The 230,686-nt window shown below is 71.1% G+C and carries 170 protein-coding genes, 1 tRNA gene, 1 pseudogene and 1 riboswitch (2 of these 173 only partly in view); of the genes and pseudogenes, 103 read left to right on the top strand and 69 right to left on the bottom strand.

Annotation, left to right across the window (positions count from 1 at the left end; all coding sequences use genetic code 11):
- Both ACZ60E_RS06540 and ACZ60E_RS06535 read right to left on the bottom strand, forming a co-directional pair.
- Positions 1-423, bottom strand: partial view of an anhydro-N-acetylmuramic acid kinase gene (locus ACZ60E_RS06540; RefSeq protein WP_469438782.1) — the beginning only. The gene continues 795 nt to the left of window position 1, outside the view; 423 of the gene's 1,218 nt are visible here — the first part of the coding sequence; the start codon lies at positions 421-423; its stop codon lies off the left edge, out of view.
- A gap of 4 nt (positions 424-427) precedes the next feature.
- Positions 428-1,774, bottom strand: a complete 1,347-nt coding sequence (locus ACZ60E_RS06535) for an MFS transporter (RefSeq protein WP_469438781.1) — start codon at positions 1,772-1,774, stop codon at positions 428-430.
- Between the two features lie 231 nt (positions 1,775-2,005).
- Between ACZ60E_RS06535 and ACZ60E_RS06530 the strand changes: the two genes are divergently transcribed.
- Complete coding sequence (locus ACZ60E_RS06530; protein ID WP_469438780.1) at positions 2,006-4,672, top strand: ATP-binding protein; 2,667 nt, start codon at positions 2,006-2,008, stop codon at positions 4,670-4,672.
- A 429-nt stretch (positions 4,673-5,101) separates the two neighbouring features.
- On the opposite strand, the gene pcaDC is transcribed toward ACZ60E_RS06530, so the two are convergent.
- The 7 genes from pcaDC to ACZ60E_RS06495 form a co-directional block, all read right to left on the bottom strand.
- On the bottom strand, positions 5,102-6,253 hold the full coding sequence (pcaDC, locus tag ACZ60E_RS06525) for a bifunctional 3-oxoadipate enol-lactonase/4-carboxymuconolactone decarboxylase PcaDC (RefSeq protein WP_469438779.1): 1,152 nt from the start codon (positions 6,251-6,253) through the stop codon (positions 5,102-5,104).
- Complete coding sequence (gene pcaB / locus ACZ60E_RS06520) at positions 6,250-7,560, bottom strand: 3-carboxy-cis,cis-muconate cycloisomerase (RefSeq protein ID WP_469438778.1); 1,311 nt, start codon at positions 7,558-7,560, stop codon at positions 6,250-6,252. The genes pcaDC and pcaB overlap by 4 nt, the downstream gene beginning before the upstream one ends.
- Positions 7,561-7,631: 71 nt before the next feature.
- A complete protein-coding gene (gene pcaG, locus ACZ60E_RS06515) occupies positions 7,632-8,213 on the bottom strand; it encodes a protocatechuate 3,4-dioxygenase subunit alpha (protein WP_469438777.1) in 582 nt (193 codons plus the stop codon).
- A 2-nt stretch (positions 8,214-8,215) separates the two neighbouring features.
- Positions 8,216-8,986: a protocatechuate 3,4-dioxygenase subunit beta gene (gene pcaH, locus ACZ60E_RS06510; protein WP_469438776.1), complete on the bottom strand. Its 771-nt coding sequence runs from the start codon at positions 8,984-8,986 to the stop codon at positions 8,216-8,218.
- A gap of 13 nt (positions 8,987-8,999) precedes the next feature.
- The gene (locus ACZ60E_RS06505; protein WP_469438775.1) at positions 9,000-10,202 is read right to left on the bottom strand and encodes a thiolase family protein; all 1,203 of its coding nucleotides are present in this window, start codon (positions 10,200-10,202) and stop codon (positions 9,000-9,002) included.
- Positions 10,199-10,870: a CoA transferase subunit B gene (locus ACZ60E_RS06500; protein ID WP_384808716.1), complete on the bottom strand. Its 672-nt coding sequence runs from the start codon at positions 10,868-10,870 to the stop codon at positions 10,199-10,201. Before ACZ60E_RS06500 ends, ACZ60E_RS06505 begins: the two co-directional genes overlap by 4 nt.
- A complete protein-coding gene (locus ACZ60E_RS06495; RefSeq protein WP_384808714.1) occupies positions 10,870-11,652 on the bottom strand; it encodes a CoA transferase subunit A in 783 nt (260 codons plus the stop codon). Before ACZ60E_RS06495 ends, ACZ60E_RS06500 begins: the two co-directional genes overlap by 1 nt.
- 223 nt (positions 11,653-11,875) lie before the next feature.
- Here ACZ60E_RS06495 and ACZ60E_RS06490 point away from each other — a divergent pair, with 223 nt between their 5' ends.
- A complete protein-coding gene (locus tag ACZ60E_RS06490) occupies positions 11,876-12,361 on the top strand; it encodes a MarR family winged helix-turn-helix transcriptional regulator (RefSeq protein WP_384808712.1) in 486 nt (161 codons plus the stop codon).
- A gap of 255 nt (positions 12,362-12,616) precedes the next feature.
- Here ACZ60E_RS06490 and ACZ60E_RS06485 read toward each other — a convergent pair whose 3' ends face one another.
- Both ACZ60E_RS06485 and ACZ60E_RS06480 read right to left on the bottom strand, forming a co-directional pair.
- Positions 12,617-13,582 carry a DUF3048 domain-containing protein gene (locus ACZ60E_RS06485; protein WP_469438774.1) on the bottom strand — a complete coding sequence of 322 codons (966 nt, stop codon included), beginning with the start codon at positions 13,580-13,582 and terminating at the stop codon, positions 12,617-12,619.
- 281 nt (positions 13,583-13,863) lie between these two features.
- On the bottom strand, positions 13,864-14,934 hold the full coding sequence (locus ACZ60E_RS06480) for an ATP-dependent DNA ligase (RefSeq protein ID WP_469438773.1): 1,071 nt from the start codon (positions 14,932-14,934) through the stop codon (positions 13,864-13,866).
- 93 nt (positions 14,935-15,027) lie between these two features.
- On the opposite strand from ACZ60E_RS06480, the gene ligD reads away from it, so the two are divergent.
- Complete coding sequence (gene ligD, locus ACZ60E_RS06475; RefSeq protein WP_469438772.1) at positions 15,028-16,041, top strand: non-homologous end-joining DNA ligase; 1,014 nt, start codon at positions 15,028-15,030, stop codon at positions 16,039-16,041.
- A 26-nt stretch (positions 16,042-16,067) separates the two neighbouring features.
- Here the strand turns inward: ligD and ACZ60E_RS06470 are convergent, their stop codons facing one another.
- Both ACZ60E_RS06470 and ACZ60E_RS06465 read right to left on the bottom strand, forming a co-directional pair.
- A complete protein-coding gene (locus ACZ60E_RS06470; protein ID WP_469439000.1) occupies positions 16,068-18,236 on the bottom strand; it encodes an OmpL47-type beta-barrel domain-containing protein in 2,169 nt (722 codons plus the stop codon).
- A gap of 68 nt (positions 18,237-18,304) precedes the next feature.
- Positions 18,305-20,731 (bottom strand): ThuA domain-containing protein, encoded by a 2,427-nt coding sequence (locus ACZ60E_RS06465; RefSeq protein ID WP_469438999.1) that lies wholly within the window; start codon positions 20,729-20,731, stop codon positions 18,305-18,307.
- A gap of 365 nt (positions 20,732-21,096) precedes the next feature.
- Here ACZ60E_RS06465 and ACZ60E_RS06460 point away from each other — a divergent pair, with 365 nt between their 5' ends.
- Positions 21,097-22,074 carry a multicopper oxidase domain-containing protein gene (locus ACZ60E_RS06460; RefSeq protein WP_384808733.1) on the top strand — a complete coding sequence of 326 codons (978 nt, stop codon included), beginning with the start codon at positions 21,097-21,099 and terminating at the stop codon, positions 22,072-22,074.
- A gap of 82 nt (positions 22,075-22,156) precedes the next feature.
- Here the strand turns inward: ACZ60E_RS06460 and ACZ60E_RS06455 are convergent, their stop codons facing one another.
- From ACZ60E_RS06455 to ACZ60E_RS06445, 3 genes are all read right to left on the bottom strand, one after another.
- Positions 22,157-23,188, bottom strand: coding sequence for a LacI family DNA-binding transcriptional regulator (locus tag ACZ60E_RS06455; protein WP_469438771.1), 1,032 nt, complete (start codon positions 23,186-23,188; stop codon positions 22,157-22,159).
- Between the two features lie 498 nt (positions 23,189-23,686).
- Positions 23,687-24,913: a glycoside hydrolase family 64 protein gene (locus ACZ60E_RS06450; protein ID WP_469438770.1), complete on the bottom strand. Its 1,227-nt coding sequence runs from the start codon at positions 24,911-24,913 to the stop codon at positions 23,687-23,689.
- A gap of 276 nt (positions 24,914-25,189) precedes the next feature.
- Positions 25,190-25,981, bottom strand: coding sequence for a VOC family protein (locus ACZ60E_RS06445; protein WP_469438767.1), 792 nt, complete (start codon positions 25,979-25,981; stop codon positions 25,190-25,192).
- Positions 25,982-26,603: 622 nt separating this feature from the next.
- On the opposite strand from ACZ60E_RS06445, the gene ACZ60E_RS06440 reads away from it, so the two are divergent.
- Positions 26,604-26,852 carry a WhiB family transcriptional regulator gene (locus tag ACZ60E_RS06440; RefSeq protein ID WP_384808700.1) on the top strand — a complete coding sequence of 83 codons (249 nt, stop codon included), beginning with the start codon at positions 26,604-26,606 and terminating at the stop codon, positions 26,850-26,852.
- A 77-nt stretch (positions 26,853-26,929) separates the two neighbouring features.
- Positions 26,930-30,409 (top strand): hypothetical protein, encoded by a 3,480-nt coding sequence (locus ACZ60E_RS06435; protein ID WP_469438764.1) that lies wholly within the window; start codon positions 26,930-26,932, stop codon positions 30,407-30,409.
- A gap of 84 nt (positions 30,410-30,493) precedes the next feature.
- Here the strand turns inward: ACZ60E_RS06435 and ACZ60E_RS06430 are convergent, their stop codons facing one another.
- From ACZ60E_RS06430 to ACZ60E_RS06420, 3 genes are all read right to left on the bottom strand, one after another.
- Positions 30,494-31,474, bottom strand: coding sequence for an acyl-ACP desaturase (locus ACZ60E_RS06430; RefSeq protein WP_248776479.1), 981 nt, complete (start codon positions 31,472-31,474; stop codon positions 30,494-30,496).
- Between the two features lie 212 nt (positions 31,475-31,686).
- Positions 31,687-32,463 (bottom strand): dimethylargininase, encoded by a 777-nt coding sequence (gene ddaH, locus ACZ60E_RS06425; protein WP_384808695.1) that lies wholly within the window; start codon positions 32,461-32,463, stop codon positions 31,687-31,689.
- Positions 32,464-32,811: 348 nt separating this feature from the next.
- Positions 32,812-34,440, bottom strand: coding sequence for an ABC-F family ATP-binding cassette domain-containing protein (locus ACZ60E_RS06420; protein WP_469438760.1), 1,629 nt, complete (start codon positions 34,438-34,440; stop codon positions 32,812-32,814).
- Between the two features lie 386 nt (positions 34,441-34,826).
- Here ACZ60E_RS06420 and ACZ60E_RS06415 point away from each other — a divergent pair, with 386 nt between their 5' ends.
- Positions 34,827-35,495, top strand: a complete 669-nt coding sequence (locus tag ACZ60E_RS06415; RefSeq protein ID WP_384808691.1) for a GOLPH3/VPS74 family protein — start codon at positions 34,827-34,829, stop codon at positions 35,493-35,495.
- Positions 35,496-35,654: 159 nt separating this feature from the next.
- Here the strand turns inward: ACZ60E_RS06415 and ssgD are convergent, their stop codons facing one another.
- Positions 35,655-36,071 (bottom strand): spore wall synthesis regulator SsgD, encoded by a 417-nt coding sequence (gene ssgD, locus ACZ60E_RS06410; protein WP_107019990.1) that lies wholly within the window; start codon positions 36,069-36,071, stop codon positions 35,655-35,657.
- Between the two features lie 221 nt (positions 36,072-36,292).
- On the opposite strand from ssgD, the gene ACZ60E_RS06405 reads away from it, so the two are divergent.
- From ACZ60E_RS06405 to mmpA, 3 genes are all read left to right on the top strand, one after another.
- The gene (locus ACZ60E_RS06405; RefSeq protein ID WP_469438757.1) at positions 36,293-37,441 is read left to right on the top strand and encodes a WD40/YVTN/BNR-like repeat-containing protein; all 1,149 of its coding nucleotides are present in this window, start codon (positions 36,293-36,295) and stop codon (positions 37,439-37,441) included.
- 215 nt (positions 37,442-37,656) lie between these two features.
- Complete coding sequence (locus ACZ60E_RS06400; protein ID WP_469438754.1) at positions 37,657-38,349, top strand: endonuclease V; 693 nt, start codon at positions 37,657-37,659, stop codon at positions 38,347-38,349.
- Positions 38,350-38,422: 73 nt separating this feature from the next.
- Positions 38,423-38,572, top strand: a complete 150-nt coding sequence (gene mmpA / locus ACZ60E_RS06395; protein WP_453793242.1) for a morphogenic membrane protein MmpA — start codon at positions 38,423-38,425, stop codon at positions 38,570-38,572.
- Positions 38,573-38,678: 106 nt separating this feature from the next.
- Here the strand turns inward: mmpA and ACZ60E_RS06390 are convergent, their stop codons facing one another.
- On the bottom strand, positions 38,679-39,869 hold the full coding sequence (locus tag ACZ60E_RS06390) for a saccharopine dehydrogenase family protein (protein WP_469438751.1): 1,191 nt from the start codon (positions 39,867-39,869) through the stop codon (positions 38,679-38,681).
- 206 nt (positions 39,870-40,075) lie between these two features.
- Here ACZ60E_RS06390 and ACZ60E_RS06385 point away from each other — a divergent pair, with 206 nt between their 5' ends.
- From ACZ60E_RS06385 to ACZ60E_RS06360, 6 genes are all read left to right on the top strand, one after another.
- Positions 40,076-41,311 carry a CaiB/BaiF CoA transferase family protein gene (locus ACZ60E_RS06385; RefSeq protein WP_469438749.1) on the top strand — a complete coding sequence of 412 codons (1,236 nt, stop codon included), beginning with the start codon at positions 40,076-40,078 and terminating at the stop codon, positions 41,309-41,311.
- Positions 41,308-42,450, top strand: coding sequence for an acyl-CoA dehydrogenase family protein (locus ACZ60E_RS06380; protein WP_384808680.1), 1,143 nt, complete (start codon positions 41,308-41,310; stop codon positions 42,448-42,450). Before ACZ60E_RS06385 ends, ACZ60E_RS06380 begins: the two co-directional genes overlap by 4 nt.
- A 40-nt stretch (positions 42,451-42,490) precedes the next feature.
- A complete protein-coding gene (locus ACZ60E_RS06375; protein WP_453793238.1) occupies positions 42,491-43,705 on the top strand; it encodes an acetyl-CoA C-acetyltransferase in 1,215 nt (404 codons plus the stop codon).
- A gap of 76 nt (positions 43,706-43,781) precedes the next feature.
- Positions 43,782-45,986 (top strand): 3-hydroxyacyl-CoA dehydrogenase NAD-binding domain-containing protein, encoded by a 2,205-nt coding sequence (locus tag ACZ60E_RS06370; RefSeq protein WP_469438743.1) that lies wholly within the window; start codon positions 43,782-43,784, stop codon positions 45,984-45,986.
- 269 nt (positions 45,987-46,255) lie between these two features.
- Complete coding sequence (locus tag ACZ60E_RS06365) at positions 46,256-47,881, top strand: thiamine pyrophosphate-binding protein (protein WP_469438741.1); 1,626 nt, start codon at positions 46,256-46,258, stop codon at positions 47,879-47,881.
- Positions 47,882-47,968: 87 nt separating this feature from the next.
- The gene (locus tag ACZ60E_RS06360; protein ID WP_469438739.1) at positions 47,969-48,703 is read left to right on the top strand and encodes an IclR family transcriptional regulator; all 735 of its coding nucleotides are present in this window, start codon (positions 47,969-47,971) and stop codon (positions 48,701-48,703) included.
- A 40-nt stretch (positions 48,704-48,743) separates the two neighbouring features.
- Here the strand turns inward: ACZ60E_RS06360 and ACZ60E_RS06355 are convergent, their stop codons facing one another.
- The 3 genes from ACZ60E_RS06355 to ACZ60E_RS06345 are packed head-to-tail and all read right to left on the bottom strand — an operon-like array spanning position 48,744 to position 52,409.
- Positions 48,744-50,246, bottom strand: coding sequence for a sugar ABC transporter ATP-binding protein (locus ACZ60E_RS06355; RefSeq protein ID WP_469438737.1), 1,503 nt, complete (start codon positions 50,244-50,246; stop codon positions 48,744-48,746).
- A gap of 1 nt (position 50,247) precedes the next feature.
- Positions 50,248-51,318: a sugar ABC transporter substrate-binding protein gene (locus tag ACZ60E_RS06350; protein WP_469438734.1), complete on the bottom strand. Its 1,071-nt coding sequence runs from the start codon at positions 51,316-51,318 to the stop codon at positions 50,248-50,250.
- Between the two features lie 23 nt (positions 51,319-51,341).
- Positions 51,342-52,409 carry an ABC transporter permease gene (locus ACZ60E_RS06345; RefSeq protein ID WP_469438731.1) on the bottom strand — a complete coding sequence of 356 codons (1,068 nt, stop codon included), beginning with the start codon at positions 52,407-52,409 and terminating at the stop codon, positions 51,342-51,344.
- Between the two features lie 191 nt (positions 52,410-52,600).
- On the opposite strand from ACZ60E_RS06345, the gene ACZ60E_RS06340 reads away from it, so the two are divergent.
- Positions 52,601-53,326: an SDR family NAD(P)-dependent oxidoreductase gene (locus ACZ60E_RS06340; RefSeq protein WP_469438730.1), complete on the top strand. Its 726-nt coding sequence runs from the start codon at positions 52,601-52,603 to the stop codon at positions 53,324-53,326.
- A gap of 30 nt (positions 53,327-53,356) precedes the next feature.
- Here ACZ60E_RS06340 and ACZ60E_RS06335 read toward each other — a convergent pair whose 3' ends face one another.
- On the bottom strand, positions 53,357-54,061 hold the full coding sequence (locus ACZ60E_RS06335) for a MerR family transcriptional regulator (protein ID WP_384815558.1): 705 nt from the start codon (positions 54,059-54,061) through the stop codon (positions 53,357-53,359).
- Positions 54,062-54,225: 164 nt separating this feature from the next.
- On the opposite strand from ACZ60E_RS06335, the gene ACZ60E_RS06330 reads away from it, so the two are divergent.
- Positions 54,226-54,609 (top strand): hypothetical protein, encoded by a 384-nt coding sequence (locus ACZ60E_RS06330; protein WP_469438724.1) that lies wholly within the window; start codon positions 54,226-54,228, stop codon positions 54,607-54,609.
- A 200-nt stretch (positions 54,610-54,809) separates the two neighbouring features.
- Here the strand turns inward: ACZ60E_RS06330 and ACZ60E_RS06325 are convergent, their stop codons facing one another.
- Positions 54,810-56,312 carry a M1 family metallopeptidase gene (locus tag ACZ60E_RS06325; protein ID WP_469438721.1) on the bottom strand — a complete coding sequence of 501 codons (1,503 nt, stop codon included), beginning with the start codon at positions 56,310-56,312 and terminating at the stop codon, positions 54,810-54,812.
- A gap of 232 nt (positions 56,313-56,544) precedes the next feature.
- On the opposite strand from ACZ60E_RS06325, the gene ACZ60E_RS06320 reads away from it, so the two are divergent.
- The 3 genes from ACZ60E_RS06320 (at position 56,545) to ACZ60E_RS06310 (ending at position 61,628) form a co-directional block, all read left to right on the top strand.
- A complete protein-coding gene (locus ACZ60E_RS06320) occupies positions 56,545-58,509 on the top strand; it encodes a Xaa-Pro dipeptidyl-peptidase (protein WP_469438719.1) in 1,965 nt (654 codons plus the stop codon).
- Complete coding sequence (locus tag ACZ60E_RS06315; protein WP_469438717.1) at positions 58,506-59,807, top strand: M14 family metallopeptidase; 1,302 nt, start codon at positions 58,506-58,508, stop codon at positions 59,805-59,807. Before ACZ60E_RS06320 ends, ACZ60E_RS06315 begins: the two co-directional genes overlap by 4 nt.
- Before the next feature lie 87 nt (positions 59,808-59,894).
- Positions 59,895-61,628 (top strand): BCCT family transporter, encoded by a 1,734-nt coding sequence (locus ACZ60E_RS06310; RefSeq protein WP_469438715.1) that lies wholly within the window; start codon positions 59,895-59,897, stop codon positions 61,626-61,628.
- 144 nt (positions 61,629-61,772) lie between these two features.
- Here the strand turns inward: ACZ60E_RS06310 and ACZ60E_RS06305 are convergent, their stop codons facing one another.
- Positions 61,773-62,786, bottom strand: coding sequence for an FAD-dependent oxidoreductase (locus ACZ60E_RS06305; RefSeq protein WP_469438712.1), 1,014 nt, complete (start codon positions 62,784-62,786; stop codon positions 61,773-61,775).
- Between the two features lie 66 nt (positions 62,787-62,852).
- Between ACZ60E_RS06305 and ACZ60E_RS06300 the strand changes: the two genes are divergently transcribed.
- Positions 62,853-63,872, top strand: coding sequence for an oxidoreductase (locus ACZ60E_RS06300; RefSeq protein WP_469438709.1), 1,020 nt, complete (start codon positions 62,853-62,855; stop codon positions 63,870-63,872).
- 76 nt (positions 63,873-63,948) lie between these two features.
- Positions 63,949-65,589 (top strand): ABC-F family ATP-binding cassette domain-containing protein, encoded by a 1,641-nt coding sequence (locus ACZ60E_RS06295; protein WP_469438705.1) that lies wholly within the window; start codon positions 63,949-63,951, stop codon positions 65,587-65,589.
- 342 nt (positions 65,590-65,931) lie between these two features.
- Here the strand turns inward: ACZ60E_RS06295 and ACZ60E_RS06290 are convergent, their stop codons facing one another.
- Positions 65,932-68,334, bottom strand: coding sequence for a Tex family protein (locus tag ACZ60E_RS06290; RefSeq protein WP_469438703.1), 2,403 nt, complete (start codon positions 68,332-68,334; stop codon positions 65,932-65,934).
- Positions 68,335-68,454: 120 nt separating this feature from the next.
- On the bottom strand, positions 68,455-69,321 hold the full coding sequence (locus ACZ60E_RS06285; RefSeq protein ID WP_384814805.1) for an SCO6745 family protein: 867 nt from the start codon (positions 69,319-69,321) through the stop codon (positions 68,455-68,457).
- 134 nt (positions 69,322-69,455) lie between these two features.
- Between ACZ60E_RS06285 and ACZ60E_RS06280 the strand changes: the two genes are divergently transcribed.
- Complete coding sequence (locus tag ACZ60E_RS06280; RefSeq protein WP_469438700.1) at positions 69,456-70,427, top strand: GlxA family transcriptional regulator; 972 nt, start codon at positions 69,456-69,458, stop codon at positions 70,425-70,427.
- 232 nt (positions 70,428-70,659) lie between these two features.
- Positions 70,660-71,295 carry a DJ-1/PfpI family protein gene (locus tag ACZ60E_RS06275; protein WP_469438698.1) on the top strand — a complete coding sequence of 212 codons (636 nt, stop codon included), beginning with the start codon at positions 70,660-70,662 and terminating at the stop codon, positions 71,293-71,295.
- Positions 71,296-71,323: 28 nt separating this feature from the next.
- Here ACZ60E_RS06275 and ACZ60E_RS06270 read toward each other — a convergent pair whose 3' ends face one another.
- Positions 71,324-72,103 carry an enoyl-CoA hydratase/isomerase family protein gene (locus ACZ60E_RS06270; RefSeq protein WP_469438696.1) on the bottom strand — a complete coding sequence of 260 codons (780 nt, stop codon included), beginning with the start codon at positions 72,101-72,103 and terminating at the stop codon, positions 71,324-71,326.
- 244 nt (positions 72,104-72,347) lie between these two features.
- Between ACZ60E_RS06270 and ACZ60E_RS06265 the strand changes: the two genes are divergently transcribed.
- Positions 72,348-72,857: an ATP-binding protein gene (locus ACZ60E_RS06265; RefSeq protein WP_384814857.1), complete on the top strand. Its 510-nt coding sequence runs from the start codon at positions 72,348-72,350 to the stop codon at positions 72,855-72,857.
- Positions 72,858-72,860: 3 nt separating this feature from the next.
- On the opposite strand, the gene idi is transcribed toward ACZ60E_RS06265, so the two are convergent.
- Both idi and galE read right to left on the bottom strand, forming a co-directional pair.
- Positions 72,861-73,454: an isopentenyl-diphosphate Delta-isomerase gene (gene idi, locus ACZ60E_RS06260; RefSeq protein ID WP_384814814.1), complete on the bottom strand. Its 594-nt coding sequence runs from the start codon at positions 73,452-73,454 to the stop codon at positions 72,861-72,863.
- Between the two features lie 324 nt (positions 73,455-73,778).
- Positions 73,779-74,765, bottom strand: coding sequence for a UDP-glucose 4-epimerase GalE (gene galE, locus ACZ60E_RS06255; RefSeq protein WP_469438693.1), 987 nt, complete (start codon positions 74,763-74,765; stop codon positions 73,779-73,781).
- 309 nt (positions 74,766-75,074) lie between these two features.
- Between galE and ACZ60E_RS06250 the strand changes: the two genes are divergently transcribed.
- The 20 genes from ACZ60E_RS06250 to ACZ60E_RS06155 all read left to right on the top strand — a co-directional run bounded on the left by ACZ60E_RS06250 (position 75,075) and on the right by ACZ60E_RS06155 (position 96,656).
- On the top strand, positions 75,075-76,886 hold the full coding sequence (locus ACZ60E_RS06250; RefSeq protein WP_469438998.1) for a DUF5941 domain-containing protein: 1,812 nt from the start codon (positions 75,075-75,077) through the stop codon (positions 76,884-76,886).
- A complete protein-coding gene (locus tag ACZ60E_RS06245) occupies positions 76,883-77,635 on the top strand; it encodes a phosphocholine cytidylyltransferase family protein (RefSeq protein ID WP_210887711.1) in 753 nt (250 codons plus the stop codon). The genes ACZ60E_RS06250 and ACZ60E_RS06245 overlap by 4 nt, the downstream gene beginning before the upstream one ends.
- On the top strand, positions 77,623-78,684 hold the full coding sequence (locus tag ACZ60E_RS06240; RefSeq protein ID WP_384814821.1) for an iron-containing alcohol dehydrogenase family protein: 1,062 nt from the start codon (positions 77,623-77,625) through the stop codon (positions 78,682-78,684). Before ACZ60E_RS06245 ends, ACZ60E_RS06240 begins: the two co-directional genes overlap by 13 nt.
- Positions 78,662-79,441 carry a CDP-alcohol phosphatidyltransferase family protein gene (locus ACZ60E_RS06235; protein WP_107019959.1) on the top strand — a complete coding sequence of 260 codons (780 nt, stop codon included), beginning with the start codon at positions 78,662-78,664 and terminating at the stop codon, positions 79,439-79,441. The genes ACZ60E_RS06240 and ACZ60E_RS06235 overlap by 23 nt, the downstream gene beginning before the upstream one ends.
- Before the next feature lie 35 nt (positions 79,442-79,476).
- The gene (locus tag ACZ60E_RS06230; protein ID WP_384814863.1) at positions 79,477-80,331 is read left to right on the top strand and encodes a glycosyltransferase family 2 protein; all 855 of its coding nucleotides are present in this window, start codon (positions 79,477-79,479) and stop codon (positions 80,329-80,331) included.
- Positions 80,332-80,427: 96 nt separating this feature from the next.
- Entirely contained in the window at positions 80,428-81,357 is a 930-nt protein-coding gene (locus tag ACZ60E_RS06225; protein WP_384814825.1) for an ABC transporter permease, read from the top strand.
- On the top strand, positions 81,350-82,132 hold the full coding sequence (locus ACZ60E_RS06220) for an ABC transporter ATP-binding protein (protein WP_107019957.1): 783 nt from the start codon (positions 81,350-81,352) through the stop codon (positions 82,130-82,132). Before ACZ60E_RS06225 ends, ACZ60E_RS06220 begins: the two co-directional genes overlap by 8 nt.
- Before the next feature lie 385 nt (positions 82,133-82,517).
- Positions 82,518-83,420, top strand: a complete 903-nt coding sequence (gene hpnC, locus ACZ60E_RS06215; RefSeq protein WP_469438682.1) for a squalene synthase HpnC — start codon at positions 82,518-82,520, stop codon at positions 83,418-83,420.
- The gene (gene hpnD / locus ACZ60E_RS06210) at positions 83,417-84,367 is read left to right on the top strand and encodes a presqualene diphosphate synthase HpnD (protein ID WP_384814831.1); all 951 of its coding nucleotides are present in this window, start codon (positions 83,417-83,419) and stop codon (positions 84,365-84,367) included. Before hpnC ends, hpnD begins: the two co-directional genes overlap by 4 nt.
- Positions 84,367-84,507: a DUF6380 family protein gene (locus tag ACZ60E_RS06205; RefSeq protein ID WP_384814834.1), complete on the top strand. Its 141-nt coding sequence runs from the start codon at positions 84,367-84,369 to the stop codon at positions 84,505-84,507. The genes hpnD and ACZ60E_RS06205 overlap by 1 nt, the downstream gene beginning before the upstream one ends.
- On the top strand, positions 84,504-85,883 hold the full coding sequence (hpnE, locus tag ACZ60E_RS06200; RefSeq protein ID WP_469438677.1) for a hydroxysqualene dehydroxylase HpnE: 1,380 nt from the start codon (positions 84,504-84,506) through the stop codon (positions 85,881-85,883). Before ACZ60E_RS06205 ends, hpnE begins: the two co-directional genes overlap by 4 nt.
- A 202-nt stretch (positions 85,884-86,085) precedes the next feature.
- Positions 86,086-87,240 carry a polyprenyl synthetase family protein gene (locus tag ACZ60E_RS06195; protein ID WP_384814838.1) on the top strand — a complete coding sequence of 385 codons (1,155 nt, stop codon included), beginning with the start codon at positions 86,086-86,088 and terminating at the stop codon, positions 87,238-87,240.
- A 110-nt stretch (positions 87,241-87,350) separates the two neighbouring features.
- The gene (shc, locus tag ACZ60E_RS06190; protein WP_453792353.1) at positions 87,351-89,381 is read left to right on the top strand and encodes a squalene--hopene cyclase; all 2,031 of its coding nucleotides are present in this window, start codon (positions 87,351-87,353) and stop codon (positions 89,379-89,381) included.
- Complete coding sequence (locus ACZ60E_RS06185; RefSeq protein ID WP_384814844.1) at positions 89,381-90,025, top strand: phosphorylase family protein; 645 nt, start codon at positions 89,381-89,383, stop codon at positions 90,023-90,025. The genes shc and ACZ60E_RS06185 overlap by 1 nt, the downstream gene beginning before the upstream one ends.
- A gap of 5 nt (positions 90,026-90,030) precedes the next feature.
- Entirely contained in the window at positions 90,031-91,053 is a 1,023-nt protein-coding gene (gene hpnH / locus ACZ60E_RS06180) for an adenosyl-hopene transferase HpnH (RefSeq protein WP_267030105.1), read from the top strand.
- A gap of 4 nt (positions 91,054-91,057) precedes the next feature.
- Positions 91,058-92,239: a flavodoxin-dependent (E)-4-hydroxy-3-methylbut-2-enyl-diphosphate synthase gene (ispG, locus tag ACZ60E_RS06175; RefSeq protein ID WP_469438671.1), complete on the top strand. Its 1,182-nt coding sequence runs from the start codon at positions 91,058-91,060 to the stop codon at positions 92,237-92,239.
- A 29-nt stretch (positions 92,240-92,268) separates the two neighbouring features.
- On the top strand, positions 92,269-94,275 hold the full coding sequence (dxs, locus tag ACZ60E_RS06170) for a 1-deoxy-D-xylulose-5-phosphate synthase (RefSeq protein ID WP_469438669.1): 2,007 nt from the start codon (positions 92,269-92,271) through the stop codon (positions 94,273-94,275).
- Complete coding sequence (locus ACZ60E_RS06165) at positions 94,272-95,669, top strand: aspartate aminotransferase family protein (RefSeq protein WP_469438665.1); 1,398 nt, start codon at positions 94,272-94,274, stop codon at positions 95,667-95,669. The genes dxs and ACZ60E_RS06165 overlap by 4 nt, the downstream gene beginning before the upstream one ends.
- 259 nt (positions 95,670-95,928) lie before the next feature.
- Positions 95,929-96,534 carry a helix-turn-helix domain-containing protein gene (locus tag ACZ60E_RS06160; RefSeq protein WP_469438661.1) on the top strand — a complete coding sequence of 202 codons (606 nt, stop codon included), beginning with the start codon at positions 95,929-95,931 and terminating at the stop codon, positions 96,532-96,534.
- A complete protein-coding gene (locus ACZ60E_RS06155; protein WP_384803876.1) occupies positions 96,531-96,656 on the top strand; it encodes a DUF6126 family protein in 126 nt (41 codons plus the stop codon). Before ACZ60E_RS06160 ends, ACZ60E_RS06155 begins: the two co-directional genes overlap by 4 nt.
- 21 nt (positions 96,657-96,677) lie before the next feature.
- Here the strand turns inward: ACZ60E_RS06155 and ACZ60E_RS06150 are convergent, their stop codons facing one another.
- Positions 96,678-97,475 carry a tyrosine-protein phosphatase gene (locus ACZ60E_RS06150; protein WP_469438658.1) on the bottom strand — a complete coding sequence of 266 codons (798 nt, stop codon included), beginning with the start codon at positions 97,473-97,475 and terminating at the stop codon, positions 96,678-96,680.
- A gap of 168 nt (positions 97,476-97,643) precedes the next feature.
- Here ACZ60E_RS06150 and ACZ60E_RS06145 point away from each other — a divergent pair, with 168 nt between their 5' ends.
- Positions 97,644-99,767, top strand: coding sequence for an alpha-galactosidase (locus ACZ60E_RS06145; protein WP_469438997.1), 2,124 nt, complete (start codon positions 97,644-97,646; stop codon positions 99,765-99,767).
- 284 nt (positions 99,768-100,051) lie between these two features.
- Positions 100,052-100,227, top strand: a riboswitch (cyclic di-AMP (ydaO/yuaA leader).
- Positions 100,228-100,229: 2 nt separating this feature from the next.
- Positions 100,230-101,156 (top strand): M23 family metallopeptidase, encoded by a 927-nt coding sequence (locus ACZ60E_RS06140; protein WP_469438656.1) that lies wholly within the window; start codon positions 100,230-100,232, stop codon positions 101,154-101,156.
- 172 nt (positions 101,157-101,328) lie between these two features.
- Here ACZ60E_RS06140 and ACZ60E_RS06135 read toward each other — a convergent pair whose 3' ends face one another.
- On the bottom strand, positions 101,329-101,907 hold the full coding sequence (locus tag ACZ60E_RS06135; RefSeq protein ID WP_384803885.1) for a TetR/AcrR family transcriptional regulator: 579 nt from the start codon (positions 101,905-101,907) through the stop codon (positions 101,329-101,331).
- A 166-nt stretch (positions 101,908-102,073) separates the two neighbouring features.
- Between ACZ60E_RS06135 and ACZ60E_RS06130 the strand changes: the two genes are divergently transcribed.
- The 5 genes from ACZ60E_RS06130 (at position 102,074) to ACZ60E_RS06110 (ending at position 107,254) form a co-directional block, all read left to right on the top strand.
- On the top strand, positions 102,074-103,576 hold the full coding sequence (locus ACZ60E_RS06130) for an MFS transporter (protein WP_469438654.1): 1,503 nt from the start codon (positions 102,074-102,076) through the stop codon (positions 103,574-103,576).
- Positions 103,577-103,710: 134 nt separating this feature from the next.
- Positions 103,711-104,604 carry an SDR family oxidoreductase gene (locus ACZ60E_RS06125; protein WP_469438652.1) on the top strand — a complete coding sequence of 298 codons (894 nt, stop codon included), beginning with the start codon at positions 103,711-103,713 and terminating at the stop codon, positions 104,602-104,604.
- Between the two features lie 151 nt (positions 104,605-104,755).
- Complete coding sequence (locus ACZ60E_RS06120; protein WP_469438650.1) at positions 104,756-105,421, top strand: O-methyltransferase; 666 nt, start codon at positions 104,756-104,758, stop codon at positions 105,419-105,421.
- A gap of 181 nt (positions 105,422-105,602) precedes the next feature.
- Positions 105,603-106,322, top strand: coding sequence for a DUF6250 domain-containing protein (locus tag ACZ60E_RS06115; RefSeq protein WP_469438648.1), 720 nt, complete (start codon positions 105,603-105,605; stop codon positions 106,320-106,322).
- A gap of 146 nt (positions 106,323-106,468) precedes the next feature.
- Positions 106,469-107,254, top strand: a complete 786-nt coding sequence (locus ACZ60E_RS06110) for an SGNH/GDSL hydrolase family protein (protein ID WP_384804111.1) — start codon at positions 106,469-106,471, stop codon at positions 107,252-107,254.
- A 59-nt stretch (positions 107,255-107,313) separates the two neighbouring features.
- On the opposite strand, the gene ACZ60E_RS06105 is transcribed toward ACZ60E_RS06110, so the two are convergent.
- Together ACZ60E_RS06105 and ACZ60E_RS06100 are read right to left on the bottom strand one after the other, a co-directional pair.
- On the bottom strand, positions 107,314-108,009 hold the full coding sequence (locus ACZ60E_RS06105; RefSeq protein WP_469438646.1) for a TetR/AcrR family transcriptional regulator: 696 nt from the start codon (positions 108,007-108,009) through the stop codon (positions 107,314-107,316).
- A 123-nt stretch (positions 108,010-108,132) separates the two neighbouring features.
- A complete protein-coding gene (locus ACZ60E_RS06100; protein WP_469438996.1) occupies positions 108,133-109,296 on the bottom strand; it encodes a glutamate dehydrogenase in 1,164 nt (387 codons plus the stop codon).
- A 328-nt stretch (positions 109,297-109,624) separates the two neighbouring features.
- Here ACZ60E_RS06100 and ACZ60E_RS06095 point away from each other — a divergent pair, with 328 nt between their 5' ends.
- The 6 genes from ACZ60E_RS06095 (at position 109,625) to ACZ60E_RS06070 (ending at position 115,461) form a co-directional block, all read left to right on the top strand.
- Complete coding sequence (locus ACZ60E_RS06095) at positions 109,625-110,992, top strand: MBL fold metallo-hydrolase (RefSeq protein WP_469438644.1); 1,368 nt, start codon at positions 109,625-109,627, stop codon at positions 110,990-110,992.
- Positions 110,993-111,311: 319 nt separating this feature from the next.
- Positions 111,312-113,309 (top strand): sensor histidine kinase, encoded by a 1,998-nt coding sequence (locus ACZ60E_RS06090; protein ID WP_469438642.1) that lies wholly within the window; start codon positions 111,312-111,314, stop codon positions 113,307-113,309.
- A 77-nt stretch (positions 113,310-113,386) separates the two neighbouring features.
- Positions 113,387-113,821: a roadblock/LC7 domain-containing protein gene (locus ACZ60E_RS06085; protein ID WP_384803906.1), complete on the top strand. Its 435-nt coding sequence runs from the start codon at positions 113,387-113,389 to the stop codon at positions 113,819-113,821.
- Positions 113,822-113,823: 2 nt separating this feature from the next.
- Complete coding sequence (locus ACZ60E_RS06080; protein ID WP_384803909.1) at positions 113,824-114,195, top strand: DUF742 domain-containing protein; 372 nt, start codon at positions 113,824-113,826, stop codon at positions 114,193-114,195.
- The gene (locus ACZ60E_RS06075; RefSeq protein WP_107019936.1) at positions 114,173-114,772 is read left to right on the top strand and encodes a GTP-binding protein; all 600 of its coding nucleotides are present in this window, start codon (positions 114,173-114,175) and stop codon (positions 114,770-114,772) included. Before ACZ60E_RS06080 ends, ACZ60E_RS06075 begins: the two co-directional genes overlap by 23 nt.
- A complete protein-coding gene (locus ACZ60E_RS06070) occupies positions 114,769-115,461 on the top strand; it encodes a GAF domain-containing protein (RefSeq protein WP_469438638.1) in 693 nt (230 codons plus the stop codon). The genes ACZ60E_RS06075 and ACZ60E_RS06070 overlap by 4 nt, the downstream gene beginning before the upstream one ends.
- 143 nt (positions 115,462-115,604) lie before the next feature.
- Here the strand turns inward: ACZ60E_RS06070 and ACZ60E_RS06065 are convergent, their stop codons facing one another.
- Positions 115,605-117,575 (bottom strand): DUF2264 domain-containing protein, encoded by a 1,971-nt coding sequence (locus ACZ60E_RS06065; protein ID WP_469438636.1) that lies wholly within the window; start codon positions 117,573-117,575, stop codon positions 115,605-115,607.
- A gap of 323 nt (positions 117,576-117,898) precedes the next feature.
- On the opposite strand from ACZ60E_RS06065, the gene tdh reads away from it, so the two are divergent.
- The 5 genes from tdh to ACZ60E_RS06040 all read left to right on the top strand — a co-directional run bounded on the left by tdh (position 117,899) and on the right by ACZ60E_RS06040 (position 122,368).
- A complete protein-coding gene (gene tdh / locus ACZ60E_RS06060) occupies positions 117,899-118,927 on the top strand; it encodes an L-threonine 3-dehydrogenase (protein ID WP_469438995.1) in 1,029 nt (342 codons plus the stop codon).
- A 104-nt stretch (positions 118,928-119,031) separates the two neighbouring features.
- Positions 119,032-120,234, top strand: coding sequence for a glycine C-acetyltransferase (locus tag ACZ60E_RS06055; protein ID WP_469438994.1), 1,203 nt, complete (start codon positions 119,032-119,034; stop codon positions 120,232-120,234).
- A 31-nt stretch (positions 120,235-120,265) separates the two neighbouring features.
- The gene (locus ACZ60E_RS06050) at positions 120,266-121,192 is read left to right on the top strand and encodes a LysR family transcriptional regulator (RefSeq protein WP_384803918.1); all 927 of its coding nucleotides are present in this window, start codon (positions 120,266-120,268) and stop codon (positions 121,190-121,192) included.
- Between the two features lie 79 nt (positions 121,193-121,271).
- The gene (locus tag ACZ60E_RS06045; RefSeq protein WP_469438993.1) at positions 121,272-121,826 is read left to right on the top strand and encodes a helix-turn-helix domain-containing protein; all 555 of its coding nucleotides are present in this window, start codon (positions 121,272-121,274) and stop codon (positions 121,824-121,826) included.
- A 44-nt stretch (positions 121,827-121,870) separates the two neighbouring features.
- Positions 121,871-122,368: a GNAT family N-acetyltransferase gene (locus tag ACZ60E_RS06040; protein ID WP_469438633.1), complete on the top strand. Its 498-nt coding sequence runs from the start codon at positions 121,871-121,873 to the stop codon at positions 122,366-122,368.
- Between the two features lie 13 nt (positions 122,369-122,381).
- On the opposite strand, the gene ACZ60E_RS06035 is transcribed toward ACZ60E_RS06040, so the two are convergent.
- The gene (locus ACZ60E_RS06035; protein ID WP_469438631.1) at positions 122,382-123,653 is read right to left on the bottom strand and encodes an RICIN domain-containing protein; all 1,272 of its coding nucleotides are present in this window, start codon (positions 123,651-123,653) and stop codon (positions 122,382-122,384) included.
- A 229-nt stretch (positions 123,654-123,882) separates the two neighbouring features.
- Between ACZ60E_RS06035 and ACZ60E_RS06030 the strand changes: the two genes are divergently transcribed.
- Entirely contained in the window at positions 123,883-124,242 is a 360-nt protein-coding gene (locus tag ACZ60E_RS06030; protein WP_384803927.1) for an MmcQ/YjbR family DNA-binding protein, read from the top strand.
- Between the two features lie 75 nt (positions 124,243-124,317).
- Here the strand turns inward: ACZ60E_RS06030 and ACZ60E_RS06025 are convergent, their stop codons facing one another.
- Together ACZ60E_RS06025 and ACZ60E_RS06020 are read right to left on the bottom strand one after the other, a co-directional pair.
- Entirely contained in the window at positions 124,318-125,229 is a 912-nt protein-coding gene (locus ACZ60E_RS06025; RefSeq protein ID WP_469438629.1) for a transketolase family protein, read from the bottom strand.
- A gap of 79 nt (positions 125,230-125,308) precedes the next feature.
- Entirely contained in the window at positions 125,309-126,040 is a 732-nt protein-coding gene (locus tag ACZ60E_RS06020; protein WP_469438626.1) for a transketolase, read from the bottom strand.
- Positions 126,041-126,191: 151 nt separating this feature from the next.
- Between ACZ60E_RS06020 and ACZ60E_RS06015 the strand changes: the two genes are divergently transcribed.
- A tRNA-Pro gene (locus tag ACZ60E_RS06015) sits at positions 126,192-126,265 on the top strand.
- 106 nt (positions 126,266-126,371) lie between these two features.
- Here ACZ60E_RS06015 and ACZ60E_RS06010 read toward each other — a convergent pair.
- The 4 genes from ACZ60E_RS06010 to ACZ60E_RS05995 all read right to left on the bottom strand — a co-directional run bounded on the left by ACZ60E_RS06010 (position 126,372) and on the right by ACZ60E_RS05995 (position 131,277).
- Positions 126,372-126,584, bottom strand: a complete 213-nt coding sequence (locus ACZ60E_RS06010; RefSeq protein ID WP_469438624.1) for a tyrosine-type recombinase/integrase — start codon at positions 126,582-126,584, stop codon at positions 126,372-126,374.
- Between the two features lie 242 nt (positions 126,585-126,826).
- On the bottom strand, positions 126,827-129,706 hold the full coding sequence (locus ACZ60E_RS06005) for a non-ribosomal peptide synthetase (RefSeq protein ID WP_469438622.1): 2,880 nt from the start codon (positions 129,704-129,706) through the stop codon (positions 126,827-126,829).
- A gap of 31 nt (positions 129,707-129,737) precedes the next feature.
- Positions 129,738-130,562, bottom strand: coding sequence for an SDR family NAD(P)-dependent oxidoreductase (locus ACZ60E_RS06000; protein ID WP_384803941.1), 825 nt, complete (start codon positions 130,560-130,562; stop codon positions 129,738-129,740).
- Positions 130,549-131,277, bottom strand: a complete 729-nt coding sequence (locus ACZ60E_RS05995) for a thioesterase II family protein (RefSeq protein ID WP_469438992.1) — start codon at positions 131,275-131,277, stop codon at positions 130,549-130,551. Before ACZ60E_RS05995 ends, ACZ60E_RS06000 begins: the two co-directional genes overlap by 14 nt.
- Positions 131,278-131,880: 603 nt before the next feature.
- On the opposite strand from ACZ60E_RS05995, the gene ACZ60E_RS05990 reads away from it, so the two are divergent.
- The 5 genes from ACZ60E_RS05990 to ACZ60E_RS05970 all read left to right on the top strand — a co-directional run bounded on the left by ACZ60E_RS05990 (position 131,881) and on the right by ACZ60E_RS05970 (position 138,049).
- The gene (locus ACZ60E_RS05990; protein WP_469438618.1) at positions 131,881-132,096 is read left to right on the top strand and encodes an MbtH family protein; all 216 of its coding nucleotides are present in this window, start codon (positions 131,881-131,883) and stop codon (positions 132,094-132,096) included.
- Between the two features lie 187 nt (positions 132,097-132,283).
- Entirely contained in the window at positions 132,284-132,463 is a 180-nt protein-coding gene (locus tag ACZ60E_RS05985; RefSeq protein WP_469438616.1) for a hypothetical protein, read from the top strand.
- A gap of 110 nt (positions 132,464-132,573) precedes the next feature.
- Complete coding sequence (locus ACZ60E_RS05980; protein WP_469438612.1) at positions 132,574-136,395, top strand: non-ribosomal peptide synthetase; 3,822 nt, start codon at positions 132,574-132,576, stop codon at positions 136,393-136,395.
- A 536-nt stretch (positions 136,396-136,931) separates the two neighbouring features.
- The gene (locus ACZ60E_RS05975) at positions 136,932-137,513 is read left to right on the top strand and encodes an ISAs1 family transposase (RefSeq protein WP_469438609.1); all 582 of its coding nucleotides are present in this window, start codon (positions 136,932-136,934) and stop codon (positions 137,511-137,513) included.
- Positions 137,510-138,049: a transposase gene (locus ACZ60E_RS05970; protein ID WP_469438607.1), complete on the top strand. Its 540-nt coding sequence runs from the start codon at positions 137,510-137,512 to the stop codon at positions 138,047-138,049. The genes ACZ60E_RS05975 and ACZ60E_RS05970 overlap by 4 nt, the downstream gene beginning before the upstream one ends.
- Positions 138,050-138,180: 131 nt before the next feature.
- On the opposite strand, the gene ACZ60E_RS05965 is transcribed toward ACZ60E_RS05970, so the two are convergent.
- Entirely contained in the window at positions 138,181-138,753 is a 573-nt protein-coding gene (locus ACZ60E_RS05965) for an ArsR/SmtB family transcription factor (RefSeq protein WP_469438605.1), read from the bottom strand.
- A gap of 362 nt (positions 138,754-139,115) precedes the next feature.
- Between ACZ60E_RS05965 and ACZ60E_RS05960 the strand changes: the two genes are divergently transcribed.
- From ACZ60E_RS05960 to ACZ60E_RS05835, 26 genes and pseudogenes are all read left to right on the top strand, one after another.
- Positions 139,116-139,472, top strand: a complete 357-nt coding sequence (locus ACZ60E_RS05960; RefSeq protein WP_469438603.1) for a MerR family transcriptional regulator — start codon at positions 139,116-139,118, stop codon at positions 139,470-139,472.
- A 258-nt stretch (positions 139,473-139,730) separates the two neighbouring features.
- Positions 139,731-139,945, top strand: a pseudogene (locus ACZ60E_RS05955) (hypothetical protein); the annotation flags it as partial.
- A 471-nt stretch (positions 139,946-140,416) separates the two neighbouring features.
- Positions 140,417-140,632, top strand: coding sequence for an MbtH family protein (locus ACZ60E_RS05950; protein ID WP_469438601.1), 216 nt, complete (start codon positions 140,417-140,419; stop codon positions 140,630-140,632).
- Between the two features lie 340 nt (positions 140,633-140,972).
- Positions 140,973-142,559, top strand: a complete 1,587-nt coding sequence (locus tag ACZ60E_RS05945) for an amino acid adenylation domain-containing protein (RefSeq protein ID WP_469438599.1) — start codon at positions 140,973-140,975, stop codon at positions 142,557-142,559.
- A gap of 34 nt (positions 142,560-142,593) precedes the next feature.
- Positions 142,594-142,824 carry a phosphopantetheine-binding protein gene (locus ACZ60E_RS05940; RefSeq protein WP_469438597.1) on the top strand — a complete coding sequence of 77 codons (231 nt, stop codon included), beginning with the start codon at positions 142,594-142,596 and terminating at the stop codon, positions 142,822-142,824.
- A gap of 94 nt (positions 142,825-142,918) precedes the next feature.
- Positions 142,919-144,106 (top strand): NAD(P)/FAD-dependent oxidoreductase, encoded by a 1,188-nt coding sequence (locus ACZ60E_RS05935; protein ID WP_469438594.1) that lies wholly within the window; start codon positions 142,919-142,921, stop codon positions 144,104-144,106.
- 43 nt (positions 144,107-144,149) lie between these two features.
- Positions 144,150-151,934 (top strand): amino acid adenylation domain-containing protein, encoded by a 7,785-nt coding sequence (locus ACZ60E_RS05930; RefSeq protein WP_469438592.1) that lies wholly within the window; start codon positions 144,150-144,152, stop codon positions 151,932-151,934.
- Entirely contained in the window at positions 151,931-160,885 is an 8,955-nt protein-coding gene (locus ACZ60E_RS05925) for a non-ribosomal peptide synthetase (protein WP_469438589.1), read from the top strand. Before ACZ60E_RS05930 ends, ACZ60E_RS05925 begins: the two co-directional genes overlap by 4 nt.
- A 5-nt stretch (positions 160,886-160,890) precedes the next feature.
- Complete coding sequence (locus ACZ60E_RS05920) at positions 160,891-161,316, top strand: condensation domain-containing protein (protein ID WP_469438587.1); 426 nt, start codon at positions 160,891-160,893, stop codon at positions 161,314-161,316.
- A gap of 26 nt (positions 161,317-161,342) precedes the next feature.
- The gene (locus ACZ60E_RS05915; protein WP_469438585.1) at positions 161,343-162,065 is read left to right on the top strand and encodes a thioesterase II family protein; all 723 of its coding nucleotides are present in this window, start codon (positions 161,343-161,345) and stop codon (positions 162,063-162,065) included.
- Between the two features lie 219 nt (positions 162,066-162,284).
- The gene (locus ACZ60E_RS05910) at positions 162,285-162,581 is read left to right on the top strand and encodes a Dabb family protein (RefSeq protein ID WP_384803976.1); all 297 of its coding nucleotides are present in this window, start codon (positions 162,285-162,287) and stop codon (positions 162,579-162,581) included.
- An 11-nt stretch (positions 162,582-162,592) separates the two neighbouring features.
- Positions 162,593-164,020 (top strand): phenylacetate--CoA ligase family protein, encoded by a 1,428-nt coding sequence (locus ACZ60E_RS05905; protein WP_469438583.1) that lies wholly within the window; start codon positions 162,593-162,595, stop codon positions 164,018-164,020.
- Entirely contained in the window at positions 164,017-165,117 is a 1,101-nt protein-coding gene (locus tag ACZ60E_RS05900) for an aminotransferase class IV (RefSeq protein ID WP_469438581.1), read from the top strand. Before ACZ60E_RS05905 ends, ACZ60E_RS05900 begins: the two co-directional genes overlap by 4 nt.
- Positions 165,114-165,740, top strand: coding sequence for a prephenate dehydratase domain-containing protein (locus ACZ60E_RS05895; RefSeq protein WP_469438579.1), 627 nt, complete (start codon positions 165,114-165,116; stop codon positions 165,738-165,740). Before ACZ60E_RS05900 ends, ACZ60E_RS05895 begins: the two co-directional genes overlap by 4 nt.
- Positions 165,728-166,717, top strand: a complete 990-nt coding sequence (locus ACZ60E_RS05890; RefSeq protein ID WP_469438576.1) for an ornithine cyclodeaminase family protein — start codon at positions 165,728-165,730, stop codon at positions 166,715-166,717. The genes ACZ60E_RS05895 and ACZ60E_RS05890 overlap by 13 nt, the downstream gene beginning before the upstream one ends.
- Before the next feature lie 21 nt (positions 166,718-166,738).
- Positions 166,739-167,032, top strand: coding sequence for a DUF1330 domain-containing protein (locus ACZ60E_RS05885; protein ID WP_384803991.1), 294 nt, complete (start codon positions 166,739-166,741; stop codon positions 167,030-167,032).
- Complete coding sequence (locus ACZ60E_RS05880) at positions 167,029-167,877, top strand: PhzF family phenazine biosynthesis protein (RefSeq protein WP_384803994.1); 849 nt, start codon at positions 167,029-167,031, stop codon at positions 167,875-167,877. Before ACZ60E_RS05885 ends, ACZ60E_RS05880 begins: the two co-directional genes overlap by 4 nt.
- A gap of 382 nt (positions 167,878-168,259) precedes the next feature.
- Entirely contained in the window at positions 168,260-169,828 is a 1,569-nt protein-coding gene (locus ACZ60E_RS05875; protein ID WP_469438991.1) for an AMP-binding protein, read from the top strand.
- A 68-nt stretch (positions 169,829-169,896) separates the two neighbouring features.
- Positions 169,897-170,955 carry a thioesterase II family protein gene (locus ACZ60E_RS05870; protein WP_469438574.1) on the top strand — a complete coding sequence of 353 codons (1,059 nt, stop codon included), beginning with the start codon at positions 169,897-169,899 and terminating at the stop codon, positions 170,953-170,955.
- A gap of 13 nt (positions 170,956-170,968) precedes the next feature.
- A complete protein-coding gene (locus tag ACZ60E_RS05865) occupies positions 170,969-172,945 on the top strand; it encodes a B12-binding domain-containing radical SAM protein (RefSeq protein ID WP_384804003.1) in 1,977 nt (658 codons plus the stop codon).
- Between the two features lie 1,111 nt (positions 172,946-174,056).
- Complete coding sequence (locus ACZ60E_RS05860; protein ID WP_384804007.1) at positions 174,057-174,326, top strand: phosphopantetheine-binding protein; 270 nt, start codon at positions 174,057-174,059, stop codon at positions 174,324-174,326.
- Entirely contained in the window at positions 174,323-175,573 is a 1,251-nt protein-coding gene (locus ACZ60E_RS05855) for a cytochrome P450 (RefSeq protein WP_469438571.1), read from the top strand. The genes ACZ60E_RS05860 and ACZ60E_RS05855 overlap by 4 nt, the downstream gene beginning before the upstream one ends.
- A complete protein-coding gene (locus tag ACZ60E_RS05850) occupies positions 175,570-176,307 on the top strand; it encodes a thioesterase II family protein (RefSeq protein WP_469438569.1) in 738 nt (245 codons plus the stop codon). Before ACZ60E_RS05855 ends, ACZ60E_RS05850 begins: the two co-directional genes overlap by 4 nt.
- A gap of 147 nt (positions 176,308-176,454) precedes the next feature.
- Complete coding sequence (locus tag ACZ60E_RS05845; RefSeq protein WP_469438567.1) at positions 176,455-190,614, top strand: type I polyketide synthase; 14,160 nt, start codon at positions 176,455-176,457, stop codon at positions 190,612-190,614.
- A 1-nt stretch (position 190,615) separates the two neighbouring features.
- On the top strand, positions 190,616-193,738 hold the full coding sequence (locus ACZ60E_RS05840) for a type I polyketide synthase (protein ID WP_469438564.1): 3,123 nt from the start codon (positions 190,616-190,618) through the stop codon (positions 193,736-193,738).
- Between the two features lie 52 nt (positions 193,739-193,790).
- A complete protein-coding gene (locus tag ACZ60E_RS05835) occupies positions 193,791-197,027 on the top strand; it encodes an amino acid adenylation domain-containing protein (protein ID WP_469438562.1) in 3,237 nt (1,078 codons plus the stop codon).
- Here ACZ60E_RS05835 and ACZ60E_RS05830 read toward each other — a convergent pair.
- The 7 genes from ACZ60E_RS05830 to ddaH (ACZ60E_RS05800) form a co-directional block, all read right to left on the bottom strand.
- Complete coding sequence (locus tag ACZ60E_RS05830; RefSeq protein ID WP_469438560.1) at positions 197,024-197,470, bottom strand: thioesterase II family protein; 447 nt, start codon at positions 197,468-197,470, stop codon at positions 197,024-197,026. The genes ACZ60E_RS05835 and ACZ60E_RS05830 overlap by 4 nt on opposite strands.
- Entirely contained in the window at positions 197,365-198,378 is a 1,014-nt protein-coding gene (locus ACZ60E_RS05825) for a pyridoxal-phosphate dependent enzyme (protein WP_469438557.1), read from the bottom strand. The genes ACZ60E_RS05830 and ACZ60E_RS05825 overlap by 106 nt, the downstream gene beginning before the upstream one ends.
- 181 nt (positions 198,379-198,559) lie before the next feature.
- Complete coding sequence (locus ACZ60E_RS05820) at positions 198,560-199,378, bottom strand: ABC transporter permease (RefSeq protein ID WP_267030159.1); 819 nt, start codon at positions 199,376-199,378, stop codon at positions 198,560-198,562.
- On the bottom strand, positions 199,375-200,367 hold the full coding sequence (locus ACZ60E_RS05815; RefSeq protein WP_384804026.1) for an ATP-binding cassette domain-containing protein: 993 nt from the start codon (positions 200,365-200,367) through the stop codon (positions 199,375-199,377). Before ACZ60E_RS05815 ends, ACZ60E_RS05820 begins: the two co-directional genes overlap by 4 nt.
- 61 nt (positions 200,368-200,428) lie before the next feature.
- On the bottom strand, positions 200,429-201,271 hold the full coding sequence (locus ACZ60E_RS05810) for a DUF4097 family beta strand repeat-containing protein (RefSeq protein ID WP_384804029.1): 843 nt from the start codon (positions 201,269-201,271) through the stop codon (positions 200,429-200,431).
- A 77-nt stretch (positions 201,272-201,348) separates the two neighbouring features.
- Positions 201,349-201,861: a hypothetical protein gene (locus ACZ60E_RS05805; protein ID WP_469438552.1), complete on the bottom strand. Its 513-nt coding sequence runs from the start codon at positions 201,859-201,861 to the stop codon at positions 201,349-201,351.
- Positions 201,862-202,264: 403 nt separating this feature from the next.
- A complete protein-coding gene (gene ddaH, locus ACZ60E_RS05800) occupies positions 202,265-203,107 on the bottom strand; it encodes a dimethylargininase (protein ID WP_469438550.1) in 843 nt (280 codons plus the stop codon).
- A 614-nt stretch (positions 203,108-203,721) separates the two neighbouring features.
- Between ddaH (ACZ60E_RS05800) and ACZ60E_RS05795 the strand changes: the two genes are divergently transcribed.
- Complete coding sequence (locus ACZ60E_RS05795; RefSeq protein ID WP_469438548.1) at positions 203,722-205,068, top strand: lysine N(6)-hydroxylase/L-ornithine N(5)-oxygenase family protein; 1,347 nt, start codon at positions 203,722-203,724, stop codon at positions 205,066-205,068.
- Between the two features lie 385 nt (positions 205,069-205,453).
- The gene (locus ACZ60E_RS05790; protein WP_384804037.1) at positions 205,454-206,212 is read left to right on the top strand and encodes a thioesterase II family protein; all 759 of its coding nucleotides are present in this window, start codon (positions 205,454-205,456) and stop codon (positions 206,210-206,212) included.
- A gap of 95 nt (positions 206,213-206,307) precedes the next feature.
- Here the strand turns inward: ACZ60E_RS05790 and ACZ60E_RS05785 are convergent, their stop codons facing one another.
- The 3 genes from ACZ60E_RS05785 to ACZ60E_RS05775 all read right to left on the bottom strand — a co-directional run bounded on the left by ACZ60E_RS05785 (position 206,308) and on the right by ACZ60E_RS05775 (position 209,775).
- Positions 206,308-206,820: a hypothetical protein gene (locus ACZ60E_RS05785; protein ID WP_384804039.1), complete on the bottom strand. Its 513-nt coding sequence runs from the start codon at positions 206,818-206,820 to the stop codon at positions 206,308-206,310.
- Between the two features lie 208 nt (positions 206,821-207,028).
- On the bottom strand, positions 207,029-207,838 hold the full coding sequence (locus tag ACZ60E_RS05780) for a DUF4097 family beta strand repeat-containing protein (protein ID WP_469438546.1): 810 nt from the start codon (positions 207,836-207,838) through the stop codon (positions 207,029-207,031).
- Between the two features lie 743 nt (positions 207,839-208,581).
- The gene (locus ACZ60E_RS05775) at positions 208,582-209,775 is read right to left on the bottom strand and encodes an IS701 family transposase (protein ID WP_469438543.1); all 1,194 of its coding nucleotides are present in this window, start codon (positions 209,773-209,775) and stop codon (positions 208,582-208,584) included.
- A gap of 783 nt (positions 209,776-210,558) precedes the next feature.
- Between ACZ60E_RS05775 and ACZ60E_RS05770 the strand changes: the two genes are divergently transcribed.
- Positions 210,559-211,134, top strand: a complete 576-nt coding sequence (locus ACZ60E_RS05770; RefSeq protein WP_267030168.1) for an LmbU family transcriptional regulator — start codon at positions 210,559-210,561, stop codon at positions 211,132-211,134.
- Between the two features lie 147 nt (positions 211,135-211,281).
- Here the strand turns inward: ACZ60E_RS05770 and ACZ60E_RS05765 are convergent, their stop codons facing one another.
- The 4 genes from ACZ60E_RS05765 to ACZ60E_RS05750 form a co-directional block, all read right to left on the bottom strand.
- Entirely contained in the window at positions 211,282-211,926 is a 645-nt protein-coding gene (locus tag ACZ60E_RS05765) for an FMN-binding negative transcriptional regulator (protein WP_469438990.1), read from the bottom strand.
- A 405-nt stretch (positions 211,927-212,331) separates the two neighbouring features.
- Positions 212,332-213,468 carry a M20 family metallopeptidase gene (locus tag ACZ60E_RS05760; RefSeq protein ID WP_469438541.1) on the bottom strand — a complete coding sequence of 379 codons (1,137 nt, stop codon included), beginning with the start codon at positions 213,466-213,468 and terminating at the stop codon, positions 212,332-212,334.
- Positions 213,465-214,985, bottom strand: coding sequence for an aldehyde dehydrogenase family protein (locus ACZ60E_RS05755; protein WP_469438539.1), 1,521 nt, complete (start codon positions 214,983-214,985; stop codon positions 213,465-213,467). The genes ACZ60E_RS05760 and ACZ60E_RS05755 overlap by 4 nt, the downstream gene beginning before the upstream one ends.
- A 59-nt stretch (positions 214,986-215,044) precedes the next feature.
- A complete protein-coding gene (locus tag ACZ60E_RS05750) occupies positions 215,045-216,610 on the bottom strand; it encodes a GMC family oxidoreductase (RefSeq protein WP_469438537.1) in 1,566 nt (521 codons plus the stop codon).
- A gap of 172 nt (positions 216,611-216,782) precedes the next feature.
- Here ACZ60E_RS05750 and ACZ60E_RS05745 point away from each other — a divergent pair, with 172 nt between their 5' ends.
- The gene (locus tag ACZ60E_RS05745) at positions 216,783-217,277 is read left to right on the top strand and encodes a GbsR/MarR family transcriptional regulator (RefSeq protein ID WP_469438536.1); all 495 of its coding nucleotides are present in this window, start codon (positions 216,783-216,785) and stop codon (positions 217,275-217,277) included.
- A 174-nt stretch (positions 217,278-217,451) separates the two neighbouring features.
- On the opposite strand, the gene ACZ60E_RS05740 is transcribed toward ACZ60E_RS05745, so the two are convergent.
- The 6 genes from ACZ60E_RS05740 to ACZ60E_RS05715 form a co-directional block, all read right to left on the bottom strand.
- Positions 217,452-217,802, bottom strand: coding sequence for a hypothetical protein (locus ACZ60E_RS05740; protein WP_469438534.1), 351 nt, complete (start codon positions 217,800-217,802; stop codon positions 217,452-217,454).
- Between the two features lie 47 nt (positions 217,803-217,849).
- Positions 217,850-218,377: an NUDIX hydrolase family protein gene (locus tag ACZ60E_RS05735; RefSeq protein WP_107020103.1), complete on the bottom strand. Its 528-nt coding sequence runs from the start codon at positions 218,375-218,377 to the stop codon at positions 217,850-217,852.
- Between the two features lie 138 nt (positions 218,378-218,515).
- Positions 218,516-219,583: an iron-siderophore ABC transporter substrate-binding protein gene (locus tag ACZ60E_RS05730; protein ID WP_469438532.1), complete on the bottom strand. Its 1,068-nt coding sequence runs from the start codon at positions 219,581-219,583 to the stop codon at positions 218,516-218,518.
- On the bottom strand, positions 219,583-221,454 hold the full coding sequence (locus ACZ60E_RS05725) for an ABC transporter ATP-binding protein (protein ID WP_469438530.1): 1,872 nt from the start codon (positions 221,452-221,454) through the stop codon (positions 219,583-219,585). The genes ACZ60E_RS05730 and ACZ60E_RS05725 overlap by 1 nt, the downstream gene beginning before the upstream one ends.
- The gene (locus ACZ60E_RS05720; RefSeq protein ID WP_469438526.1) at positions 221,451-223,145 is read right to left on the bottom strand and encodes an ABC transporter ATP-binding protein; all 1,695 of its coding nucleotides are present in this window, start codon (positions 223,143-223,145) and stop codon (positions 221,451-221,453) included. The genes ACZ60E_RS05725 and ACZ60E_RS05720 overlap by 4 nt, the downstream gene beginning before the upstream one ends.
- A gap of 149 nt (positions 223,146-223,294) precedes the next feature.
- Positions 223,295-224,647 carry a lysine N(6)-hydroxylase/L-ornithine N(5)-oxygenase family protein gene (locus ACZ60E_RS05715; RefSeq protein WP_469438524.1) on the bottom strand — a complete coding sequence of 451 codons (1,353 nt, stop codon included), beginning with the start codon at positions 224,645-224,647 and terminating at the stop codon, positions 223,295-223,297.
- An 86-nt stretch (positions 224,648-224,733) separates the two neighbouring features.
- Here ACZ60E_RS05715 and ACZ60E_RS05710 point away from each other — a divergent pair, with 86 nt between their 5' ends.
- Together ACZ60E_RS05710 and argB are read left to right on the top strand one after the other, a co-directional pair.
- Positions 224,734-225,681, top strand: a complete 948-nt coding sequence (locus ACZ60E_RS05710; RefSeq protein ID WP_384804061.1) for a methionyl-tRNA formyltransferase — start codon at positions 224,734-224,736, stop codon at positions 225,679-225,681.
- 131 nt (positions 225,682-225,812) lie between these two features.
- Complete coding sequence (gene argB / locus ACZ60E_RS05705; protein ID WP_469438989.1) at positions 225,813-226,751, top strand: acetylglutamate kinase; 939 nt, start codon at positions 225,813-225,815, stop codon at positions 226,749-226,751.
- 114 nt (positions 226,752-226,865) lie between these two features.
- Here argB and ACZ60E_RS05700 read toward each other — a convergent pair whose 3' ends face one another.
- The 4 genes from ACZ60E_RS05700 to ACZ60E_RS05685 form a co-directional block, all read right to left on the bottom strand.
- Positions 226,866-227,726 (bottom strand): glycoside hydrolase family 16 protein, encoded by an 861-nt coding sequence (locus ACZ60E_RS05700; RefSeq protein ID WP_469438522.1) that lies wholly within the window; start codon positions 227,724-227,726, stop codon positions 226,866-226,868.
- A gap of 196 nt (positions 227,727-227,922) precedes the next feature.
- Positions 227,923-228,783, bottom strand: coding sequence for an ABC transporter ATP-binding protein (locus tag ACZ60E_RS05695; RefSeq protein ID WP_453792385.1), 861 nt, complete (start codon positions 228,781-228,783; stop codon positions 227,923-227,925).
- Positions 228,784-228,787: 4 nt separating this feature from the next.
- Positions 228,788-229,807 carry a FecCD family ABC transporter permease gene (locus ACZ60E_RS05690; RefSeq protein WP_453792454.1) on the bottom strand — a complete coding sequence of 340 codons (1,020 nt, stop codon included), beginning with the start codon at positions 229,805-229,807 and terminating at the stop codon, positions 228,788-228,790.
- 101 nt (positions 229,808-229,908) lie between these two features.
- Positions 229,909-230,686, bottom strand: the 3' portion of a protein-coding gene (locus ACZ60E_RS05685; RefSeq protein ID WP_469438519.1) for a FecCD family ABC transporter permease. Its footprint extends 245 nt past the window's final position; 778 of the gene's 1,023 nt are visible here — the last part of the coding sequence; its start codon lies beyond the right edge, outside the window — the gene reads right to left on this strand; the stop codon is at positions 229,909-229,911.

The raw sequence follows: 230,686 nt of genomic DNA, 5'->3' as shown, positions 1-230,686 counted from the left end.
GCCCGCGGCGATGTCGCGCGGCCGGAAGTCGGCCACCACGGGGAGCCCGGTCGCCTCCGCGATCCAGGCGGGCTGCCCGATCTGAAGGGTGCCCCGCACCTGGCCCCCGTCGGTCCAGTGGAAGACGGTCTGGCCGTGCGAGGCGATCAACTCGGCCCGCCCGTCGCACAGTTCGTGCTGGGCGCGGACCGCCGCGGCGGCGAAGGCCTGCCCGATGAGGGTGTCCAGCCGGCACACCTCGGCGAGGGTGGTGGCCGCCGGGGGCAGCGCCGCCGCGAGGGCTTCGCGCAGACCGGGCTCGTACGCCCCCGTCACCGTCCCCAGCGGCGTCAGCACCAGGTCCGGCCCGTCGAGGCGCAGGTCGGCCGCCGCCGCGTCGATGGCGTCGTACGACGTGCCGGACATCAGACCGATCACCCGCACCTGCTCAACTTCCCTTCTCCGCCTGCTTCTTCTGTTCCCGTACGTGCTCGGCCCCGGCGCCTGTCCTCGACTCACGGAGTGTCAGAAGGGCCAGTGCGCTCACCGCACAGGTGGCCGCCGCGTAGTACGCCGGGATGTCCACGCTGCCCGTCCGCTCGATCGTCTCCGTGATGATGAGCCCCGCACACCCGGAGAAGACGGCATTGGACAGGGCGTAGGCGAGTCCCAGGCCCGTGTACCGCACGCTCGTCGGGAACATCTCCGAGAGCATCGCCGGGCCGGGGCCCGCCATCAGACCCACGATCGCCCCCGCGACGAACACGGCGGCACCCTTGAGCGCGCTCGAAGTGCCGCCGTCCTGGAGGAGGTTGAGCAGCGGGACCGCCAGCACGGTGACCAGCAGCGCGCCCGTGAGCATCACCGGCCGCCGGCCGATCCGGTCGCTCAGCAGTCCCGCCGGGAGGATCGTCGCCGCGAAGCCGAGGTTGGCCAGGACCGTGGCGACCAGCGCCTGCTGGAAGGTGGCGTTCAGTGAGCTCTGCAGATAGGAGGGGAGCACGACGAGGAAGGTGTAACCGGCGGCTGCCCAGCCCATGACACGCCCGGCGCCCAGCGCGATCGCCTTCGCCACCTCACGCGCCGGGGGTGCCATCAGGGCTTGGTGTGCCTGGACGGCCTGAAAAGAGGGTGTCTCGTCGAGGCGCAGGCGCAGCCACAGCGCCCCCAGCCCCATCGGCAGTGTCAGCAGGAACGGCAGCCGCCAGCCCCAGGAGTTCAGCTGTGCCCCGGTGAGCAGGGTCGCGAGGAGCGCCGCGGCCCCCGCCCCGCCCAGCAGTCCCAGCGCCACCGTGAACGACTGCCACGCCCCGTACAGCCCCCGTCCGCCCGGCGGCGCGAACTCCGTCATCACCGACACGGCCCCGCCGAACTCCCCACCCGCGGACAGCCCTTGGACCACCCGGAGGAGGGTGAGCAGCCAGGGGGCGAGGGCACCCACCGTGGCGTACGTGGGCAGCACGCCGATCAAGGTCGTGGCGGCCGTCATGAGGACGACGACCAGGATCAGCACGGGCCGGCGGCCGACGCGGTCGCCCAGGCGGCCGAAGAGCGCCGCGCCGACGGGCCGGAAGAAGAATGCGAGCGCGAACGACGCATAAGTCCTGACCAGGGCCTCGGCCTCCGAACCGCCCTCCGGGGTGAAGAACCGGGCCGCGACGACCGTCGCGAAATAGCCGTAGACACCGAACTCGTACCACTCGATGAAGTTGCCGACCGACCCTGCGACCAGCGCTCTTCGGGAACGCTCCGGCCGGTCGGTCCGCAGGCCGGAGCCGTGCGCCGGGGCATCCATACCGTTCCTCCCGCACTGGGGCGTGCCGACGATGCTGAAAGTCAGCTTCAGTTTGCGGTCGCTGACAGTCAATGACCTTCCCCCGCGCCGGTCGGCCGACAGGTTCGCCGACTCCTGTCCCCGGCCGTCACCCATGACGGCAACAGGTGTTCCGACCGGACTCCATCGCGCCTTCCGGAGGACTAGGCTCGAAGTCTGTACGTCGTTGGGCCGACCTGGGGAGGTAGCGGGATGACGGAGGTACGGCCGGGTGCGGCCGCCTCGGCACCGCTCTGGGAGCGCGACGCGGAACTCGCCGCGGTCACGGAGGCCGTCGACGCCCTGTGCGCCGGATCCGCCGCCGGCAGCCTGCTGGTGTTCACGGGTGAGGCGGGCATCGGCAAGACCGCATTGCTCAACCAGGTCCGCGCCCTCGCGGAGAGCCGCTGCACGGTGTGGTCGGCCCGCGGCGGCGAGACCATCACGTCCGTTCCCTTCAACGTCGTCCGGCAGCTGCTCCAGCCCGCGCTCGTCGCACTGATGCCGGACGAGGCGCGCGAGTACTTCGGCGACTGGTACGACATCGCCGGACCCGCACTGGGCATAGCCGAACCCGGCGCACGCCAGGCGGACCCGCAGGGTGTGTGCGACGGACTGGTCGCCGCCGTGCGCAGGCTCGCCCGGCGCGAATGGCCCCTGGTGCTGATCGTCGACGACGCCCACTGGGCCGACCAGGAGAGCCTGCACTGGCTGGCGGCCTTCGCCGAGCGCCTCGACGATCTGCCCGTCCTCGTCGTGGTGGCCCGCCGCCCCGGCGACGCCACCGGCGAGAGCGCCCGCCACCTCGACACCCTCGGCGCGCTGTCCCGCCCCATGCCCAGTCTGCGCGCACTCACCCCGGAGGCCACGGCCGGACTCACCCGCGCCACGCTCGGCGCGCACGCCGACGCCGCGTTCTGCCGCGAGGTCTGGGCGGTCACCGCCGGGAACCCCTACGAAAGCGTGGAACTGCTCGCCAAGGTCCAGGACAGCGAACTGGAACCCGTGGAGGACTCGGCCGCCGAACTGCGCGCGCTGAACCGCGCGGCGCGCGGTCGCGGACTCGTCGACCGGCTGGAGGGGCTCGGCGTCGACGCCACGAAGTTCGCCTGGGCGGCAGCCATCCTCGGCACACAGATCTCCGTGGACCTCGCGGCCGAACTGGCCGGAATGCAGCGGGAGGACGCCGAGCGCTGTGCCGTACGGCTGAGCGTGGCCCGCATCCTCACCGAAGCCGACCGGAGCCCCGGCCAACTGGACGACGGAGAGCTGGAGTTCGTCCATCCGCTCATCGCCACCGCCGTCTACCGCTCGATCCCGGACGCATTGCGCACCGCGATGCACGGCGTGGCCGCCGCGGTCGTCACCGCGTCGGGCCTCGGCGCCGCCGCGGCCTCCCGCCACCTCCTGGAGGTCCACCCGGACGACGACCCCGAACTCGTCGAGCAGATGCGGGAGGCCGCCAGTGAACACCTCGCCGTCGGCGCCCCGGACGCGGCCCGCCGGTGCCTGGAGCGCGCCCTCCTGGAACCGCCGCTCCCGGAGGTCCACGCGCGCGTGCTCTACGAACTGGGCTGCGCCACACTCCTGACCTCGCCCGCCACCACCATCGGCCATCTGCGCCAGGCACTCACGGTGCACGGCCTGGAGGCGGAGGTGCGGGTCGACGCCGTCTGCCGGCTGTCCTCGGCGCTCGTCCACAACGACCAGCTGGAGGAGGCCGTCGCGGTCGTCGACGCGGAGGCCGAACGGCTCGAACCAGGTCCCGCGCGGATGCGGCTGCAGGGCGTGCACTACATGTGGGAAGGCATCCACGCCGGCGAGGAGGACGCGCCCGGCCGCTCCCGCCGGCTGGCCCAGCTCGCCAAACCGCTCACCGGCCGCGACAACTCCGAGCGCGCCGTACTCATCCTGCGGGCCTTCGACGCCATGACCCGCGGGGAGAACGCGGAAGAGGTCGCCGAACTCTGCGACCGCTCGCTCGTCAACGGCCGCCTCGCGCCCGGCCTCGGCTGGACCGACACCGAGTGGAGCTTCGAGCTCCTCATGATGCTGGGCATCTCCTACACGTACGCGGACCGGCTCGACCGTGCCGAGAGCCTCTTCACGGAGGCCCGGCGGTCGTACGAGTCCGCCGGCTGGAGCGGTGGCCATCTGGCCCTCTCCCACGCCTTCGGCGGATACGTGCTCCGCAGGCGGGGACGCCTCAAGGAAGCGGACGAGTCCCTGCGCGAGGCGCTGCGGCTCGCGGACCGGGTGGGCCGCGGGCTGCCCATGCACTGGTCCGCGGCCTGCATGCTCATCGACACGCTGCTCGCCCGCGGGCATGTCGGCGAGGCCGAGGAGATCGCCGAACGGTACTCCTTCGAGCCGCCGCACCCGTCCACGATCGTCCTGCCGGACACCCACTCGATACGGGGTCGGCTGCTCATCGCCACCGGTCGTGTCGAGGAGGGCGTGAACGAGCTGGAGACCGCCGAGAAGATGTCCGAGGCCCGCGGTGGTCACAACACGGTGATGGCTCCCTGGGCGGGCGACCTCGCCCGGACCCTCGCCGTCGAGGACCCGCGCCGCGCGGCGGAGGTGGCCGCGGACGCCCGCGTCCAGGCCGAGCGCTTCGGCACCGACACGGCCATCGGTGAGGCCCTGCGCTGCGCCGCCGCGCTGGAGACCGGGCAGCGGTCGGTCGCGCTGTACGCCCAGGCGGTCACGTACCTCGAAGCGTCGCCGTGCGCGTACGAGCACGCCGCGGCCCGCGTCGAATACGGCATCGCGTCCCGCTCCCGCACCGAAATCACGAAGGCCCTGACCCTGGCCGAATCCTGCGGAGCGGACGGCTTGGTAACCCGAGCCCGCGACGCCCTGACCGCATCCCCATGAGCAGCAAGGCCGGCTAAGGGGCGCGGGGAACGGCGCGGCCAGCCCCCACGTACCCGCAGACCGTATGCGGCGCGTCGGGGCAGGTCCCGTCCGGCTTTCGGCTGCGGCCGAGTGGGGGCGGGCCGCGCAGTTCCCCGCGCCCCTATCGGGGCTGCCGCCCCGCAGGCACGGCGGGCCCCGTAAGGGGCGCGAGGAACGGCGCGCTCAGCCCCCGCGGACCCGCACCCGGCGTGCATGGCGGGCCCCCCGTCAGGGGCGCGGGGAACGGCGCGGCCAGCCCCCACGTACCCGCAGACCGTATGCGGCGCGCCGGGGCAGGTCCCGTCGGGTTTTTGGCTGCGGCCGGGTGGGGGCGGGCCGCGCAGTTCCCCGCGCCCCTATCGGGGCTGCCGCCCCGCGGGCATGGCGCGCCCCTGACGGGGCTGTCGGTCAACCCTCCTCGGAGAGGACCCGCTGGGCCACAGCGAACGCCGAGTTCGCCGCAGGCACCCCGCAGTACACCGCCGTCTGCAACAACACCGCCCCGATCTCCTCCGGCGTCAGCCCGTTGCGCCGAGCCGCCCGCACATGCATCGCCAACTCGTCGTAGTGCCCGTGCGCGACGAGCGCGGTCAGAGTGATCATGCTGCGCTCGCGCCGCGACAGCGTCTCGTCGGTCCACACCTCACCCCACGCGTACCGCGAGATGAAGTCCTGGAACCGCGCCGTGAACGCCGACTGCCGCGCCTGTGCCCGGTCCACGTGCTCGTCACCGAGCACCTGCCGCCGCACCGCCATCCCCCGCCCCGCGTCACCATCGAGGTGCGCGCGCAACGCGGTGAGCACGGCCTCCGGCCGCTCCGCGGGCGCGAGATGTGACGCACCAGGGACTTCCACGAGCCCGGCCCCCGGCACCGCGTCAGCGATCTCCCGCAGATGCGCGGGCGGCGTCGCCGGATCCTCGCGCCCGGCGACGAGCAGTGTCGGCGCACCGATCCGGGACAGCCGATCACGGAGGTCGAACGCCGCCAGCGCGTCACAGCACGCCGCGTACCCGTCCGGATCGGCCGTCCGATGGTCCTCGACCAGCTCGGGGACGGTGAACCCGGGTGTGAACCAGCGGGCGTCCGCGCCGGCCGCCAGCCCGGCCAGCCCCTCGGCCCGTACGAGCGCGGCCCGTTCCTCCCACGGCCTCGAACCGTTGAAGTGCGCCGAGGAACAGATCACGGCGAGCTTGTCCACCCGCTCGGGGTGGTGCACCGCGAGATGCAGCCCCACCGCACCACCGAGCGAGACCCCGGCGTACGAGAACCGGTCGATGCCCAGTGAGTCGGCGAGCGCCAGCACCAGCGCGGCGAGGTCGCCGACGGTCGCCCCCGGACCGATCAGCGACGCGGACGAACCGCCGTGCCCCGGCAGATCCCAGCGCACCACCCGATGGGCGACGGAGAGTTCGGGCGCGACCTTGTCCCAGAGGGCCAACGAGGTGCCGAGGGAGGGGCCGAGGAGCAGCGGGGGAGCGGAGACGGCTCCTTCGACGCGATGGTTCAGCAACGTGCCCTCCGGCGACGGCGAGGTGTCTTGGTCGGTCCGACTGGTCAACGTCGCTCCAGAGCACGATCGGTGAGGGCTCCCGCGGAACCCGTGTACTGGGTGGGGTCGGTGAGCGCCACCAGGTCGAGTTCCTTCAACTCGGGTTCCTCCGAGAGGAGTTCCACGAGCGGCCGACCCTCCGCGGTGGCCCGCCGAGCCACCCGGGTGAGCACTTCCCTGGCGCGGGCGCGCCCGAGCACGGGCGCGAGTTCGGCCGACAGTCGCTCGGAGACGATCAGCCCGTGCGTGAGGTCCAGGTGGGCGCGCATCGCGTCCGCGTGGACCCGCAGTCCCTCGGCCAGTTCGGCCGCGTCCCGGGCCGCCCCGCCCACCAGGCGGAGCAGGTCCCGCAGCGGCTCCCACTCGGCGTGCCAGGCACCGGCGGGCCGTTCGTCCTCGGCCGCCATGCCCCCGTACAGCGTCGCCGCGAGCTGCGGCGCCCGGCGGGCCGCCGCCGCGATGAGTGTGGCACGCACCGGATTCGCCTTGTGCGGCATGGCGGAGGATCCGCCGCCCGTGCCCTCGCTCAGTTCGCGGATCTCCGTACGGGAGAGGGTGAGTACGTCCGTGGCGGTCTTGCCGAGGGTGCCCGCGGTGAAGGCGAGAGCGCCCGCGAGGTCGGCGACCGGTGTCCGGAGGGTGTGCCACGGCAACTCCGGCGCCAAAAGGCCCAGTTCACGGGCGTACGCCTCCACGAGCGCACCCGGGTCCGTGGCTCCGTACACGGCGAAGGCAGCCAACGTGCCCGCCGCGCCGCCGAGTTGCACCGGCAGCCCGTCCCGTACGAGCCGGACGCGGTCCCGGGCGTCCAGTACCAGCGACCGCCACCCCGCCGCCTTCAGCCCGAAGGTGGTGGGGACGGCGTGCTGGGTGAGGGTGCGCCCCGGCATCACCGTGTCCCGGTGCTCGCGCGCGAGACGGGCCAGCGCGCGCTCCGTACGGGCGAGGTCGGCGAGGACCACGTCGAGCGTCCTTACGGCGACCAGCATCGTGGCCGTGTCCATGATGTCCTGGCTGGTCGCGCCCCGGTGGACGTAGGGGGAGTGCTCGTCGCCGACCGTCGCGCCCAGGTCGGCGACCAGCGGGATCACCGGGTTGCCGCCGGCCCGAGCGCGCAGCGCGAGCGCGTGGACGTCGAAACGCGCCGCGTCGGCCGCGGCGGTGACGGCGTCGGCCGCGGCGGCCGGGGCGAGGCCGAGCGAAGCCTGAGCCCGGGTGAGGGCCGCCTCCGCGTCGAGCAGCGCCCGCAGGAAAGCCGCGTCACCCGTCGAGACCTCGGCAGCCGACCCGACCCGCCCGGGCGCGAGAAGTCCCACGTCGAGGCAGCCGGATGCGACAGGCCCGACGGGCCGCCCAGACTGACCGGGTTCTTCAGGTTCGACCACTGTCACTGAAACTCCAGGAAGACCGTTTCGCCTTCGCCCTGAAGACGGATGTCGAAACGGTACGCCCCCTTCGCACCCTTCATCCCGTTCGCCTCCTCGGTCGCGACCAGCGTGGCGCGCCGTTCGGCCGGCAGCGAGTCGAGCAGCGGGTCAGGTCCTTCGGCGAGGTAGGCGCGCGTGAAGAGGTGGTGCGTCAGCCCGCGCGCGAACACGCACACGCTGATGTACGGCAGCCCGGAGTTGCCCGGCGGCAGGGTGTGGAGCGCGTAGTGCCCGTCGGCGTCCGTGGGCACCCGCCCGTACCCCGTGAAGTCGACGCCGTTGCGGCCGAGGAAACCGCCGGTCGACGGATCGCGGCGCATGGAGCCCGGGGCGCCCGTCAGTGAGCCGTCGGGCGCGGCCTGCCAGAAGTCGAGCAGCGCGTCGGGGACCGGCCTGCCCGCGCCGTCGTACACGTGACCGTGCAGGCTGATCGCGTCCGGGTGGCCCTGGGGGGCGATGCGGGCGCCGTCGGGGAAGGGGAGCGCGTGCCCGTAGAACGGGCCGATGGTGTGGGACGGGGTGGGGAGCAGTCGCTCGGCCATGCTCAACGGCCTTCCTCGATCCAGGTGGCGGACGGACCGTCGAGGACGATGTCCCAGGCGTAGCCCATCGAGAACTCGGGCTTCGACAGGTCGTGGTCGTAGGTGGCCACCAGCCGCTCGCGGGCCGCCCTGTCCGTCACCGACTGGAGGATCGGGTCGTACCGGAACAGCGGGTCGCTCGGGAAGTACATCTGGGTCACGAGCCGCTGGGTGAACGCCGTCCCGAAGACGGAGAAGTGGATGTGCGCGGGCCGCCACGCGTTGGTGTGGTTGCCCCAGGGGTAGGGGCCCGGCTTGATCGTGGTGAACGAGTACCGGCCCTGATCGTCCGTCAGGGTTCGTCCCACACCGGTGAAGTGGGGGTCGAGCGGCGCCGGGTGCTGCTCGCGCAGATGGGCGTACCGGCCGGCGGCGTTGGCCTGCCATATCTCGACGAGCTGGCCGCGCACGGGGCGGCCGTCGCGGTCGAGCAGCCGCCCCGAGACGGTCATCCGCTCACCGATGGGCTCGCCCCGGTGATGGATCGTCAGATCGCTGTCGTGGTCGGTTATGTCGGTGACGCCGAACACCGGCCCCGACAGCTCGACGATCTCCGGATCGCCCCCGCTCACGGCGACCAGCGGCTGCTTCGGATGACGCAACAGGGAGCTGCGGTACGGGGCGTAGTCGCGCCGCGGGTGGTGGAGGACCGGGGCGCCACCGGCGACCGCCTTGTCGTACGCGTCCTGCTGGTCCTTGATCTCTATGTCGATGTCCGACTGGGTGAGAGCCATGAGAGGTGGGTTCCTAACGCTCCAGTACGAGGGCGAGGCCCTGGCCGACGCCGATGCAGAGGGTGGCGACGCCGACTCCCGAGCCCTTGCGGGCCAGTTGGTGGGCGACGGTCCCGGCGAGACGGGCACCGGAGGCGCCGAGGGGGTGGCCCAGGGCGATGGCCCCGCCCTGCGGGTTGAGGACGGCCGGGTCGAACTCGGGCCACTCGGCGACACAGCCGAGGACCTGCGCGGCGAAGGCCTCGTTGAGTTCGAGAGTTGACAGGTCGTCAAATGTCCTGCCCGCCTTGGCGAGCGCGCGGTTGACGGCCTCCACCGGCGCGAGACCGAAGTAGTCGGGGTCGAGCGCGGAGACGCCGGACGCGGACACCCGGGCGAGGGGTTCGCGACCGGTGGCGGCGAGCCCCTCCTCGTCGACGAGCAGCAGGGCGGCGGCCCCGTCGTTGAGCGGCGAGGCGTTGCCCGCGGTGACCGTACCGCCGTCGGGGCGGAACGACGGCTTGAGGCGGGCCATCGCGGCGAGGGAGGCGTCGGCGCGTACACATTCGTCGGCGGCGAAGGCCAGTGGGTCGCCCTTGCGCTGCGGGATGGACACCGGCGCGATCTCGCCGTCGAACAGACCCGCGGCCTGGGCGGCGGCAGCCTTGCGGTGACTGGCGAGGGCGAACTCGTCCTGCTGCTCACGGCTGATCTTGTGCTTGTCGGCGATGAGTTCGGCGGACTCGCCGAGCGGGATGGTCCACTGCGGGTCCATCCTCGGGTTGACCATGCGCCAGCCGAGCGTCGTGGAGTACAGCTCGGTGTGCCCGGCGGGGAAGGGCCGGTCGCTCTTCGGCAGGACATAGGGGGCGCGGGTCATCGACTCGACACCGCCGGCGAGGGCGATCGAGGCGTCGCCGAGCGCGATGGCACGGGCGGCCTGGATGACGGCCTCAAGGCCGGAGGCGCACAGCCGGTTGACGCTCACGCCCGGCACGGACGTGGGCAGACCGGCGAGCAGAGAGGCCATGCGGGCGACGTTGCGGTTCTCCTCGCCTGCGCCGTTCGCGTTGCCGAAGTACACGTCGTCGATCCGGGCGGGGTCCAGGTCCGGTGTACGGGCGAGGAGTTCACGCAGGGCATGGGCGGCCAGGTCGTCCGGGCGGACGGCGGCGAGGCTTCCGTTGTACTTGCCGAACGGGGTACGGACGGCGTCGACGATGTAGACGTCCTTCACGGCTGCTTCTCCTCGGTGAGCTTCTCGACGAGCTCTTCGGCGATACGAACCTTGGCGGCAGTCTTCGCCACGACCTCATCGACCGTGACACCGGGCGCCGTCTCGACGAGTACCAGGCCCTCGTCCGTGACGTCCAGGACACCCAGGTCGGTGATGACGCGATTGACACAGGCTTTGCCGGTCAGCGGCAGCGTGCACGTGTCGAGGACCTTCGGCGACCCGTCCTTGGCGGTGTGGGTCATCACCACGATCACCGTCCGGGCGCCGTGCACCAGGTCCATGGCCCCGCCGATTCCGGTGATCATCTTGCCGGGCACGGCCCAGTTCGCCAGGTCGCCGCCCGCGGAGACCTGCATCGCGCCGAGGACCGCGACATCGATGTGCCCGCCGCGGATCATCCCGAACGACAGCGCCGAGTCGAAGTAGGAGGCGCCGGGCAGGACCGTGACGGTCTCCTTGCCCGCGTTGATCAGGTCCGGGTCGACCTGCTCCTCGGTCGGGTACGGGCCGGTGCCCAGGATGCCGTTCTCCGACTCCAGGATCACCTCCACGTCCGGCGGGAGGTAGTTGGGGATCAGCGTAGGCAGCCCGATGCCGAGATTCACGTACTGGCCGTCCCGCAGTTCGCGCGCGGCCCGCGCGGCCATCTGTTCACGCGTCCAGGCCATCAGCCGCCCACCGTCCCTCGTGCCGCGGGCGCGGAGACCGTCCGCTGTTCGATCTTCTTGTCCGCGGCCTGCGCCGGGGTGAGCGCGACGACCCGCTGCACGAAGATGCCCGGCAGATGCACCGCGTCCGGGTCGATCTCGCCGGGCTCCACCAGCTCCTCCACCTCGGCGATCGTCACGCGCCCGGCCATCGCGGCGAGGGGGTTGAAGTTGCGGGAGGACTTGTTGAAGACGAGGTTCCCGTGCCGGTCGCCCTTGGCGGCCCGCACCAGCGCGAAGTCGGTACGGATGCCGCGCTCCAGCACGTACGGGGTGCCGTCGAAGTCCCTTACCTCCTTCGGCGGGGAGGCCAGCGCGACGCCGCCCTCGCCGTCGTAGCGCCAGGGCAGTCCGCCGTCGGCGACCTGCGTGCCGACACCTGCCGGAGTGTAGAACGCGGGAATCCCGGCGCCGCCGGCCCGCAGCCGCTCGGCCAGGGTGCCCTGCGGGATCATCTCGACCTCCAGCTCCCCGCCCAGGTACTGCCGCGCGAACTCCTTGTTCGCCCCGATGTACGAGCCGGTGACGCGGGCGATGCGGCCCGCCGCCAGGAGGACCGCCAGGCCGGACTCCATAGCCCCGCAGTTGTTGGACACCACGCCCAGGCCGGTGACACCGCGCTCGTACAGCGCCTGGATCGTCACGTTCGGCACACCGCTGAGGCCGAAACCGCCGACGGCGAGTGTCGCGCCGTCGGGTACGTCGGCCACAGCCCCGGCGGCTGTGGAGACCACCTTGTCCATCTGCGAAGCCCCATCTCTCCCGAGCGTCCCGCAGCCCCGATTAGTCAGGGCACTGAGTATTTCTACGAGGTTTCGAACACGCTGCCATCGCGGCCGTCAACCGTCAAGACCCCCCAGTGCACGCGCGCTGAGAGTCTGCCTGCGGAAAAGAGACAGCCGAGGGTCGGCCCGCTATTGTTCAGTGCACCAACGAATGCCGACTCTCGTGGCACAAGGAGCGCTCATGGCCGCGGTGGATCTCTCCACCCACCCCGGGCATCTGGCCCGGCGGCTGCAGCAGGCGCACTACCTGTTGTGGAACACGATGGTCTCCGAGGAGATCACCTCGCCCCAGTTCGCGGTCCTGAACGCGCTCGTCGCCGAGCCGGGTCTCGACCAGCGCACGGTGGGGGAGCGGGTGGGTCTCGACCGGTCCACCATCGCCGAGGTCATCAGCCGGCTCGGCCGGCGCGGTCTGCTGGACAAGGTCCGTGATCCTCAGGACGGGCGGCGGTCGCTGCTGCGCCTCACGGACGACGGGGTGCGGGTGCACCGGAAGCTGACGGTGCGGACGGCTCGGATGAACCAGGTGTTCCTCGCGCCGCTGTCCGGGGAGGAGCAGGCGCTCTTCTTCGACCTGATCCAGCGGGTGTCCGACGCGGCGGAGGGGTTGCGCAATCCGGTTGCCCCGGGTGGGGCGGGGGAACCGGTTGCCGGCCGGGCGCCGTGACGGTGTGCGGGGGTGGTCGTGGCGGGCCTAAAAGATTGCGCAGTTCCCCGCGCCCCTGAAGGCGGGCCGGTCGTCGTCTGCGGGTCCGGTGGGGGCTGATCGCGCAGTTCCCCGCGCCCCTAAAAAACAGGCCGGTCGCGCCGTTCTCCGTGCCACTGAAGGGCGCCCCCATTCAGGGGCGCGGGGAACGGCGCGGCCAGCCCCCACCGGGCCCGCAGACGAAGGTGATGCGTCAGGCGGTCGGCGCGTGGGGGGTCACGCTCGGGCGAAGACCACCCATACCTGGCCCGCCGCGAAGTTCACCGGCGCGCCGGACGGGGTGGTGAACTCCGTACCCCCCGTCGCAAGCGGCCGCTTCCACGCCGCATCGAACGCCTTGCCGTCCCGCAGCACCTTCGCCGTGCCCGACCCCACCGTCTCCGTGTAGGGCGTGACGTTCCCGAGATAGTCGTGGTACCGGGACTTACGGATGTTCACGTACTGCACGACGACCGTGGACGCGGCCACCCGCTTCCCACCGGTCGTCACCGTCGGCGTACCGTCCATCGACACCAGCCAGCGCCGCTGGTCCCGGGACCAGTCGAAGGTGAAGCGGGCTTCGGGGAAGCGGACCGTACGCGTGCTCTCGGCGGTGCCTCCCGCGGGCGCGGCACCGTACCGGAAACCCGTCGTCAGCGCGTCGGCCCCGGGCGCGCCGGACAGCAGCCGCTGGGGACGCAGATAGAGGTTGTGCGGCTGCGGCTTGTCCGTGCCCCGGTAGTACGCGTTCGTCTTCTCCTCCGGCAGGGCGGTCTGCAGCGGCGCGCTGTCGATCAGCGGCAGCAGCTTCTTCTGGGCGCCGGAGAAGGCGAGCGTCGGCTTGTGGAACTGGCGCAGCAGTTCCAGGTCCGACTCGCGGGCGCTGCGCACCGGTCCGACGGCCTTCGGCAGGCGGGTCGCGTACACCGCCATCAGCCGGCTGAGACCGCCCTCGACCTGCTCGGCGTACACGACGTCGGCGGAGTCCAGGCCCGTCTGCGGGCGGGCGCCGGGCACGTTGTCGATCTTCACGACGAGCGGGGAGGCGGCCCGGGGCGCCGGACTCGCCGGGGCGCTGGTGCCCTGTGTGCTGTCCGTGCGGGGCGGCATGTTTCCGCGCTGCTTGTCGTCGAGCGGCTCACCCCTCGTGCAGGCCGTCGCCGTGGCACCCGCCAGCAGGGTGACCAGCAGTGTCGTCGTCATGGCCGAGCGCCTCGAACGCCCCGTCCGCCCCGTTCGTCTCCTGCGTACCGTGGCCACCGTGCCCCGTTTCGTCGTTTGTCAGGTTATAGGTTCAATGAGTACGTACCCAATGAGCCAAGATCGAAGGCGTGCGCTGGTCCGAGCGGGTCACGGGCGCGGGCGGGAGGGTACGGCGGTCCGGCCGGGGTGCCGTACCGCGAGGCGGGGGTCGTACGCGGGAGACGTACCCAACAAGGCTGCCGCGCAAGGGTGTTGGGTGGCGGAAATACGTCCGGGTCGATTCAGTCCCGCGGTCCCAGAATGTCCGCGAGGTCGTAACCGACCGGCTCCTCCAACTGGGCGTACGTACAGCTCAACGGCGTACGGTCCGGGCGCCAGCGGCGGAAGCGCGCCATGTGCCGGAAGCGCGCGCCGTTCTCCATGTGCTCGTACGCCACCTCGCACACCAGTTCCGGCCGCAGCGGGATCCAGGACAGGTCCTTCTTCCCCGTCCAGCGGCTGGGCGCGCCCGGCAGCCGCGCCGACTCGTGCGCCGACTCCTCCGCCCAGGCCGCCCACGGATGTCCGGCGGGCGACTCCATGAGCAGCGGGGCCAGCTCCGTGATCAGCTCCTCGCGCCGCTTCATCGTGAAGGCCGCACACACCCCCACGTGCTGCAACGTGCCCTCGGTGTCGTACAGGCCCAGCAGCAGTGAGCCGACGACGGGCCCGCTCTTGTGGAGCCGGTAGCCCGCCACCACCACGTCCGCCGTGCGCTCGTGCTTGATCTTGAACATCAGGCGTTCGTCCTGCCCGTAGCGCAGGGTGAGCGGTTTGGCGACCACTCCGTCGAGCCCGGCACCCTCGTACCGCTCGAACCACATCCGCGCCACCTCGATGTCCGTCGTCGCCGGCGCCAGGTGCACGGGGGCCGTGGTGCCGGACAGGGCCCTCTCCAGCAGGGCCCGCCGGTCGGAGAGCGGGACGTCCAGCAGCGACTCGTCGGCCAGCGCGAGCAGATCGAACGCCACGAACGACGCCGGCTGGCGCTCCGAGAGGGTCGTCACCCGGGAGGCCGCCGGATGGATGCGCTCGGAGAGGGCGTCGAAGTCGAGCCGTCCGCCCCGCGCGACCACGATCTCGCCATCCACCACGCACCGCTCCGGCAACCGCTCCCGCAACGCCTCCACCAGCTCGGGGAAGTATCTGACCAGCGACTTCGTGTTCCGGCTGCCGATCTCGACCTCGTCCCCGTCACGAAAGACGATCGCCCGGAACCCGTCCCACTTCGCCTCGTAGTGCATGCCCGGCGGAATCCGCGCCGCGGACTTGGCGAGCATGGGCTTCACGGGCGGCATCACCGGCAGATCCATACACCGATTCTGCGGTGATATGGGAGGGATCGCCCGGTGTGTGTTTCCGGTGCTGATATGCGAGGTGTGCGCGGTGCGCCTACCGTGGCTCGCATGGCGGATGCGGTGGAGCTGGAGGCGGCGGGCAGGACGGTACGGCTGTCCAGCCCGGACAGGGTCTTCTTCCCGGAGCGCGGCTTCACGAAGCTGGACCTCGCCCGGTACTACCTCGCGGTCGGCCCCGGCATCCTGCGCGCGCTGCGGAACCGGCCCACGACCCTGGAGCGCTACCCCGAGGGCGTCGGCGGCGAGTCCTTCTTCCAGAAACGGGCGCCCAAGAACATGCCCGACTGGATCCCCACCGCGCACATCGCCTTCCCGAGCGGACGCAGTGCCGACGAGATGTGCCCCACCGAGGTCGCCGCCGTCCTGTGGGCCGCCCAGTTCGGCACGCTGACCTTCCACCCCTGGCCCGTACGCCGGGACGACGTCGACCGGCCGGACGAACTGCGCATCGACCTCGACCCGCAGCCGGGTACCGACTACGCCGACGCGGTGCGTGCCGCCCATGAGCTGCGCGAGGTGCTGCACGAGTACGGGGATCTGCGCGGCTTCCCCAAGACCTCCGGCGGCCGGGGACTGCACGTCTTCGTGCCGATCGAGCCGCGCTGGACGTTCACCCAGGTCCGCCGGGCCGCGATCGCCGTCGGACGTGAGCTGGAGCGCCGGATGCCGGATCAGGTGACCACGGCCTGGTGGAAGGAGGAGCGGGGCGAGAAGATCTTCGTCGACTACAACCAGACGGCCCGCGACCGCACGATCGCCTCCGCGTATTCCGTACGCCCCCGGCCGCACGCGCCGGTGTCGGCGCCCCTGACCTGGGACGAGGTCGGCGAGGCCGTGCCCCGGGACTTCGATCTCGTGACCATGCCCGCGCGCTTCGCCGAACTCGGCGATGTGCACGCGGACATGGACGAGCATGCCTACTCCCTCGAAGCCCTGCTCGAACTCGCCAGCCGTGACGAACACGATCACGGGCTGGGTGATCTGCCGTACCCGCCCGAGTACCCGAAGATGCCGGGCGAGCCGAAGCGGGTACAGCCGAGCAGGGCCAAGAAGGAGAGCTGACCTGCAGCTGTGAAGCTAGTCGAGCGTCACAGTTCCTTGATCCTGACGTCGCGGTACGACACCACGTCCGTCGTGCCGTGCACCTGGAGCCCGATGTAGCCGGAGGCGAACCGCCGCCCGTCCGTGCCCGGGTCGTCCGAGCGGGGCGGGGTGAAGTCCTGACCGCCAGTGTTGTCGAACTCGTTGATCAGCACGCCGTTGCGGTAGATCGAGTAGTGCTGGTCCACCACGCGGATCTCGTAGTCGTTCCAGGTGCCCTTCTGGGTGACACCGGCACCGGCCAGGCCCACCCGGTCGAAGCCGTAGACCGAACCGGTCTTGTACATGTCGCCGGTGGGGCTGTCGAACTCCTGGATCTCGTGACCGTACTTGATGGCCACCCACTCCGGCCGGGACTCCTCCGGGTGGTTGTGGACCTGCGGGAACCGCACGAACACACCGGAGTTGGCGTTGCCCGTGCCCGGCGCGTCGTCACGCCACTGGAGCTTCAGCGAGAAGTCCCCGTACTTGCGCTCGGGGAACCACAGCATGCCCAGGCCGTCCCTCGTCGTGCCCGACGTGATGGTGCCGTCGCCGTTGAGGCCGAACGAACCGCCGCCCACGTGCTGCCACTTGCCGAAGGTGTCCTGCGTACCGTCCATGATCGTGCGGTAGCCCTCGGTCTGGCCGGGATCACCGATGCCCGACTCGTCGGCCGCCGCGTCGATCAGGTCGTACTCACGCTGGACGATCACGCCGTCCTTGAGGAGGGTCTTGAGGACCGCCGTCACGTGCTTGAGGAACAGCGCGTGGGACGTCCACTCCTTCTCGTCCTCGATCAACTCGTTGATGCGGCACCGGCTGTTGGTTATCCGGTTCGGCACACCCGAGTCGACCGTGCCGACGATGACGGTCAACCGCTCGTCGTACTCGGCGCAGTTGGGCGCCGGCACACCGCCGCCCGGGGTGACCGTGAAGCTCACCGTACGGGCGGCCGAGGTGTTGCCCGCCTTGTCGCTGGCCCGGTAGACCACCGAGTGCGCGCCCACGCGGTCGACGACCACGGGAGCGGTGTACGCGAGGTAGGGGCCGCCGTCGAGCGAGTACTCGATCTTGTCCACGCCGGAACCGCCGTGCGCGTCGGTCGCGGTCACCGTCACCTTGGCGCTGTTGATGTACGCACCGGAGGAGTTCTTCGTGCCCTCGACGCTCACACCGGTCACCGGGGGAGTGGTGTCCTCGACCGGCGGCGCGACGACGGTGAACGACACCGACTTCTCGGCGGCCACGTTGCCCGCCTTGTCCGTCGCCCGGAACCGCACCTTGTGCGCGCCGGCCTCGTGGACCATCACCGGAGCGGTGTAGGGCTGCCAGGCACCGGCGTCACCGAGCGCGTACTCGATGGTGTTGACGCCGGAACCGGTGTCGGAGGCCGTCACCGTGACGGTCGCCATGGAGACGTACTCGCCCTGCGCGTTCTTCTCACCGGTCACCGCGGCCGAGGTGTCCGGCGCGGTCGTGTCGTCCGTCGGCGGGGCCACCACCGTGAACTGCTCCGCCTTCTCCGCGGAGGTGTTCCCGGCCTTGTCGATGGCCCGGTAGCGGACCTTCTGGGCGCCGACCTGGTCGACCACGACGGGCGTGGTGTATGGCAGCCAGGCACCCGCGTCACCGACGGCGTACTCGATGCGCTCGACGCCCGAACCACCGGTGTCCGTCGCGCTGAGCGCCACGGTCGCCGAACCCACGTACGCGCCGTCCGCGTTCTTCGTGCCGGTGACCTGTGCCGCGGTCTCGGGCGCCGTGGTGTCCTCGCCGGTGCCCTCGGTGACCACGAGGATGCCCTGCATCTGGCCGTGGCCGGGGATCGTGCAGAAGTAGCGGTAGCGGCCGGGTGAGAGCGTCACCTCGGCGGTGTGCTTACCGCCCTGGTCGTCGTTCGGGTTGGCCAGGATGTTCAGCGGGACGTCGTTCTGGTACTCCGGGTCCGACACGTCAAACGTCAACGTGTGCGGCATGCCCATGGTGTTGCCGGTCGCCGTGCTGTTCTCGAAGACGATCGTCGTCGGGCCCGCGACCGCCGTGGTGGGCGCGGACGCGTACTTGGTGATGTCGTCACCGGCCGTCCAGGTGAGCGTCTGCGCCGCGGCGCCCGCCCCGGACGGGGTGTTGTCGGTCTGGCCGGTCGCCGAGGTGGAGGCGAGCCCCAGCACCATCAGCAGTGCGGCGGCAAGTGCCGTCCACAGCCGTCCAGTTCTTCGCCTGCCGATGTGCGTCACATGCGTCACTGCGCCTCCCTGGCGAGCTGAGAGGCGGCGGGAGTGGGGCCGCCGCCCTTGTACGTCACCTGCCACAGCGCGGACTTGGAGTCCGAGGTGAAGAAGCCACGGCCGTAGTCGAGGACGTACAGCGTGCCGTCCGGGCCGAACTTCCAGTCCATGAGGTTCTTGATGCCGTCGTTGCCGATGGGGATGATCTTCTTCAGGGACTCGGCGTGCACCGGGATACCGCCCTGTCCGGCCGTCTTCGGGTCGAGCAGCACGGCGTGGCGCGGCTGGTCGGCGTCGTAGAAGTCGCCCACGAACCACTTGCCGTCCCAGTACGAGGGCCACTTGGCGGCGTTCGCCAGCGTGCCGTCGTACCGGTAGACCGGTCCGTCCATGGCCGCCTGGCCGCCGCCCTTGAGCCACGGCAGCAGGAACTTCTGCTCCGCCGTCTTGTACGACGGGATGCCGTTGGCGTCCCGCGGGTAGTCCGGTCCGCCGCCCTGGGGCGAGTACCAGATGGTGTTCGACGTGACCGGCGGCAGGTTCACGAGACCGTCGTTGTTCGGCGACTCGTTCTTCGGGGCGTCGCAGTTGTACCAGCCGAGCGGCTTCGTCGGATCGGGCAGGTTGCGGTCCCGGTAGGGCTGCTTGTTGCCCATGCAGTACGGCCAGCCGTGGTTGCCCGGCTTGGTGATCGCGGCGAACGTGTCGTACTTCGCCGGCCCCCAGGTCGTCGACGGCGAGCCCGCGTCCGGGCCGACCCAGCCCGCGTACAGCGTGTCGGTCTTCTTGTCGATCGAGATGCGCGCCGGGTTGCGGACGCCCATCACATAGATCTCGCCACGCGTCTTGCCGCCGCCCTCGGCGGTCTCCTTGCCCGTGAAGAGGTTCCCCTCGGGCAGGGTGTACGTGCCGTCCTGCTCCGGGTGGATGCGCAGGATCTTGCCGTTGAGGTTGTTGGTGTTGCCCGCCGTGCGGCGCGCGTCGGCGAAGGAGACGCCCTTGTAGTTCGGCTGCGGGTTGTTGCCCGAGTAACCGTCGCTGAAGCCACTGGAGTTGTTGTCACCGGTGGCGATGTACAGGTTGCTCTTGGAGTCCCAGGCCAGGCCGCCGCCCGAGTGGCAGCAGCTGTGGATCTGGACCGGCCACTTGAGCAGGACCTTCTCGCTGTTCAGATCCAGCCTGCTGGTCGCCGAGTTGTAGGTGAAGCGGGAGACGTACCGCTCGGCCATCTGCTTGTCACGGTCGATCCGGGAGTGCGGGGTGTAGTGCAGGTACACCCAGCCGTTGTCCGCGAACCGGGGGTCCAGCTCGATGCCGAGCAGCCCCTCCTCGACCTTGATCAGCTCGTCGCCGCCGCCCTTGTTCCCGAAGACGTTGAGCGTGCCGGCCAGCGTGACCTTCTTGGTCTTCGGGTCGTAGACGTGGATCTCGCCCTTGCCCTTGCCGACGTCCGGGTTGTTCCAGTCCGTGATGACCGGCTGCGAGGAGTCGGCGCCACCGCGGCCGATGTAGAACACGCGGCCGTCGGGCGCGGTCACCAGGCCGTGCGGCTCGCCGATCTGGTCGTTCTGGCCCGGCTGGTTGGGCTGGGTCAGCCGCTCCGCCTTGTAGTTGGCGTTGATCGTGGCCTTGCAGTCGGCCTGCGAGATCCGGGTCGTCCAGGCGAGCGCCCCGCGCAGGTGCGAGCGGAACTCCGTCTCGTCGAACGAGGACGCCGTACCGCCCATACCGGTGTAGAAGGACCGGCCGCCGTCGTAGTCACGGCACCAGGACACGGGGTGGTCGGCGCCGTTCGCGCTGGTACCCGGCGTGTACGTCGACTCGCGGACGCGCGCCACGGTGTGCACGTCGCCGGACGGGTTCTTGACCCAGTTCAGCCACTGGTCGGGGCGCTTCCACTGCAGCGGCAGATCCTTGGTGGCCGGATGCTGACGGTCACCGACCTCAACGGTCGCCCGCTGTAAGGCCGTTGGGCTGTTCGCGGCCGGACGGGCGCCGACGAGTCCGGTGAACCAGTCCGAGTACGGCTCGGCGCGGGCCGCGTCATGGATGCCGAGGAAGCCGCCGCCGGCCTCCATGTACGACTCCAGACCGGCCTCCTGCTCCGGGTCGAGGATGTCGCCGCCACCGGTCAGGAAGACCACGGCGTTGTAGAGGCCGAGCTTCGTCTCGTCGGTGAAGACGGAGGCGTCGTCCGTGGCGGTCACACCGAAGCGCCCGGCCGCGGGGCCGGACTGCCCGAGGTCCTCGATCGCCTCGATACCCGCGTTGACGACGGGGGACTCCTCGCCGCCGGCCGCGGACCCGTGGAAGATCAGCACCTTCACGTCGGCGCCGCCGGGCGGCGACTTGATCGACATCGTTGTCAGCGGTTCGGGAGCAGGGCGCGCGCTCGCGGCGGGCCCCGAGAGGACACCCGCCGTGACGACTCCCGCCGCCAGCGCGGCAGCCCAGCCTCTCCGTCTGGACCTGCTCAACTTCCGTACCGTCAGTGGCGTTTGATGCGGTGTGGGCCGCATGTGGTCACCCCATCCTCCTCGGTCACAGCAACAGCGCCATGGAAGCTAGACCTTTTCGCGGAACTCGCCAATAGGTATGACCGGTATCCAACAAACTTTGTCCTGAGTGTGGATAAACGAAGGCGATGCCACTACCGTCTCACCAGTTCGTCTCTGTCACTCGGTTCGGTCGGATCCGCCGTCGGCTCCGCGACCGGACCCGCCAGTCCCGTCAATTCCGTTGACCGCGTTGCAGGTTGGGAGAGTTCGGCATGGGCATCACGGACGACATGGCCACCACGGACGCGATGGACAGGCGCGGGTTCAGCCGTCGGATGATGATGGGCGGGGCCGCCGTCGCCACGGTCGCGACATCGTTGTCGCTCGTCGCCGCGAAGGACGCGACGTCCGCGGACAGCGCGGCGAGCGCGAGCACCGCACTCCGCACCGCCCCCGCGGGCGGCGAGGTCAGACGCATCAAGCTGTACATCGAGAAGCTCGCCGACGGTCAGCTGGGCTACGGGTTCGAGAAGGGCGCGGCATCGATCCCCGGCCCGCTGATCGAACTCAACGAGGGCGACACCGCGTACATCGAGGTCGAGAACACGCTGGACGTGGCGGCCAGCCTGCACGTCCACGGCCTGGACTACGAGGTGTCCAGCGACGGCACGAAGCTGAGCAAGTCGCATGTCGAGCCCGGGGACACCCGCACGTACACCTGGCGCACCCATGCCCCCGGCCGCCGCAAGGACGGCACCTGGCGGGCGGGCAGCGCGGGGTACTGGCACTACCACGACCATGTCGTCGGCACCGAGCACGGTACGGGCGGCATCCGGAAGGGCCTGTACGGGCCGGTGATCGTGCGCCGGCAGGGCGACATCCTGCCCGACAAGACCCACACCATCGTCTTCAACGACATGACGATCAACAACAGGCCGGGGCACGACAGCCCCAACTTCGAGGCCACGGTGGGGGATCGGGTCGAGTTCGTGTCGATCACGCACGGCGAGTACTACCACACGTTCCATGTGCACGGTCACCGCTGGGCGGACAACCGCACGGGTCTGCTGACCGGCCCCGACGACCCCAGCCGCGTGGTCGACAACCTGATCGTGGGCCCCGCGGACTCGTTCGGCTTCCAGGTCATCGCGGGGGAGGGGGTCGGGGCGGGCGCGTGGATGTACCACTGCCACGTCCAGAGCCACTCCGACATGGGAATGGCGGGCCTGTTCCTGGTCAAGAAGACGGACGGCACGATCCCGGGCTACGAGCCGCACGAACACTGAGCGCTCCGCGGCTGAGGGGTGCGGGGAACGGCGTGCTCAGCCACGACGGACCCGCACCCGCAAACGTGCCCCCGCGGAGCGGTTACGCGGAGACCCGCCGCACCAGAGTCGTCGGCAGCACGACACTGGCCGGCACCCCCACACCGGCGGACCCGCTCCGGTCCAGCCCCCGCAACAACAACCTCGCCATCAACCGGCCCATCTCCTCGATGTCCTGCCGGACGGTCGTGAGCGGCGGATCGGCCTGCTCGGTGAACGGCAGCATGTCGTCGAACCCGATCACAGCGACATCCTCGGGCACCCGCCGCCCCCGCTCGCGCAGCGCCCGCATGGCACCCACCGCCATGAGGTCGTTCGCGGCGAACACCGCGTCCACGTCGGGGCACCGGTCGAGAAGTGCCCGCATGGCCCGCTCACCGCCGCCCGGGGTGAAGTCGCACTCCACGATCAGCCTCGGATCGACGTCCACCATGACGTCACGGAACCCGTCGAGCCGGTCGACCGCCGAGGTCTGGTCGAGGGCGCCGGTGATGTGCGCGACGCGTGTGCGGCCGAGTCCGACGAGGTGACGGACGGCCTCACGGGCGCCGCCCCTGTTGTCGCAGTCGACGTAGACCACGCCGCGTGAACCGTCGCTCCAGCCGGGGCGCCCGCCGTACACGGTCGGAACTCCGTGGATCAGGCTGGGCAGCGGGTCGTCGAGGTGCAGGGAGAAGACGAGCGCGCCGTCGACGTGGCCGCCGGCGAGATAGCGCGCCACGCGGGCGTGGTCGTCGCGGCCTTCCGTGAGCAGCAGGACGAGTTGTGAGTCGTGGGCGGTCAGCTCCTTGCTGATGCCTCGGAGCTGGAGCGCGAAGAAGGGGTCCGCGAATACGCGGGTCTCCGGTTCGGCGATGACCACGGCGACGGCGTCGTGGCGTCGGGTGACGAGGCTGCGGGCTGCCTGGTTGGGGACGTAACCGAGTTCCTCGACGGCGCGCCTGACTCGCTCGACGAGGGGTTCGCGGACGCCTTCGCCTCCGTTGACGACACGGGACACGGTGGCTCGGGAGACTCCCGCCCGGGCGGCCACTGCCTCCAGCGTGGGGCGTGGCTGTGTCGACTGGTCGGTCACCTCGGGGCTCCTCAGGGCGGCGGTTGCCGATCAGGATAGCCGGGGTTCGCTCCATTGCTGAGAGCGCTCACTTCTTGCTGAGCTGGTCCTATGGCGGGGGGTTGCTTGCGCAGTTCTTTGATGCGGGTGGGTCGTGGCGCGGGCTCGGGCCCCGTCAGGGGCGCGGGGAACGGCGCGGCCCGCCCCCACGCGCCTGAGGTTGAGAGCCGGACGGGACGTGCCCTGACTCCCCGCATGCCCGGTGCGGGTGCGTCGTGGCTGGCCGCGCAGTTCCTCGCGCCCCTGGAAAGTCGGGCCGGTGGTCGGGTGCGGGTGTGTTGTGGCTGGTGGCGCAGTTCCCCGCGCCCCTAAGGGCGGGCGCGTGGGTCCGGGCGTCGGCTTGGGCTGCCGGTTCGGGCCCCGTCAGGGGCGCGGGGAACTGCGCGGGTCACCCCCACTCGGCTGCAGTCGAGAGCCGGACGGGGCCCGCCCAGAATCCCCCGCGCCGCCGCGCGGGCGTTACACGCCCACCGAGACCGTGAAACGTCGCGGGTTGCCGTCGTGGGCCGCGCCCGAGACGTCGGGCTGGCCGTCGGGGCGTACGTCGTCGTACGGGAACGCGTAGCCGATGGGGGAGTTGGCGTGGACGACACGCGCCCAGTGGTTGGTGACCGCGTCCGTGTAGTAGTCCGATGTGGTCGTGCCGTTGGGCTGGGTCGGGTGGGTGAGCATGATCGAGCGGTTGAACCCGGCGGCGAGGCGCGCGAGGATGGCCTTCTTGTCGTCCGGGTCGCCCGGGTTGTTGGCGAACGGGCCGTGGTTGCAGGTGAAGATATCCTTCGACGTGGGCTTGCTGAAGGTGTGACCCCCGGCGAAGGTCAGCGTGTCGCCGCTGACCCGCCCGGTGACGACACCCCGGCCGCCCTGGAGGTCGATCCCCAGGTCGGTGGAGCGGTACTTGTCCCACACCTGGTCGATATAGCCGGTCCACAGGTCGCGGAACGGCATCTCGGCGGGCCGGTCGAAGTACGGAGCCATCAGGTTCTGCGGTGAGACCACCCGCAGTACGGAACCGTCACCGCCCCGCGTCACCAGCTTGTCCCACGGCTGACCGTCCTTGGCGGCCTGCGCCGTGAGGTCCGCGGCGATCCGGTCGACGGCACCGTCGGGCAGCGGGGCCACGGTGTGCGTGGCGTCGCCCTCCAGGGTCAGACCGATCGGCAGCGCGGTGACCAGGTCGACGTAGCTGATGTTGGCGTACAACTGGTCGGTGTTGAACGTGAATTCGCAGAACGACCACGTCCGGCCGTAGTTCGGGTCGGTGGCCGTGGCGAACGCGGGCTCGACCAGGGAGGGGCCCGGGTTGAGGTAGAAGTCGAGCGTGCTGTCCCGGACGAAGTAGACGCGGGCGCCGTACATCTGAGGCAGCGTCAGCACCTTGGCGGCCGAGCCGGCGGCGCCCAGGGGGATGGCGCAGTCGACGGGCAGCGGTGTCTGGGGTGCCGAAGGGGAGGTGGGCCGGTAGACGCTGCCGTCGGCGCGCAGCAGGACCCAGTTGCCCGTCGACTGCTCGTGACCGGTGACGTACGCGCGGACCGTGCCGGGCAGCGAGTTGTTCTTGAGGGCGAGTTCACAGGTCGCGGGAGCCGCCTCGGCCGTCGGGCTGAGAGCGCTCCCCCAGACGGGGTAGCCCGCGGCGGCGGTGACGGCGGCGGTTCCGGTCAGAAACTTCCTGCGTGAGATCAAAGCGGTCTCCTGGAACGTGGGGGGAGGCAGGAGCAGGCCGATGTATGGGGCATCGGCCTCCTGCGGGGCACCACTGTTCCCAGGGGGAGTTGAAGCGTCAAGGGTTATGACTGAGAGCGCTCTCGAAAAGTTCATGCCTTCAGAAGTTGACGGCAGGGTGGGCGGGGGCGGGCTGGGTCGGGCGAGGCCGGACGCCGGACGCCGGACTGGGTTGGCCGGAGGGAGTCGGCCGGCCCCGGCCGGCCAATCCTTCGTCCATCGGTCTCCCGGCGGACGTCAACCCGTGGCAGGCTCGCTCTTGATCACCGCGAAGCGCGCCCCGTACGGGTCGGCGAGCTTGCCGATCCGGCCGACGCCCTCCACGGACGTGGCGGGCATCCGGACCGTGCCGCCCAGACCTCGGGCCTTCGCGAGCACGGCGTCCGTGTCCGCGACCTCGAAGTAGGGCAGCCAGTACGCCCCCGCCTCCTGCTCCGCCGGGTCGTCGGCCAGGGGGACGACACCGCCGAACATGGCGTCCTCGCCGCCCTCCGAGGGGTTGATGCAGGTGTAGACGCCGCCGGGGAACGGCATCGCCGAGGTCTCCATGCCCAGTACGGAGTGGTAGAACGCGGCTGCGGCGGCGATGTCCGGTGTGTACAGCTCGACCCAGCACAGGGAGCCCTCCTCGCCGGCCACGTCGAGGCCGCGGAGCGCGGCGGGCTGCCAGAGGCCGAAGGGGACGCCCGCCCGGTCGGCGAGGATGGCCATGCGGCCCTTGTCCATGACGTCGTCGGGCGGCACCAGCACGCCGCCCCCGGCCTGCTCGACCGCCTTGGCCGTGGCGTCGGCGTCCGGGCTCTGGAAATAGACGGTCCAGGACGGCGGGCCCTGCTCGGGGGTGGTCTGCATACCGCCCGCGACGGTCTTCCCGGCCGCCTGGAAGAAGCCGTAACCGCCGGTATCGGGTCCCGCCGACTGGAAGTCCCAGCCGAAGAGACCTCGGTAGAAGGAAGTGGCGCCGTCGATGTCGGGGGTGCCGAGATCGAGCCAGTTCGGGGCGCCCGTCACGAAACGGGTGGTGAGCATGTTGCCCTCCTCTGAGGGGTCCCGTTGCCTGCACTGCCGAGTCTTGCACCGCCCACTGACAATCGCCGCCGGAGCGGGGTGCTGCCGTGGTCCGGGGCACGCTTGGTAGCCGCCTGCGCTGTCGGGGGGCGGCCCCGCCGTGCCCCTGAGGGGGTGGGGCCTGGGGCACCTTTTCGGCTGCGGGCCGTGCGTGGCTGAGCGCGCAGTTCCCCGCGCCCCTGAAAAACGGGGCTGCGCCCCTGCCTTTCATGCCCCTGAGGAGGCGGGGGTGCGGGGACGGTTTGGCTGCGGGTCGGTGGGGGTGGGCCGCGCAGTTCCCCGCGCCCCTAAAAGATGAAAGGCAGGGCCCGTCGTTCGCCTGCGGCTCGGTGGGGGCTGGTCGTGCCGTTCCCCGCGCCCCTTACGGGGCACGACCCGGCTGCGCCTTGCTGGCCGGACCCCTCTGTGCCGCGGGCGCAGTGGTCGCAGCCGCCGTAGTTAATCCGTTGTGGATTTCGCCGCGCGCCGCTGTGCCCCTACCTTCGGCCGGGAGCATCATCGGGTTCGGCGGGTGTGGTGGTGCGTGGGTGGGCGTTGAGCCCGTGTTGATCGAACGTTTTTCGAGGCGCGACACGATCCCGGCATGCACAACGACACCATTGCCGCCGCGCCCGACCTCTCCTGGCAGGAACAGGCACTGTGCGCCCAGACCGGCTCCGACTTCTTCTTTCCCGAGCCGGGCAGCTCGGTGCGCGAGGCGAAGCAGATCTGCGGAATGTGCGAGATGCGCTCCGCGTGCCTCGAATACGCGCTCACCCACGACGAACGCTTCGGCGTCTGGGGCGGCCTCTCCGAGAAGGAGCGCCTCAGCCTCCGACGCGCCCAGCACTAGCTCGGCACCGGCCCGGTGGCCGGGGCGCATCGGGAATTCCGAGCGCGTCGCGGCTTCCGGCAGGCACAATCCACCGCATGGTCCACACCCCGCGGCAGCAGGCCGAGAGTCTGCTGAACGCCCTCGATCCGCTGCCGTACCCCCTGCGTATGCGCGAACTCGCCGCAAGGGTGCGGGAGGTGGCGGAGGCGCGTCCACTGCTGGACGAGCTGGAGGCGCACGGGTCCTACGGGCGAGGGCTCGCCGTCGTCGCGGCGGCCGTCAGCCGGGACGCCGGGTGGGTCGGCGCCCGCCTCGCCGACCCGGACTCCTTCGTGCGCGGACACGCGCTGCGGGTGGCCGACAGCCTCCAAGTGCCCGACTCCGCATACGAGTCGGCGCTGGCCGACGCGCCCGAGGTGATTCGCCGTGACCTGCTGCGGGCCGTGGTCTCGGGCCGGCGCACCGCGCTGGCGGACCGGCTCGTCGACCCGCTGCGCGACGAATGGGGCGACGCGGAGGCGGCACGCCTGCTGCCCGGCTGCTCACCCGGCACGGTCGCCCGGCTCCTGCCCGCGCTCTTTCATGCCGTGCGGGGCTGGGCATCGCTCGGCAGACGGCACCCGGAGGTCCTGCTGGACGCGGTGGAGGGCCAGTTGGCCGCCCTGCCCGCGTCACTGCGTGACACCTGGTGGCGACGGTACGCGCAGGCCGTGACGGCCACCGTGCCCTTCCGGCCGCTGCGTGCGCTGGACCTGGTCGAACGTTTCGCATCCGCCGGGCTCCCGTATCAACTCCATGACCAGTTGGGCGCGTTCGCGGCCGTCGCTCCGGAACGGGTGCTCCGACTGCTCCTCGTGGGCGACGGCTCTTCGGCCGGGGCTGTGCGCAGTCGTCCGTTGCTGCGCAGGATCGCCCGGGCGGAGGGGGTGGAGAGCGGTGAACTCGTCGCTCTGGGCTCGATGTTGGCCGACCACGGCGACCTCGCCGTCCTCCTGGTGGCACTCCCGCCCGCTCGCCGGTACGCCTTCTACACCGAAGCGATGGCCGGCCGGGGCCCGGTAGGCAGGGGCGCCGTCGTCGACGCCGTCGTCCTCGATGCCCTGCCGCGCAGTTGTGTCGCGGAGGAGGCGCGGCGGATGGCCGCCGCCGCCCGTGAGAGCGGAGCGACCTGGCACACCGTCCTGCTCGCCGAGTCCTATCTGCCGGTCGCCCAGGTGCGCGAGCGGCTCGTCGAGGCGACCCGCCGGCCCGCCGCCGAAGACCGCGCCCTGGCCTGGCCGTTGCTCATCACCAACGCGGCCCGCTCCGGCGACCCCGCCGCCGTCGTCCGCGTACTGGAGGAGTCCGCCCGGCTCCGCAACGAGCAGGACCCGGTACGACAGCCGGCTCTGTGGGCGTTGTCCCGTATCCCGCCCGCCCTGTTGACCGAGGACGCCGGGCCGCACCTCGACAGGATCGTCGCCGACGCCGTCGACGCCCGGGACTCCTCACCGGGGAGCCGGCGCAACCTCAGCCGGTTCGCCGTCTCCGTGCTCCGCGAGCACGCGGCGGGCGGATCAAGGGAGTTGGTCAACTGGGCCCTGCGCACCCTCGTACGCATCTCCGGCAACACCGGCGGCGCCGACCTCGGCCGGCTCGACGCGACCCTGCGCCGGGGGCAGGAACACCAGGTGTACGAGGCGTTGCGGCCGTGGATCGAGGCCGGGGCGGAGAAGGCCGACCACGGCCTCGCCTTCGCGCTGGCCCGGGCCGTGGGGCGGCGTGCCGCCGGCATGACCGATCTGCAGGAACTCCTCTGGCAGGCCATCCGGTTCGGGAGCGACACGACCGTCCGCTCCGCCGTCGAGCTGTGGCTGGAACCGCCCGCCACCCGGGACGAAAGAGCTGCACGCGTCCTCGCCCTCGACCCCTCGGCGGGGACCTTGTGGCCCGTCCTGGCCGTGCTCACCCGCCGCCGTACCGACCTCCTCGACGTGCTCCTCGCGGACACCCCGCCGTACGGGCGCTTCCTCACCAGGGGCACCGCGTGGACCGTACCCGTGGGACCCGACGTACGGCGCTGGCTGCCGCGTCAACAGGACGCCTTGGTAAGGAAGTTGGCGGCGTCGGCTGCCGACGCGGGCCTCCCGGCGCATGCCAGGGCCGCCGCTGTCGAGCAGGCGGCGCGCATACCGGAGCGGGGCGCCGAAGTGGCCCGCCGCTGGACCGGCTCGCGGAACATCGTGCTCGCGGAGGCCGCGCTCGGCGCGCTCGCCCACACCGACCGCCCCGGAGACACGCTCCCCGAACTGCTCGCGCACGCCGGCGACGACCGGGCCCGTGTCGCCGTGTACGCGGCCACCCGGGTGTCCCGGCACCTGGCGCCGTCCCTGCTCGTGGACCGGCTGCGTGACGTGCTGTCCGCGCCGGACACCAAGGTGACCAGCCGCAAGGAGGCCGCCCGCCTGGCCGCGGTCCGGCTCCCGGCCCCGGTGGCCGCACGCCTTCTCACCGAGGCGTACCGGCGGCCGGGCACCCACCTCGACGTCCGCGCCGCGTGTGTCGCCTTCGCGGGCTCGCTGCTCGCCCAGGAGCCCGTGTGGACGCTGCTGCACGACGCCGCCGGAGCCGAACCCGTTCTCCGCGCGGCCGTGCTGCGCGTCGCGCCCCTCGACCTGCCGGAACGGCACCGCGAGCGGTACGCCCGGCTCGTCCGCGACGTGTCCACGACCGACGACCCGCCGACCGCCGTCCTCGCCTACGGGGCCCTGGCCCGCTGGGCGCCCTGGTGCCCCGACGCACCCACCGTCCTTGCCACCGCGACGGCGGACCTGACGAACCGCACGAGCTGGCGGGCCGCCGCCCACGGCCTGGTGATCGCGGCGACGGGTTCGGACGGGGGAGCGACGGGAGTACGGGATGCCCTGCGGGCGCTGGCGGAGGTGGAGGCGGAAGCGACGGGCGGGGCGAGGAACCCGGACCATGTGCCGGACCATGTGTACGAGTCCGGCGACGCCGGAGGCGAAGCTACCGCCGATACCGATACCGATACCGATACCGATGCCGGCGCTGACGCCGAGCCCCTCCGGGACCGGCCCGCCCGGCAGCGCGTCGACCATCTCGTCACGTGCCTGGCGCAGCGGGCCGAAGCCGACGCCGGGCCCATCCGCGCCGCGGCCCTCGGCGCCGCCGAATTGCTGGCCCGATACGACGGTTTCGTGCCGCAGGCCGCCGCGATCACGGTGGCCCACCTCGACCTGGACGCGGCGGCGGAGCACGTGGACGCGGCCCTGTCCCGGCTGGCCGCGCTGACGGCGGGCCGGCCGGCGCTCGCGGCCGCGACCGCCGCCGAACTCGCCGCACGGCTGGACCACGGGACGCACGAGGGCGACGCCGAGACCCTTCTCGACACCGTCCGACGGCTCACCGCGCACGGCGGTCACAGCGAGGGACTGCTCGCCACGGCGCTCACGGTCGCACTCGGCACCCGCACGGACTGGCGGCTGCCGTGGCGGGAGCGGCTCAAAGCGCTGCGCCGCCACCCGGTGGCCGACGTCCGCGACGCGGCACTGGCCCGGACGACGGCGTACGAGTGACAGATGCCCCGGCCCCGGCACACACGCCGGGACAGGGGCATCGGGTCACCCGCCGCGAAGCGGATCACACGGCTGCGGAGCGGATCACACAGCGGCGGCGCGGGCCGCCATACGGGCCTTGCGGGCCGCGAGCTTCTCGTCGAACTTGGCGGCCTCGGCGTCCAGGCCGCCCATGTACAGGCCGAGCTCCTCCTGCGCCTTCAGGCCCTCGGGGCCCAGGCCGTCGATCTGCAGGACCCTGAGGTGGCGCAGTACCGGCATCAGGACGTCGTCGTGGTGGATCCGCATGTTGTAGACCTCGCCGATGGCCATCTGCGCGGCGGCGCGCTCGAAGCCGGGCATACCGTGTCCGGGCATCCGGAACTGGACGATGACGTCCCGCACGGCCTGCATGGTGAGGTCGGGGGCCAGCTCGAACGCGGCCTTGAGGAGGTTGCGGTAGAAGACCATGTGCAGGTTCTCGTCGGTCGCGATGCGCGCCAGCATGCGGTCGCAGACGGGGTCGCCCGACTGGTGTCCGGTGTTGCGGTGCGAGACGCGGGTCGCGAGCTCCTGGAAGGCGACGTACGCGACGGAGTGCAGCATCGAGTGCCGGTTGTCCGACTCGAAGCCCTCGCTCATGTGCTGCATACGGAACGCTTCGAGCTGGTCGGGGTCCACGGCGCGCGACGCGAGCAGGTAGTCGCGCATCACGATGCCGTGGCGGCCCTCCTCGGCGGTCCAGCGGTGCACCCAGGTGCCCCAGGCGCCGTCGCGGCCGAAGAGGGAGGCGATCTCGTGGTGGTAGCTGGGCAGGTTGTCCTCGGTCAGGAGGTTGACGACGAGCGCGATACGGCCGAGCTCGGTGACCTTGGACTGCTCCTTGCCCCAGGCCTCGCCGTCCTCGAAGATGCCGGGGAAGTTGCGGGCGTCGGACCAGGGCACGTACTCGTGCGGCATCCAGTCCTTCGCGACCTTCAGGTGCCGGTTGAGTTCGGTCTCCACCACTTCTTCCAGCGCGAACAGCAGCCGGGCGTCGGTCCAGTCGGAGGACGGGCTGCCGAGATGGGGAGAAGTGATCGTCACGGGGGCTCCAGGGGGACGTATGTGCTGAGCGGTGAAACCAACCTACGGCATCGTAGGCTACGTATCCGTAGGTTACGGTGCCGTAGGTTAAGCGTGCTGTAAAGAGCCCTGATCAGCAACGATCTCCGGAAAGATCGATTCGGCAGGCATGCGGAGGCCACCCGTCCGGCGGATGCGCAGGTCCCGGGGCCGTGCGCGGGGCCCTCCGGGTCTCAGACGTACAGCTCGCGCAGCCGGACCGAGAGGCACGTCACACAGCCTTCGAGCTTCTCGAACTCGCCGATGTCGACGAGGACGGGTTCGAGGCCGAGTCCGGCGAGCAGATCGGCGGTCTTCGGCGCGCTCGCCGCCATCAGCAGCTTTCCGCCGCCGAGCAGGACGACGTGCGAGCCCGCCTCCTCCGGCACCGCGAGGAAGCGCGGGAACAGCGACGGCGTGTCCACCAGCGGCTCGTACCCGATGATCGTGCCGTCCGGCAGTGCGGTGACGGCCGACTTCAGGTGCAGCACCTTGCTGACCGGTACGGCGACTACCCGGGCGCCGAGCGGTTCGAAGGTGGCCCGCAACTGCTGGATGCCGGCTCCGTTGGTACGTCCGCCCTGGCCGACGTAGATCGTGTCGCCGACCTTCAGGACGTCGCCGCCGTCGAGCGTGCCCGGCTCCCACACCCAGTTCACCGAGCAGCCGAGCCGGGCCACCGCCTCCTCGACGCCGGCGGTCTCGCCGCGCCGGGACTCCGCGCCAGGGCGGCCGATCAGCGCGACGTTGCGGAAGACGACCACGGCGTCCTCGACGAACACGGAGTCCGGGCAGTCGTCGGCGGGCTCCGCCTCGACGGTCTCCCAGCCGTGCGTACGCAGTGCGCCCGCGTACGCCTCCCACTGGTCGAGCGCCAGGGCGAGGTCGACCGGTGTGCGCTCCAGGTGCGTGACGAGACCTTCGGCCAGGCGGGGGCTGGGACGGCGGATGAGAGCCTTCTGGCTGGGCACGTGCGGTCTCCGTCTCGGCAGGGTGTTGTCCCGCACATCATGCAGCCCCGCCCTGCGCCGCAACAGCCCCAGCCCCGTAAGGGGCGCGGGGAACGGCGCGGGCCACCCCCACGCACCCGCACCCGACGACGGCCCCGTCAGGGGGCGCGGGGAACTACGCGGCCGGCCCCCACGCACCCGCCCCCTACGAACAACCGGCCCCCCCCGGGGGGGGGAGGGGGGAGGGGCACCGCCCCGGTCGTGAGTTCCGTGCGGCCCGGTGGGGGCGGGCCGCGCAGTTCCCCGCGCCCCTCAAAAGCGGGGCTGCGCCCCTGCTTTTGCCCTGAGCGCCACCCGGGGCCACCCGGACTACCTCGCCTGCCCGACCGCCTCGGACGACGTCTCCGTCAGCGCGCCGTCCAGGAGCAGCCACCGCGTGATCCCGATCGACTCCAGGAACGGCACGTCGTGGCTGGCCACGATCAGCGCGCCCTCGTACGACTCCAGCGCAGTGGTGAGCTGCCGCACGCTCGCCATGTCGAGGTTGTTCGTCGGCTCGTCGAGCATCAGGAGCTGCGGTGCGGGCTCGGCGAGCATCAGCGCGGCCAGGGCCGCCCGGAACCGCTCGCCGCCGGAGAGCGTCGCCGCCGGCTGATCGGCCCGCGCGCCCCGGAACAGGAACCGGGCCAGCCGCGCCCGGACCCGGTTGTTGGTGGCGCCCGGCGAGAACCGCGCCACGTTCTCGGCGACCGTCAACTCGTCGTCGAGGACATCGAGTCGTTGGGGCAGGAACCGCAGCGGCACATGGGTCGACGCCTCCCCGGAGACGGGCGCCAGCTCCCCGGCGATCGTCCGCAGCAGGGTCGTCTTGCCGGCCCCGTTGCGCCCGATCAGCGCGACCCGCTCGGGCCCGCGCAGATCGAACGAGCCCGCACTCGCCCCGTACGCCAGCTCCAGGTCCAGGAGCGTGAGCACGTTGCGGCCCGGCGGCACGGCCGTGTACGGCAGGTCGACGCGGATCTCGTCGTCGTCCCGCACGGCCTCCACCGCGTCGTCGAGCCGTTCCTTCGCCTCGGCGAGCTTCTCCTCGTGCATGATGCGGTGCTTGCCCGCGGACTCCTGGGCCGCGCGCTTGCGCGCCCCCATCACGATCTTCGGCTCGCGCTTCTGCTCGAACATCTTCTGCCCGTACCGCTTGCGGCGGGCCAACTTGACCTGCGCGTCGACCAGTTCGCGCTTCTGCTTCTTCAGGTCGGACTCGGCGACACGCACCATCCTTTCGGCCGCCTCCTGTTCGGTGGCGAGCGCCTCCTCGTACGCCGAGTAGTTGCCGCCGTACCAGGCGACCTCGCCGGAGCGCAGATCGGCGATCTGGTCGACCAGGTCGAGGAGTTCACGGTCGTGGCTGACCACGACCATGACCCCGGAATAGCCCTCGACGGCCGCGTACAGCCGCCGGCGCGCGTACAGGTCGAGGTTGTTGGTGGGCTCGTCGAGGAGGAGCACGTCGGGCCGGCGCAGCAGCAGCGCGGCCAGCCGCAGCAGGACCGACTCGCCGCCCGAGACCTCGCCGATGGTGCGGTCGAGCCCGATGTGGCCGAGGCCGAGTTCGCCGAGCGTCGCCACGGCACGCTCCTCGACGTCCCAGTCGTCGCCCACGACCTCGAAGTGCTCCTCGGACACGTCGCCCGACTCGATGGCGTGCAGCGCGGCGCGCTTGGCCGCGATGTCCAGCACCTCGTCGACCCGCAGCCCGGTGTCGAGGGTGACGTTCTGGGGAAGGCGGCCGACCTCGCCCGCGACGCGGACGGTGCCCTCGGCCGGGACGAGTTCTCCCGAGATCAGCTTCAGGAGTGTGGACTTCCCCGATCCGTTGACGCCGACGAGCCCGGTCCTGCCGGGTCCGAAGGCCACCTGGAGGTCCTCGAAGACGGGCGTGCCGTCGGGCCAGGCGAAGGAGAGGGAGGTGCAGGTGATGGAAGTGGGGGTACTGGACATACAGGCCTCGCAGTGCTGGATGCGGTCAGGGCGACACGTATCGAGACACCGGGAGGCGGCGACGGCCGGAAGGACGGAGTCCTCCGGGGGGATCGCGGAACACGGGAAAAGCCCTGTTCCGCGGGACGGCTCGGAGCCGAGGTCGCACGCTGCGCACACACGGACAGGTGTGTGGCGCGGTGTCTCAAGACCTCAGACGAGCAACGTCCTTCTCCATTCGGCGACAACAGGACCGCTTTACACCGTAGGAGGGGGCCCAGCGGCTGTCAACGAATTAAAGCGCCCCCGACCCCGACCCCGGCCCCGACCCCGGTCCTGACCTCGACCCCTGCCCACGATCCCCACGCCCCCGATTCCTCCGCCCCCGACCGTCCGAAGGAGACCCCGTGCCCATCGGCCCGCTCTCGCTGCCCGCCCGTCTCTGTCTGCTGGCCTGGGACACCTCGAAGCTCAAGGTCACCAGCGCTTCCCAGCTCCCGCACCTGGTCCGGGCCGGTGCCCTCACCGAGCTGGCGCAGCGCGGGCTGCTGGCCGACGCGGAGGGTGTCGCCACGCCCACCGACCCGGACGGCAGGACCGGGGACCCGGCCCTCGACGGGCTCCTGGAACTCATCGAGGAGTCCCGGCCGCACAAGTGGAAGACGTGGGTCGGCCTGCGGGCACGCATCACGCTGGACGCCGTACAGGCGCAGCTCGCGGCGGACGGATATCTGCGCGCCGAGAAGACGCGGGTGCTCGGCGTCTTCCCGTCCGTGGAGTACGAGATCGGCCGCGTCGCCGTCGTGGAGGGTCTGCGCGCGGAGGCCCGGCAGGTGCTGGAGGGCCCGCTGCCCGTCCATGAGGTGTCCGAGCGGGACGCGGCGCTCGTCGCCCTCGCGGCGGCGGCCGAACTGCGCACGCTGGTGTCGGGCAGGGAGCGGCGGCGGTACGAGGAGCGGATCGCGGCGCTGACCGAGCGCAGCGGTACGGCGACCCCGGTTCTGCGGCAGGCGGTCCAGGAGGTGCGGTCGGCGGTGTCCGTGGCGATGGCGGCACCCGGGGTGCCGGGGCACTGAGGAGCCGGGCGCGGAGTGGGCAGCGCCCAGCGTCGTCCGCCGTGCCGCGCGGGAGCTGCGGAACACGGGAACGTACGACCGGCTCAGCGGACGCGCCACCGAACCGGTAAGAGTCGTTCAGCGGGAGTCGCCCAGGAGGAGTTGCTCACCGGAGCCCGCTCAGAACGAGTCGCGCAGCAGTTCGGCGAGGTCGTGGTCCAGGTCCTGGTGCAGGTGCTCAAGACCGACGGGCACCAGCTCCGTCGAACTCGCCAGGAAGTGCCGCAGTTCGCCGGCGCGCACGTGGATCACGGCGGTGCCCTCCGGAGCGTGGAACTCCAGGACGATGCGGTCGTAGCCGTACGGCCGCACGCGGACGTCGCCGTGGCCGACCTCTTCCTCCAGGCCCGAGGCGAGCAGCTCGCGGGCGAAGGTCCAGCACACCTCCACGCCTTCGAGCGTGGACGGGGCCGGGAAGGACATGCGGACCGCGAAGGGATCGTGGGGGTCGTAGCTGAGCGTCGCGGGAATGCTCGGCATCCGCGGCGCGGCGGCGACGAGGCGGGCCTCTACGGGCTGCTCGATAACGGTGGACAACGCCTTGCTCCCTTGTGACGTGCGGACGAACTGCGGACGGATGAGCCGGGCACTTGTAAGGACGTCGGAACCGGCCAATCCGTGCCTGCGAAAACGCATGAAGTCCTAGTGACCTCCGTCACCGCCTTCAATCACGGGAGTGATCGTTGATTTCCTGAGTGACCGCTGATGCCTCCCGGGCATCTGGACGTGATCGGGGGAGTGGGCTAGCTTCGCCCGCCATGAGGGGCTTGGGCAAGACGCGACGCACGAGTAACAAGGGATTCACAGGGCGACTGTTGGCCGTGGGGGTGTGCGGAGCGGCGTTCGCGGCCGCGCTCACGGGGTCGGCGCAGGCGGACGGAACCGCCGGTCAGGGGCCGAGTGGCGCAAAACCGACGCACGGGGAGCCGCACCGGCAGCCGCACTGGGAGCTGAAGGACAGCGGCACGGACGCGCGGTTCCGCGGCCTGGCCGCCGTCAGCCGGAACACGGCCTGGCTGGCGGGTTCCAAGGGCACCGTCCTGCGGACCACCGACGGCGGCACGAGCTGGCGGAACGTCTCGCCGCCCGGAGCCGCCGAGTTGGAGTTCCGTGACGTCGAGGCCTTCGACGGCAGGCGGGCCGTGGTGCTGGCCATCGGGGAGGGCGAGGCGTCCAGGATCCTGCGCACCGAGGACGGCGGCGCGACCTGGACCGAGTCCTTCCGCAACACCGACGCCAGAGCCTTCTACGACTGCGTGACCTTCTTCGACGCGCGCCACGGCCTGGCGATGAGCGACCCCGTGGACGGGAAGTTCCGCATCCTGTCGACCGGCGACGGCGGCCGTTCCTGGAAGGTGCTGCCCGCCGACGGCATGCCGGCCGCCCAGGAGGGCGAGGCGGGCTTCGCGGCGAGCGGGCAGTGCCTGGTCGCTTCGGGACCGCGGGACGTCTGGCTCGCCACGGGCGGGGCGGCACGCGCGCGTGTGCTGCACTCCGCCGACCGCGGCCGTACCTGGACCGCCACCGACACCCCCGTCCCGGCGGGCGACCCGGCCCGCGGGGTCTTCGCCCTCGCCTTCCGCGACCGGACGCACGGCATCGCGGTCGGCGGCGACTACCGCGCTGACCAGGCCTCGCCGAAGGCGGCGGCGGTCAGCGGCAACGGGGGCCGCACCTGGACGACGGCCGATGCCCCGCCGCCGGCCTACCGCTCGGGCGTCACCTGGCTCCCGCACAGCCGCACCTCCGCCCTCGCGGTCGGCCCCACCGGCACCGACCTCACGACGAACGGCGGCCGCACCTGGCGCACGCTGGACACCGGCTCGTACGACACCGTGGACTGCACCCCGGACCGGGCCTGCTGGGCGTCGGGGGAGAAGGGCCGGGCGGCCCGCCTGGAACGCTGACGCTCCGGCACCCCGCGGGCTGCCCTAGGGCCTGTCTGACCATTCCCGTCGTCGCCCGGAGGGCGGCCGGGCGGCGTCAGGCGCGTGCTCTCGCCGTGCCGGGCACAGAGCCTCGTACTGGACGTACTTGGCTCTGCGACCGGTGCGGCGAGAGGGCGTGCATGGCGTCGCCAGGCAGACGGGAATTGTCAGACAGGCCCTAGGCTCTCGGCACCATGACGACGACCGTACGCATCCCCGCGGGCTGGCCCGCCACCGAAGAGCGGGCCCGGGCCGTGCAGGACGAGTTGCGGGGGCGGGTGGTCCTCGACGAACCCGGCCCGCCGCCGGGCACCGGCCGGGTGACCGGCGTGGACGTGGCCTACGACGACGAACGCGATGTCGTCGTGGCCGCGGCCGTCGTGCTCGACGCGGCGACCCTGGACGTGGTTGCGGAGTCCACGGCCGTCGGCCGGGTGTCCTTCCCGTACGTCCCCGGGCTGCTCGCCTTCCGGGAGATCCCGGCGGTCATGGCGGCCCTCGAAGCGCTGCCGTGCGCGCCGGGCCTGGTCGTCTGCGACGGCTACGGGCTCGCCCACCCCCGCCGCTTCGGCCTGGCGAGCCACCTCGGCGTCCTCACCGGCCTCCCGACGATCGGGGTCGCCAAGAACCCGTTCACGTTCGCCCACGAGGAGCCGGGCGCCCCGCGCGGCTCCTCCTCCCCGCTGCTCGCGGGCGAGGAGGAGGTCGGCCGGGCGCTGCGCACCCAGGCGGGCGTCAAGCCGGTGTTCGTCTCGGTCGGCCACCGGGTGACGCTGGAGAACGCCTGCGCCCACACCCTCCACCTCGCACCGCGCTTCCGCCTCCCGGAGACGACCCGCCACGCGGACGCGCTGTGCCGCCGTGCCCTGAAGGCGACGACGACATGAGTACGTGTTCTGAGTACGTGTTCTGAGTACGTGTACGGATGTCGCGGCCCGCCATGATCGACAAGCTTGGCCCATGACGACACACCGCGCTCCCGAGCCCGCCGCGGGCACCGCCACCCAGCCCGTCGAGCGGGCGATGATGGCCGGCCTGGCCCTCGCGGTGCTGGCAGGCGTGGCCTGGACAGCCGGAATGATCTACACGCTCGTGGAATGGCCCTTCTGACAGCACGGGCCCAGTGCCTTTAGGGGCGTGGGGAACTGCGCCCCCAGCCACACCCAACCCGCACCAGCCATCCGGCAACACCCCTACGGCCCAAGCCGGCGCAGCATCACCGCACGGCCGCAACCCGAAAAGTGATCCCCGCTCCCCGAAGTCGCTCGATCAGCGAATCCCCCATGGCGACGGCAGTCGTCACCTGCCCCGACGTGCGGGGCAGGTCGTCGAACGCGAGACACAACGCGGACTCGCCCAGCATCTTCGCGGTGTCCCCGTAGCCGGGATCCCCACCCGCCACCTCGGTGAAGACCCGCTTCCCACCGCCCTCGCCCACGAACCGCACCGAGAACCAGCTGGCGGCCCGCTTCTCCTCGCTCGGCCCCTCACCCGGCTTGAACCGGCCCGACAGCCAGCGCCGTACGGGCGGCACCTGCGCCGCCACGAAGACGGCCCCGGCTCCGGCCACCCCGCCCACGGCCGACGGCAGCGTCCCGACCGCCGCGTAGTGGCGGTAGCGGAAGTCGGGCCCGTACCGTTCCAGGGCCCGCGCGGACCGCTGCACGATCTGTGCGTCGATGGTGGGCAGCGGCAGTGCCCACGCGCCGAGTTCCTTCGCGTAGCGCGGGGCGCTCGGGGGCGCGTACGCCCGGCGTCCGACCAGGCGTGGCTCGTGCCGCCTGCGGTCGCGCGCGGCGGCGAGCATGTGCCGTCCGCGGGCGAACTGGTTGAGGGCGGAGGCGAAGGTGCCGCCCGAGAACATCGCCTCGACCCGCACGAAGCCGTCCACGGTCAGCGGTACCCCTTCGGGCAGTTGCCGCACGGTGAACCAGGCGCCCAGGTCGTGGGGGATCGAGTCGAATCCGGCGGCGTGCACCAGCCGGGCGCCGGTCTCACGCGCGCGTGCGTCGTGCCGCACGTACATGAGGTCCACGAACTCGGGCTCTCCGCACAGGTCCAGATAGTCGGTGCCGGCGTCCGCGCAGGCGGCCACCAGGGCCTCGCCGTACTCCACATAGGGGCCTACGGTCGTGGCCACCACGCGCGCGTGCTCCGCGAGTTCCCGCAGGGAGACCGGATCGGTGACATCGGCCCGCAGGACGGGCAGCTCCGCGCACGCCGGGTCGATCTCCGCCAGGCGGTTCCGGAGCCGTTCCAGCTTCGCGGTGTCGCGGGCCGCGATCGCCCAGCGCAGCCCCTCGGGAGCGTGTGCGGCGAGGTACTCCGCGGTGAGCCTTCCGACGAATCCCGTGGCTCCGAAGAGCACGATGTCGTACGCGCGCCCGGTCCTGTCCTGCCTGCTCATGGCACCTCTCAGCCGTTCAGCCCGCGCCGTTGTCGGTGGCCGAGGCTAGCGTGCGACTGGAGCGGACGGAGCAGGGCCCCGTCGCGGGAATCGGCCCCGGCTTCCAGAATTGACTGAGCGCTTGCTCGCCGGGGGCTTGTGCGAAGTGGAACGCGTTCTTAACATCACTGATGTTACATCAGTTGTGTCACAGTGCTGGGGGCTTGATGACGGCGGCGGCAGGGGCGGAATCGGCGGATACGGCGGGACCGGGATCGGCAGGGCACGGTCCGCTGGCCGGGGTGCGCGTGGTCGAGCTGGCGGGCATCGGACCGGGCCCGTTCGCCGCCATGCTCCTGGCCGATCTGGGCGCGGACGTCGTCCGCGTGGACCGGCCGGGCGGCGGATCCCTCGCGATCGACCCGACCTACGACGTCACCAACCGCAACAAGCGCTCGGTGATCGTCGACCTCAAGGCGGCCGACGGCGCCGAGCGGGTCCTCGACCTGGTCGAGCGCGCCGACATCCTCGTCGAGGGCTTCCGGCCGGGTGTCGCCGAGCGCCTCGGCATCGGCCCCGAGGCCTGCCACGCCCGCAATCCGGGACTCGTCTACGGACGGATGACCGGCTGGGGCCAGGACGGGCCGCTCGCCCCGCGCGCCGGGCACGACATCGCGTACATCGCGCTGACCGGCACCCTCGGCATGATCGGCGCTCCCGACGAGCCGCCGGCCGTCCCCGCGAACCTCGTCGGGGACTACGCGGGCGGCTCCCTGTACCTCGTCGTGGGCGTCCTGGCCGCACTCCACCACGCGCGCGCGACCGGCGCGGGCCAGGTCGTGGACGCGGCGATCGTCGACGGCACGGCCCACCTCTCCTCGATGATCCACGGCATGCTGGCCGCGGGCGGCTGGCAGGACCGGCGCGGCGCCAACCTCCTCGACGGCGGCTGCCCGTACTACGGCACGTACGAGACGGCCGACGGGCGCCACATGGCGGTCGGCGCCCTGGAGAGGCAGTTCTACGAGGAGTTCACCGAGCTGCTCGGCCTCGGGGAGTACGCCTCCGCACGCAAGGACCTGGCCCGCTGGGGCGAGCTGCGCGAGGCGGTCGCGGCCCGCTTCAGGACCCGTACGCGCGACGAGTGGGCGGCCGTCTTCGAAGGCTCCGACGCGTGCGTGGCGCCCGTGCTGTCGCTGCGCGAGGCGCCGCACCACCCGCATCTCGCGGCCCGCGGCACCTTCACCGACCACGGCGGCATCACCCAGCCCGCCCCCGCACCCCGCTTCTCCGCCACCCCCACCGCCGTCCGCGGCGGACCCGCCCTGCCGGGCACCGGCACCGCCGACGTGGCCCGCGACTGGGACGTACCGGGCCTCCTCGAAGGCGTTCCCGCACCGACCGAACCGAAGGGCACCCCGCAACCGACGGGCGCTCCCGGACCGAAGGGCACCCCCGAATGAAGCGGCAGATCTTTACGCCCGAGCACGAGGCGTTCCGCGAGACCGTCCGCACCTTCCTCACGAAGGAGGTGCTGCCGCACTACGAGCAGTGGGAGAAGGACGGCATCGTCTCGCGCGAGGCCTGGCTCGCGGCTGGCCGGCAGGGACTGCTGGGTCTCGCCGTCCCCGAGGAGTACGGGGGCGGCGGCGACGCCGACTTCCGCCACAGCGCGGTGCTCGCCGAGGAGTTCACCCGCGCGGGAGCCGCCGGGCTCGCCCTCGGGCTGCACAACGACATCATCGGGCCCTATCTGACCGGCCTCGGTACGGAGGAGCAGAAGCGGCGCTGGCTGCCCGGGTTCTGCGACGGCTCCCTGATCACGGCCATCGCGATGACCGAGCCCGGCGCCGGCTCCGACCTCCAGGGCATCAGGACGCACGCCGAGGACCGGGGCGACCACTGGCTGCTCAACGGCTCCAAGACGTTCATCTCGAACGGCATCCTGGCCGACCTCGTGATCGTCGTGGCGAAGACGACACCCGAGGGAGGCGCGAAGGGCCTCTCCCTGCTCGTCGTCGAGCGCGGCACGGAGGGCTTCGAGCGGGGCCGCAACCTCGACAAGATCGGCCAGAAGGCCCAGGACACCGCGGAGCTGTTCTTCCACGACGTACGCGTCCCGAAGGAGAACCTGCTCGGCGAGCTGAACGGCGCCTTCGTGCACCTGATGACGAACCTCGCGCAGGAACGGATGGGGATCGCCGTCGCCGGGATCGCCGCCGCCGAGTACCTGCTGGAGATCACCACCGAGTACGTCAAGGAGCGCGAGGCCTTCGGACGGCCCCTGTCCAGGCTCCAGCACATCCGCTTCGAGATAGCCGAGATGGCCACCGAGTGCGCCGTCACCCGCACCTTCATCGACCGCTGCGTCGTCGACCACACGGCGGGCGAACTCGACGCCGTGCACGCCTCGATGGCCAAGTGGTGGGCCACCGAACTGCAGAAACGCGTCGCGGACCGCTGCCTCCAACTGCACGGCGGCTACGGCTACATGACGGAGTACCGCGTAGCGAAGGCCTTCACCGACGGCCGCATCCAGACCATCTACGGCGGGACGACCGAGATCATGAAGGAGATCATCGGCCGTTCCCTGCTCGGCTGACCCGCCCGGTGCCCCCGGGCTCCTCCTGAAAGGCTCACGAGTGACCACCGAAGCGTACGTGTACGACGCGATCCGCACCCCGCGCGGCCGCGGCAAGGCGAACGGCGCCCTGCACGGCACCAAGCCCGTCGACCTGGTCGTCGGGCTCATCCACGAGATCCGGGCCCGCTTCCCCGGACTCGACCCGGCCGCGATCGACGACATCGTCCTCGGTGTCGTCGGGCCGGTCGGCGACCAGGGCTCCGACATCGCCCGGATCTCGGCCATCGCCGCGGGCCTGCCGGACACCGTGGCCGGTGTCCAGGAGAACCGCTTCTGCGCGTCGGGCCTGGAAGCCGTCAACCTGGCCGCGATGAAGGTCCGTTCGGGCTGGGAGGACCTCGTCCTCGCGGGCGGCGTCGAGTCGATGTCCCGGGTGCCGATGGCCTCCGACGGCGGCGCCTGGTTCGCCGACCCCATGACCAACCTCGCCACCGACTTCGTACCCCAGGGCATCGGCGCCGACCTCATCGCCACCATCGAGGGCTTCTCCCGCCGCGATGTCGACGAGTACGCGGCACTGTCCCAGGAGCGGGCCGCCGAGGCCGCGAAGGACGGCCGGTTCGGCAGGTCCGTCGTGCCCGTGAAGGACCGCAACGGACTCGTCGTCCTCGACCACGACGAGCACCCGCGCCCCGGCACCACCGCCGACTCGCTGGGCAGACTGAAGCCGTCGTTCGCGGACATCGGCGACCTGGGCGGCTTCGACGCCGTGGCGCTGCAGAAGTACCACTGGGTGGAGAAGATCGACCACGTCCACCACGCGGGCAACTCCTCCGGGATCGTGGACGGCGCCTCGCTCGTCGCCGTCGGCTCCAAGGAGGTCGGCGAGCGGTACGGAATCACCCCGCGCGCGCGGATCGTCTCCGCGGCCGTCTCCGGCTCCGAGCCGACCATCATGCTCACCGGGCCCGCGCCCGCCACCCGCAAGGCACTCGCCAAGGCCGGGCTGACCATCGACGACATCGACCTCGTCGAGATCAACGAGGCCTTCGCCGCGGTCGTCCTGCGGTTCGCCCGGGACATGGGCCTGTCCCTGGACAAGGTCAACGTCAACGGCGGCGCGATCGCCCTCGGTCACCCCCTCGGCGCGACCGGCGCGATGATCCTCGGCACGCTCGTCGACGAACTGGAGCGCCAGGACAAGCGGTTCGGCCTCGCCACGCTCTGCGTGGGCGGCGGCATGGGCATCGCGACGATCGTCGAGCGCCTGTAACTCCCCAGCGGCACCCGGGACGTCAGCGGCCCCCGGGACTTCAGTGGACCCCCGGACTTCAACGGAGAAAACCCTCATGACCGAGAGCACCACCATCCGCTGGGAACAGGACGACACCGGTGTCGTCACCCTGGTCCTCGACGATCCCAGCCAGTCCGCGAACACCATGAACCAGGCGTTCCGCGCGTCGCTCACCGCGATCGCCGACCGCCTGGAGGCCGAGGTGCAGGCCGACCCCGCGGCCATCCGCGGCATCGTCTTCACCTCCGCCAAGAAGACCTTCTTCGCGGGCGGCGACCTGCGCGACCTCATCCGGGTCACCCCCGAGACGGCCCAGCAACTCCTCGACGGCGGCCTCGCCATCAAGCGCGACCTGCGCCGCATCGAAACCCTCGGCAAGCCCGTCGTCGCCGCCATGAACGGCGCGGCCCTGGGCGGCGGCTACGAGATCGCGCTGGCCTGCCACCACCGGGTCGCCCTCGACGCGCCCGGCTCCAAGATCGGCTGCCCCGAGGTGACGCTCGGCCTGCTGCCCGGAGGCGGCGGCGTCGTCAGGACCGTACGCCTCCTCGGTATCGCCGACGCCCTCCTCAAGGTGCTCCTCCAGGGCACCCAGTACAGTCCGCGGCTCGCCCTGGAGAACGGCCTCGTCCACGAAGTGGCGGACACCCGGGAGGACATGCTGGCCAGGGCCCGCGCCTTCATCGACGCCAACCCCGAGTCGAGCCAGCCCTGGGACAAGCCCGGCTACCGCATCCCGGGCGGCACCCCCGCCAGCCCGAAGTTCGCGGCGAACCTGCCCGCCTTCCCGGCCAACCTGCGCAAGCAGACGGGCGGCGCGCCCTACCCGGCGCCGCGCAACATCCTCGCGGCGGCCGTCGAGGGCTCCCAGGTCGACTTCGAGACCGCGCAGGTCATCGAGGCGCGGTACTTCGTGGAACTGGCCGCGGGCCAGACCTCCAAGAACATGATCCAGGCCTTCTTCTTCGACCTCCAGGCCGTCAACTCCGGCGCCAACCGCCCCAAGGGCGTCGAGCCCCGCCAGGTCCGCAGGGTCGCCGTCCTCGGCGCCGGGATGATGGGCGCCGGCATCGCGTACTCGTGCGCCCGCGCGGGCATCGACGTCGTCCTCAAGGACGTCTCCGCCGAGGCCGCCGCCAAGGGCAAGGCCTACTCCGAGAAGCTCTGCGCCAAGGCCGTCTCCCGCGGCCGTACGAGCCAGGAGAAGGCGGACGCGCTGCTCGCCCGCATCACGCCGACCGCGGACCCCCAGGACGTGGCGGGCTGCGACGCCGTCATCGAGGCCGTCTTCGAGGACCCGGCGCTCAAGCACAAGGTGTTCCAGGAGATCCAGCACATCGTCGAACCGGACGCGCTGCTGTGCTCCAACACCTCGACCCTGCCGATCACCGCGCTCGCCGAGGGCGTCGAGCGGCAGAGCGACTTCGTCGGACTGCACTTCTTCTCGCCCGTCGACAAGATGCCCCTCGTCGAGATCATCAAGGGCGGGCGGACCGGCGACGAGGCCCTGGCCCGTGCCTTCGACCTCGTACGGCAGATCAGGAAGACCCCGATCGTCGTCAACGACTCGCGCGGCTTCTTCACCTCCCGGGTCATCGGGCACTTCATCAACGAGGGCGTGGCGATGGTCGGAGAGGGCATCGAGCCCGCCTCCGTCGAGCAGGCCGCCGCCCAGGCCGGCTACCCGGCCAAGGTGCTCTCCCTGATGGACGAGCTGACGCTCACCCTGCCCCGCAAGATCCGCGCCGAGTCGAAGCGGGCCGTCGAGGAGGCGGGCGGCACGTGGACGGCGCATCCCTCCGACGAGGTCATCGACCGCATGGTCGACGAGTTCGGCCGCACCGGGCGCAGCGGCGGCGCGGGCTTCTACGAGTACGGGGCGGACGGCAGGCGGGCCGCGCTGTGGCCCGGACTGCGGGAGCACTTCACGCGCCCGGACGCGGAGATCCCCTTCCGGGACATGCAGGAGCGCATGCTGTTCTCCGAAGCGCTCGACACCGTCCGCCTCCTGGAGGAGGGCGTCCTGACCTCGGTCGCCGACGCCAACATCGGATCCATCTTCGGGATCGGCTTCCCCGGCTGGACGGGCGGTGTCCTGCAGTACATCAACGGTTACGAGGGCGGTGACGGGTCCGGCACCGGGCCGGCCGCGTTCGTGGCCCGCGCGCGGGAACTGGCCGAGCGGTACGGGGAGCGGTTCGCGCCGCCTGCGCTGCTGGTGGAGAAGGCGGCGAAGGGGGAGCGGTTCAGCGACCGCTGACGGGGCCCTTGGGGGTGCGTTGTCGTCTGCGGGCCGGTGGGGGCTGGTCGCGCAGTTCCCCGCGCCCCTCAAGGGCGAAAAACAGGGGCGCAGCCCCGTTTTTAGGGGCGCGGGGAACTGCGCGACCAGCCACGACGGCGCCGCAGACGAACACAACCGACGCGCGGCACGCACCGAGTACCGCTGAGTGGTACGCACCCCTTGCCCCCGGTGGGGCGGAGCCCCGACGCTGACGGGCGACCGGTCCCCGTCCCCACGAGGAGCCAACGATGGGTCGCCGCCCCGCCCCCGCCCTGCTCGACATCCTGCGCGGCGAGGGCGTGGACCGCGTCTTCGGCAACCCCGGCACCACCGAACTGCCGTTCCTGGCAGCCCTCGCGGACGCCGAGCAGGCACCCGAGTACGTCCTCGGCGTCCACGAGGGCGCGGTCGTCTCCATGGCGGACGGCTACGCCCGCGCCACCGGCAGGACCGCCTTCGTCAGCCTCCACATCGCGGCCGGCCTCGCCAACGGACTCATCGGCCTGCTCAACGCCCGCCGCTCACGCACCCCGCTCGTCGTGATGGCCGGACAGCAGGACCGCCGCCACCTCCAGCAGGACCCCATGCTCAGCGCCGACCTCGTCGCGCTCGCCGCACCGGCCGTGAAGGCCGCGTACGACATCCAGCACGCCCGCGACCTGCCGCTCGCGCTGCGCCGCGCCTTCGCGCTCGCCGCCAGGCCGCCCGCCGGGCCCGTGCTCGTGTCCGTGCCCATGGACCTGCTGGCGGAGGACACCGAGGTCGAGGTCCCCGCCCGTACGCCGGCGCCCAGACCCGCGCCGGCCGGCGGACTCGACCGGGCCGCCGTCCTGCTCGGCGGCGGGACACGGCCCGTGATCGTCGCGGGCGACGGCGTGGGCCGCGAGGACGCCACGGCCGCGCTCGTGCGCACCGCCGAGGCCTGCGGGGCACCCGTGCACCACCAGCCGATGGCCGACTTCCTGAACTTCCCGACCACCCACCCCCTGTACGCGGGGATGCTGCCGCCGCGCCACGACGCGATCCGGGCCGCGCTGGATCCGTACGACACCCTGTTCATCGTGGGAGCGCACGCCTTCACCCCGCATCACTACACCCCGGGCCCCGCGCTGCCGCCCGGGATCACCGTCGTCCAGCTCGACTCGGACCCGGACGAGATCGGCCGCAACTTCCCCGCCGACCACGGCCTCGTGGGCGCACTCGGGCCCTCCCTGGACCGGCTCGCCGAACTGCTGCCCGAACGCATCCCCGCGCACACCGCGAAGACCAGAGTGCTGCGCGCCGGCGACCGGCACACGGCGGAGCGCGGCCGTACGGAGGCCGCCGCGCGTGCCGCGTACTCCCCGGCACCTCTGGCGCCCTGGGCCGCCGCCCACGCCGTGGCGCGCGGACTCCCGCCCGGCACGGCCGTCGTCGAAGAGGCCATCACCGTGGGCCTGTTGCTCCGCAGACTCGTCCACCTCGACCGGCCCGGCAGCTACACCCACACCGTCGGCGGCGGCCTCGGCTGGGGGATCGGCGCGGCGGTCGGCCGGGCCCTGGCCGAACCGGGCCGGCCCGTGGTCGCCGTCCTCGGTGACGGCTGCACCCTCTTCGGCCTGCAGGGCCTGTGGAGCGCGGCACGGTACGCGGCCCCCGTGCTGTTCGTGGTGATGGGCAACGGCGCCTACCGCACCCTCCAGGACACCTACGAGGCGCGAGGCGGCACCGGGATCTGCCCCGGCACCGAACTGGGGCGGCTCGACTTCACCCAGGCGGCCCGCTTCTTCGGAGTCGACGCCGTGCGGGCGGGCAGCGCGGACCAGCTGCGCGAACTCGTCGCGGGAGCAGGTGAGTTGACGCGTCCGATGCTAGTCGACGTGCCTCTGCGCTAGCGGGAGCGGGCGACTCGCCGACGACTCAGGACGACTCACAGGGACCCGCACCTTGTCACCCGCCTGCCGGGGCCCGACCATCGGTCCATGACGGACGGTCAGGTGCCGAAGTCGGTGCTCGCGCGCGGTGCGGCGCTGCTGCGCGCCTGCGGTGAGTCGGAGGGCCCGCAGAGCCTGGCCGAGCTGTCGCTGCGTACGGGGCTGCCCAAGCCGACCGCGCACCGGCTGCTGGCCGAACTGGTCGCGCTGGGGCTCATGGAACGCGCCCCGGACGGCCGCTACCGCATCGGTCTCACGCTCTTCGTCCTCGGCCAGTCGGCGCCGTCCGCGCGTGAACTGCGGGACGTGGCGCTGCCGTTCCTCGGCGACCTGTACGAGGCGACGGGCGAGAACGTGCACCTGGCCGTCCCCGACGGACCCGACACGCTCTTCCTGGAGAAGCTGACCGGCCGCCGCGCCACGCCGATCGTCTCGCGCACCGGGGGCCGGCTGCCCGCCCACTGCACCGCCACGGGGAAGGTCTTCCTGGCCCACGACCCCCGGCCGCCCGGCCCGTCCCTGGCGCGCCTCACCCCCCGCTCCCTGGTCCTGCCGGGGCAGCTCGCCCGCGACCTCGCACGCACCCGTGCACGCGGCTTCGGTGTCAATCTGGAGGAGGCCGAGGTCGGTGTCTCCGCCGTGGCGGCCCCGGTGTACGCCCGGGACGCCCGCCCCGTCGCCGCGCTCTCCGTGACCGGTGGCACCCGCCGCCTCGACGTGGACCGCGTCGGCGCCCGGGTGTGCGCGGCGGCCCGCGCCCTGACACGACAGCTGTCCGCGTGACGGACAGGGCGTGACGGACGGGGCGGGGTGGACGGGGCCGTCAACTCCGTTGACGTCCGTGTCCGTTGCTCCGCGCGTCCGCCCCCGACTGCATCGCCGCCGCCAGCTCGTGTTCGGTGAGCCGCCCGCCGCTCACCTCCGCGGTGATCCGTCCCCGCACGAAGACCAGGACGCGGTCGCAGACCTCCGTCAGTTCGGCCAGGTCGGTCGACGCGACCAGGACGGCAGCACCACCCGCCGCCAACTCGCCCACGATCGCGTGCATTTCGGCCCGCACCCCCACGTCCACACCGCGCGTGGGATCGTCGAGAACGACGATACGAGGGTCCGTGGCCAGCCATTTGGCGAAGACGACCTTCTGCTGGTTGCCGCCCGACAACCGGGCCACCACGTCGTGCGGGCCGCCCCGCAGACGTAATCGACCGGTCACGTCGAGTGTGCGGCCCACGAGTTCGGCACGGGACGGCATGACACCACCCCGGCCGAGCGCCAGCCAGCTCACCGATGTGGTGTTCTCCCACACCGTACGGTCGGTCATCAGCCCGAACCGCTTCCGGTCGCTCGGCACGAACGCCACCCCCGCCCGGATCGCGTCGCGCAAGGAGCGCGGGAGCCCCCGGTCGCCGACGCCGACCCGGCCCGCCGAGATGGACGTACGCCCGCACACCACCGCCAACGCGTCGAGATGGCCCGCCCCTTGCAGCCCGGCCACGCCCACCACCTCGCCCGCGCGCACCGTGAACGTCACGTCCGTCAGCCGCCCCGGGACGCACACCTCGGAGAGCACGACCGGCGGCGGCCCGTCGGCCGGGGCGCGCTCGCGGCGTACCGGAAGCGGTGGCGCGGCGCCCAGCATCGCCTTCACCAGGTCCGGTACGCCGATCTCCTCGCCCCGCACACCGGCCAGGGTGACCCGGCCGTCCCGCAGTACCGTCACGCGGTGGGCGAAGCGCATCACCTCCTCCAGGAAGTGGGTGACGTACAGGATCGCGATGCCCCGCTCCGTGAGGGTGCGCAGGACCTGTTCGAGGCGGTCCACGGCGGCGGCCGACAGCGCGGAGGTGGGCTCGTCGAGGACCAGTACGCGCGGTCGGCGCAGCAGTGCGCGGGCGATCTCCGTCAACTGCTGATCGGCGAGCGGCAGTTCGCCCAGCAGCGTGCCTGGATCGACGTCGAGTCCCAGCTCGGCGAGGACCGGCCGGGCCGCGCGGTCCATCGCGCCCCGGTCGAGCAGTCCGAAGCGGCGCGGCGGGCGGTGGGGGAAGAGGTTCTCGCGGACCGTGAGATCGGGAAAGAGGCTCAACTCCTGCGAGACGACGGCGATTCCGCCCTCCCTGGCCCGGTCGGCGAGCCGCACCGATCCCTCGTCCGGCGCCAGGGTCCCCGACAGGATGCGTACGAGGGTCGACTTGCCCGCCCCGTTCTCCCCGACCAGCGCGTGCACCTCGCCGCCCCGCAGCCGTATGTCCGCCCCGTCCAGGGCCTTCACCCCGCCGTACGACTTGACGAGTGACCGCGCGTCCAGCATGTCCCCACGACTCATCTCAGCGCGCGTCCTTCAACGGCTTGAGCTGTGCGTCCTGGTCGCCGAGCAGCTTGTCGATCACCGGCTTGTACCAGTCGTACGCGGCCCCCGGGGACTTCTGCCGCGCGGTGACCTCGGCGATGTTCGAGGAGTCCACGACACCGCCGGGGGACAGGAACCAGCCGTCGGGCAGCTTCCCGTCCTTCTCGCGCACGGACTCGATCAGGATCGCCGTGGAGAGATAGCCCTTGAGGAAGTGCTGCGGGTCGATGGTGACGAAGTTCGAGCCGTCCTTCACCGCGTCCAGGGTCTTGGGGTCGACGTCGAAACCGGCCGTCAGCCACTTCCCGCCCTTCTCCTTCTTGATCTTCGCGAGGTTGTAGCTGTCGGCGTCCCCGACCCCGAGGAAGGCGAGCGCCTTGGGGTGCGCGGCGACCTGCGAGGCCCAGGAACTGTGGTTCTGACCGGGATCGCTGTACGTCTGGAAGGGGCCGAGCACCTTCACCCCCGGCGCCTCCTTCTTGAACGTGTCGGCGATGCCCCTGGCCCGGTTGTCGAGCACCGGCGTCCCCGGATTGGGCACCCCGACGACGATCTCGCCCTTCGGATCGTCGCCCAGCCGCTTCAGCGCCTCCTGGGCCATCAGCTCGCCGAGCGCGTAGTTGTCGTTGCCCACATAGAACGTGATCTTGCTGCCCTCGGTGGGGGAGGTGTCCAGGGCGACGAGCGGAATGCCCTGGTCGACGGCGCGGGCGGCGGGGCGGGTGAAGATCGGCGGGTCCAGGTTCTCCAGGACGATGCCGTCCTTCGCGACGGCGGTGAGGTTCTGGAAGAGCTGGACCTCGGCAGGACCGTCCGTGTTGGGCGGCCCGACGGCCTTGAAGTTCACGTTGCCCGCGTGGTCGGCGGCGCTCTCCGCGCCGAGCACCATCTCGTGCGCGAAGTTGAGACTGATGTTGGCCACCGCGATACCCATGTCGAGCTTCCCGCCGCCCCCGCCTCCGGAGTCGTCGTCGTTGCCGCATCCGGTGGCACAGAGGAGCACCAGCGCGCCGAGGGCGCCGGACAGGGTACGGAATCGGGGGTGCATCAGGGCCTCCAGGTGCGGTGACGTCACTGTCTGCGGTTTTCTCGGCGGCGTCCTCTGCGGCGCAGGGCGCTGTCCGCCGCGACCGCGACGAGGATCACCGCGCCGGTCGCGAACGACGTCCAGTTGATGGGTACTTCGAAGAACACGAGGCCGGAGGCGACGACGGACAGGATCAGCGCGCCGGCCACCGCCCCGACGACCGAACCGCGTCCGCCCGCCAGCGGTGTGCCGCCGATGATGCACGCGGCGATGGCCTGCAGCTCGTACCCCTGGCCCAGCGTCGGGTCCCCTGCGCCGTAGTAGGCGAGCGCGAGCACCGACGCGCAGGCCGTGGTGAGCCCGGACAGCGCGAGGGCCTGAACGCGCGTACGCACGACGGGGATTCCGCTGAACGTGGCCGCGTCGGGATTGGAGCCGATGGCCCGCACCCGCGACCCGAAACGGGTACGGGCGAGCACCACGGTCAGGACCGCCGTCACGGCGAGCAGCACCCACAGCGCGAACGGCACACCGCCCACGTCACCGCCCGCGAGCGTGAAGAACGAGTCGTCCAGCGGCAGATCGGTGATCTGCTTGCCGTCGGCGAGCGCGAGCCCGATGCCCCGGAACAGCATCAGGGTGCCCAGCGTGACGATGAACGAGGGCAGCGCCAGCAGGGTGGTGACCAGCGCGTTGAAGACGCCCAGCGCGATCCCGGTCAGCAGCATCACCGGGACCGCCAGCCAGGGCTCCACGCCTTCCCGCACCAGCAGGGCGCCGACGACCAGGCACATCGCGTAACTGCCGCCGACGGACAGGTCGACCTCGCGCATGGCCAGCGCGAAGACCATGCCGCACGCCATCAGCGAGATGTAGACGGAGTTGTGCGCGGTGGTGAGCAGGTTGTCGCTGTCGAGGAAGTCGGGGTACGGGATGCCGATGCCGGCGACGAGCAGCGCGAGGACGACCAGGACGCCGAGTTCGTCGGGGAGCCACCGGGGCGTGAGGCGCGCCGCCCACGATCCGGCCGACGGCAGCCCGAACCGCCGTGCTCCTCCGCCCTGTTCGCGGGCGCGCTCGGCGTCGTCCACGGCACGGTCGGTCTCGGTCATCGGGCACGGCTCCGGAACGCTGGCGGCTGGGTCCGCCCGCAGCGTCGGCCCGTGGGGCGTACGCGGCAACAAGGACGTTCCGGCGAATGGAACAGCGCCCGGGCCCGTCGCCGTCAGCCGGGCCGGCCGGCCGTTCCGCAGACCGGAAACGCACCCTTGCCGCCTGCCTGACGGGTCATCACACTCACCGCATGGAGACGCGTACCGCCCTGGTGACCGGCGCGGCACAGGGCCTCGGGCAGGAGTTCGCCGTCGCACTCGCGGGACGCGGCTACCGGGTCGCGGGGCTCGACCTGGTTCCGCAGCGGGAGACGGCCGACCGCATCCTGGACTATGTGGAGCTGGTCGCCGACGTCACGGACGAGACGCAGATCGGGGCGGCCCTGGAGCAGGTGCTGGAACAGTTCGGCACCCTGCACGTCCTGGTCAACAATGCGGGTGTCTACCCCGAGTGCGACTTCGAGGACATCACGCCCGAGGAGTGGCGGCGGGTGATGCGCGTCAACCTGGAGGCGCCGTTCCTGATGACCCGCGCGGTACTGCCGTATCTGAAGGCGGCGGGCTGGGGCCGCATCGTGAACATCGCCTCGGCCGCCGTGCTCACCGCGCCGCCCACGATGGTGGCGTACACCGCCTCGAAGGCCGGACTGATCGGCTTCACCCGTGCGCTCGCCTCGGCGCTCGGGCCGCACGACATCACCGTCAACGCGATCGCGCCGAGCATGGTCCGCACGGAGACCGCCGCGCGGACGGTCGGCGCGGACGGCGGGTTCGAGCACGTCCGCGCCCAACAGGCCGTCCCCAGAACGCAGGAGCCGTGCGACCTCGTCTCCACCCTGCTGTACGTGGTCGACGAGGGCAGCGGCTTCCTGACCGGCCAGACCCTCAACGTGGCAGGCGGTTCCGCCTACTTGTGAGACCTGCTTGTGAGACGCGGGCCGGGCGGTTCAGGAGTTCCTGAGCCACTCCCGGACCTCCTCGTTCAACGACCGCTGAAAGGTCGTCAGCAGAGCCTGCACCACCAGCGGTTGCATGTGCGCCGACAGGTCCCGCACGGCCTCGACGGACTCGTGCTCGGACACCTCGTCCCGGAACAGCACGGAGAGTTCGTGGGCGGCGGCGCGCGTGTGCTTCACCATGACGTTGCGCGCGGCGAGGATCGTCTCGTGCGCCATCGGTACGTCGAGCAGCTGCACACCGAGCCGCAGCAGCCCGAGATCCACCCGGTACGTGTCCGGGTCCGCCGCCTCCCTCAGCACACCCATCGCGGCGAGCCGGTCCAGGTCCTCCTGCCCGAGCGGGCGCCCCGCCCGGCGCTCCAGCTCGACCCGGCTCACCTCCTCCGCCGCGTCGGGCGCCCAGGAGGCCACCACGGCCCGGTGGATGGCCAGGTCCTGGGCGCTGAGCCCGTCCGGCAACTGCTGCAGATAGCGCTCGATCCCGGCCAGCGTCATCCCCTGCTGCTGCAGCTCCTCGATCAGCGCGAGCCGCGCCAGATGCTCCTGGCTGTAGTGCCCCACGCGACGCGGCCCGATCACGGGCGGCGGCAACAGTCCCTTGGTGCTGTAGAAACGCACCGTCCGCACGGTCACACCCGCCCGCGCGGCCAGCTCGTCGACGGTGAGCGTCGGCTCCCCGATGTCCGTCGCCATACCTGCTCCTTAACGTACAACACCCACCACCGGACGCGGCAGCGGTGAAACAGTATTGCTGTCTCACCTGAGTTGTGAAAGAGAACCCGTACTTGGCCAAACGGTGAGTTCCGGTCAATGGTGGCGCAGATGTACGTTGCTGCGCCCGCATGATCGGGTAAGTCATGGCCATGGTCCCCGTGGCGTTGCCGCTGTTCGTCGTCGCCGTTCTGTTCTACCGCCGGGTACTGCCCCGAATACGACAGGCGGGCGACGCGGGCGTTGAGATACGCGACGAGGCGGTGGCCGGCCCGCAGGCCCCGGACGAGGACGCCATGGCGCTCGCGGCCACCCGAGCCGAGGGCCACCGCGCCCGCGACGCCATCCTGGCCGAGGGCCGGTCCCGCCGGGCGGCCCACTGCGCCGCCGCCGAGACCCAGCTCCTCATCGCCGTCTCAGAACTGGCCTCGAACCTGGCAGCGGACGGCCCCCGCCCCGCAAGGCCGCCGGGGAACGACGCCCCCGCCCACCCCACAACCCACACGACCCCGGCGGAGCCGCGCCCGTAAGGGCCGCGGGGAACGGCGCGCCCGGCCACGACGCATCCCGCACGGCCTCACCGTCACAAGGCCGCACCCCCTGGCCCGCCCCGGCGCAGCCGCGCCCGTGAGGGGCGCGGGGAACGGCGCGGCCAGCCACCCCGCGACCCGCACATCCCCACCGGCACAAGCAAGCCCCCCCCAGACCTGCCCCCCCGGCGGAGCCGGACTCAGTGGGCGTGGACGGAGTTGGTGGCGGCGATCTTCTTCCAGGACTTCGGCCGCACAGGCGCCGCCTCCGACCCCGCGGCCCCGGGCGCGATGGAAGCGGCCCGCGCAGCGGGCACCCCCGGCTTGGACGCCTGGTACAGCCACGTGTCGAACAGCCCCGCGAGCGGCTGCCCCGACACCGACTCGGCGTACCGCACGAAGTCACCGACGGTCGCGTTGCCGTACGCGTACCGTGCGGGCCAGCCCTTCAGGACGGCGAAGAACGCCTCGTCCCCGACCTCGTTCCGCAGCGCCTGCAAGGCCAGCGCCCCGCGGTCGTACACCGCGATGTGGAACTGGTTCTCCGGCCCCGGGTCCCCGGGGGCGACGGTCCAGAACGGATCCTCCGCGGGCCGTGACGCGTACACGTAGTCCGCGATCTCCTGCGCCGTCCCCTCGCCCTCGTGCTCCGACCACAGCCACTGCGCGTACCGCGCGAAGCCCTCGTTGATCCAGATGTCCTTCCATCCGGCGACCGACACGGAGTCGCCGTACCACTGGTGGGCCAGTTCATGGACGACCACGGACACGTTCGTCCCGCTCGCGAACTGCCGCGGACTGTAGAACGGCCGGGTCTGCGTCTCCAGCGCGTACCCGGTGTTCGTGTTGGGGACATATCCGCCCAGGGCATTGAACGGATACGGCCCGAAGTACTCGGCCAGCCAGTCCGCGGCCTCCCCGGTCCGCTCGATGCTCGCCCGCGCGGCCCCGTAGTTGTCGCCCAGGTCCTTGCTGTACGCGTTGACGATCGGGATGCCGCTCTCCGACGTGCCCGTGGTGACGTCGAACTTCCCGACGGCCAGCGTGGCGAGGTACGTGGCCTGCGGCTTGTTGGACCGCCAGCTGTAGCGCGTCCAGCCCGCCCGCGAACTCGTCGACTGCAGCGTGCCGTTGGAGATCGCCTGGGACCCGTCCGGCACGGCGACCGACACGTCGTACGTGGCCTTGTCCAGCGGATGGTCGTTGCTGGGGAACCACCACCAGGCCGCCTCGGGCTCGTTCGCCCCGACCCCGCCGTCCGGCGTGCGGTGCCAGCTGGTGAACCCGTACGCTGTCTTCGTGGACGGCACCCCGCTGTAGCGCACCACGACCGTGACGGCCGTACCGGCGGGCAGCGGGCTCTTCGGCGTGATCTCCAGCTCGTGCTCGCCCGAGGTCGTGTACGACGCCTTGGCGCCGTTGACCCGCACCTCGCTCACATCGAGCAGGAAGTCCAGATTCAGACGCGAGAGATCCTGGGTGGTCTTGGCCAGCAGGGTCGCCGTGCCCTCCAGCCGGTCCGTCGCCGGCTGGTACGTGAGCCGCAGGTCGTAGTGGGAGACGTCGTACCCGCCGTTGCCGTACGCCGGGTAGTAGGGGTCGCCGATGCCCGGCGCCCCGGGCGACCAGCTCGCGGCGGATGCCGGGATCGCCAGCAGCAGGGAGGCCACGAGCGCGCCCGGGGCGATGAGTCTGCGATGCACGTCAAGCTCCAAGTCGTGGGGGGCGGGAAGTCTGTCCGGAGCCTATTCACGCGCTGTGGGCCCACCCCTGTCCATGGCCGCTCCTGTCACACGATCGCCATTCGGCCGACACGTGTGCCGCCAACACATGAGATCTAGAGCCCGACGCACCTTTCAAGCCACACCCGATGAGGAGGACGACACCCCAATCGGCCCCCTTTTGCACGAGAGTTGACCGGAGTACCTTCCGCGCATGCGGACACCTGCGCGCTACATGCGCCTCATCACCTGGAGATCGCTCGCGACGGCGGCCACCGCCGCCCTGATGGCCACGTTCCTCACCCCGGCCGTCGCCCACAGCGCTCCGCGGGAGAGCACCCCCGTCTACTCGTACGACAACGCCGTCCGTGAGTCCGTCTGGGTGGACACCGGGCTCGACGGCGACAGCGACGGGCGGACCGACCGGGTCGCCGTCGACATCGTCCGCCCGAGCGAGCCCGCCCAGCAGGGCCGCAAGGTACCCGTGATCATGGACGCCAGCCCGTACTACTCCTGCTGCGGCCGGGGCAACGAGAGCCAGCGCAAGACGTACGACGCGGACGGCAACGTCGTCCAGATGCCGCTGTACTACGACAACTACTTCGTACCGCGCGGCTACGCCTTCGTCGCCGTCGACCTCGCCGGCACCAACCGCTCCGACGGCTGCGTGGACGTCGGCGGCCGTTCCGACGTCCAGTCCGCGAAGGCCGTCGTCGACTGGCTGAACGGCCGCGGCAAGGGCTACACCTCCCGTACGGGGGACACGAGGGCCAAGGCCGGCTGGACCAACGGCAGAACCGGCATGATCGGCAAGAGTTACGACGGCACCATCGCCAACGGGGTCGCCGCCACCGGCGTCGAGGGCCTGGAGACGATCGTCCCGATCGCGGCCATCTCCTCCTGGTACGACTACTACTTCGCCAAGGGCGTCCCCCTCTACGACTCCGGCCCCGAATGGCTGTCCGACTACGTCGAGAGCCCCGACGCCCGCGCCAGGTGCGCCGCCGTCCAGCAGAAGATCGTGGACGGGGCCCCGCGCACCGGCGACTGGACGACGTTCTGGACCGAGCGCGACTACGTGAAGGACGTCCGCAAGGTGGACGCCAGCGTGTTCGTCATCCACGGCATGCAGGACCTCAACGTCCGCCCGAAGCACTTCGGCCAGTGGTGGGACGGCCTCGCGAAGAACGGCGTCGACCGCAAGATCTGGCTGTCCCAGACCGGCCACGTCGACCCCTTCGACTTCCGCCGCGCGGCCTGGGCCGACACCCTGCACCGCTGGTTCGACCACGAACTCCTCGGCTACGACAACGGCGTCGACGACGAGCCGATGGCCGACATCGAGCGTGCCCCCGACCAGTGGGCCACCTCGGCCGTCTGGCCGCCGCGCGGCACCGACACCGTGAAGCTCCGCCCGGCCAAGGGCGAGCAGGCGGGCGTCGGCACCCTCGGACTGCGTACCGGAAAGGGCACCGAGACCTTCACCGACGACCCGGGCCAGGACGAGACCGACTGGGCCGCCGAGATCGACCGGTCCACCTCCGCCAAGGCCGGCTTCACCAGCCGGCCGCTCACCCGTGACGTCCGCCTCTCCGGCTCCTCCAAGGTGACCGTCACCGCCACGCCGACCACGACCAGCGCCCATCTGTCCGCGGTCCTCGTCGACCTCGGCCCCGACACGATCCGTGACTACTCCGCAGCCGGCGAGGGCATCACGACGCTCACCGAGCGCACCTGCTGGGGGCCGAGCACCACCGGCGACAGCTCCTGCTTCAGGGAGACCGCGGCCAGGACGACCGACGTCGAGTACACGGTGTTCAGCCGCGGCTGGGCCGACCTCGGCAACCACTCGTCCGCCACGAAGGGCGAGCCGCTCACCCCGGGCAAGGCGTACACCCTCACGCTCGACCTGCACGCGAGCGACCACGTCGTCCCGAAGGGCCACCGGCTCGCGCTGATCGTCGCCGGTACCGACCAGGGCCTCATCGACCCGCCGTCGACCACCCCGACGCTCACGCTCGACCTGTCCCGTACGTCTGCCGCCGTGCCGCTCGTCGGAGGGACCGCCGCCTTCGCCCGCGCCACCTCGGGAACCTCGTACATCACGCCCGACGCGATCCTCGACGGCGTCGGCGAACCGCGCGCCACCCACCGCGTACCCGGAGGCGGTGCGGGATGACACGGCAGCGACCGACACCACCCCGCCGGGCCGCGGCCCTCGCCCTGACGGCGGTGGCGCTCACCGCACCCCTCCTCACCGCACCCGCCCAGGCGGCCGAAGGCCCGCCCCGCACCGGGTTCGAGCAGACCGACGGAGCACGCTGGACCACCCAGCCCGAGGAGCAGACCCTTCTCGCCGCGGTCGACCGGGCGAGCTACCGCGTCTCGCTCAGCCGGATCGGCACCACGAAACAGAACCGGCCCGTCCAGCTCGTACGCGTCGGAAACCCGCGCGCCGCCACCACCGTGCTGCTCGTCTGCAGCCAGCACGGTGACGAACCGTCGGGCCGCGAGGCCTGCCTCACCACCGTCCGAGATCTCGCGTACGCCAAGGACGCGCGCACCCGACGATTCCTCGACCGCACCACGCTGCTCGTCGTGCCCACCGCCAACCCGGACGGCCGGGCCGCCGACACCCGCGGCAACAGCGACGGCGTCGACATCAACCGCGACCACCTCGCGCTCCGGACGGCCGAGGCACGCGCGACGGCCGCCGTCGTCCGCGACCGGCAGCCCGACGTGGTCTACGACCTGCACGAGTACGGAGCCACACCCCCCTACTACGACAAGGACCTCTTCGACCTCTGGCCGCGCAACCTCAACACCGACCCTGCCGTGCACGACGAGGCACAGACCCTCTCGCAGACGTACGTACGGCCCGCCGCGCAGGCCGCCGGGTACTCGACCGGGACGTACGGCATCTGGACCGACCCGGTGACCGGCGACCCGATCCGGCAGGTGGCCGGTGACGGGCAGGAGCGGATCCTGCGGAACATGACCGGCGTCAAGCACGGCGCCGGACTGCTCATCGAGAGCCGCGTCGACGCCCTCACCGAGGCCGAGAAGGCCGACGAGGCACTCAACAACCGACGCCGCGTCCACTCCCAACTGGCCGCGCTGGGAGGCCTGTTCGACTTCACCGACGAACGGCGCGGCCGGCTCGGGGCGGCCACGTCGGCGGCCCGGCTGGCCGGCTACCGGGACACCGGACCGGTCTACACGTCAGGCGCCGACAACGACCCGGCCGAACCGTCCGAGACCATCGCGGACCCGCCCTGCGCCTACCGGCTGACGGCGGACCAGTACGCGGACGTCAAGGACGAGCTGGCCCTGCACGGCGTCTCGGCGCGACCGGACTCCGACGGCGCCGGGGCCCGTGTACCGCTGCGCCAGTCCCTGCGTGCACTCGTCCCGTTGCTGCTCGACGAGCGTGCGCCGTACCACCTGACGGTTGCGGAACCCGACACCCGCTGCTGAGGCGGTTGGGATCGGCGGTACCTGTGGTAGGTCGTAGGCACACGATCAGGAATGTGTGCCGAACGCTTTCCGGGGAAGGTGCCGCCGATGACCGAAGATCTGAAGGACAGGGGAGGCCGGGACGATCCGGCGGCCGTCTCCGGCGACCCGGACGCCTCAGCGGACCGGGCATCCCGCCCCCGCACGGACTGGGTGGTGTTCGGCGTCACGGCCGCACTCACCGTGGCGTTCGTGATCTGGGGAGCGGTGGCCACCGACTCCCTGGAGAGCGCCTCCACCACGATGCTCAACGGCCTGATCCACAACGGCGGCTGGGCGTTCATGCTCGCAGCCTCCTGTTTCGTGGTCTTCGCGCTGTGGCTCGCGATCAGCCGCTACGGAAGAATCCACCTCGGTGCGGAGGGTGAGGAGCCCGAGTTCCGCACCGTCTCCTGGGTGGCGATGATGTTCAGCGCCGGCATGGGCATCGGACTGATGTTCTACGGCGTGAGCGAACCGCTCTCGCACTACACGTCACCCCCGCCGGGCACCACGCCCGCCGACTCCGCGGAACGCATGGAGACGGCGATGGCCACCACCCTCTTCCACTGGACCCTGCACCCGTGGGCGATCTACGCGGTGGTCGGCCTCGCCATCGCCTACAGCACCTACCGCAAGCGCCGGCGCCAGACCATCAGCGCCGTCTTCACCCCGCTCATCGGCGAGAAGCACGCGAACGGCTCGGCCGGCCGGGCGATCGACATCCTCGCCATCATCGCCACCGTCTTCGGATCGGCGGCCTCACTGGGCCTCGGCGCCCTCCAGATCGGCTCCGGCTTCACCGAGCTGGACTGGATGGACAAGGTGAGCAACGGACTGCTCGTCTCGATCATCGCCGTGCTGACCGTGGCGTTCGTCGCCTCGGCCGTCTCCGGTGTCGAGAAGGGCATCCAGTGGCTGTCCAACATCAACATGGTGCTGGCCCTGGTGCTCGCGGTGTTCGTGTTCATCGCGGGCCCCACCATCATCGTGCTCGACCTGCTGCCCACCTCGATCTTCTCCTACCTCGGTGACCTGCCCCAGCTCGCCGGCCGCACCGAGGCCAGCGGCGGCAAGGGCGTCGCCGACTGGCTCGGCAGCTGGACCGTCTTCTACTGGGCGTGGTGGATCTCCTGGACGCCCTTCGTCGGCATGTTCATCGCCCGCATCAGCCGTGGCCGCACCATCCGGCAGTTCGTCGGCGGCGTCATCCTCGTGCCCAGCACGGTCAGCCTGGTCTGGTTCGCGATCTTCGGCGGTACGGCGATGAAGCTGAAGGAGGGCGGCGCGCTCGCCGGCAAGACGACCCCCGAGGGCCAGCTCTTCGGCGTCCTCCAGGAGTTCCCCATCGCGACGGCCACCAGCCTGCTCGTGATGATCCTCGTCGGCATCTTCTTCGTCTCGGGCGCCGACGCCGCGTCCATCGTCATGGGCACGCTCTCCCAGAAGGGCGCACTCGAACCCGGCCGGTTCGTCGTGATCTTCTGGGGCGTGGTGACCGGTGCGGTGGCCGCGATCATGCTGCTCGTCGGCAGTGGTGACGGGGACGCGCTCACGGGCCTGCAGAACCTCACGATCCTGGCCGCCGCGCCCTTTGTCCTCGTGATGATCGGCATGTGCGTCGCCCTCATGCGGGATCTGCGGCGGGATCCGGTCATCGTCCGCAACGAGATGGGGTCCGAGGCGGTGGAACTGGCCGTGATCGAAGGCCACAAGAAGTACGACGGCGACTTCGAGATCCGGGTCGGCCCGGGTGCCGGCACGGAAACGGACGGCGACCCACTGGGGCACGACCACACGTAGTCGGGTGCCTGCGCCGTTCCCCGCGCCCCTGAGCACGACAGGCGACGGGCCGGGTCTCGGCTGCGGGTTCGCCGTGGCTGATCGCGCAGTTCCCCGCGCCCCCAGATACCTGGGGGCGCGGGCGAACTGCGCAGTCTTTTGCTTTTAGGGGCGCGGGGAACTGCGCGACCTCAGCCACAGCGGGCCCGCGCCTGAAACGAGGTCCAGGGCAACCTCCGCGCATCCCCAAGCCACCGTCACGCCAGCCCCACCATGCCCATAGTTGTGCACCAACACCCCACTCCCCGCCGAGCCGCCGCCCAAGGCATCCCGTTCGAGCCGCACAGCGGACCGCACGGGCCGCACCCCCACCCGATGCCCCAGCACTCGCGCCCCCGCCACCTCCGGCCGGAGCACCGCACAGCGCGCGACGATCCCCGCGGCCACCGCGGGATCGGGCTCCAGTGACCACTCCCCGTCGTCCGTGGTCCCGCCGAGCACCAGCCGCCCCGGCTGCGGAAAGAGATACGTGGTCGTCCCGGCCACCGCGTCCGTGGACACCAGCCACGTCCGGATCCCCGGGTTCTCCACGATCACCAACTGCCCCCGCACGGGCCGCACCGCCGTGTCCCCGAGCAACTCCCGAGCCCCGAGCCCCGTGCAGTTGACGACGACGGCCGCCTGCGCCCGGGCCTCCGCGAGGTCCGTCACAGTCCGTGACTCGACCACCCCGCCCGCCCGCAGGAACCGCGCCCGCAGCCACCCCAGATGCACCGGCATGTCGATCAGCGGCAGCTTCGCCCACAGCCCCGGGCCCGCGTACTCCTCGGCCGTGGACGCCCGCAGCCCCGGCAACCGGGCCGCGGCCCACGGCCCCTGCTCGTCAAGGCGCGCCTCGCCCATGACACCTTCGACCATGCGTACGCCCGTCTCGTCGGGCCGCGCCGCCAACTCCTCGTACACGGACAGTGATCGCAAGGCCCACGTCCGCGCGAGATCCTGCGGCTCGATGGCGTACGGCCACCAGAGCGCGCCCGCAACCGCCGAGGTGGTCCGCTCGGCGGGCTCCCGCGTCCAGATCCGTACGCGTCTGCCGCTCTCGGCCAGAACCAGGGCCGTCGTGAGTCCTATGACCCCGCTGCCGACCACGATCACGTCACTGCTTCGATCTTCCGCCACGCGGGGACGTTAGCGGAATATGTCATGCCGTGCTCAGAGTTGGCCCAGTCCGGGAATACTCACAGCATGTCTGCCGAGTACGCGACCTTCGGCCTGGCACCGGCGATGCGTGCCGGTGGAGTACTGGCCAACGGTGACTACCAAGCGCACCGGGACTTCGTCGACTTCATCGTCGACGGACGCCCGCTGCTGTACCAGCTGTCCGACCTCGACGCCGTGTCCCCCCTCGCCTCCGACGTACCACCCGCGATCTTCATCGCCCAGGTGCAGAGCCTGCTGCTGGAAGCCGACCCTCCGCTGAAGGGCGGCCGGTACGTCATATACGGCTGCCCGGAGTGCGAGGACCTCGCCTGCGGTGCCGTGACCGCCGTGATCGACCGGCACGGCGACGACTTCGTCTGGCGCGACTTCGCCTGGCAGACCGACGAACACCCGGACCTGGAACGGAACGGCTATCACGGCATCGGCCCCTTCCGCTTCCACGGCGACACGTACCGTGCCGCCCTCGGCTCCCTGCTCGCCGGGGCCAGGGGCGAGCGCCGCCGGGTCCTGCTCATCGGCGCCCGGGCCGCCGTCCTGGGCAAGCTCGCCGCCGCCCTGCGCATCATCGGCATCGGCGCCGACATCACCCGGGACGCCACCGGCGTACCCGCCGACGAACTGCGCACCTACGGCGCCGTCGCCTTCGGCCGGGCCGTCACCGAGCACGAACGCGCCGACGTCCGGCGCTCCTTCGAACAGGCCGGCGTCGACGTCGCGTACGTCGAGGGGCTGGCCCCGATCGTCCCGCTCCTGGTCGCCCAGATAGAGAACGCCCTGGACCGCAGCCCCCGGGAACAGCGCCGGCTGACCCGGCTGGTCGCCGCCGACGGCGAGGCGGGCATCGAGGTCACCTCACCCTGCCGGGTCCGGCTGACCGCGTACCGGCTGGACCGCCTCTACCGCACCCATATGCACGAGGTCTTCGACGGCGTCCTCGAAGCGGGCCGCCACCGGCTTCCGCTGGACACGAAGGCGACCAGAGGGGAGTCCTTCATCGTGGCGCGGACGTCCGGGAGCGTACTGGTGGAGGCGATGGCCCGCTGACAGTCAGGGCCGGGCGCCCGCGTGCGCGAAACCCTGGCGCGGGCGCGCGGGCCCGGCGATTAGGATCGGCCTCCTGATGACTGCCACTCTCGTCGCCAAGAACCTCGCCGCCGGCCACGGCGACCGCACCCTCTTCGCCGAACTCGACCTCGTCGTCGCGCCCGGCGACGTGATCGGTCTCGTCGGTGCCAACGGCGCGGGCAAGTCCACCCTCCTCCGGATGCTCGCCGGTCTCGACAAGCCCGACGAGGGCGAGCTGCGGCTCTCCCCGCCCGCCGCGGCCGTCGGCCATCTGCCGCAGGAGCCGGAGCGCCGGCCAGGCGAGTCCGTACGGGAGTTCCTGGCGCGCCGCACCGGCGTGGCCGAGGCCCAGCGGGTCATGGACGAGGCCACACAGGCGCTCGTCGACGGGGCACCGGGCGCGGACGACGCGTACGCGGACAGCCTGGAGCGGTGGCTCGCGCTGGGCGGCGCCGACCTCGACGAGCGGGCCGAGGAGGTCGCCGACTCGCTCGGCCTCGCCGTCGGCCTGGACCAGCCGATGACCTCGCTCTCCGGCGGTCAGGCGGCCCGCGCCGGACTCGCCTCGCTCCTTCTGTCCCGCTACGACGTGTTCCTGCTCGACGAGCCGACCAACGACCTCGACCTGGACGGTCTGGAGCGCCTCGAACGCTTCGTCTCCGGGCTGCGCGCGGGAACGGTCGTCGTCAGCCACGACCGCGAGTTCCTGACCCGCACGGTCACCAAGGTCCTCGAACTCGACCTGGCGCAGCAGCAGATCACCCTGTACGGCGGCGGCTACGAGGCCTATCTGGAGGAGCGGGACGTGGCGCGCAGGCACGCCCGCGAGGGCTTCGAGGAGTACGCCGACAAACGGTCCGCCCTTGAGGGCCGCGCCCAGATGCAGCGCTCCTGGATGGACAAGGGCGTCAAGAACGCCCGGCGCAAGGCGAACAACGACAACGACAAGATCGGCCGCAAGTTCCGCAGCGAGGCCAGCGAGAAGCAGGCCGCGAAGGCCCGGCAGACCCAGCGCATGATCGAGCGGCTCGACGTGGTGGAGGAGCCCCGCAAGGAGTGGGAGCTGCGGATGGAGATCGCGGCGGCCCCGCGGTCCGGCTCCGTGGTCGCCACCCTGCGCGACGCCGAGGTCCGGCGCGGCGACTTCACCTTCGGCCCGGCCACGCTCCAGATCGACTGGGCGGACCGGGTGGCCGTCACCGGCGTGAACGGCGCGGGCAAGTCCACGCTGCTCGGCGCCCTGCTCGGGCGGGTGCCGCTGGACTCGGGGCACGCCACGCTCGGCTCGGGAGTGATCGTCGGCGAGGTCGACCAGGCCCGCAAGCTGTTCCACGGCACGGAGGCCCTGCTCGACGCGTTCTGCGCGGCCGTCCCCGACACCGAGCCGGCCGAGGTCCGTACGCTCCTGGCCAAGTTCGGCCTCAAGGCGGAACACGTCCTGCGCCCGGCCGCCAGCCTCTCCCCGGGCGAACGCACCCGCTCTGCCCTGGCCCTGCTCCAGGGCCGAGGCGTGAACCTCCTGGTCCTCGACGAGCCGACCAACCACCTCGACCTGCCTGCCATCGAACAGCTGGAGTCGGCCCTCGACTCCTACGAGGGCACGCTGCTCCTGGTCACCCATGACCGCCGCATGCTGAACGCGGTCCGCACGACCCGCCGCCTGGAGGTGGCCGCGGGCAAGGTGGTGGAACGCTGAGCGTTCCCCGTGACGGACCGCACCGTCGTGGGGGGGGGGGGGGGCGGGGGGGCCCCCCCCCCGGCCCCCCCCCCCCCCCCCCCCCCCCCCCCCCCCCCCCCCCCCCCCCCGGCCCCCCCCCCCCCCCCCCCCCCCCCCCCCCCCCCCCCGTCCCCNNNNCCCCTTGCCGTACCGCAGGGTGGTGAGGGGGGGGGGCGTGGGGGCCGCCCGCGCTGTCCCCCGCGCGCCTACGGGGCGCCCGTTAGGCGCGCGGGGAACTGCGCGACCAGCCCCCACCGGACCCGCACGTCACAACGGCCCGTACCCGCCCCTCCGGTGGAGCCGGGCCCGGCAGCCCAGAACTCAGCCCCGCCTCTTCCCACCCTTCGGGTCGGCGAGCCCCGCCCGCCGCAAGGCGTCAGCCATCGCACTGTTCCCGGGCGCTGGCGCGGACGTGGACGCCTGACGCGAACCCCCGCCACCCCCTCCGCCGGTACGCCCCCGCTGCTGAGGCGGTCGCCCACCACGCTGGGAGCCCCGCTGAGGGCGCCCGGAGCCACCCTCCTGCGCCGCCGCCGACGCGTCGTCGTCCAACCGCAGGGTCAGAGAGATCCGCTTCCGCGGAATGTCGACCTCCAACACCTTCACCTTCACGATGTCCCCGGACTTCACGACGTCCCGAGGGTCCTTGACGAACGTCTTGGACATCGCGGAGACATGGACGAGCCCGTCCTGGTGCACGCCCACATCCACGAACGCCCCGAACGCCGCCACGTTCGTGACGACCCCCTCGAGCACCATTCCCGGCTCAAGGTCGGCGATCTTCTCGACCCCGTCCTTGAAGGTCGCCGTCTTGAACGCGGGCCGCGGGTCGCGCCCCGGCTTCTCCAGCTCCCGCAGGATGTCCGTCACCGTCGGCAGACCGAACTTCTCGTCCACGAAGTCGGTCGGCCGCAGCGAGCGCAGCGCTCCCGTGTTGCCGATCAGCGAACCGACCCCGCTGCCCGCCGTCTTCACCATCCGGCGGACCACGGGGTACGCCTCGGGGTGCACGCTCGACGCGTCCAGCGGGTCGTCGCCGCCACGGATCCGCAGGAAGCCCGCGCACTGCTCGTACGCCTTGGGGCCGAGCCGTGCCACCTTCTTCAGCGCGGTGCGTGAGGTGAACGGGCCGTTCGCGTCGCGGTGCGCCACGATGTTCTCGGCGAGCCCGGAGGTGATGCCGGAGACCCGGGTGAGCAGGGGAGTGGACGCGGTGTTCACGTCCACTCCGACGCCGTTCACACAGTCCTCGACAACCGCGTCGAGGGAGCGCGAGAGCTTCACCTCGGACAGGTCGTGCTGGTACTGGCCGACGCCGATCGACTTCGGGTCGATCTTCACCAGCTCGGCGAGCGGGTCCTGCAGCCGCCGCGCGATGGAGACCGCGCCGCGCAGCGACACGTCCATGCCGGGCAGCTCCTGCGTGGCGAACGCCGACGCCGAGTACACGGACGCCCCCGCCTCGGACACCATCACCTTGGTGAGGTTCAGCTCCGGGTGCTTGGCGATCAGTTCACCGGCGAGCTTGTCCGTCTCGCGGGACGCCGTGCCGTTGCCGATGGCGATCAGCTCGACCGCGTGCTCCTTGGCGAGGCGGGCGAGCTTGGCGATGGCCTCGTCCCACCGGTTCGCCGGGACGTGCGGGTGGATGACGTCCGTGGCGACGGCCTTGCCGGTCGCGTCGACCACGGCCACCTTCACCCCCGTACGGAACCCCGGGTCGAGCCCCAGCGTCGAGCGGGTGCCCGCCGGGGCGGCGAGGAGCAGGTCGCGCAGGTTCGTCGCGAAGACGTTGACCGCCTCGTCCTCGGCGGCCGTGCGCAGCCGCAGCCGCAGGTCGATGCCGAGATGGACGAGCAGCCGGGTGCGCCAGGCCCAGCGGACCGTGTCCGTCAGCCACTTGTCACCGGGTCGGCCGCGCTCGGCGATCCCGAAGCGCTGCGCGACGATCCCCTCGTACGAGGACGGGCCGGGCTGCTCGGACGGCTCCTCGGGCTCCAGGACGAGGTCGAGGACGTCCTCCTTCTCGCCGCGCAGCATGGCGAGGATGCGGTGCGAGGGCAGCGCCTTGAAGGGCTCGCTGAAGTCGAAGTAGTCGGCGAACTTGGCGCCGGCCTCCTCCTTGCCGTCCTTGACCTTGGCGGCCAGCCGGCCGCGCACCCACATGCGCTCGCGCAGCTCGCCGATGAGGTCGGCGTCCTCGGAGAAACGCTCGGTGAGGATCGAGCGGGCGCCGTCGAGGGCGGCCTGCGGGTCGGCGACGCCCTTGTCGGCGTCCACGAAGGCCGTGGCCGCGGCGACCGGATCGACGGACGGGTCCTTGAGAAGTCCCTCGGCGAGCGGCTCCAGGCCCGCCTCACGGGCGATCTGCGCCTTCGTGCGGCGCTTCGGCTTGAACGGCAGGTAGATGTCCTCCAGCCGCGCCTTGGTCTCCGCGCCCTGGATCCGGGCGGCCAGCTCGTCGGTGAGCTTGCCCTGCTCGCGCACCGAGTCGAGGATCGCCGAGCGCCGCTCCTCCAGCTCCCGGAGATAGCGCAGCCGCTCTTCGAGCGTGCGCAGCTGCTCGTCGTCGAGCATCTCGGTCGCTTCCTTGCGGTAGCGGGCGATGAAGGGCACCGTCGAGCCGCCGTCGAGCAAGTCGACGGCCGCCTTGACCTGCCGCTCCCGTACGCCGAGTTCCTCGGCGATCCTGCCTTCGATGGACCCTACGAGGGGTGTCGTCACGATCCCGTACCGCCTTCTTGACTGAGGTTGCGCGGCAATTGTGGCAGGTGGCACCGACAACGGGGGATCAAGGGCGGCCGGACGCGCCCGGCGTTCGACGGGATGTCCGGCCGGAGGGGGTCAGCCCTTGCCGAACGCGCTCTCGGGGAAGGCGCCGGCGGCCAGCGCCTTCGTCGTCAGCCCCGTACCCAGCTCCGTGAGGCGCTCGACACCGGCGGCGCCCAGATGCTCGTACGGAGCCGTGTCCAGGCGGTCCGTGCTCGCCTCGATCTCCTTGCGCAGGGCGGCACCGGCCTCGGTCAACTCGCCCTCGGCGGTGAGCAGTCCCCGCTCCCGGAGGCGCCCCTGGGCCGCGTTCCAGTCCTCGCGGTGCCAGCCGCGGGAGGACAGGACCCACTTCGGTGCCATGCCCTTGCCGGTGGCGGTGTGGCTCACCAGCGCCTCCACGGGGTCGAGTTCCGCGCCGAGGAGCACCGCGAGGTGCCCGTCGCCCCGGTGCTCGCGCAGCAGCGTGGCCGCGTGCCAGAGCGCGAGGTGCGGCTCCTCGGGCACCGGCAGGTCCGCGTGGGCGGCGTACAGCGGGCGGGCGGTCCTGGTGCACGCCTCCGTGGCGCGCAGGGCGAGCTGCGCCGCCTCGGCGACCTCCTTGGAGGCGATCACCTCGTCCCCGAGCAGCCGTCGCAGCAGGCGGTCCGCGACACGCAGGCGTGCCGCGAGCACCACCTCCGGAGAGGCGATCCGCCACACCTCGGGCACGTGCCGCGCCACCAGCTCGTGGCGGAAGTTGTAGAACGTCGCCGTGACGGTGCCCGGGCCCACCGCCCCCATGGCCGCGGCACGCGACGCGAAGTAGGCGGCACTGCGGTCCGTCACCCCGACCGCGGCCAGCTCCGTGCCGAGCTCGGGTGAGAAGTACTGGCACGAGTGCAGCGGGTTGAGGACGTTGTGGCATCGGCGTCCGGCACGCTCCGGCAGGGCTGTCGTCATGCCCGGCACGTTACCGACTGGTTGGTACGCAGGGAATGGTGGGGCACCCATCCGGCCGTACTCGCACCCGCATGGCAGAAAAGGTGGGCTACTCGTCATTGCGGCCATGCGTGCACAGGCGAAGAATCGGGCCCATGGCGCACCGAACCGTCCTCCTCGTCCTCTTCGACGGCGTCCAGAGCCTCGACGTCACGGGCCCCGTGGAGGTCTTCGCGGGCGCGGACCTCCAGGCCGGCGGGCCCGGGGAGACGTACCGCATCCACACCGCCTCCCTGGACGGCTGGCCGGTGCGCACCTCCAGCGGGCTGACCCTGGTCCCGGACCACGCGCTCGTCGACGCCCCCGCGCCGCACACCCTGCTCGTCCCGGGCGGGCGGGGCTCACGCGGCCCCGATCCGCGCGTGCTCGACTGGCTGCGCGAGCACGGCCCGCGCGCCGAGCGGCTGGTCTCCGTCTGCACCGGGGCGATCCTGCTCGCCGAGGCGGGCCTCCTGGACGGCCACCGGGTGACGACCCACTGGGCGTACTGCGAGCGCCTCGCACGCGACCACCCGGCCGTGGAGGTGGACCCCGATCCGATCTACGTACGCGACGGCAGGGTCGCCACCTCGGCCGGGGTCACCGCCGGGATCGACCTCGCCCTCGCGCTCGTCGAGGAGGACGTCGGCCGGGAGGCGGCGCTCGCCGTGGCCCGCCACCTCGTGGTCTTCCTCAGACGCCCGGGGAACCAGGCCCAGTTCAGCGCCCAGCTGTCCGCCCAGACGGCCCGGCGGGAGCCTCTGAGGGACGTCCAGCAGTGGATCACCGAGCACCCCGGCGACGACCTGTGCGTGGAGAAGCTCGCGGCCCGCGCCCGGTTGTCGCCCCGCCACTTCGCCCGCGCCTTCCAGGCCGAGACGGGCACGACGCCCGGCCGTTACGTCGACTCGGTCCGCCTCGAACACGCCCGCCGCCTCCTGGAGGACACCACGGACGGCGTCGAGGAGATCGCGAGATCCAGCGGCTACGGCACCCCCGAGGCGATGCGCAGAGCCTTCATGAAGACCCTGGGCACACCCCCGGCGGAATACCGCCGCCGCTTCCACCCGATGACCAGCGCCCCGTAGAGGGAAGCCCGTCAGGGCGCCCGTCAGAGGCGCCCTTCAGGGGCGCGAGGAACTGCGCGACATGCCCCCACCGATCCCGCACGTCACCTCCAGCCTCAGCCTGCCCTTCAGGGGCGCGGGGAACGGCGCGACCAGCCCCCACCGAACCCGCACCCAACCTCAGACCTCAGCACCCCCGGACCTCTCCGCACCCCCCGGACCTCGACACCCCGCCACAAAAGAAGGCGCACCCATGCAGATCGCCATCGTCATCTTCGACCGCTTCACGGCCCTGGACGCAGTGGGCCCCTACGAAACCCTCGGCCGTCTCCCCGACGCGGACACCGTCTTCGTCGCCGAGCAGCGCGGCGCCGTCCGCACCGACACCGGCAACCTCGCCATCACGGCCGACAAGGCCCTCGCCGAGGTCCCGCACCCGGACATCGTGGTGGTCGCGGGAGGCCCCGGACAGACCCCGCAGATGGAGAACGAGGCGCTCCTCGACTGGCTGCGCACGGCCGACACCACCAGCACCTGGACGACATCCGTCTGCACGGGCTCACTCCTGCTGGCCGCGGCCGGACTGCTCCGGGGTCGCCGCGCGACCTCGCACTGGCTGGCCCTCGACCATCTGGAGCGCTTCGGCGCCGAGCCGACGGGGGAGCGGGTCGTCACCGACGGCAAGTACGTGACGGCCGCCGGCGTCTCGTCCGGCATCGACATGGGCCTCACGCTGCTCGGCAGGATCGCGGGCGACGAGCACGCGCAGGCGGTGCAGCTGGCGGTGGAGTACGACCCCCGGCCGCCCTACGACGCGGGCTCCCCGCAGAAGGCACCCGCCCACCTCGTAGAACAGCTCCGCTCACGCAGCCGCTTCATCCTCTCCTAGGCCGCGTCCCAAAGCCGCGTCCTGGGCCCTAGGAGCCGACCCGGCGGCCGGCCTCTCCGGGCGCGGACGCGGTCCAGGTGAACTCCGGAGGCCGGCGCTCCAGGAAGGCGGCGACGCCCTCCGCGGTGTCGTCCCCCTCGCGCGCCTGCCGCGCCCAGTACCCGTCCCGGTCGGTGCGGCCGTCGGCGAACTCCTTCGCCGCCGCCTGCGTCAGCTGCGAGCGGGTCACGAGGATCCGGGCGAACTCCGCGACGCGCCCGTCCAGTTCGCCGTCGGGCAGCACCTCGTCCACCAGACCGGTGCGCAGCGCCCGCCCCGCGTCGATCAACTCGCCTGAGAACAGCAGGTACTTGGCGGTCGCGGGCCCCACCAGGGACACCAACCGCCGTGTGGAGGAGGCCGCGTAGACGATCCCCAGCTTCGCCGGGGTGATCCCGAACGAGGCCCGCTCGTCCGTGAACCGCAGATCGCACGCCGCGGCGAGCTGACACCCGCCGCCCACGCAGTAGCCGCGTACGGCCGCGACGGTCGGTTTGGGGAACGCGGCGAGCGCGTCCTCCGCCCGTACGGCGAGGCCCTGCGCCTCCCCGGCCGAACCCCGCAGCGAGGAGATGTCGGCCCCGGCGCAGAACGTCCCGCCCTCACCGGTGAGCACGAGCACGCGTACGGCCGGGTCGCCGGCCAGGGTGTCGAGCAGGGGCGGCAGCGCCCGCCACATGTCCGCCGTCATGGCGTTGCGCTTGGCGGGGTGGTGGATGACGACGGTGGCGACCCCGTCGGCGACGCTGCGCAACAGCTGCGGATCCATGGCCGGATGCTACGTGGTCGGGGGCTCCGTGATCGGTCTCGGGCCGAGCCAAACCCGTACAACCCGAAGAGTTCCCGATCCGGCACAGGACGGACAGGATCTGTCATTCGGCTGCCGATGGCACGCGTCAGCGATCAGAAGGCGTCGATATTCGCTGACTTCTGTTCAGTCATCCGGTATGGACCAGCGCGTTATCAACACTCGACGTGTGGTGACAATCGAGCGCAAGGGCGGCGACCTGACGATGGACGACCAGGGGCGGGGGCCCGGCCCACGTCCTGAAGGCGGAGGGGAGGCGCCCCCCGACGAGAGACCGCCCGGCCCACTGCCGTACGAGGGAGTCTGGCGGTTCACCGCTCCCGCCGTCGACTCCTCCGTACCCCAGGCACGGCACGCGGTCCGCGACCTGCTGGTCCGCCAGGGCGTACCCGTCTCGGACGACATCGTCGAGGGACTGCTCCTGATCGTCTCCGAGCTGGTGACCAACGCGGTGCGGCACGCGGCCCTGCTCTCCCCGATGCTCGGCGTCGAGGTCGCCGTCGGAGCCGAGTGGGTGCGGGTCTCCGTCGAGGACAACCATCCCTACCGTCCGACGGCCCTGGAGGCCGACCACGGCCAGACCGGTGGCCGCGGTCTCCTCCTCGTGCGCGAGATCACCCGCGAGGCGGGCGGGATGTGCGACGTGGAGCACACGGCGACGGGGGGCAAGGTGATCTGGTCCGCACTGCCCCTCACCGTCGCCCGGGCGGTCTGAGGGTCACCAGCCCGCGGCGTCGCCCGTCAGTTCCCTGATCGCCGGCCGGGCCGAGTCCAGCACGGTCATGAACCACGCCGAGAACGGGTCCTTCGCATGCCGCTCGGCCAGCTCGCCCGCACTCACGAAGACCGTCGACCCGACCTCCTCGGGGTCGGGCCGCACAGCCGACTGCACCATCCCGACGAACAGATGGTTGAACTCCTGCTCCACCAGTCCCGAGTCCGGGTCCGGGTGGTTGTAGCGGACCGTGCCCGCCTCGGCGAGGAGCGACGGAGAGACCCCCAGCTCCTCGAACGTCCGCCGCGCGGCCGCCGCGAAGGGCGCCTCGCCGGGGTAGGGGTGACCGCAGCACGTGTTGGACCAGACACCGGGGGAGTGGTACTTGCCCAGCGCCCGCTGCTGCAGCAGCAGTCGGCCCCGCTCGTCGAAGAGGAAGACGGAGAACGCCCGGTGCAGCTGCCCGGGCGGCTGATGTGCCGTGAGCTTCTCCGCCGTGCCGATCGTGGTGCCGTCCTCGTCGACCAGTTCGAGCAAGATGGCTTCAGCGGTGCCGTTCGACGAACTGTGCGTCGCGGTGGCAGGAGTGATCGGCATACCCATCCTTCGCATCGGTCTTCAAGCCCCAAGTCTGCCGTACCGAACCGGCACTCCCGGCACCACGCGGGGTCCCGCACGTCCGGTTCCGCCGCGCGGCCGAACCGGACATCGCGCCCGGTACCGGCCGGACGCCGAAAGGGGCCGGGCACCTCATCGTTCCCGCCGCTACCGGCACAGAACCGTCCAGAACGGGAGTATTCGCCCTTTCACCCGCAGGGGGCGGCCGGTTCGAACGCCGTAGCGCCGGATCCGGCGCCCCGCGCCCGCTGACCGGCCCGCACCCGTGCGCGGCGCCTCCACCACCGGGCGTACGCCGGATCGTCACGCGTGATGCAGCTGCCAGCCCTGCCACGCCGACTCGACCATCTCGCGCACGCCCCGCCGCGCGGTCCAGCCCAGTTCCTCGGCGGCCAGCGCGGCCGAGGCGACCGCGCGCGGCGCGTCACCCGGGCGGCGCGGCTCGACGAGCACCTCACGGGTGTCGCCGGTGACCTCGCCGATGAGCGTCACCAGTTCGCGCACCGAGACGCCCTCGCCGCGGCCGATGTTCACCGTCAGATCGCCCGCACCGCCCGCACCGCCTGAGGTGTCCGAGGAGGCCAGCCGGCGGGCCGCCGCGAGATGCGCCTCGGCGAGATCGGCGACATGGATGTAGTCGCGGACGCAGGTGCCGTCCGGCGTCGGATAGTCGTCGCCGAAGATCCGGGGAGCCTCGTCGCGGGTGAGCCGGTCGAAGACCATCGGGACCACGTTGAAGACACCGGTGTCCGCCAGCCCGGGGACGGCGGCGCCCGCCACGTTGAAGTAGCGCAGGCACACGGTGTCGATGCCGTGGGCACGGCCGGCGGCCCGCACCAGCCACTCACCCGCGAGCTTCGTCTCGCCGTAGGGGCTCATCGGGGCACACGGGGTGTCCTCCGTGATGAGGTCCACATCCGGGTTGCCGTACACGGCCGCGGAGGACGAGAAGACGAACCGCCGCACACCCGCCCCGGCGACCGCGTCCAGGAGCGTGGCGAGTCCGCCGAGGTTCTCCTGGTAGTAGCGCGTGGGCTGGGCCACGGACTCACCGACCTGCTTGCGCGCGGCCAGGTGCACCACACCCGTCACCGCGTGCTCGACGAGGACCCGCTTGAGCAACTCCCCGTCCAGCGACGAACCCTGGACCAGTGGAATACCGTCGGGCAGCCGCGCGGGAACCCCGGCCGAGAGGTCGTCGAGCGCGAGCACGCGCTCCCCGGCCTCGGCCATGGCACGCGCCACATGCGCCCCGATGTATCCAGCCCCACCTGTGATCAGCCATGTCATGGACGCCCACCCTATGCCGGTCCGCTCCGGTCGGAACCCACATGTGCTCCGGCCCCACGACGCGGGAGCCGTGCCCTGAATTGCGTCGGAATAGGCCGTGGTTTGTGGGCCGGGGCCCGGATCCACGATGATGATCGCCGAGGACGTACCGATCAGAACGTGTTGATCGGACCGTGAACGGGCGGTGAACGGCCGCTTCCCATCATCCGATAGCCTCTGCCGACATGCCGCCCGGCCGTCCCAGGGCGCACCCCCACCACGCACCTGCCCGGCGTCGTGCACGCCGGAACCCAGAGGAGTGAGTTCGTCCTGTCGACCGCCATCCTCACCGGTCAGCCGGTCCCCGGGTCGTCGCTCGAAGGCGATCTGCGGTCCCTCGGCTTCGACGTGCGGGCCGCCACCGACGCGGCCGACGCCGAGACGCTCCTCGCCGCCGTCCCCGCGGACCAGCGGGTCGCCGTCGTCGACGCCCGCTTCGTGGGCCACGTCCACGCGCTGCGGCTCGGCCTGACCGACCCCCGCTTCGACGCCGCCGCGATCCCCGGCGCCGTCACCGCCAAGTCCGCGGCCCGTCCGGCACTGGCCCGCGCGCTGCGCACCGCCTCCTCGGACGCGTCGAACGGCTCCGTGGTGGTCGGCATCGTCGCCGACCGTGTCGCGGAGGCCCTCGACACCGATCTGCACCGCCCCGAGCTGGGCGAACTCGTCGCCGAGGTGCCGAGGGACCCGCAGGCCCGCAACGAGGCCCGGCAGTCCGTGGCCTCCGTGGACGACGAGGCGATCCGGCTGCGTACGGCCGTGAAGTCCCGCGACGGCTTCTTCACCACGTACTGCGTCAGCCCGTACTCCCGCTACCTCGCCCGCTGGTGCGCCCGCCGCGGACTGACCCCCAACCAGGTCACCACGGCGTCACTGATCACCGCGCTGATCGCGGCCGGCTGCGCGGCGACGGGCACCCGGGCCGGTTTCGTCGCCGCGGGACTGCTGCTCCTCTTCTCCTTCGTACTCGACTGCACGGACGGCCAGGTCGCCCGGTACTCCCTGCAGTACTCGACGCTCGGCGCCTGGCTCGACGCGACCTTCGACCGCGCCAAGGAGTACGCCTACTACGCGGGCCTCGCCCTCGGTGCGGCCCGCGGCGGCGACGACGTATGGGCGCTGGCCCTCGCCGCGATGGTCCTGCAGACCTGCCGGCACGTCGTCGACTTCTCCTTCAACGAGGCGAACGTCGACAGCGCGGCGGCCGGCACCAGCCCCACCGCGGCTCTTTCGGGCAAGCTCGACAGCGTCGGCTGGACGGTCTGGCTGCGCCGGATGATCGTCCTGCCCATCGGCGAGCGCTGGGCGATGATCGCAGTACTTACTGCGTTCACGACGCCCCGTATCACCTTCTACGTACTGCTGATCGGCTGCGCGTTCGCGGCCTGCTACACCACCGCGGGCCGGGTGCTGCGCTCGGTGACCCGCAAGGCGCAGCGCAGCGACAAGGCCCTGCGGGCGCTGGCGGATCTCACGGACTCGGGCCCGCTCGCCGAGGTGTGCGCTTCCGCGCTGCGCAAGCTGCCCGCCCGGCCGCCGGCCGGCTCGCGTCTGCTGATCGTGCTGCCGGGCGCCGTGATCCTCGTCGCCGCGGCCTGGACCGCCGGCTACGGCAGCTGGTGGCCCGTCCTCGCAGCCGCGCTGTACGTCCTCACCTCGGGTGCGGCGGTGGCGCAGCCTCTCAGGGGGGCCCTGGATTGGCTGGTCCCGCCGCTGCTGCGGGCCGCCGAATACGGCACCGTCCTCGTACTGGCCGCCAAAGCCGATGTGAACGGCGCCCTTCCGGCAGCTTTCGGGCTGGTGGCGGCCGTCGCCTACCATCACTACGACACGGTGTACCGCATCCGCGGCAACGCCGGCGCGCCGCCGCACTGGCTGGTGCGGGCGATCGGCGGGCACGAAGGCAGGACGCTGCTGGTCACCGTCCTGGCCGCGCTGCTCGCCGCAGAAGATTTCAAGGTCGCGCTCACGGTTCTCGCCGTGGCCGTGGCTCTGGTGGTGCTCTTCGAGAGCATCCGCTACTGGGTGACCGCCCACAGGCGCGGCGCACCCGCCGTACACGATGAAGGAGAACCCGCATGATCGGCCTCGTGCTGGCTGCCGGCGCCGGACGGCGTCTGCGCCCCTACACCGACACCCTGCCCAAGGCTCTGGTGCCGGTGGGACCCGAAGGCGACGAGGACAGCATCACGGTGCTCGACCTCACCCTCGGCAACTTCGCCGAGATCGGCCTGACCGAGGTCGCGATCATCGTCGGTTACCGCAAGGAAGCCGTCTATGAGCGCCGCGAGGCGCTGGAGCAGAAGTACGGCGTCAAGATCACGCTGATCGACAACGACAAGGCCGAGGAGTGGAACAACGCCTACTCCCTGTGGTGCGGCCGTGACGCGATCAAGCACTCGGTGATCCTCGCCAACGGCGACACCGTGCACCCGGTCTCCGTCGAGAAGACCCTGCTCGCCGCCCGCGGCGACGGCAAGAAGATCATCCTCGCCCTCGACACGGTGAAGTCCCTCGCCGACGAGGAGATGAAGGTCGTCGTGGGCCCCGAGGGCGGCATGACGAAGATCACCAAGCTGATGGACCCCGCCGAGGCGACCGGTGAGTACATCGGCGTGACCCTCATCGAGGGCGACGCCGCCGACGAGCTGGCCGACGCCCTCAAGACGGTCTTCGAGACGGACCCGCAGCAGTTCTACGAGCACGGCTACCAGGAGCTCGTGAACCGCGGCTTCCGGATCGACGTGGCCCCCATCGGCGACGTCAAGTGGGTCGAGATCGACAACCACGAGGACCTCGCCAAGGGACGCGTGATCGCGTGCCAGTACTGACGAGGCTCATCCCCTCGCCGGTCGTCGTCGACATCCGTCCGGGTGCCCTGGACGACCTCTCCGCGGTCCTCGCCGACCAGCGCATCTCGCACTCCGGCAAGCTGGCCGTCGCCATCAGCGGCGGCTCGGGCGCCAAGCTGCGCGAGCGGCTGGCCCCGGCGATGCCGGGCGCCGACTGGTTCGAGGTCGGCGGCGGCACCCTCGACGAGGCGATCAAGCTCGGCGACGCCATGAAGAAGGGGCGCTACGACGCGGTCGTGGGCCTCGGCGGCGGCAAGATCATCGACTGCGCGAAGTTCGCCGCGGCCCGGATCGGCCTCCCGCTGGTCGCCGTCGCGACGAACCTCTCGCACGACGGTCTGTGCTCCCCGGTCGCGACCCTCGACAACGACGCGGGCCGCGGTTCGTACGGTGTGCCGAACCCGATCGCCGTGGTCATCGACCTCGACGTGATCCGTGAGGCCCCCGTCCGCTTCGTACGCTCCGGCATCGGCGACGCCCTGTCCAACATCTCCGCGATCGCGGACTGGGAGCTGGCCAACCGCGAGAAGGGCGAGCAGATCGACGGCCTCGCCGCCGCGATGGCCCGCCAGGCAGGCGAGGCCGTGCTGCGGCACCCGGGCGGCGTCGGCGACGACGGCTTCCTCCAGGTGCTCGCCGAGGGCCTGGTCCTCACCGGTATCTCCATGTCGGTCGCGGGCGACTCCCGGCCGGCGTCCGGCGCCTGCCACGAGATCAACCACGCCTTCGACCTGCTCTTTCCCAAGCGCGCCGCCAGCCACGGCGAGCAGTGCGGTCTGGGCGCGGCCTTCGCGATGCACCTGCGCGGGGCCCGCGAGGAGTCGGCGTACATGGCCGAGGTCCTGCAGCGCCACGGGCTGCCCGTGCTGCCGGAGGAGATCGGCTTCACCCCGGACGAGTTCGTCCAGGTCGTGGAGTTCGCTCCGTCGACCAGGCCGGGCCGCTACACGATCCTCGAACACCTCGACCTCTCCACCGACCAGATCAGGGACGCATACGCCGACTATGCAAAAGCCATCGGTAGCTGAGCTCCGCCCGGTCGTGCACCCCCCGGGTGTCAAGGACCGGCGGAGCGGCGAGCACTGGGGAGGCCGGCTCTACATGCGCGAGATCTCGTTGCGCATCGACCGGCACCTGGTGAACACCAAGGTCACGCCCAACCAGCTGACCTACGTGATGACCGTCTTCGGCGTGCTCGCCGCCCCGGCGCTGCTGGTGCCGGGCATCCCGGGCGCCCTGCTCGGCGTACTGATGGTCCAGCTGTACCTGCTGTTCGACTGCGTCGACGGCGAGATCGCCCGCTGGCGCAAGCAGTACTCGATGACCGGGGTGTACGTCGACCGCGTCGCCGCCTACCTGTGCGACGCCGCGGTCCTGGTCGGCTTCGGCCTGCGCGCCGCCGATCTGTGGGGCACCGGACGCATCGACTGGCTGTGGGCCTTCCTCGGCACCCTGGCCGCCCTCGGCGCCGTCCTGATCAAGTCGGAGACCGACCTCGTCGGGGTGGCCCGCCACCAGACCGGCAAGGCACCGGTCCAGGAGTCGGCGTCCGAGCCGCGCTCCTCCGGCATGGCGCTGGCCCGCCGGGCCGCGGGCGCGCTCAAGTTCCACCGGCTCGTCCTCGGTATCGAGGCGTCCCTGCTGATCCTGGTCCTCGCGGTCCTGGACACGGTCCGGGACGACCTGTTCTTCTCACGGCTCGGCGTAGCCGTCCTGGCCGGTATCGCCATGCTGCAGACGGTGCTGCACCTGGTGTCCATCCTCGCTTCGAGCAGGCTGAAGTGAGCACGGCCACGAAGGTCGGCGCGGTGATCATCACCATGGGCAACCGCCCCGACGAACTCCGCGCCCTCCTCGACTCGGTCGCCAAGCAGGACGGTGACCCGGTCGAGGTGGTCGTGGTCGGCAACGGCTCGCCCGTCCCGGACGTCACCGGGTCCATACCCGGTGTCCGCACGGTCGAGCTGCCGGAGAACCTCGGCATCCCCGGCGGCCGCAACGTCGGCATCGAGGCGTTCGGCCCCGGTGGCACCGACGTGGACGTCCTGCTCTTCCTGGACGACGACGGCCTCCTGGCCCGCCACGACACCGCCGAACTGTGCCGGCAGGCCTTCGCGGCCGACCCGGAGCTCGGCATCGTCAGCTTCCGTATCGCCGACCCCGAGACCGGCGTCACCCAGCGCCGCCACGTGCCCCGGCTGCGCGCCTCCGACCCGATGCGCGACTCCCGCGTCACCACCTTCCTCGGCGGCGCCAACGCCGTCCGTACGAAGGTGCTCGCCGAGGTCGGCGGACTGCCCGAGGAGTTCTTCTACGCCCATGAGGAGACCGACCTCGCCTGGCGGGCCCTCGACGCGGGCTGGATGATCGACTACCGCTCGGACATGGTGCTCAACCACCCCACGACCGCACCCTCGCGGCACGCGGTCTACCACCGGATGGTCGCCCGCAACCGCGTCTGGCTCGCCCGCCGCAACCTGCCCGCCCCACTGGTCCCCGTGTACCTCGGCGTGTGGATGCTGCTCACGCTCGCCCGTCGGCCCTCGCGCCCGGCCCTGAAGGCCTGGTTCGGCGGTTTCAAGGAGGGCTGGACCAGCCCGTGCGGCCCCCGGCGCCCCATGAAGTGGCGTACGGTATGGCGCCTGACCCGTCTGGGCCGACCACCCGTCATCTGACACGCTCGATATCTGAGAGCATTCGGGCCGTACCCCGGTCCCTGTTTTTGGCCTACGCCCTACCAGGCCGCGCACCTTGAGGACGAAAGTTTCCCTGTGAGTGAGACAACGCATGACGGCGGCGTCGCGGTGAGCGCCCCCCCGTCCCCCGATGAAGGGCTCTCCGCGGCGGACCTCGCCGCCAAGTACGGGCTGGCCGTCAGCGGCGCCCGGCCCGGACTCGTCGAGTACGTCCGTCAGCTCTGGGGACGGCGTCACTTCATCCTCGCCTTCTCGCAGGCGAAGCTCACCGCCCAGTACAGCCAGGCCAAGCTCGGCCAGCTGTGGCAGGTGGCCACACCGCTGCTGAACGCGGCCGTGTACTTCCTGATCTTCGGCCTGATCCTGAAGGCCGACCGCGGCATGGACCGGGAGGTCTACATCCCGTTCCTGGTGACGGGCGTCTTCGTCTTCACCTTCACCCAGAGCTCGGTGATGGCGGGCGTGCGCGCGATCTCCGGGAACCTGGGACTGGTCCGGGCGCTGCACTTCCCGCGCGCCGCGCTGCCGATCTCGTTCTCGCTGCAGCAGCTCCAGCAGCTGCTCTTCTCGATGATCGTGCTGTTCGTCGTGGCGGTCGGCTTCGGCAGCTACCCCCAGCTGTCCTGGCTGCTGATCCTTCCGATCCTGGTGCTGCAGTTCCTCTTCAACACCGGCCTCGCGATGATCATGGCCAGGATGGGCGCCAAGACCCCTGACCTCGCCCAGCTCATGCCGTTCGTGATGCGTACGTGGATGTACGCGTCGGGTGTCATGTTCTCGATCCCCGTGATGCTCGACGAGCACCCCAAGTGGATCGCCGACATCCTCCAGTGGAACCCGGCCGCCATCTACATGGACCTGATGCGCTTCGCGCTCATCGACGGCTACGGCTCCGAGAACCTGCCGCCGCACGTGTGGGCGGTCGCGGGCGGCTGGGCCGTCCTCGTCGCCGTCGGCGGTTTCGTGTACTTCTGGAAGGCTGAGGAGCGTTACGGCCGTGGCTGAGCAGAACGACAGGAACCCCCTGATCCCGACCGTCATCGCGGACGAGCTGCACATCGTCTACCGCGTCAACGGCGCCAAGACCGGCAAGGGCAGCGCCACCTCCGCCCTCAGCCGCATACTCCGGCGCGGCGAGGAGCGGGGCGTGCGCAAGGTGCACGCCGTGCGCGGTGTCTCCTTCAAGTCCTACCGCGGCGAGGCCATCGGCCTCATCGGCTCCAACGGCTCCGGCAAGTCCACCCTGCTGCGGGCCATCGCCGGACTGCTCCCCGCGGAGAAGGGCCACGTCTACACCGACGGCCAGCCCTCGCTCCTCGGCGTCAACGCGGCCCTGATGAACGACCTCACGGGCGAGCGGAACGTCATCCTCGGCGGACTGGCCATGGGCATGTCCCGTGAGCAGATCAGGGAGCGCTACCAGAGCATCGTCGACTTCTCGGGCATCAACGAGAAGGGCGACTTCATCACGCTGCCCATGCGCACCTACTCCTCGGGCATGGCCGCCCGGCTGCGCTTCTCCATCGCGGCCGCCAAGGACCACGACGTCCTCATGATCGACGAGGCCCTCGCGACCGGCGACCGCAAGTTCCAGAAGCGCTCCGAGGCCCGGATCCGGGAGCTCCGCAAGGAGGCCGGCACGGTCTTCCTCGTCAGCCACAACAACAAGTCCATCCGTGACACGTGCGACCGCGTCCTGTGGCTGGAGCGCGGCGAGCTGCGCCTGGACGGACCGACCGACGAGGTCCTCAAGGAGTACGAGAAGTTCACCGGCAAGTAGTCCCGGTCGTAGAAGAAGCACGCAGGGCCCCGCCGGAACGGTTCGGCGGGGCCCTGCGTCTGCAAAGGAAACGCCAACTCCGGGAGCCCGTAGGAATCTTGACGCCAATCGGTGTGTTCTTGTGATGTGCAGGACACCCCGGCGGAGCATGGCGGGTTGTACAACGTAAGCTGTACCGGTGCTGATTCGCGGCAAGTAGGGCGATACTGCGCGACACCCGGCATAGGGTCTGCCGCGCGGACGGCCGGGCGGCGTGTCCGAAATAGTCACCATTGGGTCAGCAGTGTAGAACGGGAGATGTGACGGCGATGGCTACGGAAACTCTCCAGCTCCGCTGCGCGTGTGCCGTCCGTGCGTGTGCCGTCCGTGGCCCGGGCGGCCGGCGATGACGCCGGCCGGAACGGCACGCGCCGGTGACCCGGAGCGCAGCACCCTCGACAAGGCCGCGGACGAGAACTTCCCCGTGGCGCCGTTCTTCCTGCCCAGGGCCTGGCGGGCCGACCTCATGGCCGTCTACGGCTTCGCGCGGCTCGTCGACGACATCGGCGACGGAGACCTGGCCCCCGGCGGCGCGGACGCCCGCCTGCTGGGCGTGTCCCCCGAAGAGGCGAAGGACCGGCTCGTCCTGCTCGACGCCTTCGAGGCGGACCTGCACAGGGTCTTCGACTCGACTCCGGGTCACCCGCTCCTGCGCCGCCTGCAGCCCACGGTCCGCCGCACGGGCCTGACCCGCGAGCCCTTCCTCGGTCTGATCGCCGCGAACCGCCAGGACCAGCTCGTCAAGCGGTACGAGACCTACGACGCCCTCCTCGCCTACTGTGAACTGTCCGCGAACCCGGTCGGCCGACTCGTCCTGTCCGTCACCGGCACCTCGACCCCCGAGCGGGTCCGCCTCTCCGACGCGGTCTGCACGGCCCTGCAGATCGTCGAGCACCTCCAGGACGTCGCCGAGGACCTCGGCCGCGACCGCATCTATCTTCCCGCCGAGGACATGAAGCGCTTTCACGTCCAGGAGGCGGATCTCGCCACGCCCACGGCAGGCGCATCGGCGCGCGCACTGGTTGCATACGAAGCAGAACGCGCCCGGAACCTCCTGAATGAAGGCACCCCCCTCGTGGGTAGCGTCCACGGCAGGCTGAAGCTGCTGCTCGCGGGGTTCGTGGCAGGAGGAAGGGCGGCGATCCACGCGATCGCCGCCGCCGAATACGACGTACTTCCCGGCCCGCCGAAGCCCGGCAAGATCCAGTTGCTGCGCGAGGTGGGAGTGACTCTGCGAGGAGAGGGGTGATCCGGACCGTGGAGTCGGAACCACACATGTCCGCACCGGTACTCGCCGCTTACGGCTACTGCGAGGCGGTCACCGGGCAGCAGGCCCGGAATTTCGCGTACGGCATCCGGCTGCTGCCGGCGCCCAAGCGACGGGCCATGTCGGCCCTGTACGCGTTCTCACGGCGCGTCGACGACATCGGTGACGGCGTGCTCGCCCCCGAGGTCAAGGCGAAGCGGCTGGAGGAGACCCGGGCGCTGCTCGGCCGGATCCGCGACCGCTCGGTCGACGAGGACGACACCGATCCGGTCGCCGTCGCCCTGCGGCACACGGCCGACCACTTCCCGGTGCCGCTCGACGGCCTCGACGAGCTGATCGACGGCGTACTGATGGACGTCCGCGGCGAGACGTACGAGACCTGGGACGACCTGAAGGTCTACTGCCGCTGCGTCGCCGGAGCCATCGGCCGGCTCTCGCTCGGCGTCTTCGGTACGGAACCGGGGGCGCGCGGCGTCGAGCGGGCGCCGGAGTACGCGGACACGCTCGGGCTCGCGCTGCAACTGACCAACATCCTCAGGGACGTTCGCGAGGACGCCGAGAACGGGCGTACGTATCTGCCCGCGGACGACCTCGCGAAGTTCGGCTGCTCGGCCGGGTTCAAGGGATCGCGCCCGCCGGAGGGCTCCGACTTCGCGGGCCTCGTGCACTTCGAGGTGCGCCGGGCCCGTGCGCTCTTCGCGGAGGGCTACCGGCTGCTGCCCATGCTGGACCGCCGCAGCGGCGCCTGCGTGGCCGCGATGGCGGGCATCTACCGCCGCCTCCTGGACCGCATCGAGCGCGAACCGGAGGCCGTCCTGCGCGGCCGGGTCTCGCTCCCCGGACGCGAGAAGGCGTACGTCGCCGTGCGCGGCCTCTCCGGCCTCGACGCCCGGCACGTCTCCCGGCGAACCGTCAGGAGGCGCGCTTGATGGACACTTCGCCCCAAGGTGACGCAAGTACCTGGAAACGGCGCGCAACCCTCCAGCCCGGGACTGCGTCCCTGACTGCATCGGCCGCCCGTGCCCCGCTCCACCGGCACGGCGAGGCCGCGGGGGAAGGTGCACGATGAACGACACCACGCAGGACGAGGGGCCCGATACGGGCTCCCCGGGACGCCCCACGACGGCCGTGGTGGTCGGCGGGGGGCTCGCGGGAACGACCGCGGCGCTAGCGCTGGCCGACGCCGGAGTCCGGGTGACGCTGCTCGAAGGCAGGCCCCGCCTGGGCGGGCTCGCCTTCTCGTTCCAGCGCGACGGACTCACCGTGGACAACGGCCAGCATGTGTATCTGCGCTGCTGCACGGCGTACCGCTGGTTCCTCGACCGCGTCGAAGGAGCGGCGCTCGCGCCGCTGCAGGACCGTCTCGACGTGCCCGTCCTCGACGCCGGGGCCCCGGCCGGACGACGGCTCGGCAGAATCGGCCGAACGGCGCTGCCCGTCCCGCTGCATCTGGCGCGCAGCCTCGCGACCTACCCGCATCTCTCGCTCGCCGAGCGCGCCAGGGTCGGCCGTGCCGCTCTGGCGCTCAAAGGACTCGACCTCGCCGATCCGGCGCTCGACGCGCAGAGCTTCGGCGGCTGGCTGACCGCGCACGGTCAGTCCGACCGGGCCATCGAGGCACTGTGGGACCTGGTGGGGGTCGCCACCCTCAACGCGGTGGCCGGCGACGCCTCGCTCGGGCTCGCCGCGATGGTGTTCAAGACCGGTCTGCTGTCCGACCCGGGCGCCGCCGACATCGGCTGGGCGCGCGTCCCGCTGGGTGAACTGCACGACCGGCTGGCCCGCAAGGCGCTCGACTCCGCGGGAGTCCGTACCGAGGTCCGTACACGAGTCACCTCCATCTCCCAACACGAGAACGGCCGTTGGAGCGTTCAGGTTCCCGGCGAGAGGCTCGACGCCGACACGGTCGTCCTCGCCGTACCGCAGCGCGAGGCCCACGATCTCCTGCCCGAGGGCGCACTCGACGCCCCGGAGCGGCTGCTGGAGATCGGGACGGCGCCGATCCTCAACATCCACGTCGTGTACGACCGCACGGTGCTCAGAAGGCCGTTCTTCGCCGCGCTCGGCTCCCCGGTGCAGTGGGTCTTCGACCGGACCGAGGCGTCCGGGCTGACCGAGGGCCAGTACCTCGCGCTCTCCCAGTCGGCCGCGCAGGACGACATCGACGCACCGGTCGCGGCGCTGCGCGAGAAGTACCTGCCGGAACTGGAGCGGCTGCTGCCGCACACCGGGGACGCGGAGGTCCGGGACTTCTTCGTGACCAGGGAGCGCACGGCGACGTTCGCCCCGACCCCCGGCGTCGGACGGCTGCGGCCCGGCGCCCGCACCAAGGCCCCCGGCCTGTACCTGGCCGGCGCGTGGACCGCCACAGGGTGGCCCGCGACCATGGAGAGTGCGGTCCGCAGCGGCGTGAGCGCGGCGGACGCCGCACTAGGAGGCTGCTGATGGATCTCCGTGGGAAAGGAGCGGCGTCCGGTGCGTGCTCTCGGTGTGCCGGGCGCAGTCCCGCGTACTGGACGTACTTGGGTCTGTGCCCGGTGCGGCGAGAGTGCGTGCCGGGCGTCGCGACGCCGCGGAGATCCATCAGCAGCCCCCTGGCCCTGGGCCGGCCACGCGACCACCTCTTCGAGGTCTTCGAGGAGGCGGCGTGACGCTCGATCAGAGCGACGGGGCCACCGTCGCCCGCTCCGGCACCGGCCCCCGCACCCCCCGTATCGCAAATAGAGGAGAGACTGTGCCCACTGTGCCCCCGGCATCGAAGGCTGCCGACGCGGTGGACGTGACCGCGCTCCTGGAGCGCGGCCGGACCCTGGCCTCACCCGTACTGCGGGCGGCCATCGACCGCCTCGCACCGCCCATGGACACCGTCGCCGCCTACCACTTCGGGTGGATCGACGCCGAGGGCAACCCCGCCGAGGGCGACGGCGGCAAGGCCGTACGCCCCGCTCTCGCCGTGCTGTCCGCCGAGGCCGCCGGAGCGGCCCCCGAGGTGGGCGTGCCGGGCGCGGTGGCCGTCGAGCTGGTGCACAACTTCTCCCTCCTGCACGACGACCTGATGGACGGCGACGAGCAGCGCCGCCACCGTGACACCGTCTGGAAGGTGCACGGCCCCGCCCAGGCGATCCTCGTCGGCGACGCCCTGTTCGCGCTGGCCAACGAACTGCTCCTGGAGCTCGGCACGGTCGAGGCGGGCCGCGCCACCCGCCGGCTGACCACCGCCACGCGCGCGCTGATCGACGGCCAGGCCCAGGACATCTCCTACGAGCACCGCGACCGCGTCAGCGTCGAGGAGTGCCTGGAGATGGAGGGCAACAAGACCGGCGCCCTGCTCGCCTGCGCCTGCTCCATCGGCGCGGTCCTCGGCGGCGCCGACGACCGCACGGCGGACACGCTGGAGAAGTACGGCTACCACCTCGGCCTCGCCTTCCAGGCCGTCGACGACCTCCTCGGCATCTGGGGCGACCCGGTGGCCACCGGCAAGCAGACCTGGAGCGACCTGCGCCAGCGCAAGAAGTCCCTGCCCGTGGTGGCCGCCCTCGCGGCCGGCGGCCCGGCCTCCGAGCAGCTGGGCGAACTGCTCGCCGCGGACGCCAAGAGCAGCGACTTCGAGAACTTCTCCGAGGAGGAGTTCGCCGTACGCGCCGCGCTCATCGAGGAGGCGGGCGGCCGCGAGTGGACCGCCCAGGAGGCGCGCCGCCAGCACACCGTCGCCGTCGAGGCGCTCGACACGATCGACATGCCGGACCGGGTGCGGGCTCAGTTCGTGGAGCTCGCCGACTTCGTCGTCGTACGAAAGAGATGATCACTATCGGTCGAATAGCCCTCGCGTAGTCGCCGGCCGGTGCTGCGGAAGAACGAGCACCGGCCGACGGCGGACCCAGCAGAGACATGCCACTGCACGAAGGGGAAGCCATGACAGCGACGACCGACGGAAGCACCGGAGCCCTCCCGCCCCGCGCAGCCTCGGCCAGCGACATCCGGACAGAATCGACTCCCGCGGCGGCCGGGACAGCCGATATCCGAGAGACCGCCACGCACGCGATACAGCGTGCCACCGACTTCCTGCTCACCACGCAGGACGCCGAGGGCTGGTGGAAGGGCGACCTGGAGACCAACGTCACCATGGACGCCGAAGACCTGCTGCTCCGTCAGTTCCTGGGCATCGACGACGAGAAGACCACACAGGCCGCCGCGCTGTTCATCCGCGGCGAGCAGCGCGAGGACGGCACCTGGGCCTCCTTCTACGGCGGACCCGGCGAACTCTCCACCACCGTCGAGGCGTACGTGGCCCTGCGGCTGGCCGGTGACCTGCCGGACGATCCGCACATGGCGCGGGCGTCCGCCTGGATCCGGGAGCGGGGCGGCATCGCGGCGGCCCGGGTCTTCACCCGGATCTGGCTCGCCCTGTTCGGCTGGTGGAAGTGGGACGACCTCCCCGAACTCCCCCCGGAGCTCATCTACTTCCCGAAGTGGATGCCGCTCAACATCTACGACTTCGGCTGCTGGGCCCGGCAGACCATCGTGCCGCTCACCGTCGTCTCCGCGAAGCGCCCGGTCCGTCCCGCGCCCTTCGCGCTGGACGAGCTGCACGTGGATCCCCGTAACCCCAACCCGGTCAAACCCTTCGCCCCGGTGGCGAGTTGGGACGGCGCGTTCCAGCGGCTCGACCGGGCCCTGCACGCCTACCGCAAGGTCGCGCCGCGCAGGCTGCGGCGGGCCGCGATGAACACCGCGGGCCGCTGGATCATCGAGCGCCAGGAGAACGACGGGTGCTGGGGCGGCATCCAGCCGCCCGCCGTCTACTCGGTCATCGCGCTCCATCTGCTCGGCTACGACCTCCAACACCCCGTCATGCGCGAGGGACTTGCCTCCCTGGACCGCTTCGCCGTGTGGCGCGAGGACGGCGCCCGGATGATCGAGGCCTGCCAGTCACCGGTGTGGGACACCTGCCTGGCGACCATCGCGCTCGCCGACGCGGGCGTGCCCGCCGACCACCCGCAGATGGTGCGGGCGGCGGACTGGATGCTCGGGGAGGAGATCGTCCGCCCCGGCGACTGGGCGGTCAAACGGCCCGGACTGCCGCCCGGCGGCTGGGCGTTCGAGTTCCACAACGACAACTACCCCGACATCGACGACACCGCCGAAGTGGTCCTCGCGCTGCGCCGGGTCAGACACCACGACCCGGAGCGGGTGGAGAAGGCCATCGGGCGCGGGGTGCGCTGGAACCTCGGCATGCAGTCGAAGAACGGCGCGTGGGGCGCCTTCGACGTCGACAACACCAGCCCCTTCCCCAACCGGCTGCCGTTCTGCGACTTCGGCGAGGTCATCGACCCGCCGTCCGCCGACGTCACCGCGCACGTCGTGGAGATGCTCGCCGTCGAGGGCCTGGCCCACGACCCGCGCACCCGCCGGGGCGTCGAGTGGCTGCTCGCCGAACAGGAGGCGAACGGCTCCTGGTTCGGCCGCTGGGGCGTCAACTACGTATACGGCACAGGGTCGGTGGTGCCCGCACTGGTCGCCGCCGGACTGCCCGGCTCGCATCCCGCGATCCGGCGGGCCGTGGCCTGGCTGGAGACCGTACAGAACGACGACGGAGGTTGGGGCGAGGACCTGCGCTCCTACCACGACGTCGCCGAGTGGAGCGGGCGCGGCGAGTCGACCGCCTCCCAGACCGCGTGGGCGCTGCTGGCGCTGCTCGCGGCCGGGGAGCGGGAGTCCAAGGCCGTCGAGCGCGGGGTCGCCTGGCTCGCGCAGACCCAGCTGGCGGACGGCTCCTGGGACGAGCCGTACTTCACCGGCACCGGGTTCCCGTGGGACTTCTCCATCAACTACCACCTCTACCGGCAGGTGTTCCCACTCACCGCACTCGGCCGGTACGTCAACGGCGAACCGTTCGCCGACCTGCAGAGCGGCTCCCAGAGCGCCTTCGGCAGGGCGAGCTGATGAGCGCGACACCGGGCGCCGCCCCGCTGCTGATCGCCTGCGCGCTGGGCATCGAGCGGTTCGCCCTGCGCACGGGCGGCGACCGGGGCGGCGCCGGGGGACCGGTCACCGTGCTGCGTACGGGCATGGGTCCCGCGGCGGCCGAGCGGGCGGTCGGCAAGGTGCTGGCCGGTCCCGCGATGCGCGGGGCGGCCGTCCTGGCCACGGGCTTCTGTGCCGGGCTCGCCCCCGGTATGCGTCCGGGAGACCTGGTCGTCGCCGAGGAGACCCGGGACGCGCACGGCAGCACGCCGTGCGTGGGCACCGGGCTGCTCGTCGGGGAACTGCGGCGCGCCGTGCCCGGGCGCGCCGTCCACACGGGACCGCTCGCCGGTTCCGACCATGTGGTCCGCGGTCCCGAACGGCCCGATCTGTACGCGACCGGGGCGATCGCGGTCGACATGGAGTCGGCGGCGACGCTCCGCAGCGCGGTCCGGGCGGGCGAGCGCCCGGTTGCCGCCGTACGGGTGGTCGTGGACGCCCCGGAACATGAACTCGTCCGGATCGGCACGGTACGCGGTGGAATATCAGCCTTCCGTGTTCTTCGTGCCGTTCTTCCTGTTTTCTATGAATGGCACCGTTCTTCGCTGCTCCCCAGGAGGTGAGCCAGATGGCCATGCCGCTTCGCCAGACCATCAAGGTCGCGACGTATCTCATGGAACAGAAACTCCGCAAGCGGGACAAGTTTCCGCTGATCGTCGAACTTGAACCGCTGTACGCCTGCAATCTCGCGTGCGAGGGCTGCGGCAAGATCCAGCATCCGGCCGGAGTGCTCAAGCAGCGCATGCCGGTGGCGCAGGCCGTGGGAGCGGTGCTCGAATCGGGTGCGCCGATGGTGTCCATCGCCGGCGGCGAACCCCTGATGCACCCTCATATCGACGAGATTGTGCGGCAGTTGGTGGCCAGGAAGAAGTACATCTTCCTGTGCACCAACGCCATGCTGCTGCGCAAGAAGATGGACAAGTTCACGCCCTCGCCGTACTTCGCGTTCGCCGTGCACATCGACGGTCTGCGTGAGCGGCACGATGAGTCCGTCGCCAAGGAGGGGGTGTTCGACGAGGCGGTCGCGGCCATCAAGGAGGCCAAGCGGCGCGGCTTCCGGGTGACCACCAACTCGACCTTCTTCAACACCGACACCCCGCAGACGATCATCGAGGTGCTGAACTACCTCAATGACGACCTGAAGGTGGACGAGATGATGATCTCGCCCGCCTACGCCTACGAGAAGGCGCCCGACCAGGAGCACTTCCTGGGCGTGGAGCAGACCCGCGAGCTGTTCAAGAAAGCATTCTCCGGCGGCAACCGGCTGCGCTGGCGGCTCAACCACTCCCCGCTCTTCCTGGACTTCCTGGAGGGCAAGGTCGACTTCCCCTGCACGGCGTGGGCGATCCCCAACTACTCGCTGTTCGGCTGGCAGAAGCCCTGCTACCTGATGAGCGACGGGTACGTCACGACGTACAAGGACCTCATCGAGAAGACCGACTGGGACGCCTACGGGCGCGGCAAGGACCCGCGCTGCGCCAACTGCATGGCGCACTGCGGCTACGAGCCGACGGCGGTCATGGCCACCATGGGCTCCCTCAAGGAGTCGCTGCGCGCCGCCCGCGAGACCGTCTCGGGAAACCGCGGGTGACGTGATGACCGCCATCTCCTTGGGCCTCCCCGAGGTGCCGGTCCGGCCGATCGCGGAACGCCGTGTCTCACGGCGGATCCAGGTCGGACCGGTGGCGGTCGGGGGCGGCGCGCCCGTGTCGGTGCAGTCGATGACGACGACGCGTACGTCGGACATCGGCGCCACCCTGCAGCAGATCGCCGAACTCACCGCGTCCGGCTGCCAGATCGTCCGCGTCGCCTGCCCCACGCAGGACGACGCGGACGCGCTGGCCACCATCGCGCGCAAGTCGCAGATCCCGGTGATCGCGGACATCCACTTCCAGCCGAAGTACGTGTTCGCCGCGATCGAGGCGGGCTGCGCGGCGGTCCGGGTCAACCCCGGCAACATCAAGCAGTTCGACGACAAGGTGAAGGAGATCGCGCGGGCCGCCGCCGACCACGGCACGCCGATCCGGATCGGGGTCAACGCCGGCTCGCTGGACCGGCGCCTCCTCCAGAAGTACGGGAGGGCGACCCCCGAGGCGCTGGTCGAGTCGGCGCTGTGGGAGGCGTCCCTCTTCGAGGAGCACGGCTTCCGTGACATCAAGATCTCGGTCAAGCACAACGACCCGGTCGTGATGGTCAACGCCTACCGGCAGCTCGCGGCCCGGTGCGACTACCCGCTGCACCTCGGCGTGACCGAGGCGGGCCCCGCCTTCCAGGGCACGATCAAGTCGGCGGTCGCCTTCGGGGCGCTGCTCGGCGAGGGCATCGGAGACACCATCCGGGTGTCCCTGAGCGCCCCGCCCGCCGAGGAGTGCAAGGTCGGCATCCAGATCCTGGAGTCGCTGGGACTGCGGCAGCGGCGTCTGGAGATCGTGTCCTGTCCGTCCTGCGGGCGGGCCCAGGTCGACGTCTACAAGCTCGCCGACGAGGTCACGGCGGGCCTGGAGGGCATGGAAGTGCCCCTGCGCGTCGCGGTCATGGGCTGCGTCGTCAACGGGCCGGGAGAAGCACGGGAGGCGGACCTGGGGGTCGCCTCCGGCAACGGCAAGGGGCAGATCTTCGTCAGGGGCGAGGTCATCAGGACCGTCCCCGAGTCGAAGATCGTGGAGACCCTCATCGACGAGGCGATGAAGATCGCCGAGCAGATGGAGGCGGACGGCGTCGCATCGGGCGAGCCGGAGGTAACCGTGCCGGGGCAACCCGCCGGCACCGCGAGTTAGCTGCAGCACGGACCGAGAGGGGGCCGAGCGTGACGATTCTGGAGACCATCCGGGGACCACGCGACCTGAAGGCGCTGTCCGAGACCGAGATAGGCCAAGTGGCCGAGGAGATCAGGGAGTTCCTGGTGCACGCGGTCGCCAGGACCGGCGGGCATCTGGGACCCAACCTGGGGGTGGTGGAACTGTCCATCGCGCTCCACCGGGTCTTCGAGTCGCCGACCGACCGCATCCTGTGGGACACCGGCCACCAGAGCTATGTGCACAAGCTGCTGACCGGGCGTCAGGACTTCTCCAAGCTGCGCGGCAAGGGCGGCCTCTCCGGCTACCCCTCCCGTGAGGAGTCCGAGCACGACATCATCGAGAACAGCCACGCGTCCACCGCGCTCGGCTGGGCCGACGGGCTCGCCAAGGCCCGCCAGGTGCAGGGGGAGAAGGGGCACGTCGTCGCGGTCATCGGCGACGGCGCGCTCACCGGCGGCATGGCCTGGGAGGCGCTGAACAACATCGCCGCCGCCAAGGACCGCCCGCTCATCATCGTCGTCAACGACAACGAACGCTCGTACTCGCCGACCATCGGCGGACTCGCCAACCACCTGGCGACCCTGCGCACCACCGACAGCTACGAGAAGGTACTGGCCTGGGGCAAGGACGTCCTGCTGCGCACCCCCGTGGTCGGCGGCACGCTCTACGAGTCGCTGCACGGCGCGAAGAAGGGCTTCAAGGACGCGTTCGCCCCGCAGGGCATGTTCGAGGACCTCGGGCTGAAGTACGTCGGGCCGATCGACGGGCACGACACGGGCGCGGTCGAGTCGGCCCTGCGGCGCGCGAAGCGCTTCCACGGGCCCGTACTCATCCACTGTCTGACGGAGAAGGGGCGCGGTTACGAGCCCGCGCTCGCGCACGAGGAGGACCGTTTCCACACGGTCGGCGTCATGGACCCGCTCACCTGCGAGCCCCTGGCGCCCTCCAACGGCCCTTCCTGGACCTCGGTGTTCGGCGACGAGATCGTGCGTGTCGGCGAGGAACGCGAGGACGTCGTGGCGATCACGGCGGCCATGCTGCACCCCGTGGGCCTCGCGAAGTTCGCGGAGAAGTTCCCCGACCGGGTGTGGGACGTCGGCATCGCCGAGCAGCACGCCGCGGTGTCCGCGGCCGGCCTCGCGACCGGCGGCCTGCATCCGGTCGTCGCCGTGTACGCGACCTTCCTCAACCGGGCCTTCGACCAGCTCCTCATGGATGTCGCGCTGCACCGCTGCGGAGTGACCTTCGTGCTGGACCGTGCCGGCATCACCGGAGTCGACGGCGCCTCCCACAACGGCATGTGGGACATGTCCATCCTCCAGGTCGTGCCCGGACTCAGGATCGCCGCGCCGCGCGACGCCGACCAGCTCAGGGCCCAGCTGCGCGAGGCCGTCGCCGTCGACGACGCCCCCACACTGATCCGCTTCCCCAAGGAGTCGGTGGGACCCGAGATCCCGGCGGTCGACCGCGTCGGCGGAGTGGACGTGCTGCACCGCGGTGAGCGGTCCGACGTGCTGCTCGTCGCCGTCGGCGTGATGGCACCGGTGTGCCTCCACGCGGCCGAGCTGCTGGAGGCCCGGGGTATCGGCTGCACGGTGGTGGACCCGCGCTGGGTCAAGCCCGTCGACCCCGCGCTGCCCGGCCTCGCCGCCGAGCACCGGCTGGTCGCGGTCGTCGAGGACAACAGCCGGGCCGCCGGAGTGGGCGCGGCGGTCGCGCTCGCCCTCGGGGACGCCGAAGTCGACGTGCCGGTACGGAGGTTCGGCATCCCCGAACAGTTCCTCGCGCACGCCAAGCGGGGCGAGGTACTGGCCGACATCGGGCTGACCCCCGTGGAGATCGCGGGCCGGATCAGCGCGAGCCTGGCCGTGCGGGAGGGCGTGCGGGAGAGCGTGCGGGAGGCCGACGGGGCGACCGGGGTGGCCGGGGCGGGCAGGAAACGGGGGGCCGGGAAGCAGGGTGCCGCCGGCAGGCCGGCCGCAAAGACGCGTGTATCCAAGGAGAAGCCGGAATGACCACCAGCAAGTCCCAGGAGTTCGACCTCGGCAGTCTCCTCGCCGGGCGCGGAGCCGAGCGCTACGAGCTGCACGCCAAGTATCTGAACCACCAGCTGCCGCGCATGCTGCGCACCATCGGCTTCGACAAGGTCTACGAACGGGCCGAGGGCGCCCACTTCTGGGACGCGGACGACAACGACTACCTGGACATGCTCGCCGGGTTCGGGGTGATGGGCCTCGGCCGCCATCACCCCGTCGTCCGCAAGGCGCTGCACGACGTCCTCGACGCCCAGCTCGCCGACCTCACCCGCTTCGACTGCCAGCCCCTGCCTGGACTGCTGGCCGAGAAGCTGCTGTCGCACAGCCCGCACCTGGACCGGGTGTTCTTCGGCAACAGCGGAACGGAGGCCGTCGAGACGGCGCTGAAGTTCGCCCGGTACGCCACCGGCAGACCGCGCGTCCTGTACTGCGCGCACGCCTTCCACGGTCTGACCACCGGATCCCTGTCCGTCAACGGGGAGGACGGCTTCCGGGACGGCTTCGCCCCGCTGCTGCCCGACACGGCGGTCCCGCTCGGCGACCTCGATGCCCTGGCGGCGGAGCTGAAGAAGGGCGACGTCGCCGCGCTGATCGTCGAACCGATCCAGGGCAAGGGCGTGCACGAGTCGCCGCCCGGCTATCTGCGCGACGCCCAGGAGCTGCTGCACAAGCACAAGGCGCTGCTCATCGCGGACGAGGTGCAGACCGGGCTCGGCCGCACCGGGGACTTCTACGCCTACCAGCACGAGGACGGGGTCGAACCGGACCTGGTCTGTGTGGCGAAGGCGCTGTCGGGCGGTTACGTGCCCGTGAGCGCCACCCTCGGCAAGGACTGGATCTTCAAGAAGGTCTACTCGTCCATGGACCGGGTCCTCGTGCACTCCGCGAGCTTCGGATCCAACGCGCAGGCCATGGCGGCCGGCCTCGCCGTGCTGTCGGTCATGGAGAACGAGCAGATCGTGGCGAACGCGCGCGCCACGGGGGAGCAGCTCAAGTCCCGGCTCGCGGCGCTCGTCGACCGGTACGAGCTGCTGAGCGACGTCCGCGGGCGCGGGCTGATGATTGGCATCGAGTTCGGGCGGCCCACCTCGCTGAAACTGCGCAGCCGCTGGGCGATGCTGCAGGCTGCGCGCAAGGGGTTGTTCGCGCAGATGGTGGTGGTGCCGCTGCTGCAGCGGCACCGGATCCTCACCCAGGTCTCCGGTGACCACCTGGAGGTGATCAAGCTGATTCCGCCGCTGGTGATCGGTGAGCAGGACATCAACCGGTTCGTGGACGCGTTCACCGCCGTGATGGATGACGCGCACAGTGGGGGTGGGCTGATGTGGGACTTCGGCAAGACACTGGTGAAACAGGCGGTCGCGAACCGGTAGGCGCCGCCGCGGGCCGGTGGGGGCCGTTCGCGCAGTTCCCCGCGCCCCCTAAAAGCCAAAAGACTGCGCAGTTCCCCGCGCCCCTAGAGGGGGCGAAGGCGCAGCCGAGCCCTTAAGGGGCGCGGGGAACTGCGCCATCTTTTCGTCTTTAGGGGCGCGGGGAACTGCGCGGCCAGCCCCCACCGGCCCGCACCCTTGACCGTGTTGCCTCTGAGGCAAGTTATTTGCCTCTGAGGCAACCCTGCGGCTCAATTGAGGCATGAACCCTGACAAGGGTACGCACCCCACCGTCGCCCCCCAGCTACGCGCCCTGCGCCGCCGCGCAACCCTCACCCTGGAGTCCGCGGCAGCAGCGGCCGGACTCTCCCCCGCGCACCTCTCCCGGCTGGAGACGGGCCAACGCCAGCCCTCCCTGCCGATGCTGCTCGCCCTCGCCCGCATCTACGGCACCACCGTCTCCGACCTGCTCGGCGAGACGGTCACCGAGCGGGACGCCGTCGTGCGCTCCGCCGCCATGGAGCCCACGAAGGCCGGCGGCTGGACGTACTGGCAGGCCGGCGCCGCCGGACGCGGCATGCAGTCCCTGCGCGTGCACGTCCCCTACGGGGCGCAGGGCGACATCGTGCGCGTCCACCCCGGCGAGGAGTGGCTGTACGTCCTCCAGGGACGGCTGCGCCTGTGCCTCGGCGACACCGCGCACGTCCTCGAACCCGGCGACAGCGCCCACTTCGACTCGCTGACCCCGCACCGGATCGCCGCCGCGGACCGGGACGGGGCCGAGCTCCTCTTCGTACACACCCTGCTGCAGAGTCCGACGGCCGCGCTGTGCCTCGGGCCGACGACGATTCCAGGAGAATCCTCATGAAGGACATCGAGGAGAAGTTCCCGCGCGCGCTGTGGGTGCGGCTCATCATCTATGTGGCGGTCGGGCACGTCTTCGCCGCCTTCATCTACCTGCTGTTCACGCTGGGGGCCGAGAACCAGTAGCGGACCGGAGCGGCGGTCCGGTCAGTCGAGGAACCGCTGCCGCAGCCGCTCCCGTATCTCGGGGGTCACGTCGAGCGCCTGCTCCAGGTACGCGTCGACCCCGCCCCAGGTCTCCTCGATCGTGTCGAACGCCGCCGCCAGGTACTCGGCGCGTGCGTCGAAGAGCGGGCTGAGCAGCTCCATCACCTCGGGGGTGTACGCGGAGGAGGCGGAGCTGCTGCGGTGCACCTTGTAGCGGCGGTGCGCCGCGTTCGACTCCAGGTAGTCCGTCACGATCGCCTCGCGCTCGACGCCCACGGCGAGGAGCGTCACGGCGACGGAGAGACCGGCGCGGTCCTTGCCCGCCGCGCAGTGCATCAGGGCCGGGACGCTGTCCTCGGCCAGCGCGTGCAGCACCTGACGGTGCTCGGCCGTGCGGTGCTTGATGATCGTGCGGTAGGACGCGATCATGCGGTTCGCCGCCCGGCCGTCCGAGAGCAGCCCGCGCAGCTCGTCCAGGTTCCCGTCGCGGACCATCTTCCAGAACTCGGCGCCGTCGGCGGGGTCCGTCAGCGGGAGGTTCACGTTCCGCACGCCGGGCAGCTCGACGTCGGCGCCCTCCAGCTTCTGGTCCGCCGCGTTGCGGAAGTCGAAGATCGTGTGCAGGCCCAGCGAGGCGAGGAACGCGGCGTCCGAGGGCGTCGCGTGCGCGAGGTGGCCGCTGCGGAACAGCCGCCCGTACGCCACCCGCCGGCCGTCCGCCGTCGGCAGGCCGCCCACATCGCGGAAGTTGCGTACGCCGGTCAGCTCGGGCTCGGTCGACGGGACCTGCTGCGTCACGGGGGCTCCTCCCCTCGGCCACCGACGCGGCTCGTCGGCGAGGTGCGTATCCGACGATACGACATCGGTTCGTGGGCCAATGAGTTGTCCACAGGCGTTGCCCGAAGGGCAGGTCGGCCCTGATGATGTTGGGGCTTGAGCGTGCCTGTTCGAATATGTGAGGGCTTGATGGTAGAGATCGGCGCAGACGGCCGTACGTGGCTTCTTTCGGGGCCCACGAGCAGTTACGGCCTGCGGCTCGGTGACGAGGACGAGCTGCTTCATCTGCACTGGGGCCCGAGGATCGCGCTCCCCGACGCCGAGGCGCTCGCCGCGGGCCCGGGTCCCGAGTACTGGGCGTTCGAGGCGACCCTCGACGGCCACGAGGAGTACCCGGTCGAGGGCGGCCCCCGCTTCGTTCGGCCCGCGCTGTCGGTGCGCACGCCGGACCGGCGCGGCACCGAATGGCGCTTCGAGGACTACACGATCGTCGACGGGGAGACCGCCGACGGAGAGGCGGCCGAGGGGGCCGGTGGTGACGAGCTGCGGCTGCGGTTCTCCGACTCCGGGCTCGGCATCACCCTGCACTACCGGATGCGGGCCGGTACGGACGTCGTCGAGCGCTGGGTGACCCTCGCCAACGAAGGGCCCGCCCTGGAGGTGCTGCGCGCCGACTCCGCGACCTGGACACTCCCGCAGCGCGACGGGTGGCGGCTGTCCCAGCTGCACGGACGGTGGGCGGCCGAGTCCCGGCTCGTGCGCTCCGAGCTGACGTACGGCGAGAAGATCATCGGCAGCCGACGCGGGCACACCGGGCACCAGCACCTGCCCTGGGTTGCCCTGGACGCGGACGGCACGGCGACCGAGGAGCTGGGCGAGGTCTACGGCTGCGCGCTCGCCTGGTCGGGCACCTGGCGGATCGCGGTGGCCCAACTGCCCGACGCGCGCGTGCAGATCACCGGCGGGGCCGGGTACGACGACTCGGGCCTGCTGCGGCTGGAGCCGGGGGAGACCTTCGTCACTCCCGTCTTCGCGGGGCTGTGGAGCGACGGCGGCTTCGGCGGGGCGAGCCGCGCCTGGCACGCGTACCAGCGCGCGTACGTGATCCCGGACGCGGAGCAGGACCGGCCCGTGCTCTACAACTCCTGGGAGGCCACGGAGTTCGACATCTCAGAGGAGCAGCAGCGGGCGCTCGCCCGCCGGGCCGCCGAGGCGGGCGTCGAACTGTTCGTGGTCGACGACGGCTGGTTCGGGGCGCGCACCAGCGACCGGGCCGGCCTCGGCGACTGGACGGTCAACCGGGACCGCTTCCCGGGCGGACTGAATCCGCTGAGCGACTACGTGCACGGGCTCGGGATGCAGTTCGGCATCTGGGTCGAGCCCGAGATGGTCAACCCGGACAGCGAGCTGTACCGCGCGCACCCGGACTGGGTGCAGTTCCAGCCGGGACGAAAGCGGACGGAACTGCGCAATCAGCTCGTGCTGAACCTCGCCCGTGAGGACGTCCAGGAGTACCTGTGGGAACAGCTCGACGCGCTGCTCTCCAGTGCCCCGATCGACTACGTGAAGTGGGACTTCAACCGCGCCTTCACCGACGCGGGCTGGCTCGGCGAGGCCTACCCGCAACGGCTGTGGGTGGACCATGTGCACGCCCTGTACAAGCTGTTGGACCGGCTGCGGACCGCCCACCCGGGCGTCGCCTTCGAGTCCTGCTCGGGCGGCGGCGGCCGGATCGACCTCGGGATCATGGCCCGTACGGACCAGGTGTGGACCTCCGACAACACCGACCCGCTCGACCGGCTCGCCATCCAGCACGGCTTCAGTCAGGTGCATCCCGCGCGGGCCATGGCCGCCTGGGTCACCGACAGCCCGAACGCGCAGCTCAACGGACGTGTCAGCTCGCTGCGCTTCCGCTTCGTGAGCGCGATGGCCGGGGTGCTCGGCGTCGGCGGCGACCTCACCCGCTGGACCGGGGAGGAACTGGCCGAGGCGCGGACCTGGGTGGAGCTCTACAAGGAGATCAGGCCCGTCGTGCAGGGCGGTGAGCTCCATCGGCTGCGGGCGCCGCAGGGCGGACTGAGCGCCGTCCAGTACGTCCGTGACGGCGAGGTCGTCGTCCTCGCCTGGCTCCAGGCCCAGCACTACGGTGAGCCGGCCCTGCCGGTGCGACTGCGGGGCCTCGACCCGTCGGCATCGTACGAATGCCTCGAAACGGGCGAAGTCCACCGAGGTGCGGTGCTGTTGCACCACGGCTTGCGGACGGGGCTGCGCGGAGACCTCGATGCGGCAGTTATCCGACTGCGTCGTATCTGACTGTTGTGTCCGTAATGGAGCCTTCATTCCAACTCGCGCCGGAGTGAAGGCTCCTGGAGTGGTCCTTGGTGAGCAGCGTCATATCCGTGACGTTCCGCTGTCGCCGTGCTCACGTAAGTCCGCTTTGTTTGCAGGGCTTTAACAAGCGGTGGATAGACCGCATTCACACAGGGTGACCGGTATTTCGGTCGAGGATCAAGAAAACGGGGCACACAGGAAACCCCCAAGCTTGTTTGCGCCTCTTCATGTCGCTTACGTTCACCTCCAATCCGGACGGACGCCCAATCCTGCCGCCGCCCGGAATCCGCACTCACCCGTACGTGGCAGGAGCGGGGGACCCACAGGTAAGACGCCTGTTCCGGTCTCCGGAACGGCTTGGGGTTAAGTCGTGCGAAAGCACGGCCGGGCATCTCCAGCTCGCACCCGACAGCTCACCTCGCAGGCGCCGGAGAGGAATTCGTCATGCCCGCGAAGGGTAAGCACCGCCGTCCCAAGTCCCAGCGTTTCTCGCGTTCCATGGCCGTGGCCGGAACCGGGGGCGCCGCTCTCGCCCTCCCGCTGCTCGGCGCCGCCGGAGCGCACGCCGCGACTCCGCAGACCGCCGCCGATTCCGTGGCGAGCGCCGCGAACGTCTCGACCATCGCGAGCAAGTCCGCCGCCGCCGCTCCGACCGCCGAGAAGCAGGCCGAGGCGAAGAAGGTCGCCACCAGGACGTACGCCGTGCGTTCGGGCGACTCCCTGTCGAAGATCGCCGACACGCAGGACGTCAACGGTGGCTGGAAGAAGCTGTACTCGGACAACCGCACCTCCATCGGCGGCGACCCGTCCCTCATCCACCCGGGCCTGAAGCTCGCCCTCGGCGGCAAGGCGGCGGCGTCCAGCTCCGACTCCACCGCCTCCAAGTCGTCCGACAAGGCCGCCGAGAAGCCCGCGGCCAAGAAGACGACCACGGCGTCCAAGGCGGCGGACACCTCGACGGCCACCGGCTTCACGCTGCCGGTCACGGGGGCGTCCATCGGCACCTCGTACAAGATGTCCGGCAGTATGTGGTCCAGCGGCTACCACACCGGTGTCGACTTCGTGGTGCCCACCGGTACCGCGCTCAAGTCCGTCGGCGCGGGCACGGTCGTCTCCGCCGGATGGGGCGGCGCGTACGGCAACCAGGTCGTCATCCAGCTCGCCGACGGCCACTACGCCCAGTACGCCCACCTGTCCTCCCTCTCCGTCTCGGCCGGTCAGACCGTGACCGGCGGACAGCAGGTCGGCCTCTCGGGTGCCACGGGCAACGTCACCGGCCCGCACCTGCACTTCGAGATCCGCACCACCCCGGACTACGGCTCGGACGTGGACCCGCTGGCGTACCTGCGCGCCAAGGGCGTCTCCGTCTGACGCCTTCCGGCGCTGCCTGACGCGGACTGACGCCCACGGGCGCCGACCGACGTCGGCCGACGTGAATCTCCGAAGGCCGGACCCTGTGATCCCCGGGGTCCGGCCTTCGGCATGTCCCGGGCCGGACGGCCGGACGGCTGCTCAACGGCTGACAGGGGCGGGCGGGGGCGTGTCAGGCCCCCGGATGGTTCAGGGCGCGCACGAACTGCTCCGTGAGCTGCTCGGTGTCGAGGCCGTCCGCGCTGCGCCCGGTCAGGATGTGGAAGAAGGGCGGGCCGATCAGGAGCGCGGTCGCCTGTTCGAGTGAGAGCGCGGTGCCGCTCGGCTTCCGGACCGCCTCCACGACCTCGGCGGCGCTCTCCCCGAGGATGTCGCGGGACGCGAGCAGCGCCGCGACCTCCGCGTCGTGCTGGGCCTCGCCCATGAGGGCACGGTAGGCCGCGCCCGCGTCGGAGCGGGCCAGGAAGCCGACGAGGGCGTCGAGATAGGCCTTGAGGTCCTTGCGGGGATCGCCGCTGCGGGGCACGGACAGTTCCTGCCGGGCGTCGATGGCGCTGGCCTCGTAGAGCACCTCCGCCTTGTTCGACCACCAGCGGTACACGGTCTGCCGGCCCACGCCCGCCCGCTCCGCGATGCCCTTCATGGTCAGGGCCGCGTACCCCACCTCCACCAGAAGGTCGTCGACGGCGTGCAGCACGGCGGCCCGTGCGCTCTCACTGCGGGGCCGACCGCGGCCACTTCCATCCACCATGCCGCAACTGTATACGAGGCACAGTGTCTCGTATGTGCTACCTTTACGGTGCACGGTGACTCGGAAGCGAGTGCCCGGCCCTGCCTCGACCTGTCCCGGGAGGGGCCGGCCGGGCGGTGTCCGGCCGTGCTTCGTGTTCCGTGATCCGCGACAGGAATCGAGAGCCATGACGTCCACACTGGAAGGCACCCTGCGCCCGGCGCGGCGGTCCGGGACCGTGCTCGCCTGCGTGAGTGTGTGCACCGCCCTGGTGGTCGGATTCGTCGCCGCGATCAACCTGGCGGTGCCGCAACTGGCCGCGAGTGCACTGCGACCGACGTCGTCGAACCTGCTGTGGATCGTCGACGCCTACGTGGTGGTCTTCGCCTGTCTGGTCATCCCCGCCGGTGCGGCCGGCGACAAGTTCGGCCGCAAGGGCGTCCTCATGGCGGGGCTCGGCACCGTCGCGTTCGGCGCCGTCGTGTCGGCCGTGGCGCCGAACGTGCCGATCATGCTGACAGGGCGTGCCGTCACGGGCCTCGGCGCCGCCTGCGTCCTGCCGAACTGCGTCGGCATCCTCCTGCACGCCACCGCCCCCGAGCGGCGCCCCCACGCGCTGGCCGTCTGGGCGGCGGCCTCCGGCATCGGCGGCGTCGTCGGCAACGTCGGAGGCGGAGCGGTGCTGAGTACGGGCTCCTGGCGCACGCTGTTCCTGTCGGTCGCCCTCATAGCGGTCTGCTGCCTGGCGTGGACGGCTCGGACCGCACCGCGCAGCGCCCGGTCCGAGCGCACCCTCGACGTGCCCGGCACGCTGCTGTTCGTGGCGGCCGTCGTGGCACTGCTGGCCGCAATCATCGAGGGGCCGGAACAGGGCTGGGGCAGCACGGTCGTGCTCACCGCCTTCGCCTGCAGCGTGCTGCTGGGGCTGTGCTGGGTACGGGTCGAACTGCGCGTCCCCCACCCCATGCTCGACCCGCGCCTGTTCCGCAGCCCGGCACTCAGCGGCGCCGCCCTCGGTATGACCCTCACGTTCTTCGGGAACTTCGGGCTCTTCTATGTCAACGCCTCACTCCTTCAGTACGGACGCGGCTTCTCCGTGCTGCAGGCAGGGCTCGGAATCATCCCGCTGACCGTCCCGCTCCTGCTGGGCACCCGTTACGTACCCGGCCTCATTCGCCGTATCGGCAACCCCGCGACACTCGCCGCGGCCTTCGCGCTCACCGGCGCCGGTCTGCTCGGCCTCTCGTACGCCTCGACCATGGCCTATCCCGTGTACGCGGCCGGTCTGTTCGTCATCGGGCTCGGCATCATGCTGGCCGCGCCCTGTCTGACCGCACAGATCGCCTCGGCCCTGCCCGTGGAGCGGGCGGGCATCGCCGGCGGGCTGCAGTCCGCGACCCGTGAACTGGGCAGCGCTCTGGGGGTGGCCGTCGTCGGCACCGTCCTCACCGCCGGATTCACGCACCACCTGCCCGCCGAACTGAGCCGGCACACGCCGGTTCCGCGCACGGTCCAGGAAGCGCTCACGCTGAGCCCGGCCGACCACACCGCCGTGACCGAAGCCTTCATCCACGGCGCCGACACCGCGCTGCGCGTCGCGGCCCTCGTCGTGCTCCTCGCCGGAGCCCTCGTCGTCGCCGGCAGCCGCCGCGCCCACCGGGCCGCCCCGGCACCGCCCGTCCCGCGGTGACAGCGGGACACCACAGGCCACCTGACACGGCGTCGGAACCGTGCTCAGGCAAGCCCCAACCCACATCCACACCCGACTCCACCCTTCATCTGCCGTTCTCACCTGCCCTTTTCAGGGCGAAGGAGGTCACGCTCATGCGTGCATTCGTCACCGGAGCCACCGGCTGGATCGGCTCCGCCGTCGTCGACGAGCTCGTCTCCGCAGGCCACCAGGTCATCGGCCTGGCCCGGTCCGACCGGGCCGAGAAGGCCCTAGTGGCCAAGGGCGTCGGCGTCGTCCGCGGCGACCTGGACGACCTCGGCTCGCTGCGGCGGGCCGCCGAACAGGCGGACGCGGTCATCCACATGGCCAACAAGCACGACTGGGGCAACCCCGCCGAGTCCGACCGCTCCGAGCGCGCCGCGATCCGGGCCCTCGGCGACGCCCTCGCCGGGACCGACCGCCCGTTCGTGGTCGCCGCGCCGCTCTCCGGCCTCGTCGAAGGGCGTCCCGCCACCGAGGACGACGTCTCCCCGGCCGTCGGCCCGGACTCCAACCGGGGAGGCAGCGAGAACCTCGCCCTGGACTACGTGGCCCAGGGCGTACGGACCGTGATCACGCGGTTCGCGCCGAGCGTCCACGGCCACGGTGACTGGGGGTTCGTCAACTTCCTCACCGCTGCCGCCCGGGAGAAGGGAGTCTCCGGTTACGTCGGTGACGGCTCCGCCGCCTGGTCGGCGGTGCACCGCGACGACGCGGCCCGCCTCATCCGCCTCGGCATGGAGCAGGCGCCCGCGGGGACGCGGCTGCACGCCGTCGCCGAGGAGGCCGTCACCACCAAGGCGATCGCCGAGGCGATCGGCCGCAGCCTCGGCCTGCCGGTCGCCTCCATCACCCCGGGGGACGCCGGACCCCACTTCGGGTTCGTCGGCAGCTTCTTCGCCTCCACCATGACCGCGTCCAGCGACGTGAGCAGGCGGCTGCTGTCCTGGGAGCCCACCGGCCCGTCCCTGCTCGCGGACATCGACGCGGGCGCGTACACGGCCTGACGGGGCGAGCGTCCGCCCGCCCCGAGGAGCGGGCCCGGTGAGGCGAGGCGTGGGAGGGCGGACCGTCCTCCCACGTCGCCCCCACCCGCCCCGTACACACCAGACACCCCACCCGACCCGCACACCAGCACCGCCCGAAGGAGTCAGCGTCATGCCCACACCTCCGTACACCCTCGCGGAACCACGTGTCTCCGCCGCACTGACCCGCATGTTCGAAGCCGCCGCCCGTGACGACGAGACCGTGTCACGTCTGAGGAGCGACCGGCCCCAGGACTGGGGGTCACGGACGCCGCAGGAACTCGCCGACGCGGCGCAGGAGATCTACATGCCGGTCTCCGCCGACGGCGGCAGACTCCTCTACAACCTCGTCCGCGCCACCAGGCCGGCCAACGTCGTCGAGTTCGGCACCTCGTACGGCATCTCCACGCTCCACCTGGCCGCCGCCGTTCGTGACAACGGCACGGGCCGGGTCGTCACTACGGAGATGAGCCGGACCAAGGCGGCGGCGGCCCGCGAGACCTTCGCCGCCACCGGTCTCGACGACGTGATCACCGTGCTGGAGGGGGACGCCCTGCAGACGCTCGCCGCACTGACGCAGCCGGTCGGCTTCCTGTTCCTGGACGGGTGGAAGGACCTCTGCCTGCCCGTCCTGCGGCTCCTTGAGCCACACATCGCACCCGGCACCCTCGTCGTCGCCGACGACGTGGATCTTCCGGACCTCGGCCCGTACCTCGACCACGTGCGCGACACCGCCAACGGCTACCACAGCGTCACGTTCCCCGTTGAGGACGGCCTCGAAATCAGCTGCCGTCTCTGACCGGGCCCCGGGCTTCGCACAGTCCCGGCCGCCGTGCCGGGTGCGTACGACACGGGGTTGAAACACCGGCGGCATCGACACGGGGCGTCGGGGGCGGCACAGTGATCAGTGATCTGCGCAAGCGCTTTCTGTCGGCGGATCGACCCGTCCCCGACGTTTCTGAACCCCGGAGGAACCCCGCATGACCACCACACGCAGAGCGTTCGGAGCGCTGGCCGCGGGTGCCGGTCTCGCCGCGCTCGTGCCCGGCCAGCAGGCGGGCGCCGCGGACCGCCACGGGCGGGGCCGGCTCATCGCCCGCGACGACTTCCGTCACGGGCTCGGCCAGTGGGTCACCGAGCTGCAGGACGGCGGCAGCGTCACCGCCTCCCGGGGCGTCCTGGACATCGACGTGCCCAGCGGGGCGACCGTCTGGTTCCGGCACGCGCTCCGGGGGCCGTACGTCATCGAGTACACCGCCACACCGGTCTCCGCGGGCGGCGCCAACGACCGCCTCTCCGACCTCAACAACTTCTGGAACGCCACGGACACGCGCTCGCCCGACGACCTCTTCGCCACGCCCCGCGGCGGCGCGCTCGCCGAGTACGACCAGCTCAGTACTTACTACGTCGGTTACGGGGCCAACTCCAACACCACGACCAGGCTGCGCCGGTACGTCGGCGAGGCGGGCGTACGGCCGCTGATCTTCGACTACTCCGAACCCCTGCTCACGGCCAACCGCCCCCATCGGGTCCGGATCGTCTCGGACGGGTCGACGGTCCGGTGGTGGAACAACGGACGGCTCGTCTTCGACCACACCGACCCGGAGCCGTACACACGTGGGCACTTCGCGTTCCGGACCACCTGGAGCCACTTCGCGATTCAGGACTTCCAGGTCCGGGAGCTGCGGCAACGTCACTGAACGCGCCCCTTATTCCGGGATTGACCAACACTTGACGAGTGGCTTATCTCACCGGGCGTCAACCCCTTCCTACGGTCGCGTAGGTCACACGCCAAGGTGAATCATGGGCCGACGTGGCAGACGATTCGAAAGACGACAACAGATCAGTGATCGGGTCGTACGTGGCGGTGGGGGACAGCTTCACCGAGGGCGTCGGCGACCCGGGCCCGGACGGGGCGTTCGTCGGCTGGGCCGACCGGTTCGCGGTACTGCTCGCGGACAGGCGGCCCGAGGGCGACTTCGATTACACCAACCTCGCGGTTCGCGGGAAGCTGCTCGACCAGATCGTCGAGCACCAGTTGCGGCGGGCCAGGGAGCTCGCGCCGGACCTGGTCTCCTTCTGTGCGGGCGGCAACGACATCATCCGGCCGGGCACCGATCCCGACGAGGTCGCGGAGCGCTACGAGCGTGCCGTCGCCGACCTCACGTCGGCCGTCGGCACGGTCCTCGTGACCACCGGCTTCGACACCCGTGGCGTACCCGTGCTCCGGCACATGCGGGGCAAGATCGCCACGTACAACCTCCATCTGCGGGCCATCGCGGACCGGTACAACTGTCCGGTGCTCGACCTGTGGTCCCTCAAGACCATCCAGGACCGGCGGGCCTGGGACGGCGACCGGCTCCACCTCTCGGCGGAGGGGCACACCAGGGTGGCCCTGCGCGCCGGACAGGTCCTCGGCCTTGAGGTGCCCGCGGACCCGGACCAGCCCTGGCCGGTGCTGCCGCCGCGCGGCACGCTGGAGATGCGGCGGGACAACATCCACTGGGCGCGCGAGTACCTGGTTCCGTGGATCGGCCGGCGGCTGCGCGGGGAGTCCTCGGGCGACCGCGTGGAGGCGAAGGGAAGCCTGTCTCCGCACGACATCAAGTCGTGGATAGAGGCGGTTGCCTGAACGTCCGGATGTGTGGACGTTGACGTGGTGAGTGTCTGAACGCCCGATGGATGGTTGCCTCAGGCATCCGGAAGCTGGGGCTCGACGGTCTGGGACTCGACAGTCCGGGGTTTCGCGGTCTGGGGTTCTGCGGTCTGGGGTTCTGCGGTCTGGGGCTCGACGTGGTCGAGCCCCAGCTCCCGGGCCAGGGCCTCGTCCACCCACTGCTGGGTGCGGGCGCGCGAGACAGCGCCCGGGTACGCCGTCATCTGCACCGCCAGCCCGTCCAGCAGGGCGGTCAGGCGCAGCGCCGTGGCCGTCGGGTCGGGGCACCGGAACTCGCCCGCGGCCACGCCCTCGGCGATGACCTCGGTGAGCGCGGCCTTCCACTGCCGGTCCAGATCGCGCGTGACGTCCCGCAGCGCGGGCTCGCGCAGGGCCACCGCCCAGCCCTCGATCCACAGCCGCCAGCCCTTGGCCTGCCCGGTCGGCGCGTACCAGCGCACGGCCGCCCGCAGCCGCCGCAGGGCCGTCGTCCGGCGGCCGAGGAGCTTGCGCAGATGGGCGAGGTCGTCCTGGGCGGCGTACGTGAACGCGGCGGCGACCAGTTTCTCCTTCGTGGAGAAGTGATAGAGCACCAGAGCGTTGCTCACGCCGAGCGCGTTCGCCACATCGGCGATCCGCACCGCGGACACACCGCGCTCCTCGATCTGCCCGATGGCGGCCCGCAGCAACTCCTGCCGCCGCTCCGCCACACCCAACCGCACTCTCGCCACCGGGCAACCCTATTGCGTGGCAGGGGCCGCCCGGGGCCGCAGGGGTGGTTACCGGCCGCGCGGGGCGGCGCCGGCGCCGGTGTGGAGGGGGCTTCGGTGGGCGGAGCTTCGGTGGACAGGGATTCAGCGGTACCAGCCGAAGCGCTCCGCGATCTCCGGCAGACGGTCCGCGACGATGGCGTGTGCCGCCGCCCGCGGTGTCGAGCCGTCGGTCTCCGCGCGGGCGAGCGTCTGGTCGATCAGGGCGCGCATCGAGCGGCGCGTGTACGCGAACGCCTCCTCCGCGTCGGCCCCGATGTCCCCGAACAGCGTCCACCACCACCAGGCGTTGGTACCGGAGTTGACCACGACGTCCGGCAGGACGGTGACCCCGCGCGCGGCGAGCAGTTCCTCCGCCTCGGGAAGGACGGGCATGTTGGCCGCCTCGACGATCCAACGGGCCGTGATCCGCTCCTGATTGACGGTGTCGACGGTGTACGAGACCGCCGCCGGCACCAGTACCTCGGCCCCCGCGGACAGCCAGGCGTCACCGGGCAGTTCGCGGTCGGCGGGGCGCAGGGCCGAGCGGTCGACCGTGCCGTACGCGTCCCGCGCGGCGAGCAGCGCGTCGACGTCCAGCCCCTCGGCGTTGGCGATCGTGCCCTTCACGTCGGCGACCGCCACGACACGCAGCCCCGCGCGCGTGAGGAACCGCGCCGTGGCCCCGCCCATGGTGCCCAGGCCCTGCACGGCGACCCGGGTACCCGCGTACGCCACCCCGGCCCGGTCCAGTGCCGCCAGCACCGACTCGGCCACCCCGCAGCCGCCGACCAGCTCGTCCAGGCCGATGCCGTCCACCTCAACCGCGAACGCGTCCGCCAGCCGCCGGCGTGCCGCCTCCTCGTCGTCGAGCAGCGGGTACACCGCCTGGATCGACGACACGAGGCCCGCCTCCGCCGCGGCCCGGTCGACGAGATCCTGGGTGAGACCGAGGTCCTCGCCGGTGGTCCAGTGATGCTCGATGTACGGGCGCATGGCCCGCAGATAGCGCACGAGCAGGCCGTACGCCTCCGGGTCCTGGGGATCGCAGTCGATGCCTCCCTTGGCGCCACCCAGCGGGATGTAACGGCCCTCCGGGTTGTAGTGCAGCGCCTCCTTCATGGTCATTCCCCGCGCCAGACCCGCGACCTCGGCCAGCGTGCACCCCGCCCGCATCCGCAGCCCGCCGCTGGAGACACCGCGTACCAGACGGTCCACGACCAGGTGCCCCTGACGGCCCGTGACGTGGTCGGTCCAGGTGAGCGACATCAAGGGGGTGCTGTCCGGGTCGTTCACAGGGTCTCCTCGGGAACAGGGATCGGCTTCGGAACGTTTCACCGGCTGGAAGCCGGGCGCACACTGCGTCCCGGTGCCGGTCCAGCACCGTCGCTACTGAATGATCGGTCAGTATCGAAAGTGCTGGGCAAAACTGTCAATCGTGTCTGTCGACGTGCTGAACGGATCTTCGGTGTGAGTGATGGGGTACGGGGTGGTCCTCGCCGTGCTCGGCACGGACACCGCTCTGTCACGCGCCCGACCCGGCGCTGTCAGAGGCGGCGACCATAATGGATATTCAGACCGACCCACTGGAGGTGCCGTGACCGGCTCCCGTTCCCTGAGTTCCGGGCTCCGTGCTCTGCGCCCCGCCGCCTTCGGCGTGGATCCGAGTGGTGAGCGCATGCAGCGCATCCGCAGATCTCCGAACTACGCGGACGGCGTGTTCCGCAATCCCGAGGGTGCCCCTCGCCCGGACGGCGCCATGCGCGAGTTCGCGAAGTCCTACTTCCGCAAGGAGGAGCGCGTCCTGCGGGCTCCGGCGGGTGTCGTGCCGGTGCATGCCACGACCCTCGCCGACCTCGCGGCGCCCCCGGCCTCGGGGCTGCGGCTGACGTGGATGGGCCACTCCAGCGTGCTCGCGGAGATCGACGGACACCGGGTGCTCTTCGACCCCGTCTGGGGCGAGAGGTGCTCACCGTTCGCCTTCGCCGGGCCCAAGCGGCTGCATCCGGTGCCCGTGCCGCTGGCGGCGCTCGGCCCGGTCGACGTGGTCGTCATCTCCCACGACCACTACGACCACCTCGACCTGCCCACGATCAAGGCCCTGGCGGACACGGACACGCTGTTCGCGGTGCCCCTCGGTGTCGGCGCCCATCTGGAGCACTGGGGCGTCCCGGCGGACCGGCTGCGCGAGCTGGACTGGCACGAGACGACGAAGGTCGGCGGGATCTCCCTCACCGCCACCCCCGCCCGGCACTTCTGCGGCCGCGGTCTGCGCAACACGCAGCACACCCTCTGGGCCTCCTGGGTGGTGGCGGGCGACGAGCACCGGATCTACCACAGCGGCGACACCGGCTATTTCAAGGGCTTCAAGGACATCGGCAGCGAGTACGGCCCCTTCGACGCCACGATGATCCAGATCGGCGCCTACAGCGACTTCTGGCCCGACATCCACATGACGCCCGAGGAGGGCATGCGCGCCCACCTCGACCTCCAGGGCGACCGGCCCGCCGGCGTGATGATGCCGATCCACTGGGCCACGTTCAACCTCGCGGGGCACCCGTGGGCCGAGCCGGGCGAGGGCACCGTCAGCGCCGGCCACGCGGCCGGCGCCCGGGTCGCGCTGCCCCGACCGGGCGAGCCCTTCGAACCCACGGCGGAGAGCGTTCCGTCCGAGCCGTGGTGGCGGGGAGTGGCCCTGGTACCGAAGGGCGGCTGGCCCACCATCGAGAAGACGGTCGCGGAGGAGGCGGTCGCCGAGAAGACGGTCACGGAGGGGACGGTCGTCGACACGGCCGTCGCCGATACGGCCCCTGCGGAGGAGGCCGTCGTCGAGAAGGACGTCACCAAGGAGACCGTCGTCGAGAAGGGCGTCACCGAGGAGGCGGTTGTCGAGAAGGCGGGCCGTGACACTCCGCGTGACAAGGCCGCGGACACCGGGGACCCGGAATCGGTGCCGGCCGGATGATCTGAGGCTGCCCGAAGGCGGTCGGCGAGGGCCGAGGAGCGAACTGCTCCTCGGCCCTCGCCGTTTTTCGTTGACCGCTTCTGACCAGGTCTGATCAGTTCAGCGAGACACGGAGGCGCGTGTTCGAGGGGTTTATCGGTCTGTCGTACGAACGCTCATACCAGAGCGGGACGTGAGCCGTCGGACTTTGTCAACTGCCCACCGCACATGATGCGGTGGCGACTACTGTGAGTGGCCGCTGAGCGACAGAGGGCCTATTTCTTCGGCTCTCTCGACCGGGGGACCCCCACAGCCCCGCCACACCAGTACGAGGACGTAGATGTCTCACCTTCGCGCACCGGCCGCACGCGCAGACCGCCGCGAGGGCGGGCGGCACGGGCGGCCGGTCGTCCGCATCGCCCCCACGCTGCCCGAGACCCACATACGCCCCCAACTGCTCCGCCTCGCGATCCTGCCGCCCCTCGCGGTGGCGCTCAGCGCGAGCGCCGCCGTGCTCTTCACCGTCCGCACGACCGGCGCACGCCCCGATCTCACCCTGTGGATCGTGCTCTCCGGAACCCTCGCGGTCGCTCTCGCGGGCATCGTGATCGCGACCGTGGCCGCGGACCGGGCCGCCCGGTCCGTGCACGACCGCATCCGGACACTGCGCCGCATCAGCGCCCGGGGCCAGGCCGATCTGCTCGGCCTCGTCGAGACACTGCGCCGCGGTGACGGCCCGCCCGCACGCCGGCCGCGCAGCCGGCCCGCCGCGGACGCCGACGACTTCGACCTGCTCGCCGAGGACCTGGCGTCCGCGCACGACGGGGCGATCGGCGCGGTCGTCCAGGCCTCCCAGCTGTCCAGCCACGCGGGCAGCGAGCAGAAGGTCGAGGTCTTCGTCAATCTGGCCCGGCGGCTCCAGTCCCTGGTCCACCGCGAGATCTCGATCCTCGACGAGCTGGAGAACGAGATCGAGGACCCGGACCTGCTCAAGGGCCTCTTCCACGTCGATCACCTCGCCACCCGCATCCGCCGCCACGCCGAGAACCTCGCGGTGCTCGGCGGTGCCGTCTCGCGCCGGCAGTGGAGCAACCCGGTCTCCATGACCGAGGTGCTGCGCTCCGCGACGGCGGAGGTCGAGCAGTACTCACGGGTCAAGCTCGTACCGCCCATCGACGGGACCGTGCGCGGGCACGCCGTGGCCGACGTGATCCATCTGCTCGCCGAACTCGTCGAGAACGCCACGGTGTTCTCGGCGCCGCACACCCAGGTACTGCTCCGGGCCAACGTGGTCACGTCCGGGCTCGCCGTCGAGGTCGAGGACCGCGGGCTCGGCATGCCGCTGGCCGAACAGCACAAGATGAACGCCCTGCTCGCCGACCCGGACCAGGTGAATGTGGCGAGCCTGCTCCAGGACGGCCGGATCGGACTGTTCGTGGTCTCCCAACTCGCCCGTCGGCACGGGATCGCCGTCCGGCTGCAGACCAACATCTACGGCGGCGTCCAGGCCGTACTGGTCGTGCCGCAGGCATTGCTGGGGGACGAGGAGGGTGCGCAGCCCGGGGCGCTGACGGCGGCGCCGACCGGGGTGAACGGGTCCCCTGTCCATGAGGTCGCGGCACATGGGGGCCCTGCACATGGGCTCCCCACCCATGCGACCCCCACCCATGAGCGGTCGGCATATGGGACCCCGGCCGATGGGACGCCCCCACACGGGACCCCGGCTCATGGGATGCCGACACATGGGACACCAACACATGGGACCCCGACGCACGAGGCCTGGACCGCCGTGCCCGCGCAGGCGCATCCACAGGCGCAACCGGACGGTACGCCCGTCGGGCTGACCCTCGTGAACGGGGGCGGTGGCGGTCCCGCCCCCCTCCCGGTGCGGGGGGCCGAGACCAGGGCCAACCCCGCCGAGGCCGTTCCCGGGATCCGGGCCGACGACAGGCAGGCCGTCGCCGAGAACACGGTCGCGCCGCCCACCCCGCGCAACGGAGTGGTGCGCGGCAGCATGACCAGGCCCCAACTGCCCAAACGGCGGGCGCAGGAACACATCGTGCCCGAACTGCGCGGCGGGCCCGCGCCCCGGCAGGAGTCCGAGTTCCTGGTGGGGCACGACCCCGGCCTGATGGCGGCGTTCCAGCGGGGCATCGGCCTCGCCGAGGCCCAGTGCAGGGAGATGGATTCCATGGGTCCGGCCCACATGGGACCCGCCCACACGGGTCCGGCCCACACAGGTCTGGCCCACATGGGGCCCGCCCCTATGGAGCCGACGCCCATGGAGCCTGCCCCCATGGAGCCCGCCCGGCACGACGGGAGCGCACCGGCCGGATGAATCACGCAGCCCCCGCCCTCACGCACACCCACACTTCCGCTCCCGAAGACCTTCGTATTACAAGGAGTCGATCCCCCATGGCGAGCGATGTGCCGACCGGCCATGCATCCGATCTCGACTGGCTGATGAGCGGCCTCGTACAGCGCGTACCGCACACCAGGAGCGCGGTGCTGCTCTCCTGCGACGGCCTCGTGAAGTCGGTGCACGGACTCGATCCCGACAGCGCCGACCACATGGCCGCACTGGCCTCCGGGCTCTACTCCCTCGGGCGCAGCGCGGGCGTCCGCTTCGGCGACGGCGGCGATGTACGCCAGGTCGTCGTCGAGCTGGACTCCACGCTGCTGTTCGTGTCCACCGCGGGCTCCGGCACCTGTCTGGCCGTGCTGGCCGGGCGCGACGCGGACGCGGCCGTGCTCGGCTACGAGATGGCGATGCTGGTCAAGAGCGTCCGCCCGTACCTGATGACCGCGCCGCGGCAGCACAGTGCCGAACCTCCGGCGATGAGGCCTTGAACGTGGCGGCGGCCGGCGACGGGCCCTGGCTCGACGGCGCGGCCGGCCGCCTGGTGCGGCCCTATCAGGTCAGCAATGGCAGGACCCGGCCGAGCACCGCGCTCGACCTCCTGTCCCAGGTGATGTCCACCGGCGTCACCCCCCTCGGTTACCTCGGCCCCGAGCACGCCCAGGCGCTCGAACTGTGCCGGGACCCCGTCTCGGTGGCCGAGGTCGCCGCGCATCTGAAGCTGCCGGCAGCAGTGACCAAGGTGTTGCTGTCCGACCTCGTCGACTGCGGGGCGCTGTCCATGAAGCCCCCGACGTTCCACCACAACCCCACTGACCGGTCTCTTCTGGAGGCAGTGCTCGATGGACTACGACGACAGCTCTGACCCTTTCCCCACCGCGTTGAAGATCCTGGTGGCGGGAGGCTTCGGGGTGGGCAAGACCACCTTCGTCGGCGCGGTGAGCGAGATCGCGCCGCTCAGCACGGAGGAACTGCTGACCACGGTCAGCGCCGCGACCGACAACCTCGACGGCATCGAGAACAAGGTCGAGACGACCGTGGCGATGGACTTCGGGCGCATCACCCTCGACGCGGAACATGTGCTGTACCTGTTCGGCACGCCCGGACAGGAACGGTTCTGGTTCATGTGGGACGAGCTCTCCGAAGGCGCGCTCGGCGCGGTCGTCCTCGCCGACACCCGCCGCCTGGAGGACTGCTTCGCCGCCGTCGACTTCTTCGAACAGCGCGGCCTCGGCTTCATCGTCGCCGTCAACGAGTTCGACGGCGGCTTCCGCTACGACCCGGAGGAGGTGCGCGCGGCCATCGACCTCGACCCGGGCGTGCCGGTCGTGCGCTGCGACGCGCGGATCTCCAGTTCGGGGGTGCAGACCCTGCTCACCCTCGTACGGCATCTGCTCGCCCACGCACCCACGCGCGCCCCGAGCCACGGAGCACACACATGAGCTACGACCCGTCGCGCGCGGCCGGTCGGCTGCTGCTCACGCCCGAGGACAAGGAGGCACCCGCCCGGACGTGCCGACTGCGGGTGCTGGGCCTGGGGGAGCGCGCGGAACCGGCCCTCGACGCGTTCGCACGGCGGCTGGCCGAGCTGGCCGGGGCGCCGTACGCGATGGTCAACTTCGTCGGCGAGGAACGGCAGTTCTTCGCGGGCCTGCATGCTCAGCCCCCACATTCCCGGGCCCTGCACTCCCAACCCCCGCATGCCCGGCTCCCGGACACCCGGCACGACCCCATGGACACCGGCACCGGCATCAGCAGCGACCGTGGCGGCGGCGGTGACACGATCCGCGGTGACGCCGACCTCGGCCGCTCGGCCCCGCCCTCCATCGGACCCGGCCGCCATATGGCCCGCGACTATGGGTTCTGCCCCCATGTGGTGGTCCGCCACAAGGCGCTGGTCCTGGAGGACGTGCGCGACTACCCACGCTTCGCGGGCAATCCGGTCGTCGACGAGTACGGCATCCACTCCTACCTGGGCGCCCCTCTGCTCGACCGTACGGGCATCGCGCTCGGCACGGTGTGCGTCACCGATGTCGAACCCAGGCCGTGGGGGAGGTCGGGCCTGGACACCATCAAGGCGATGGCGGCGGAGCTGGTCGAGCAGATCGAGCTGAGGGAGGTCGGGCCCTGACCGGGCACCAGCCACCGGCCACCGGGCACTGGCCCACGGCCACGCGTACGCTCGCGCCGCCCACCGGCGACGTCGTACGGAGCGGAGCCACGGGTGAAGCCGTACGGAGCCTCCGGTGAAGCCGTACGGAGCTTCCGGTGAGGTCATACGGAGACCGTGTCGCCCTCCGGGAAGGTGATCCGGACCTCGTGTCCTTCGACCGCGCAGGACACCGACTCCCGTAACGCCTGGGGGTGCACCGAGTCGCGGGTCAGCGCGAGCAGTGTGACGTACACACCGCCGTCTCCCGGGTGGCCCGCGGCGCACCGGAGGTACGGCGTCGCCGAGTGGGGACCGAAGGCGTTGGCCTCGGCCTCGCGTGCGATGCCGCTGTCCTCGTCCCAGCCGTGCAGCGCCACGACGACGCTGGTCAGCCCGTCGCCGGTGCGCGCCAGAGCCCAGCCGTACCCGCGCTCCGAGGTGGGCCGGGCCGGGCCCGCGACCGCGTAACCGCCCTCCCGTAGCGTCACCCCGGAGGGTGCGAGCACCCGGTGCACGCGGATCTCCCAGGGGCCGCGCAGCACGCTGGTGGTGTCGATCGTGAACCGCTCCTTGCCGCCGGGCACCCGGCCTTCGTGGCGGGAGGCCGCCGTCCGCCCGGAACAGTGCAGCGGGACGACCGTCCGTCTGCGTGACGGGGTGCCGTCCGCGGCCACCAGTGCCACATGTCCGTCGACGGCCCGTTTCCCCGCGTGCGCGGCGGCCTCGGGAGCCGTCGCCGTCGAGTAGCCGAACTTCGCGGAATAGGGATCGTCCTCGGGCGGATCGACCCCGGCGACCCCGGCGACCCCGGCGACCCCGGCGACCCCGGCGACCCCGGCGAGTCCGGTGGGCCCAGGGCCCCCAGAGACCCCGGCCGGTGAGGTGCCGTCGCCGCCGTGGTTGATCAGGCGCACGATGCCGTCGCGTTTCGTGCCGTGCAGCAGCCAGCCCGTCGCCGGGAGCGCGGTGTACCGGTCCGACTCCTCGACCGGCAGGGGCAGTTCGCGTGCGGTCCACACCGGGTGCTCCGGAGGGAGCAGCAGGCCCAGGAAGCCGGTGCTCGCCCCGTACGGCGACGCCGGTCCCGAGTGCGGCCGGGCCAGCGGCAGGAACGTCTCGTACCAGCCGAGCGGCAGCAACCCCCGTTCGTCGGGCACCCCGCGCTCGACGAAGTGCCGTACCGTGCCGGACGCCAGCCGTCTGGTGAGGCCCGGGGCCAGCGGCGTACAGCCGGCGAGGGCGCCCAGCCACGCCGGAGTGACGGCGGCGAAACGGTATGCCAGGGAGCGGCCGTGGTGCACGGGAGCGCCGTCGCCGCCGAAGAAGTGCGGGTGCACGGTGAGATACCGGGCGAGCCGGTCCCGGAAGACCTGGCCACGGCCGCCGCCCCCGCCGCCGGCCATCCGGCTCCACAGCAGCGGATACAGGTGCAGGGCCCAGCCGTTGAGGTGGTCGAAGGCGCGGCCCTCGCCGTCGCTGTACCAGCCGTCGCCCGCGTACGAGTCGTCCAGCCGGTCCAGTCCGGCGTCGATGTCGTCCTGCCGGTACGGCGCGCCGACCGAGGCGAGGAACTGCTCGGTCACCACCTGGTGCAGGCGCCTGTGGTCGTCCGGGGTGCGGCGGCCCACGACTCCCCACAGCCAGTCCACGATCCGCTCCCGCGTCCCGCCGTCCAGGCGGTCCCAGATCCAGCGGCGGCTCTCGTGCAGGGCGACGGCGATCGTGGCGGCCTCCGACATCTGCCGGGAGCAGTCGGTCAGTTCGGGCCAGGCCTCGCCGCCGTCGCGGTCGGTGCCCGTTGTCAGACCCCGCGCGTAGCGTTCCACAAGACGGGGATCGACCTCGCCCTGTGCCCCGGCGATCCGGAAGGAGGCCAGCAGAAATGACCGTGCGAACCCCGCCAGTCCGTCCGCGACCACGCCCGACGAGGAGGTCCGGCCGGGCAGCCGGTACTGCGCGTGTCCCGGTGTGGCGTACGGGACCAGGGCCTCCAGCAGTCGGTCGGCGAGCGTCTCCCAGTGCGCCCGCGTCCAGCCTGTGTGCGGCGACAGGACGTGGTCGGCGGGCGGCAGGGACACATGAGGTGCGGGCATGGCGGGACTTCCGACTCCTCGGTCGCCGGGGCGGTTCCAGCTCTCCGGTCCAGCTCTCCTGTCCGGCGCTCCGATGTGGTGCTCCGATGGGGCGTGCTGATCCGGCGTTCTGGTCCTGTTCTCCGAAGAGGGATACGGCCGGTGGCCGCCGAAAGATCAATGGGAGGCCGACGGTGTGAAGGAAAGCTGCGGCGGTGGTTAAGAAAACCTCGATGGACCCGGGGGGCCGATGTACGGCAGATTGCTGCTCGAATCCACTCCTCTCCCCGGTGCGGGTGTCCTTCGGCATGCCTGGATCCGGGACCTCACGCACGGGAGCCCCGTTGAAGGCGCTGGTCAAGGAGAAGGCGGAGCCCGGGCTGCGGCTCATGGACGTACCGGAGCCGGTCGTCGGCCCCGGCGAAGTGCTGATCAAGGTCCTGCGGACCGGGATCTGCGGCACCGACCTGCACATCCGCAACTGGGACGGCTGGGCGCAGCAGACGATCAAGGCGCCGCTCGTGCTCGGCCACGAGTTCGTCGGCGAGGTCGTGGAGACGGGCCGTGACGCCGGCGAGATCGCGGTGGGCGACCGGGTCAGCGGCGAGGGCCACCTGGTCTGCGGGAAGTGCCGCAACTGCCAGGCCGGCCGGCGCCATCTGTGCCGTGCGACGGTGGGCCTCGGGGTCGGCCGCGACGGCGCGTTCGCCGAGTACGTGGCACTGCCCGCGTCCAACGTCTGGGTGCACCGCGTCCCCGTCGACCTCGACATCGCCGCGATCTTCGACCCGTTCGGCAACGCCGTGCACACCGCGCTGTCGTTCCCGCTGGTCGGGGAGGACGTACTGATCACCGGGGCGGGCCCCATCGGCCTGATGGCCGCCGCCGTCGCCAAGCACGCGGGTGCCCGGCACGTCGTCGTCACCGACGTCAGCGAGGACCGCCTGGAGCTGGCCCGCAAGATCGGTGTCACCCGCGCGCTGAACGTCGCCGAGTCGGGCATCGCCGAAGGACAGCGCGCCCTCGGCCTGCGCGAGGGCTTCGACGTGGGCCTGGAGATGTCCGGCAATCCGGTCGCGATGCGGGACATGCTCGCCAACATGACGCACGGCGGAAAGATCGCCATGCTCGGACTGCCGTCCGAGGAGTTCGCCGTCGACTGGTCCCGGATCGTCACCTCCATGATCACGATCAAGGGCATCTACGGCCGCGAGATGTTCGAGACCTGGTACGCGATGTCGGTCCTCCTCGAAGGCGGCCTCGACCTCGCGCCGGTCATCACCGGCCGCTACGGCCACCGCGACTTCGAGGCGGCCTTCGAGGACGCGGCGAGCGGCCGCGGCGGCAAGGTCATCCTCGACTGGACCCTGTAAGGACCTGGACCCTGCAAGGCCCTGGATTCTGCAAGGCCCTGGACCCGTAAGGACCTGGACCCACCTGGACTCCTCAAGGACTCCGGACCCCGTAAGGACTGATGATGTTCGACTCCGTACGTGACGACCTCCGCACCACCCTCGACGAGATCCGCGCCGCGGGCCTGCACAAGCCCGAGCGTGTCATCGGCACCCCGCAGTCCGCGACCGTGACCGTCACCTCGGGCGGCCGCCCCGGTGAGGTCCTCAACTTCTGTGCCAACAACTACCTCGGTCTCGCCGACCACCCGGAGGTCGTCGCCGCGGCCCACGAGGCGCTCGACCGCTGGGGCTACGGCATGGCGTCCGTGCGCTTCATCTGCGGTACGCAGGAGGTGCACAAGGAGCTGGAGGGGCGGCTGTCCGCGTTCCTCGGCCAGGAGGACACGATCCTCTACTCGTCGTGCTTCGACGCCAACGGCGGGGTGTTCGAGACCCTGCTCGGCGCGGAGGACGCGGTGATCTCCGACTCCCTCAACCACGCGTCGATCATCGACGGCATCCGGCTGTCCAAGGCCCGCCGGTTCCGCTACGCGAACCGTGACCTCGCCGACCTGGAACAGCAGCTGAAGGAGGCCGCGGGCGCCCGCCGCAGGCTGATCGTCACCGACGGCGTCTTCTCCATGGACGGGTACGTGGCCCCGCTGCGCGAGATCTGCGATCTCGCCGACCGCTACGACGCGATGGTCATGGTCGACGACTCGCACGCCGTCGGCTTCGTGGGCCCCGGCGGCCGGGGCACCCCCGAACTGCACGGCGTCATGGACCGCGTCGACATCATCACGGGCACCCTCGGCAAGGCGCTCGGCGGTGCGTCCGGCGGGTACGTCGCCGCCCGCGGCGAGATCGTCGCGCTGCTGCGCCAGCGGTCGCGCCCGTACCTCTTCTCGAACACCCTGGCCCCGGTGATCGCCGCCGCCTCGCTCAAGGTGCTCGACCTGCTGGAGGCGGCCGACGACCTGCGCGAGCGGCTCGCCGCCAACACCGCGCTGTTCCGTTCCCGGATGACCGAGGAGGGGTTCGACATCCTCCCCGGCGACCACGCCATCGCCCCGGTGATGATCGGGGACGCGACCGTCGCCGGCCGGATGGCGGAGCTGCTGCTGGAACGCGGGGTGTACGTGATCGGCTTCTCGTACCCCGTGGTCCCGCAGGACAAGGCGCGCATCCGCGTCCAGCTGTCCGCCGCGCACTCCACCGAGGACGTGAACCGCGCGGTGGACGCCTTCGTGGCGGCCCGCGCGGAGCTGGCGGGGGACACCGCCTGACTCTCCCCGAAGTCCTGAGACAATCAGCCGCATGATCGAAGCGCGGCGGCTCCACATCCTCCGGGCGGTGGCGGACCACCGGACGGTGACGGCCGCCGCCGCCGCGCTCTACCTCACGCCCTCCGCGGTGTCCCAGCAGCTGACCGCCCTGGAGCAGGAGACGGGACACCGGCTGGTGGAGCGCGGCGCCCGGGGCGTACGGCTGACTCCGGCCGGTGAGATCCTGCTCGGCCACACCAACGCCGTCCTCGCGCAGCTGGAGCGGGCCGAGGCGGAGCTGGCCGCGTACAGCTCGGGGTCGGCCGGTACGGTCAGCGTCGCCTCCTTCGCGACCGGCATCGGCCTCGTCGTCGCGCCCGCCCTGGCCCGCCTCGCCCGCACGGCCCCCGGCATCCTCCTGCGCGTCCAGGACGCCGAGGGCGACGCCAGCCTGCCGATGGTGCTCGACCGCCAGGTGGACGTCGCGGTCGCCGTCGAGTACCGGGGCGCCCCGGACGCCGACGACCCCCGCCTCGCGCACATCCCGCTGTACGCCGAACCGTTCGACGCCGTCGTGCCCCACACCCACCGCCTCGCCGACCGTACGGAGGTGCCGCTCGCCGAGCTGGCCAAGGACCCGTGGATCGGCCCGTACCCGGGCAACCCCTGCCACGACGTGGTGGTCCTGGCCTGCGAGCACGCCGGTTTCCAGCCCCGGCTCGAACACTCCTCGGACGACTTCCGGGCGGTGGTCGCGCTGGCGTCGGCGGACGCGGGGGTCGCCCTCGTACCGCGTTCGGCCCTGCAGGGCATGGACCTCGCGGGCGTGGTCGTGCGCCCCGTGGACGGCGTCGCCCCCACCCGCCGGGTCTTCGCCGCCGTACGCAGGGGAGCCGAGACCCACCCGCTGATCCTGCCGGTGCTGGAAGCGCTGGCGGAGGTGGCGGAGGCACCACCCGGCGTCCCGCATCTGGGATAGCATTCCGGATGTGAGACGAGATGAAGGCGCGGCCCCCGCGAATGTTCCCGCAGCCGCCCACCCGGATCCCAGGGACCCCATGGATGTCCGGCTCGGCGCCCGGCTGGCCGAGCTGCGGGCCGAACGGGGCTGGTCCCTGGGCGAGTTGGCGGAACGCAGCGGGGTGAGCCGCTCGACCCTGTCACGCGCAGAGCGCGCCGAGATCAGCCCCACGGCCTCGCTCCTGAACCGCCTGTGCGCCGTCCACGGCCGCACCATGTCCCAGCTCCTCAGCGAGGTCGAGGCCGAGGCGGCACCGGCCCCGCTGGTACGGGCCGCCGACCAGGCCGTCTGGGAGGACCGGGCCGCCGGTTTCGTACGCCGCTCGGTGTCCCCGCCGCACGCGGGGCTACGCGGCGAACTCGTCGAGGGACGACTCACCGCGGGCGCCGACATCGCTTACGACCGGCCGCCCGTACCCGGCCTCGAACAGCACATCTGGGTTCTCGACGGGCGGCTGGACATCACGGCCCAGGACACCGAGCACCGGCTCGACACCGGCGACTGCCTGCGGTTGCGGGTGTGGGGGCCCACGCGGTTCCGCTGCCCCGGTCCGCGGGACGCGCGCTACGCGCTGGCGGTGGTCCTGCCGTGACCGCCATGGCCGCCGTGACCTGCGTACGACTGACGGCCGATCAAATGCTTTCCGCTTCCGACGAGTTGGCGGATCTGCTGACCGACACGGTCGACGGCGGCGCGTCCATCGGCTTCCTCGCCCCGCTCGACCGTGCCACGGCCGTCGAGTGGTGGCGAGGGCGGGCGGACGCGCTCACGGACGGCTCCCTCGCCGTGTGGGCCGCGTACCTGGACGGCCACATCGTCGGCACGGTGAGCCTCGTCCTCCCGGACAAGCCCAACAGCCGGCACCGCGCCGAGGTGGCGAAGCTGATGGTGCACCGGGAGGGACGGGGGCGCGGCCTCGGGCGCTCGCTGCTCGCCACGGCCGAAAGCGCGGCCGTCGAGGCGGGCCTGACCCTGCTCACCCTGGACACCGAGACCGACAGCCCGGCCGAGTCGCTCTACCGGTCGGCCGGGTGGACCAGGGCGGGCATGATCCCCGACTACGCGAGGACGCCGACGGGCGAGCTGCACCCCACCACGCTCTACTACAAGGACGTGTCGGCTCCGCCCGAGTGAGTCCGCTGCCCGTTCAGGAACGGGTGAAGATCCACTCGTGGTTGTTCTGGCCCTCCGGGGCGCAGGGCCAGATGATCAGGCTGCGCGTGGAGTCGTCGTTGGCGTAGGAGTCCAGGCACTGGTTGTTGCTGGCGGCGTTGCGTATCCAGAACCTGCCGTCGGACTGCTTGTCCAGCCACCACAGCTGGTTGTCGTTCGTGGTGCCGTTGCACGGAAACTCCGTGACCTTGGTGGCACCTCCGACGCCCTGGTAGCCGGGCAGGTCCAGGCACATGCTGTCCATGACATTGCGGATCTGGAAGAGCGGTACTCCGCCGGGCCCGGCGTTGGCGTAACGCTTCTCGACGTTCCACAGCTGGTTGTCGTCGGTGTTGCTGTTGCACGTCGCGTGGGTCACCGGCCCGTCCGCCCGGCCACTGCTGAAGCCGGGGACGTCCACGCAGGTGCCGTTGGTGTTGTTCTTGATGAGCACCCTGGTCATGACGGCCGGCAACGTGCTCGGCGCCTTCTTCGCGGCAGCCTTCTTCTTCTTTTTGCTCGGCGAAGGGCTCGGCTTCGGGGCGGGTGCGGCGGCCTCCTCCGCGACCGGCGGCGCGGCCACGGGCTCCGCCTTCTTCTCCTTCTTCTTCTCCGGCTCCGACTTCGAGGGGGAGGGAGCCTGGGTCTCGAAGACGCCGGCCGGGCCGCCTGCCTCGTTCAGGACGGTGTCGGAGGCCGCGTTGTCGACGTTCCTCTTCTCCTCGTCCTTGTCCGTCACCGTGATCAGCAGCGGTACGGCGATCAGGATGGCGCCTGCCAGCGCGGCACCGGCGAGCACCGGCTTACGGGGCCTGCCGACCGCGCTCTGGGTGGAGACGGCCGTGTTCTTGCCGAAGGCGGCGGTCGCTATGGCCTCGTGCTGCTCCCTGGTGGCCGCGGCGGAGACCGCCTGCGCGTCGCTTCCACCGGCTGCCTCGCCCTCGGAACTCCCGGTGGGGCCTTGCGCGATCTCACCGGCTCCGGCTCCGGCTCCGGCTTCCGCCTCGGGCTTGCCGGCCTTTTCAGGGTCGCTCCCGGCCTTCTCGGTGTCGGGGGCTGCGGCGGAGGGGGCGGGGGTGGGGTCGGCACCGGCCTCCGGTTCGCTCGCGGCGCGCTTTCCCGCGTCGGTGCCCTCGGACGTGGAGGCGGTCTGGGGCTTACCGGCGCCGTCGCCGGAGAGCTGGGCCGCGACGGCCTCGGCATCGGGAGTGCCGGCTTCCGCTGCGCGGGCGGAGGATTCTCCCGATGCCTGCTGCTGGTCGGACATGTACTTCCATACCTTTCCTCTGGGCCAACGGGGAAGAGAGGAAACTGTTGTGGGGCGGGGCACGACCCGGGATACGGGGGGCGCGGGACGTGCGGCTGGGGCCAGAGTAGTTGGTGTGGTGTCGGGAGCAGTCGTCCAGGCGGTGAATTACCGGAGCTCAGGCCCGGGTTGCGGCGTCTTCGGGCCCAGGTCGGCGGTTGTGTCAGTGCCATTGGTTACGGTGCGTTCCATGCAGGATGCCGATGACGTACGCCGAATCTGTCTCTCTCTGCCGGACACCGTGGAGAAGATCGCCTGGAGCATGCCCACCTTCAGGGTGGCGGGGAAGATGTTCGTCACCCTGCCCGAGGAGGAGACCTCCATGGCCGTGCGCTGTCCGAAGACGGAGCGCGACGAACTGGTCCTCGCCGAGCCCGAGAAGTTCTGGGTCGCCGATCACGAGGCCGGATCCGCGTGGGTGCGGGTGCGACTGGCGGCCGTCGAGGACGCCGACGAACTGCGGGACATCCTCGCGGACTCCTGGCGGCAGGCGGCACCGACCCGGCTGCTGGACTCCTACCCGGAGTTGGGGGTCGTGGCGGACGGCTGAGGGGGCGGCCCGCCCGGAGACGAGTGGGTCCGGGCGGCTCCCCGCCAGGCTCGCGATGGTCGGACTCGCGCACGGTCAGGCTCGCGCCCGTACCCCCAGGAATGCGTCGATCCGCCCCCGCAGGGACTTCGCGTCCAGCCCGTGCGCGGCCACATGCTCCTCGACGAGGCCGTAGCGGCGCAGCTCCCGGCGGCCGACGCCGAGGCCGAGCACGCGGTGCGGGAGGTCCACGAGGGCGTCGTTCACGGCGGAGACCGACGTACCGGCGAGATACGGCTCGACCAGGACCACGTCGGTGCCCGCCCCTGCCGTGGCATGGCGCAGCGTGACCGCGTCGAAGGGCCGCACGGTCGCCGCGTACAGCACGGTGACGTCGAGCCCTTCGGTCGCTTCGAGCACCGGGTCGAGCATCGGGCCGACCGCGACGACCACACCGGCCCGCCCCTCGCGGACGGTGAGGAACCGGGTGCCGTCGACGGGGAGAGCCCGGTCGTTCGACTGCGTGGACAGTCGTACGTACACCTTGTCGTCGCCCGCCGCGACGGCGTGCCGCAGCAGCGTCTCGGCCTCGTCCGGATGCCCCGGCACATGGACGGTCCAGCCGTCCAGGGTGTCGAGGACGGCGACGTCGCCGGGGGACATGTGGGTGTAGCCGCCCGCCGGCCAGTCGAAGGACGCGGCAGCGCTGACCAGCACCGCGCCCACGTCCTGGTGACCGAGGTCCAGCTTGATCTGTTCGAAGGGCCGTTCCACGAGGAAGCTGGCGAAGGTGTGCACCACGGGCCGCAGACCGGTCAGCGCCAGGCCCGCGCCCGCCCCGACCAGCAGCTGCTCGCGGATGCCGACGTTGATCACCCGGCCCGGATGGCGGCGCCGGGTCTCCTCGAAGTCGGCCAGGCCGATCTCGGCGAGGACGACGGCGACGCGCGGGTCCTCGTCGAGCAGTCGTGACATGACGGGGGCGAACCGATCACGCATGGTGTCCATGGAAAACCTCTCAGAACAGCAGAAGTGCAGCAGGGCAAGGGGGGAGGGGGAGGGATGGGCCGAACGCCGGTTGCCGGTCTCAGCCGTCCTTCGGCTCGACCTGGGCGACGATCACGCGGGGGCGCCCCGGGTGCGGCGCCGTGAACGCGGCGTACAGCGCCTCGTGGTCCCGCCCGTCGACGGTCGCCGCGGACCAGCCCGCGGCCTCGAACCGCGCCGCGATCCCGCCGGGCCGGGCGTAGCTGGCGGAGGAGTTGTCGATCACGAGCGTGTGCAGGCGGTCGAGCCCGGCGGGGCCCGCGAAGGCGATGGCCTCGTGGTTGCTGCCCTCGTCCAGCTCGGCGTCCCCAACGAGCACCCATACGCGCGGGTCGTGGAGTCCCTGGGCCCGCAGTCCCAGCGCCGTGCCGACCGCGATCGGCAGCCCGTGCCCGAGCGAACCACTGCCGATCTCGGCGCCCGGCACGAGCACGCGGTCCGGATGGTGCCCGAGCGGCGAGTCGTACGAGCCGAAGCCCGGGAGCCAGTCCACCGGGACGAATCCCTTGGCGGCGAGCACCGCGTAGTAGGCCATCGGCCCGTGCCCCTTGGACAGCAGGAACCTGTCCCGCCCGAGGTCGTCCGTCCGGTCGGGCCCGACCCGCAGCACCCGGTCGTGGAGGACCCAGAGCGCGTCGAGCGTGGACGTCGCCGCCGGTCCGTGCTTCTCGTCCCCGCTCATCAGCCCCATCAGGCCGGTCAGCGCCTCGTACCGGTCGTACCGGTCCCGGTGGTCGTACTCCTGCCGGTGTTCCGCCGTTGTCGTCGTCATACGGACGATCGTGCAACCTCAAGCAAAGTTGAGGTCAAGGGTTGTCGTGCGCGGCTGCGGTGGGACAAAAGGAGTGCGCGACCACCGACCCGAGTGCGGTAGAGTTTCGATGTCCGTTCAGCCAGGGGAAACCCCAGGTCATCACGGGCATCGGGACGTGGCGCAGCTTGGTAGCGCACTTGACTGGGGGTCAAGGGGTCGCAGGTTCAAATCCTGTCGTCCCGACTGGAGACAGTCGCAGGTGAGGGCCGGTTTCGGAGACATCCGAAGCTGGCCCTTGGTCTTTCTTGGGGACCAGTTGGGGACCGGCGTCCTTGACCGGGTCGGCGGGTCATGACGATCGGGCTCGGTAGGGAGCGTGGTGCGCGGAGAGCGCTGCGCCGGCGGCCGTGATCTTGTGTACGTCCGGGTGCAGATAGCGCTGGGTAGTGGTCAGCGAGCCGTGGCCGGCGATCCGGCGCAGAACATGGACCTGCACTCCCGTGTCGGCGAACCAGGTCAGTCCTGTGTGCCGGAGGTCATGGCGGCGCAGGTGCCTGTTCAACAGACACCTTGCTGGCGGCCTACCCAACGTCACGTACGGATCTGTGGGAGCCCGGGGGTGAGATACCCCGGGCTCCCCGACCACTTTTCAGCCGTCGCTGACAGTGCTGTACCTCCTCGCCAAGGACCGCTGCCACCACCGAGCGTGGGCGAGGAGAACGACAGATCCTTGAGCTTCAAAAACACGTTCGCGAGGCTACGTAACTCGGGACAGTCCGATGTCTCCGTTCGACCCGGGGCGCTTCACATCGCAGCGTGCCCGTTCGGCTCCTCGATGAGCTCGCGGTCGGTGATGAGCGCGCTCACCTCGGCCGCGGTCGGGTGCACGTAGAGTTCGCGCAGTGACACCGGGGGCAGCCCGGCCCTGCGCAGCGCACCGGACAGCCGTACCGCGAGCAGCGAGTTGCCGCCGAAGACGAAGAAGTCGTCATCCGGGCCGACGTGCTGGCCGAGAATCTCGCGCCACACCCGCAGCACCGGGTCGTCCGTCGGTTGCCTGGCCTCGTCGGCCGGGGTGGTCCGGGCGGCCTCGGTGGCCGACTTGAGCCTGCTCGCGTCGACCTTGCCGTTGATGGTGAGCGGCAGCTCGGACAGCAGTGTGAACGTGGCCGGCACCATGTAGTCCGGCAGGTATCGCGCCGCCCGCCGCCGGATGTCCTCCGCGGACACGTCGTCGTGCTTCGGCACCAGGTAGGCCTCCAGACGGACGTCGGCCGCGTCACCGGCGTCGCGGCCCAGCGCAACCACAGCGGCGGTGACGTTCTGGTCCTCCAGCAGGACTGAGCGGATCTCGCCGAGTTCGATGCGGAAGCCGCGCACCTTGACCTGCCCGTCGATCCGGCCGAGGTGGTCCAGGCGCCCGTCCGGGCGCAGCCTGCCCAGGTCACCGCTGCGGTAGACACGCTCCCCGGTGACCGGGTCGGACACGAACCGGGCGGCGGTCAGCTCCTCCTGGTTCAGGTAGTGGCTGGCCACGCCCGCGCCGCCGACATAGATCTCGCCGGGCACACCGAACGGCTGGACGCGGCCCGTGGCATCCCGCACGGACACCGACCAGCCGGGCATCGCCCGGCCGACCGACCGGGACCCGACGCCGACGTCCTGCGGTGTGACGGTCTGGCTGGTGACGTGCACGGTGGTCTCGGTGATGCCGAACATGTTGACCACCCGGCACCGGGTGTGCGGGTGCCCGCGGAACCAGTCCTGCAGCATCCGCACGTCCAGCGGCTCACCACCGAAGATCACCAATCGCACCGCGAGGTCGGCGGAGCGCAGCAGGTCGACCTCCTTGAGCATGGCGAACGCGGACGGGGTCTGGTTCAGGACGGTGACCCGGTGCTGCACCAGGAGGTCGTGGAAGTCCTCCGGGCTCCGGGAGACGAAGTACGGCACCACGACCAGGTGCCCGCCGGTCAGCAGCGCGCCCCAGATCTCCCACACCGAGAAGTCGAACGCACTGGAGTGGAACAGCGCCCAGGTGTCCGCCGGCCCGAGTCCGAAATCGGTGGTGGTCGCCGCGAGCAGCGCGCCGACGTTGCGGTGGGGTACCGCGACGCCCTTGGGCCGCCCGGTGGAGCCGGAGGTGTAGATCACGTAGGCGATGTCGTCCGCGCTGCCCCCCGGGTCCAGGATCGGCTCACCGCCGGCACAGGACATCTCGCTCGGGTGCAACACGGTCACCCCGTCGACCACGGGGAAGTCCGCCGCGGAGGAGAGCACCAGCCGGGCGCCGGAGTCGGTCACCATGTGGACCAGCCGTTCCGCCGGATATGTGACATCCATCGGGACATAGGCGGCACCGGCTTTGAGTACACCGAGCAGCGCGATCACCAGGTCGGCGTCCCGGTCGAGGCACACACCGACCCGGTTCCCCGGGGCCACCCCGTGGCCGCGCAGCGCACCGGCCACCGCGTCGGACCGGGCGTCCAACTCGGCATAGCTCAACGTACGGTCCGGATCGGACAGCGCGGGGGCGTCCGGCCGGCCGGCAGCCACCTTGCGGAACAGCTCGTGGACGGGCGCGACCATCGCGTCGCCCCCGGCCGGGGTGCGCCCGGCGGCGACGATGGCGGCGGCCTCCCCGGTGGCCACCAGCTCGATGTCACCGACCCGGGTCCCGGCCGGAGCATGTGCCAGCGCCTCCACGAGGCGGTCGATGTGTCCGGCGAACTGCCCGGCGATCACCGGGTCCAGCACACCCTCGGCGTAGTGCAGGACACCGCTCAGGGTGCCGTCCGCGTCGTACTGCCACGCCAGTGTTACTGGAAAGACCGGCGCGAGGGCAGGTCGGTAGACGTCACCCGCGCGGCCCTCGGTCAGCAGGACCCCGACCGCCGGCATACCGGACGGCGGTTCGCAGCCCGTGGCGCCGGCGTGTGCCGCGGCGTCGAGCAGGTCGGTGACGCGTGTCGCGTCCCCGACCGGGAGCGCGACCGACCGCTGTGCGTCCCCGGCCGCCGGACCCCCGGTGATCAGCGCGAACTCGGCGCGCTCCGTCCCGCCGTAACGGGCCAGCGCGACCGCGGTGGCCGCCACGGGCACCGCCGCCGGCGCGTCGCCCGCGACCGCCGTGGCGGTCAGTACGACGGTGCCGGTCCGGCCCGCCCCGGTCGGGTCGCCGAGGCCCCACGGCAGATGGGGCGGGCCGTCGTGCTGAGGGCTTGCGTCAGCCGCCGGTTCGGGCAGTGTCACGGGATGTGCCGGGTCGGCCAACGCCGTGGCCAGCTGGTCCAGGGCGCGTCGGTCCACGGCCCGGCGGTGTGCCACCAGCACCAGGTCGGCCGCGCCGTCGGCGTAGCCGAGCACGACGGCCCGCGCGATGACCGGGGCGCCGTTGACCGCGCGGCCGGCCTCCCGGGTGCGGCGCCTGTGCGCGACCCTGTCACCCGCGTCGATGTCGAGCGCCTCGTCGAACAGCTGCATGCCGCGGAGGACCGGGTGACGCTCCGTCAGCGCGGTCAGGTTCGCGCGCACCGCCACCGCGTCGGTCCCGGCGGGCAGTCGTCTGATGAGGCTGTGGCAGGCACGGGCCGGGTCGGCGCCGAAGTCGGCACGGGCGAAGAGCCGGCCGCTCGGGTGATCGGCCGCAGGGACCTCCGAGGCCGCTTCGCTGGGGACGGACACACGCACTCCTTTGGTGAGGCCGGGAGAAGGGTCAGCGGGCGGAGAAGCCGGCATCCACGGGGATCACCGTTCCGGTGACCTTGAGGGAGTCGTCGCCGGCGAGCCAGATCGCGGCACCGGCGACGTCGGCCGGGTCGACCAGCGAATCGGTCGCCACCGACTCCAAATAGACGGCTTCCTGCTCCTCGTAGCTGATGCCGAGCGCGTCGGCGACGACCGCGGTCATCTGGCCGTCCACGGCAGGGTCGTCCCGCACCGGACCCGGGCACAGCGCGTTGACCCGGATGTTGAGCGGCGCGTAGTCCAGCGCGGCTGCCTTGGTCAGGCCGACCAACCCGTGCTTGGAGGCGACGTATCCGGCGAAGTGGCGGTAGCCGACGAGGCCGGCCGTCGACGCGACGTTGACGATGCTGCCCGACCTCTGGGCGATCATGACCGGCGCGACAGCCGTGATCAGGTGCCATGGCCCCGAGAGGTTCACATCCAGGACGACCCGCCACTCCTCCTCGGTGAAGTCGTGCGCGGCTTTCCCCGACGGTGCCCCCACCCCCGCGTTGTTGATCAGGGCGTCGATCCGCCCGAACCGGTCCACCGCGGCCGTGACGGCCGATGTCACGGCGGACCGCGAGCGCACGTCCGCCGTGGCGACGAGCACGGACGCGCCGTTCTTGCGGCACAGCCGTGCGGTCTGCTCCAACTGGTCCGCGGAACCCAGGGCGTAGGGGACCTCCGGAAGGTCACCGGCGATGTCTATGAGAACGACGTCCGCGCCCTCCTCGGCAGCCCGCATCGCGCAGGCCCGGCCGATTCCCCTGGCCGCGCCCGTGATCACGACCGTCTTGTCATGCAGTCTCATGGGGGAGCCCTCCGGACTCGACGCGGCCGGCAGCGAGGGTCTTCGAGATCAGTTCGAGCAACGGCACGGGGTCATCAGCCAGATACATGTGCCCTCCGGGCAAGTCGGCCAGGGAGAAGTGCGCGGCGGTCGTGTCCTGCCACTTGGTCACTTCGTCACGGGTGACGAACGAGTCGTCCGCGGCGTATACCGCGGTCATCGGGACGTCGAGCGGGGCTCCGCCGCGCGGCCGGTAGCCCTCGTCCATCGCGAAATCCGAACGCAGTGTCGGTATCAGCAGCTCACGTATCTCCGGTACGTCGAAGGCGGGGTACCGGCGCCCGGTGGTCTGCTCCACGTGTTTGAGGAATTCGTCGTCGGTCATCCCGGACACGTCGCTGACCGGGCCGGCGGACGGCGCGCGCGCCGCGCTGACGAAGAGGTGCACCACCTCGTTGCCCGACTCGGTGATGCGCCGGGTGAGTTCGTAGGCGAGCGCCGCGCCGAGGAAGCAGTGCCCGAACAGCGCGACGGGGCCCGTGCCCGCCGCCTCCAGCGCGGCGGGGAGCAATCCGTCCGCCGCGGCGTGCAAGTTCCGGTACGGCTTCTCGTCCAGCTGGCGCTCGCGGCCGGGCAGTTGGAGCGGCGTGGCCACCGCTCCGCTCAGACCCATCCCGTTCCATGGGCGGAAAAAATTTGCTCCGCCCCCGGCGAACGGAAGGCACAGCAACGGCACCCCGCCGTGCTCCGAAGTCGTCGGCTTGGTCACTGCATTTCCTCCAAGCGGAAACTCCCGGACGGCTCGGAGACGCCGTCCGGGACAGGCGGATGGTGAATGTCGAGCCGTGCGAAATGCTGGCTGTTGCGATGGCGTAAAGTCCTTCAGCTAATTCTTTTCCTGCACGGCGCAAGCATGGTCGCCGCTGTGCTACGGAGTTCAGCAGGGGACGGAACTCTTCCAGCATCTCTCCTCGGGAGACCAGGCCTTGGCGGGCCACCCGTGTAGATCTGCATTTCACTGCGCGCTCTCTGTGGTCGCGCCGGTGGGAAGAGATTGACTGAACTCGGATTCGAGCAGGCCCATTTACGTACCACTGCTCGGCCATGGTGGCACAGAACGTTAGTGGGGGCACAGGTCCGGGCCGACCACTGAGGGCTCAGCGACGCTTCCGACCTTGTCGCGCTGATGGTCGGGTCCTACGGTGGGTCAGCATTCCAGGGCGACTGCGGATGCTGGCTGTCCCGCCGACGGGACAGCGACGATCCGTGAACCCGTGCCCGGCCCTGGCGATTTCCGATACCGAGTTACTTCTCGGCGACGGATTTAAGGACGGTGTCAATGAGCGCGAACCCTTTTGATGACGAGGACGGCCGTTTCTACGTCGTGGTCAACGACGAGGAACAGCACTCCCTGTGGCCGGTGTTTGCCGAAATGCCCGCAGGCTGGCGGGTGGTATTCGGTGAAGCGGCCAGGGCAGAGTGCCTGGAGTACGTCGAGCAGAATTGGGCCGACTTGCGCCCGAGGAGCCTGCGGGAGGCCATGGCGGCGGACTGAACGGCCGGTCGGATTCCCCAGAGGAATGGACCACGAGGTCCGTACCGTCCGCTCTGCGGAACGAGAGTGATCGCCGCCGTAGTGCTCAGTCGAGTCATCGGTCTACGCCAGGCGAACACTCTTTTTGGGAGATGAAGTTAGTGGGGCGCCTCCCGCGTGAACCGCGAGCAGTTGCCAGGCGGGGTAGGTGGGCACCAGCGGTGAGTTCGCGCAGCGCGATGCGGTTCTCTCCTTCATGGGCAAAACAAGCAAGGGTGCAGAAGTCGGGGATGACCCTTTCTTCGAGTTCGGCGGACATTTCCTGCCCGCCACCCGGCCGATCAGCCACGCCTGCGCGGAGCTTGGGACAGAGATTCCCGATCCGTAAATTTTTCGACCTGCCGACAGTGGCCGCGCTCGCCGCGTGGACGGAGGAATCGGCCGCTCCCCGTCGCCCCCGGCCTGCGCAAGATGATTCGTATGAGGAGTTAAGAGGAAATGATTCCCCTGTCCTACGCGCAACGCCGTATGTGGGTTCTGCACCGGATGGCCGGCGAGTCGGAGAACTGGAACATGCCAGCGGCCTTCCGGCTGACCGGATCCCTGGACCAGGCCGCCCTCGCCGCGGCGATCCGCGACGTGGTCGACCGTCATGAGATCCTGCGCACCATCTACGTGATGAACGACGACGGTGGGCTCCACCAGCGGATCCTTCCGACAGCGGAGGTATCCCTGGAGATGCCGGTGGTCGAGTTGGCGCCCGAGGACGTGTCCGGCACGGTCGACGAGGCCATGGCGTATCGCTTCGACCTGGCGGCCGAGATCCCGGTGCGGGTGCGCCTGTTCCGCATCTCACCCCGGGAACACGTCCTGGTCCTGCTCGTGCACCACATCGCTTCGGACGGCTCCTCGTTTGCGCCGCTGGTACGGGACCTGGCCGAGGCGTACACCGCCCGCCTGGACGGCGGGGCTCCGCAGTGGGTGCCGCTTCCGGTGCAGTACAAGGACTACACGATGTGGCACCGCGAGATGCTCGGCGACGTCGCGGACCCGGACAGTCTCGCCGCGACGCAGATCGAGTACTGGCACAGGGAGCTGGCCGGGGTGCCGCAGCCACTGAACCTGCCGCTGGACCGCCCGCGGTCCGCGGAAGCGAGTGAGTGCGGCGCCGTGGTCGACCTTGAGGTGGGGCCGGAGGTGGGGACCGGGCTGCAGAAGCTGGCCGACGAGCGCGGGTCGACCATGTCGATGGTGCTGCACGCCGCGCTGTCGGTGCTGCTGTGCAGGATCGGAAGCGGTGAGGACGTGACGATCGGCAGCTCGATCGCCGGGCGGACCGACGAGGCGCTGGCGGATCTGATCGGGTTCTTCGTCAACACTCAGGTGCTGCGGGTGGACCTCTCCGGCGACCCGGCGTTCACCGAGCTGCTCGCCCAGGTGAGGGACAAGTCGCTGGCAGCCTACGAGCACCAGGACGTCCCGTTCGACATGCTGGTCGAGGCGATCAACCCCGAACGCTCCGCCGCCTACCAGCCGCTGTTCCAGGTAATGCTCGGCCTGCAGAACTATGAGAGGCCGCAGTTCGAACTCCCCGGGCTCACCCTGGAGGTCGAGCAGACCGCCCAGCCGACTGCCAGGGTCGACCTGTTCTTCAACCTGGTCGTGGACGACTCGGGGGCGCTGCGGGGCGACCTCTCGTACCCGGTCGACCTGTTTGACCGGGAGACGGTCGAGGCCGTCGCCGCCCGGTTCGTGCGTGTACTGGAGCAGGTGGTCGCCGATCCGGGCGTGTGCGTCGGAGACGTCGACGTGCTGAGCGCGGGGGAGCGGCAGCGGCTGGTGGTGGAGCTGAACGACACCGCCGAGCCGACCCTGGACGACGGACTGGTCGCGGCGGTGCTCAAGCAGGTACAGGCGGCACCGGAGGCGCGCGCCGTCATCGGCGAGGAGGAGTCGCTCACCTACCGGGAGCTGGACGCGCGGTCGAGCAGGCTGGCGCACTGGCTGGTCGACCGCGGTGTGCGGGCGGAGTCGCGGGTCGCCGTGTGCCTGCCGCGGACGGTGAATCTGGTGGTGGCGCTGCTGGCGGTGCTGAAGGCCGGTGGGGCTTCCGTTCCGATCGATCCGGACGACCCGCGTTCGTGGATCGACCACATCCTTGAGCATGCGGATCCGACGCTCGTCCTTGACGCCGACACGCTGGCCGGCGCGGACTGTTCGGGGTACCCGGATGCGGCACCGGAGGTGGCCGTCCGCCCCGAGAACACCCAGTACGTGACCTACATGTCGGGGGCGACGGGGGAGCCGAAGGGGGTGGCGATCCCGCGCGGCGCGGTTGCGAATTCCCTGGCCACGACGGAGCGTCGGTTCCCGCTGTCGTCCGCGGACCGGATGCTGTTCGGCACAGCCGTGGCGCTCGACATGGCGCACATCGAGCTGTACCTCCCGCTCATCGCCGGCGCGACCATGGTGGTGGCGGGGAAGGACACCGTCACCGACATGCCGGCCGTGGCGGAGTTGATGCATCGCCACGGGGTCACCGCGGTGCAAGCCACGCCCGCCTTCTGGCAACTGCTGTTGATGCACGAACCGCACGTCGCGAACGGTCTGCGGATCATCATCGGCGGGGAGGTGGTGCCGGCACGGCTTGCCAGGATCCTGGCGAAGCAGGCCGCCGAAGTGTTCCACATGTATGGCCCGACCGAGACGACGACGTGGAGCACCGCGGCACGCGTGAAGGTGGGGGCGGGGGTGCCGATCGGGTTGCCGGTCGGGAACACTCAGGTGTACGTGCTCGACTCACGGCTGCGCCCGGTTCCCCGCGGGGTGCCGGGCGAGCTGTACCTCGCCGGTGCCGGGATGGCCCGCGGGTACCAGCGCCGGCCGGAGCTGACCGCGGCGCGGTTCGTGGCGTGCCCGTTCGGCCCCGCCGGCGCGCGGATGTACCGCACTGGGGACCTGGTGCGGTGGGGCAGCAACGGGCAGCTGGAGTACGTTGAGCGAACCGATCGCCAGGTGCAGATCCGGGGCTTCCGGGTCGAGCTGGGGGGGATCGAGCATGTGCTGACCGGGCATCCCGGCGTGGCGCAGGCGGTGGCTGTGCTGCGTGAGAACGAGGACAGCGGTAAGGGCATCGTGGCCTATGTGGTGCCCGAGCCCGATGTCGCAGAGGCTGATGCCGGTGTTCAGACGCTGCTCGCCGAGCTGTCGGAGTACCTGCGTGGGCGCCTGGCGGACCATATGGTGCCTTCCGCGCTGGTTCCGCTTCCGGAGATCCCGCTCACCCCGGACGGAAGGCTCGACCACGGAGCACTGCCGTCCGAGGACACGAACACCGCGAACAGCCGAGGGCCGCGCAACTCCCACGAAGAGAAGATGTGCGCCCTCTTCAGCGAGCTGCTCGGCCTCGAGAGAGTCGGTATCGACGAGGACTTCTTCGAGCTGGGCGGGCACTCGATGCTGGCCACCCGGCTCAGCGCCCGCATCCGCGACGAGTTCGACATCGACATGCCCCTCAGGACGATCATCAAGTACCCAACGGTGGGCGAGTTGGCCGCACTGCTGATCGTCGGCACTCCCGGGGAAGTTTCCGACCCTTTTGCTGTCGTTCTGCCGTTGAACAGCGATCCCGGTACCGGCAAGCTCCCGTTGTGGTACTTCCACGGGGGAGGCGGACTGGGCTGGCCCTTCTTCAGCTTCGCGCTGCACGCGCAGGACCGGCCCAACTACGCCCTGCAGTCCCGCGGCTGGAACGGCGTGGACAAGCTGACGGGCTCGGTGGAGGAGATGGTTGAGGATTACGTCGACGAGATGGTGAAGATCCAGCCGGAAGGACCGTTCCACCTGATCGGCTGGTCCTACGGCGGCACAGTCGTGCAGGCCGTCGCGGAGGCGATCGACCGGCGTGGGCGCGAGATCGCTTTCGTGGCCATCCTGGACTCCCAGCCGGCGGGGAGTTACTACAAAGAGTACTACAAAGCGATGCATGCCGGGAGGACGTTTTCGGACTACCAGACGGAGATCAAGGATCACCTCGGCCAATACTTCGGCACCGAAAACCGGCAACACCTCGTGGACACCCTGGCGAAGATCCTGGCCAACAACACGGCCATCATGTCGAGATTCGAATCGCCGGTATACCGCGGTGATGTGCTGTTCTTCAACGCGACACTCGAGGAGAATCAGTACGTGCACCTGTGGCGGCCGTACATCCTCGGTCCCATTGAGATACACGATGTGCGTGCTGTGCACCACGAAATGCACATGCCCGAACCCGTGGCCCAGATCATGGAGATCATCAACCGCAAGCTGGCGGCATGACCGGACATCGGTTCCCCCGGAACGGGTTCGACGCACCATCACATGGATGATTGGGGTCGGTAGCCGCAGAACTGCACCGGCCCGAGCCCCAGGAGCCCGGGGAGAGCTCCGTAGATCCCGGTTTGGTCGGATGATCACGGGTGGCCGGACGTGAGACGAGCACGGCTCTTGTGGATCATGGAGTTCTCTAGGCTCCCAGATCAGCAAGGCTGCCGTGCTCGTCACTCCGTCCTCTCTCATGTCCGTGTCCATCGGGACGACACCCTCCTCGTCCGTCGTCCCGGCCGGGAAGGTGCCTCCTTCCGGTCTGCTGCGGGCGCCGGCCGGGGTGCCCGATCCCCGGGATCCACGTGGAGTGCGCTACCCGACTGCCCACGCTGCCGGCGATCGGGGTGTGCGCGATGACGGCGGCCGGTCACAACTTCCCGGTCGCGACAGCCGAGTGAGCCCGCCGCTGTGATCAGGCGATACCGGCCCGGCTGGGCTGTCCTTTCGATCCGTTCGCCGGCCGCTTCCGGGCGCCGGGAGAGCGGACCTTGCGGGACGTCTTCGCCCGGGTCGGCCCCGGCGCCGTCACTTCGGCCGGATTCGCCCGGCTCACCGCTCTGACTCCGGCCATGGTGGGGCCGCTGAGCCCGGACGGTATTGCGGAGCGCGAGCAGCGCCGCGCCCACCGGGCCGCCGCACGCGGGCGTGATCAGCGGCGGCGTCGGCGGGCGTTCGCGGTGGACGGCAAGTGCCTGCGCGGAGCCGTCCGCACTGATGGCAGCCGGGTGTTCGTGCTGACCGCCGTCCGTCACGATGACGCGCTGACCGCGGCCCTGCGTGAGATCGGCGCGAAAACGAACGAGATCCCCGAGTTCGCCCCCCTGCTGGACACCATCGACGACCAGGACCTGAACAATGCCGTGGTCGCGGTCGACGCCCTGCACGCACAGAAGGACCATGCCCGCCACCTCGTCGAGGACCGGAAAGCGCACTACCTGCTGTCCGTGAAGAACAACCAGCCCACCCTGGCACGGCAGTTGAAGAAGCTTCCCTGGGCGCAGTGGGCGCAGGCGCGGTCCTGGACCGCTCCCGTGCTCGCGGACACGGCCGCGAGGAGATCCGGGAGGTGAAAGTGGCGTCCGTGGACGGCCTGCTCTTCCCCCACGCCCGCCAGGTCGTGCGCATCCACCGCGAACGCCGCCGCATCGGCACGAAGAAGTGGACCACCGAGACGGTCCATGCCGTCACCGACCTGCCCGCCCACCAGGCGTCCGCCGCCGAACTCGCGGCCTGGGCCCGTGGCCACTGGATCATCGAGAACACCGTCCACTGGACCAAGGACGTCACCTTCGCCGAGGACGCCAGTCAGGTCCGCCGTCACCACACCCCGGCCGTCATGAGCGCCCTGCGCGACCTGGCCCGGGCCACCCTCCACCGCAGCGGCTGGACCAACACCGCCAGCGGCCGACGCGCCCACACCTTCCACAGCTGTCCTGCACCTGTGCGAGCACCTTCGGAAGCTGGCTGCCTCGCGCGGCGTAGAAGGTCTTGCCGTGGTCCGCGGGCAGTGTGCACATCCTCCTGGCGAGGTCCGGGGCAACCGCATCTCGGCCAGAGCCCGACGCAGCCGGACGATGTCGATCTCCCCTGGCCGAGGCCGGCGTAGAGGGACCCATGCCCGCGGCGGTGTTCCGGAGCGAGTGCCAGGTCGACCTGTGTCCACACCGGCCCGTCTGTGCACAACAGCGCATCGCACACCTCGAACAACGCGTCGCCCCGCATGGTCAGACACGCGTACTACTCCGTCCGGAAGCACGACACTTCCCTGAACGCATTCTGCAGGACGCTCTGATACCTCAAGTTCGAGTCGCGTTGAGGCACATAGCGTTCTGTGGCGCCGGGGAAGCCCGTGAGGAGTCCGAGCCCCAATGGGGTGCATGTGTGGCAGACGGTCTTGCCGTCGCGGTGGGCCGTGGTGAGGTGGGCGGCGCGGAGGGCTGTGGTGTGTTCGGACACGGAGGACTTGGCCAGGCCGAGTTGGCGGGCGAGGTCGGTAGTGGTGCGTGGCCGGGTCAGCCGTTCCAGGATGGCGGCGCGTGTGCGACCCAGCAGCCTGGCCAGGGCGTTGGCAGCGGGGTCGTCAAGGAGAGGGAGAGGGGTCACGGCCGGGTAGACCGGGAACGCCCCCTGAGCAAGGCCGGCCAGCATTGCCCGGATGCTCTGGCCGGCCAGGAGCTGGACGCCCCAGGCGCGTTCGGAGTCGAATCCGGCGCGGATACGCTCCCACGAGCCGAGCAGTAGGCCGCCTGCGTGTGCTGCCCGTACGGAGCGTTCGAGGATCTGCCCGGCCTCCCGGCCGCGGTCGGCCAACAGGCGGGTCCATGGGACTGGGCGGCGGTCAGCGGCGTGTACACGTCGTAGCTCCGTGCGGACAAACGGGGTGGAGGCCGACAGGACCTGGTCAAGACCGTCATCGAATCCCTGGCTCAGCGGGTCCAAGAACAGTTGGACGAGTTCTGTACCGGCGGGGCCAGGACCACCGAGGTCTGCGGCTGGGTAACCAGGGAAACTCGCGTCAACAAGTTCATCAACGACAACATCTTCGGCACTCTTGCCATGGTGCGAGGCGTCAATACGGCCACCAATCGGGGGGCAGTGCCCCCGGAGCCGGTATTGCCAGCCTGAACCTGATGTCCATGTGAGGTGTGAGCGGGAAGGGAGTGACCTGCGTCATGCGCATCGGACAGCTCGCCAGGCGGTCAGGGGTCAGCGTGCGGGCCCTGCGCCACTACGAGGAGCAGCGGCTCCTGGAATCGATGCGGACGCCCGGTGGGCAGCGTGACTGTCCCGACGAAGTCCTGGAGCGGGTCCAGCTCATCCAGGACCTCTTCGCGGCCGGCCTCTCCAGCCGTACCGTCGTCGAACTCCTGCCGTGCGTGAGCACCGGCGTCGCGACCCCCGCCATGCTCGACCAGCTCGTCGTCGAGCGCGACCGCATCGCCGCATGCGTCCAGGACCTGACCCGGGCCAGGACCGAACTCGGCCGCGTGATCGAGAACGTGACCGCGGCGAACGTGGTGCAGGGCTGATCAACCCGTCGCGAGGGGTGGGGCCCCGACCTGTCCGGCATCTACCGGGCAATGGCCGGCCACGGGAAGCCCCCGGGCGTATCCGGAGGCCGTCGAAATAGCGTTCGTCGCTCTCGCTGCCCCGGACACACGCCGGGCAGCGATGGGCAGGGCGGGCCGCGGCTGACCACGGTGCCGGCACACCGCTGGACCGGTCAGCCGCAACCTCTCCGACCGGACAACGCCCACGAGCGGACAGCAAGGGTCCGGGCGGCCTGCGCCGCCACCAGCCCGCATCCACCGGCCGACCTCGCCGAGATCGTCCGTCTCTACGGACTGCGGCCCTGCTGGGAGCAGTGGTTCACCCCACCCGGATCTCACACGCCTCGACTGCCCTGCCGGCCGCCGGTGGTGGCAAGCCCGGACGGAAAGGACCCGCCCTCCTGGCTCCAGGCACTGATCGACACGGTCTTGATCTCTACTGCCGCATTTGACGAACTGCCGATAGCCGCTGCGGACTGACCGTCATCCCATCAGCTCGAACTCCGGCGGGCCAAACCTTGCCGACCCCGGCCGAACAGACCGCCGCACTGCTTCGCCGAGCCCAGATCCCGCAGGGCGACAGCGACACCGCCTTCGAATTCGGCGGATCCGCGAGATGTGAACGATCGCCCGCCGGAGCGGAATTCGAGCGGGTAAATCCTACTGGTCCGCCATTCGGTCATGGTGGCACAGAACCCGGTGCGGCACAGGCCCTGACCGGCGACCGGGAGCCGGTGATCCTCTCGACCTTGTGGCGTCGGCGGTCGAGTCCCTACGGTGGCGTCAGCTTTCCAGGGGGACCGCGGATATCCGGTGTCCTGTCGACAGGACGACACCGATGAGCGCATCGCGCCCGCTCCGGCGATTTCGAATCCGAGCATTTCCAACTCCGCGTCACGCCGTGACGGTTAAGGACGGTGGCAGTGAGCACGAACCCCTTCGACGACGAGGACGGCCGCTTCTACGTCGTGGTCAACGACGAGGAACAGCACTCCCTGTGGCCGGTGTTCGCCGAGGTGCCCGAGGGTTGGCGAGTGGTCTTCGGTGAGGCAGGCAGGGTCGAGTGCCTGGACTACGTCGAGCAGAACTGGACGGACCTGCGCCCGAGGAGTCTCCAGGAGGCGATGGCGGCGGACTGAGCGGCGGCGTTCTCCGAAAAGCGGAGGGGCGCGGCCGGTGATCGGCGACGACCGGACGCGCCGAACCGGTCGGCCCCTTCCGCGGAACGCCGTGACGGTTCAACGCCCGTTGCGGAATGCCTCCTTCGCCACGTGTGAATGATTTCGCTCTTCTGCGCCCTCGCTCGTCTCCCTGGGGAAAGCGCGCCAAAAGTCCGCGAAAAGTGCGCGCAGCCGCGTAGCCGGGGTGGCCGCGCGAGCACCGCCCCGCCCCGGCTCGGCCGCGCCTGCCCGGTCGAGCAGAGCCTGTGGAGCGCCGGCGGCCCGCCAGGCCGGGCACCTCTCAGATCGGAGACAGTTGATGATCCTTCAGGGAAAGCGGGTGGCCCTGCCTGCGGCGCCCGTCGTCCACCGGCGGTTCGAGGAGCACGCGCGGGCCACTCCCGACGCCGTCGCCGTCTTCCACGACGGGCGGCGGGTGACCTACGCGGAACTGAACGCCGAGGCGAACCGCTTCGCTCGCTTCCTCACCGCGCGCGGACACGGCCGTGGCACGAAGGTCGGTGTCTGCCTCGACTACTCCGTCGACATCCTCGTCACCATCCTCGGCACGCTGAAGGCGGGCGCGGCCTACGTCCCTCTCGACCCCGCCTATCCGGCGGCCAGGCTCCAGTTGCTACTGGGTCAGATACCCGACCTCGCGCTGATCGTGGCCTCCCCGGCGACGGCCCCGCTGGTCGCGTCGGCGACCGCCGAGATCGTCGGGACGGAGCAGCTCTCCGAGGCCCTGGCCGGGCTCCCGACGGCCGACCCCGACGTCCCGGTCACCGGGGACGACGTGTGCTACGCGGTCTTCACGTCCGGCTCGACCGGGACACCCAAGCTGACCGCGGTACGGCACGAGGGCTGGTTCAACCTGATGAACTGGCTGACGCTCGAGTACGGACTGCACAGCGCGTCGCACAACCTGGTCGTCAGCGCGTTCGGTTTCGACCTGTCCCAGCGCAGCCTGATGACCCCGCTGTTCTGCGGCGCCACCCAACACCTCATGGCCAGCCGGAACTTTGACGCCGCGATGGCCTACCGCATGCTGACCCAGCACGGGATACGCATCCTGCACTGCGCCTCCAGCACGCTGTACCTGATGGTGGACTGGGAGACCGCCCGGGGAGGCCAGGCGCTCGCCGGGCTGGACCACATCCTGTTCGGCGGGGAGCCGCTGCGCATCGAACGGATCCTTGACTGGGCCCGGCGCGAGGGAAACACCTGCACGCTCCTGCACCAGTACGGTGTCGCCGAGTGCACCGACGTCGCGTCGTCCTACGACCTCGCCGGCTACCGCCACGGCGAGCACGACATCGCGCCCGTGGGCAGGCCGGCCCACAACACCGACATCCACCTTCTCGACGAGCGGAGGCGCGGTGTCGCGGCGGGGGAGTACGGCGAGATATACATCTCCGGCGTCGGCGTCGGCGCGGGCTATCTCAACGGCACGGGTCCCGAGTCCGAGCGGTTCACGACCGTCCTGGTCGACGGCGCGCCGCGCAGGATGTACCGCACGGGTGACCGCGGATGCGTGAACGAGGCCGGGGAACTCGTCGTCGCCGGTCGGATGGACGCCCAGGTGAAGGTGCGGGGCATGCGCATCGATCCCACCGACGTCGAACGCGCGCTGGGCAGGCTGGCCGACGTCCGTGAGGCCGCCGTGGTCGTCCACCACACGGACTCCGGCGACGCCGAGCTGATCGCGTTCCTGGTACCGGGAGCGGCCGAACCCGCCGAGAACGAGGTGCGGGACCGGCTGCTGCGGACCTTGCCGCGCACCATGGTTCCGGCCAGGTTCCTCACCATTGCGTCCCTTCCGCTGAGTCCGCACGGAAAAGTGGACCGTGCGGCCTTGCTCCAGAAATTCCACCAGAAATTCCTGGCCAGTGGTGCGACGGCGTAGTCGACGAATCCCGCTGACAACCGAGAGGAATACGATGCTTGTCGACCGGGTGCGCACCATCTGGTGCCGGGAACTGCGAAACGACGACATAGCGGTCGACGACAATTTCTTCACTCTGGGCGGCCAGTCCGTCATCATGGCCAGAATCCAGGCGGCGTTCATCGACGAACTGGGTTTAGAGGTTCCCGTGGACCAGATGTTCCTCAACCCAACCGTGGCGTCGATCTCCGCATACATCGAATCCCTGAACGCCGCGACTCCGTAGTGATGTGCTGCTCGCGTGCTTCATCATTCATCACCTGGGCATTTCCGGCTCCGGCCGCATTGGAATCCGAAAACCACCTGGTTAGAGAGACGCCATGTATGACGTCATTGTCGTAGGTGCCCGTTGCGCGGGTTCACCGACGGCCATGCTTTTCGCACGGCAGGGTTATCGCGTGCTGCTCCTGGAGAGAGCAGGTTTCCCGCAGGACACCTTGTCCTCTCACTACATCCACCTGGAGGGCGTGGCGGTTCTGCAGCGGTGGGGGCTGCTCGACCGGCTCCGCGAGGCGGGCTGCCGGCCGATCAGACACCAGAGCTACGAGGGGCCGGGCGTCCGCATCGACGGCTTCTCCCTGCCGATCGACGGTCAGCGCACCACGTACGCGCCGAGGCGGTACGTGCTCGACCCGATCCTCGCCGACGCTGCCGTGGCGGCCGGTGTGGAGTTCCGGGACTCCTGCGCGGTCAACGACCTGGTCTTCGAGGGTGACCGGGTCGTCGGTGTGCGGTACACCACGGCGAGCGGCACCCTGGCGACGGACCGGGCACGACTCGTCGTCGGCGCGGACGGGATGCGCTCGCTGGTCGCCCGCAAAGCCGGCGCACCCCACGTCATCGAGCACCCGCGGATGACCTGCACCTACTACAGCTACTGGGCCGGGGTGCCCGCGCACTTCGAGCTGTACGAGCGGCAGGGGCGCTGGATCGGCGTCATCCCCACCAACGACGACCTCACGCTCCTCATGGCCTACTTCCCGCAGGAGGAGTTCTCTGCCGTCCGTAAGGCGGTGGAACCCGCCTACCTCGACGCTTTCCGCACGACGGCACCGGAGCTGTACGAACGGATGACGGCGGGCGAGCGGGTGGAGCAGCTGTACGGCACCGGGCACCAGGAGAACTACTTCCGCAAGGCTTTCGGGCCCGGGTGGGCGCTGGTGGGGGACGCGGTGAACCACAAGGACTCCATCACTGCCCGCGGCATCACCGAGGCCTTCGTCCAGGCCCAGTCGCTCACCGGCCACATCGGGGAGGGCCTGCATGACGACGTGGCCCTCCAGGACGCGCTGCGCCGGTACGAGGACGACCTCGACGGCAACGCCCTGAGCCACTACCAGGGGGCGCTCAACGTGGCCGAGCTCAAGCCCGAGGGGCGGGCCGAACTGCTGCGGAAACTGGTCGGCCACCAGGAGCTGATCGACCGGTACTTCTCCACGCTGTCGGGTGCGTGCTCCTTGGACGACTTCTACAACACCGAACTGTTGACCGTGCTCGACCAGAGCTGAGTAGCGGCCTGCTCCCGCGAGGTTCCGCCGATTTGGAGACAGAATGATCCCGTTGTCGTTCGCGCAGCGTCGGCTGTGGTTCGTGGACCGGTTCGAAGGCCCGTCGCCGACCTACAACGGCGCTCTCGCCCTGCATCTGACCGGCGAGCTGAACGCGGGCGTGCTGGAGGCGGCGCTCCACGACGTCGTCGGCCGGCACGAGGCCCTGCGCACGGTTGTCGTCGAGGACGACGACGGCGTCCCGCACCAGCGCGTGCTGCCTTCCGGCGCGGAGTCGTTCGGTCTGGGCGTCGTCGAGGCCGCGACGGAGCAGGAGCGGGTGAGGGCGGTCGACGAGGCGGCCACTGCCACTTTCGACCTGGCCGCCGACGTCCCGATCAGGGCCCGGCTGGTGCGATGTGGTCCACGTGAGCACACCCTGGTGCTGGTGATGCATCACATCGCCGTGGACGGCGAGTCGTTCGGGCCGCTGTGCCGTGATCTGACCACCGCCTACGCGGCCCGCCGCGACGGCAGGGCCCCGGCGTGGGAGCCGTTGCCGGTGCAGTACGCGGACTACACGCTCTGGCAGCGGGACATGCTCGGCGACGAGTCCGACCCGGACAGCCTGGCGGCCCGGCAACTGGACTTCTGGCGGCGGACCCTGGCCGACCTGGCGCAGCCGCTGGCCCTGCCCACGGACCGCCCGCGCCCCAAGTCGATGAGCCACCGCGGCGACATGATTCCGTTCTCGATCGACCCCGAGCTGCTGCGGTCGGTGGAGAAGCTCGCCGCGCAGGCCGACACCACGGTCTCGATGGTCATGCACTCCGCACTGGCGGTCCTCCTGCACCACCTCGGCTGCGGTGACGACGTACCCGTCGGCGCGCCGATCGCCGGCCGCACCGACGAGGAGCTGCGCGACCTCGTGGGGTTCTTCGTCAACACCTGGGTGCTGCGCGTCGAACTCTTCGGCAACCCGACCTTCGGCGAGCTGCTGCAGCGGGTACGGGAGCGGGCCCTGTCGGCGTACGACCACCAGGACCTGCCGTTCGAGCGGCTGGTGGAGCTGCTGAACCCCGACCGGTCCACCGCGTACAACCCGCTCTTCCAGGTGATGCTCGCGTGGCAGCCGTCGATTCCGGAACTGGACTTCCCCGGACTGGTCTCCCGCTCCGAGCGCCTGGAGACCGCCACCGCCAAGTTCGACCTGTTCTTCGACCTGGTCCCGGACGCCTCGGGCGGGGCGCGATGCCGCCTGGAGTACCGCACCGACCTCTTCGACCAGGACACCGCCGCAGGCATCGCGCACCGCTTCGTGCGTGTGCTGAGCCGACTTGTTGCCGACCCGGAACGCCGGATCGGCGGTATCGACGTACTCGACGCCGCCGAACGCGACCGGCTGCTCGTGACGTTCAACGACACCGCCTCACCGGTGGACGAGCTGACCGTGCCGGAGCTGTTCGAACTCCAGGTCGCCAGGACGCCCGACGCCCCCGCGATCGTGCACGACGACCGGACACTGACCTACCGGGAGCTCGACGCCCGTGCCGACGCCGTCGCCTGGGAGCTGGTGCGCCTCGGGGCCGGCCCCGAGGACCTGGTGGTCCTCGCGCTGCCGCGCGCGGAGGACCTGGTGGCCGGGCTGCTCGGCATCCTCAAGTCCGGTGCGGGCTATCTGCCCATGGATCCGCAGTACCTCGCCGGCCGCGCCGAGAGCGTGCTGTCCGAAGCCCGTCCGCGCTTCGTGGTCACCGACACCACCACGTCACGGGCCCTGCCGGCGAACGACATGACGACCGTGGACCTCGACGAGCGCGCGCGCTGGGACACACCGGGCAGGCCGCTGCGCGACGCGGACCGCGTCGCGCGGCTGAGCCCGGACAACCTGGCGTACGTCATGTACACCTCCGGCTCCACGGGCACGCCGAAAGGCGCTGCGATCACCCACCGCAGCCTCGTCAACGGAGTACGTGAACTGACGCGCGTGCTGGACGCACCGCCCGGATGGCGCATGCTGGCCGGCACGTCGGTCAACTTCGACGTCTCGGTCTTCGAGCTGCTGACCGCCCTGTCCACCGGCGGCAGCGCCGAGGTCGTCTCCAGCGCGCTGGCGCTGGGCGAACGGGACAGCTGGAACGGCCACGTGATCAGCGCGGTCCCCTCGGTGCTCGGGGAACTGGTGGGCCACCTGCGGAAGACCACGGACGTGCGCACGGTCGTGTTCGCGGGCGACGTGCTCCCGGCCCGGCTGGTGAGACAGGTGCGCGAGGCACTGCCCGGCGTGCAGGTCGTGAACTCCTACGGGCAGAGCGAGAGTTTCTACGCCACCACCTACTCTCTCCCGGCGTCCGAGGAGTGGTCGCAGGGCGAGGTCGCGCCGATCGGCACCCCGCTGGGCAACATGCGTGCCTACGTGCTCGGCCCGGGACTCGCCCTCGTACCGCAGGGCGCGGTCGGTGAGCTGTACGTGGTCGGCACCTGCCTCGGCCGTGGCTACCACGGCCGCCCGGGCCTGACCGCCGAGCGCTACGTGGCCAACCCCTTCGGCCCGGCGGGCGAGCGGATGTACCGCACGGGCGACCTGGCCCGCTGGAACGCGCACGGTCAGCTGGAGTGCCTGGGCCGGGGCGACGGCCAGGTGAAGGTGCGGGGCTTCCGCATCGAGACAGCCGAGGTGGAGGCCGCGGTCACCGCGTACCCCGGGATCAGCGAGGCGGTCGTGATCAGCCGCGAGCTGCCCTCGGGCGGGCGGCGGCTGGTCGCGTACGTGGTGCACGCCGGCGAGGGAGCCGTGGGTGACGACGGCGCCGGCGGGATCGGCGACGTGGACGTGCTGGCCGGTGCCTCGGCCGCCGAGCTGCGCACGTTCGTCGCGGCCCGGCTGCCCGACTACATGGTTCCCTCGGCCTTCGTGGCCCTCGACCGGATGCCGCTCGGGCCGACCGGCAAGCTGGACCGCTCGGCGCTGCCCGAACCGGAGTTCGTGGGCGAGACCTACCGGGAACCGCGCACCGAGGCCGAGGCGATCGTCGCCGCGGCCTACGCCGATGTGCTCGGTGTGGAACGCGTCGGTGTCGACGACGACTTCTTCGCCGTCGGCGGGGACAGCCTGCGGTCGATCCAGGTGGTGGCGCGGGCGCGGGCCCGGGGCCTGGACCTCACCACGCGGGAGATCTTCGAGTACCGCACGGCGGCCGGCCTCGCCGAGGTGGCGTCCGCCCGACAGGACCGGGGGCCCGCGCTCGCGGAACTGGACGGCGGCGGGGTCGGCCCGATGCCGTTGCAGCCGGTGGCACGGCAGGTGTTCGCACAGGGCGGCGGCATCGACCGCTTCGCCATGTCGATGGTGCTGGAACTGCCCGCCGGCATCGACGGCGGCGGCCTCACCGCGACACTGGACGCCGTCCTGGACCGGCACGACCTGTTGCGCGCACGGCTGGTGCGCGGCGACGAGCCCCTGCTCGTCGTACGGCCCGCGGGATCCGTGCGGGCGGCCGACCTGATCCGCCGGGTCGCCTGCGACGGCCGGTGGGACGAGCCCTCCTCCCTCGACGCGGCGAAGGCGGAACTGGACGACGCGGTCGGGCGGCTCGATCCGGAGGCCGGGACCATGGCGGACTTCGTCTGGTTCGCCCCCGGGACGGGTGCGGGCCGGCTGCTCGTGGTCCTGCACCACCTGGTGGTGGACGGGGTCTCCTGGCGCATCCTCATGTCGGACTTCGCCGAGGCCTGGCAGCAGGTCCGGTCCGGCCGCACGCCCGAGCTGCCCGAGGTCGGCACCTCGGCCCGCCGCTGGGCGTCCGCTCTGGAGGACGAGGCGTTCTCCGCGGAGCGGGAAGCGGAACTGCCGTACTGGCGCGACCTGCTGGAGACGCCCGAACCCCCGCTCGGCACCCGGCCGTTCGACCCGGCGGTGGACGTGATGTCCACGGTCGACACCGTGCGGGTACAGGTCCCCGCCGACGTCACCGAGGCCGTCCTGGGCAGGCTCCCCGCAGTGTTCCGGGCGACCGCGACCGACGTGCTGCTCGCCGCGCTCGTCCTGGCGGTCGACCGGTGGCGCGGTGCGGACCGCTCGACCCTGGTCCGCCTGGAGGGACACGGGCGCGAGGAGGACATCGTCCCCGGGGCCGACCTCACCCGCACCGTCGGGTGGTTCACGAGCATGTACCCGGTGCGGATCGACGTCCGCGGGGTAGAGCCGGCCGACGTACTGGCGGGCGGTCCCGCGGCCGGCAGGGCGATCAAGCTGGTCAAGGAGCAGTTGCGCCAGGTCCCGGACAAGGGCGTCGGGTACGGCCTGCTGCGCCACCTCAATCCGGAGACCGCCGCACAGCTCGCCCAGTACCCGGATCCCCGGATCGGGTTCAACTACCTCGGCCGGATCTCGGCCGCCGACGTGCCCGAGCACCTGCGCGCCGACGGGTGGGGACCGGCGTCCTGGTCCGCCGAGCTGCTCGCGATGCCCGATCCGGATCTGCCCGCGCTGTCCGCGCTCGAAGTCAACTCCTTCGCCGTGGACACCCCCGACGGCGCCCGGTTGCAGACGGCCTTCATGTTTCCCACCGGCCTGCTGTCCCGCGAGCGGACCGGTGAACTGGCCGAGCTGTGGCTGGAGGTGCTGCACGGCATGGCCGCGCACGCCGCACAGCCCGGGACCGGCGGTCTCACCCCCTCGGACGCCTCGCTGGTCTCGGTGCGGCAGGACGAGATCGAGGCCTGGGAGCGGCGTTACGGCCCGCTGACCGAGGTGTGGCCGCAGGCGCCGGGCCAGTCCGGGATCCAGTTCGAGGCCGCCCTCGCCGACGGCTCCTTCGACGTCTACCACATGCAGTTCGTGCTGCACCTGTCCGGGCACGTGGACCCGGCCCGCATGCGGGCCGCCGGACAGGCGCTCGTGGACCGGTACCCCAACCTGCGCTCGGCGTTCCTCACCGCCTCCGACGGAGATCCGGTGCAGATCGTGGCCGACCATGTCGTACTGCCCTGGATCCACCTGGACCTGACCGGTCGCACGGCGGCCGAGCAGGAGGCCGCGCTGGACCGGGCCCTCGCCGACGACCGGGCCGACCGGCTCGATCCCACCAGGCCGCCGCTGCTGCGCCTGGCCCTGCTCACCTGCGGGCCGCAGCGGGCGAAGCTCGTCATCACGGCGCACCACACCCTGTTCGACGGCTGGTCGTCACCGGTGGTCATCAAGGATCTGATCCGGCTGTACTCCGGGACCGACGGGCTCGGCCCGGTCCGCAGCTACGGCGACTACCTGACCTGGCTGTCCACCCGGGACCGGCAGGCGTCGGCCGCCCGCTGGGCCGCCGAGCTCAGCGGGTTCGACCAGCCCACGCTGGTGGCACCCAACGCCCCCGTCCAGGAGACGGCGTCCGCCCTCGGACGGGTCGAGGTACCGCTGTCGATCGACAAGGGCCGTGCCCTGGCCCGGCGGGCCGCGGAACTCGGTGTCACGCTGAACACCCTCCTCCAGGGCGCGTGGGGCATCCTGCTGTCGAAGCTGACCGGGCAGCAGGACGTGGTGTTCGGAGCCGCAGTCAACGGCCGCCCGGCCGAACTGGCCGGTTCCGACGAGATGGTCGGCCTGTTCATCAACACGCTTCCCACCAGGGCGTACTGCCGTCCCGACCACAGCGTCGCGCAGGTCGTCACCGACCTGCAGAACCGGCAGACCGCGCTGCTCGACCACCACTACTACGGCCTCGCCGACATCCAGCGCGACGTCGGCCTGCCCGCCCTCTTCGACACCATCGTCGTGTTCGAGAACTACCCCATCGACCGGGCCGGCATCGTCGACGCCAACGCCGCCGCGGGATTCACGATCGACGGCATCCGGCCCTACGCGGGCTCGCACTACCCGCTCACGCTCAATGCCTCCGACCCCTACCTGCGGACCTCGCTGGACTACCAGAACAACCTGTACGACCGACAGGCGGCCGAGGTGATCGCCGCCCGGCTCGTCCGGGTCCTGGACCACATACTCGACGACCCGACGGTGCCGGTCGGCTCGGTCGAGGTACTTTCCGAGGAGGAGCGCGACCGGTTGGTGCGGCGGATCAACGACACCGCCCACCCGGTGCCACCGGACACCCTGCCGGGCGCGTTCGAGGCCCAGGTGGAGCGCACGCCGGACCTCGTCGCGCTGATCGGCGAGCGGGAAAGGCTGACCTACCGGGAGTTCGACCGGCGCGCGAACCGGCTGGCGCACTGGCTGGTCGAGCAGGGCGCGGGACCCGAGCGGCTGGTCGCCGTGCGCCTGCCCCGCTCGGTGGATCTGATGGTCGCGATCTACGCGGTGGTCAAGGCGGGCGCGGCCTACGTGCCCATCGACACCGAGTTGCCCGAGGACCGGGTGCGGCACGTGCTGGACGGCGCCGGGCCGCTGCTGGTGCTCGACGGGGCGCTGCCGGACGTGTCCGCGTACCCGGCCACGACGCCCGAGCGGCGGCTGTCACCGGACAACGCCGCGTACGTCATCTTCACCTCCGGCTCCACCGGCGGCCCCAAGGGCGTGCAGGTGTCACACCGGTCGATCATGAACCGGCTGGCGTGGGGCCTGGCGCACTTCGACGTCGGCCCCCAGGACCGGGTGCTGCTGAGCACGTCGACGAGCTTCGACGTGTCGGTGCCGGAGCTGTTCGCGCCGTTGCAGGTGGGCGCGGCCGTGGTGATCGCCCGTCCGGCCGGGCGGCGGGACCCGGCCTACCTGGCCGAGCTGATCCAGCGGGAGCGGGTGACGGGGGCGGACTTCGTGCCCTCCCTGCTGGAGGCGTTCGTCGCCGAGCCCTCGGCGAAGCAGTGCGACAGCCTGCGCTGGATGGAGGTCGCGGGTGAGGCGTTCCCGGCGGCCCTGGCGAACAAGGTGGTCGGCCTGCTGCCCGACTGCGGTGTGCACAACCTCTACGGGCCCACCGAGGCGGCCGTCGAGGTCACGGCGTGGCAGCACGTGCCAGGGGCGGACCGGGTGCCGATCGGCACCCCGGTGTGGAACACCCAGGTGTACGTGCTGGACGCGGCGCTGCGTCCGGTCGCGCCGGGAGTGGCCGGCGAGCTCTACCTCGCGGGGGCCGGCCTCGCCCGCGGCTACCTCGGGCAGAGCGCGCTGACCGCGCACCGCTTCGTGGCCTGCCCCTTCGGTGCCGCAGGCGCGCGGATGTACCGCACCGGAGACCTGGTGCGCTGGAGCCGGGACGGCCAGGTCGAGTACCTCGGCCGTACCGATTTCCAGGTCAAGGTCCGCGGCTTCCGGATCGAGCTGGGCGAGGTGGAGTCGGCGCTGACCGCGCACCCGGACGTCGACAACGCGGTCGTCGTGGTGCGCGAGGACCGCGCCGACGACCAGCGGCTGGTCGCCTACGTGGTGCCGGGCGAGCGTACGGCGGATTCCTCGGAGCTGGATCTGACCGCCCTGACGGAGCTGGTGCGGGGGCGGCTGCCGGAGTACATGGTGCCCTCGGCGATCGTGTCGCTCGACGCGTTCCCCACGACGGCGAGCGGGAAGCTCGACCGCAACGCGCTCCCCGCTCCCGACCACGCGGAAGCGGTGTCCGGACCAGGGCCGCGCAACCACCGCGAGGAAGTCCTCTGCCGGCTGTTCGCCGAGCTGCTCGGCGTGGAGGAGGTCGGCGTCGACATCGACTTCTTCGACCACGGAGGGCATTCGCTGCTGGCCACCCGGCTGATCGGCCGCATCCGCAGCGAACTCGGCACCGACGTGAAGGTCACGACGGTGTTCCGCAACCCGACCGTCGCCCAGCTGGCCGAGCAGATCGAGAAGCTCGCCACGTCGAAACGTCCCCAGCTGCGTCCGATGAACGTACAGGAGAACCGTCGATGATCCCGTTGTCCTTCGCCCAGAGCCGGATGTGGATCCTGCACAAGCTGGAAGGCCCGTCCGCGACCTACAACGTGCCGTTCGTGCTGCGCCTGGAGGGGACGCTGGACACGACGGCCCTGGCCGCGGCGGTGACGGACGTCACGACCCGGCACGAGAGTCTGCGCACCCTGGTCGTCGAGAACGCGGACGGCACGCCGGAGCAGCGGATCCTGCCTCCCGAGGAGGCCGTGCACCCCTTCCACGTGGTCGACGTGGCCGCGGACGCCGTGGACACCGCCCTGCACGAGGTCACCTGCGAGCCGTTCGACCTGGACACGGAGCTTCCGCTGCGCACGACCGTGCTGCGGCTCGCTCCGCAGGAGCACGTCCTGGTGTTCGTCTTCCACCACATCGCCGCGGACGGGGCGTCGATAGCGCCGTTCGTCAGGGACCTGGTGTCGGCGTACACGGCCCGCCACGGGGGGAGTGCGCCGCAGTGGACTCCGCTGTCCGTGCAGTACAAGGACTACACGCTGTGGCAGCGGCAGCTGCTGGGTGACGAAGCCGACCCGGAGAGCACCATCGCGGAGCAATTGGCCTACTGGAACAAAGAGTTGGCCGAGATCCCCCAACCGTTGCAACTGCCGCTGGACCGGCCGAGGCCGACGACGGCCAGCCACCGCGGCGGCGAGGTCCCCTTCGTACTGGCACCTGAACTGCTGTCGGGCGTGCAGAAGCTGGCCGCCGACCACGGCGCCACGGCACCGATGGTGGCCCAGGCCGTGGTGGTGGTGCTGCTGAACAAGCTGGGCGCGGGCGAGGACGTGCCGATCGGCAGCCCGATCGAGGGGCGCGGCGACGAGCAACTCGACGACCTGATCGGCTTCTTCGTCAACACCTGGGTGCTGCGCGCGGACCTGTCGGGGAACCCGTCGTTCACCGACGTCCTGGAGCAGGTGCGGGACAAGGCCCTCGCCGCCTACGACAACCAGGACGTGCCGTTCGAGCGGCTGGTCGAGCTGCTCAACCCGGACCGCACCACCGCGTACATGCCCCTGTTCCAGACGGCGCTGGGCTGGCAGTTCGTGTGGGGCGAGATCGAGATCCCGGGGCTCCGGGTCACCCCCCTGCCCGTGGGCACCGGCACGGCCAAGTTCGACCTGCTCTTCAACATCGTCCCGAACGCGTCCGGCGGCACGCACGGGCTGCTGGAGTACGCGACCGACCTCTTCGACCACACCACGGCCGAGGGCATCGTCGACAGATTCGTACGCGTCCTGGAGCAGGTGCTGGGCAACCCGGCCGTGCCGATCGGCAGCATCGACGTGCTCTCGCAGGAGGAACGCCATTGGCTGCTGCGCGAGGCCAACGACACGGCGGCGGACGTCCCGGAGCGGACCTTCGACGCGCTTTTCACCGAACGGGCCGCCGCCACGCCGGACGACGTGGCGGTGGTCCGCGGAAACCTGGAGCTCAGCTACCGGGAGATCGAGGAGCGGGCCGACCGGCTGGCACGGGTACTGGCCGAGCGTGGTGTGGGCCCCGAGTCGGTGGTGGCGGTGGCGCTGTCCCGCTCGGTCGAGTGGGTCGTGGCGATCCTGGGCGTGCTGAAGGCGGGCGGGGCGTACCTGCCGGTGGACCCGGCCTACCCGGCGGAGCGTGTGGCGTTCATGGTGGCCGACTCCGGGGCCGTCCTGGTGATCGAGGACGCCGCGTCGGGGGAGCAGATGCCGCGGCTGTCCGTCCCCGTGCTCCGGCTGGACGATCCGGACGTCGCCGCGGCACTGGCCGCCGCCGACGCGGGACCGGTGACCGACACGGACCGCCGCGCCCCGGTCGCCCCGGCCAACACGGCGTACGTGATCTACACGTCGGGTTCGACCGGGACCCCGAAGGGAGTGGCGGTCACTCACTCGGGACTGGCCGGCCTGGTCGCCACCGAGGCCGAGCGGCTCCAGGTCACGCCGGCCAGCCGGGTGCTGCAGTTCGCCTCGCCGAGCTTCGATGCCTCGCTGTGGGAGTGGGGCATGTCCCTGCTGGCCGGAGCGACGCTGGTGCTGGCCGGCCCGGACGAACTGGCCGCGGGCGAACCGTTGATCGAGACGATCGCCGCCCACCGGGTGACCCACGTGACCTTGCCGCCGGCGGTGCTGGCGGCCCTGCCCACGGGGTCGCTGCCGACGGTGGAGACCCTGGTGGTCGGCGGCTCGGCCTCCACACCGGAACTGGTGGCGCAGTGGTCGCCCGGACGACGGATGATCAACGGCTACGGGCCGACCGAGATCACCGTGTGCGCCGCGATGAGCGCGCCGATGGTGGGTGACGGCCGTGTCCCGCCCATCGGACGGCCGATCGCCAACACCCAGGCGTACGTGCTGGACACCGCCCTGCGCCCGGTCGCGCCCGGAGTCGCCGGCGAGCTCTACATCGCCGGCCCCGGGCTCGCCCGGGGGTACCTCGGGCGGCCGGGCCTGACCGCGAGCCGGTTCGTGGCCTGCCCCTTCGGAGCGCCGGGAACGCGGATGTACCGCTCCGGGGACCTGGTGCGGTGGAGCAGGGACGGCCAGCTCGAATACCTCGGGAGAACCGACTTCCAGGTCAAGATCCGCGGCTTCCGCATCGAGCTGGGGGAGATCGAGCACGCGCTCACGAGCCACCCCGGCGTGTCGCAGGCCGCGGTCGTGGTGCGGGAGAACCAGCTGGGCGACCGGCAGTTGGTGGGGTACGTGGTGCCCCAGCCGTACGCCGCCGCGGTGGCCGACGCCGACTCCCAGGTGGACGAGTGGCGTGACCTCTACGACGACAGCTACGCCGGTTCCGGCGACGAGGCGCTGGGCGAGGACTTCCAGGGCTGGAACTCCAGTTACACCGGTGAGCCGATCCCGCGCGAGCAGATGCTCGCGTGGCAGGACGCGGCGGTCGCGCAGGTGTTGCAGTTCGCGCCGCGCCGGGTGCTGGAGATCGGTGTGGGGTCCGGTCTGCTGCTGGCGAAGATCGTCGGAGAGGTCGAGGAGTACTGGGGCACCGACATCTCGGCCACAGTGGTGGACCGCGTCCGGGCCCAGAGCGCGCAGGCCGGACACGGCGACCGGGTCCGGGTGAGCGCCCAGGCGGCCGACGACGTCTCCGGTCTGCCCCGTGGCCGGTTCGACACGGTGGTGCTCAACTCGGTGGTGCAGTACTTCCCGAGCGTCGAGTACCTCGACCAGGTGCTGCGCCAGGTGATGGACCTCCTCGCGCCGGGCGGCCGGGTCGTCGTCGGTGACGTCCGCAACGCGGCGACACGCCGCCTGATGCTGACCGCCGTGCAGCGGGCGGCCCACCCGCACGCCTCGCCCGAGGAACTGCGGACGCTGGTGACCAGAGAGTTGCTGGCCGAGCGGGAACTGACCGTCGCCCCGGAGTGGTTCACCGAGTGGTCGCAGGACGGTTCGGTCGCGGTCGACATCCGGTTGAAGCCCGGGCAGGCGCACAACGAACTGACCCGGCACCGCTACGAGGTGATCCTGCACAAGCGGCCGGCCGACCTGCTCGACGTGGCCGGCGCCCCGGTGCTGCCATGGGGCAGGGATGTGCACGGCCTCGCCGACCTCGGCCCTCACGCGGACCGGGCGCGCGGACCGGTGCGGGTGACCGGGATACCCAACGCGCGTCTGGTCGAGGAGGTCGCCCTGACCGTGGCGACGGGCCTCCTCGACCAGGCGTCCCCGCCCGGTGGACCGGTCGATCCGCACGAGGTGCTCCGGTGGGCCGACGAGCACGGCCGCGAGGTCGTCCTCACCTGGTCGGGCAGGGATGTGCGGTGTTTCGACGCGGTGCTGCTCCCGGCGCGGCCCGGCGGGCGGCGGGACGTCTCGGGCTCGTTCGTCCCCGGCGGCGGCGCGGGCGGGCGGGAGCGGGCGAACAACCCCGCCCTGGCCAGGTCGCTCGGCGCGCTCCTCCTCGAACTGCCCGAGTACCTGCGCGGGCGTCTGCCCGACTACATGGTTCCCCCCGCGCTGGTACCGCTCGGCGAGCTCCCGCTGACCCCCAGCGGGAAACTGAACCAGCGGGCGCTGCCCGTGCCGGACCACGGGCAGACGTCGACCGGCCGAGCCCCGCGCGACCAGGTCGAGGAGACCCTCGGCTCGCTGTTCGCCGAAGTGCTCGGCGTGGACAACGTCGGCATCGACAGCGACTTCTTCGCCAGCGGCGGCGACAGCATCCGCTCCATCCAGGTCGTCGCCCGGGCCCGGGCCCGCGGCATCGAGGTGAGCACGCGGGAGATCTTCGAGCACCCCACGGTCGCGCAGCTCGCGGAGCTGGTCGCGGGCCGCGAGCAGGAGCGGGTCGTTCTGGCGGAGCTGCCGGGCGGCGGCGTGGGCCGGGTCCCGCTGCTGCCGACGGCGAACCACGTGCTCGGGCTCGGCGGCGGCCTCGGCCGGCTCTGCATGTCCATGATGCTGACGCTGCCCGAGGACATCGACCGTGCCGGGCTGGTGGCGACGGTGCAGGCCGTACTGGACCGGCACGATGCGCTGCGTTCCCGGCTGGACCGGAAGCAGCAGGGGCTGTGGGTGGAACCGGCCGGCAGCGTGGCCGCCGACGCGCTGCTGACCCAGGTCACCCACGCCGACGCCGACGCGCAGGCCGAGCTGGACGCGGCCGCCGACCGGCTGGACCCCGACGCGGGCGTCATGGCGCAGTTCGTGTGGTTCACCTCCGACACGGACGCCGACCGGCTGCTGATCGTGCTGCACCACCTGGTCGTCGACGGGGTGTCGTGGCGGCTCCTCGTGCCGGACCTGGTCGCCGCCTGGAAGGAGGTCCGCGCCGGCCGCACCCCGCGACCGGCAGCGGGCGGAACCTCGATGCGCCGCTGGGCACACGCCCTCGTCGACGAGGCGGCACGTCCCGAGCGGGTCGCGGAACTGCCCGTGTGGCAGCGAATCCTGAGCGAGGACGAGCCGCTCCTCGGAGCGCGGGAGCGGGACCCGGCGCGGGACACCGCCGCCACCGTGGAGACGGTACGCGTGCAGGTGCCGGCGGACGTCACCGAGACCGTGCTGACCAAGGCGCCCGCGCTCTTCCGGGGCGGTGCCGACGACGTGCTGCTGGCGGCCCTGGCCCTGGCGCTGGCCCGCTGGCGCCGGACGCGGGGCGTGGACGGGCCCTCGGCGCTGGTCCGCCTGGAAGGGCACGGGAGGGAAGAGGAGGCGGTGCCCGGAGCCGACCTGTCACGCACGGTGGGCTGGTTCACCGCGATGTATCCGGTGCGGCTGGACGTGACCGGTGTCGACCTGGCCGACGCGTTCGCCGGCGGCCCGGCCGCCGGACGGGCGGTCAAGGCCGTCAAGGAACAGCTGCGGGCGGTTCCGGGCGACGGCATCGGCTTCGGTCTGCTGCGCCACCTCAACCCGGAGACCTCCACCGCGCTGTCCGCCGGCCGTGAACCGCAGATCGGGTTCAACTACCTCGGTCGCACGTCCGGCGCCGACCTCCCCGAGGAGCTGCGGGGTCAGGGCTGGACCCCGGACACCACCCGGCAGGACCTGATCGCCGCCCCGGACGCGGACATGCCGGTGCTGTCGGCACTGGAGATCAACGCTGTGGCCACCGACACCGGAGCCGGTGAAGAACTGACCGCCTACTTCGGCTTCCCGACCGGCCTGCTCTCCGCCGAGGAGGTCACCGAGCTGGCCGAGCTGTGGGTGCGGGCGCTGACCGCCCTGGCCCGGCACGCCGCGACCCCCGACGCCGGGGGCCTGACTCCGACGGACGCCCCGCTGGTCCCCGTGAGCCAGCAGGAGATCGACGCCTGGGAGGCCGTGTACGGTCCCCTCACCGAGGTGTGGCCGGTGACCTCGGCGCAGTCGGGGATCATCTTCCACTCGATGCTGGCCGGCTCCTCGTTCGACGCCTACCACGTGCAACTCGTGTTCCATGTCTCCGGCGACGTCGATCCGGAGCGGATGCGCCGGGCCGGGCAGATGCTGCTCGAACGCCACGCCAGCCTGCGCGCGGCCTTCGTCGACCGGGCCGACGGCGACCTCGCGCAGGTGGTTCCGGCACGAGGGGTGACCCTGCCCTGGCAGCACCTCGACCTGACGGGGTACGGCGAGGCGGAGCGCACCGAGAGGTTCGAGCGCTTCCTCACCGAGGACCAGGCCGCCCACTTCGACGTGCGCACCCCGCCGTTGCTGCGGCTGGCACTCGTCGCCCTCGAACCCGGCCGGGCCGAACTGGTGATGACCGTCCACCACTCACTGGCCGACGGCTGGTCCTCGCCCCTGCTGATGCGGGACCTGCTCCTGCTCTACGGCTCCCACGGCGACACCACCGGCCTGCCGAGGACACGGAGCTACGGCGAGTACCTGGCCTGGCGTGCCCGGCAGGACCAGGACGAGGCGGCACGGGCATGGGCGGCCGAGCTCGACGGGGTCGAGGAACCGACTCTGCTCGCTCCCGGAGCCACGGGCGGTGACGGACTCGACCAGGTCGCGTTCGAGCTGCCGCGAGACGTGGAGGACCGCCTGAACCGGGTGGCGTCCGATCTGGGCGTCACCGTCAACACCCTGGTGCAGGGCGCCTGGGCACTGCTGCTCGGCCAGCTCACCGGCCGCCGCGACCTGGTGTTCGGCGCCACCGTCTCCGGCCGTCCGCCCGCCGTACCGGACGTCGAGACGATGGTCGGGATGTTCATCAACACCCTGCCGGTACGCGTCCGGTACGAGCCCGGCGACACCCTCGCCGAGGTCCTCACCCGGCTGCAGAGCCGGCAGGCCCGCCTCGTCGAGCACCACCACCACGGGCTCACGGAGATCCAGCAGTCCGTGGGGCTGCAGAACCTCTTCGACACGCTGATCGTCTTCGAGTCGTACCCGGTCGACCGGGACGGACTGAACTCCGCCGCCGACGCCGCGGATGGCATCGCCATCACCGGTCTGCGGCCCTCCAACGGCACCCACTACCCGCTGGCCCTCATGGCGGCCGTCGACACGCACCTGACGTTCCTCCTCCAGTACGCGACCGGCGTCTTCGCCAGGGACACGGTGGAGACGTATGCGGCCCGGTTCGTGCGGGTCCTGGAACAGCTGGCGGCCACCCCGGACCTGAAGATCGCGCAGCTCGACGTTCTGCGGCAGACCGAACGCGACCGGTTCCTCGTCGGGTTCAACGACACGGCCGCTCCTACTCCGGACCTCACGCTCGCCGGACTCGTCGAGGCGCAGGTGGCGCGCACGCCCGACGAGACGGCGGTGGTCGCCGAGGACGGCTCGCTCACCTACCGCGAGCTGAACGCACGGGCCGACCGCCTGGCACACGAATTCGTCGAACGGGGCGTGGGCTCGGAGTCGCTGGTCGCGGTGTCCCTGCCGCGGTCGGTGAACCTGGTGGTCGCCCTGCTCGCGGTCCTGAAGGCAGGCGGCGCCTACCTGCCGGTCGACCCCAAGTACCCCAGCCACCGCCTCGCGGCGATCTTCGAGGAGGCCCGGCCGCGTCTCGTGCTGACCGACCGGGAGACGGTCGGCGTGCTTCCGGAGCACGACGCCCCGGACCTCTTCATGGACGCGCTCGACCTGTCCGGGGACGCCACCGGCCTCCACCTACCGGTGCACGCAGGGCAGTTGGCATACGTGATGTACACCTCCGGCTCCACGGGCAAGCCCAAGGGCGTCGCCTACAGCCAGAAAGCAGTGGTGAACGGCGTGCTGCGGCTGCCCTCCCTCGTCGGGCTGGAGCCTGGCGGGCGGATCCTCGCCACCACGTCGATCAACTTCGACGCCTCTGCCTTCGAGATCTTCACACCCCTGGCCAACGGAGGTGTCCTCGAAGTCGTCCAGGACATCCTGGCCCTCGGCGAAGGCAGGGCGCGGGGCGACGGGATCATCGCCGCCGTGCCGTCCGCGTTCGCCGAACTCCTCGACGACATCGCGGCCCGCACCAGGCTGACGGCGGTCGTCTTCGCCGGCGAGGCCCTGCCGATGTCGCTCGTCGACAGGACACAGGAGGCCTTCCCGGGGGTCCGGGTCCTCAACGCCTACGGGCAGACCGAGTCGTTCTACGCCACCATGTTCACCGCCGACGACGACACCCGCGAGCTGACGGGCAGCGCGCCCGTCGGCGCTCCGATCGGCAACATGCGGGCCTACCTCCTCGGCCACGGCCTGACCCCGGTGCCGCCGGGCGCGGTCGGCGAGCTGTACGTCGCCGGGAACGTGGCCCGCGGCTACCACTGCCGCCCCTCCCTGACCGCCGAGCGCTTCGTCCCCGACCCGTACGGTCCCGCCGGTTCGCGCATGTACCGCACCGGAGACCTGGGCCGGTGGAGCCCCGAGGGCCGGCTCGAATACGTGGGCCGCGGCGACGCACAGGTCAAGGTGCGGGGCTTCCGCGTCGAACCCGCGGAGGTCGAGGCCGCGCTCACCGCGCACCCCGGCGTGGCGCACGCGGCCGTCATCGCCCGCGACGGGCGGGGCAGCGGCTCCGGCAAGCAACTGGTCGCCTATGTCGTACCCGTCCTCGACGGCGACCCCGGGGCGAGCGGTGACGTCGGCGGCCCGGAGACGAAGGAACTGCACGCCTTCGTCGCGAGCCGGCTGCCGGACTTCATGGTGCCGTCCGCCTTCGTGCTCCTGGACCGGCTGCCGCTCAACCCGAACGGCAAGCTGGACCGCAACGCGCTGCCCGAGCCGGAGTACCTCGGCGCCGTCTACCGCGCCCCCCGTACCACCCGCGAGAAGAGTCTGGCCGAGCTGTTCGCCGAGGTGCTCGGCGTGGACCAGGTCGGGATCGACGACGGCTTCTTCGACCTCGGCGGGCACTCCCTGCTCGCCACCCGGCTGATCAGCCGCGCCCGCGCCGAGATGGGCATCGAGATACCCATCCGCAAGATCTTCGACCTGCCGTCGGTGGCCGCGCTCGCCGCGTGGTCGGAGGAATCGGCCGCTCCCCGTCGTCCCGGCCTGCGCAAGATGTTCGTAGAGGAGTGAAGGCAGTGATTCCGCTGTCGTTCGCACAACGGCGTATGTGGATCCTCCACGAGTTCGAGGGCGGGTCGCAGAACTGGAACAGGCCGGCGGCCTTCCGGCTGACCGGATCCCTGGACCGGGCCGCGCTCACCGCGACGCCGGAGCAGGTGTCCGGCGCGGTCGGGGAGGCCTTCGCCCACCGGTTCGACCTGGCGGCCGAACCCCCGCTCCAGGTACGCCCGTTCCGCTGCTCACCCGACGAACACGTGCTGGCCCTGGTCATCCACCACATCGCCACCGACGGCAGCTCGGGAGCGCCGCTGCTGCGGGATCCGGCCGAGGCCTACAACGCCCGCCGGGACGGCCGAGACCCCGGCGAAGCAGGCCGCCGAGGTGTTCAACATGTACGGCCCGACCGAGACGGTATTGACAAGGGGAGTTGGTCCGGATGACAGGACCCGGCACGACAGGACCCGGCATGTCCACGGACCGCCGCGAAGGGGCCGCGCTGCTGTGCGTGCCGTTCGCGGGAGCGGGTCCCTCGTTCTTCCACCCGTGGCGGGAGCCGGCCGGCGACCGGTGGCGGGTGGTCCCGGTCGCCCTGCCCGGCAGGGAGAAGCGGTTCCTGGAAACGCCGTACCGCAATGTCGTCGAGGCCGCCAAGAACTCGGTCGACGACATCGTCGCGGAACTCGGCGCCGGGACCCGCACCGTGCTGTTCGGGCACAGCCTGGGCGCGGTGCTCGCGTACGAACTGGTGCACCTGCTGAGTACGCGCGACGTGCAGGTCGAGCTGCTGGTCGTCAGCGGCTCGCCGGGGCCGTGGACCCGGCGCGAGCGGCGGGCGACGGGTCTGCCGGACGAGGAGTTCCTGAGCCGGGTCGAGGAGTTCGCGGGGTTCCGGCACGAGGCCCTGGACCACCCGGAGATGCGTGACCTGATCCTCCCCGTGCTCCAGGCCGACTGCGAGATGCACGAGAACTACGTCCCGAGCACCGACGAGCCGGTGTCGGTGCCGATCTGTTCACTGCGCGGCGCGTCCGACGGCCTGGTCACCGCGGAAGAGGCCCGGCAGTGGCGGGACGCGACCACGGCGGGCGAATTCACCTACAAGGAATTTCCGGGCGATCACATGTATCTCGTCGACAGCGCCGCCGAGGTGCTGGATGTGATCGAGTCCCGATCCACTCACCACCCTTAGCGGGTGAGCGGGCTCTCATTTGTGCGCACGTGTGTCCCGTCGGCGGGACACAAAAGAAGATCGCGGGCCGAGAATTCGATAAAGCCTGCGCAAGGCGTCTCGAAATTTCGGGAAACGCCACGTCCATCGAAATGCTTCGGTTGAACGGCGTCGGCGACGGTGGCATGCTCCTCGATGCGCCTGGAAGCAGTCGGCCGATTTTCTGCCCGAAAGGCAATCGTGATCACGCACATCGTTCTTTTCAAACTCAAGGACGGCATTGAGCGCTCCGCTCCGTCCGTGGCCGAGGCCGAGAAATTCGCCAGGGCGGTCGGCGACCACGTTCCGGAACTCGCCGAATGGCGGGTGGGCTGGAACACCGTGGACCGCGACATCTCCTACGACTTCGCCGCGATCGGAGTGCTGCCGGATCGCGCTGCGCTGGAGAAGTACCAGGTGAACGCGTACCACCAGGAGTCAGTGCAGAAGTGGCGAGCGATATCCGACTGGGTCGTCGTCGACCTCGCGGACAGCTGAAGGAGGATTGGGTGTTCACGCAATACGACCCGGAATCTGCGGCGCTCACGGACGAGCTGCGCGGATTGTTCGACGAGTACGGCACGGGAAAGTGGACGGCCGACGACCTCGACGCCCATCAGACCGCCAGACTGCGCGAGGTGCTCGCCCACGTCCGCGCCGGATCCCCGTTCTACCGCGACAGGCTGGCGGGGTTCGGCGACGAGACACTGTCCGGACTGCACATCCGCGACCTGCGGAAGCTGCCCTTCACCACCAAGGCGGATCTGCAGCAGGCCCAGTTCGACATGCTGTCGCTGCCGCTCTCCGAGGCCTGGACGGTCTACGAGACCACCGGCACCACCGGACAGCCCACCCCGTGCCCCCGCACCAACGGGGACAGCATCCACAACAACACCGTCCTCACCGCCTACTACCGGGGCATCTTCGCCGCACACGGGGACCGCCAGGTCATCGGCGTGTCCGGCCCCACCGAGCTGCACGCCACCGGGGACACCTTCGGGGACGTCTGCCGCAACCTCGGACACACGGTCGCCAAGATGTGGCCGCACTCGCCGGTGATCGGGTTCGACCGTGCTCTGGAGGTCATGCGGCTGCTTCCGGTGACCGGCCTGTTCTGCACCCCGGGCATGGCCCTGCGCCTGGCGCAGAAAGCCGTCGAGGCCGGGCTGGACCTCCGACGGGACTTCTCCCTCGACCTGCTCATGCTCACCGGTGAACTGCTCTCGCCCAGCCTGCGCGACAACATCGGCACGCTGTGGGGGGCCGAGGTGCACAACTGCCTCTACGCGTCCCAGGAAGCCTCCGTCCTCGCCGCGGCCACCGCCGACGGAACCCTGCGCACCGCACCACTGATCAACCACTACGAGGTGATCGACCCCCACACCGGCGAGCCCGTGGCGCCCGACCGCGACGGGGTGCGCCACGGCGAACTCGTCGTCACCAACCTCTACACCGGCGCCAAGCCCCTGATCCGCTACCGCACCGGAGACCTGGTGCGGATGACGGAGGCCGGCCCGGGCGCCGCCGTCCCGGCGCCGGCTCTGGAACCCGTGGGACGGGTCCGTGACCGGCTGCGGCTCAACGGGCAGGTCGTCATCGGCTACGACCTGGAGAACCTGCTGCTGCGCCGCTTCCGCGGCTACCTCGACTACCAGATCACCGTGACCCGTGACGACACGGGCGTGGACCTGCTGTCCTTGACCCTGAACGCCGAAGGGGACCGGCTCCGGGACGAGGACACCCAAGGGGCCGTCACGGACTGCCGCGAGGAGCTCGGCACCACGCTGAGCGTGGGTTTCGGCGACCCCGGCCCCATCACCAGCACCGGAGCCATGGTCAGTTGGAAGGCCGCCCGTGTGGTGGACCTCCGCGACCCCGGCGCCGGGACCTCGGTCGAGACCCGCTCGGCCGAGCGGATCGCCGCGGCGAGGGCATGATGGCCGACCCGACCCCTGCCACCGCGCCCTCCGACACCGCGCCCCCCGCGCCACCGCCGCGGCTCGGCCTCGGGGAGTGGGCCTGGGACCGCGGCGAGTTCGTTCCCGCGCGCGCCCCGCGGCTGTCGCTGTCCACACAGGGCCTGCACTACGGGACCGCCGTGTTCGAGGGAATCCGCGCCTACCGCTCGGGCGGACGGCTGCATCTGTTCCGGGCGCACGAGCACTACGCGCGCATGCTGCGCGCCTGCCGGCTGCTGCGGATCACGGACATCCCCCGGTCGGTGCCGGAACTCATCGACATCACCGTCGAACTGCTGCGGAGGAACGCGTACGACTCGGACGTCTACGTGCGCCCGCTGGCGCACAAGCTCTCGCTGCTGCCGGGCACGCCTCCCGGGGTGTCGTTGGCCGGGGTGTCCGACGCGCTGTCGATCACCACGTTCGGCTATCCGACCGCCGGTGACGTGCAGGAGGTGAGCTGCCTCCTCAGCACCTGGCGGCGCCCGTCCCGCGACGCGTTCCCCACCCAGGCGAAGATCGCCGGTGGCTATGTGACCAGCGCCCTCGCCTGCGACGAGGCCCGCGCGGCCGGATACGACGACGCCATCCTCCTGGACCGGGCGGGCAACGTCGCCGAAGCGACCACGGCGAACGTGTTCGCGGTGCGGGACGGCATCCTCGCCACCCCGCCGGACACGGGAGACCTACTGGCCGGCATCACCCGGGACACCGTGATCACCTTGTGCCGGGAGGCCGGGATGACGGTCCTTGAACGCCTCCTCAGCCCCACGGACCTGCACATCGCCGACGAGGTGTTCCTCACCTCGACCGGCAAGGAGGTGGCCGCCGTGGTCACCCTGTCCGGCCGGGACGTCGGAAGCGGCAGCGTGGGACAGGTCACGGCCCGCGTCGCCGCGCTGTACCGCACGGTCACCCGGCCACCCGACACCCGGGGCCGAGCCGCGGACGCGGGCCGTCCCGAGTGGCTCACGGCCGTCACACCGGCCGAGCACGCGGGCCCACGTCCCGCCGACACCCCGGAGTTCCGCCCTCCCCATCACACATCTACGCCAAGTCAAGGGAAACACGGATGACGCTGCCTGACTTCATCTCACTCCTGCGCCCCGGCTCCGATCGGCCCTCGGCGGTCAGCACCCTCGGCCCGCCCGGCACGAGCAGCGAGGTGGCGGCGAAGCGGTATGCCTTCCAGATGTCCGGGCCCGACGGCCCCGCCGTCGCCGTCCGGCTGTTCGACACCTACGAGCAGGCGGGCGAGGCGCTGAACTCCCGCGAGGTGACCCACGTCGTGGTCGCCAACGCCTACAAGGGCATCAACTCCTTCTACATGGACCCGGCCATCGAGCTGACCGGGGTGTTCGTGATGGACACCCCGCTGTACGGCATCGCCACCTGCCGAGGGGGCGGACCCGTGCCGGACGCCCCGACCATCGCGAGCCACCCCTCGCCCGAGCCGATCATCGCCCAGCTCCTGCCGGACCGGCACGCGACGTACAAGACGATCCACCACGACTCCACCAGTGCCGCCGCGCGCGCCGTGGTGGACGGCACCGCCGATCTCGCGCTGACCACCGTGCCGGCCGCGAAGCTGTACGGCCTGGAGTTCATCTCCGGGACCCGGCCCATCCGCATGGTCTGGTCGGTGTTCAGCACTGTGACGCGCCCGGCCGGGAAGGAGACGAGCCCGTGCTCCTGCTGAACGGCGACCAGGTACGACAGGCCCTGCCGGTGGCCGAGGCGCACCGGGTGGTGGCCGAGGTGATGCGGCGCTACAGCGCGGGCGACGTCGTCCAGCCGGTGCGCACCGTGCTCGGATCCGGCCGGGACGCCTCCCTGTTCGCGGCCATGCCGTGCCATGTCGGCGGCGAGTCGGACGCGGGCTACGGCATGAAGGCGGTGCTGCACGCGCCCGGCAACGCCGCCCGTGGTCTGCCGACGCATGTGGGCATGGTGGTGGTGTTCGACCCGGAGACCGCACAGCCCCTGGCCCTGATGGACGGTGCGGCCGTCACCGCGCTGCGCACGGCCGCGGCCTCCGCGGTGGCGACCGAGGCCCTGGCGGCCCCGGACGCCGGCGACCTGGCCCTCATCGGTGCGGGCGCGCAAGCCCGCAGCCATCTGCTCGCGCTTCGGGACGTCCGGCCGCTGCGCAGGGTGCGGCTGTGGAACCGGGGACGCGCGCGGGCCGAGGCGTTCGTGGCCTGGGCGCGCGCGGAGGCCGGCGTCGACGTCGAGCCGGTCGCCACGCCCGCGGACGCGCTGCGGGGCGCCGACCTGGTGTGCACCACGGTCGACACCGTCGAACCCGTCGTGCATGCCGAGGACCTGGCGGCGGGCGTGCACGTGAACGCCGTCGGCTCGTCCGTGCCGGGCAAGCGCGAACTCGACGCGGGTGCGGTGGCCTCCTGCTCGGTCTTCGTGGACAGCAGGGAGGGGGCCCTTCGCGAGTCCTCCGAGATCGCGGCGCCCGTCGAGGAGGGACTGGTGCCCGCCGACCGGCCGTTGACCGAGATCGGCGAGGTGTTGCTGGGCAAGCACCCCGGCCGCTGCGGCCCCGCCGAGCGCACCCTCTACAAGTCCCTGGGCATGGCCGCGCAGGACGTCGCCTCCGGCTTCGCCGTCGTCCGGGCCGCCCGGCGTCTCGGCATCGGCACCGAGGCCGACTTCACCTGCTGAGACCCCGGGAGGGGACACCGAATGACGGCACTGTTGATCGGCAACGTCGGAGTCGTCGGCGACGAGCGGCGCATGGCGGAGTACCGCGCCAAGGTGCTGCACACGCTGCGGCTCTACGGAGGAGGGTTCGTGATCCGGGGTGGTGAGTCCGAGGCGCTGGAGGGCGACTGGCAGCCCGAGCACCTGTCGGTGATGGGGTTCCCCACGGCCGAACACGCCCGCCGGTGGTACACCTCGCCCGAGTACCGCGCCATCGTCCCGCTGCGCGACGGCACGCACATGGACCTGGTCCTGATCGAGGGGGAGGGCGAATGACGCCGGCCCGCCCCTGGCGTCCCTTCGCACAGGTCGACGTGTTCACCGAGGTGCCCTACCTCGGCAATCCGGTGGCCGTCGTCCTGGACGGCGCCGGGATCACCGACGGGGACATGGCGAGGCTGGCACGGTGGACGAACCTGTCGGAGACGACCTTCGTCGTCCCACCGGCCTCGGACGACGCCGACTACGGGTTACGGATCTTCACGCCGGGCGGTGAGATCCCGTTCGCGGGTCACCCCACCCTGGGTTCGGCGCACGCCTGGCTGGAGGCCGGAGGCACTCCGAAGAAGCCGGGTCGGATCACGCAGGAGTGCGGCCTCGGGCTCGTACAGGTGCGGCTCGCCGACGACGGGCTGGGCTTCCTCGCCCCCGCCCTGCGGCGCAGTGGCCCCCTGGACGACGAGCACGTGGAGCGCATCGCCCGCGGGCTGTGTGTGGATCGCGCACGGATCGTCGGTCACCAGTGGGTCGACAACGGTCCCGGCTGGGCCGCCGTACGACTCGCCTCCGCCGCGGAGGTGCTGGCCCTGGAGCCGGACGAGCAGCACATGGGCGACCTGACTCTCGGCGTGGTCGGCGCCCACCCCGAGGGGTCGCCCGTCGAGTTCGAGGTCCGGGCCTTCGCGCTGCCCCAGGGCGTGCGCGAGGACCCCGTGACCGGCAGCCTCACCGCGGGGATCGCCCAGTGGCTCATCGGCCGGGGGCTGGCTCCGCGCGGATTCCGGGTCGGCCAGGGGGCACGCCTGGGACGGCAGGGCGTACTCACCGTGCAGGCGGAAGGACAGGACATATGGGTCGGCGGCGCGAGTGTGACCTGCCTGCGCGGCACGGTCAGGGCGTGAGGCCGGTCGGCCGCGCCTTCTCCTCGGAGTGATCGCCGGATTCGAACCCTTTCCCTCGCGGCGACGGAAAGCAATACCCACCTTTTCTCCGGCCCATTCACCCGAAACGACCGTGCGCAGGTCGGATTCGATATGACGGTGCCGGACCGCGCCCGTGGTTGTCCCGTCAGCGGGACAGCGGACGCCCGGCGATGGCACACTGACGGCACGTGGCCCGCACATACCGGCTGCCCGCTGAATTTCTTCTGAGCGGCATTTTCGGCGCCTTTCTTGGTCGTCGTCACCGGGCTAACGTGACGAAATCATTGAGTCCGGCGGTGACATGGCCGTCATACTCGAATATGCCCTGGGGGCAGTGATGGAAAAGGAATCAGAGGTGCCGATGCAGACCCGGGGAATTCACTCGCTCTGGGGCGGCGGCGCGAATGCGCCGTGCCTGTTGGATTCGGTGGCCGAGATCGCGCGTATGCGAGCGGACGAGATCGCGGTCCAGGACGAGGGCCATGAACTGACCTATGGTCAGCTCATGGCGTGGGCCGGCCGCGTCGCCGGGCTCCTCGTCCGTCACGGCATTCAGCCGGGCGACCGGGTGACGGTGACCGGACCGCGCAGTGCCGCCATCGTCGCGGCGATGCTGGCGACGGTGAGCGTGGGAGCGACCTATGTGCCCCTCGACGTCGAGTACCCGGCACGGCGCCTGGAGCACATGGCCGCCGACAGCGAGGCGCAATTGCTGCTGTTCTGCGGCCCCGAACCGGTGCTGGACCTCGGGGCCCGGGCGGTGCGCATCCCGGACGCGCCGGACGTGGGCGACGAGGAGGCCGCCGCGTCGCTGCCGCGACCGCCCTGCCGGCCGGACCTCCCGGTGTACGTCATCTACACCTCCGGCTCGACCGGCCTGCCCAAGGGCGTCGCGCTGCCCCACCGCTGCGTCGACACCATGGCTGCCTGGCAGTGGCGTCACTCCGTGCGCCCGGACCTGCGCACGGCCCAGTTCGCGCCGCTCAACTTCGACGTGTGGTTCCAGGAAGTCCTCGGAACGCTGTGCGGCGGAGGGACGCTGGTCATCATGCCCGAGTCCCTGCGGCGCGATCCCATCGCCCTCCTGGACTGGCTCGCCGACCACCGCATCGAGCGCCTGTTCCTCCCCTATGTCGCCCTGCACATGCTCGCCGTGGTCGCGGAGGCCACCGACACGCTGGAGCATCTCGCCCTGGCGGAGGTGAACACCGCGGGCGAACAGCTCGTGTGCACCCCGGCGGTCCGTGAACTCTTCCGCCGCGTGCCGGACTGCAGGCTGAACAACCACTACGGACAGAGCGAGTCCGCCATGGTGACGGTGCACACGCTCACGGGCCCCAGCGACGGCTGGCCCGTGCTCCCGCCGATCGGACGTCCGCTGCCGGGCTGCGAGATCCTCATCGCACCCACCGACCCGGGCGAACCGTCGGTGGGTGAACTCCTGGTCGCCGGCGCACCGCTGTCGTCGGGGTACCTGAACCAGCCCGCCCTGAACGCCGAGCGCTACATCAGCCTCGACGAACCCTCCCCGCACGGGCATCGCCGTGCCTTCCGCACCGGGGACCTCGTGCGTGTCGAGGGCGACACCGTGCACCTCCTCAGCCGCATCGACCGCGAGGTGAAGATCCGCGGCGTGCGGGTGAACCCGCTGGAGGTGGACGCCTGTCTGCTGGAGCAGCCGGGGATCGTCGAGGCGGTCACCGTGGTGGTCGAGATGGTCGAGGGCTCCCGGCAGTTGCGTGCTGCGGTGACGCTGGACGTCGACCGGGACGAGTTCGATCCCTCGACGGCGCTCAAGGCGCTCACCGAGCTCCTGCCCGAGCAGTTCATACCGGTCTCGATCACCGTTCTGCCGGAACTGCCGCACACCCCCAGCGGAAAGGCCGACCGGGACGCCATCGCCACCGCCGTCGCCCCGGCACCGTCATGACGCCGCACGAGCCGACGACCGGGGGCTGGAAGCCCGACCAACGGAACTGATCCGAAGAGGGGTTGCGCATGGAAGACAACGACTTCAACACGCCGACCGAGCGGCGGCTCGCGGAGATCTGGGCCGACGTCCTGCGGTTGGACAAGGTCAAGCGTGACCAGGACTTCTTCGAGGTCGGCGGGGACTCCCTGCTGGCCACGAAGGTCGTCCTACGGGTGTGCCGGGAATGGGACATGAAGTTCACGGTCAGAGTCCTGAACGATGCCCCGGTCCTGGGCGACCTGGCCGAACGCATCGACCAGCGGGTGGCGAAGTCCGTCCGGTCGCAGGCGAGTTCGCCCGCCCAGCCGGCCCGCGGGGGCCGGGTGGGAGCGTGCCTGTGGGAGATGCGGCCGGGGACGGGAGCGTCCGGGCAGGCGACGTTGCTCGTGCTGCCCCACGCGGGAGGGTCGGCGCAGAACTTCGCCACGTGGGCGAACTGGTTCTCCGGGGACCTCCGTATCGTCGCGGCCCAGTACCCCGCCCGGGCATCGCGCGCCGCCGAGCCGGCCGCGGCGGACCTGACGCACCTCGTGGACGAGATCCTCGACGCCCTGACCGACTCCGAGGGGCCGCTCTACGTCTTCGGCCACAGCATGGGCGCCTACATCGGGTACGAGCTGTGCTGGCGACGGCAGTTGGCGGGACACCCGGCCGAAGTCCTCTTCACCTCGGGGGCCGTTCCGCCCCACCGGCACCGGCCGAACCCGCCGGTCGGGGTGGAGATCACGGACGAATGGCTCATGGGCCTGCTGGACATGTACAACGGCGTTCCCGACGACCTCGCGGCGCATCCGGACGTCATCAGCCAGGCTCTGAGCACGCTGCGGTCCGACGTGGTGGTGTTCAGGGACTACGCGTACGGCGACCGGCGACGCACTCTGGAGATCCCGATCGTGGCGTTCGGCGGAGACCGCGACGACCTCGTGCCCACCTCCGAGGTGGAGCGCTGGAGCGAGCTGGGCGCGGCGGAGTGCGTCACGCACTTCCTGCCGGGCGGGCACTTCTACTACCTCGACAACATGGCCACCGTCACGGCCGCCGTGGCCAAGCATCTCGTGAGTGTTCACGACGGGCAGAAGGATTAAGGAGACCGTGAACATGTCCACCCAAGAGTTCTCCGGGACCGTGGATGCCGGGACGGCCACAGCGGAGCGCCGAAAGATCGTGCTGGTGGAACTTCCCACCTACGAGAACATTCTGCCGCTCGCCTCGGGCTACATACAGGCCTACGCCCAGGACGACGAAGCCGTCGCGGCCGGCCACACCTTCGAGATCGTGTCCCTGCCGGTGTCCGGCGAGCGCGAGGACCTGCTCCGGCAGCTCGCCGACCGGGACGCCTACCTCTACACGTTCAGCTGCTACATCTGGAACATGAAGCTGGTGCGGTGGCTGCTGAGGGAACTGCGCGCACTGCGTCCCGACGCGCACTACCTGCTGGGCGGGCCGCAGGTGATGAACCACGCTTCGACGTATCTCAGCGACGGCGCGGAGAACGTCTACGTGTGCAACGGCGAGGGGGAGCTCACCTCCCTGGCGTTCATCCGTCAGCTCAGCTCCCCGGCCCCCGACATGCACCAGGTGCCAGGGCTCAGTTTCTGGTCCTCGGGCGAACTCGTCACCACCGAGGCGGCGCCCCGTATCCAGGACCTGATGGACATCCCCTCGCCGTTCCTCAACGGCGTCTTCGAGGGACACGAGTTCAGCTTCGCCATCATGGAGACCAACCGCGGATGCCCGTTCCGCTGCACCTTCTGCTATTGGGGCGCGGCAACGAACTCGAAGGTCAAGAAGTACGAAGAGGACCGGATCAAGGACGAGATCAAGTGGATCAGCGAGCACGGGTACTCCGCGCTCATGATCGCCGACGCGAACTGGGGCCTGTCGCCCCGCGATGTGACGCTGAGCGAGTACATCGTGGAGTGCAGTGAGGAGAACGGCTACCCGCTGATCGTCCACATGGCCGCCGCCAAGAACAGGCCCGAGCGCATGGCGGAGATCACCGAGATCTTCGTGCGCGGTGGGCTGATGGTCAGCCAGCCCATCTCGCTGCAGACGATGAACGAGTCGGCGCTGGAGATGGTGGACCGGAAGAACATCCGCGAGGAGACCTACATCGGGCTGCAGCGCCTGCTGCGGGAGAAGCAGATCAGCTCCTACGTGGAGATGATCTGGCCGCTGCCCGGCGAGACCCTGGAGTCGTTCAAGGACGGGCTGACCAGGCTGTGCCGGTCGTACGCCGACACGATCATCGTCTACCCGCAGCTGTTCCTGCACAACACGCCCATGTACGCGCAGCGGGAGACCCTCGGCATCCTGACGGCGGAGGCGGCCAGCGACGTCTCCGAGGCGGAAGTGGTCCTGGCCACCAAGTGGGTGACCGAGGAGGACTGCTACGAGGGCTACTGGGTGAACCACGCGCTGTACACGCTGTACAACATGCGCGCCCTGTTCATGGTCTCGGGCTATCTCGACGAGAAGGGGATCATCTCCTACGGCGAGCTGTTCGCCGAGGTGTCGCGGTACTTCCGCAGCAGGACCGACTCGGAGGTGTGCCAGTTCTTCATCCAGTCGACGAAGGACCTGGCCAACTACGACCTGCTGAACACCGGCAAGACGGCGCACCTGATCCTCAGCTCGCATCGCGAGGAGTTCGACCGGTTGCTGGCCGACTTCGTCAAGGCCCAGGACTGGTGGGCCGACCCGATGGCGCGTCAGGCGTTCGAGATGGACCTGCTGGCCCGGGCCTACATCTACCGCGAGCCGGTGCGGACGCCCGACTACGCGTTCGAGGAGGTCGTCCTCCGCGGCCAGCCCGACCCGAAGGGCTTCCTCGTCGAGGTCTCCCCGGAACTCGCCCGCCTGCTGGTGGCACGGGAGCTGCTGCCGGACGTCGATGAGGAGTCGGGGCGGATCACCCTGCACATCGACCACCGCGGCCGGCAGAAGATGCCGTACCAGCCGCAGCGGAGCCTGGAGCACAACGCGAACTACTGCCAGGGCATGGTGCTGCGCTTCCGGGAGATCCTCCCCACGATCAAGGTCGCCTCGATGGAAGCCCTCGCTTCCACGGTCTGAGCCGCGGCGCGGACCGCGGTGAAAGGTGCGCACCTCGAACGGCCCCCTTCGGGCCGTTCGAGGTGCGCACCTTTTCGCATGGGCTCGCGCGATCCCGGCGCGACCAGGGCTGACGGGGCGGGAGCCCGTGTCAGCGGACGTGACAGAGGGGCGACAGACGGGCGACAGGGGCGCCCGCGACCGTGGGCGCATGGCAGGTTCTGCGATCGCGGTGTCCGGGCTGCGCAAGGCATGCGTCGACGCCCAGCGGTCGGCCAGGGCCTTCTTCGCGCGCTGGTGGACGAGGATGCCTCGCTGTCGCCGCAGGCCGCGACCAGGGCGCGCACCAGCGCCGCGACGAGCCGTTCCCGCAGTGGGTGCGCCGGTACCGGATCGGGTGAGGTCCCGGACCAGCCCGGCGCCGTACCCGAGGCTGAGTTGCGTGTCGAACGGAGCGCTGCCCTGGAGGTGTGGGCCCGGCGCGGCGGCGAGGCGCTCGAAGCGAACGGCGTCCGCGGCGACGCCTTCGGGAGTACCTGGCCCGGTCCGAGTGCGAGGGCGCCCGGCTCGTCGACCCGTCCGCTGCCGTCCGCGCATACCTCGAAGGGACCCGTGCATCGCGATCCGCATCCAATAGCGAATTCACGGTCGCTCTCGCCGACTGTACGGAGGATCCACGGGCAGAACAAGCGCCGAGCGGTCACCGGAATTCGGCTTCCGGGGGGAATCCTCGAACGACGAAGAGGATGTCCGGGCGGCTTAGGCCGACCCTTTCCCGATTCCCGCACGGGGCCCGGATATCCGTCCCACTGTCCCGTCGGCGGGACAGCGGGTGCCCGACGGGCTGCGCGGCCTGTTGTCCCTTGCACTGGCTTTCCCCGGCCATTTACGTTGGCGTCGCGATGGACTCCGGACGAGCTGCCGAAGCGGCGGCCTCCTCGGCTGACGGCGCCCCGTGCTGCCGGCGTCGACGACCACGCAGGCGCCCTCCCCATGTCCGGGAGTCGTCGCCCCACCGGCCCGTACCAGGCCGGGACCCGACTGCGGCCCGATCTCGGGGACGTCGGCCCGGACAGGCAGTGCACTGCTTGGCCGGATACTCCCGTTCGGCGGAGATAAGGAAAGGCTCGCAATGCAGTCAGAATCAGAAGCCGCGCCTACGGGTGCACCGGAGTCACTCGTGCGGGAGATCTCGGCCCTGTGGGGGGAATACCTTCCCTCCGCCGAAATCGGGGCGGACGACGACTTCTTCGAGCTGGGCGGGAATTCCCTGATCGGCATCAAGATCATCGACCGGGTCGCCCGGGACTACGGCGTCGAGTTGTCCGTACGCGACTTCTACCTGGCCCAGACCCCGGCCCGGGTCGCCGATCTCGTCGAGCGGGGAAGGACGCGGACGTGAGGCTGACGCCGGGGCCAACGAGTGACGTCGACCTCGACCACGTCGACCTGTTCGACCTGGACCTGTACACCTCGGGTGACCCGCACCCGGTGTGGGACGTGATGCGGGCGAAGGCTCCTCTGCACCACCAAGTGCTGCCCGACGGCAGGGAGTTCTGGTCGGTTACGCGCTACGACGACGTCTGCAGGGTGCTCGGTGACCACCGGCAGTTCACCTCGGAGCGAGGTACGGTGCCCACCCATCTCGGCACGGACGACGTCGCGGCCGGAGTGCTGCTGACGTCCACCGACCCGCCGCGGCACACCGAGGTCCGCAGGCCGATCGGCACCAAGCTCACCGCGCGGGCGGTGAGGTCCTGGGAGGACTCGATCCGGGGCACGGTGGCGCGCTTCCTCGAACCGGCGCTCGACGGGGACCGCTTCGACCTGGCCGAAAAGGCCTTGCTCCTCCCGGCGATGGTCACCGGTCCGCTCCTGGGACTCCCCGAGAAGGACTGGGAGGAACTCGTCCAGCTGACCGCGATGGTGACGGCTCCCTCGGACCCGCACTTCCAGCACGGCAGTGAAGCCGCGACCCTGGCCATCTCCCACCACGAACTCGTCACCTACGTGAAGGAGTGGGTCCGGCGCCGGCGGGCGGCCGGCACCGAGGACGACAGTTTGCTCCACCACCTCATGAGCGTCCGCGCGGGCGGCGCCCCGCTGACCGACGAGGAGATCGCCCTCGACGGCTACAGCATCCTGCTGGGCGCCAACGTGACGACGCCGCACACCGTCTCGGGCACGGTGCACGCGCTCATCGAGCGGCCCGAGCAGTTCGAGAAGGCGCAGGCCGACCCGTCGCTGGTCCCGAACCTGGTCGAGGAAGGGCTGCGCTGGACTTCGGCCGCCTGCAACTTCATGCGGTACGCGGTCGACGACGTCGAGATCGCCGGGGGCACGATCCCCGCCCGAGGTGCGGTCGTCGCGTGGATCGGTTCGGCCAACCGGGACGAGTCCCACTTCCCCGACCCGCACACCTTCGACATCACGCGGGAGGGCGCGAAACGCCAGGTCGCCTTCGGCTTCGGACCCCACTTCTGCATCGGCGCACCGCTGGCCCGGCTGACCCTGCGGGTCTTCTTCGAGGAACTGCTCCAGCGGTTCGGATCGATCGAACTGGACGGCGAACCGCAGCACCTGCGCTCGTACTTCATCGCCGGCATGACCCACCTGCCCATCGTCGCCCAGAAACGAAAGACGTCATGACATCCGGCTCCACCACCGCCACCTCGCCGTGGTTCGTCCGGCCGCCGTCCACCGACCACCCCGCCCGCCTGTTCTGTTTCCCCTTCTCCGGCAGCGGGGCCTCCGCCTTCAGTGCCTGGCCGGCCGTGATCGGGGACGCCGAGGTCTGCCCGGTGCAGTTCCCCGGCAGGGAGAACCGTCTCGCCGACCCCCACTACGGTACGTACGAGAATCTCGCCGCCGACCTCGTCGCCCCCCTGGCGCCACTGCTGGACCGGCCGTTCGCGTTCTTCGGGCACTGTGCCGGCGTGCTGCCCGCCTTCGAAACCGTGGTCCGGCTCGCCGAACTGGGCCTGCCGGGGCCGGACTGCCTCTTCGTGTCGGGCCAGCCCGCACCGCACGACGCCGCGCGCGACCGGATGCTCGGCATGACGGAACCCGAACTGCGCGCCGAGCTGGAGGCGTTCCTGCGCGGCCGGGGCATCGAGCCGCGGCCGGACATGATCGATCTGGGCATGATGGTGCTGCTGCGCGATCACTCCGCCGCACGTGCCTACCGGCGGACGGAACCGGTCGCTCTGCGGTGCCCCGTCGTCGTACTGCACTGGAAGGACGACCACGACGTGAGCCTCGACGGACTCGCGGGATGGCGTCGGTACGCGGACGCGGTCGACATTCAGGTGATCGACGGCGGCCACTACGACTTCATGAACGCGCCGGACGAGCTCCTGCAGCGGCTGGCCCGCTGGCGGTGAGCGCGCCGCCGACGGCGTCCCGCGCTCGGTGAGGAGCGCCGGAAACAGCCCGGAAAGACGCCGTGACCACGATTTTCACGCGGGGGATAGACCGCCGGTACCCGCAGCCCTGTCTGTTCTTCTCAGCAACTGTTGGGGGAGGTCCTGGTGAAGGACGTCGACAACTTCCGGTCCCGCGCGCCACGCGCCGACGACGACGCGCCGACGCCGCGCGAAGCGGAGCACGAGGCGGCGGAGACCGCTCGCGAGCCCATCGCCGTCGTGGGTGTGTCATGCCGCTTGCCCGAAGCCCCGGACCCCCGCGCCTTCTGGGCCCTGCTGCGCGACGGCAGGAGCGGCATCACCGACGTGCCGGCCGACCGCTGGGACGCGCACCGGCTGCTCGACGAGGACGTCACGGCCCCCGGCAGGATCACCACCGCACGCGGTGGCTACCTGGACGACATCGCGGGATTCGACGCCGACTTCTTCGGCGTCGCCCCCAACGAGGCCGCGATGATGGATCCTCAGCAGCGGCTGACGCTGGAACTCGGGTGGGAGGCGCTGGAGGACGCCGGCATCGTCCCCGAAGACCTCGCGGGGACACGGACCGGCGTCTTCGTGGGAACCATCTGGGACGACTACGCCATCCGGCTCTACAAGCATGGAACCCGGCGCATCAACCGCCACTCCATGACCGGGCTGCACCGCAGCATCATCGCCAACCGCCTCTCCTACACGCTCGACCTCAACGGTCCCAGCCTCGCCGTCGACACGGCCCAGTCCTCGTCTCTGGTGGCCGTGCACCTGGCCGCGGAGAGCCTGCGCGCCGGGGAGTGCACGCTGGCGCTCGCGGGCGGCGTGAACCTCGCGATCACCCCGGAGAGCACGATCGGCTCGACCAAATTCGGCGGCCTGTCACCGGACGGACTGTGCAGGACCTTCGACGCCCGGGCCAACGGCTACGTCCGCGGCGAAGGCGGCGCCTACCTGGCCCTGAAGACGCTGTCCCGGGCGGTGATGGACGGCGACCGGGTCTACTGCGTCATCGAGGGCAGCGCCGTCAACAACGACGGCTCCACGCCCGGCCTCACCGTACCCAGCGCACGGGCCCAGGAAGAGGTCGTCCGCCGCGCGCACGCGCGCGCCTCCACCCGCCCGGGGGACGTCCAGTACGTCGAGCTGCACGGCACCGGCACCCCCGTGGGCGACCCCATCGAGGCGGCTGCCCTCGGCGCCGCCCTCGGCACCGGCCGCTCCGCCGGCTCCCCGCTGCACGTGGGGTCCGCGAAGACCAACGTCGGCCACCTGGAGGGCGCGGCCGGGGTGGTCGGCCTGCTGAAGACGGTCCTCAGCATCTGGCACCGCGAGCTGCCACCCAGCCTCAACTTCGAGACGCCGAACCCCGACATCCCCTTCGACGACCTCAGACTGCGCGTCCAGCAGGACCTCACCGCCTGGCCCCGACCCGACCGTCCCTTGATCGCCGGCACCAGCTCCTTCGGCATGGGCGGCACCAACTGTCATGTCGTCCTGCGCGAGTGGACGCGGGATGAGGGTGTCCCGGATGTGGGTGTTCCGGGACCGGTGGTGGTGGGGGAGGGGGCGTTGCCGTGGCCGGTGTCGGCGAAGTCCTCGGTGGCGTTGGCGGAGCAGGCGCGGCGGTTGCTGGAGCATTTCGACCGCACTCCCGGGGTGACACCGGCCGAGATCGGCCACGCGCTGGCGACGAATCGCTCCTTGTTTGATCACCGGGCGGTGTTGATCGGCCGTGAGCCGGGTGACTTCCGGGCGGCGTTGGGTGCGTTGTCGGTGGGTGAGCCTTCTGCGCGGGTGGTTGCTGGTGTGGCTGGGGTCCGGCCGGGTGGGACGGTGTTTGTTTTTCCGGGTCAGGGTTCGCAGTGGGTCGGTATGGGTGTGGAGTTGATGGCTGTGAGCCCGGTTTTTGCCGGGCATCTTGCGGCGTGTGCGGGGGCGTTGGAGCCGTTTACGGGTTGGAATCTTGTTGATGTCCTTCGTCGGGCCGGGGGTGCTCCTGTTCTGGAGGGCGATGGTGTTGTCCAGCCTGCGTTGTGGGCGGTGATGGTGTCGCTGGCCCGGCTGTGGGAGGACCTGGGGGTCATTCCGGATGCGGTGGTGGGGCATTCCCAGGGTGAGATCGCCGCGGCGCATATCGCGGGGGTGTTGTCGTTGGAGGATGCGGCGCGTGTGGTGGCGTTGCGTTCTCAGGCCCTGGTCGGGATCGCGGGCCGCAGTGGCATGGTTTCCCTGCCGCTTCCTGTGGCTGAGGCTTCGGAGCTGATCGCGGGGTGGCAGGGGCGGCTGGTGGTGGCCACGGTCAACGGGCCGTCGGCGACCGTGGTGGCCGGTGACATCGGCGCTGTCGAGGAGTTGTCGGCGCACTGCGTGGTCGAGGGCATCCGTGCTCGTCGCGTTCCCATCGACTACGCCTCGCACACGTCTCATGTGCATCCGTTGCGTGACCGGTTGCTTGAATTGCTGGCTCCGGTGGAGGCGCGCCAGGCCGAGGTTGCGTTCTATTCCACGGTGGATGGCCATCTTGGTGGGCCGGTGGCTGATACCACGGTGATGGGTGCGGAGTACTGGTACGACAACCTGGCCACCGCTGTCCATTTCCAGAGTGCCACGGACGCGCTGCTGGACGATGGGCACACCCTGTTCGTCGAGGTCAGCCCCCACCCGGTGCTCACCCACGCCCTCCAGGAGACCGCCGGGGACCGTACTGGCGCCGGTGAGGTCGTCGTCACCGGCACTCTGCGCCGCGACGACGACACGTGGCAGCGCGTGCTGACGTCGCTGGCCACCGTCCACACCCACGCCGCCGTCGACTGGTCGGCCTTCTTCCCCGCCACCCGGCCCACCCACCTCGACCTGCCCACCTACCCCTTCCAACGACAGCGCCACTGGATCGACCTGCCGACGGCCGGCCTCGCCGACACCGATACCGATGCCGACGCGGGCTCCGAGCCGACCGCGGACCAGCCCGAGGGCATCGCTCCCGCCGAGGCCGGTGCGTCGTCGCCTCTGCTCGACCGCCTCACCAAGGTCTCCCGGACCCAGCAGGAACAGATCCTCACCGACCGGATCCGCGCCGAGGTCGCCCTCATCACCGGACGGGTCACCCCGGAGACGGTGGACGGCGACCGCACGTTCAAGGACTTCGGGTTCGACTCCTTCGCCTCCGTCGAACTGCGTAACCGGCTCAGTGCCCTCACCGGCCTGGAGCTCCCGTCGACGCTGCTGTTCAACCACCCGACGCCCGCAGACGTCGCCCGCCATCTGCAGACCGAGCTGGTGGGTTCCGCGGAGACGGGAGACACCGCTCCCGGTGCCCGGACCCCGGCCGACGTGGACGAACCCCTCGCCATTGTGGGCATGGCCTGCCGCTACCCGGGAGACGTGCGCACCCCCGAGGACCTGTGGCGCCTGGTCAGCGATGGCGTCGACGCCATCACCGACTTCCCCGCCGACCGCAACTGGGACACCGACAAGCTTCTCGATCCCGACCCGGACCGGCTCGGCACCTCCTACGTCACCAAGGGCGGATTCCTGTCCGACGCGGCGGCGTTCGACCCCGCGTTCTTCGGGATCGGCCCGCGCGAGGCCACCGCGATGGACCCCCAGCAGAGGCTGCTCCTGGAGACCTCCTGGGAGGCGATCGAGCGGGCGGGCATCGACCCGACCACGCTGCGCGGCAGCCAGACCGGCGTCTTCGTCGGCGCGACCACTCAGGAGTACGGCCCTCACCTGCACGACGGTGTCGCCGGCTTCGACGGGTACCTGCTGACCGGCAACACCGCGAGCGTCGCCTCGGGCCGCATCGCGTACGCCCTCGGCCTGCAGGGTCCGGCCGTGACGGTGGACACCGCGTGCTCCTCCTCACTGGTATCGATGCACATGGCGGCCCAGGCGCTGCGCAACGGTGACTGCGATCTGGCGCTGGCCGGCGGCGTCGCCGTGATGGCGACCCCGGGCATGTTCGTCGAGTTCAGCCGGCAGCGCGGGCTCGCGGCGGACGGGCGGTGCAAGGCGTTCGCCGAGGCGGCGGACGGCACGGCCTGGGCGGAGGGTGTGGGCCTGCTGCTGCTGGAGCGGCTCTCCGAGGCGCGGCGCAACGGCCACCGGGTGCTGGCGGTGGTGCGCGGCTCGGCGATCAACCAGGACGGCGCGAGCAACGGCCTCACGGCCCCCAACGGGCTCTCCCAGGAGCGTGTCATCCGCTACGCCCTGGCCGGCGCCGGCCTGTCGGCGCAGGAGGTCGACGCCGTCGAGGCGCATGGGACCGGGACCGCTCTCGGTGACCCCATCGAGGCACAGGCGCTACTGGCCACGTACGGCAAGGACCGGCCCGGGGACCGGCCGCTGTGGCTGGGCTCGCTGAAGTCGAACATCGGCCACTCCCAGGCCGCGGCGGGCGTGGGCGGCGTCATCAAGATGGTCATGGCCATGCGGCACGGCACCCTGCCCCGGACCCTCCACGTGGACCGGCCGTCCTCGCACGTGGACTGGTCCGAGGGGGCGGTGGAACTCCTCACCGAAAGCCGGCCGTGGCCGGAGAGCGGCCACCCGCGACGCGCCGCCATCTCGTCGTTCGGCATCAGTGGCACCAACGCCCACCTCATCGTGGAACAGGCCCCGCAGGACGACGACGGTGGTGTGGGCGGTGGTGTTCCGGAGCCGGTGGTGGTGACGGACGGGGTGCTGCCGTGGCCGGTGTCGGCGAAGTCCTCGGTGGCGTTGGCGGAGCAGGCGCGGCGGTTGCTGGAGCATTTCGACCGCACTCCCGGGGTGACACCGGCCGAGATCGGCCACGCGCTGGCGACGAATCGCTCCTTGTTCGATCACCGGGCGGTGTTGATCGGTCGTGAGCCGGGTGACTTCCGGGCGGCGTTGGGTGCGTTGTCGGTGGGTGAGCCTTCTGCGCGGGTGGTTACCGGTGCTGCTGCGGTCCGGCCGGGTGGGACGGTGTTTGTTTTTCCGGGTCAGGGTTCGCAGTGGGTCGGTATGGGTGTGGAGTTGATGGCTGTCAGTCCGGTTTTTGCCGGGCATCTTGCGGCGTGTGCGGCGGCGTTGGAGCCGTTCACCGGCTGGAACCTGGTTGATGTTCTTCGTGGGGTGGAGGGTGCTCCTGTTCTGGAGGGTGATGGTGTTGTGCAGCCTGCGTTGTGGGCGGTGATGGTGTCGCTGGCCCGGCTGTGGGAGGACCTGGGGGTCATTCCGGATGCGGTGGTGGGTCATTCCCAGGGTGAGATCGCCGCGGCGCATATCGCGGGGGTGTTGTCGTTGGAGGATGCGGCGCGTGTGGTGGCGTTGCGTTCGCGGGCTTTGGTGGGTATTGCGGGTGGGAGTGGCATGGTTTCTCTGCCGCTTCCTGTGGCTGAGGCTTCGGAGCTGATTGCGGGGTGGCGGGGGCGGTTGGTGGTGGCGACGGTCAATGGGCCGTCGGCGACGGTGGTGGCCGGTGGTGTCGGTGCTGTCGAGGAGTTGTTGGCGCATTGTGTGGTGGTGGGTGTGCGTGCTCGTCGTGTTCCTATCGACTACGCCTCGCACACGTCTTATGTGCATCCGTTGCGTGACCGGTTGCTTGAATTGCTGGCTCCGGTGGAGGCGCGCCAGGCCGAGGTTGCGTTCTATTCCACGGTGGATGGCCATCTTGGTGGGCCGGTGGCTGATACCACGGTGATGGGTGCGGAGTACTGGTACGACAATCTGGCGACGGCTGTTCATTTTCAGAGTGCTACGGACGCGTTGTTGGACGATGGGCATTCGCTGTTTGTTGAGGTCAGTCCGCATCCGGTGCTCACTCACTCTCTTCAGGAGACGGCCGGGGCGCGTGCGGGTGCGGGTGAGGTGGTGGTCACGGGCACTTTGCGTCGTGATGACGACACGTGGCAGCGGGTGTTGACGTCGCTGGCCACCGTCCACACGCATGCTGCTGTCGACTGGTCGGCCTTCTTCCCCGCCACCGGGTCCACCCACCTCGACCTGCCCACCTACCCCTTCCAACGACAGCACTACTGGATCGACCTGCCCGGCAGTGCGGCGGACGCGGCCGCGGTGGGGCAGGCGGTGCTCGCGCACCCGCTGCTCGGCGCGGCCGTGGAGCTGGCGGGGACGGACGTCACCGTGCTGACCGGCCGGGTGTCGCTGCAGACACACGGCTGGCTGGCCGACCACGCGATCTCCGACACCGTTCTGCTGCCGGGTACGGCCTTCGTCGAGATGGCGCTCCGCGCGGGGGACGAGGTGGACTGCGACCGACTTGAGGAACTCACCCTGAAGGCACCGCTCGTCCTGCCGGCCACCGGCGGCGTTCAGCTGCGCGTCGAAGCGGCCGAGCGCGACGACTCCGGCCGGCGCTCCGTGAGCGTCTACTCCCGGCCCGACGCCGAGGGGACGGCTGCGCTCTGGACCTGCCATGCCACGGGTGTCCTCCTCAGGGGCGGGCCGGCGCCTTCGCCGTGGGACGCCCGGGCGTGGCCGCCGGACGGCGCCCTTCCGATGGATCCCGACGACCTCTACCCGGCGCTGGCCGCCCTCGGCTACCAGTACGGCCCCGCGTTCCGGGGAGTGCGGAACCTGTGGAAGCGGGGTGACGAGGTGTACGCCGAGGTGGCGCTGCCCGAGGAGCGGCACCCCGAGGCGGCGGCCTTCGGCATCCACCCCGCGCTGCTCGACGCGGCCCTGCACGCCGGGCTCAGCCCGCAGGCCGGGGCCGGGCGGGAACCGGAGCCGCCGAGGCTGCCGTTCGTCTGGTCCGACGTACGTCTGTACGTGGCCGATGCCAGGAACGTGCGGGTGCGGCTCGCCCCGAACGGTCCGGACGCCCTCGTGGTGGAGCTCGCCGACACCGAGGGCGCGCCCGTCGCGTCGATCGGCTCCCTGGTCATGCGCCCCGCCGACCCCGGGAAGCTCGGCGGGGCACCGGGCGGCCACCACGACGCGCTGTTCCGCATGGAGTGGGTGAAGCGGGAGGTGCCGGCCGCAGCCGCCACACCGGCCGGCCCGTGGGCACTGGTGGGCGACGACCCGTTCGGGCTCGCCACCGTCGAGGACGCCGCGTCCGTGCGGCGGTACGCCGACCTGCCCGCGCTCGCCGACGCGTTGGAGGCGGATTCGGGGACCGTCGGCACCACCTCGGCCACGGACCCGACGTCCGACCCGAGGCCCGCGTCCGTGCTGTCCTGCCGGCCGCCCGGCGAGGACGCCGCTTCCGGCGACCCCGCCGCCGTACGGGCCGAACTGCTCAAGGCGCTGTCCCTGGTGCAGTCATGGCTCGCCGAGGAGCGGTTCGCCGACACCAGGCTCGTGGTGGTCACCCGTGGCGCGATGGCGGTCGCCGACGCGGAGCGGCCGGATCTCGCCTCCGCACCGGTGTGGGGCCTGCTGCGCACCGCGCAGACGGAGAACCCGGGCCGGTTCGTCCTCGTCGACGTCGACGAGGACGAGCGTTCGCTGCGCGCCCTGCCCGCCGCACTTGCGGACGGGGAGCCGCAGTTCGCGCTGCGCGGGGGAGAGGTCGTCGTACCCCGCCTGGTGCGGACCGGTGGCACGTCGGCCTCCCCCGGCGAGCGGCCGGCGGGACGCCCGGACGTGAGTGTGCCGGCCGGCTGGGATCCGGAGGGCACGGTGCTGATCACCGGCGGCACCGGCACCCTGGGCGGGCTCTTCGCGCGTCACCTGGTGACCGCGTACGGGGCCCGGCGGCTGCTGCTGGTCAGCCGTCGCGGGCCCGCCGCCGCGGGCGCCGCGGAACTGGTCGAGCGGTTGACCGGGCTGGGGGCGACGGCCGTGGCGGTGGCGTGCGATGTCTCCGACCCGCAGGCACTGTCCGGTCTGCTGGAGGGCATACCGGGCGAGCACCCGCTGACCGCGGTCGTACACACGGCGGGTGTGCTGGACGACGGCCTGGTCTCCACGCTGACGCCCGAGCAGTTGGAAGCGGTACTGCGGCCCAAGGCGGACGCGGCATGGCACCTGCACCGGCTCACCCAGGGGCAGAACCTGGCGGCGTTCGTGCTGTTCTCCTCGGTGATGGGCGCGCTCGGCGGCGCCGGACAGGGCAACTACGCGGCCGCGAACGTCTACCTCGACGCCCTGGCCGTCCACCGCCGGGCACAGGGACTCGCGGCCACGTCCCTGGCCTGGGGCCTCTGGGACGAGCGCGGCCAGCTGACGGCGGATCTCAGCCGGGCGGACCTGGCCCGCATGGCCCGCATGGGGCTGCTGCCCCTGCGGTCCGACGAGGGACTCGCCCTGTTCGACGCGGCGAGCGTCCGGGACGAGCCGACGCTCGTCCCGGCACGCCTCGACACCGAGCGGCTCGCCCGGGCCGGCACCGGTGCGCTGCCCGCGGTCCTCGGCTCTCTGGTGCGTCCCCGTCCCGCACGGCGCGCCGCCGCGGCCGGTTCCTTCGGCGCCGTCGGAGGGCGGCGGTTCACCGGGGGCGCCGACGCCGAGCGCGAACTCATGGAGGCGGTACGCGCCCACACCGCGACCGTCCTCGGGCACGCGACACCGGAGGCGGTGCGGGCGGACAGCAGGTTCAAGGACATCGGCTTCGACTCGCTGGCCTCGGTGGAGTTGCGCAACCGCTTGAGCAAGGCCTTCGGTGTGCGCCTGTCGGCGACAGCGGTCTTCGACCATCCGACACCGGCCGCGATGGTGCGGCACCTGCGCGGTGAACTGCTCGGGGAGACCCCGCCGGCCGCCCGCCCCGTGGCCGCGTCCGCCGCGCTGGACGAGCCCGTGGCCGTCGTGGGCATGAGCTGCCGCCTTCCCGGCGGCGTGGCGTCCCCCGAGGACCTGTGGGAGCTGGTGAGGTCCGGCGGTCACGGGATCTCGGGCCTGCCGACAGACCGCGGCTGGGACCTTGAGGGGCTCTACGACCCCGACCCCGACCAGCGGGGCAAGAGCTACGTCCGCGAGGGCGGCTTCCTCTACGACGCGGGCGAGTTCGACGCCGACTTCTTCGGCATCGCGCCCCGCGAGGCGCTTGCCATGGACCCGCAGCAGCGGCTGCTGCTGGAGGTCGCCTGGGAGGCGTTCGAGCGGGCGGGCATCCGCCCGGAATCGGTGCACGGCAGCCGGACGGGCGTCTTCGTCGGTGCCATGCCCCAGGAGTACGGCTCTCTGCTGCACGAGGCCACGGACGGGCTCGACGGCCTCATGCTGACCGGCAAGACGACCAGCGTGCTCTCCGGCAGGCTCGCCTACTTCCTCGGCCTGGAGGGCCCAGCGCTCACCATCGACACGGCGTGCTCGTCCTCCCTGGTGGCGCTGCACCAGGCGGCACACGCGCTGCGTCAGGGGGAGTGCACCCTCGCGGTGGCCGGCGGTGTGGCGGTGATGTCCACCCCGGGCGTGCTCACCGAGTTCAGCCGGCAGCGCGGGCTGGCGCCCGACGGGCACATCAAGTCCTTCGCGGCTGCCGCGGACGGCACGGGCTGGAGCGAGGGCGTCGGAATCCTGCTGCTGGAGCGGCTCTCCGACGCACGGCGCAACGGCCACCGGGTGCTGGCGGTGGTACGCGGCTCGGCGGTCAACCAGGACGGCGCGAGCAACGGCCTGACCGCACCCAACGGGCCGTCCCAGGAGCGCGTCATCCGCCAGGCCCTCGCCAACGGCCGGCTGACCCCGCAGGACGTCGACGTGGTCGAGGCGCACGGCACGGGCACCAGACTGGGCGACCCGATCGAGGCGCAGGCCCTGATCGCCACCTACGGCCGGAGCCGGCCCGAGGACCGGCCGCTGTGGCTGGGCTCGCTGAAGTCGAACATCGGCCACAGCATGGCGGCCGCCGGCGTCTCCGGTGTGATCAAGATGGTGATGGCCCTGCGGCACGGGGTGCTGCCCCGCACACTGAACGTGGACGAGCCGACCCCGCACGTCGACTGGAGCGCGGGAGCGGTGGAACTGCTCACCGAGGAACGACCCTGGCCCGACACCGGACGACCGCGGCGCGCGGGGGTCTCCTCGTTCGGTATCAGCGGCACCAACGCCCACCTCATCGTGGAACAGGCCCCGCAGGACGACGACGGCGATGGTGCGGACGGGGGCGTCCCGGCCGACGGCGCGCCGGAGCCGGCGGTGGTGACGGACGGGGCGCTGCCATGGCCGGTGTCGGCGAAGTCACCGGCGGCGCTGGCGGAGCAGGCGAGGCGCTTGCTGGAGCATCTCGACCGCACCCCCGGGGCGACACCGGCCGAGATCGGCCACGCGCTGGCGACGAACCGCTCCCTGTTCGAGCACCGGGCGGTGGTGATCGGCCGTGAACCGGCCGACTACCGCGCCGCGCTGGCCGCGCTGGCCGCCGGGGAGCCGTCCCGGCTGGTGGTCACGGGCACGGCGGTCGCCCAGCCGGGCCGGACGGTCTTCGTGTTCCCGGGCCAGGGCTCGCAGTGGGCCGGCATGGGCGTGGAACTGACGCGTACCTCGCCGGTGTTCGCCGCGCACCTCACCGCCTGCGCTGCGGCCCTGGAGCCGTACACCGGCTGGAACCTTCTCGACGTGCTCGACCAGGCACCGGGCGCCCCCGCCCTGGACCGGGTCGACGTCGTGCAGCCGGCGCTGTGGGCCATGATGATCTCCCTCGCCCGGCTGTGGGAGCACCTGGGCGTCACTCCCGACGCCGTGGTGGGCCATTCCCAGGGGGAGATCGCCGCCGCGCACATCGCCGGCGTGCTGTCGCTGGAGGACTCCGCGCGCATCGTGGCCCTGCGCTCCCGGGCCATCACCGACATCGCGGGTCACGGCGGCATGGTCTCCCTGCCCTTGGCCGTCGCGGACGCCGAGGAAACCATCGGCCGATGGGCGGGACGGGTGGGCGTCGCCGCGGTCAACGGGCCGTCGGCCACCGTCGTGGCCGGAGACGCCGACGCGCTGGCGGAGGTCGTCGCACACTGCGAGGACGCGGGCATCCGGGCCCGGAGGATCCCGGTGGACTACGCCTCCCACACCCCGCACGTCGAGGCGCTCCACGACCGGCTCCTGGGCCTGCTGGCTCCGGTGCGCCCGCGCCGGGCCGAGGTGGCGTTCTACCCGACGGTGGGCGACCATGCCGGGGGCGCGATGAGCGACACGACGGCGATGGGCGCGGCGTACTGGTACGAGAATCTGCGGACCACGGTGGCCTTCGAGGCGACCACGCGGGCCCTGCTGGACGACGGGCACACCCTGTTCGTCGAGGTCAGCCCCCACCCGGTGCTCACCCACCCCCTTCAGGAGACCGTCGAGAACCACACCAAGGCGGAGGTCGCCGTCACCGGCACCCTGCGCCGCGACGACGACACCTGGCAGCGCGTGCTGACCTCGCTGGCCACCGTCCACACCCACGCCACGTCCGACTGGTCGCGTTTCTACCCGGCCACCCTGCCCACCCACCACGACCTGCCGACCTACCCCTTCCAACGGCAGCACTACTGGAGCCGGCAGACCACGGGCAGTGCCGATCCCCGCGCCCTGGGCCTGCACACCGCCGGCCACGGGCTGCTCGGTGCCGCGGTCGCCCTCGCGGACGGCGACCGCCACGTCTTCACCGGGCACCTGTCGCTGCGGGGCCACCCCTGGCTGGCCGACCACGCCGTCCACGGCACGCCCCTGCTGCCCGGCACCGCCTTCGTCGAACTGGCCCTGCACGCCGGGCGGGCCACCGACACCGCGGACCTGGAGGACCTCACCCTCGAAGCGCCCCTCACCCTCCCGGCCACCGGCGGCCTCCAGCTGCAGGTGCACGTGGAGGCGGCCGACGACCACGGTCGCCGAGGTCTCACCATCCACTCCCGGCCCGACGACGCCACACCCCACCGGTCCTGGACCCGCCACGCCACCGGCACCCTCGCCCCGCAGCCGCCCGCCGCGCCCGACCCGGCCGCATGGGCGGACCTGGCGGCCTGGCCGCCGGCCGGCGCCACCGCCGTACCGACCGACACCCTCTACGACCGTCTCACCGACCGCGGCTACCAGTACGGCACCGCCTTCCAGGGCCTGACGGCCCTCTGGCGCCGCGACGACACCCTGTACGCCGAGGTCGCCCTCCCCGCGGACGACACCCCCGGTGCCGGCCACTACGGCATCCATCCCGCGCTCTTCGACGCCGCGCTCCACCCGATCATCGGCACCGGCCCCCAGCAGGACCCGGAGCAGGTCCTCCTGCCGTTCGCCTGGTCGCACGTCCGCCTGCACGCCGTGGGCGCCCGGGCGCTGCGCGTGCGGATCGCCCCCGCCGACGCGGGGACGCTGCAGATCAGCCTGGCCGATCCCGCCGGGCAGCCGGTCGCCGAAGCGGCGTCGCTGGCCATGCGGCCCATCAGCACCGGGCAGTTGGCCAAGGCCGTCACGGCGGGAGGGGAGAGCCACCTGTTCCGCCTGGCGTGGACTCCCGCGGCCGTCCAGGAGACACGGACCACCGACCGCGTGGCGTTCCTGGGCGCCGCCCTTCCCGAGGCCCTGGCCGCCTCGCTGCCCGGTGGGGCCGCGGCCGACTGCCATGAGGGGCCGGCGTCGCTGGCGGCGGAGAGCACCGATCCCCTTCCCGACGTGGTCATCGCCACCGGCCTCCTGGGGCGCTCCGGTGCGGACGGTGACGTCCCCCGCTCCGCCCGAGAGGCCGTCCAGTACGCCGTCGACCTGATCCAGGCGTGGCTGGCCGAGGAGCGCCTGGCCGACAGCCGGCTCGTGTTCGTCACCAGGCGAGCCGTCGCCGTCCGACCCGGCACCGACTCGCCCGAGCCGGCGGACGCCGCCGTCTGGGGACTGATCCGCACCGCCGAGACCGAGAACCCCGGCCGCTTCACCGTGATCGACCTGGCCGACGAGCACGCCGTCCCCGCCGAGTCCTTCCGCGCGGCGCTGGCGAGCGGCGAGCCGCAGGTGGCCCTGTGCGCCGACGACCCGCAGGTGTATGTCCCCCGGCTCGTGCGGGAGACCCCGCCGGCCACGGAGGCGGACACCATGCCGGAGCCCGCCGCGGGCGGCACGGTCCTCATCACCGGTGGCACGGGCACCCTCGGCGCGCTGTTCGCCCGCCGCTATGCCTCGGCCGGGCGGGCCGGACATCTGCTGCTGGCCGGCCGGCGCGGTCCGGACGCACCGGGCGCGCCCGAACTCGCCGCGGAACTCACCGAGATGGGGGTGAAGGTCACCGTCGCCGCCTGCGACACCGCCGACCGCGACGCCCTGGCCGCGCTCCTGGCGACCATCCCCGGGGAACACCCGCTGACCGCCGTCGTACACACCGCCGGGCTCCTCGACGACGGCACCGTCACCTCCCTGACGGCGGAGCGGATCGAGCGCGTGTTCCGCCCCAAGGCCGACACCGCCTGGCACCTGCACGAGCTGACCCGCGGCACGGACCTCGCCGAATTCGTCCTCTTCTCCTCCGCGGCGGGCGTCCTGGGCACGCCGGGCCAGGGCAACTACGCCGCGGCCAACGTCTTCCTGGACGCACTGGCCGAACACCGCCGGGCCGCCGGGCTGCCCGCCACCTCCCTGGCCTGGGGACTGTGGTCGGACAGCAGCGGCATGACCGGCCACCTGGACGACGTCGACCTGAGCCGGATGGCCCGCCTCGGCATCAAGCCCCTCACGGCGGCCGAAGGGATGGCGCTGTTCGAGACGGCCCGGGCCACGGACGCCGCCTGTCTGGTCCCGGCCAGGATCGTCCCCGCCCTGCTCCGGCCCCACCTGGAGACCGGCACTCTGCCCGCCGTCCTCCGGGGCCTGGTGCGCACCGGCGTCCGCAGAGCTGCCGCGGCCACCGCGACCGGTGCCACCCCACTCCGCGATCGCCTGGCCCGCCTGTCGCCCGAGGAGGCCGAGGACACCCTCGCCACCCTCGTCCGCACCGACATCGCGCTGGTCCTGGGCCACAGCACGCCCGACACCGTCCACCTCGACAAGGCGTTCAAGGACATCGGCCTCGACTCGCTGACCGCGGTCGAACTGCGCAACCGGCTGGCGTCGTCGACCGGACTGCGGCTGGCCCCCACGCTCGTCTTCAGCTACCCGACCCCCCGTGAACTGGGACGGCACCTGCTCGGCCTGCTGCGCACGGCGGGGGACGACGGCCCGGCCGGGGACGCGGAGATCCGGCAGGTGCTGCGGACCGTCCCGATCGAGAAACTCCGCAGCGCCGGCGTCCTGGACCTGGTCCTGGCGCTCGCCGACCCGCCCGCGCCGACCACCGCCGGCCAAGAGCAGGACACCCGTACGGCGGACCCCGGCACGGCGGACACCGGCACCGACGTACTGGCCGCCCTGGACCTGGACGCACTCGTGGACCTGGCCCTGGACGAGAGGGGTAACTGACATGGACAACTCCGCGGAGCGCGCGGCGGAGGGCGGGGACCGGGTCCAACGGGCCCTCCGCGCGCTGCTGGAGGAACGCGACCGCCTGCGGCGGGAGAACGAGGCACTCAATGCCGGCCGCGGCGAGCCGATCGCCGTGGTCGCCATGGCGTGCCGCTACCCGGGAGGCGTGGCCACGCCAGAGGCACTGTGGGACGTCGTCCGCGACGGCAGGGACGTGGTGGACGAGTTCCCGCAGGACCGGGGATGGCCGGACCTGTACGACCCGGACCCCGACACGCTCGGCAGCTCGTACGTGCGGCACGGAGGATTCCTGACGGACGCCGCCGCCTTCGACGCGGGGTTCTTCGGCATCAGCCCCAAGGAGGCACTGGCGATCGACCCCCAGCAGCGCCTGCTCCTTGAGACGTCGTGGGAGGCCTTCGAACGGGCGGGCATCGTCCCCGCCGACGTACGCGGCGCCGAAATCGGTGTCTTCTCCGGAGTGAGCGCCCCCGAGTACGGCATGCGCTTCCTGGAGGCCGGCGCCAACGAGCTGGAGGGCTACCTGCTGCAAGGCAGCGCCCTGAGCGTGGCCTCCGGCCGCGTGGCCTACCAGCTCGGCCTGACGGGCCCGGCGATGACCGTGGACACGGCGTGCTCGTCGTCGCTGGTGGCCGTTCATCTGGCGATGCAGTCGCTGCGCTCGGGTGAGTGCTCGCTCGCCCTGGCGGGCGGGGCGGCGGTGATGGCGACGCCCGCGCTCTTCGTGGAGTTCTCCCGGCAGCGCGGCCTGTCGCCCGACGGCCGGTGCCGGTCCTTCGCGGACGAGGCGGACGGGACCGGCTGGTCCGAAGGGGTGGGGGTGCTGCTGCTGGAGCGGCTCTCCGACGCCCGCCGCAACGGCCATCCGGTACTGGCCGTCCTGCGCGGCTCCGCCGTCAACCAGGACGGGGCCAGCAACGGGCTGACCGCTCCCAACGGCCTCGCCCAGGAGAAGGTGATCCGCAAGGCGCTGGCCAACGCGGGACTGCGGGCCTCCGAGGTGGACCTGATCGAGGCCCATGGCACCGGGACCACGCTGGGCGACCCCATCGAGGCGGGCGCCCTGCTGGCGACCTACGGGCAGGGGCGTGCCGGGGGCAGGCCGCTGTGGCTGGGGTCCCTGAAGTCGAACATCGGTCACTCCATGGCCGCCGCCGGGGTGGGCGGGATCATCAAGGCCGTGTTGGCCGTGCGGCATCGGCAGCTCCCGAAGACACTGCACGTGCAGACGCCCTCACAGCACGTTGACTGGTCCTCCGGTGCGGTCGAACTGTTGCTGGAGGGGCGGGAGTGGACCCGCGCGGACGGTCCGCGGCGGGCCGGTGTGTCGTCGTTCGGGGTCAGCGGCACCAACGCGCACGTTGTCCTGGAAGAGGCCCAGGAACAGGAACAGGAACAGGAACAGGAACAAAGGCAAGGGGGTGTCGTCGGCGGCCTCGTGCCGTGGGTGCTGTCCGGCAGGACCGCGGGGGCCGTGGAGCGGCAGGCACGCAAGCTGCGCGACTTCGCCGCCGCCGACGAGGACCTCGATGTCACCGACGCCGCCTGGTCGTTGGTGACCGGCCGGACCCGCTTCGACCACCGCGCGGTGGTCCTGGGCCGGAACCGGGAGGAGCTGCTGAGCGGCGTGACGTCGCTCGCCGACGGCCAGGAGTCCGCCGTGGTCGTGCGCGGCACGGCCGCGGAACGCGGTGGGACGGTCTTCGTGTTCCCCGGACAGGGGTCGCAGTGGGCCGGCATGGGGCGTCAGCTGTACGACACCTTCCCCGTCTTCGCGCGCAGCCTCGACGCGTGCGCGGACGCTCTGGCCGAGTGGGTCGACTGGTCGCTGCTCGACGTGGTGCGCGGGGCCCCCGGGGCACCGACGCTGGACCGGGTGGACGTGGTTCAGCCGGCCCTGTTCTCCGTGATGGTGTCCACGGCCGCCCTGTGGCGTTCCTGGGGCGTGGAACCGGCCGCGGTGGTGGGGCACAGCCAGGGCGAGATAGCCGCCGCCCACGTGTGCGGCGCCCTGTCCCTGCGCGACGCCACCCGAGTCGTGGCGCTGCGCAGCAAGGCCCTGGTGGATCTGATCGGTCATGGCGGGATGGCGTCGGTCGCCCAGCCGGCGGACCGGGTGGAGGACCTCCTCGCGCCGTGGCGGGACCGGGTCGGAATCGCCGTCGTCAACGGCCCCCGCTCCGTGGTGGTGTCCGGGGAACCGGACGCGCTCGACGAGTTCGTCGAGAAGATGACCGCCGAAGGCGTGCAGGCCAAGCGGATCAAGGTCGACTACGCCTCCCATTCCCCCCATGTGACCCGGGTCCGCGACCGCGTGATCGACGCGCTGTCCGACGTGAGCCCGGCCACCTCGGCCCTGCCCTTCTGCTCGACCCTGTACGGCGAGATCACCGACACCGCGGCGCTGAACGGTGACTACTGGTACACCAACCTGCGCGAGAAGGTGCTCTTCGAACCCTCCGTCCGGCGGCTGGCAGGCGACGGTTTCCGGGTGTTCGTCGAGATGAGCCCGCACCCCGTGCTCACCGGCCCCGTGCAGGAGATCGTCGAAGATCTGGACGACGCGGTGGTCCTGTCCTCGGCACGACGCGACCGCGGCGAGGCGGAGGCCGTGCTCGGCTCACTGGCCCGGTTCCACTCCGAGGGCGGGACCGTGAACTGGGACGCCCTGCTCGGGACCCGCAAGAGGGTGGACCTGCCGACGTACGCCTTCCAGCGGCAGCGCCACTGGCTGAACTCCTCGCCCGCCGGGGTGAGGGCGCAGGTGCCCGTGCTGCACACGCCCGCGGTGGACGACGAGCCCGTCGCCCTGCGGGACCGGCTGGCCGCGCTTTCCGACGACGAGGCGACGGCACTCGTCCTGGATCACGTCCTCACCCGGGTCGCGGTCGTGCTCGGGCACGCCTCCGGCGAAGCCGTCGACCCCGACCAGGAGTTCAAGGACATCGGCTTCGACTCACTGCTCTCGGTACAGCTGAGCAAGGGCCTGGCCGCGTCGACCGGGCTCAAGCTGAGGGCGGGCCTGGTCCTGCGACACCCGACCCCCAGACGGGTCGCCGGGCATCTCATGACGTCGATGACCGGTCGTGACCGGCGGTGAACCCCACGGCGTGCACGGGACGCCTCCGGTTCCCGGCCGCTCTGCTGAAAGGATGATCTCTGTGCGTTCGTTCGGTGCGTCGTCTGCGCACAAAGGGTTGTGGCGGGCGCAGGAAATGTTTCCCGACACCCTCAACCATGCACTGACCATGTGGAACGTGGCCGGCGACCTGGACGTGTCGGTCATGGAGTCCGCGTTCCTGCACGTGATGGGCGAGGCGGAGGTGCTGCGCGTCACCTTCGTCGATGACGGCGGCGGACTGCGCCTGGTACCCCGCGAGTTGGGGGACTGGCGGCCTTTCCATCTGGACGTCAGCGCCGAGGGCGACCCCGAGACGGCGGCGCGCCGAGCGCTCGCCGACATGGTGCGCCGGCCGTTCGACCTGGAGCGGGACCTGCTGTTCCGGCTGGGTGTGGTGAAGCTCGCGGCGGCCCGCTCGGTAGTGGTGATCATCTACCACCACCTGGTGTCGGACGGCTACGGAGCGGCCGGCCTGCTGTCGCGGCGCCTGGCAGAGGTGTACACCGCGCTGTCACGGGGCGAGGACGTACCCGAACCGCCGCACCCGTGGGACGCCGAGTCGTTCGCGGCCGACGCGGCGGAGTACCAGGCCTCCGACCGGTTCACCGAGGACATGGCGTTCTGGCGCGGCTACCTGGCCGACCCTCCCGCGCCCGCGCAGCTGCCACGGATCCCCCTCTCCGACGCGACGCGCTCCGCGCTCGACGAACCGGCCTGCAGTGCCGACCGGTGGGGGGAACTGACCGAACCCATCGGCATGGTGAGCCGGACACTGACCGTCCCGCGCGCCGACGCGGGCGCGTGGACCGAGGCCGCGAAGTCCCTGGGCGTGTGGATGTCGTCGATGCTCACCGCGGCCACGGCGGTCTACCTCAGGCACCGCTGCGACCGCCCGGAGTTCCTGCTCTCCCTGGCCGTGGCCAACCGGCTCGGTGCGGCCGGCCGGACACCCGGCCTGGCGGTGAACGTCGTGCCGGTGCGGGTGAGGGTGCCCCTCGGCGCGACCTTCACCGAGATCGCCGAGACCATCGGCGACGAGACGTACGACATCTTCGACCACGCCGCCTGCCACTACTCGGAGATCCAGCGCGCGAGCGGCACCGTCCTGAACGACCGCGGCAGTTTCGGTGCCGTCGTCAACGTCGTCGAGTTCACCGAACACCTCAGCTTCGCCGACTGCCCGGCCCACTTCCTCGGCGGGACGACCGGGACGTTCGAGGAACTGGCGATCGGCGTCTACACCGACGGGAGGGCCGACAGCGACCTGTTCATCCGGCTCGACGCCCCCGCGGCCCTGTACTCCCGCGCGGAACTGCGCTTCATCGGCGAGGAGCTGATCGCGTACGTCCACGCTCTGGTGGCCTCCGAAGGGCGTCTGCCGGTCGGTGCGCTCGACGTGGTCAGCGGCGACGCGCGGGACCTGGTGCTCATGGCACCGAACGACACGGCGGTGCCGTTGCCGGGACTGACGATCCCGGAGCTGTTCGCCCGGCAGCTGGAGCGGACCCCCGACGAGGTGGCACTGGTGTCCGGGGACTGGGTGATCTCGTACCGGGAACTCGACGAGCGCGCCGGCCGCCTGGCCGGCGCGCTGCGCCGGCGGCGGGTCGGACCCGAGACGGTCGTGGCGGTGGCGCTGCCCCGCTCGGTCGACCTGGCCGTAGCCCTCCTCGCCGTGGTGAAGGCGGGCGGGGCCTACCTGCCGGTCGACCCGGCGCTCCCGGCGCAGCGGATCCGGCCGGTCGTCGCCGACGCCGCGGTGCGCGTCCTGCTCACCGAGACGGCGACGGCCGGCCGGCTCTCCCACGAACTGGGCCTTCCGGCGGTGCCGCTCGACGACCTCTGGTCGGAGGCCGCCCGTGACGGCGGCGCGGCGACGCAGGTGCCGGTTCCCGTCCGTCAGGACGGCCTGCTGGCCGTGATGTACGGCTCCGAAACGGCCGGCGCGATCACGACGGTCGCCGTGACGCACCGGAACATGGAGCGGCTCGTCCTGGACCGCAACCGTCGGGCAGGTGGCAGCGGCACCGTGCTGTGGCACGCGCCGCCCACCTCGCACGCGCTTGCCCTGGACCTGTGGGTGCCGTTGCTGAACGGCGGCCGGGTGGTCGTCGCGCCAGCGGGGGAGCTGGACGCCGACGCGCTGACCGAGGCACGGGCATCACACGGGATCTCCACGGTACGGCTGCCCGTCGGCCTGTTCTCGGCCCTCGCAGCGGAACGCCCCGAGTGTCTCGCCGAGTTGCGCGAGGTATGGACGGGGGGTGACCGGGTGCCCGCGGCCACCGTGAGACGTCTGCGCGAGGCCTGCCCCCGACCGGCGATCGTCATCGGGTACGGCCCGGCGGAGTCGTCCGGGTCCGCCGTGTCCCACCGCCTGCCCGGGAACGAGCCGACACACCCGGCGGGCGTGCTCGGCCGACCGACGGACAACACGGCTCTCTACGTACTGGGACCGGGGCTGGCGCCGGTCCCCGCGGGCGTGACCGGAGAGCTGTACGTGGCCGGGCCCGGCGTTGCGCGTGGGCGTCCCGGGCAACCCGCCCGGACCGCGGAGCGTTTCGTGCCCTGCCCGTTCGGTGTGGCCGGCGGGCTCATGTACCGCACAGGGGACCGGGTGCGGTGGCGTACCGACGGCCTCCTGGAGTACGTGGGACGGGCCGGCACCCAGGTCGACGTCCGCGGTGCCCGGGTCGAGCCGGCCGAGGTCGAGGACGTGCTGGCCGAACATGCCGGTCTCGCGCAGTCCGTGGTGGCCGCAGGCAGTGACCCGTCCGGGGAGCGGCGCCTCACGGCCTACGTGGTCCCGGCCGGCGGGTGGACCGTCGACAGTGGCGAACTGCGCCGGTTCACGGCGGGGCGGCTGCCGGAGTTCATGGTCCCGTCGGGGTTCGTGACGCTGGACCGGCTGCCGCTGGGCGCCGACGGACGGGTGGACAGGGCGGCACTGCCGGACCCCACGTTCGGCGACGAGACGTACCGGGCCCCGCGCAATCACGTCGAACGGGTGCTGGCCGACGCGTTCGCCGACGTTCTCGACCTGGACCGGGTGGGCATCGACGACGACTTCTTCGACCACGGCGGCAACTCGCTGCGGGCCATCAGACTGACCGGTCTGATCAGGGCGGAGCTGTATCAGGAGGTGCCCATCCGCACGCTGTTCGCGGTGCGCACCGTCGCCGGCCTGAGCGACACCTGGAAGGACCTCACCCGATCCAGCAGGCCGACACTGCGCAGAAGGACGAAGGAAGGCGAGGTCCTGCCCTAGGAAGGGCCCCGTACGAGGAGGACGGACGCCCCCGGTCGCTGCCGCCGACCGGGGGCGTCCGCCCTGCCGTGGTACGACGGTGGACGGCTCAGCCCGCGCCGGGCACGGCTTCCCGGGCGGCGGAGAGGCCCCGGACGGTACCGGAGATGAGGTCGTTGACCTCCTGACCGTGCTCGTCGGTAGACGGGATCGGTCCCGCCGACGGCGCGCAACTCCTCGATGATGCCGTCGTCGTCACGGCGGTGCACCGTCCCGCCGCGCAGCAGGGAGGGCGGGGGACAACCGGAGGCGAGCAGCCGGGCCGGCGGGGTGCCGGTGTCGTCCTGGTAGCGGCGGGTCACCTCGTAGGCCAGGACGGAACCAGTGCTGTGGCCGAAGAAGACGAAGGCCCGGCCGTCCTCGGCACGCCGGTCCTGACGTCCCGGGTACTGGACGCAGAGCACGTCCAGGTGTGGTGAGAGAGCCTTCCGATGTCCTGGACGCGGCATCTCGGCGGCCAGGCGCAGCGCACCCTCCACCGCGGTGGGGGCGGGCTCGATGAGCAGGCGCAGCGCTTCGGCGATGCGCTCTCCTCGATCGTGAAGACCCCGGCGACGACGTCGTGGGCCAGATCGTCGGGGAGCCGGCCGATGCGGTCGGGACGCAGCCCGTCGGCGAGGGTGGGCCCGGCGTTTACGGTGACCGGCTTCCCGGCTCGCAGGCCCGCTGTCAGAGCGGGCACGGCGCTGGGCTCGGCGCCGTAGAGGTCGATGGTCCGGCCTGTGGTGGCCAGGCAGGCACCGGCCAGCGCGCTGCCGCCCCCCCCCACCGGCAGAACCACCGCGTCCAGATGACCGCCGACGATGTCCACCTGGTGCAGCAGGTCGGCGGTGGCGGTGCCCTGGCCGACCCCCACGTCCGGGTTCAGATACGGGTCGATCTCGTCGAGACCGCGGGTGCGCGTCAGTTCGTCGACCACCGTGACGCGTTCGGCCAGGGTGGTTCCCGCCTGGAGCACCTCGGCGCCGGCGGCCCGGATCCGTGCCACCTTGGCCGGCGCGGCGTCGGTGGGCAGCACCACGACGGCCGGGAGTCCGTACTGGGCGGCCGCGGGCGTCACGGCCGGCGCGTGGTTGCCGGTGGACTGCGTCACCACACCGGGGCTGCCGGCCGCCACCAGCCGTTCCACGGCGAGGAGCGCGCCACGCATCTTGAAGGAGCCGCCCCGCTGGAGGTTCTCCGCCTTCAGCCACAGCCGGGCTCCGGCCAGCTGTTCGAGTTCCTCGCTGCGCACCACGGGCGTGTCCACCAGGCGGCGCCGGGCTTCGTGTACTCCGTCGTGGCTCAGCAGCGGCGGTTGCCCGGCGACCATCACGGTGTTCGCTTTGTCGAGTCGGTCTACGTTGGCGGCGTGTCCCGGGGCAGCGCAAGCCTGTGGGGACGAGGGACGTCGTGGGCGGGTGCGCGAAGAGGGCGGCGTACTCCGACGTGGTGTCGGGGTACGCCGCCCTTCGGCGGACGAACCGGAGTGCGTGTCGCGGTGGTCGTCCCGGCTACTTCGCGGCGCGGTTGAAGACCGACTTCGACCAGAAGTAGCCGAGGGCGGTGAGGGCCAGGCACCAGGCGATCGCGATCCAGCCGTTGTGGCCGATCTCGGTGCCGAGCAGCAGGCCTCGCAGGGTCTCGATGGTCGGGGTGAACGGCTGGTACTCGGCGATCGGCCGGAACCAGCCCGGCATCGCGTCGACCGGCACGAAGGTGCTGGAGATCAGCGGGAGGAAGGCCAGCGGCAGGGCGTTGTTGCTGGCCGCCTCGATGCTCGGGCTGATCAGGCCCATGCCGACCGCGATCCAGGTGAGTGCCAGGGCGAAGAGCACCAGCAGCCCGAATGCCGCGAGCCATTCCAGTGCCGAGGCGTCCTTGGACCGGAAGCCGATGGCCACCGCGATGACACCGACGAAGAGCACGGTCGTGATCGCCTTGAGGACGCTGCCGACGACGTGACCGATGAGTACCGAGCCGCGGTGGATCGCCATGGTCCGGAAGCGGGCGATGATGCCCTGGGTCATGTCGTTGGAGACGGACACCGCGGTGCCGACCAGGGTGTTGCCGACGGTCATCAGCAACAGACCCGGCACGATGTACGCGATGTACTCGGAGCGGTCGGGACTGCCACCGCCGATGCCCGCGCTCATCACGTCCCCGAAGATGTAGACGAAGAGCAGCAGCAGCAGGATCGGGGTGAGCAGCAGGTTCAGGGTGAGGGAGGGGTAGCGCCGGGCGTGCAGCAGGTTGCGGCGCAGCATCGTCGACGAGTCGCGCACAGCGAGGGAGACGCGGCTCGGGCGGGCGGGGGCGAGGGGGGCGCTCATCGGACAGCCTCCTGGGTCTTGTCGGTGCCGCCGGTGAGGGCGAAGAAGACGTCGTCGAGGTCGGGGGTGTGCACGGTGAGTTCGTCGGCCTCGATGCCGGTGGAGTCCAGCCAGTCGAGGATGGAGCGCAGCTCGCGCTGGCTGCCGTCGCTGGGGATCTGGAGCGCGAGCGCCTCGTCGTCCCGGGTCGCCTCGCGCAGTTCGCTCACGGCGCTCTGGTAGGCGCCGGGGTCGGTGAAGCGGAGGCGGACGTGTCCGCCGGGGATGAGGCGCTTCAGCTCATCGGCGGTTCCCTGGGCGGCGATCGTGCCGTTGTTGAGGACGGCGATGCGGTCGGCGAGCTGGTCGGCCTCCTCCAGGTACTGAGTGGTGAGGAAGACGGTGACGCCGCCCGTGACGAGTTCGCGGATGATTCCCCACATGGTGTGGCGGGAGCGGGGGTCGAGGCCGGTGGTGGGCTCGTCGAGGAAGATGATGCGCGGGCTGCCGACCAGGGTCATGGCGATGTCGAGGCGTCGCTTCATGCCGCCGGAGTAGGTGATGGCGGGCTTCTTCGCCGCGTCGGTGAGGTCGAAGCGCTCCAGCAGTTCGGCGGTGACGCGGCGTCCCTCGCTCCGGGGCAGGTGGTGCAGGTCCGCCATGAGCAGCATGTTCTCCTCGCCGGTGATCAGCCCGTCGACCGCGGAGAACTGCCCGGTGACACCGATCGCGGCCCGTACGGCCTGCGATTCGGCGGCGATGTCGTGACCCGAGACCTGGGCCTGGCCGCCGTCGGCGGTGATGAGGGTGGACAGGATCTGCACGGTGGTGGTCTTGCCGGCGCCGTTCGGGCCGAGCAGGGCGAAGATCGAGCCGGCCGGGATGTGCAGGTCGATGCCGTCGAGCACGACCTTGTCGCCGTACGACTTGCGCAGCCCGATGGCGGAGACGGCGGCCGAGGAGACGGGGCCGTCGGCTTGCCTGGACGTGGGCATGACAGGAGTTGGCATGGTGTCCTCCATTCGAAGGGTGAGGTGAGGGAATGGGACGGGGTGGTCCGAGGGACGGTGGTCAGGCGGTGGCGCGCAGGACCGTGATGTTGCCGTGCTGGGTGCGGGCGAGGACCTCGACGGTGTCGTCGGTCTCCTGTGGGGCGTCGGTGGTGTCGAGCGCGTTGCGCACATGACCGGAACCCGAGCTGACGTCGAGCCAGGCGGCAGTGCCCTCGCGGATGCCGACCTCGATGGCGCCGTAGGAGGTCTCCAGCTGAACGCTGCCGCGGGCCACTTCACCGAGGCGGACGGCGCCGTTGGCGGTGGTGGCGGTGACCGAGGCCTCGGCGCGCCGGATCTCGATGTCGCCGTGGGCGCTGGTGGCCTTCAGATCGCCGGTCACCGCGCCGAGGGTCGTGGTGCCGTGTGAGTTCTTCAGGACGGCGGGGCCGTCGACGAGGCCGACGCGCAGGTTGCCGGTGTTGGTGGTGATCTCGGCTTTTCCCTCGACCCGGTCCACGCTGATCGAACCGTTCGGTGCGGTCGCCCGCAGTGGCCCGGTGGTGCCCAGGCGCACCTCACCGGCCGAGATGTTCACCCGGACCTCACCGAACAGGCCCTCGCAGACCGCCTGTACCCCGCCACCGGTGATGTCGATCTGCGAGCCCGTGGGCAGTTCGACCGTCACGTCGACGGTGCCCGTGCGGCCGAACAGGTTCGCCTTGGGCGTCTTGACGGTCAGCACCCCGCCCGCGTACGTCGCCTCCGTCTGTTTGGCGGTCCGCAGGTCCTGGTCCTTCTCGGGCTCGCGTGGCCGTACCTCGACGACCGTGTCGGTCCGGTCGGCCGCGGTGAACTGGATGGTGCCGGCCTCCAGATGCGCGACGGCGGAGATCGGCTCGGGGGTGTCGAAAGAAGGCATGGTCGTCCCGTCCTCTTGGGTTCGTGGGGCGTCCCCGCTGGTGGGACGTGGTGTGGGCGAAGTGGGCGGCGGCGCGGCTAGCGCACCCAGCCCGTCATGCTCTGTCCGACGGTGTGGGTCCTCTCCGTCGCACGCGGCCGGGTGCCGCCGTAGATCGCGGCCGAGACGGTGCGCACCAGCCACGCGTTGACCGACAGTCCCTCGCGCTTGGCCACTTCTTCGGCCCGGGCCTTGAGGTGGGCCGGCAGACGCAGGTTGACGCGGGCGGTGCCGCCTTCCTCGCCGTCGGCGGGCGGCACGGGCGAGTCGATGTGCTCGGGGATGTCCGCGAGGGCGCTGCTCTCACCCGGTGGCCGCGTCACCACGAAATCGGGGTCGAGCCCACGCAGCCGCAGATCGACCGACCCTGGCGCGAGGTCACGCGTGATGTCGTCCATCGCCGCGGAGAGCACGTTGAGCATGGCCAGGTGGGTCGCCGCCTCCAGGGGAGCGATGAGCCGCTCGGCCAGTTCACGGGCGTCTTCCCCGCCGGCTTCCGCGGCCACCAGTAGTTCGCGCCGGAGAGCGTCGATATGCGGCGTGAGGTCCATGACGTCATAGTGGCAGCACTGTGGTGCCACATGCAAGCAGGAATGGCACCCTCCGCTCGATGTCGCCTCGGTCACCGCGTCTACCTGCGGAAACGTCGGAAGATTGTTCGCGCCGCGATGGCGCCACGTCGATGTGGGTCGTGCTGATGGCGGCGTGATGGCTTCAGAGTGATGCCGCATGGCGCCACGGGTGTCTCGTCGAGGGTGGGCGGGCGTGCCAGGTGTGGGCCGGCGTCCTGCAGCGCACGAGCATGGTGCACGGTGCGGTCGCCACGGCCTGCGGGCCCCGGGGTGTGAACCGGGGCCGGTGGACCGCCGGTTCTCGGTGCTCAACGCCCGGAGTGCGGCTGTCCCGCTGACGGGACAGCCGCACTCGACGGTCGCCTTCACACCGCTTCGCGCCTCACGTGCGCAGTTCGAGCGTGCAGCACTTGACGCTGCCGCCGGCTTTCAGGAGCTCGGTCAGGTCGGCGCCGAGGGGGCGGTATCCGTGCTCGCGCAGCTGCGCGGCGAGGCCGGTGGCGGCCCGGGGCAGGACGACGTTGTGTCCGTCCGACAGCGCGTTGAGGCCGAACACGGCGGCATCTGACTCATCGGCGAGGATCGCGTCGGGGAATCGTTCCGCCAGTACTGCCCGGCTCTCCGGGGAGAAGGCCGCCGGGTAGTACATGATTTTCCGGTCCCCGAGCACCGCCAGTGCTGTGTCGAGGTGGTAGAACCGTGGGTCGACGAGGGTCAGGCCGGTCACGGGGCAGCCGAAGAACTCGCGCACCTCGGCGTGGGCCCGGGATTCGGAGCGGAATCCGGTGCCGGCCAGCATTTCCCCGCCGGCCCAGAGGAAGTCGCCCTCACCCTCGTTGACGTACCTCGCCTGCCGGACCTCGGACCAGCCGCCGCGTCCGAACCATTCGAGATAGGCCGCCGACTCGTCCCCGCGCTGGGGATGCCGGAATCGCGCGACGAGCACCTTTCCGTCCACGACGATGGCACCGTTGGCGGCGAAGACCATGTCGGGAAGCCCCGGTACCGGTTCGATCAGTTCCACGTCGTGCCCGAGTTCCGCGAACGTATCGAACAGTCCTTTCCACTGGGCCAGTCCCGTCTCTGCCGAGGTGGGACGGTCCGGGGCCATCCACGGATTGATCGAGTAGGTGACGTCGAAATATGTAGGGCGGCACATGAGGTAACGCCGGGCTGACACCTTTCGCTCGCCGGATGCCGTCCGTTCCGAATATGCGTGCGACAACTTGATTCCTTCCGCTGGAAACTTTCCAGGATTTCGGGAACGACTTCCGATCGGCTCCCGGTGAGAAAGGAATAACGCGGCGACAGTAAAGTCAATGCCCCAGTGATGCGGCAGGACGAGGGATCTTCTCGTTTCCCTGGCAGGCAGCCGGAGATCTGTCCGAATCGGATGCCGTTCCGGTGAAGAATTGAAGGAGCGCCACGGCTCCGGTCCGTGGCGGATTGCCGTCGGCCGCGCGCAGAGTCGCGCGGCTGTTCGCCCGGGAAGGCTTCCGGACCGGGTCGCGAACCTCATCGCGCCGGACCTCTCCTCCGACACGGTGGCCGGTCCCTCACACGGGTCTCTCACCCGTACCGCTTTCTCGGGGGATTCACGTGGCCCATTTGCCCGAGTACGGTGGTGCCCTTGAGTGCATATATTCGTGTCCCGCCGACGGGACAGGAATGCGTTGAGGTCGGCGTACTTGAAACCGTTCGCCGTGCCGGTCTACGTTGGCGGCGCGACCGCTGGAAATTCAATCCCGCCCGGACGCGCATTCCTCTAGGAGTGGAAATTTGCCGATCGAAGATGCGACCCACACATCGCTCAGTCATGCCAGCGGGAGAGAATTTTCTATGAGTGATCGTGAACACGAGACCTACGATGTTGTCGGCATCGGTTTCGGCCCTTCGAATCTGTCACTCGCCATAGCCCTGGAGGAATATCGGGCGAACAATCCGGGAAATGAGGTCAGCGCCCTCTTCTTGGAGCGGCAGTCCGCATTCGGCTGGCACCGCAACATGCTGCTGCCGTCAGCGACCATGCAGATATCCTTCCTCAAAGATCTGGTCACGTTCCGCAATCCGACGTCGAATTTCAGCTTCATCGCCTATCTGCACGCATCGGGGCGCCTGACGCAGTTCGTCAACAACCAGGACTTCTTCCCGACGCGCCAGGAGTTCCATCAGTACCTTGAGTGGGCCCAGGCACGCGTGGCCGATCGCATCGCGTACGGCTCCGAGGTGGTGTCGATCGGGCTGCCGGCGGACGTCGACCCGGAACGCGCGGACCGTCTGCGCCTGGAGGTGGCGGACGCCACCGGCAGGATCGGCCGTGTCGTCGAGGCGCGGAACGTGGTGATCTCGACCGGACTGGTCCCGAGCATGCCCGTCGGTACCGAGCGCGACGACCGGGTGTGGCACAGCTCGGAGTTCCTGGAGAAATTCCGCCGGGCGAACCCCGCCGAACTGCGTCGGGTGGCGGTGGTCGGAGCGGGACAGAGCGCGGCCGAGATCACCAGGTTCCTCTACGACGAGCTCCCGCACGCCCAGGTGTACGCGGTCATCCCGTCCTACGGCTACTCCGTCGCGGACGACACCCCCTTCGCCAACCAGATCTTCGACCCCGCGGCCGTCGACGACTACTACTTCGGCACCGACCAGACCCGGGAGGCGTTCTGGCGGTACCACCGCAACACCAACTACTCGGTCGTCGACGACGAGGTGATCCGGGACCTGTACCGCCGGTCCTACGACGACGAGGTGCGGGGCATCCGGCGCCTTGAGTTCCTCAATCTGACGAGGGTCAGCGGTGTGAAGAGCCTCAGCGCCGAGACCCGTGTCTCGCTCCAGGTGGGCCCCGACGAGGAGGTGCGCGAACTCGACTTCGACGCACTCGTCTGCGCGACCGGCTACAGCACGATGGAGCCCACCCGGCTGCTCGGTGATCTGGACCGCCACTGCATGCGCGACGACGCGGGCCGCTACCGGGTGGAGCGGGACTACCGCATCGTGACCGGTCCCGAGATGCGCTGCGGCATCTACCTTCAGGGCGGTACCGAGCACACCCACGGCCTGACCTCCTCGCTTCTGTCGAACATCGCTGTCCGCAGCGGTGAGATCGCCGACTCGATCGTGGCCGCGCGTGCGGGGCGGGACGCCGAGCGGGATGTCTTCGCCGAGATCGGCGGAGACATCCGCTAGGGCCTGTCTGACAATTCCCGTCTGCCGGGCGACGCCATGCACGCTCCCCCAGCCTCCGGCCGGGGGGACCCCCACTCGCCGCACCGGGCACAGAGCCAAGTACGTCCAGTACGAGGCTCTGTGCCCGGCACGGCGAGAGCACGCGCCTGACGCCGCCCGGCCGCCCTGCGGGCGACGACGGGAATTGTCAGACAGGCCCTAGCCGGACCGGACCGCGGAGGCGAACGGACCGGACGTCATACCGGCCGGACGTCATACCGGCCGACCCCATACCGGAGCCCGCGTGCCCGCATTCCGCCCTTGGCCGAGGTGTGCGCGCGTAGGCTCCGATCACGGAGTCGTTCCACTTTCTCCGTGTCTCGGTATACCGAAAGGAGGCTTCGGGATGAGGAGTCCGGTGGAAGAGCGGTGGATACGCCGCTTCCGGGACGGCGACGGCTGCCTGACGAAGCTCGTCTGCTTCCCCCACGCCGGCGGCTGGACGAACGCGTACCGCACCTGGACGCTGGGCCTGCCCTCGGACATCGGTGTGCTCGCCGTCCGGTACCCCGGCCGGGAGGACCGACTCGGTGATCCGTTCCCGGCCGGGCTGGACACCCTCGCCGACGACATAGCCGACGCCCTGGTCGAACTGGCGCGGCACCGGCTGGTGTTGTTCGGCCACAGCATGGGTGCGTCGGTGGCGCACGAGGTGGCGCTGCGCCTCCAGAAGCGTGGCTGTCCGCCGACCGCCCTGTGCGTGTCAGGCCGACGTCCGCCGCACGCGCTGGAGGGCCAGCGCCGGTTTGCCGGCACGGACGAGGAGGTCATCGCGGATGTCCTCAGGTTCGACGAGAGCCGGGCTCCGGTCTTCGAGGATCCCGAGCTGAGGGAGATCCTGCTGCCGGCGATCCGCGCGGACTACCGGCTGGTCGACGACTATCGCGGTGGCGACCGGCCGCCGCTCGACTGCCCGGTCTACGGCTACACCGGCGACGACGATCCCGAGGTCACCCCGGAGCAGATGCGCGGCTGGGCCGATATGACGCAGGGCGTCTTCCGGCTCCGGGTGCTGCCCGGAGGCCACTTCTACCTCAGGGCGGAGGAGGCCGCGTTGCTGGCCGACATGAGAGCCGTACTGAGCCGGACCCCACCTCCTGCGTGAGCGGCCTGGTGGCCCACCCGACATGGCGCGTTCGAAGACGTGACGTCCGACGAACTCGTCCGACGACGGACCGCCGTCCGCGTCTGTCGGGGCGGCTATCGCACCCAGCCGTTGAACTGCTGCCTGGCGCGGGGCGCTCGCTTGCTGTTGGCCAGCGCAGAGGCGGAGGCGCGGACCATCCAGGCGTTGACGGAGATCCCCTGCCGGGACGCCGCCTCCTCGATCTGGTCCTTCATCGCCTGCGGCGGCCGGAAGTTGATCCGGGCCGGGGTTCCGCTCACGGCGCCACCGAGCGCTTCGGCCGGCCAGTCGCCCGCCGCGTCACCGGTCTCGTCCGGGCCGGCCTCGACGAGGCCTTCGTCGCTCGAAGGCGGAGTCACCACGAAACTGGGTTCCATTCCGCGCAGGCGGAGATCCACCGAGCCGGGTGCCAGGTCCCGGCTGATCTCGTCGGCGGCGGCCGACAGAACCTTGAGCAACGTGAGTCGGACGGCCGGCTCCAGCGGGGCGACGAGTCGCTCGGCGATCGCACGGGTCTCGGAGTCCCCTGCCGCGGACGCTGCGACCAGTTCGTCGCGCAGCGCCTCGACATACTCCCGTAGTTCCATGGACCAATCATGGCACACGGGTTGCGCCGCATGGCGCCTGGTTGGCTTATTCGTCCAGCGTGTATATGCGCAGGTCGGACGCTTGGCGCGGAGACGGGGTGATGCGATTCTCGGGGCTGTGGGCCGACGGTTGGCGTGACGCCGGTGAGTGTCGCGGACAAGGCGCCACGTGGAAGGGACGCGAGCCCGGAGCGGTCCGCGCTCGGGGTCATTCCAAGCGGGAACGTTCCACCACGATGTCGCCGATCATTGCCCGCGCACGGACATGGACGATGTCGTCGGCCTGTTGTGCCCCCGCCAGGAGCAGCAGAGAGGTGTAGGCGGTGCCCGCGGCGGAGTCGAGGGAGAGGAGGGCCTCGCTCGTCTCGGCCACACCGATGCGGATGTTGCCGAACGAGGTGACGGCCACGACGGATCCGCAGATCACCTCCCCGATGTCGATACCGCCCTGCAACGTGCGGGCCTCCACGTCGGTGTGAGCCCGGCTGATCCGGATCTCCCCCTTCTCGGTGCGCATGCGGGCGACACCGCACACCGTCCCCACCCTGGCGGCGCCGTCACCCATTGTCCTGATCGTGGCGCTGCCTTCGACCTGCCGCATGTGGACGTCACCCCCGGCGGCCGTGGCCTTGACGCTGCCGGCCGCGCAGTCGACCGTGATGTCTCCGAGGGAGGAGGTGAGGTGCAGACCACCGGTGCGGTCGAGCCCGATGCGGCCCATTCCTGTGCTGAGCCGGCAGTTGCCGAGTTCTCCCACGGCCAGGAAGTCCGCCGCCATGCCGCGGCCGTGCAGGCTCGATCCCGTCGGCACGGCCATCACCACGGTGACAGCGCCTCCGGTTCGGCCGGGTTCGGGGACCTCCACGAGCAGCCGACCGTCCGCGTATTCCACGTACAGCTCCTCGGCCGCCTGCACGTCGTCCTGGTCGCCGCTGTCGCGCGGATACACCCTCACCGTGGTGTCGGTGCGGTCACTCGCGGCTATGTGGACCTGGCCGAGCGTCAGGCTGAGCACCACGCGGACAGGTGCTGGTGTGTCGAACGTCGGAATGGCGAGCCGCCTTCGGAATGTCTGTGGCCGCCGATCCGGTGAAGAGGGCAGCCCGGACGGCGCGGATTGACGCTTGGTCACGGCAATGGCCCACGGGTCCGGGGGTGCGACATGCCGGAGCGTGAGCGGGATGCGCCGGAGGACCCGGCGCATCCCGGTGTGCTCTCACCGTCAGTGCCCTCTGCGCGGGTTCCCGCGGGGCCGACCGGGAGCCGGGCACGGGCGCCTGAGCGTGCGCGGCGCGACTCTCTACTGATGGCATGGCGTCACGTTAGCGCCATAACGTCATGTCAAGCACGGAGGACACGGGGGTGTCGTGTCGACGGCGCGCGGAATCGGTCAAGGCGGTGTCGGGGCGCGCCGAAGAGGTTTGAACGGCACTCGCCGCCTGGGCAAAGGGGCCAGGACGGGCAGTCCGCTCGATGCGTACGAATCCGCCGGACATCCCCCGGCAGCCGCACGGTGTCGTCTTCCGGTCAAAGGGGGCCGTGAGGTTGCCGGGGATGCCTGTTCTGGCAGTGATACCCGCAGGTCACGGGTGTCACAGGAAGAGCACGCGATGTCCGGCCCATCAATGAGGCGCCAGCATGCGCCAACATGGCGCGTACTGGCGCATCTTCATGGCGCCATATGGTGGCATCGTTCTATCGTCATCCTGACGGCCACTTCCGTCCGAGGGCCGTGGGCGGCCGTGGACGGCGCCGTGCCCCTCAGAGCACTCTCTCCGCCATCTCGCGAGACGGCTCGACGGCGCGCCCATGCAGACGCTGATAGGTGTACGCGGCGGACACGAGAGCTGTGTGGTGGTACCACCCGGGGAAGGAGCGCCCCTCGAAGTCCAGCAGGCCGAAGTCCCGTTCCAGCGACGCGATCACGTCGGTCGTCCCGGCGTGCAGCGCGGCGACCCGGCAGACCTCCGAGAGGGTGTGGTGGGTGAGGCTGGTCAGCCACAGCCGTCCCGATGCGTGGGCCGGTCCTCCTTCGGTGAAGAGCCGGTACGGAGGGCCGGGGGAGCGCCCCTGGGAATTGCGGGGCAGGTGGACGAGCGTGGTCTGGAGGTGTGCGACGCGCTGCCGTCCGCTGTCCAGGGGGACGACCGCGGTTTCCGGGGTCTGCGCGAAGGCCAGAGCCCTCGCCGTCACCGGTCCTCCGGCGGTTTCGCCGGCCGGCTGCACCGGCAGGTGCGGTGCCACCGCGACGACGAAGTCGCGGCGACGCTTGGCGAGTCCGGACAGCAGGTGTTCCACGTCGGGTTCGTCGCTCATGTCGACGAGGGTCACGGAGGATGTGGATCCCGTGCGGGCCGACAGCCGGTCCACGAGTCGCAGGGTGTGCCTCCACATGGGCCGGTACCGCTCGGCGTCGGGTATGCGGGCGTCCCTGCGTCGTCCGGAGTCCTGTGTCCAACTCATGGGCAGGTGCAGGCACCAGTCGACGGGCACCTGGGTGGTGCCGACGCGGAGGAAAGAGCCCAGTCCCAGCTGGCAGTTGAGCGTACGGCCCGAGGACGGGTCGAAATAGCGGTGGACGCCCACCGATCTGTCACCCCGTTTGGGCATGACGGCCCGGCCTATGGGCCAGATCGGTTCGGGATCGTGGCAGGCCACCCAGCGGGTGAGTTCTTCCATGACCTCGTCGAAGTTCCAGGGGCTGAGGCTGACGAACTGCCGCAGTGACTGCACCGCGGACGGGTCCGGTGAGATTGCGGTGGCCAGTCGGCGCAGCGACTTCTTACCCGACGTGACGAGCAGCCCTTCCAGATAGGCGTGCGCCATCTTGCGTTGGTCGATCCGACGCAAGCTCTTGAATATTGTTCCGCTGAAACGATCCAGAGTTGAGCCCGAATTGCCGCCGTACGTCATATTCCGTGAGGTTGACCAGGCTTCCGATGGGGCCACATCCATGGCGCAATAACTCCCCCGTGACTACTGAGCGTTGTGGAGGGAGAGTGTAGGTGGCGCACCAAGGTGGCGCCACTGTCCGGCGCATGGCTTGTTCTGGCGCCTTGCGTGGCACGCGTTGTTGAGGGTGTGGTGGCGGGAGCGCGGTTGAATATGGCATATGTCGTGAAGAGCGTGAGCGTCCCCGCACACCCCGTTGGCGGCTGTCGGGGGACTGGCCCTCCAACCCGTCCTGAGCTGCAGGGATACGGAGTATCCGGTCGCTGGGGAAGCGTGGTCCGGGAGCGTCGATGCAGGTGATTAGAGGGCCTCCGTGTCGGGAGGCGGTGGCGGAACGGGCCACCGGGCGCCTCGCACACCTGCTCGGTTCACGCCAACTGCGGGCTAGACCACTGGACCAAAGGGACGTGAGAACTCTGCAAAGTAGTGCCCGATGGCGCCAAGATTCTTGAACTCGTATTGATGTCGGGGTCTACTCGGGGTGCAACGGTGGGCTGTCTCGGCCGCAACGGGGAACCGTGCAATGACTGGTTCATTCAGGTCGCCCGTGTTTCGAGCGGTGGTCACCATGCATGGCATGTAGGTGCTGCAACGGGGGTGAACGGTCTCAGTGTTTGAAGGGGAACCACCGCGAACCCATCAGCATTTTCCGCGCGTTGACACGGAGGCGTGATGGCGAAGCAGGTCGAGAAGTGCAGGGAATCCACACCACACACATTCGGCAAGACCGCAGAGGAGATTCCGAGGCAGCGTAGAGGCGGAGGTCCGGCATTACGGCGTGAGCAGGTGCTCACCACGAATGTGGGGCTGCACATACCCACGGGCCTCACCTTCGAGGAGTGGGAACGCGCCGGCCGTCAGCTGTCCGGGTTGGTCAACTCGTCGTCCTGGTGGCTCGGGGACTGGCTCATCTTCGGCAAGGACCAGTACGCCGACCGCTACGAGCGCGGCATCCGCGCGGCCGGGCTGCAGTATCAGACACTGCGCAACTACGCCTGGGTCGCCCGGCGGTTCGAACTGCACCGGCGCCGGCCCGCTCTCAGCTTCCAGCACCACGCCGAGCTGGCGTCGCTGCCCGTCGACGACCAGGAGACCTGGCTCGATCGCGCGGAGCGGACGAAGTGGAACACCAAGCAACTGCGCAACGCGATCCGGGCCGAACGCGAGGGCGCCGCGCAGCAGACGAACGCTGTCGCAACCACGCACCGGCTCGCCCTGCCCGACCACCGGCTCCAGTGGTGGCACAAGGCGGCGGCGCTCGCCGGAACCGAGTTGGGGGAGTGGGTGACCGCCACCCTCGATGCCGCCGCCGAGCAGGTGCTGAAGGAAAAGGAAGCGGATCCGCAAGTGCCGCTCGCCTGATCTTCTGACCGATCGGACGGAAAGCCAGGGACGGCCGAGAAGGGCAGGGAAGGCAGGGAAGACCGAGGGAGGCAGGGCGCGGGAGAATTCGCGGGGTCCGCACACCCGGTACGACGGGGTGCGGACCCCGTCTCACGCGAGACGGCGTTACGGCAGGCGGCCCATGAGGTCGGCCGTCCGGGCGTGCCGGGTGCAACCGCGTCCGGCGAACGACTGCTCCACCCGCTCACGGATCTCGGGGCGTTGTTCCTGGCTGAGTTTGAACATGCCCTCCGCCTTGGTCACCCTGATGCGGAAGGCGCCCACCGCGGGCACGATCTTGCGAAAATAGGTGAGGGATTCGGTCATGTCCCAGTTGTCACCGAACGCCTTCTCGAAGGCCTGCACCGTCGCCTGCACGACGCCGAGCGTCTCGTCGATCGTCTCGAATTTCTCCACCACTCCATGCACGTGCACGGAGGTGAAGTTCCAGGTGGGGGCGGCCGGTGCGATGTCGTAGACAGTGGGCGAGACATAAGCGTGCGGACCGGCGAATGTGAAGAGGTTCACCGAGCCGGTCTCCAGTGCCGCCCAATGCGGATTGGCTCGGTTCATGTGGCCCAGCAGTGGCAGGCCGGCCAGGTCCGGAGCCGGCGAGTCGTCCCATTCGGGGTCGATGATGACGGGAAGGTGGGTGGCGTAGGGTCCGTCAGCGGGATTTCCGTTACTGGCCATCAGCGCCAGCGGATTCTCACGCATCAAGTCGACCATCCATGAAACATGTGGTTCCCGGTAATGACTGGGGACGAACATACAGCACCCACCTTTCATGACGTGATCCGGCGAATAGCCGATGGCGTCGCCATGGTGTCCTGTCGGCAGGACAACCGGATTCTTCATGATGGTGCGCGGTCATGTCGCGCGCAATCAATAGGAGACTGATACCCCCGAACTCGCGCGGAGAACTACGACTGAAGCCCGCTGCTGCAGTTGCTCGTTGCATCTACATGAATAGATGCGGATTATTGTGCGCGCGACGGAAACCGCCGGAGAAGGGCCACGCCATAATCTTTTCGGCGAATCAAGGGGGAATCTGTCCGGGCGGATCCGCCAGCACGGCGCAATTGCTGTGGGGGCCAGTTGGGGACCACAGGGCGATCGCGCACCTGAACAGCATGCGCGGAGACGCGCGTTCGGCCCTCGGCGGGGCTACTGGGGTTACCGGGGCCGCAGCACCGCGCGTGCCACGTCGATGGCTGTCCAGGCCATGCCTGTTGCTCCGTCGAGTGCGGCGCGGTCCGCCGTCTGGGTGCGGGATGCGGCGGTGAACTCCGGCTGGTGGTTGACCGCGGGCGCGCAGTCGAGGCCGAGCATGGGGTGGATGGTGGGTACGACGTGGGAGACGTTCCCCATGTCGGTGGCGGCGCCCGTGACGCCGGCCGGCAGTTCGGGGAAGCGGCGGCCGAGTGCCGTCGCGTTGGCGACCCACAGGTCCAGCAGGTCCCGGTCCGGTCGCAGATCGGCGTAGTCGGGGCCGACCGGAGTGGTGGACAGCTCGCAGCCGGTGGCCAGCGCGCCCGCCTCGAAGCAGCGGCGCACCCGCTCGGACAACGGCCGCAGCGCGTCCAGGTCGTCGCTGCGTACGATCCAGCGGCCCCGGCTGGCGTCGGGGACGATGTTGGCGGCGGAGCCGGCGTGGGTGACGATGCCGTGGACGCGGTCGGAGGCGCCGGTGTGCTGGCGCAGCAGCCCGACGGCCACCTGGGCGACGGTCATGGCGTCCGCCGCGTTGACGCCCCGCTCGGGGTAGGCGCCGGCGTGGGCCGCCTTGCCTTCGTAGGCCACGTCGAACTGGGTGACGGCCAGGCCGGGCATCGCCGCCATCTCGACCGCCGCCGGATGGACCATCATGGCCGCGTGCACGCCGTCGAAGGCGCCCTGTTCCAGCATCAGCACCTTGCCGCCGCCGCCTTCCTCGGCGGGGGTGCCGAGAACCCGTACGGTCAGGCCGAGTTCGTCCGCCAAGGGGGCGAGTGCGATGCCTGCGCCGACGGCCGCGGCGGCGATGACGTTGTGGCCGCAGGCGTGTCCGATGTCGGGCAGCGCGTCGTACTCCGCGCAGATCGCGATGTGCGTCGGCCCGCTGCCGACCGTCGCCTGCACGGCGGTCGGCAGCCCGCAGTAGCCGTGCTCGACCTCGAACCCCGCGTCGCCGAGGGCGTCGGCGACCCAGCGGCTGGCGAGGTACTCCTCGAAGGCCAGCTCGGGATGGGCGTGGATCCGGTGGGAGAGGGCAATCAGGTCGTCCGCCGCGGCACGGACGTGCCGTGCCGCGGCCTCCTTGGCGGTGGTCACCGGCCGGCCGCCGGAGCGGTGGCGGCGATGTGTACGGCGGCGGGCCGGGTCGCCGCGTCGTAGGCGGCACGGGCCCCGGTGGCTCCCATACCGCTGTCGCGGGCGGGCTCGTACAGCCGCTCGGGGCCGCCGCCCTGCCACTGGTTGATCCAGACCACCCCCACGGGCAGGTGCGAGGCCGCCGCGATGTGGCCGGGGTCGTCGGTGTAGACGGTGGCGGCGAGGCCGTAGCGGGAGGCGGCGGCGCGGGCCAGGCCCTCCTCGAAGCTCGGCACGACGGTGACGGGCGCGACCGGGCCGAACGTCTCCTCGGTCATCACGAGCATGGTGTCGTCGACCCCGGTGAGCACGGTCGCCGGGTAGAAGTAGCCGGTGCCTTCCGGCACGGCTCCGCCCGCGCGGACGGTGGCGCCCTTGTGGACGGCGTCCTCGACGTGGAGCCGTACGGTGTCGCGCTGCCGTTCGTCCACCAGCGGGCCGAGCATCGTGGCGGGGTCGAGGCCGTCGCCGACGGCGAAGGTCCCCGCGGCGGCGACGAGCGCCTCGACGAACTCGTCGGCGATCCGCTCATGGACGTAGATCCGTTCCATGGAGGTGCAGATCTGGCCGGTGTTGATGAACGCGCCGAACGCGACGGCCTGCGCGGTGGCCACCGGATCGACTCCGGCGTCGATCACGACGGGGTCCTTGCCGCCGAGTTCGAGCACACTGCGGCTCAGGCGCCGTCCGGTCGCCGTTCCCACGGCGCGGCCCGCCCCGACCGAACCGGTGAAGTGGACGAGCCGTACGTCTTCGTGTTCCGTCAGCGCCGCGCCGGTGCGGGCGTCGCCGAGGACCAGGTTCAGTACGCCCGGGGGCAGCCCGGTGGTGGCGGCCAGCTCGAACAGCCGGACCGTGGAGACCGGGGAGCGTTCGGAGGGCTTGACCACGACGGTGTTCCCGGCGGCGAGCAGCGGGCCGAGTGCGCCGAGGACCATGACGACGGGGAAGTTCCACGGCGTGATCACGGCGGTGACGCCGAGCGGGTGGCGGACGATGTCGGTCCGCCCGCCTGCCGCACCCGCACCCGTACCTGCATCCGCATCCGCATCCGTACCCGCATCCGGACCAGGCCCTGCATCCGGGCCCGGACCCGTACCGGTCACCGTTTCGGTGAACGGGTAGGTGAGCGCCTGGTCCGCGGCGGCCTTCAGACCCGCCACCGCCCCGGCTATGAAGGACTGCCCGATGCCGACCGGCTTGCCCATCTCCCGGCATTCCAGTTCGGCCAGTTCCGCGGCGTGCGCGGCGATCGTGTCGGCCCAGGCGTGGATCAGTTCCACGCGCCGGGCCACGGTGAACGCGGCCCAGCCGGGCTGCGCCGCGAGCGCCCCGGCCACGGCGCGGTCGACGTCCTCGGCGCTGCCCGCGCGGAACCGTGCGAACGTCTCCTCGGTGGCGGGGTTGACCACGGCGACGACGTCCTCGCCGGCCGGCTCTTCCCACCGGCCGCCGATGTAGTTCTGGAGGGTTTCCATGATGGTGGCCGTCTTTCTTCGGTACGGGGTGAGTCGAGATGTCTCGGTGGGGGCGCGGTTCAGGCGTCGAGCCGGGCGGCCATGAGTTCGCCGGTCATGATGGCGGCGAGATTGGTGTTGGCCCGCGGCACGGCGGGGAAGATCGAGGCGTCCACGACCCGCAGACCCCGGACACCCTGCACCCGGCACGCCGGGTCGACGACCGTGTCGGCGGCTCCGGGAGCCCCCATCCGGCAGGTGCTCGTGCCGTGCTGGGCGTCGATGACGGTGGACAGGAGATGGTCGTCGAGGTCGCCGTCGTTCGCGAGGGCCTCGAACAGCGGACGGTTGGCCTCTTCGACCGAACCGCCGAGGACGGCGGCCGTCTCGGCACGGCCGCTCAGTTCGACGAGGGCGCGCACGCCCTCCCGCATCGGGGCGAGGTCACGCTCGTCGGAGAGCATCCGCTGGGCGACGTACGGGTGCGCCGAAGGATCGGTGGAGACGAGGGTCAGTTCGCCGCGCGAGTGGGTGCGGTTCAGCCAGACGCCGAAACCGCCGGAGTGCGACTCGGCGTTCGCCGTGGCCATGGCCAGCACGTTCTGGTTGAGCGAGACGAACATGAGGTCGTCGGAGTGCGTACCCGAGGCGCTGGACCAGCGCACGCAGACGTTGGTGTGCCGGTCGTGCGGCGACTTGATGGCGGCCTCGGCCCGCAACGGCAGGGAGAGCACCGTCATCGCGTGGTCCTGCATCCCGAGACCGACCGGCAGGTCCTGCCGGACCTCGATGCCCAGCTCCCGCAACCGGGCGGCGGGGCCGATGCCCGAGCGCAGCAGGATCGCCGGGGAGTGGATCACTCCCGCGCTGAGGATCACCTCGTCCGCGTACTCCGTGACGATCGCCCCGTCGATCACCACCCGGACGCCGATCGCGCGGTCGTTCTCGAACACGACGGAGTCCACGAGTGCGTCGCCGCGGACGGTGAGGCCGGGCAGTTCGCGTGCGGGTTCGAGGTAGCCGTCGTTGACGGTGACGCGGCGGGCGTCACGGGAGTTGATCGGATAGGGCGAGACGCCGGTGGCGCCGGGGGCGTTGACGTCGGGCGCCCAGCCGTGGCCCGCCGTCAGGGCCGAGTCGGCCAGAGCCCGGTCGACGCCTCCCCAGGCGCTCTTCGGCATCCTGTGGATCGGGGTCGGTCCGCCGCGGCCGTGGTAGGGCCGGTCCCCGAACTCCTCGTCGTCCTCCAGCATCGAGAAGTACGGCAGCACGTCCTCGGGCGCCCAGCCGGTACAGCCGAGCCGGACCCACTCCTCGAAGTCCTCCATCGGCGGCCGGATGGCGATCTGACCGTTCACGGACGAACTGCCGCCCGTCCCACGGCCGCGCCAGTACGGGGCCTGCTGCTGCTTCTCGGTGCGCGAGGAGTTCAGGCCGGTCCACACGAGATGTTCCGAGGCCGCGGGGTCCATCAGGGCCACCACGGGATTGGGCGAGCGCCACGGTTCCGGCAGCTGCGCCGAGCGGTGGTCGGGGCCCGCCTCCAGCAGGAGGACCCGCCGGCCGCGGGCGGCGGCGCGGGCGGCGAGCACCGCGCCGGCGGAACCCGCGCCGACGACGATCAGATCGCGATCATGTTCTGCCATCTGGACTCCTTGATACGGGAGCGTCTCGCGCCGATACGGGAGCGTCTCGCGCCGGTGACTCCTGCGTGGATGCTGGTAATCTGACCCATCAGGAAAGTTCAGTCAAGAATGAATTTTCATTTTTTTCCGTACGGGAGGATCGGTGTCGCCAGCCGCCGACGACGTTTCAGCCATGCGCGCGGGGGGTTCGGCCGCGGAGGGCGAGAGCTCGGCCGGGGTGGATGAACTGCTGGTCGAGGACTTCGGGCAGCGGATCGGGTGTGCGATGGGGTGGCCGCCGATGGCCGGACGGCTGGGGGGCGTCCTGATGCTCAGCCCGGACCCCATGACGATGTCCGAGCTGCAGGAGGCCCTGGGGGCCAGCAAGGGCTCGGTGTCGGAGATGACCCGCCTGCTCATCACGAACGGCACGGTCGAACGGGTCAAGGTACCCGGCGTGCGCCAGGCCGGTTACGTATGGCGCGACGACGCGTGGAGCGGCTGCCTGCAGCATCAACTCGACCAGACCCAGCAGCTGTTCGAACTCGCGCGGATCGTGCAGGAGCGGGGGGCGGACATGCCGGAGGCACAGCAGGCGCGGCTGCGGGACATGCACGCCTACTACGCCTTCATGGTGCGGGAGTTGAGCCGGCTGGTGGGCGAGTACCAGCGACTGCACGCCGGATAGGTGCGGTGCGGCTCCCGGGCCGGAGCGGATCGGCTGGGTTCAGTCCTTGCCCGTCCGGGCATCGGCCGACAGGAGTTCCACCGTCCGGCGCGCCCCGGTGAACGTCCGGGTGACGTGGCCCGAGGAGTGGACCCGCGGATGGGTGCCCTCCGGCGGACAGATCTACCTTGCGTTCTACCTTGCGTTCCAGAAGGAGTGAGTTTCTCCGGCCCGGCTGTACCGTCGGCTGCCGTCGCACGGCGCCTCGATCCGTGTACGAGACGCGCGTTCGCCCGCTTCGACCGCGGTCTGCCCGGTCATCCGCGGGAACTCGCGCTGCCGTCGGCCGCCCGGAACCGGGACGCCGATGCGCGTCGTACGGGGGATTCCCGTGGCGCCCGAGGTGTGGCGTGAGCTGACGGAGAACGCCGCGCGGTTCGGGATCGCTCCGCCGACGCCGACGCCCACGCCTGCTCCGGCGCCCACACCGACGCCTGCTCCCGCGCCCACACCCACGCCTGCTTCCACGCCGACGTCCGCTCCCACGGGCTGAGGGGACGCCGGGCCGCCGAACAGCGATTCCTGCGCCGTCCTCAGGACAGGGCGCCCATGTGTGCGAGGGCCTGCTTGAGCAGAGCGCCGTGGCCGCCCGGCATCTCGTTGAGGACCATCGGGGACGAGGCCTCCTGGGGGCTGAACCAGACCAGGTCGAGCGCGTCCTGACGGGGACGGCAGTCGCCGGTCACCGGCACGATGTAGGCGAGCGACACCGCGTGCTGGCGGGGGTCGTGGAACGGCGTGTCCCCCAGCGTCGGGAAGTACTCGGCGACGGTGAAGGGCTGCAGCGAGGCAGGGATGCGGGGCAGCGCGACCGGGCCGAGGTCCTTCTCCAGGTGGCGCAGCAGGGCGTCCCTGACCCGTTCGTGGTGCAGCACCCGGCCGGAGACGAGCGCGCGGCTGACCGCTCCGCCCGACCCCATGCGGAGCAGCAGTCCGATGCTGGTCACTTCGCCGCTGTCGTCGACGCGTACCGGCACGGCCTCCACGTACAGGATCGGCATACGGGCGCGTGCCTGCTCCAGCTCGTCGTGGGGCAGCCAGCCGGGCGTGGTTTCGGTCATGTCAGACATTGGTTGATCATACTTTCAGCCTCTGGTGTCGCGAGCGTGTCGCCCGACACAGCGTGGTCCAGGGCCACGGATGATCCGTGGCCCCGGACCTTCTGTCCGCTGGGCCCCGCGGCAATCGCGAGATCACTCTCAAGAGGTCGGTTCGGTCACCTTCGTGGCGGTGTCGCCGTCGACGGCCGCAGCCAGCTGCGGCACCAGGCGGTCCAGCATGTAGGGCAGGCTCAGCACCGACACGAAGGACACGGAGTTGCCGTAGTCGCTGGTCTCCTCGACGAAGACCTCGCGGCCCTGCTTCACGACGTCCAGGTCGCCGTAGAGCGCGTTCTTGTGGAGCTTGGCCCCGTCCTTCGCCGTGTCCCCGACGATCCAGACGGCGGCGTCGGTGTTCAGCAGGTCGGTGCGCTCCTTGCTGATGTTGGCACCGAACTTGTCACCGATGACCTTGTCGAGGTCGGTCGGCAGTTTGAAACCGAGGTCGGTCAGCACCCGCGAGCGCGAGTCCTGGCTGCCGAAGACGAAGATGCCCTCGTACGGGGTCGCCATCACGCCCGTGGACTCGGCGAACTCGGGGTTGTCCTTGGCGGCGGTCGCGAAGTCGGCCTCGACGCCCTTCACGAGGTCCTTCGCCGCGGACTCCTGGCCGAGCGCCTTGCCGATGATCTCGGTCTGCTGCTGCCACGGCACACCGAAGTCGTTGTACTGCTTCGGCTGGGCCACGACCGGCGCGAACTTCGAGAGGGTCGTGTACTGGTCCTTCGTGAGGCCGCCGTAGACCGCGAGGATCAGGTCGGGGTTCAGCTCGGCGATCTTCTCCGTCTGCGGGCCCGTGCCGGTGTCCTTGAGGACGGTCGGGGTCTTGCCGCTGCCGAGTTTGTCGGTGGCCCAGGGGCCGATGGCGCCCTTGTAGCCGCCGAGCCACTCGGTGGTGCCGACGGGCACCTTGCCGAGGGCGAGGACGGCGTCCTGGTCGGTCAGCCCGACCGTGACGATCCGCTTCGGCTCGGACTTGACGGTGGTGCTGCCGTATTTGTGGGCCAGGATCACCGGGAAGGCGCTGTTCGCGGACGCGGACTTGTCCGCGCCCGCCGCGTCCGAGCCGGAGTCGTCGTCGGAGCCGCAGGCCGCCGCGGTGCTGAACAGGAGGAGTGCGGAGGCGAGCGTCGCGACAAGGCGTGCGCCTCTGGAAGAGCCGGGCATCAGTGGTCCTTCACGGTGGTGGTGTCAGGGCTGGTGGTGCTGTGAGGGCTGGGGTGGTGCGTGGGGGTCCGGTCGGCCGTGGCGCGGGTGCCGGACCATGCCGCCCACAGGGAGGCGTAGGGGCCGGCCGCGGCGCACAGCTCGTCGTGGGTGCCGTTCTCCACGATCCGGCCGCCGTCCATGACGACGATCCGGTCCGCGGTGGCGGCCTGCGTGAGGCGGTGCGCGACGATCAGCGCCGTGCGGCCCTCCACCGCCCGGTCGGCCGCCTGCTCCAGGAGCCGGGCGCCGGTGCTGCCCGCCTCGGCGGTGGCCTCGTCCAGTACGGCCACCGGGGGGTCGGCCAGCACCAGGCGCGCCAGGGCGAGTTGCTGGACCTGGGCGGAGGTGAGGCGGTGCCCGCCGTCGCCGACGACCGTGTCCAGGCCGTCGGGGAGCGCCCCGGCCCAGTCGAGGGCGTCCACCGCGGCCAGTGCCGTACGCAGTTCGTCGTCGGTGGCGTTGGCCCGCGCGAGCCGCAGGTCGTCCGCGAGCGGCCCGGCGAAGACGTGCGTCTCCTGGGTGACCAGCGCGACGGGCAGGCCCTGGCGGGGCACGCCGTCGTCGGTCGTCACGCGTACCGAGCCGGACGTCGGACGGTGTACGCCCGCGATGAGTTTGGCCAGGGTGGTCTTCCCGGCGCCGCTCACGCCGACCAGGGCCACGCGCTCGCCCGCCCGGAGCGTGAGGTCCACACCGTGCAGGACGGGGCGGCCCGGTTCGTACGCGTGGTCGATGCCCGTCACGGTGACCGTGCCGTGCGCGTCCGTGGCCCGCGGCTCGTGGTTCGCGGACGGCTGCGGTTCGGGGGAGGGCTGGTCGGCGACTCCGACCAGGCGGGCGAGTGCGGCGGTCGCGGACTGCGCGTCGTCGAGGAGGACGAGTGCCTGGTTGACCGGCGAGAACAGACTGTGGAAGTAGAGGGCGGCGGCCGTGGCCGTGCCGATGGACACGGATCCGCCGCGCACCAGCAGGAAACCGGTGACCAGGACCGCCGCGAGTCCGGCGTACTCCGCCACGTGCAGCCGGTTGTAGAAGTTCAGCACCAGTCGTACGCCGCGCAGGGTCAGTTCGACGGCTGCCGACGAACGCCGGGTCACCCGCGCGGTGTGCTCCTCCTCAAGACGGAACGCCCGTACGGTACGTGCGCCCGCGATGGTGTCCAGCAGCTGTTGCTGCTGGGACCCGGTGGCGATCCGCTGCTCCGCGTAGAGCGGCACGGCGTTGCGTACGTACCAGCGGGCGGTGGAGGCCTGGACGGGCACCGCGATGAGGGCCGCGAGGAAGAACCGCCAGTCCAGCGCGGCCATCGCGGCCAGGGTCAGCACGATGGCCAGCAGCGAGCGGGCCAGTTCGGGCAGGGCCGAGCGCACGGCCTCGCCCACCACCGAGACGTCCCGGGTGACCCGTGCGGTGAGGTCGCCCGCTCCCGCCTTCTCCACCTGTTCCAGGGGCAGGCGCAGGGCCTTCTCGACGAACCGCTCGCGCAGCTGCGCGAGGACGGTCTCGCCGAGCCGCGACACAAGTGCCAGGCCCACCACGGTGGTTCCCCCCTGGGCGAGGGCAACCAGCACCAGCAGGACGACCGGCAGGGTGATGCTCCCGGGCGGCCGGTGGTCGGCGACCAGGTCCACGATGCGGCCGAGCAGCGGCTGGACCAGCAGGCCGACGGCGGTGGCCACGACCATCATGGCGAACGCGCCGAGGGCCAGTCGGCGGTGCGGCCGTACGAGTTCGCGGACGGCGGCACGGGTACGGGCCTGGGTCGCCGTGGGCAGCAACTGGCGTGCCACGGTGGCGGTTCCGCTCAGGCCGGCGGCGGTGTCACTCATGCCAGAACCGCCGCTCGGTAGGTCTCATGACGGGCTATCAGGTCGGCGTGCGGGGCCGTGTCGGTGACCCGGCCGCCGTCGAGCAGGACCACCCGGTCGGTCACGGCGAGGAGCGCGGGGCTGGTGGTCACCAGGACCGTGGTGCGGCCCTTGCGGACCTCGCGCAGGCCGGTCGCGATGCCCGCCTCCGTCACCGCGTCGACCGCCGTGGTCGGATCGTGGACCACCAGGACGGCACGGTCGGCGGCCAAGGCGCGGGCCAGCGCGACCCGTTGGCGCTGTCCGCCGGAGAGCGAGCGGCCCCGTTCACTGACCGCGGTGTCCTCGCCGTCGGGCAGGGTCTGCGCGACCTGGGCGACCCCGGCCGCCGTCATGGCCGGTTCGGGATCGCCGGACGCGGGTGCGGAGGCCGTCACGTTGTCACGGACGGTGCCTTCGAAGAGGTCCGCGTCGTGCTCGGCCACCAGCAGGGCCGTACGCATCTCGGCCGGATCCAGGTCCCGCAGGGACACGCCGTCCAGTTCCACCGTGCCCGAGTCGGGGTCCGCGCGCCGGGCCAGGCAGCGCAGCAGGTCGGTGGCGTGGGCGGGGTCGGTGGCGACGACGCCGAGCAGTTCGCCGGGCGCGATGTCCAGGTCCACGTCCCGCAGTCCGCCGTGGCTGACGCCGGCCAGCCGCAGTGCGCCGCGCACCTCCGAAGGCAGGCTCAGGTCACCGGCGGTGACGCCGTGCGGGGTGGCCAGGACCTCGCCGACCCGGCCGGCCGAGGCGCGGCCCTGGGCGAGTTCGGCGTTGACCCAGGCGAGTACTTCGAGGGGGCCGACGAGGAAGAGCGCGAGCCCGACCGCCGATACCAACTGGCCGAGGCTGATGGTGCCTTCGGCTGCCAGCCGTCCGCCGACCAGCGCGACGAGGGCGATCAGGCAGCCGGTCAGGGAGAGCACCATGCCGCTCTGGAAGGCCTGTGCGCGGGCCGCCTTCAGCGTGGCCGCCAGGGAGTCGCGGCTCGTGGTGCGGTAGCGGTCGATGGCTGCGGACTCGCCGCCGATGCCCTTGAGGATCCTGAGGCCCGCCACCAGGTCGGCGGCGACGGCGGAGGCGTGTGCCGCGCGCTCCTGCTCGGCCTCGCTGCGCGTCTCCAGGGGCTTGCTCAGCAGATGCCCGAGCCAGAGCAGCACAGGTGTGCCGAGCAGGACGACCAGGCCGAGCAGGACCGACGTACGCAGCAGGACGAAGGCACAGGTGAGGATGCCGGCCAGGGACGCGATCCCGTACATGACGGCCGTGTTGACGCCGCCGACCCGTTTGGCGTCCTCGGTGGCGATGTTGGCGAGCGCGCCGGGCAGCCGGCCGTCCTCGGCGCCACCGCCCGGGTGCAGTACGCGTCGTACGAGGGAGATGCGCAGGGAGTGCTCGGCCCGGACCGCGGACCGGTCGCCGGACCAGGCGCCGAAGCGGAAGGACAGGGCCAGCCCGACATAGACGACGGCGAGGACGCCCAGCCACAGGAGGAGGGCGCCGGTGTCGGAGCCGGTGACGGCCCGGTCGATCACCACGCCGATCAGTACCGGAACCAGGGCTTCACCGACCTGGTGTCCGGAGGCGAGCAGCGCGCCGAGGCCGACGTCCCGGCGTTGCTCCCTGACCGACTCCCGCAGGACGTCACGTCCTGACGGATATGTAGGACTCACCCGCAACCCCTCCGGGATCGGACGAAGAAAACTTAGGTGAGGCTACTCTAAGTTGCTGACCATGGCATTGCCCAGGGCGGGCACGGGTGCGGGAGCCCGGCGCGGGTGTGGGTGTGGGTCCGGTGTCACACCCGCGCCGGACGGGCCGCTCAGGCCGCCGGGACCGCCGACCCCGCCAAGTCGCCTGCGCGGTGGGCGATCAGGGACTCCAGGATCTCGCCGGACCGGACCGCCGTGGTGGACAGCAGGGTCGAGGTGAGGCCGTGCGTGTGCTCGGTCGCGCCCTGCAGATAGATGCCCGCCGTGACGTCGGGGGTCAGCTCGACACGGTGGTCGCGGCCGACGCGTACGGCGTCCTTGTCGTCCCGCAGGCAGAGCTTCGCGGTTCTGCCCAGCAGGGTGTCGAGGTCTCTGGGGCGGTAGCCCGTCGCGTGGACCAGCAGGTCCGCGGAGATCACCTCCCGTTTCCCGGTGGGGAGATACTCGACGGTGACCTCCAGGTGGTCGTCGAAGCTGCGGACGTCCCGGATGCGGGACACGTTGCGCAGTTGCAGCCGCTCACGGCCCTGGACCTTCTCGCGGTACATCGTCGCGTACAGCGACTCGATGAGGTCCATGTCGACCACCGAGTAGTTGGTGCTGCGGTGGTAGTCGACCAGGGACTGTTTCACCTCCGGCGTGGACCGGAAGTAGACGTCCACGGCCTCCGGGTCGAAGATCCGGTTGGCGAACGGGCTGTCGTCGGCGGGCGTGTACCCGTACTTGGCGAAGATCGCGCAGATCTCCGCCCCGGGGAAGGACCGGTGCAGGTAGTCGAGTGCCTCGGCGCCGCTCTGGCCCGCGCCGAGCACCAGGACGCGGCCCACCGCGTCGCCGTCACCGGAGGCGTTCAGCTCCCGTACACGCGGCACGAGTTCGCTGTTGTGCCAGATGCGGTCCGACAGGGCCGTCTCCGGGGGCAGATGCGGCTCCAGGCCGACGGCCACCGAGATGTTCCGGGCCCGCCGGGTGACGGTCCTGCCCGGTTCGCCGGGTACGCGGCTGACGACGTCCAGCCAGCGGACCTCCCCGTCGGGGCCGGTCACCGGGTCCACGGAGACGACCTCGTCCGAGTAGTCGACGAGGTGCGCCACCCGTGAGGCCGCCCACTCGAAGTACTCGTGGAACTCGATCCGCAGGGGGAACAGCGTCTTGGCGTTGAGGAAATCCACCATCCTGCCCCGCTCCCGCAGGAAACACAGGAAGCTGAAGTCGCTGGTCGGGTTGCGCATGGTGACCAGGTCCTTGAGAAAGGACACCTGCATCGTGGCGTCTTCGATGAGCATGCCCCGGTGCCAGCCGAACGAAGGCTGACGCTCCAGGAATCCCGCGCGGATCCGGTTCTCCGGAGCGGCTTGGGCGTTGTGTTCCTCAACCGCAATGGCCAGTGCGAGATTTGACGGCCCAAACCCTATACCGAGCACGTCAAGGACGGCGTCCGGTTCGTCGTGCAGTGCGTTCACCGCAACTTTTCCTTCCCCTAGGCGCCACTGATGTTAAATAAGGTTAGCCTTACCTTGCAATGGTGTGTCCTAGGAGAGGATCGACTATGCGGGTCGTCATGTTCGGCTACCAGACCTGGGGGCATCGCACCCTCCAGGCTCTGTTGGACTCCGACCACGAGGTGGTCCTGGCCGTGACCCACCCCAAGAGCGACCACGTGTACGAGAAGATCTGGGACGACTCGGTGGCCGATCTGGCCGAGAAGCACGGCGTACCGGTACTGCTGCGCAACCGGCCCGACGACCCCGAGCTGCTGGCCGCGCTCAAGGACGCGGAGCCGGACCTGATCGTCGCCAACAACTGGCGCACCGTGCTGCCCCCGGAGGTCTTCGACCTGCCGCCCCACGGCACGCTCAACATCCACGACTCGCTGCTCCCGGCCTACGCGGGCTTCTCCCCGCTGATCTGGGCGCTCATCAACGGCGAGCGGGAGGTCGGTGTCACCGCCCACCGGATGAACGCCGAACTCGACGCCGGTGACGTGCTCCTGCAGCGCGCGATACCGGTCGGAGCGGCCGACACCGTCGCCGACCTGTTCCACCGCACGGTCGACCTGATCGGCCCGGTCGTGAACGAGTCGCTCGACCTGATCGCCTCGGGCCGCGCCCGGTGGATACCGCAGGACCGCAGCCGGGCCAGCTTCTTCCACAAGCGCTCGCTGGAGGACAGCCGGATCGACTGGACCTGGCCGGCCGAGGACATCGAGCGGCTGGTACGGGCCCAGTGCGACCCGTACCCGAACGCGTTCACCCACCACCGCGGGCAGCGGATCCGGATCGTGGAGTCCGCGGTCTCGGAGGGCCGTTACGGCGGCACCCCAGGCCGTGTCTTCATCCGCGAGGGCGACGGGATCGTCATCGTCGCCGGTACCGAGGCGAGGAACGGGCGGCTGCGCGGGCTGGTCGTCAAGCGGGTCCGCACCGAGGACGGGGCGGAGCACGCGGCGACCGACTACTTCCGCACGATGGGCGGCTATCTCACGGGTCGCCCGTGAACGCCACCGCGGTGAGCGGCACGGCGGTGGCCGGCGCGGCCGTGACGGAAACGGCTGCGGCGGACACGGGCCTGACGGCCACGGTGACCGAGGCCGCCGCGTCCGCCGGGCTCGCCGAGCGGCTCGTGGCGCTGGAGCCCCTGCGCGGGCACACGGTCGTCGTCAAGTACGGCGGCCACGCGATGACCGACGACACGCTCCGGCGGGCCTTCGCGCAGGACGTCCTCACCCTGTACCGGGCGGGCGTCCGGCCCGTCGTGGTGCACGGTGGCGGCCCGCAGATCGCCGCCCACCTGGACCGGCTCGGGCTCAGGTCCGACTTCCTCAACGGGCTCCGGGTCACCACCCCCGAGACCATGGAGGTCGTACGGATGGTGCTGTCCGGCAAGGTCCAGAAGGACCTGGTCGGCCTGCTGAACGAGCACGGGCCGCACGCGGTGGGGCTCAGCGGCGAGGACGGGCACACCCTCACCGCCGTCAAGCGCTACGCCCAGGTGGCCGGTGAGAGCGTCGACATCGGCCTGGTCGGGGATGTGGCGCGCGTCAACACCGCCGTCGTACGGCTGCTGCTGGAGGGCGGCCACATCCCGGTGGTCTCCTCCGTGGGCCGGGGCGAGGACGGGCAGGTCTACAACGTCAACGCGGACACGGCGGCCGGGGCGTTGGCCGCCGCGCTGGGGACACGGGTCCTCGTCGTCCTCACCGATGTGCCGGGGCTGTACGCCGACTGGCCCGCGAGCGAGCGGATCGTCGACCGGATCGGGGCGGGGGAACTGGAGCGGGCGCTGCCGGGGCTGGCCGGCGGGATGGGGCCGAAGATGGAGGCGTGCCTGCGGGCCGTGCGGGGCGGGGTGGAGGTGGCCCGGGTGCTCGACGGCCGCACACCGCACGCCCTGCTCGACGGGCTGGTCGGCGGCGCCGGATCCGGCACGACGATCGTCCCGGACCCGACAGCCCTCGTATCGGCCGTATCGGCCGTGTCCTCCGGGCCCTCTGCGTTCTCCAGGCCCTTGGAGCCTTCTGCGTCCTCCGTGCCCTCGGCGACGGCGGCGCATCCGGTGCCCCGGTGAGCTGAGACGCACGTCGGTGCCCGGCCGGGAAGCCTTCCCGGCCGGGCACCGACGTGTTCGGGTCTTGAACGCGTTCCGGCGGCCACGCTTCAGAGGGTGTCGCCGGCGGCTCTGTCAGCCGTCGCTGGTCGTCACCTTCACCTCGTCGACGACCAGTTGCTGCGGGAAGCTGGTCGAACCGTCGGGATCGCCGGGCCAGTAGCCGCCGACCGCGAGGTTGAGGATCAGGAAGAACGGCTTGTCGAAGACCCAGGTGTTGCCGTTCAGGTCTGCCGGGGTGCGGGTCTGGTAGACGGTGCCGTCCACGGACCAGGTGATCTTGTTCGGTGCCCAGTCCACCGCGAAGGTGTGGAAGGCGTCCGCGAACGCCTCGCCGTTCGGCAGCGAGTAGCCCGCGCCTATGCCGCCCGACCCGGAGTAGCCGGGGCCGTGCAGGGTGCCGTGCACGGTCCCGGGCTCGAAGCCCACGTTCTCCATGATGTCGATCTCACCGGAGTTGGGCCAGCCGACGTCGCCGATGTCCTGGCCGAGCATCCAGAACGCGGGCCAGATGCCCTGGCCGCGCGGGATCTTCATCCGGGCCTCGACGTGCCCGTACGTCGCGGTGAACTTGCCGGAGGTGTTGAGCCGCGACGAGGTGTACTCGCACGACCCGTACCAGCACTGGTAGTTGGCCGGGTTCTCGCGGCGGGCCTCGATGACCAGATGGCCCTGGCCGTCGAGCTTCGCGTTGTTGTTGCCGGCCGTGTAGTACTGGCGCTCGTGGTTGTTGACGTTGTCGCCGGTCTCGACCTGCCACTTGCCCTGGTCGACACCGGAGCCGGCGGCCCCGTCGAAGGTGTCGGAGAACGTCACGGCCTGGGCCGCCCGCGGAGTGGGGTCCGCGTGGGCGGCGGGGGCGACGGACGCGGCCGCGACGAGGGCGGCGGGCAGTGCGGCGAGAAGGCATGTGCGGAGCAGACGTGGGGGAGCCACGACTCTCCCTTCCGTGGGGCGTCCCTGTGCGGGGGCGCACCCACTGAGGTGGGGGGAAATGCTTCGCCTCTCGTTCTAAGAAGTGAACGAGATCACTGTCAAGGCATAGGTACGGACCTTCCGTCCCCCCGGCCTCATCTGCCTCTCACGGTCACCGTTCGGTCATACGACGCACACAAGTCCCGCCCGCGAGCCTCTAGTCGGCCGCCTGCACCGCCGCCGCCTCCAGGGACGGGCCTCCGTGGTGGCGGCCCATCGGGATGACCAGCGGGGTGTGGCTGACCGGGTCCATGGTGATGCGGCAGGTCAGGTCGAAGACGTGCTCGACCGTCTCGGCGGTGATGACCTCCGCCGGGCTGCCCTCGGCGACGATCTTCCCGGACTTCATGGCGACGACGTGATCGGCGTACCGGCAGGCCTGGTTGAGGTCGTGGAGCACCATCACGACCGTCCGGTTCTCCCGGCGGTTGAGGTCGGTGACCAGGTCCAGGACGTCGATCTGATGGGCCAGGTCGAGATACGTCGTCGGCTCGTCCAGGAGCAGCACGGGGGTGCCCTGGGCGACCGCCATGGCGATCCAGGCGCGCTGGCGCTGGCCACCGGAGAGTTCGTCGACGGGCCGGTCGGCGAGGTCCGTCATATTGGTCGCGGCCAGCGCCTGGTGCACGGCCTGCTCGTCGGCCTTCGACCACTGCCGCCACCAGGTCTGATGCGGTGAACGGCCGCGGTTGACCAGGTCGATGACGGTCAGCCCCTCGGGCGCCACCGGGCTCTGCGGCAGGATGCCGAGCCGCTGGGCCAGCTCCCTGCTCGGGATGGACTGCAGCGCCCGGCCGTCGAGGTGGACGGCCCCCTCCTTGGGGGCGAGCAGCCGGGCGAGCGCCCGCAACAGGGTCGACTTGCCGCACGCGTTGGCGCCGACGATGGCCGTGATCCGGCCGGGCGGGACCGCCAGGTCGAGGCCGTCGACGACCAGCCGGTTGTCGTACGCCAGCCGCAGACCGCTCGCCCGCAGGTCGGGATCGGGGTCGGGGGCCGACAGGGGTTCAGCCGACATGGAATCAACCTCCTGAGCCCGCGCGGTTGGCGCGGACGAGCAGCCAGAGCAGGACCGGCGCGCCGAGCACACCGGTGACGATGCCGACCGGCAGTTCCGTGCCGGAGACGAGCGTACGGGCGATGAGGTCGCCGCCCAGGACCACCAGCGCCCCGGTCAGTCCGGAGGCGACGGTGGGCGGCCAGGCCGTACCGGCCAGCCGTTGTGCGATCTGCGGGGCGGCCAGTGCCACGAACGCCACGGGCCCCGCGGACGCGGTGGCGAAGGCGATCAGGCCGACCCCGGTGAGCAGGATGGCGAGGCGTACGGGCTGGACGCGCGTGCCGAGGCCGGTGGCCACGTCGTCGCCGAGCTGGAGCGTGCGCAGCAGCCGGCCCAGCAGCAGGGCCGTCGGCAGCAGCACGGCCAGCGCGATGGCGAGCGGGCCCACCTGCCCCCAGGTGCGGCCGTTGAGGTTGCCGACCAGCCAGCCCAGCGCGGCCTGCGCCTGGAAACGTCCGCCCTTGGCCACGAGATAGTCGGTGGCGCTCGTGCAGATCCAGGCCACGCCGATGCCGACCAGGATGATCCGGTAGCCGGTGGTGCCGCGCCGCCAGGCCAGTGCGTAGACGGTCAGGGCCGTGACCAGGGCGCCGAACAGGCCGAGTGCCTGGGTGCCCAGGCCGCCGTCCCAGCCCAGCACGATGCCCGCGACGACCGCGGTGCCCGCGCCCTGGGTGAGGCCGATCATGTCGGGGCTGGCGAGCGGGTTGCGGGTCATGGTCTGGAACAGCGCGCCGGAGACCCCGAAGGCGATCCCGGCGAGCAGCCCCACCAGGGCGCGGGGCAGCCGCAGTTCCTCCACCACGAGGACGGTGCCGGGGTTGCCGGAGCCCACCAGGGCCCGTACGACGTCGGTGAAGCCGATCGGGTAGTCGCCGGTCGTCAGGCCCCAGCAGAACAGGACGAAGGTGCCCGCGGCGAGCACCACGGACAGGGCCACGAGCCGGGGGCGGAAGACACCGGAGACGGGCGGGAGTGCCAGCCGGTAGGTGCGGTGGTGGACGGACCCGGCCGAACGGGGTGCGACGGCAGGGGACTTGAGGGCTGAACTGGATGTGGGGTCGGACTTCTGCTTCGGCACGTTCACACCTCCGCCAGATTGCGCCGACGGACCATGGCGATGAAGAACGGACCGCCGATGAAGGCGACCAGCACCCCCGCCTGGATCTCGGTGGGCCGTGCCACGAGGCGTCCGAGGATGTCCGCGGCGAGCAGCAGGATGGGGGCGAGGACCGCCGACAGGGGCAGCAGCCAGCGCTGGTCGGGGCCGATGCCCGCCGACTGGGCGAGCACGCGGGCCACATGGGGGACCACCAGGCCGAGGAAGACCACCGGCCCGATGACCGCGACCGCCGCCCCCGTGAGCAGGGTGATCGCCGCGACGCCCGCCAGCCGGACCAGGCCGAGGCGCCGGCCGAGCGAGGCCGCCACGTCGTCGCCGAGGGCCAGGCTGTTGAGGGCCGGTGCGCAGGCCAGCGCCAGGAACCCGCCGATGACGAGGAAGGGCAGCACCCGCCACACCATGCCGTTGTCCGCCTCCGCGAGCGAACCGGCGGACCAGAAGCGGTACTTGTTCAGCGCGTCCACGTCCGTGAGCACGATGGCCTGCGTGAACGACCACAGCATCGAGGTGACGGCGATGCCCGCGAGCGCCAGCTTCACCGGAGTCATCCCGGACCGCCCGAGGCCGCCCAGCAGATAGACGGCCACCGTGGCGATCAGCGCTCCGCCGAACGCGAACCACACGTACCCGTACAGCGAGTTGATGCCGAGGACGCCGACGGCGAGGACGATGGCGAAGGCGGCGCCCGCGCTGACCCCCAGGACTCCGGGGTCGGCGAGCGGATTGCGGGTCAGTGCC

The organism is Streptomyces sp. NPDC102514 (assembly GCF_055584525.1).
The sequence above is the reverse complement of the archived record's forward strand: the minus strand, read 5'-3'. Positions and strand labels throughout refer to the sequence as shown.

Excerpts from the sequence above, each read along its gene's own strand:
- ACZ60E_RS06335 (WP_384815558.1), bottom strand. The coding sequence starts at position 54,061 with ATGGCGACGGACATCGGGGAGCCGACGCTCACCGTCGACGAGCTGGCC.
- ACZ60E_RS05860 (WP_384804007.1), top strand. The coding sequence starts at position 174,057 with ATGCAGTCAGAATCAGAAGCCGCGCCTACGGGTGCACCGGAGTCACTC.
- ACZ60E_RS06100 (WP_469438996.1), bottom strand. The coding sequence starts at position 109,296 with ATGTCGCTCACCTGGACCGACCACGTCACGGGCCGTCAGGGGCACCTG.
- ACZ60E_RS06320 (WP_469438719.1), top strand. The coding sequence starts at position 56,545 with ATGCGGACACCTGCGCGCTACATGCGCCTCATCACCTGGAGATCGCTC.
- ACZ60E_RS06530 (WP_469438780.1), top strand. The coding sequence starts at position 2,006 with ATGACGGAGGTACGGCCGGGTGCGGCCGCCTCGGCACCGCTCTGGGAG.
- ACZ60E_RS06435 (WP_469438764.1), top strand. The coding sequence starts at position 26,930 with ATGGTCCACACCCCGCGGCAGCAGGCCGAGAGTCTGCTGAACGCCCTC.
- ACZ60E_RS06040 (WP_469438633.1), top strand. The coding sequence starts at position 121,871 with ATGCTTTCCGCTTCCGACGAGTTGGCGGATCTGCTGACCGACACGGTC.
- ACZ60E_RS06460 (WP_384808733.1), top strand. The coding sequence starts at position 21,097 with ATGGACAGGCGCGGGTTCAGCCGTCGGATGATGATGGGCGGGGCCGCC.
- ACZ60E_RS05730 (WP_469438532.1), bottom strand. The coding sequence starts at position 219,583 with ATGCCCGGCTCTTCCAGAGGCGCACGCCTTGTCGCGACGCTCGCCTCC.
- hpnH (WP_267030105.1), top strand. The coding sequence starts at position 90,031 with ATGGCCATGCCGCTTCGCCAGACCATCAAGGTCGCGACGTATCTCATG.
- pcaG (WP_469438777.1), bottom strand. The coding sequence starts at position 8,213 with ATGGCCGAGCGACTGCTCCCCACCCCGTCCCACACCATCGGCCCGTTC.
- ACZ60E_RS06345 (WP_469438731.1), bottom strand. The coding sequence starts at position 52,409 with ATGACCGAGACCGACCGTGCCGTGGACGACGCCGAGCGCGCCCGCGAA.
- ACZ60E_RS05775 (WP_469438543.1), bottom strand. The coding sequence starts at position 209,775 with ATGGATGTGGCCCCATCGGAAGCCTGGTCAACCTCACGGAATATGACG.
- ACZ60E_RS06350 (WP_469438734.1), bottom strand. The coding sequence starts at position 51,318 with ATGCACCCCCGATTCCGTACCCTGTCCGGCGCCCTCGGCGCGCTGGTG.
- ACZ60E_RS05835 (WP_469438562.1), top strand. The coding sequence starts at position 193,791 with ATGATCTCTGTGCGTTCGTTCGGTGCGTCGTCTGCGCACAAAGGGTTG.
- ACZ60E_RS06315 (WP_469438717.1), top strand. The coding sequence starts at position 58,506 with ATGACACGGCAGCGACCGACACCACCCCGCCGGGCCGCGGCCCTCGCC.
- ACZ60E_RS05980 (WP_469438612.1), top strand. The coding sequence starts at position 132,574 with ATGATTCCCCTGTCCTACGCGCAACGCCGTATGTGGGTTCTGCACCGG.
- ligD (WP_469438772.1), top strand. The coding sequence starts at position 15,028 with ATGGCGGATGCGGTGGAGCTGGAGGCGGCGGGCAGGACGGTACGGCTG.
- ACZ60E_RS06360 (WP_469438739.1), top strand. The coding sequence starts at position 47,969 with ATGACGGACGGTCAGGTGCCGAAGTCGGTGCTCGCGCGCGGTGCGGCG.
- ACZ60E_RS06050 (WP_384803918.1), top strand. The coding sequence starts at position 120,266 with ATGATCGAAGCGCGGCGGCTCCACATCCTCCGGGCGGTGGCGGACCAC.
- ACZ60E_RS06155 (WP_384803876.1), top strand. The coding sequence starts at position 96,531 with ATGAAGGACATCGAGGAGAAGTTCCCGCGCGCGCTGTGGGTGCGGCTC.
- ACZ60E_RS05710 (WP_384804061.1), top strand. The coding sequence starts at position 224,734 with ATGCGGGTCGTCATGTTCGGCTACCAGACCTGGGGGCATCGCACCCTC.
- ACZ60E_RS06445 (WP_469438767.1), bottom strand. The coding sequence starts at position 25,981 with ATGCTCACCACCCGTTTCGTGACGGGCGCCCCGAACTGGCTCGATCTC.
- ispG (WP_469438671.1), top strand. The coding sequence starts at position 91,058 with ATGACCGCCATCTCCTTGGGCCTCCCCGAGGTGCCGGTCCGGCCGATC.
- ACZ60E_RS06355 (WP_469438737.1), bottom strand. The coding sequence starts at position 50,246 with ATGAGTCGTGGGGACATGCTGGACGCGCGGTCACTCGTCAAGTCGTAC.
- ACZ60E_RS06070 (WP_469438638.1), top strand. The coding sequence starts at position 114,769 with ATGAGCTACGACCCGTCGCGCGCGGCCGGTCGGCTGCTGCTCACGCCC.
- ACZ60E_RS06295 (WP_469438705.1), top strand. The coding sequence starts at position 63,949 with ATGACTGCCACTCTCGTCGCCAAGAACCTCGCCGCCGGCCACGGCGAC.
- ACZ60E_RS06065 (WP_469438636.1), bottom strand. The coding sequence starts at position 117,575 with ATGCCCGCACCTCATGTGTCCCTGCCGCCCGCCGACCACGTCCTGTCG.
- ACZ60E_RS06090 (WP_469438642.1), top strand. The coding sequence starts at position 111,312 with ATGTCTCACCTTCGCGCACCGGCCGCACGCGCAGACCGCCGCGAGGGC.
- ACZ60E_RS05895 (WP_469438579.1), top strand. The coding sequence starts at position 165,114 with ATGACGCTGCCTGACTTCATCTCACTCCTGCGCCCCGGCTCCGATCGG.
- ACZ60E_RS05850 (WP_469438569.1), top strand. The coding sequence starts at position 175,570 with ATGACATCCGGCTCCACCACCGCCACCTCGCCGTGGTTCGTCCGGCCG.
- ACZ60E_RS06340 (WP_469438730.1), top strand. The coding sequence starts at position 52,601 with ATGGAGACGCGTACCGCCCTGGTGACCGGCGCGGCACAGGGCCTCGGG.
- ACZ60E_RS05795 (WP_469438548.1), top strand. The coding sequence starts at position 203,722 with ATGAGTGATCGTGAACACGAGACCTACGATGTTGTCGGCATCGGTTTC.
- ACZ60E_RS06205 (WP_384814834.1), top strand. The coding sequence starts at position 84,367 with ATGGACACTTCGCCCCAAGGTGACGCAAGTACCTGGAAACGGCGCGCA.
- ACZ60E_RS05815 (WP_384804026.1), bottom strand. The coding sequence starts at position 200,367 with ATGCCAACTCCTGTCATGCCCACGTCCAGGCAAGCCGACGGCCCCGTC.
- ACZ60E_RS05880 (WP_384803994.1), top strand. The coding sequence starts at position 167,029 with ATGACGCCGGCCCGCCCCTGGCGTCCCTTCGCACAGGTCGACGTGTTC.
- hpnE (WP_469438677.1), top strand. The coding sequence starts at position 84,504 with ATGAACGACACCACGCAGGACGAGGGGCCCGATACGGGCTCCCCGGGA.
- ACZ60E_RS06135 (WP_384803885.1), bottom strand. The coding sequence starts at position 101,907 with ATGGTGGATGGAAGTGGCCGCGGTCGGCCCCGCAGTGAGAGCGCACGG.
- ACZ60E_RS06285 (WP_384814805.1), bottom strand. The coding sequence starts at position 69,321 with ATGACGACAGCCCTGCCGGAGCGTGCCGGACGCCGATGCCACAACGTC.
- ACZ60E_RS06035 (WP_469438631.1), bottom strand. The coding sequence starts at position 123,653 with ATGTCCGACCAGCAGCAGGCATCGGGAGAATCCTCCGCCCGCGCAGCG.
- ACZ60E_RS06275 (WP_469438698.1), top strand. The coding sequence starts at position 70,660 with ATGCAGATCGCCATCGTCATCTTCGACCGCTTCACGGCCCTGGACGCA.
- ACZ60E_RS06280 (WP_469438700.1), top strand. The coding sequence starts at position 69,456 with ATGGCGCACCGAACCGTCCTCCTCGTCCTCTTCGACGGCGTCCAGAGC.
- ACZ60E_RS06300 (WP_469438709.1), top strand. The coding sequence starts at position 62,853 with ATGTCTGCCGAGTACGCGACCTTCGGCCTGGCACCGGCGATGCGTGCC.
- ACZ60E_RS05900 (WP_469438581.1), top strand. The coding sequence starts at position 164,017 with ATGATGGCCGACCCGACCCCTGCCACCGCGCCCTCCGACACCGCGCCC.
- ACZ60E_RS06030 (WP_384803927.1), top strand. The coding sequence starts at position 123,883 with ATGCAGGATGCCGATGACGTACGCCGAATCTGTCTCTCTCTGCCGGAC.
- ACZ60E_RS06270 (WP_469438696.1), bottom strand. The coding sequence starts at position 72,103 with ATGGATCCGCAGCTGTTGCGCAGCGTCGCCGACGGGGTCGCCACCGTC.
- ACZ60E_RS06400 (WP_469438754.1), top strand. The coding sequence starts at position 37,657 with ATGACGACGACCGTACGCATCCCCGCGGGCTGGCCCGCCACCGAAGAG.
- galE (WP_469438693.1), bottom strand. The coding sequence starts at position 74,765 with ATGACATGGCTGATCACAGGTGGGGCTGGATACATCGGGGCGCATGTG.
- ACZ60E_RS05750 (WP_469438537.1), bottom strand. The coding sequence starts at position 216,610 with ATGGCAGAACATGATCGCGATCTGATCGTCGTCGGCGCGGGTTCCGCC.
- ACZ60E_RS05990 (WP_469438618.1), top strand. The coding sequence starts at position 131,881 with ATGAGCGCGAACCCTTTTGATGACGAGGACGGCCGTTTCTACGTCGTG.
- ACZ60E_RS06025 (WP_469438629.1), bottom strand. The coding sequence starts at position 125,229 with ATGGACACCATGCGTGATCGGTTCGCCCCCGTCATGTCACGACTGCTC.
- pcaH (WP_469438776.1), bottom strand. The coding sequence starts at position 8,986 with ATGGCTCTCACCCAGTCGGACATCGACATAGAGATCAAGGACCAGCAG.
- ACZ60E_RS06405 (WP_469438757.1), top strand. The coding sequence starts at position 36,293 with ATGAGGGGCTTGGGCAAGACGCGACGCACGAGTAACAAGGGATTCACA.
- ACZ60E_RS06115 (WP_469438648.1), top strand. The coding sequence starts at position 105,603 with ATGACCACCACACGCAGAGCGTTCGGAGCGCTGGCCGCGGGTGCCGGT.
- ACZ60E_RS06440 (WP_384808700.1), top strand. The coding sequence starts at position 26,604 with ATGCACAACGACACCATTGCCGCCGCGCCCGACCTCTCCTGGCAGGAA.
- ACZ60E_RS05785 (WP_384804039.1), bottom strand. The coding sequence starts at position 206,820 with ATGGAACTACGGGAGTATGTCGAGGCGCTGCGCGACGAACTGGTCGCA.
- ACZ60E_RS06480 (WP_469438773.1), bottom strand. The coding sequence starts at position 14,934 with ATGGATCTGCCGGTGATGCCGCCCGTGAAGCCCATGCTCGCCAAGTCC.
- ACZ60E_RS06490 (WP_384808712.1), top strand. The coding sequence starts at position 11,876 with ATGGCCGCGGTGGATCTCTCCACCCACCCCGGGCATCTGGCCCGGCGG.
- ACZ60E_RS06055 (WP_469438994.1), top strand. The coding sequence starts at position 119,032 with ATGTTCGACTCCGTACGTGACGACCTCCGCACCACCCTCGACGAGATC.
- ACZ60E_RS06500 (WP_384808716.1), bottom strand. The coding sequence starts at position 10,870 with ATGGCCTGGACGCGTGAACAGATGGCCGCGCGGGCCGCGCGCGAACTG.
- ACZ60E_RS06020 (WP_469438626.1), bottom strand. The coding sequence starts at position 126,040 with ATGACGACGACAACGGCGGAACACCGGCAGGAGTACGACCACCGGGAC.
- ACZ60E_RS05745 (WP_469438536.1), top strand. The coding sequence starts at position 216,783 with ATGCGCGCGGGGGGTTCGGCCGCGGAGGGCGAGAGCTCGGCCGGGGTG.
- ACZ60E_RS06000 (WP_384803941.1), bottom strand. The coding sequence starts at position 130,562 with ATGAGACTGCATGACAAGACGGTCGTGATCACGGGCGCGGCCAGGGGA.
- ACZ60E_RS06140 (WP_469438656.1), top strand. The coding sequence starts at position 100,230 with ATGCCCGCGAAGGGTAAGCACCGCCGTCCCAAGTCCCAGCGTTTCTCG.
- ACZ60E_RS06085 (WP_384803906.1), top strand. The coding sequence starts at position 113,387 with ATGGCGAGCGATGTGCCGACCGGCCATGCATCCGATCTCGACTGGCTG.
- ACZ60E_RS06380 (WP_384808680.1), top strand. The coding sequence starts at position 41,308 with ATGAAGCGGCAGATCTTTACGCCCGAGCACGAGGCGTTCCGCGAGACC.
- ACZ60E_RS06365 (WP_469438741.1), top strand. The coding sequence starts at position 46,256 with ATGGGTCGCCGCCCCGCCCCCGCCCTGCTCGACATCCTGCGCGGCGAG.
- ACZ60E_RS05945 (WP_469438599.1), top strand. The coding sequence starts at position 140,973 with ATGATCCTTCAGGGAAAGCGGGTGGCCCTGCCTGCGGCGCCCGTCGTC.
- ACZ60E_RS06165 (WP_469438665.1), top strand. The coding sequence starts at position 94,272 with ATGACCACCAGCAAGTCCCAGGAGTTCGACCTCGGCAGTCTCCTCGCC.
- ACZ60E_RS06310 (WP_469438715.1), top strand. The coding sequence starts at position 59,895 with ATGACCGAAGATCTGAAGGACAGGGGAGGCCGGGACGATCCGGCGGCC.
- ACZ60E_RS05790 (WP_384804037.1), top strand. The coding sequence starts at position 205,454 with ATGAGGAGTCCGGTGGAAGAGCGGTGGATACGCCGCTTCCGGGACGGC.
- ACZ60E_RS06130 (WP_469438654.1), top strand. The coding sequence starts at position 102,074 with ATGACGTCCACACTGGAAGGCACCCTGCGCCCGGCGCGGCGGTCCGGG.
- ACZ60E_RS05765 (WP_469438990.1), bottom strand. The coding sequence starts at position 211,926 with ATGTTCGTCCCCAGTCATTACCGGGAACCACATGTTTCATGGATGGTC.
- ACZ60E_RS06185 (WP_384814844.1), top strand. The coding sequence starts at position 89,381 with ATGAGCGCGACACCGGGCGCCGCCCCGCTGCTGATCGCCTGCGCGCTG.
- ACZ60E_RS05735 (WP_107020103.1), bottom strand. The coding sequence starts at position 218,377 with ATGACCGAAACCACGCCCGGCTGGCTGCCCCACGACGAGCTGGAGCAG.
- ACZ60E_RS05810 (WP_384804029.1), bottom strand. The coding sequence starts at position 201,271 with ATGCCTTCTTTCGACACCCCCGAGCCGATCTCCGCCGTCGCGCATCTG.
- ACZ60E_RS06265 (WP_384814857.1), top strand. The coding sequence starts at position 72,348 with ATGGACGACCAGGGGCGGGGGCCCGGCCCACGTCCTGAAGGCGGAGGG.
- ACZ60E_RS05755 (WP_469438539.1), bottom strand. The coding sequence starts at position 214,985 with ATGGAAACCCTCCAGAACTACATCGGCGGCCGGTGGGAAGAGCCGGCC.
- ACZ60E_RS06420 (WP_469438760.1), bottom strand. The coding sequence starts at position 34,440 with ATGTCCAGTACCCCCACTTCCATCACCTGCACCTCCCTCTCCTTCGCC.
- ACZ60E_RS06330 (WP_469438724.1), top strand. The coding sequence starts at position 54,226 with ATGGCCATGGTCCCCGTGGCGTTGCCGCTGTTCGTCGTCGCCGTTCTG.
- ACZ60E_RS06390 (WP_469438751.1), bottom strand. The coding sequence starts at position 39,869 with ATGAGCAGGCAGGACAGGACCGGGCGCGCGTACGACATCGTGCTCTTC.
- idi (WP_384814814.1), bottom strand. The coding sequence starts at position 73,454 with ATGCCGATCACTCCTGCCACCGCGACGCACAGTTCGTCGAACGGCACC.
- ACZ60E_RS06385 (WP_469438749.1), top strand. The coding sequence starts at position 40,076 with ATGACGGCGGCGGCAGGGGCGGAATCGGCGGATACGGCGGGACCGGGA.
- ACZ60E_RS05935 (WP_469438594.1), top strand. The coding sequence starts at position 142,919 with ATGTATGACGTCATTGTCGTAGGTGCCCGTTGCGCGGGTTCACCGACG.
- ACZ60E_RS05820 (WP_267030159.1), bottom strand. The coding sequence starts at position 199,378 with ATGAGCGCCCCCCTCGCCCCCGCCCGCCCGAGCCGCGTCTCCCTCGCT.
- hpnC (WP_469438682.1), top strand. The coding sequence starts at position 82,518 with ATGACGCCGGCCGGAACGGCACGCGCCGGTGACCCGGAGCGCAGCACC.
- ACZ60E_RS06485 (WP_469438774.1), bottom strand. The coding sequence starts at position 13,582 with ATGACGACGACACTGCTGGTCACCCTGCTGGCGGGTGCCACGGCGACG.
- ACZ60E_RS06245 (WP_210887711.1), top strand. The coding sequence starts at position 76,883 with ATGATCGGCCTCGTGCTGGCTGCCGGCGCCGGACGGCGTCTGCGCCCC.
- ACZ60E_RS05695 (WP_453792385.1), bottom strand. The coding sequence starts at position 228,783 with ATGTCGGCTGAACCCCTGTCGGCCCCCGACCCCGATCCCGACCTGCGG.
- ACZ60E_RS05915 (WP_469438585.1), top strand. The coding sequence starts at position 161,343 with ATGTCCACGGACCGCCGCGAAGGGGCCGCGCTGCTGTGCGTGCCGTTC.
- ACZ60E_RS06160 (WP_469438661.1), top strand. The coding sequence starts at position 95,929 with ATGAACCCTGACAAGGGTACGCACCCCACCGTCGCCCCCCAGCTACGC.
- ACZ60E_RS05930 (WP_469438592.1), top strand. The coding sequence starts at position 144,150 with ATGATCCCGTTGTCGTTCGCGCAGCGTCGGCTGTGGTTCGTGGACCGG.
- ACZ60E_RS06120 (WP_469438650.1), top strand. The coding sequence starts at position 104,756 with ATGCCCACACCTCCGTACACCCTCGCGGAACCACGTGTCTCCGCCGCA.
- shc (WP_453792353.1), top strand. The coding sequence starts at position 87,351 with ATGACAGCGACGACCGACGGAAGCACCGGAGCCCTCCCGCCCCGCGCA.
- ACZ60E_RS06045 (WP_469438993.1), top strand. The coding sequence starts at position 121,272 with ATGGATGTCCGGCTCGGCGCCCGGCTGGCCGAGCTGCGGGCCGAACGG.
- ACZ60E_RS06235 (WP_107019959.1), top strand. The coding sequence starts at position 78,662 with ATGCAAAAGCCATCGGTAGCTGAGCTCCGCCCGGTCGTGCACCCCCCG.
- ACZ60E_RS06075 (WP_107019936.1), top strand. The coding sequence starts at position 114,173 with ATGGACTACGACGACAGCTCTGACCCTTTCCCCACCGCGTTGAAGATC.
- ACZ60E_RS05885 (WP_384803991.1), top strand. The coding sequence starts at position 166,739 with ATGACGGCACTGTTGATCGGCAACGTCGGAGTCGTCGGCGACGAGCGG.
- ACZ60E_RS06230 (WP_384814863.1), top strand. The coding sequence starts at position 79,477 with ATGGGCAACCGCCCCGACGAACTCCGCGCCCTCCTCGACTCGGTCGCC.
- ACZ60E_RS05865 (WP_384804003.1), top strand. The coding sequence starts at position 170,969 with ATGTCCACCCAAGAGTTCTCCGGGACCGTGGATGCCGGGACGGCCACA.
- ACZ60E_RS06495 (WP_384808714.1), bottom strand. The coding sequence starts at position 11,652 with ATGGACAAGGTGGTCTCCACAGCCGCCGGGGCTGTGGCCGACGTACCC.
- ACZ60E_RS06535 (WP_469438781.1), bottom strand. The coding sequence starts at position 1,774 with ATGGATGCCCCGGCGCACGGCTCCGGCCTGCGGACCGACCGGCCGGAG.
- ACZ60E_RS05960 (WP_469438603.1), top strand. The coding sequence starts at position 139,116 with ATGCGCATCGGACAGCTCGCCAGGCGGTCAGGGGTCAGCGTGCGGGCC.
- ACZ60E_RS05870 (WP_469438574.1), top strand. The coding sequence starts at position 169,897 with ATGGAAGACAACGACTTCAACACGCCGACCGAGCGGCGGCTCGCGGAG.
- ACZ60E_RS05725 (WP_469438530.1), bottom strand. The coding sequence starts at position 221,454 with ATGAGTGACACCGCCGCCGGCCTGAGCGGAACCGCCACCGTGGCACGC.
- ACZ60E_RS06125 (WP_469438652.1), top strand. The coding sequence starts at position 103,711 with ATGCGTGCATTCGTCACCGGAGCCACCGGCTGGATCGGCTCCGCCGTC.
- mmpA (WP_453793242.1), top strand. The coding sequence starts at position 38,423 with ATGACGACACACCGCGCTCCCGAGCCCGCCGCGGGCACCGCCACCCAG.
- ACZ60E_RS06370 (WP_469438743.1), top strand. The coding sequence starts at position 43,782 with ATGACCGAGAGCACCACCATCCGCTGGGAACAGGACGACACCGGTGTC.
- ACZ60E_RS05925 (WP_469438589.1), top strand. The coding sequence starts at position 151,931 with ATGATCCCGTTGTCCTTCGCCCAGAGCCGGATGTGGATCCTGCACAAG.
- ACZ60E_RS05940 (WP_469438597.1), top strand. The coding sequence starts at position 142,594 with ATGCTTGTCGACCGGGTGCGCACCATCTGGTGCCGGGAACTGCGAAAC.
- ACZ60E_RS05805 (WP_469438552.1), bottom strand. The coding sequence starts at position 201,861 with ATGGACCTCACGCCGCATATCGACGCTCTCCGGCGCGAACTACTGGTG.
- ACZ60E_RS06470 (WP_469439000.1), bottom strand. The coding sequence starts at position 18,236 with ATGGTGCTGGGGCTCGCCTCCACCTCGGCGACCGGCCAGACCGACAAC.
- ACZ60E_RS05825 (WP_469438557.1), bottom strand. The coding sequence starts at position 198,378 with ATGGTCGCCGGGCAACCGCCGCTGCTGAGCCACGACGGAGTACACGAA.
- ACZ60E_RS05875 (WP_469438991.1), top strand. The coding sequence starts at position 168,260 with ATGCAGACCCGGGGAATTCACTCGCTCTGGGGCGGCGGCGCGAATGCG.
- ACZ60E_RS05840 (WP_469438564.1), top strand. The coding sequence starts at position 190,616 with ATGGACAACTCCGCGGAGCGCGCGGCGGAGGGCGGGGACCGGGTCCAA.
- ACZ60E_RS06145 (WP_469438997.1), top strand. The coding sequence starts at position 97,644 with ATGGTAGAGATCGGCGCAGACGGCCGTACGTGGCTTCTTTCGGGGCCC.